A 230686-nucleotide genomic window follows, 5' to 3' on the forward strand; every position below is an offset into this window, starting at 1 on the left:
GCCGAGTCGTATCGAGCCGATTGATCAAGTTTGTTTTCGCCTTGATCGGAGTGGTCATTGTGTGCGGTTTTCTGTTCTGGCTATTTGAGCGAAATCACAATTCGACAATGTTCGGTGGCAGGCGGCGGCGAGGAATCGGGATGGGCGTTTGGTGGTCGACGACGCTTCTACTAGGCAACAAGGGAGTTGTTCCGGCGAGTGCGATGGGACGACTGCTCGCTGGATTGGCGATGTTATCGAGCATCATTATGGTGTCGATCTTAACCGGCGTGATTACGTCGGTTCTGACCGTGCAAACGCTCGACACGACAATCTCCCGCGTGACCGACTTGGATCACATTCGCGTCGCGACCGTGAACTCGAGTACAAACGCGGAATATTTGCGGCAACGGCGAATCCTCTTTCGAGGCTACCAGACACCTGAAGAGGCGATCCAGGCGGTCGCTGATGATAAGGCCGACGCGGTCGTTTATGACTCCGCGTTGCTCAAGTACTTAGCCAGCGGTGAGTTCATCAACCGGATCGACGTCGTACCCATTTTGTTCAATGTCCAAGAGTATGCGATTGCCTTGCGTCCTGAGAGCAACCTTCGCAAACCACTCAACGAGCAACTACTTCGCTACCGAGAAAGCGACGCCTGGGACGAGCTCGTCTTTCGGTATCTAGGCGAAACGGAGTGAGGCCGTTTCAGTGGTGTGGGCGTGCAGGAGCGGTCGATGCCTGCGCTATGCGGCCCGCCGTCGTCGAATGTCCTCCGCCTGTGGGAGCGGCAGGTGTTCGGAGAGTAGGATCGTAGCTGGGCCCCCTGATGAACGGTCGGAGTCAAGTTGTGCTTGACTGAATGTTTCAGCATTCCGTGCGACCCAGATCGCAGTGGTCAGCATCATTGCATAGGCAATGATTTCGATACCTTCTTCGGCGATGAGCCAACCAGATCGCTCAAAAGACTCCGACAACACCAAACAGGCCGCAAACGGCACCGCTGGCCAAATGAACGAGGGGGAGAACCAGATTTTCCTGTCGGCTGGGTAGGCAAACCACGCGTAGGCTCCACGGGCGAAGAACAACAAACCCGCGCACAAAATCACCAGATGTTTCCAGTAGCGAGGCACTGCGAAACTCGTCTCGGTGCCTGGTCCGAGCCCCGCTTCGTTGATTCGAGGAAGTGATTCGAGCGATGGGATCTCTCGGGATGCTCCCACGACCGCGACACACGCCAATGCGATCCCAACCGTTCGCCAACTCGACACCGTCGTGCGGGACAAGGCAAACAGTCCCACAGCGACCGTTGCCACCAGGACACCCAACTGAACCATTTCTAAAATGCCGTTCTCACCGGTGAGTCGCCTGTCGAACTCGCCGCCAGAGTAGCAACGATTAAGTACGCATAATCCGCCACTACAAACTACCGTCAAGACGACCGAATCGCGTAACACATTCGGATAGGGCCACCACAACCGCGCGGGTTGATGGATTTTCTCGGCGCCGCTGACGTGCTGGGAATCCGTTTGACTGGTCATGGTTCTGCGATGCTTTGACGGAAGGTTCGCCTCTTCGCTGCTCGCTGAATCCATTGATCAGTGATCGCGATGACGGCGTGTTCGATACAAATATCCGCGCCGCCGTCGGCAGGAACTTTCTTGGCAATCGCGTGGCGGTGTCACGCAGATCGGGTGTGGGTCAAGAAGCCCGGTAGTCATTTCCACGTCGGCAAAAAGCCGGCAAGGATCGCGAGTAGAGTAGATCGAGAGGCAAATGGGCATGCCAACACGGTTGAATCGATCAAACGAGACAGCCGTCCAAGGAATGGCGTCGTTCTCAGCCTATCACGTTCATCGCCCTCCCGCCCAGTGCGATTCGTCAGAGGGCCGTCCCACGAGTGCACCTGACGGTTTGCAATTGGCATGGCCTTTGATCTGTAGATCGGTCAGAATCCCGGTTTCACGGTTCACTTCGGATAAACCAGGAGGGCTAGGATGGCCATTTCACCCAAGAATCGCGCTCGAGCGCTCGAGCTCGCCAAGGAATTAAATGAAATCAATGGTGGTCGTTACCACGACGACGGGACGCCCAAGACCTTCGATGAGCTGGAAATCGAAACCAATGCCCTAACCGATCTGCTCAGTTCGATGGCACTGAACGATTCGGCCAAGGATCTGCCCGACGAAGAAAAGCCCATTCGCTGTCCAAAGTGCAAAGCCGTGCCCAAGCCGCACGACCCTGACGACGACGAGCCGATGATCATTCAATCCGCTCGCGGTGAAGTCGAGTGGATCAACGAAGGCTTCTATTGCCGGCGATGTCGCCGGTCTTTTTTTCCCTCGGCTCGCTGAATTGGCGCTTCGCGTTGAAGCCACCGTCAGCCCCAAGGTCGAACGCAAGATGGTTTACGCGGGAGCCAACAAGGCCAGCTATCAGATCGCCAGTGACGATTTGAAAGAACTGGCTGAACTGGACATCAAGACCGAACGGATCCGACTGGCTACGCTGCGAAACGGTAAGGCTCGGCGCGCACTTGAGAAGATCTTGCAGGACGCCTTCCTCGAGAAATCCATTCCCGATCAGAACTACTCGGGGCCCGCTGACAAAGAGGCTCCTGAACTGGCGGTGGTGATGAGCGATGGCGGTCGGTACCAGCGATTCGATCGCGCTGGCGAGAAACCTGAATCGGGTAGTTTTTGGAAAGAAAGTCGAATGGCGATCTTACTGTCGATGAAAACTAAGTCACACCAGGAAGATCCTGACGCGGAGTTGCCTGACTTCCTGCAAGACGTTTGCATCGCCAAAAAGCTTGCTGATATGGGGTGCGTTGCTGGGGAAAACCCCAAGGGCCAGCGCGTCGAGGTGACGCAGGAGTCTCCTTGGCAACGGCCTGAACTGCTCAGTAAAGACGTGGTTGCTAGCGGTCAAACCTGGAAGGAGTTTGGGCCGATGGCAGCCAGTTCCGCTTGGTACGCCGGCTTTTTCAAGGCGACTGAAAGGGTCTTTGTCTCCGATGGATCCTCGGCGATCGAAGAGATGCAGCAGCAGTGGTTTGGCAACTTCACGAGCGTGCTGGACATCATGCACGCATTGTCTTACAGCTTGGCAGCTGCCCGCGTGATCTACGATAAGCAGCCGCAATCATGGGAGTGCTATCGTCGTTTCGCAACATGGGTTTGGCAGGGAAAGGTCGACGAAGTGATCCTGGAATTGGATCAGCACCAGAAGGAACTTGGGGATCCTCCTGCCGATGCGAGCGACACGGACCCTCGAGAGATTGTTCGTCGATCGCGAGTTTACTATCGCAACCATCGGGGGCGAATGAACTATCCGGAGTACCGTCGGCGTGGCTATCCGCTAACGAGTTCGATCATGGAATCGACGGTCAAGCAGGTCAATCGCCGCATCAAAGGAAGCGAGAAATTCTGGTCGACCGCTGGCGGAGAGGCCGTTTTGGGCCTGCGAGCGGCGTACATTAGCGACAGCAAGCCAATAGAACGCTATTGGAAGCACGCCCAACAAACGGCCAACGGTTGCCGCGCCTACGTCGCAGCTTAAACCTGCAAACTGTCAGGTGCACTCCCGTCCCACCTGTAATCGGTGTGTCAGCCAGTTGCGGGGCAAACAGTGATCCTATCGGTAAGCCTTCGGCACACGGTCGCACGCGTCTTTAGCGATAACCGGAATCTTCGTGTTCGCCAGCAAGTCCCATCAGATTTTCGCATTGAAACGCAAGGGCCCGCGAGCGAGCAGGCGAAACACGGGTTTCTGGGCTCGCAGTTTAACGAGCAATGCCAAGTGATCGCCCCGGATGTGCTTCTCGGCGGGCATTGGCGAGATACCGCCCCTGGCAATTTCCCATTCTCACCAGGGCACGATACCGTCGTTGCCAGCCCCCTCCTTTCGAAAAACGGAGTGGCTCTGACGGAAGCGTGTTTTTCAACGGGGGGCTCTAAAATCGTACAACCGCATCGGTGCGCGACGACTGTTCTGCTGCGGCGATCAACGCGACGACGTCTCGAGACTGATCGGGCGTGATCCGGTCAGGGGCCTTGCCTTGGACGATGCAGTCAGCAAAGTACCGCAGTTCACTGCGCAGGATGCCAAAACGCTCGCCAAAGATCATCGGCCAGTACATCGTATCGGGCATGCTCAACCCGTCGGCGGCGTGGATTTCCAATCCGGCTTGCCCGCAGTTCACGTACAAGGCGCCCTCGGTACCGATGATTTCCATGCGTGCGTCGATGGCGTAGGGCGTGTTATTGGGTAGATGCCAGATCGATTCGACCACCCCCACGGCTTCATTGTCGAAGCGGATCATCGCCCACGCTGCGTCCGGATACTTGCACACGCCGGGATGAACTTCTTGCGCGTAGACACTGACGGGAGCGGCACCGGTGAACCACAGCATCAGGTCCGCGTCATGAATCGCGTCGCCCATCAAGGCTGAAACCTTGTCCAGGTTCGCTTCGCCAACCGCCTTGGAGAGGTTGCGTCGGGCGTGCATCGATATAATCCGTCCCAAGCGACCTTCATCAATCGCCTGTTTCGCTAAAGCAACCCGAGGGTCGAAGCGGCAAATGTGCCCTACCATGAACAGCGCACTACTTTCCTTGGCTGCCTCGATGATCTCGTTACAATCCGCCACCGTCGGCGCCATGGGCTTTTCCAAGAACACATGTTTGCCGGCGCGTAGAGCAGCGACGGCGATGTCGCGGTGGTCGTGCAGGTGCGTCGTGATGCTGACCGCATCGATCGACGAGTCGTTGAGCAGTTCGCGATAGTCAGCGTATCGGCCTGCGACATCAAACCGTTCGCCGAGTTCTTGCAATCGTTCCGATCGCCGCGTACACAAACCGGCCAAGTCGATCCCTGGCATCTGGGCAAGCGTCTCGGCATGGATTTCGCCGAACCACCCCAGCCCAATCACTCCCCAACGAACATTCCTGTCTTCCAGATGCCGCGTCATGGCTACGTCTCCCTCTACGAGTTCGGAATTTCCGGACGAGCGTTCCGCTCATGCCGGCCTAAGGTTCTCTTCATTCACTTTTTGATCGAAACTAAGCAAATACGTATAAGTTCTGGGATAGAACCCCGAGATTAGCCGACTGGATGCTAGCCTGGACCGCTAAACCTTTGGGGTGGCAATGCTTTTGCATTGCGTAAGTTTTCTTCTGCATCTCCGCCTCCTGAAGACCAGACCAAATTGCCCAGCCTCCCCTCTGCCCCACGCTTCGCGGGGGAGAGGGGAGACTGGGACGCTTTTGCTTCGCTTGGAATCAAAATGCAAGGCAGGTTAATCGCGTCAACCTCAACGATTTAGCGGTCCAGCGCTAGCCCCGGTTACCGCGTGAAACGCGGAGCGTGTCGAGAACCGGCGTTAGCGCCCATCGGCTAATTCCATACGAAAACTTCTGCACAGGTGCTTAGCAGCGATTTCTACGGCAGCACTTCGCTGCGGTTGCCACTCGCGAGTCACGGTGAGGTTGCGTGCAACTCTCGTGAGCCGTCCCCATGTTGACGCATGGGGCGAAATGTAGCCGTCACACCGCTGGCTGAACCAACTGCAGCGGTGAGCATCATCGAAGCAGTTGTGTCACCGGGTTTTCCTCGCGTCGTTCGCTTACAGTGTCACCTTATCGCCCGAAGCAGCCGATTGCTTCTCCGCCAGCACGAGGCGTAGCGACTCCACCGACTGGGCCGGTGAGATAATGTCTGGAACACTCTCGCCACGAACGGCTTTGACGAAGTGCTCGATCTCGTTGGAATAGCCGTCGCCGGTAGCAATCTCGGGAAAATAGGTATCGCCTTCGGCGGGGCAGACTTTGAATGCCGGATCACGTGTGCAGTCGTAGACGATGGTTGCCTTTTCCAGGACAATGTTGAAGCTCATCTCAAAACCAAAGGGAGCGGCCATCGCCCAGCCCCCTTCGGCGGTAATGGCACAGGATTCGTCATAGAGATATTGTGTGACGATGTGGTCGTCACCCCCCGAAGGCCCCCGTGCGGCGCGGCTGAAGACTGCTTGGGGCATGCCGAATAGGTACTGCACAAAGTCGGAATCATGGATGTGCATGTCCAGGGCAGCCGAACCGCCCTTGGATTCGTCCATCAACCAGCCTTGCCAGGACCAGGTCGGCGTCAGGCTCAATCGTTGGAAGGTCGCCGCGAGGACTTTGCCATATTGCCCCGAATCAACAATCTCTTTAGTTTTGGCATATTCAGGCCAGAACCGGATGCAATGGCCGACTTGCAGTAGTTTCCCATGCTGATCGGCAGCCACGATCATCTCCTGCCCATCCTGGGTGTTCAATGCCAACGGCTTCTCGCACAGTACGTTCACACCTGCCTGAAGCGCCTTGATCGTATAGTCCCGATGCATGTACGTTGGCAGCGTTACCGACACGGCATCCAGATTCGCCTCGGCCAACATTTTGTCGAAGTCGTCATACAGAGCGATGCCAGCGAGATCGAACGGCGCGTCGGCACCCTCGATATTCCCGGAGGCGGCACCGTCGCCTTCAAATTTCGTTTGATCAATGTCACAAATCGCCACAACCTCGACATCGTCCAAAGCTTGGTAGCAGCGAAAGTGCATCTTGCCCATGAAGCCCAGGCCGATGATTCCAACACGAGTCATTATGTAGTCCTTATTTGAATAGTTTCTTCATCGCCGCAGCCGTTTTCTCAGGTCGACCCGGCTGATACGGCAGCATCTCAGCGGTGACATATCCGTCGTATCCGATTTGAGCCAGCGCTGTTTTCAGCGTCTGGAAATCCAGATCCCCTTCGAGCATATCGACAAAGCCTTCGGCGGTCCCGACGGACTTCCTAAAATCCTTAACGTGGACTCGCACAATTCGCTCGCCCAGAATCTTCACCCAATGTTCGGGGTATCCGGTCAGCAACACGTTGCCTGCATCGAAATAGCTGCCCACGGCACGGGAGTCGAAGCTATCGATGAAGTCTCGCATTTCCAACGGACTGAGTAAGAACTTGTTCCAAACGTTCTCAATACCAAGCGTCACGCCCAGTCGTTCTGCTGTCGGCAGAATCTGCTCGACCGCCAGTTTGGCGCGATCGTAGCAGACGTCGTAAGGCACAACTGTACTGTTTTCGAGAAAAAACACATCCACAGCACCGGGCACAAAGAGATAGGCATCCGTACCGAGCCACTTTGCAATCTGCAACGCCGCTTTCGTGAATTCAACGATCTTCCTGCGAATCGCTGGATCGTCATCGGTCGGTGAACAGCCCCAGCTCTCACCGCTGGCCACACTCGAGATTTCGATTCCCAACTCCGTGGCTTTGGCCACAATCGCTTCGCATTCGGCCTGCGTGCTCTCATGGGTCAACACGCCGGAACGGGCAACACAGAGTTCGATCGCATCAAAGCCCAGGTCTTTCGCCTGAGCCATCGCATCGGCCACCGGCAATGTCGCCTCCAGCCCGCCTTCAAACATCCAATAACTGGCGCTGATTTTCATCGTCATATTCCTTTGGGTGGTCGTTGCTTCGTAGTTTGGAACGATTGTCACGAGCGAGTTGGACGTTACTCCTGCGGCTTCATTTCCATGAATTCGACGACGGCGCCGTCGTGACTTTGATAGAAGCCGACCGTGGCGATTCCGGCATCAAAAGGTGCCAATAACTCTTTCATTCCTGCGGCGGCTTCGCGGATACTGTCCACCTCATAGGCCACATGAGACATCTCGCGGACCGGTCCCTGAACCGGGCTGTCAGGTTCGAATCGCAGCCACTCCACATGGATAGGATGATTTTGAAAATCAGTGACCCAGACCCGAGTGGCGGGCACGAAAACCTCACCCGGTTTCTTCTCTGTCGTGACGATTCCGATATGGGAGAAGACTAGTTTGCTGCTCATAATAGGTTCTCTTACTGTCGTATGGGGAACATGGCGTGCGTCAGGTACTACCCGGGATACAGGCATGTGGAACGCGTTTTTCCGTCGGCTCGAAACTGCAGCGCGTCATCGACGATGCGGAAGATGTCATACTCGGGTTTGAATCCAAGCACGGATCGAGACTTGCTCATATCAATGCAGAAATCGTTGAACTCACCCACTTCGAATTTCACGACCGGAAGATTCAACTTCTCCGCGACGTAATCCGCCAAGACGTCGTATGCGAAGGGGGCGGGACCGGACACATTGAAGGTTTCTCCAATCGCCGTCGGATTTCCGATCGATAGGAGAATGGATTGCACCACGTCATGGATGCCGACGATATGTCGCTTGCCGGCGCTACCATCTGGATGAACCAAACAGGCGACGGCATCCGTTCCATTTTCGAAGCATGCTTTCTGTTGAGCAGTCACGGCCCAATCCTTCCAGACTGGCACGCCAAGATTGGGTTCTTGAAGTGTCACGTGAGCGAGAATGTCATCCTCGTCGTGCACCCAGGAGAACCGCAAGATGGTGATGGGCGTCTGGTACATGATTTGGTACTGCTCACACATCACCTCTTCGAGCACCTTGGACAAGGGATAGTAGCCGGGGTAGCCTGCATGACGCTGATTCTCGGCGATCGGAATCGGTTGGGGATAGTAGTAGATTCCCGCACGCGCATCGGAGCCCGCCTGGATGAACTGTTTGACGTGACCGGCCTCTTTGATCGCGTCAAGCAAGTAGAAAGTGCCTTTGACGTTGACGTCCAGAAACAGATCTTTGTGTTCCTTGACATTGGCCATGTGAATGACCACGTCCATGTCTTCGATCAATCGCTTGGCGAGCGATGGGTCTCGTAAATCACCCGTGATGACTTCGACGTTTTCCGCCGGTTCCACCTTCAGCCCGTCGCTGTACTCTAGCGCCCGAACGGAGTAGCCCGCTTTGACAAGCTCGGGCAGCGCAGCCTGGCCGATCTTCCCTCCCGCGCCGGTTAACAGAACGTTTCGCACTTTCATGACGGAATCTCCCCTGGAGATAGCTGAAGGAATGCTTCAGGCCGCAGCGTGGGCCTGGCTCGAATTTCAAATTTGCCCGCCAGAATTCACGAGCGGGGTTCCAGTTCGAGGTTGATTCTAGAGCACCGCAGACCACCAGCAATGATGAAGTCCGTCAAACCATTTATGATTTTGCGTCACAGTTCAACCTTCGCACAACGTCCTCCTGATGCAGCTGAACCGCACTATGAGTACAATATCGCGGTCCATGCGAGGCCGGATCCGGATCACCGCAGTGACACGTTACGAATACTCGGCATCTTAAACGCCTGCGCCCCATCCCCTTTGCTGATCGAGACACTGCATTGCACCGACGCCGGAAAATCGCGTTGTTGGTCGAGTGGTCCCGTGCATATGGGCGGGGCGTGCTGCGTGGGATCGCAGCCTATGCCAAGGCTCACGGGACTTGGAAGATTTACCAAACCGAGCGAAGCTTGTGTGATGTCGCGCCCGGTTGGCTGCGGGATTGGGACGGTGACGGGATGATTGCTCGCATCGAGAACGATGAGCTGCTCGAGCAGATTGTGCAAATGAACTTGCCCACCGTGGATCTGTTTGAACGCGGGCAGGCTGGCGGTTTTCCCAGTGTGATTACGGACAACCGTGAGATTGCTTACTTGGCTGCCGAGCATCTGATCGAGCGTGGACTGCAGCACTTCGCCTATTGTGGGCTCCCCGGCATCTACTCGTCTGAAACACGATCCGAGTATTTCGTTGAGTGCTTGAATCGCAAGGGCTTTGAGGTACATGTCTACGAAAGCCACGGTCAATCCAACACCGTATCAATCGCCACAGCTGAAGATTCCGAACTGCGATCCGAAGAGACGATCGCGGCCTGGGTCGATTCCTTGCCCAAGCCTGTCGGGGTGATGGCCTGTAACGACGTTCGCGCCCACCAAATTCTGATGGCCTGTGGCGATCGAGAGATCGCGGTTCCTGAGGAAGTCGCGGTCATCGGTGTGGACGACGAGGACTTGATCTGCGAGTTATGTCATCCGCCGCTCTCCAGCATCAAACAAGACCCGGAGCGAGTGGGATATGAGGCGGCCGCTCTGTTGGACCGACTGCTCGACGGCGAGACGCAGCCTGCCGAACCCATTTTGGTGAAACCGCTCGGTGTCGTCGCGCGACAATCGACGGACGTTGTCGCGGTCGGCGACGCAGACGTCGCTGCTGCTGTTCACTTCATCCGTCTGCATGCTTGCGATGGGATTCAAGTCAACGACATCATCGAACATGTGCAAATCTCTCGTAGCACGCTCGAACGCCGTTTCGCCAAGTTACTCGGCCGGTCTCCGAAATCCGAGATCTCCCGGGTCAAACTCGACCGCGTGAAGTATCTCCTGTCGATGACCGACTATCCACTGGCCAGGATCTCGCAACTGGCTGGATTCGCTTACGTGGAAGCCATGTGCTACTGTTTCAAACGGACGACTGGGCAGACGCCCGGTCAATACCGTAGCGATTGCGACAAAAGGATTCGCGAATGATCACGCCCAAAATCTACGAAGCCCGTCGAATTCCCAACGTCGAGAGCATGCCAGACGGTGGGTTAGCATGCTCCGCATGGGCACAAGCGAATCTTGAAACCGGGTTGAGTTTTCCCTGGGAACAATGCGATGCGCCGCGTACTGAGTTCCGTGCTGTTTACGATTCGCACTCGCTGTACTTTGCATTTCGTGTCGAAGATGACGACATCGTCTTAGCGGAAAATTTCCGCAGCAAGCAGGACGTCGTTTTTGAGGACCGTGTCGAGATGTTCTTTGCCGTGGACGAGGAGTTGGCGGACTACTTCTGTGTGGAGATCGATCCGCTGGGGCGAGTTCTGGACTATCGGGCTTCGCACTACCGCGAATTTGATTTCTCCTGGACGCTTCCCGGGCTGGAGGCTGCCGGTGGGCAAACCCCTGCGGGTTACGCGGTGCACGGGCTGATTCCCTGGACGTCGCTTCGGTCCCTCGGCTTCCCCGAACCCGATTGCGGCCGCATGATCCGGTTCGGCATCTACCGCGCCGAATTCCAGCACACCGCAGACGATCGGGTAAACGAACGCTGGATGAGCTGGGTCGATCCCCGGACGCCCGAGCCTGACTTCCACGTTCCCGAGTCATTCGGATACTTGAAGCTAGTGAGCTGAGCAGCGGCCGGGCGACTCGATACATTCCACCGAGTGCGGACACAAAAAAACGCTTGGCGGTTTTGCCAAGCGTTCTGTTTCACTTCCTAATGGATGTCCTGCGACAACGTCGCGGGACTAGGAGTCCTGATTTGTTTGGGCAGGTTCGCTCGCGGCAATCGCTTCGATTGCCGCTTTATACTTGGCGCGAGCAAGTGCTAAGCGAGCGGACAGTTCGCAAGGCGTTTCGACACCGTCAACGACGAAAACGGGACTAACGCCAGCCTTCTTTGCCATGGTTTTGGCAGCATTGGGGCAACTGCATGTTTCCTCGCCGACCTTGTAATTCATGACCACGAGCGAGACAGCTGAGTTGACTTTCTCAACGGTCTGCCCCGCTTCGACGGGGCACTGGCATGAACGCCCGGCGATCGTGGTGGTTCCCGAACGTTCGCATTTCGAAGCGGTCGTGAACTTCGACACCATCGCTTCGGTTTTGCTGACGAGCAATGTCATTGCGGCAGCTTGGGAATCGAATTTCTCATCACCAACGACATATTGAATGGGTTGTTCGGTGGTTTTAGCGAGCGTGTCGGCTGACTTGCTGCAGCAAGTTGCTTCGGTTCCGACGAGATACGTCATCTTAGGAAGTTTTGCCATCGCGGTTTCGACTGGGCATTCTTTCGATGAACAAGCCGATTTTGCCGCACAGCAGCCTTTCTTCGAGTCGCAGGTCTTCGTCGATTTGCAGCATTGCTTGGATTCACAGGTTTTCTTCGCTTCGCAAGTCTTCGCTTCGCAAGTCTTCGCTTCGCAAGTCTTCGCTTCGCAGGTCTTCGCTTCGCAGGTCTTCGTTTCGCAAGTCTTCTCAGCAGCGGTTGCGGAAACGGCAACCAGGGTCAGACAAAACAGGCTCAGATACATAATCGGGCGGATCAAACTCAACATCTTTAACACCTTGCAGGGACAGGACAGGGAACAATCACCAACTAATGATGTAACGAATTCGCATTGAGTAATGCTAGAGACATCACATCATTTCGAGACCAACGAGTGGCCCGAATGATGTAAAAGTCTAACCGATCGAAAAGTCCGCCGTTTCACTCGGTAGCGAATATTTTTCCGTCGCCATGGGCGGACCCGTCCCAGTGTGAATCGATCGAGGACATCCGCACATTCACGTACCGTTTTCAGACAAACGGTGGGCGAGCATCCCGCCCGCCCACCGTGGTTGTCCTCAGACACTTTCGCGTGAGTGCTTACCCTTCTCGCGATTTACTTCCGTTCGATGAGTGTCTTCATGTCCGCGGTGATGGGCATGACTTCAAAGTCCTTGAAGAACATTTCGCAGTCAGTACCACCGTGCATCTGCAGACCGAGTTTGCCTGTCTTTTCACACTCTTCGTCGACAATGTCAGACGTGCAGAACCCGTTGAGAATCTGGACCAAACGGTCGCCGAATGCGGCGGTGCAGGTTGTGTTCCATTGGTCGTCCTTGTTACGGACCATTTCGATGAACTCGTCGTTGGCGGTGAGCCAGCCACGACCTGGGATCGTCTTGCCGTCGATAATGCCAGCGGTGTGCCAGAGGGCAGAGTCCTTGCCGTTGTTGGCGATTTCGTTTTGGAAGCCACGGAGTACCCAAGGGGCACTCGTTTCTTCGGCTCGGAAGTACAGGGCGCTGTTGCCACCGTGCATGCGATACGTCACGCGAGCAATAAAGTTGTCATAGTTCTTGTTCGAGATGACCAGACCGTCCTTGCCTTGGCTCTTGGAGTGGACCCCGTTCAGGACGCCTGTTTCGGTGAACGACCATTCTTCGGGGAGCACGAACTTGGCATCAGCGAGTTCGTATTTGCCGTCGTCACCTTGGACGAAGAACGATTCCCACTTGCTCTCACCTAGATCCTTGACGCGGATGTTCTTCCAAGCAACGGAACCTGATTTTCCGGCGTGGATTTGCAGCCCGAAAAATCCCTTCATCGACTCGCTATCGAACATGTCGACGACCAGTTTGCCATTCAGCCAAGTCTTGATCGAGGGTCCGACGCATTGAATTTCGACATCGTTCCACTCGCCGACGTGGCAGCTTGCTTGGGCAGCCTCGAGGCGATCCTCTGGCGTGTAAGCGTCGAGCCAAACGATGCCGTGCTTGTGGCCGCGACGGCCTTCGTCATAGATACGGCCAGTCGCATCGCCACCGGGGCGAATCTCGTACTGATAGCCGTAGACTCGCTCCCCATCGCCCTGTGGACGTGCTGCTGAGCGGAACTGAATTCCTGAATTCCCGGCTTCGAGGAATTTGTACTGCAGCTTCAAAACGAAGTTTCCGTATTCCTGTTCCGGACATAGGAACGTGTTCCCGGGGGTGTTGGGAACGCATTTCCCGACGATCGAGCCATCCTCGACTTCGTACTCGGCCGAGCCACCGCGTTTGATCCAACCGGATAGGTCAACGCCATTGAACAGCGAGGTGAACCCCTCTTCGACGTCGGCCGCCGACGCGGTCGGCCCGAAGGGCGCCAAAAGCCCGATCGTCATCACGGCTACAAAAATCTTTCTCATCGTTGTCTCTCAGGGAAGTGGTAATGATGGCTGGGGATGTTGTTACCCAGCCCTCCCAAATTTTCGGGGCGCCGAGGAGGGGTGTCAAGCGTCGGTCGCCAACATTGCTGTCCGGCCAGTCCCCCGTTTGCTCGTTGCGACCGAGCCCACCGGGAACAATCGCGGGGCTCCGCGATCGATGATTGTGAACGCAGAGCGTTCGGCCGCATGCGTTCGGTGTGTTCCATATCACCCTTCGTTTTCGCCTTAAAATGCCGCTTGACTGGAGAGCCAAGACGAACGCGCTCCCTGCGAATCTGATAGATTGCCATTCAATGCCATTCCATCGGCCGCCTGAGAGTTTCCACCATGTTCAACACCATCTGTCTGCTCCTTTCGCTATCCGCAGTGGGGGCCCAATCCACTGAAAATTTAACTGTCCTGGGCGGTGGGAGTTCCACCGCTCCACAATGGATCGATTGGAGTGACCCCGGCTTGATGCTCGTGCATCATCTGAACGACTTGACGCGTGCCTGCCTCGCGTCACGCGAAGAGGCAGTCGGCGAATTGAACAGCGTTGACGCTTGGAAGGAGCGGCAGACAGAGGTCCGAGAGACTCTCGATCAGATTCTTGGCCCCTGGCCCGCTCGATCACCGCTCAATGCCCGCGTTACCGGAAGTCTTCGGAAGGACGGCTATCGGGTGGAGAAGATTGTCTTTGAATCGATGCCCCATTTTTATGTAACGGGGGCTCTCTTTATTCCCGAGGGGCACACCGGTCGTGGGCCCGCGATACTGGATGTCATCGGTCACTCCACACAAGCATTCCGGCGGGACATCTACCAAAACGTGATTCTCAATCTGGTTCACAAAGGGTTCGTGGTGTTCACCATCGACCCACTTGGGCAAGGCGAGCGGTTGCAATACTTCGATTCCGAGAAGGGGAAGTCGCTCGTGGGCTCTTCCACTCAGGAACACTCACATGCCGGGGTCCAATGCTTCCTGACCGGACGATCGCTTGCCCGCTATTTTACCTGGGACGGGATTCGAGCGATTGATTACTTGTTGACCCGCCCCGAGGTCGATCCCAATCGCATCGGCGTGACGGGGCTGTCGGGAGGGGGCACGCAAACGAGCTACATCGCTGCCATCGATCAGCGAGTCGTCGCAGCAGCACCCACCGGGTTCGTGACCAGCATCAGTCGACTGTTAGGTTCCATCGGTCCCCAGGATGCGGAGCAGGTCTTCTATCACGGTCCACTGCGCGGCATTGATCATGCGGATTTACTCGAAGTGCGAGCGCCCCAAGCGACACTTCAAGTGACCACCACGCGGGACTTCTTCAGTATCCAGGGCGCCCGTGAAACGGCGGCAGAAGTGCAGCAAGCTTTTGACATCCTCGGCCACCCTGAGCATTTCGATCAAGTGGAAGACGATTACGGGCACGGCTTCACGAAGAAAAACAACGAAGCCACCTATGCCTTCTTTCAACGGTTCCTGGAGCAACCTGGCAGCGCCCAGGAAGATGCCTACCCGTTTTTAACAGAACAAGAATTGACCGTTACCAAGACGGGGCAGATTTCGACCTCGCTGCAGAGTGAGACCGTTTTCAGCATCAACCGAGAAGAGGCGAAACCGCTGCTGAAGAAGCTAGCCGATGGACGCCAGGATTTACCGCAGCATCTTCCCCGTGCCGTGATCGCGGCGAAGCAGCTGTCTGGCTATCGCAAACCCGAACCGGGAAAGAGTCCCGTGTTTCAGGGGCAGTACCAGCGTGATGGCTACCGTGTCGAAAAGTGGGGTCTTCCCGGAGAGGGCCAAACCATCATTCCCACCTTGGTTTTTGTTCCGGATGAATCCACCGCTCAGACCAGCGCCCGCCCCGCCATCATCTATGCCCACGACAAGGGGAAAACCACCGACGCGGCGGTCGGCGGACCGATCGAGGCGTTAGTACGAAGCGGCTTCGTCGTTGCCGCGCCAGACCTACTGGGATATGGCGAAACCGCGTACAAGTTCAAGCAGGGACACGCCCCAGTGCAACCTTTTTTCAATGCCTTGATGTCCGGGCGGAGCGTGGCGGGTATCAATGCGGGAGACGCAGTCCGAGTGCTGAAGTTTCTACAGGAACGAGACGATGTCAAACCCGACGAGATCGGAGCGGTGGCATTCGGAGATGTCGCTCCCGCGATGTTGCACGCGGCAGCGTTTGAGCAACAGATTCGTTGGTTGGTGCTTGTTGAATCGATGCTGGACTATGAGAGCATTGTCATGCACGCCCATTACGATGTGAACGCCAACTCGCTGGTCGCCGGTGCGTTAACGGCTTACGACCTACCTGATTTGTTGGCGAGTATCGCACCGCGCCGTGTCGCTTATTTGCAACCGCGCACCCACTTAACCACCGCTGCCACAGCCGACCAACTCTCTTCATCTCTCGGATTTGCCCAGCGCCACGCACAGGATCAATTGCGTGTCGAAATGAACGAAGCCGACATCCAAGACGTCGTCCAATGGTGTGTCACGCATTGAATTTGCAAATCAAGCTCGATGGCTCGCGTCCCCGATCGTCAATTCGGCACACCCACCCATCGGGGTGCGACCTTCCATGGCTAGCGACTATGATAAAATGAGTTGATCGAACCGGTTTACGTCCAGTGAATCGACGTTCGGTAGCATTCGCTTGATTTCCCGCCTGCGGCCGTCCAACATGCTGGTCGCAATATTTGCCCGCCCAATCCGGAGAGTTTCCCCATGCCGATCCATCTCAATCCCGCCTCACGCCGTGATTTTTTAAAGGTCAGTGCCGCACTTGGTGGCGCGGCAACCATCTTGGCCGCCGGCCCAGCATTTTCGGCCACCGCGGACCAGCCCACACGTATCGCTCTACTTTCAGACCCACATATTCCCGCCTCGTCTAGCACCGAAGCGCGCGGTGTGAACATGACGGATAATTTGCGGAGCGTGATCGATGACATTTGCAAATTGCAAACGCCGCCGTCGCATTTGATGATCAATGGCGATTGTGCGTATCTGAAGGGATTGCCCGCCGACTATGCCAATTTTGCCGCATGCGTGGCACCGCTGGATGATACGCAGATCTCGCTGCACGTGACGATGGGCAACCACGATGATCGCCAACCGTTGTATGGCGCGCTGTCGAGCCAACGTCCGGCAGACAATCCGGCCGTGATGTCGAAGCATCTCAGTGTGATTGAGACGCCCCATGCGAACTTCTTTCTGCTCGATTCACTTTTGCGTGTCGGCTTGGTCACAGGCGAACTGGGCACGGATCAAATTCAGTGGCTCGCCCACGAGTTGGACGCGCGTCCAGACAAGCCTGCCATTGTGATGACTCATCACAATCCACAATTTGTCGCTCCGCCAGAAGGCAAACCTTGGACCGGCATCTCCGACACGAAAGAGCTTTTCGAAGTGCTCGACGCGAGCAAGCAGGTGCGTGCATTTCTATATGGTCATTCACACAACTGGGCGCACAGTCGTCGCGGCCACTTTCATCTGGTCAACCTGCCGCCGGTCGCTTATGTGTTCAGTCCCAGTCGTCCCAACGGTTGGGTTTGGGCGGAACTGAACGAGGATTCCATGTCGCTCGTACTCAACACGTTCGACCCCAAACACCCGCAATCCGGCGAACGACTCGATGTGCTCTTAAAAAGCTGAGCCGACCAGTAGCGTTTCAAACGCTGGCGTGTTCGATCGCTCAACGTGAATACCGTTTCTACGCCGCCCCCCAATTCCCATCATGAGTTTCTAGACACGATGCCCCATCTTTCTCGACGACGTTTCCTCAGCGATACCGCCATCGCCACGGCGGTACTGGCCGCGGGCTCCCAATGCGTTTCAACCGTATCGAACGCCAGCGCAGCGAACACTCCGACATCGGCAAATGACAAGCTTAACTTGATGCTGTGTGGCGTCGGCGGTCGAGGCCGGTTCCTGTCCCAGTTGCTTGCTCACAATCCTGAATGTCACGTTAAGTACGTCTGCGATGTGGACGAAGCGATCGGGCAAATGCGGCTGGATGAATTTGAAAAGACGTTCCACTATCGCCCCCAGTTCATCCGCGACATGCGTCAGGGGCTCGATGACAAGGGCATCGACGCCGCGGTGATCGCCACCCCTAATCACTGGCATGCATTGGCGGGGATTTGGACGATGCAAGCGGGGAAGGACGTTTATGTCGAGAAACCAGTGTCACATAATATTTCCGAAGGGCAGCGACTGATCGAGGCAGTCCAAAAGTACAAGAGGATTTGTCAAACGGGCACGCACAGTCGATCACTGCCAGGGACGATCGAGGCGGTTGAGTATGTGCAAAGCGGAGCGATCGGCGAAGTCAAGCTAGCTCGAGCACTTTGCTACAAAAGGCGGGGCCCGATCGGCAAGAAGGGAGTTTACGAACCTCCGAAATCGCTCGACTATGACACCTGGGTTGGTCCCGCCGAAATGCAACCCCTCACGCGCCCCAGAGTCCACTACGATTGGCACTTTCAATATCACTGGGGTAGCGGTGACATCAACAACCAGGGCGTCCATGAAATGGATATCGCACGCTGGGCGATGGGGATCGACTCGCTTTGCGACAGTGCGGTCAGTTACGGAGGCCGATTGGGCTATGACGATGCTGGCGACACCTCCAACACCCAAGTTTCCATCTGCAAGTTGGGGGACAAAACGATTGTCCACGAAGTGCGTGGGCTGCCAAGTGATCTCCTCGAGAAGGCGGGGATTGGGAATATCTTCTACGGGAGCGATGGCATGGTTGTGATGACCGGTTGGGCTACTGGCTTCGCATTGGACGTTGATGGAAAGGTGGTGAGAACGTTCAACAAAGGGGCCAAGGGAGCTCAACTGGGTAGCGAACACATCCAGAATTTTGTCGACGCCGTCAAAAGTCGTCATGCCGACGACCTCAATGCCAGTATTCGTGACGGGCATCTTTCAGCGGGTTTGTGCCATATCGCATCGATTTCATATCGGCTCGGCCAACAGGCGCCCGTTGATCAGGTGCAACAGGTTGTCGAGGAATTTGGTGGCGCTGACGATAATGTTGAAACGCTCCACCGCACCGTTGCCCATCTCAAGGGCAATGGCATCGATCTGGCGAGCACCCCGGTTCGGTTAGGCCCCGTGCTGAAGATGGACCCCCAGTCTGAAGTCTTCAGCAATAATCAGGCGGCGAACGCGATGCTGACTCGAAAGTACCGCAAGAACTTTGAGGTCCCTAAGCCGGGCGAAGTTTGATCTCGTTCAATGTGCCGGTACTCGATCCAAACGAATCGGTTTCGATCCCCATTTGCTGCAACATGGTGACGAACAGGTTACTCAGCGGCTGGTTCTGATCGCGTTGAAACGCGAGGTGTTGGCCGTGTTGGAAACCACCGCCAGCGAGCAGGATGGGGAGGTTGGTGTTGTCGTGAGTGTTAGCGTCTCCCATATTGCTGCCGAACAAGACCATCGTGCGATCGAGCAAACGGTCTTCACCTTCGCGGGTTTCGCCGAGCTGCTCAAACAACTTACGAAGTAACACCATCTGCTGACGGTCGGCGTCCTCGAGTTGCTTGATCTTCTCCTCAGACTGCCCGTGATGGCTCAGGTTGTGATAGCCGTCCGTCGTGTTTTGATCTGGATGGAGCTTGAATACGGGCGTCGCAAAGGCGTCGACCATCAGGGTGACAATGCGCGTGGAATCCGATTCGAGTGCTAGCCTCGCCATCGACAGGATCAGGTCGAACTTTTCGAAGAACTGTTTCTGATCATGGATGTCATCCGGAGCGGGGACCACGGTGGTCGGCTTGGGACGCAGTTCCCATTGACGGGTCGAATGCAGACGCTCTTCGATCTCGCGAACGGACGTCAGGTATTGATCGAGTCGTGCCTGATCATCGCCACCGAGACGACGGCGAAACTGCCGCGAGTCGTCGAGCAATGTGTCGAGGACGCTGCCACGCTGGTCGAGCTGATGCAGTCGTCGTTGGACCGCTGCGGGGTCGCCCTGAACAAACATTTTCCGGAACAATGCCGACGCGCTATCCTCCGCCGGAAGCAGCACGCCATCGCGAGTCCAAGCGAGGCTTCGATTCGCCTTGTCAATGTTCACTCCCAGATTTAATGTCGGAAACCGAGTCACTGGCCCAAGTTGCTTTGCCGCGAACTGGTCGAGTGAGATCGTATTGCGGAATCCGCTCTTGGTCGGACCACGCGCCGCTGTGAGAAAACAGTTCTCCGTACTGTGCCCACCATCGACATCGGGATGCGACAAACCGCTCACGACGGTGAAGTCGTCGCGGAAGTCACCGAGTTCGGCCAGATAAGGCGAGAGCTGGTAATCACTGCCCGTTCCGGCGGGAAAGAATGACTTTGGCAGCACGCCCAGATTGTTCGAGATCAGCAACATCCGTCGGGCGGGTGGCGATGCCCCCTCCCGTGCGGAAGCGGATCGGGAACAATCGAGAACCGGTAACGCAAGGGCAACCCCCGCACCGCGAAGGAATCGACGACGATTGACGAGATAGCGACGGCTCACGGGCAGACTTCCTTACCTAGAAAAATTCGACTCTGCACCAGTGCATGCAGAAGATCGCCAGCCCGGTAGCCAGCGCCGGCACAAGCATCGAGGATCGATTCGATCTCTGCTCGATCCGCGAAACGCACCGGAGTTCCCGTTGCATAGAGAGTGAATTGTTGCAGAAGATTGCGGGCGAGTTGTCGTTGATCCGAAATCAGAATGGCCTTCAGTTCACGGATATCGCGAAAGCTGCGACCATCTAGCAACTCGCCGCTGGCGTCGATGGGTTCACACAGGGTGTAAGCATAGTCGTGGCCGGCGCGATCGATACCGGTGATCCGTTGCCCTGCCTCGATTCCCCGATACCGGGTTCTCCAACGGCCCAGGATATCAAAGTTTTCCAAGGCCAGACCGACGGGATCAAACCTCGCATGACAACCCGCGCAGGATTCGGATTGAGTGTGCAGGTCCAGCAATTCGCGAATCGTTTTCGCGCCACGGATGTCTGGCTCGACCGCTGGTACGCTCGCCGGAGGCGGCGGTGGCTGCTGACCGAGTAGACGTTCCATGATCCATGCGCCTCGGATGACAGGCGATGTTGAGGTACCGTTAGCGGTAACCTTCAAAATCGCCGCCTGTGTCAACAATCCGCCGTATGGACTGCCCTCCGGCAAGTCGACTCGTCGTAGTCGCGAGCCCGACACGGGTGCCAGCCCGTAGTGCTCGGCGAGGCGATCATTCACATAGGCAACGTTCGCATCGACCAGCACACTCGACGGCAAGTTGTCGCGAATCATCGCTGTGAAGAACGTCCTCGTCTGACGCTCCATCGACTCGACGAGATAGTCATCGAAGCGATACTCGGGATGCAGCCGAATGTCCGGTTCATCGCGACGAATGTGACGTAGGTTGAGCCAGTAATTGGTGAAGTTTTGAACGAACCGGTCAAAGCCGTGGCTGGCAATGAGCCGGTCCGTTTGCGAGCGAAGTGTGGCCGCAACACGAAGCTGACCCGACTCGGCGAGTTCCATCAAGACATCGTCGGGACGCGTATTGGTCAGAAAGTGCGACAGTCGCGAGGCGATCGCGTACTGATCGACGTCCGCGGTCGTTGGATCAGACGGTTCGAGCAGATAGAGAAAATGGCTGGAGCATAGAAAAGCCTTATACCCGGTGAGCAATGACTCATCGAATGAGCTGCCCTGTTCGAGTCGCGTCAGGACGAGCTGTTCGAATCCTTGAAAGGTTCGCTCAGAAACGGGCTGGCGACTCGCGATCTTGATGAAACGCCGCAACAGTCGCTTGGCTTCAATCGCAAGATCCGTTTGACTGTGTTGGTCGCCTTGTTCGCCAGACGGGCCGCCAATCTCACGATGATCAAACAGGACGCGGTGCGATGCCGGAGGCCAAGTCGCCGGGGGCAGAGGCCCTTCGACGTCCAACCAACCAAACGCGACGCCGGGTTGTCCGCCTTCGGGAAAGGGCGGATAGCGATATGTGGGAGGTCCACCGTTAACGTTTCGGGCCAGCGGGACCGGCAGACCCAAAAGGCTGTATTCAAACGTCTCGGTTGGCAACAGTCGGATGATCGTCTCGTAAACTTGACGTTCCGGCTGAATGTCGATGATGCCACCGGTCGCGCGGACGTCTCCCGAGACGTCTGCCCCCGATGGCTTCCTGGCCCGGAATGTCATCGGAACTGGCCTGTTGGCGGGTCGCAGTTGGTAGCCCTGGGTCTGCAGCACAGCGCGGGCGGCGAACCGTACTCGGTACCGACCCGGCAGCTTGGCGACAAAGCCGCGGGGGTAACCAAAATAGGGCCAACTCGCCGACCGGAACAGTGCGAGCTCGAGCGCTGGGTTGTCCTTGAGATCGTTGAGTTCCTGCGTTCCGACGGCCCGGCTGTCCTTCGCAAAAAACATGGCTTCCCGTTCACCGAACGTGCTGGTCGAAGGAAACAACCGAGTGCCCGTTGCCCGGTACTTCGTGACCATCGGTGGCTTGGCATCGGTCGCCATCGCCTGTCGCAACGCCGCGTCGGCGGCTTCCAGATACGCCGTCAGTTGCACGCGAGACATATCCAGCGTGGCAGCTGTTTTGTTGAATCGATGTCCTTCACGATCCTCCGGCAGCATGTCACGGATATCCAGTTCGGGGAGTCGTAGCACATCGCGGAGATTCTGTTCGTACTCTTCACGGTTCAGGCGTCGCAGTGGCCCCCGTCCGTTCGCAGCGACATCCGCTCGATCTTCCGTTCCAAGAGTGTCGGAGAGTTGCTCGACCACTGTCTGACGCTCAGCGGCGATGAGGTCGTCGGCGTCGGGGGGCATTTCACCGGAATCCACTCGATCATGAACGTGGATCCAGCGGTCTCGAAGGACGCGGTCCTCCAGATTCCAATCCAGCGCCGTCAGATCAAGACCGCCTTCCGCCGAAGACTCATCATGACAGTGGAGACAGCTGTTCTCGATGATCTCGCTGAGTGGCGGCGGTATCTCGCCAGCACCAACAGCCGGCCCCAGCATGCCAAGAATCAACAACATACCGTACCACAGCATTCTCGCCTGATCCGCCACTCCGGCGCTTCGGGTTGGCAGCTTGCTCGAAAGAAGAAGGGGACAACTCATGCGATCCGTTTGGGTGATGTCTGTGCTCCCTCGCACGCAAGTAGTTCCACGATGACATGGCGGTATCCATCGGCCAAACACCGACGACGGGCGTTGATGTTGTCACTCAATTTACCAATTTCGCAAGCGAGCAGACTTGGCATACTCTAGCATAAATGATCCCACATCGTCGTGCACCAACTCAGTCCGCATCTGGTATGGTACAGACTGCCATTCAATCAAGCGTCGTGGGAGAGCAATCGCGGGGATCGCTATGCTTTTCCGATCCAGCCAATCATTCGAGAGTTCATTCGATGAAACGTCGTACATTTGTTCAAACCGCCGCGGCTGCCTCGGTTGCCGGATTCGCTTCCCCGAGCGCTGGTGCTCGACCGGCCGGCAAACGCAAAGCAACGCGCGAGAGAGCTTTCGCGATCGACAACAACAAAGTCACGTTTTTCACCGATGCTGTGACTCGTCCGGCCAATGTCATGATTGTTGCCGACACTCACCTGTTCAGGGACGACGAACGTGGCCAACCGTTCCAGGAATACAGTGGCCGAATGGCGAAGGCGTATAACTCGACGCGTCACGTCACCACAGGTAAGCCAACGAATCCAGAACAGTGTTTCGAAGCAGCTCTCGCCCGCACGAAAACGGGACACATTGACTTGATCGCACTTGTTGGAGACATCTTCAGTTTTCCTTCGGAGGCTGCGATCGATTGGGTTACGCAGCGACTTGCTGCGGTTCAAACGCCATGGTTGTATGTGGCGGGAAATCACGATTGGCACTACGAAGGCATGCAGGGAACACTCGAAGAACTGCGAGCCGAATGGATTGAACGCCGATTGAAACCGATGTATCAGGGCAAAAATCCGCTGATGACAGCCTACGATATCCAAGGCGTCCGCTTTCTGGCGATCGATAATTCAAATTACGAGATTCTACCTGAACAGCTGGATTTTTTCCGGGAACAGGTAAGTCTCGGCCTGCCTTTGGTTCTACTGATTCATATTCCATTGTCGGCACCGGGACGTTCCATGGGATTCGGCTGCGGTAATCCGGAATGGTCCGCCGCGACGGATCGCAATTTCAAAATTGAGCGTCGGCCCCGGTGGCCGGAATCCGGGCATACTCAGGCAACGCTCGACTTCCATCGCGAGGTCTTTGGCGCCGACAACCTGATGGGAGTTTTTACCGGTCATATTCATCGACAATCCGTGGATGTTCTCAATGGAATTCCTCAGTTTGTGACCAATGCAAATGCGGTTGGAGGGTTCATGGACATCCGCTTGGAACCGCTGGTCTGAGTCCATTTGCCAGCCCCTCACTCGAATCCTTTCAACTGAACTTTGAGATGCCTGTCGCACGTGCAGCCCATTCGTGACTCGGCCGGCCGCAATCAAAAGGAAATCAATGAGCATCATTTTCCGTACCTTGTTGCTGTTGGCTGTCTTCCAGCCAACGATCGGACGAGCGCAACAAGAACCAAAGAAGCAGCTCATTACACTGCAGGATGTCCCGGACGGTTTGCCGGAAATCTCGGCGGATGTGCCAATGGCGGACGAGTTCTCTGCCGAAAAGGCAGCTGAGTATCTGGATCGTTCGGCTCTGAATTGGGTGAAAACCAAGAACTGCGCCACGTGCCATACCAACTTGTTCTACATGGCGGCGAGACCGGCATTGCACAACATCCTGGCGGATTCGGGCGAAGTCCGCAGCTTCTACGAAGACTATCGCAAGGTTCGTTGGGAGAAGAAGGGACCGAGTGAGGCTTCCGGATTCTGGCCAATTGTCGTCGGCACGGGCCTGACGTTTCACGATGTACAGACAACCGGTCGACTCAGCGACGTCGCCAGGGATGTGTTGGACATGATGTGGACGGTCCAGCGAGCCGATGGTGGCTGGAACTGGCCGCACTGTGATTACGCTCCGATGGAAATCGATGATCACTATGGCGTGACACTCGCTGCACTGACCATTGGAGTCGCCCCGGACGACTATCAGAACACCGCACAGTCGCGGGTAGGGCTAGAGAAAATGCGGACCTATTTCAAAAACAATCCTCCTTTGTCGCTCCACCATCGGGCGATGCTGGCATGGTGCTCGGTCCGCATTGACGGGATTGCCACATTCGAAGAACGCCAGCAAACGCTAAACGAATTACTGGCCCTGCAACTGGATGATGGCGGTTGGTCGACGGCCGGCTTCCTCACGGATTGGCAAGGACTCTCTCGAGGCGACGGTGAACCACTCAAGACCAAAACGAGTGATGGTTATGGCACTGGCCTGAACATTGTGCTTGCTCGGGAACTCGGTGTTCCGGCCAACGATCCTCGGTTGCAGAAAGGCATTCAATGGATTTACGCAAATCAACGCGAAAATGGGATGTGGTTCACGGAATCTCCCGTCAACGATGCCGGCAATCTAATCTCCAATGCGGGCAGTGCCTATGTCGTCTTGGCGTTGCAAGCGTGTGGTGAACTGCCTGGCTGGCCATTCTCGTCTCCTCCACCTGAGGAGCCGTGATCGATCACAAGACTCTCCTCCGACATCGCCTCCTTCACATCCCACCATCCCAACGAAGCAAAATCATGCAGCCTCCAGTGCCTCACAATCGCCGACAATTTCTGACAACCGCCGCGGCGACCGCCACCTGCGGCGCGCTACTGAACCCCAGTCTCGCTCCACTCCACGCCGCACCTGCGAATACGATCGGTGAAACGGATCACTTCTGGTACCGACTGGCTCCGACCGGCCCGTACATCGATTCGCAGCGGGATAACAAGGCCTTTGGATTTGATCAAGAGAACGTTTTCCTTTCTGAAGACAACGGGCACACTTGGGCTCACCACGCGGCGCTTCCGGATGCTGGCAACATCACGTTCAGTAGCATCCTCAAGAATGGGAACATACTTTTTGCGACCCGGCAGAAACTGTACCTAAGTACCGACAACCTCGCGACCTATCGGCAGATTACGGTTACGGACCGCAGTGGCAAGGACTATCTGCCTCACACGCCCGTCGATCCCGATCAGCCCGGCTGGTATTTCCATCCGCTCGACGGCGAACACACCTGGGACGTGCAGGGCAAGGAAATGCTGGTGTGGGGCAATTACTGCAATGTCATCGGCGGCGCTGTTCCAGTGAATATCTTCTACTCGACCGACAACGGAGAGACGGTCAAGATCGCGTATTCGTTCGGACAAAACCCAAAGTTCCAACAACCAGGAACCGCGTCCGACGCGATGCTGGGCGATGCCACCAATCCGCTCATCGCACGCCATATTCATGGTGTGACCTACAATCCCGACGAAAACGCTTTCTATACCTGTACCGGTGACATTGACCGCGGCTTCGGCAACGAGTGCCACTGGCTGCGTGGCACCTATGATGCTGTGTCAGACAGTTGGGACTGGAAAGTACTCGTTTCGGTCAACTCGGATTCGCGATTCAAATCCGGAGGCATCAACTTTGTCGATGGCCAGCTCTACTGGGCGGCCGACGCGAATGGTCCCAAGGTTGGCTCAAAACATGATCGAGGCATTTTTCGATGTGCTCCCGAGGACATCGCGAACAAGGCAGCCCACACTCGTGTGCACGAAATGGAATTTGAATCCGCCACGATGATTATTCAGGATGGCGTGATTCTGGCGGCTTTGTACGCGCCGGCTTCGACGTTCAACTGCGGCTTTGTCTATTCTCCTGATATGGGGAAAACGTGGGCGGAATACGACTTGAAGGAGCTCGGTCCGCGATCGGGATGCCGTTTTTCAAAGCAGAACAGCGACGGCTGGTTCCGCGTCGATCTCAGGAAAGGCTGGATCGACTACGCTGATGTCCTGTTTATCAAACCGAAAGTTTAAGTGTCCTTTGCGGGACCCTGAAGATCGTCTGGTCATTCCAGTTCGATCGTCACGGCACTGAGCTTACCGGTGAACTTGAATGGCATGTCATAGCCGTCGGCAACGGGCGTGCCCGTGTCAAAACCGATATCGAATGTTTCGTCGAGCGTGACGCGATTGGGGATGCTCTTCTCAACACGGCCTTCGCCGACCTTCTTGTCGTTCGCAAAGAGCGTCACGGTGGCGCCCGCGAACGGCTTGTCCGCATCGGTTTTATAGACGGCCTTCAGGGTCACGTCACCGCTGGGCAGTCTGCTCGCCGACGTGATGGTGTATTGGGAAACGCCAACGAGGTTGTAGTCATAAACAAGCTTCCCATCGCGAACGTAGAAACCGTATCCGGCAAATCGACCGCCCTGCGTGAGCAGCATCCCTTCCGCACCAAGCTCCGGGATAACGACCTTCGCTGTAATCGTGTGACTCTTGTGCTTCAGATCAGGTGCCGCACCTTCAGGAAGCCGAAGTAGATTCGGATACGTGAAGGTCTTTCGTCCCGCAGTCAGGCTGGGACGGTTGTCAACGTTCAATCGCTCGGTCTTCCGACCATCGAGCGGTAACACGTTGTACTTAGATGCTTCGGCGAAAAACAACTTCACCAGCTCTTGAAGTTTTTCGGGATTCGCTTTTGCAACATCGTTCGCCTGGGTGAAGTCTTCGTCGACGTTGTAAAGCTCCCACGGCATGTCCAGCAAATCGATGGGCGGTGATTCGCTGTCCCAAGGAATCCCACGAATCGCGCTGGCCATCCAACCATCGTGATAGATTCCTTGGTTGCCGAGCATTTCGAAGTACTGTGTTGTGCGGCGGTCGTCAGCGTCAGCATCATCGAACGTGTATGCCATGCTGACGCCTTCGATTGGCTTCTGCGCCACACCATCGAATTGCGATGGCGGCCGGACGCCAATGACTTCGAGAATCGTCGGTGCAATATCGATCACGTGATGGAACTGGTCACGAATCTCTCCACGGGCTTTGATTCCCTTTGGCCATGAAATTGCCAAGCCGTTGCGTGTCCCACCGAAGTGACTCGCGATTTGTTTTGTCCACTGGAATGGCGTGTCCATGGCATGGGCCCATGCCGCGGGGAAGTGATTGTAGTGCTTGTCGCTACCAAGCGAATCGATCGCGGCGAGTTTTGATTCGAGCGGTTCGGGGATGGCGTTGAAGAAGGTCATTTCATTAAGCAGGCCGTTGAGTCCGCCTTCGGCACTCGCCCCATTGTCGCCCGCCATGTAAAAAACCAAGGTGTTATCAAGCTCGCCCATTTCCTCGATCGAGTCGATCAGCCGTCCAACTTCGTGGTCGGTATGCGCGCCGAAGGCGGCGAAAACTGCCATCATCCGAGCATAAATCTTGCGTTCGTCTTCGGGAAGCGAATCCCAGGCAGGAAGTGAATCAGGGCGTTTTGTCAGTTTGGCATCGGCGGGGATAATCCCCATTTCTTTTTGACGCTTGAAGGTTTCCTCGCGGTAGACGTCCCAGCCGCTGTCGAATTTACCCTCGAACTTTTTGATCCACTCTTCCGGTACTTGATGTGGGGCGTGAGTTGCCCCCGTTGCAAAGTAAACACAGAAGGGTCGCTGCGGAGCGACCGCTTTCGAGGCCCGTATCGTGCGAATGGCGTGGTCGGTGATGTCTGTTGTAAAGTGGTACGGTGAGCCGTCCTCGTTCGTCGTCGGCGGCTCTATTCGCTTTTTATTTTCGACGAGTGCTGGGTGAAATTGGTCGGTATCACCGCCAACAAATCCATAGAAGTAATCAAACCCCAGCCCGCTGGCCCAGCGATCAAACGGTCCGACAATGCTGGTTTCCCAATCGGGCACGTTATGGTTCTTCCCAAACCAGGCATTCGCGTATCCGTACTCGCGAATGATCTCTGCAAAGGTTGCCGCCGACGAAGGAATCACACCCGAGTAGCCGGGAAACCCCGTCCCAGCTTCACCGATGACGCCACTGCCGACGGAGTGATGATTGCGGCCGGTCAGCAACGCCGCGCGAGTCGGTGAGCATAATGCCGTGGTGTGGAATCGCGTGTATATCAGTCCGTTGTTCGCGATGCGGTCGAGCGTCGGTGTCGGAACCCCACCGCCAAACGTCCCCATTTGACCAAATCCACAATCGTCGATCAGAACGATCAAGATATTGGGCGGATTCTCAAGTCCAAATGTCGCCGGGATTTTCAGTTGCGGTTTCACGGCTTCGGAGTCTTGATAGGTCAGTCCGATTTTGCCAGCGAACGGTTCGTCAGGACGAGGCAATACCTCTTGAGCACCGAGCGGTCCGCCTAGCAGGACCAACGTGAGAAGTAACGACTGTTTGAGAAGAGTTTTCATGTTGGGCGAACCCTAAGTGGAAGTTCGGATGAGCGGAAAAGGAATGATAGCGACTCCGAAACGCGGACCAGATCACTCCGGAATCCTTGCTTTGCCCCGCTGAGCCCGGTCGCTGGATCAGCTTTCATCAGTTAGTGATCGATGAAAGCGGTACACCGATAATCAGGAGTCGAGCGTCTCAACGACCGAACGCGATGCCAGTTCACGAGGATGCGGCGTGACCGCTCGTCCGGGGAGCGTTGTCAGCACGACACAGATGGAATCCGAGGTGGGATCCGCCCAGCAGATCGTGCCTGTTGAACCGGAGTGGCCGAAGACATCGTCTCGTTCAGGCCCCGTCAAACCGCTTCCCAAATCGAATCCAAGACCGCGGGCTTTCATGTTGGGTGGGTTGTGATTCTGGACCATCAAGCGAGCCGTTTCGGGTTGCAGCATGTCTCCCTGAGGATGCAGAAATGCATTCAGGAACCGAGCCACGTCGCCCGAGGACGAGAACGCTCCGCCCCAGGGAGCTCCCAGTTGACGCCAGAAATCACTGTTCCAATCCCATGTCTTGGTACTCGGGTCTCCCGCGCCGGATTCGGGGGCGGCGTGTTCGACCTGGCACCGCATCAATGATTCCGGTGGCAAACGACCGGTTCCCATCGCCGTATGCTTGAGTTGCAGCGGCTGACAGACGACCTCGTCCACCAACGTGGCAATGGGCGTTTGGGCGATTCGCTGGGCCACTTCAGACGCCAGCAGAATGGCCATGCTGGAGTAACTGTATTTCGTACCCGGCGTGAATAGCAATGGAGTCTGGATGGCAGCAGAGACGAATTGCGACAACGGTGCGTGCGCTGCCCGCAGTTTCGCATTCTCGGGTAGCTGATCGGGCAGTCCAGAGTTATGAGTCAACAGTTGCCGCATCGTGATGGTTTCTCGGCCGTCGCCTTGGAATTCCGGCAAATACTTAACGACCCGATCATCCAGCTTGAATTCGCCGGCGTCCCGTAACGACATGAGCGCTGCGACCGCAATGGGCTTTGAGATCGACCCCAGTAAAAAACTGGCGTCCACCGTTTGGGCTCCACCGAATGCCTGTGAGAATTCTTCGTCTTTTCGGCGCACGTAGAAGGTTGCGGATTCGACTTGTCCCGACGCGGTCGCATTCCGCAATCCATTTGCGGCGGCATCGAAATCGCCTACTTTGACGGCCGCCAACAGCGGCGATCCCACGGCTAAACCTAGCCCGGCTTGGAGAATACTGCGTCGTTTCATGATTCTACCTTCGATATGCGATTGGTTTGGGCTACGGTGAACCCGGAGTGGACGGTCATATATTGGCTCAGCGAACAGCAGCGGACGCCACTGAACGGTTCTTAGGCGTCTATTTTAGCAACCAGTCGGTTGCCGCAGCTTGCTGCTTCTCGGCTTCGCCGGTGAACGTCACCAGTGCATCGGTTTGAGCGGCATTCTGATACGCAGCGGTGACCAGGGCGGGCTGTCGCCCCTCGCCAGCGAGCCATAGCGGGCGAGGAGCCAACAGTGCGATCATGCCGGGCAGATCGAGATACTTGGCTCCACCGGGCAGGAACATTGGATCACGGTAGTCCAACAGTTCACCAAAGCGAAATTGTTGGGTGTCCAACGCGGTGCGGTCAATGGCAGCACCGGCGAGGGCACCGGCCGCAGCAACGATGGGACCGGAACCGTTCCATCCGGCAATGGAAACAGAGTTCAACTCAGGATTGGGGCAGGGGCCGTCCTCCGCGTGACGGAGGAAGCTCACCATGCTCAGCACGTCGTGGACACGTTGGGCGAACAACGCGTGGTTGTAGCCGAACGTGTAGCCCGCGAATTCGCGAGGATTCGCAACGACACGAGCCTGCTTGTCCGGTTCGCCCCCAGGCAGGAATCGATCCGCACCGAGAACGGCCACACCCGACTGAACCAGCTTGGCGACCGCTCGATTCAGGCTCCCGTCGTCATCGCAAACCGCTGCCGTGCCTGAATCATCGAGCCAGATGACGACGCGGCCATTCCATTCCTTCGGACACAGCCACACAACGTCGACTTCCTCACCGTAGGTCGAGTTAACCAACGCGGGATCAATAACTGGCGTAGTGGATCTTGTCAAGACGCGCCCGACAAAAGTCTCATACTACCAGCTTCTTTCATGGGCGAGATGCGTTACCTTTTGCTGTCTGGATTTAGCTTTTTTCTTCGAGTGGTCGGTTAGTCAGTGAAAACCATCGAACTACCTACGCAGCAAAGACTTTTCGACCCGTTCGAGGGCGTCATCGGCCCCATGGGGCGAAAGATGATTGACAACGGATGGCAGGGCCTCCTTCGCGACGTGCTCTTGGAGCAGATGCCCATCGGCCTCGTCGGTGAGCATCTCAGTGACGATCAAGGACGACCAACCTTTGAGTTGCACGCGATCATCGCGCTCCTTTGGATCCGTGACTTTCAAGGTTGGACTGTCCCCCAGGCCCACGAAGCACTGCTGTTCCGAACCGACATCCAGTACGCACTGAACCTGGAGCCAAGCACCGAAGTCACTCAGCGAACCATTGAACGCTACATCGCTCGAATGCAAAGCAACGAGAAGATCAGTGAGGAGATCTTCGCAGGCGTTACCGACACCCTGCTGCAAAGCATGGAAGTCAAAGTCAAAAAACAGCGTCTCGATTCCACCCATGTGCTCAGCGACATGGCCACCCTGGGACGCGCCCAAATGATCGGCGTGGCCCTGCGGCGGTTCTTCAAGAAAGTCGAAAAGCACGACGCTCAGTCTGGTTCGGCTAGGCTGATCGACCGATTTGACGACGAGCTTTTGGCCCGCTACCGCAAGCAATCCGACAGCCGAATCTTTGGCGACGCACGCACTACCGAACAGCGGAAAATTGCGTTGCAGCAAGCCGCCGAAGACCTCTGCTTAATCCTCAATGAATTAACCGAAACCAAACCGATCTGCGACTGGGACTCCTTCAAACAACTGCAAACGATCTTTAACCAGCAGTGCGAACTTCGGGAAGAATTCGTCGAAGTTCGCAAGAAAACCGGCGGCCATGTGATCGTCAATCCGTCGGATCCCGACGCGACCTACAGCGGTCACAAAGGAGCCGGATACCAGGTTCAAATCGCCGAGACGTTCAACGAAGACGGCGAGCCGAACTTGATTACTTCGGCCAAAGTCGAAACCGCTGCGGACAACGACGCCGATGCGGTCTCGCCGGTGTTGGAGGACTTGAAAAAGCGGGACGCCATGCCAGACGAACTGCTGGCTGATACCGCTTACGGTGGCGACGCCAACGTCGAGTCGGCTAAGCAAGAAGGCGTCGAATTGGTCGCTCCGGTGCCAGGCTCGAAGAAGTACGATGCTGATGAAATCGGCTACGACCAATTCAAGCTCAACTGCGCCGGTGAACTGGAGTCTTGCCCGGCTGGTCACGCTCCCGAGTCGACCAACTACAACGCCAAAGGCGACTACACTTTCGCACAGATGGATCCCGAGAAGTGCCAGCACTGTCCGCTGCTTGCACACTGCCGCGTTCAACGCAATCGGGACACCGCGCAGCCGACCGGCCGCATTCAATTTACCGGCAGTGCGGTTCGAGCCGACGCGCGTCGTCGCCACGAGCAGAGCGACGAGTTCCGCGATCGCTACCGTTGGCGGTCGGGTATCGAAGGGACCAACGGTTGCCTCAAGCGAATGATGGGCTTGGGTCGGCTCCGCGTTCGCGGCCACAATGCGGTGAAGCTTTCGATCCTACTGAAGCTGGCCGGTTGGAATCTGCTTCGAGCGGTGGCAATGCGCCGCCAGAGAAAGAATTCGCTCCAATTGGCCATTAACTAGGGGGAACAGGGGCAATAGGCGACTAGGACGACGGTTCATGTAGAGCCTGCGACTCCTCGACAGTCAAACCAGGGCCTCCAGAGAGGCCCCGGCTAAAAAATTTTGCACCACCAAAAAAAGTCGCCCGCAGCAAAGCCACCTAATGTCGGTTCCGTCTGTCAAAGATCCTTCCAAAACAGAATCTTTAACAAGATCCACTGCGGTAAACCCGTCAATTATTGTTTCTGATGTTCTAAGTAGCGTGCCCGTTCGTTGCACATAGTCGCCGCGATCGAATTCATCTTGGAGAGCCCATTGAACTTCACCCGCGTTGGCGTAAGAGCGGCCAATGATCGCCTCGACGGCCGGACGGATAACATTCTGCAGGCCTTCGGGGGTCGCCGCGGCAGCGTGGAGTTGCCGGTCGGCATCCTCGGTAAACCACTCCAGCAGGTTCCGCTCGAACTCCGGATCGGCAGCCTGCGGCGCAGGATGCGCCTCGTCCCAAACGGTAAGTTGCTCGGGTGGCAGTGGATCGAAATCCCGCTCGATCACCGGTGATTGGGAACCCAGCGAAAAATGCTTATTTAAGAACGTGTAGAACGCCGAGCGGGTGACTGCGTTGTAGTTGTGGGGGAAGTGCTCGCCACGTTTTAGAAAGACATTGTTTTGCTTGCCATATGCGGCGTAGAGTTGCTGCAACTCCGGGAACCCCTTGGTGGCCAATTCCCGCGTCCAGTCGTCAGCCGTGTTCATGCCTTGCGGCTTCGGCGCGAACAAGGCCGCGAATTCAATATTGCCGGTATTAACCCGCAACAAGCTCGCGTTTTCGCACGTGCAGCCTCCTTGCATGGAGGTGCTGACCATGACGACGGGAAAGGAGAGTTGGACGCGATCGTCGATCGCCGCCAGAATCATCGTCTGTGTCCCCCCACCGCTCGCCCCCGTGACGGCAACACGTTGCGGATCCACCTCCGGCAGGCTGAGTAGAAAATCGAGTCCTCGCACCGCGTTGAGCGTTTGCAGGCCCATGACATTCTGGCAATGCGCTTCGGCTTGCGGACTGAAAAGTCCCCAGTGCTTCGTCGTGTTCATCTCCGGACGTTGCTTCGCGAAGCCATGAACGAGCTCACGCGAAAGCTGAATCGAGTCCGAGTCGCCGAGCATGTCCCACTGCCATACCACGCAGCCCATCAAGGCCAACTGCCGGCACTGCGACTGGTAGGTGCTCTGCCCAGCTCGCTCAAAACGCTCAGCCCCGTCAGCGATCTGATTGCGCAACGTGTTTTCAGGCGTCAAATCTAAACGGGCATCCTTGTGGTGGCCGTGGGCAAGCATCACGCCTGGCACCTTGCCTTGGATGTTGGTCGGGCGGTACAGGTTACCGGTCACGTAGAACCCTGGGGCACTCTCAAAATAGACTCTCTCGACAGTGTATCCGTCACGCTGGATTTTGCCGTGAACCACAGGGTTAAGCGGAGTTTTCGTCGGCATCGGCCAGAGTCCGGTCGCGACCCGTATCTGCCGCTGCACAAATTCCTTTCGCGGCTCCCACTGGTCGAGGGACTCCGGTGGATCAAAAGGAAAATAGCCGTTGAGATCCTTGAGCGGCTGATCCCGAGCATCTTCGGCAGAAGCCATCGTTGAAAAACACAGGAAAACGGCAACCGCCGCGACACGTTGGGTCGCCTGCAACGCGGACAAAAGAGGGTTCATGGGGGATCCAGTAGTTGAGAGGCAATCGCGTCACGCTAGTCGCCTATGAATTCGCCTGTAAGGAACGATCCAAAAATACGTGGCCGAACGCTCCGCGGTCGGAATGGTCGACCGCGGAGCGTTCGACCACAATTTCAGACAGTAAGTTTCCGCTCGTTCCTAAGTAAGTAAGTCAGCGACCGACATCCGTGGTACTCGAAAGTAGCTTGTTCTCGGCGGCAGCGAGAGCCACGCCTCCCCAAGTGTAATGTGTCCGTTGATGTTCGTGTGCGACGTACCGAGGGGTTGCGTGCGTACACGGGCACGAGCGTGTAGACTCTTGCAGGATCGCCGAAGTTCAGCGAAAAGCGCCGATCGGTTTCTACGGTTTTAACGACACAGCGATGAAGTAAGATTATGCAACGCACTGAACCGTCTCGGCGGAATTTCCTCCAAGCCACCGCGGGCGGCCTCATTGTGTCTGCCTCGCTGACTTCGGCAGACACCCAGGCGGTCGCAGCAAATCCAGCAGTCCGCATCGCCAACCCACTCAGCGGGGACGTGCTGCGCACGAATGCAGAACTTTCGCCGGACGCTCAGTTTTTGCGAGAACAACCCCGAGCGATTCCCGTGGCGGGGAACAGTGACGTCCTCGTCTGTGGCGGTGGTCCGGCCGGAATCGCCGCCGCCTTGGCTGCCGCTCGCTCCGGGGCGACGGTTCAATTGATCGAAGTCGCAGGCTGTCTCGGTGGCGTTTGGACAGCAGGGCTCCTGACCAAAATTCTCGATGCGGAGAATAAGTCCGGGATCATGGCTGAGTTACTGCACCAATTCGCTAAACAAGGCAGCACGGTCGCCAATCAGACCAACGGTACCGTTTACGATCCCGAGGTTGCCAAACTCGTCCTGGAGGACGTCTGTCTCCAAGCCGGTGTGAAGATTCGCTTGCACACGCGGCTTGTCGGTGCGGTTACGGATGCCAACCGCCGCGTCGTGGCGGTGTTGACGGAATCAAAATCAGGGCGTGAAGCCTGGTTGGCCGAACGGTTTGTCGACTGCAGCGGTGACGGCGACCTGGCGGCTCATGCAGGCTGTCGCTTCGATCTCGGCGTGGGTGCCGATTGTGACTGCCAGCCGATGTCCATGATGGCGCTAGTGACCGGACTCGACGCCGATGCCGTACGCCCCTACATCCGCGAAACCGCATCCGCGGCCAAACGTTTGCTGTTGAAACTGATGGAAGAACATGGCCTGTCGCCTTCGTACCGGGCACCAACGCTCCGGCATCTGCACAGCGATGTTTTTTCGATCATGACCAATCACGAGTATGGCGTATCCGCCTTCGACGCCGACGCGATTAGCGAGGCGACAATTCGAGCTCGCCGTGAAGTCCACGACCTCGTAAACGGGTTGCGAAGTATCGGCGGCCCCTGGAAGAACATTGCCGTGGTGGCAACCGCCGAGCAGATCGGGGTGCGCGAGGGGCGACGTATTCATGGTCGCTACCAGATCACAGCACACGATCTAGCTACAGGGCTCAAGCACAAAGAGTCCGTCTGTACCGTCAAATTCCCAATTGACGTGCACGCATTGAACACACACGGAAATAAAGAAGTCAATCGCGAGTTCACGCGGAGTGGGCATCAACCGTATGATATCCCTTATCCAGCCTTGGTTGCCGCTGACGTCGATGGCCTGCTGCTGGCGGGACGCTGCATCAGTGGTGACTTTATTGCCCACTCCAGTTACCGAGTCACTGGGAACTCCGTCCCGATGGGCGAAGCCGCGGGACGCGCCGCTGCGATCTCGCTCCAGCGGAACGTCATGCCGCACGAGCTGACATGGAGTGAGATCAAGCCTTCGACGCGCAGCTAGCCAGACGAGTTGCCCGCGTCATCGAATCCGATCGCTTTGTACGCGGCGGGTGTACACATACCCGAGTCAGGTGCGGTGGCGTGGCGGCCGATGGCGACTTCGGTGACAACGACAACACGTAAGCGGGTTGATCCGGTGAGACAAAGCGCGTCCATTCTCCGCCGGACTCGACTGCGACAACGTTGCCCTTCAGCGGCGTATCAGGCATAGCCGAGAACCGCAGGTTGAGTGTTTGTGTTGTGAGTGGGCGAAACTCCTGGCGAATTTCGCTAGGATGTGCATCGTTCGCTCGATCTCGATTTTACGACACGACTGCCCTCGCCATGATCCTCACCGCTATCGACTACCTGGTGATCGCCGCATACTTTGCGACGACGCTCGGTATTGGACTTTGGTTCCGCAACCGAGCGAGCAAGGACATCGCCGAGTACTTCATTTCAGGGCGATCGTTGCCGTGGTGGATTGCGGGCACGTCGATGGTCGCTACGACGTTTGCCGCTGACACGCCGCTCGCGGTGACCGGGTTGACGATCCAGCACGGTCTCGCCGGAAATTGGGTTTGGTGGTCGTTCGCACTCGGGGGCATGATCACCGTTTTCGTTTACGCGAAGCTGTGGCGGCGAAGCGGTGTGATGACCGATGTGGAATTGGTCGAGTTGCGATACTCCGGAAGATCTGCCGCACTACTGCGTGGTTCGCGAGCGATCTACCTGGCGTTGATTGTCAATCCGATCATCATCGGTTGGGTGACGTCGGCAATGTTCATGGTGTTGGACGAAACGATTTTGTTTGAGGTGCCCGCTTCGGCGATGGAGCAGTCGATGTTTGGCGGCAACGCACTCGTCATTCGTCCTTGGCTGATCATCTTCGGCACTCTCGTGATGGTTGGCGTGTACGGCACACTGTCAGGCATGTGGGGTGTCGCTGTCGCGGATGCGTTGCAGTTTTGCTTGGCCATGTTCGGCTGCATCGCATTAGCGTGGCTGGCGATCGCACACTTCGGTGGCACCTCACAGCTCGAAGCCAAAGTCATCGAGAATTTTGGCGAAGGTGGTGCGGCCGCGTTTGACTTGATCCCGGATTTCTCAGGCGACAACGCGTGGTTGCCGCTGCATGTGTTCTTGCTGTTAATGTTGGTTCAGTGGTGGGCGACGTGGTACCCCGGTGCGGAACCCGGGGGTGGTGGATTTATCGTGCAGCGGATGGCGGCGTGCAAGGATGAACGTCATTCCTTGCTGGCAACGCTTTGGTACCAGATCGCTCACTATTGCGTGCGACCTTGGCCGTGGATGATTGTGGCGCTCGCCGCACTGGCGATGTACCCAGATCTTCGCCAGGGTGAGTTGGCCGACCCCGCGTTTAACTCAGGCGTCGGGTTCCCACGGGTGATGCGTGACCTCAGTCCGCCAGGACTGCGTGGGCTATTGACGGTTACATTCTTCGCCGCGTTCATGTCAACGCTGAGCACTCAGATGAACTGGGGAGCGTCCTATTTGGTACGCGATCTCTACCAGCGATTCATCCGCCCCGACGCCACGGAGAGGCAATTGACCCATGCGTCCCGATATGCGTCCGTAATCATTTTGATCGCCGGTGGAATCGCTTCGATACTGATGTTTGGCCAGTCTGTCGATGCCGCCTGGCGATTGCTCCTGGCACTCGGTGCTGGGACCGGCGCGGTATTCATGTTGCGTTGGTTTTGGTGGCGAATCAATGCATGGACCGAGATCGTTTCCATGTTTGGCTCGCTCCTCTTTTTCTTCACTGTCGAGCCCATCGCGGTCGCGACTGGCATGGTCAACGCCGAGGACGCCGCATCCCCGCTCGGTCCCGAGGTCAAGATGTTTGTGGTCGCCGTACTGACGATTGTGCTATGGCTAGCGGTGACTTGGTTGACACCACCGGTCGATGCCGAAACGCTTGATCGGTTTTACCGAAAGGTGCGACCGGGCGGACCGTTTTGGAAACCGGTTGCCTTGCGCAATCCCGACGTGAAGGTCGATCGAGACCTGGTGCTCTCAATCGTTGCCGCGATCTGTGCCACCGGAATCGTCTACGCAGTGCTGCCCGGCATCGGCAACCTGATCTTCGGACATTACCAGCCCGCGCTCGTTTGTGGTATCGTTGCGGCTGTCCTGACCCTGATCGTTGCAGTGCTGGTGAAGCGACTGACACACGTGAACTCAGAGTCTTAGTAAAACTCGCCAACGAGGCAACGACACAGCATGTCGAACCGACAATCAACGTGGAATTCAACGCGGTCACGGAGCGTTTCGTCTCCGGCGCGATCAAACGTTCCTCGCCTGCTTATCGCGGCGGCGGCATGCCTCCTTGCGGGGCCCACGCAGGCTGACAAACCACAATCGGAGAATCTCGTCTGCTGCGGTGCCGAGAAAGTATTCGTCATCGACGCGGCGGACCCCGGCAACGAATTGTGGTCGTGGACTGCCAGCGATTCCCCGTCCATCCCCGTCGAGTTGCAACCGAAATTCCGGTCCACCGATGACTGCAAGCCCTACGTCGGAAGACTGATGCTGATTACCTCGTCGTCCCGAGGCGTGGCATTGATTCAACGTGACACCAAACGCTGCGTGTTCTTGGCGGAAGTTGCCAGCGCGCACAGCGCATGCCTATTACCCGACGAACAGATCGCCGTTGCCGCGAGCACATCGGGAGACGAAATTCAGTTCTTCTCTCGAGACAAGGCGGCCAAGCCCGCTATTGCGAAACAGCGAATACCGCTCCTTGGCGCCCATGCAGCGGTGTGGGACTCGGTCCGCGAACGCCTGTGGGCGTTGGGCACCCATGAACTTCTGGAGCTTACTTACAACGGCGCCGCCGACGATCCAGCAGCGTGGGAAGTCGCCGCACGACATCCTCTGCCGTCCGAGGGCGGACATGACTTGTCGCCTGCGGAAGACGATTCACACCTGTTCGTGACCACCAATACGCAGGTGCTACGTTTCAATCGGGACAAATCATCGTTCGACGTAGCCCCAGGGTTCGGCGACCAACTGAAAATCAAATCGGTCGACGTCCATCCGTTGACGAAGCGAGTTGTCTTCCAACAGGCACTACCGAACGAGTGGTGGAGTCATACGATCCGTTTCGCCGATGCTCGGCCCGTTACCCTGGATGGCGAGCGTCTTTATAAAATCCGTTGGGACGTTCCTGTTCCACAGCCTTGATTGGACCACCATGACGACCATTTTCCATAATCCACGCTGTTCGAAATCTCGCGAAGCGGTGGCACTGCTTCAGGCACGGGAGATTCCCTTTGAGGTGGTGAAGTACCTCGACAATCCGCCCAGCGAGAAGCAGCTCGGTGAGATCGTTCAGATGCTGGGGATCCAGCCGGAACAGCTGGTTCGGAAAAAGGAAAAGCGATTTTCCGAATTGCAGCTCGGTGACAAGCAGCTGTCCGATCAAGAGTGGCTCACCATCCTCGCGGACAATCCGAAACTGATCGAACGTCCGATCGTCGTCCACAACCATCAGGCTGCTATCGGTCGTCCGCTTGAGAATATCGCTCAGTTGCTCGACGCATCATGAGCGATTAAGAAGTTTGTAGCCGAACGCTCCGCGGTCGGAACTTGTCGACCGCGGAGCGTTCGATCCCATTGATTTTCCGCTCGGTCGAATGCGAGCGATGCATCGTTTTCCAGAAACGGCCGCGATTATCCTGTCACCTTCTTCGCTCGCCCTTTCATATTAGAGAGAGACATCCATGAAGACCCGCTGGATTGCAGTAATAGTTTGCCTACTCGCCTTGCGAACGCTGGCGGTTGCCGACGATTTTGTGATGGAGAAGGACGTCATGGTTCCGATGCGCGATGGTGTCCGTCTGGCGACGGATATTTACCGCCCCGCCGTGGACTCGACCGCAACGACAGAACCACTGCCAGTCATTCTCTCTCGCCTGCCGTACAACAAGGACGGCCAGGCGTCGGCGGCAAAGTATTTTGCGAGACATGGGTACGTGTTTGTCGCCCAAGATACGCGTGGCCGGTATAAGTCCGAAGGGGTTTGGCACATGCTCACTGACGACGGCCCCGATGGCGTCGACTGCGCAGCGTGGATCGGCCGCCAGCCTTGGTCGAACGGGAAAATTGGGATGATTGGGACCTCCTACTTCGGCGGTACCCAACATGCGATGGCGATGGCTGGCGCGCCGGAACTCAAAACGGTGATCCCGGTCGATGCGATGTCGAACATGGGACGACAGAGTATTCGCAATGCCGGAGCATTCGAGTTGCGCTTCTGGAACTGGATCTTCTTGAACGCCGGTCGAGGCAGTCGTGTGGCCAAAGATGCGCCTACGGCTGAGTCCCTCGCCGAGATGGCGGACCAGCGTTTCGCGTACTTGGCAAACCTGCCGACACGCCGTGGAATGACCCCCTTGCAGCTCTCACCCGAATACGAGGACTGGTTGATCTCCGCCATGGAACATGGTGAGGACGATGAATTTTGGGCGCAGAACAATATTGTCGCTGCACCGGAGAAGTACAAAGACATTCCCGTCTACCTCGTCTCTGGGTGGTACGATTCCTGGGGCGGAAACAACACGGCCAACTTCGTGGCGTTGTCGGACGCGATCAAAGGCCCCGTTTACATGATCATGGGTCCCTGGATCCATGGGCAACAGAGCGGCTACAGCCACGGGCAGGTTTCCTTTGGTAAAACCGCTTCCATCGGCGACCAGTGGGCATGGCGACAACAATGGTACGACCACTGGCTCAAAGGTATCGATAACGCAGTCGGCAAAGCGGATCCGTTCAAGACGGAGGTGCGTATCTTCGTAATGGGCACCGGTGACGGAGGGAAGGATTCCAAAGGACGCCTGCAGCATGGTGGATACTGGAGAAACGAACACGAATGGCCACTCGCCCGGACACAGTTCACGGACTTTTTTCTGCAGAGTGATGGCGGTCTGTCAACGGACGCACCCGATTCCACGCCCTCGGTCACTCGTTTTCAATTCGACCCGCAGGATCCCGTGCCGACCATTGGCGGCAACATCTCGTCGGGTGACGACATCATGCTGCAGGGCGGGTGGAATCAGAAGGGCGGCCCACACGTGTGGAACTTCCAGGATCCGATTCCGCTCTCCGCACGCAACGACGTGGTCGTGTTTCAAACCGAGCCGCTCGAGCAAGACATCGAAGTCACTGGCGAGATCGAGGTGCGATTATTCGCCTCCAGCTCCGCGATCGACACCGACTTCACCGCCAAACTGATCGATGTTTATCCGCCCTCGCCAGACTGGCCTGCGGGATTTGATCTGAATATTGGCGACGGGATTGTCCGGGGACGATTCCGCGAGTCCCTCGAGTCAGAAGTCCTGATGACGCCCGGCGAACCCTACGAGTTTACGATCAAGCTCTACCCAACATCGAATGTGTTCAAGCAGGGGCATCGGATTCGGGTCGACATTTCCAGTTCAAACTTCCCGCGTTTTGACATCAACCCCAACACCGGCGAACCACTCAATCGGAACCGCATGACGAAAGTCGCCGACCAAACCATTTACCATGACGCTGCTCATCCGAGCCGCATCGTGCTACCGGTCATCCCGCTGTCGCGTTAGCGGGTTTGGCGAAAACACTGCCGTTCGTCGCCGAACGCCGAGCGTTCGGCGACATTTCTTAAATGGCGCGGTCGAGTGGGTGGAACTGAACCTCCAGCCGCTCGTACCCGACGCTGCGTTGATAGTGTTGTTCACGCTCGATCAGAGGAACCGACTGCAGCACCTCCATTCGACCCACATGCTCACACAGTGACTCCAATAGCGATCGAATGACCAGTCTCGCGTGCGCGGCGCCCTGACAGAGGTGCGTGCGAAAGCCAAAGGAAACGTGGGGATTCGGTCGACGATCTAAACGAATTTCTCCCGGTTGGTCGAAGACGGTTTCATCATGGTTCGCCGAGGCCCAACACAACCCCACGCGTTGATCCGGCGAAACCGTCACGCCGTGAATCTCGGCGCCGGCCGGACAGACACGCCCGATCTGCGTGAGCGGCATGAACACGCGAAAAAACTCTTCACTCGCCAAGATGATTCGCGTCCTATCCTCACGCAAAAATTCCAACGCCGCAGGATTGCCACCGAAGTAGCCGATGATTGACGTGATGCTATGGATGATCGTATCACGCCCACCCGCGAATGTGAGGTTTCCAAACCCTAAACACTCGGCTCGCGTTAAGCGGCGACCCTGGAAATTTGCCTGTGTGAGCGCACTAAAAAAGTCTTCCCCCGGCTGTTCTTCACCACGATCAAACTGAGCGTTCAGATAGTCTTCAAGCACATTTCCCGCCTTGAATTCGCCCCCGGATACCTTGAAGACATGGATGCCCCAGGCGATCCAAATGTCGGCTTCTGAGAGTGGCATGTTTAGCAGAAACGTCAATGCACGCGACTGCACCGGCAGCGAGAATTCAGCAACGGCATCGAATGCTCCGGACGCGCAACATGACTTCACCGCCGAGTCAATCATCTCCTTCACGCCCGCGATAACATCGGATTTCTTGGCACGCTGAAAAAACGGATCGGTCAGCGCGCGATACTCGGAATGCTCAGGCGGATCGACTTCGATGGGGAGTTGGCGGACCGTGCGTACTTCTTCTTCGGATGGGATCGGAACACGAAAGGGTGCGTCGGAACTAAACGTTTGCCAGTCTGCCGCAGCATTTCGGACATCGCCGTGCCGAAGAATCATGGTGATGTCTTCGCCATGAAAAGGGCACTGCATCACACCATCACGCTGTCGCGCCGCTCGGAATGGGTCCGCGCTGTTGATGCCTGATTCGTTCGTTGACTCGTCCATCGTTTCCCTGTGCTGGTATGGTGCTATCCACGCGATCACGATTCGCTGACTCAAATCGTAGCGTAAGTGGACGAACTGCAGTGGTCAGCATCTCCACCCGGAGCGGCATCTCAGCGATTCGAACACCACGCTCGCCGCCGGTGTTGAGCGTCGATCGCATCGGTTGCGTGCCAGCACCCTGTGCAGCGAAGATCGTTGCACCGAGGACGCACTGAACGGTCAGCTCTCACCGTTTGATCGACGACCGTCGGCTGCGGACGGAGGATATTCAATTTGCAATAATCTTCGACTTGACGAACCCGATCGATAGCGCTATCGTATTCCGCATGACAAGTCCTTGGTCGGACCACTTTACCATCTCCGAACTCTCCACACGAATGCCCCTGTGCGCTCGCTGATCCGACCCTGTCTCGTTGTCCTCGTATGCAGCATCGTTGCGATGGGGCATATCCCCGCGTTGCTGCACGTGGCGACCTGCGATGGTGAACATGGCAGCGACATTTCGCCCGCGGCACCCACGTCTGTTGTCGCGTCGTCGGCATGTTCACACGGTTGTCACCACCACGGCGCGTCTGCTGCCGATGAGCAAGTGGCACATCATGATGACAACCCGCATCATGATCATTCGCATCACGAACATGACCATCACTCGTGTTCGATTTGTTTGTCACTGAGCAGCCCTTGCGGTGCCACCTGGGCATTCCATGTCGTAACGGTCGGTTCCGCTTCTCAGGAACGCGTTGCTCAGCTTCTAGAACCTCTGTGTATCGTGAACTTTACGTTCGTCGCTGCACCTCGCGGGCCGCCTGTCTGCGCCTGAGTCCTTTGCTTGCCAACGCGTTTTACCAGCCTCGCATCTTGAGGTTGCTGGCGTCGTGCCCTCTCCAATGACGGTGATCGTACCGCCGTTTGGTCATGGCACCGCTTCATCACGTTCAACGTGAGCAAGGACACCTCTGCAATCGTTTTCGCTTGCGCGCCCGTTATACCGGGTCTGCCCAACGGCTGACCTCGCCTTCGCCACATCGATGCGGCGCGTGCGGTGTCTGGCGGTGCGCAATCGCGACCCGTCGCGGCGTCTTTTAACGACTCGAACGCGCGTCTCCGAGACACGTGTCTGCTCAGCTGAACCCCTACATACAATCATCAACCTGGATCAAAGAATGACCGTCTACTTTCCTCGCCGCGGCAAGCCACGCCGGGCCTTCACACTCATCGAATTGCTGGTCGTGATTGCGATCATCGGCATTCTCGTGGGACTATTGCTGCCGGCAGTGCAGTCAGCCCGCGAAGCGGCACGCCGGATGTCGTGCAGCAGTAACCTGAAACAAGTCTCGTTGGCCGTACATAATTATGAAAGCGTGTTCCAAGTCATCCCTGCGATGACTGGTTCGAGCAGCTTTTCAGTTCAGTCGCGGGTGCTTCCCTTTATCGAACAGGCCGCCTTGAGTGACCTCATCGACTTCGACAAGCCGCTGCTTGTCGGCCCACCCTGGATGGCGAGGTTCAATACCGAACTTCGACAATCCATTGAAACCGTTGTCCCAACCTTTCTCTGCCCCAGCGACGTCGGCGATCCGAGTTTCCACACCGACTTTGCCGATGGATCGAGCGGAACGACCGCTGGACTGAGCTATATGTTTAGCTACGGCAGTGGTACCGGAACACACTACGACGATCGCTACCGAACCGATGGCATGGTGTGGACCGATTCATGGGCTGGGTTTCGAGATTGCCTCGATGGAACGTCATCGACGGTGCTGCTAGCCGAAACGGTGCTCGGCGATGGCACCAACGGCATGAGCGAACCGTCCCCCAACGGTCCGCACCGCAGAATCGCCAACTGGGGTGGAACGACGTCCAATACTGCCCCGGCGCCCGGATTTTTTGAAGGCGGTGCATTGATCGAGAACCCTGACTTGACCACGGTCTTTCCGATCAAGATCTCCTCCTACAGTGGCAACCGTGGCGAGTCGTGGATTCGCGGTGTTCCCTACGCCACGGTGATCAATGGATACATGACGCCCAACAGCCGTATCCCAGATGTGGGCATGCACGGTCGCGGCTTCTACTCGTCACGGTCGTATCACACCGGCGGCAGCATGCACGCGATGCTCGATGGGAGCGTCCATTTCATCACCGAGTCGGTCGACCGAGACCTCTATCACGGGCTCTTTTCCCGGGACGGTCACGAAGTGGTCGAGGTGCCACGATGAAGCGTCCTGCCCATGTCCATCAGTCCATCCTCTTGGCCCTCACTCTGGCAGGCTGTGCTGAAACATCCTCACCCGTCGCAAACGGCCCCAGTGTGATGGTTTCTTATGAATCCCAGCCGCTGGCGGACGTGCAGGTGAGTTTGCATGCCACTGAAACTGGTCCCGTTTTGGCCCAGGCGGTCTCTGCGGCAGACGGTCACGCGCGTTTTCAAAACCTGCCTGTTCCCGAACCCAGCGAGTACCGCGTTTCACTGCAATCACTCAGCGATGGAGGCTGGATCCTGAATTCAAAGTACAGCCGACCTGGCGATAGCGATCTGCGTCTAAAACCCCTCGCTGGTCCCGATCCCCAAACAATTGAAATCTCACGCGGCGCAGTTCGTCCGCTACTACCGACGAAACGAAGATAAGAAATGAATCACGATCGAACGTGCGATTGGCTCGGACACCACTGACGTTGACAGCACCGTTCTCGCGGGCACGTCTCGGTTCGTGATCACTCAGCAATGACTCCTTCTTACGCTAACAATCAAAATTACTAACCAAGAGAATCGAAAATGAAAAAGTTTGTTCCATTCGCGGCAGCCTGCTGTATTGTTCTGATCCAGGGATCGTTCGGCTTTGGGCAAGGCCGAACGATCACGCGAGTATTCTGGCAGGATGACTCAACCGCCACGGTTCGCTATGGCGACCTAAAACGGGTTGCCGAAGGTTGGTCAATTGAGCCAATGTCGATCGCTGGTTTTCCCTCGCTCGACGTGTCTGAACAATCTCTGGTGCAAATGCACTCCGATGCGGGTGTCGTCTTACTTGGCGTCCGTGATCAAGCCGACGGCGAGATTGGCAGTGGCTGGATCGCGATCGACTCGGGTGCTCAAGAGGAGTCCCATGGGGATCATTCCCACTGGCGTTTGAATGAGGCCCCTAGCGTGTTGAAGGCAATCATCAGTACTGACCAGGGAAACCCCGCGCATGTCTACAAGTACGATGAGACATTCGTATTAGCGAACGACAAGAAGAATGGATTCACGACCACGACCACCTCACAACTACGCTCGGCAAAGACCGCACGGGACGCGGCGACGTTCTATGCCGGCGGGAATGGTCACATCACGCTCGCCGTCGTCGACAATCAGGTCGCCTATGCAACTTGGATTGCTCGTGAGGGCGATGAGCGCGGTCGAGTCGACGTGGTAAAGCTCGGAGCCCAAGAGGATGCGTCATATGCAATCCATTGCCCCAGCGGCGTGCTGCATGGTGCGACGGCTAACTCCGGCAGAGTATTTTTCGCACCATCGGATGGTGTCTGCTGGGTCGACGCCGATCTCGAATGCGACGATATCCCTGAAACGGTGCAGGTTCACCACCTGTCCCTCGGAAAAGGCGAGGACGATCTGCCGCTTCGCACCGGGGCTTTCGAGAATCTTGACCAGCGAGTGTTGTTCACTGCGGGCAAAGGCGAGCACGCCAAGTTGTGCTGGATCGACGCCTCCAGCGACTCACCGAGCGTACAGTCCATGGCGATAGAACTATCCGCCGGAGAGTCGCTGACGACACCGAAGGCGATCAAGACACGTGGCGGCAAGTCGTGGGTCTTGATGTTTCGCGAGAATGCGGAGAATCCCGAGAGTGACGCGCTCGTGGTAGTCGACGTCGATGGCAACTCGGATGGCGTATGGAATGATTCCGCTATTCACAGTGAAATCGCACTTGGACGCAGTCAAATCGAGGGCCATTCCGGGCATCATGAACTTGCTCTGCTGCCAACGAAGCGTCATCTGCTCGTTAGCAACCCAGGCGACGGAACGATCGCCCTGATATCAACGGCCGACTTCGCGGTGGCCGCAACATTTTCGGTAGGTGGGACCCCCACGCGTCTCGCTGCCATTGGCGATTGAGCCACCATCGTCTCGTCCCGCCGCGTGTGGTGTTGTCAACCAACGGTCCGACCAACCTGACTGACAGCACCCCGCGGTGGGGCTTTTTTATGACACCAACCGACACGTGAGCATCTCGCTGTGGGACATCGTGAGTTTCGTTGACGGTTCCGACACCCGCTGCGTTTGATTGAACAAACCTGTCTCAGACTCTGTGCGCCCCGTCATGAACGTAGATGTTTCGGGTGCCTGGACTCACCATTTTAATCGTGAGCATTTTCTGCAATACCGCGTTTGGTGGCATGTCTAGAGACGAGCAGCTAGCACGTCATCCGCCGGCGCCATCGCGAGACGCCACCGCCGAGCAAGCAAATCAAGATGACGGCAAGGCTGCTGGGCTCCGGAACGGCGGCGGTGTCAAGCGTCAAGTTGTCGAGTGCGAAATAGGATGGCGTGTTCATTCCGAAGTCGCCGCTGTCGCTCGACGACAAATTGAAATGCAGGCTGTTGGCATTGGCCAGCGAGCTCAAGTCGAGATTCGCCCAATTGCCGAGTATGTAGTCATCAGCGTTATCGCTAAAGCTGAAATCGGCCAGTGAAAAGTCAACTTCGGCCGCCAGGACTTGGTTGTTGGCGTCGATCCCAAAGACGGACAACGAGAAGTAGTCGGGATCATTCCCGGTGGCTCCGCCAAAAACCTTCGCAAAACCGTCGCCATCCTGCATTGAGAGGGCTGCGTAGGTCGTGTTCGTGACCTGGACTGACATCGCATGCGTGTTGCTCGGCAAATAGATGCTCGGTAGCTGCCGCAGTTGATCAACATCATAGCGATCAAACGGGACGGGATCGAATAGATTGGCGTTGACGTCGTTGTAACCGAACGCAACGGCGTACTGGCTCGACCCCTCTGCCCCGGATCCTGGGATCGCACTGTACTGATTCCCAAACCCGGGCGTCGTCCTGTCGGTTTGATTGGAGACCGCGAAGCCACTCCAACTCCCATACGTTTGATTGTTTCGATTGATAAATCCGACACCGTCGAGATCGATCAATCCTGTTAGGTTGGTGCCGCCCGATGAACTCGGTTCGGGGACGGCACCGGGAACAGGTCCGTTGAAGAATCCAGCGGCCCCTAAGGAGAAGCTTTCAAAGTCAACGACGATCTCAGCGGCAAGTTCGCGCGACTGGCTCAGTGAAATAGTTGCGAGCACGATGCTCACGAATAGATGGCGACTCAATTTGGATTCCTGATAGTTTAAAGGTGAATGGGAGATGGCTGAAACACATCCGATCATGTCCTGCGGGATGACCGAGTGAGCATCGGCCCGCACGGGTTCGCGAAACGCGGTCGGGTGGGCACGTGGTGCAAACGAGATGTTTCGAATGGTTTCTGTTGTGCTCAAAATTGCGGGATCACTTCGCCACCACGGCGAGAGAGCAATGCCGCGAAGACTTTCAGATCAAGTTGTTCAGTCACGAAGCGTGTCGAGCCATCCGCCATCAAGAACATCGCGCCTCCAGCGTGGTAGCTGTGGAACTCTTGCCCGAAGTCGCAAAAGTTCCCCTCGTGACTTTTTAAGAAGGAAACGCATGACTGCCACTTCGTTCCGGGGACCACCTGGGCACTGATCGGCGCACTCTGGTCAAAGAGGTTCTTGTGGCCAATCCAAATGGAATGCAATCCTTCAGGCGCCTCGCCGACCATGATCGTGTGGGACGTACCATCGAGAAACGACTTAACCGCCAGTTGCCCGTCTTTCCCGAAGAGGAGCGATCCGCGCCCAACACCATCGGTGATGCCGATGTCGGAGTAGTTGTTTTGACAATTGTGCAGCGGCGGGCAGCGCAGACCACGTTCACCATAGTTCCCACCGTAATCCGTTCTCGCGAACATCACTGTCGATGTGGGCGTGTCGCCGTTGGGACGCAGCAGCGTTGACTTCGGAGCGGACGGGCACAGATAGGTCGGCACGACTTCCGCACCGCCAGCGTGATTGACGTCGTCGAGATAGGGAACGTCCATATCAATTTTCTCTGACAACGCTGATTGCTCGATATAGGGCAACAGCGAGGCTCCCCAACTCGGCCGCCACATCGTTCGGAGAAAGACGTTCGTCGCACTCACTGCCCCCGCGCCACCAACAGGGAACTTCTCAAAGGTGGAGTGGTAGCTGTGGAAACCAAGTCCCACCTGTTTGAGATGATTGGCGCACTGAATTCGCCGCGCCGCCTCGCGAGCCGATTGCACGGCGGGCAATAGCAGAGCAACCAGCACTCCGATCACCGCAATCACAACCAACAACTCGGTCAGTGTGAATGCGGTACGATCGTGACCAGCACATGGCCGCCGCGACTGCCGACGCGAGCGAGCGGCCACAATCACAACCGACTGCTGGTCAGAGTCCAGCGACGACCAATCTACGATCTCGTCGTTTGTCCGACCACAGCCGATACAGACCGCCTCACTGTCGAGCGTGCAGACCAGGTTGCAAGGTGACTCGACAGCATCAGCGGATGAGTCGACACGAGTTGATTGAAAGAAGCTGCTCATCGGACTGACACAAGCCACGATCGCAGTGAGTTCAACGTACGTCTTCGCCGACGCCACAACAGCCCGCACGTCGCCACCGCAAAAATCGCAAAGCTGGCTGGTTCGGGGACCGCCGCCACATTGAGCACACCCACCGCCCCTTTGGTGAGACCGACATAGTCAAACCCGCTTGAGTCGAACGTGGCGTAGTTGTCTAGAATGGCATTGCCCAATGAGTCTCGATCAATCCCCGCGACAGGAATACCGTTTCCATCCATGAGATCCCCGCTGCCCGCCACATCGACCAGACGTACGTATCGGATGCTATTGAGATCCAGCGCACCCGATTGAACCAACGCACTCGGCGACAATTCGCTCAGATCAAATGGCGTTCCCCAATTGTTGGCATGCTTACCAGCCAGGTTATAAATATTGGTAGCGTCGTACCCTTGAAATGCCCCCATTGCGACGGTCGGTGCCGTGTTCAATGAAATCGATGAGAACCGCAGAAAGTCACTACCGTTGGACGATACCTCGACATAAGCCAGCTCCGCGAATAGCGAGGTGGGACCGCCAAATCCAAAACCGTTTTCAAATACGGCGAAGTCGGCGCCAACGCCATCGGCAATCGGAGTCTCGAAGCCCAGTGTGATCGAACCCGCACCGTCGATGCCAAGGAAACCATAGGTATCACTGGGGTCGTTGACATCGCCGCCGAACGACGTGCTGCTGCCAAGTCCAGCGTGGAACGCGTTGGGCTTGGTACCCGTTGCGGGTCGGTAGCGTGAATCGAAACCCGTACCGATTCCGCCCGGCCGTGCGACCGGGCTGTACCGGTCTCCCAACGATGTCAGCCCCGCCGAAAAGTCTTGGAAATTCGGTCCGACTCCCGGCGAGGGACGGTAGTCGACTACCCACGACTCAAACGTCGCTATATCGCCTCGGGCAATGGGATTGTCAGTGGCTCCAGGAGTGAATCCAGAATGGCTGGAGTAGACGCCCGCGTGGGTGTGCATCACACAGACCAACGACAGGAACAAGAACGCAGAAATGCGAAGAGTGGACATCAGAAAACCTTGACGCAGGTACACACTGCTTCGTTGGCAAGGCTCAGCTCTCGGTCGACGCTACGTGGGAACGCAACTCCACAACCGAATCACCTCGCCGAGCGAGCACGAACGCAGAATGGAATGGATCATCCAGTGAGCCTGTGGGGAGTTTCGAACAAATGTTCGAAACCAGCGCACTGCAACGTTTGCCTCAATCCGAGAAGGCACGGAAACGTCTTGCTCAAGGTAGGTCTTCTGACTCACCACCATCCTGAACACTCTCTGCCTTCTCACCTGCACAAGACTTGAAAAGCACGAGGCTTGACGAGCACTGGGCGGGCAATGGCACTTCAAAAGAAAGAGCGTCGGGTGCGATTAATTTCTATCGCAGGTGGAACACAGCGGCTGGACCGTCCCGGGATTGCACCGGAGTTCCCTGTTAACCAGATCGGCAGAAACCGATCCAATCACCTTGGACGGCGGGATTGTTACCAGCATCACCCAACGCGTCAACCGCCATCGGGAGCTGTTGTCCGTGAACCGGGATCACTACTCACCCGCACCCGCGATGGGCAGGCGTGGTGCCCAAACTCTCAACTTGGGCTCTTCCAACGATTTCACGAAGGTCTCAAGAATCAGAAAGGTCCTGTTCGTTTTTCCCCAACGGCTTCAGCAGTGTGGGTTGGGTCGGAAACAGCGGATCGTTTGCCTGCTCCGTTTTACGTCCGAGAATGGGCATGACAGCATTGTAGGTCCGCAACACACCGGGTAGCTCGGACAATCCGTTGAAAAGGAGTGGGTGCATCTGGGTGACATTTCGACACCGAGCGGGTTTTGCTCACCTGAGTGGCTTCCTCCGGCAATTCGGCGCGGCTCGAAACCATTTTGTTTCTTCATTCGCTTGACACTCAAACATGGACCGCGTACTATTGCGAGCAATTCTCATTAGCAATTGCTGGCGACGCAGCAAGCTAGTGTGATCGCGATGTGCCCGCTTCGGGTCAGCCTCGAGATCATACAGCCAGCCACGCCCAGGTTGCCCCCGCTCATCACGATTGATGCGTGGGGCTTCTTGACGCGCAGTTCTGGCCCGATGTGGCAGGACTGCCTTTGCAGATCGGTGGTTTATCATGTCTGAGATGGAATTTCGAGCGCAGCAATTCGCCGGCGTCGAGCGTTTACGGCTGGCTCGGTCACGCTATCAGGCGGGACGGCTCGCTGAGGTCGTCGCGATGGCGAGCCAAGCGGTAGAGCAGCCCGCCGACGACGGGGGGCCCGAGAAAGAACAGGGCCCTTGGCTGGAGTTACTTGGGTTGGCGTGCCACGATCTCGGTCGGCCACGTGAGGCTGCCGATGCGATCGAGAAGGCGAGCCTAGTCTCGCCGGTCTCGGACGAAACTCGGATTGTATTGGCGTCCTGCTATGCGGAGTTGCGCCGGATCGATCTGGCGCGTGACCTGTACTTGCAAATGGCAATTCGCAGGGAGTTACCGGCTGCGTTAATGCTCCAGATCGCCGCGGGACTTGAGGCGATCGACTCACCCCAACTCGCGATGCAGGTCTGCGAATGGGTCACCGAAAAGGATGACTCGGTCGCCCAAGCGTACTACGACATGGGCTTTTACTCGGCGCGTTCGGGCCAACCCTTGTACTTAACGGAGGCATTGACGCAGCGTGCTGTGCAGCTCGATCCCGGCAACTTGCACTACCGGATCGGTCTGGTATCGCTGCTCATCCAGCTCAACCGTGATGATGAGGCCATCTTCGCCCTCGGAACGTTCCATGAAGACGATGTTGAGCGAGTGACCTGTGCAAGCTGCTTGTCGCGGATTAGCGGTCTGCTCGGCCGCCGCGGATTCTTGGACTTGGCCGACGATTGCGAAGACAAGGCAACACGCATCCGAGAGGGGCAATCCGCCACTGCGACATCTCCGTCTTGGGGAATCCAACAATGAGTTTCCTTTCGTTGATTCTCTTGCATGGGGCACTCATCTGTGCAGGCTTTGGCATGATCACTGTCCTTGCGACCGTCGCTGTCTATCTCAGAAATCTCATCAAGGCAGCTGCGTTCACTCTCTCGCACAAACGCAGAGAACCCGCAGTCGATTGTCCAGTGAAACGTGTAGGCTCCGGTCCGACAACGCGTCCGAAGACACCAAGCATTCCCGACCTGCCGGGGAGAACTCGGCTATCACTCTGTCACTGGAGATCGACCCGATGGCAAGTTCAATGAACCAGCCCACCGCTGAGCAACTTTACGACGACCTATCGTTGGTGCTGTCTGCGGGGGATATCGATGCCGCGCTCGAACAGCTCGACATCATTTGCCGAGTTCATCCTCACCACGGCGGTGCATGGGAACTACGAGGACTTCTGCAAGCACAAGCGGGACGACCGAATCTAGCGGTCTTTTATTTTGAGCGGGCCCGCGAACTGGTGCCGCTCGAAGTATGGTCCTCGCGGGTCATGGCGTTGCAGTACTTGGCAATCGGACGGGAACGAACTGCCATCGGCCTGCTCTATACGGTCGGCGTATCCGCCCCGTTGGCCACCGCGATGTCTCGATTGATTTCGCATGACCTGATGACGCTCGGACATCCCGAACTGTCAGCCGACGTGATCCGCAACGCTCTGGCTCGTGATCGCCAGGAGCCATTGTTATGGCACGAGCTTTCGGCCATTCAATCGCGACTCGGCGAGTTCCCATCGGAATGCTTGAAATCTGTCGAACGAGCCATCTTGCTGGCACCTCAAATTGCAGAGTTTCGAGTAACCGCCGCGACTTTGATGATCCGGATGGACATGCCCCGTGAAGCGTATCAAATGGTTTGCGAGGTCGTATCCGACGACTACGTCGATCTCGATTGCGAGTGCTGCCTGTGGCGGCTGATCTGCATTTTTGATTGCTTCGATGATCACCAGCGAATGGCGGTCTGCTACAAACGACTTCGTTCGCTGAGCCGCTAATTGACTCCGAGACCTTAGAACGCGTCTGACTCTAGTTAGCCACGTCTCGCCAGAGGGTATCATCCACGTTCTGGCGAGCACCTGCGACTCGGTCGATTCGTTCGCGGTCGCTCAAGATCACGGCTACAAAAAATCAGGGCATGGTGCTCATGCAAACTTCCACGATGATGAGGCATCGGATATTCTATTCCGCCCCGCCCGCTACATTGGAAAAGTTGACTTGCCGCCATGTCTGTCCCCAGCCATCACCGAACCCGGCTCGACCACGCCAGCGAGGTGGCCGAGGACTATGTCGAGGCGATTGCCGATGCGATCGAGCGGTCGGGCATTTGCCGTGCGATGGATTTGGTCAGCCATTTCGAAGTCACACACGCTACGGTCAACAATACGATCTCACGGCTACAGCGTGACGGGTTGGTGCATACCGAACCCTATCAACCAATCGACCTCACTGCGGCGGGACGGCGATTGGCAGTGAAATCGCGGCAGCGACACGAAATCGTAAAGTCCTTTTTGAGAAAGATGGGCGTCAGCGAGCAGACCGCTGCGATCGATAGCGAAGGCATCGAGCACCACGTCAGCAAGCAGACCTTGGCAGCAATGAAAAAAATCCTGAAAGACGGCTGGCCTGAAAATAGCTAGGATGCGTTCGCCCAGCGGAAATCTTCCTTGACCGCCAAAGTCCGCACCACTAGATTGACGCTAAGTGCGTGGTGGCCACCTTAACGGGCCCCCACTCCCCGCCTGCCGCCCACCTAATGGCTACCTATTCGATAGACTCTGAATAGGATCGGCGATGATCGTTCCAAATTTTTGAGGAATATCGTCGTGATTGATAAGACCAATGTGTCCGCTCAGCGAAATCGATCTTTTGTCGCTCGATCGATCCTTGCAGCCGTGGGGTTGGTATCCAGCCTCGCTTTAGCCCCACCAGGGGCGGCGGAGGATGCCCCGATCAACGCCACACCGGTTAGTTTCCAGACTGAAATTCTACCGCTACTGCGGACGAAGTGCTTTGGGTGTCACCAGGGCGCAAAACAACTCGGTGAATACCGGATGACCGAGTTTGATGCGATGATCCGAGGTGGTGAGTCAGGGGAACCGGCGATTGTGCCTGGTGATGCGGAAGCGAGCTACCTGGTCATGCAGATCATGCCGCATGACGGTGTCTCCGAAATGCCGAAATCCCCCCAACGGCCGCTCGGCCCCAGCGAGATCAAGCTGATTCGCAGGTGGATTGACGAAGGGGCAACCAGCGATCTCTCCGCTCCGTCGGGCCCACGCTACACCTCGTCGAATCCGCCGCAATATCTCGGCCCACCGACAATCCCCTCCATCGATCTATCGCCGGATGAGAAGACGCTCGCGATCGCGGGTCATTTCGAAGTCATCTTGATCGAACCCGCATCGGGCAAGCATCGATCGAGACTCGTCGGCATGAGCCCGCGAATCAACTCGGTCGCATTTTCACACGACGGCGCGAGGCTTGCCGCGGTGGGCGGAACGCCAGGCGAGATCGGCGAACTCCAAGTCTGGAACGTGGAAAGTGGACTCCTCGAACTCTCCAAAACGATCACCTACGACACGCTCACCGGGGTGTCATGGTCACCCGACGATCAACGGATCGCACTCGGTGCCAACGACAACACCGTGCGGGCGTTCGACGTGGGAACTGGCGACCAGGTTCTTTTTCAAGGTGCCCACGAAGACTGGATCCGCGATACCGTTTTTACCAATGACGGAAAGCACCTGGTTTCTGTTGCGCGGGACATGACGTGCAAGCTCACCGAGATATCGACCCAACGTTTCATCGATAACGTGACTTCGATCACACCCGGCGCATTGTCCGGTGGACTCTCGAGTGTCACGATCCATCCGTCTCGCGACGAGATTGTCGTCGGTGGTGCCGATGGCGTCGTGAAGATCTATCGCGTATTCCGTAACTCCGCACGGAAAATTGGCGATGACGCGAATTTGCTCCAGCGACTGCCGGCGATGGTTGGACGGATAAATGCCGTTGCCGTCAGCAGCAGCGGCAACCACGTTGCTGCGATCGCGTCGATCGACGGGGATAGCGAAGTGCGAGTGTGGCGATACAGCATCGATCCAGAAACCCCGGCGAACAAGCAGACGGCCGAGCAGACAATGCAATACCAACTGCCGGGACTCGCTGCTTACAGTCTCGATATTTCGGATGACGGCGGCGTCTGGATCGGGGCCAGCGACGGCGTGGTCCGTCACCTGGATCCCGCTGGCGCCCTGTTGGCCGAACATACGGTCGCTGATTTTACCGCCGGACATTCGTTGGCCACGGACTCTTTTGATGCTGAGCAGTGGACACGTCTCCAGAACGAGAAAACAGCGAAGCGGTTGACTGAACGCGCAACCTCCCCTGAGGCATCATCCACCGAGCCGACGAATATCCCAGAGGATGCGATCGCGTCACTAACGGTTTCACCCTCCAAGATTCGATTGAATTCGCCCTATGAGTATGTCCAGATCGTTGCCGTTGCGACGCTGAAGGACGGTCAATCTGTCGACGTCACCGAACAATTGGAGATCCAACCGCACCCTGCTTTCGCGGTGCAAACCGGTGCCCTGATTCGACCTCAATCCAACGCGGCGGGGGAACTCATCGTCAAAATCGGTCAACACCAAGCATCGATCCCGTTTGAGAACGCGGGCCATGAGAATGTCGACGTTGATTTCATTCGTGATGTCAATCCGGTGCTCAGTCGACTCGGGTGCAACCAAGGCACCTGTCATGGTGCGCAGAAAGGCAAGAACGGTTTCCGTTTGTCCTTACGTGGCTATGACCCCATCTTTGACATCCGGGCGCTCACTGACGACCTCGCCGCGCGGCGGATCAATCCCGCTGCGCCGGAGAGCTCGCTGATGCTTCGCAAACCGTTGGGCCTCTCTCCGCACGAAGGTGGGACGCTGGTCTCAACGGGAGATCCCTACCACGCGATCCTACGACAGTGGATTGCGGCGGGGTCTGGATTACAACTCGACACACCACGCGTGACATCACTCGAACTGTTTCCCCAAAATCCGGTTGTCCAGTCGATCACGGCGCGACAACAGGTGCGAGTTGTCGCACATTACGCCGACGATACGTCGCGGGATGTCACGCGGGAAGCAGTCATTGAGAGCGGCAATACGGAGGTGGCAACGGCACACCCCGGCGCCGTCTTGCACGCCATCCGTCGTGGCGAAGCACCCGTGCTCGCACGCTACGAAGGTGCCTATGCCGCAACCACGCTGACGGTGATGGGCAATCGCGATGGCTACATCACTCCTGAGGCACCGGTTTGGAATCGTATTGACGAGCTGGTGGCAGAGAAGTGGGAGCGGATGAAGATTGTCCCGAGCGAAATTACCGATGACGCGTCTTTCTTAAGACGGATTCATCTGGACCTTACCGGATTACCTGCCAGTAGTGTCGCGGTCCGTCAGTTCCTCGCCGACCCGACACCGACCCAGGAAAAACGGGCGAAGGTCATCGATCAACTCATCGGCAACGAAGACTTTATCGTCTTCTGGACTAATAAATGGGCTGATCTGCTGCAGGTCAATCGCAAGTTTCTCGGTGTCGAAGGTAGCCGGACATATCGAGAATGGATTGGCGAGGCGGTCAAGCAAAACCGTCCCTACGATGAAGTCGTTCGCCAAATTCTCACGGCCTCTGGATCCAACCAAGCCAATCCGCCAGCCTCGTATTACAAAGTGTTACGGACGCCCAAGGAGACCATGGAGAATACGACGCAGCTGTTCTTGGGAATCCGTTTCAATTGTAACCAGTGCCACGACCATCCGTTCGAACGCTGGACACAGGATCAATATTACGAGCTGGCCGCTTTTTTCGCGCACGTCAATCGCAAGCCTGATCCCGCATCGGGCGACCGCAAGGTCGGTGGGTCAGCCGTCGAAAAACCCACGCCGCTGTTTGAAATCATCGACGACACCACGACGACCGAGGTCCAGCACGAACGTACAGGTGACTCCGCCCAACCGTCCTTCCCGTACGAGCTGACAACGTCGGCGCAGCCCACCGAGGACGACAAAACCTTGACCTCGGTGCGTAGTGAAACCGGTGGCGGTGCCAAGGCCAAACCAACCCGCCGTGAAGAACTCGCCGCCTGGATCACGCACCCGGATAACCCCTACTTCGCACGCAGTTACGTCAATCGGATGTGGGCATACCTTACCGGGGTGGGCTTGATCGAACCGATCGATGACATTCGCGCGGGGAACCCAGCAACCAACCCGGAGTTGCTGGACTACCTTACCCAAGAGTTCATCAATTCGGGATTCGATTCGCGAGCGCTGATTCGGCTGATCTGCCAATCGCGAACGTACGGCTTGTCCGTCGAGACGAACCCGCTGAACGTAGACGACCGGCAAAACTATTCTCACGCGACACCGCGACGGTTGCCTGCCGAGGTGATTTATGATGCGGTGCACGCCCTGACCGGTTCGATCAGCAATCTGCCCGGGATGCCCGCGGGGTCTCGCGCTGCCGCGGCTACCGATGCTGGCGTGACGTCACCCGACGGCTTCCTCGCCAACCTCGGACGTCCTGTCCGCGAGACCGCATGCGAATGCGAACGCAGCGATGAACTGCAACTCGGCCCAGTCATGGCACTGATTAGCGGTCCAACCATTGGTGTGGCGATTGACGACCCGCAGAATGATTTGCGAGAAATCGTCGCCGAGCACCCCACCGACCAAGCAATCGCGGATGAGATTTTCCTGCGTGCGATTGGGCGTACGCCGACATCGGCCGAAGTCGCGGCGTTCACGGCCATGTCCCAGCAGATCCAGTCCGATCACGATCGACTCGTTGCACGACTCGCTACTGCCGAGGCGGATTGGAAGGTCGAATTCCTCAAACGCGAATCGGCACGCCAGACCGCTTTGGAGGAAGTGGAATCTCAGTTGGCGGCCCGCCAGGCAGAGATCGCGGAGGAACAAACTCGTCTGGCCGACCAACGGAACGTCGCGATCGCACAGGCGAAAGAGAAACTCGCTGCCGCCCTCGCGGCGGTCCCCGATGCTGTCGAGGCCTGGATCGCGAAAAACCGAGCCGAGGGAGATCCGGAATGGTTCCCGGTCGCCCCGCATGCCTATTCCGCCAGCGGAAACGTTGTGCTCAGTGTGCTGCCCGACCGCAGTCTGCTGGCGACGGGGACGGATGCAAAGGCGACGTACACACTCGATTTTGAAACAGATCTGCAGCAAATTACAGGATTCCGAATCGAAGCGATTGCCGATGAATCGCTTCCCGGCGGCGGTCCTGGACTGCCTGCCAACGGGAATTTTGTTGTCACCGAAATCACCGTCCGGGCCGGGACGGACCCCGCCATCGCCCTCGAAAAGCTTCCCGTTGTGAAAGTCGCCGGCGGCAAGGCCGATTACTTGCAAGCTGGATTTTCCATTGATCTTGCCTTCGATGGTAAAGCCGGAAATCAAAACGGCTGGGCCGTGTCCCCAATGCTACCTCGAGACCATTGGGCGACTTTTCAGTTTGCGGACAAACTGCCGACAAACGTGGACAACAAAACACGCCTACGCTTTGTCATCTCGCAAAACCACTCGGCCGCCAACCACCTGCTCGGTCGGTTTCGGATCAGCCTGACGACTCACGATGGCGACATTCCGCTGAGCACCACCGAGTCACTCGCGATCGCCTCGACTGCGCCGGCCGAGCACCGTACCGAGGCCCAGACGAAACGGCTCCATGACTACGTGCAATCTCAAGACGATCGTATCCAAGCTGCCCAGGCCCAGGTCGCTGTGGCCAGCAAGCCCGTCCCAGCGGACGAAACGGTCGTCGCGCTGCAGTCCCGCCTGGAACGTCTGGCGGTTACCACGGTCGAGGACGCTGATCTGATCACGCTTCGTCAAAATGTTGAGCGAAGTGAAGACCAGCGAATCCACGCTCGTTTAACCGCAACCCAGGACCTCGTGTGGGCACTGATCAACTCCTCCGCATTTTTATTCAATCACTAACAGAGCATCGAGCTATTTGTGCTTAGGACCGAGCGGAAAATTACTGTCTGAATTGTGGTCGAACGCTCCGCGGTCGAAAATCCCGATCGCGGACGGTTCAGTCACCGATTTGCCGCTCGTTACCATTCGCTTGTAGCAAATCGCTAGTAGCGAATAGCTAGATAAAGGAACTCCTATGTTGTCATTCAAAGGCCATCCTGGCAAAGACCTCTGTGATTCCCAGTTGGGATCGACACGGCGAAGCTTCCTGCGTGTCGGGGGTGCCGGGATGCTTGGTTTGTCACTCCCACAATTGCTGCAACTCCAGTCCGCTCAGGGGGCATCGAATGCGGGTGGGTCCACCGGGGGCCCAGGTTGGAATAAAGCGAAATCGATCATCATGGTCTATCTGCAGGGCGGTCCTAGTCAACTCGATCTCTGGGATCCCAAAGAAAATGTGCCGGATAATGTGCGCAGTCAGTTTGCACCGATCAGCACCAAAATCCCGGGCGTCAAGTTTACTGAGAACCTGCCTCGGCTCAGTCAGATCAACGACCGGTTCACAACGGTTCGCTCGATGTCGTACACCCCCAACGGTTTGTTCAATCACACCGCGGCGATCTATCAAATGATGACGGGGTACACGACTGATAAAGTCAGTCCCTCCGGACAACTCGAGCCCCCCTCGCCCAAAGACTTTCCCAATTTTGGCAGCAACATTGTCAAGATGCGTCCCATCGACGAACCGATGCTGCCCTTCGTGATGCTGCCGCGACCATTGCAGGAATCCAACGTGATCGGCAAAGGCGGCACAGCGGGATTCCTCGGCAAAGCGTTCGACCCCTACACGCTCTATCCCAGCGGCGACGACATGTCGATGGACAAAATGCAGCGGATTCGCACCGACGACCTCAGCCTACGCGACGAGGTCTTTGATATTCGCCTGGAACGGCGTGCGAACCTACGACAGCTGCTCAATGAGCAGATGCCAGCGATCAATCAGGCCGTCGAGAGCTTTCAGCTGGACCAGTACTACGACCGCGCCTTGTCGCTGATCATCTCCGGGCGGGCCCGCGACGCATTCAAACTGAGCGACGAAGACGACGTCTTGCGCGACGCCTATGGACGCAATACCTTCGGCCAGAGCTGCCTGCTTGCCCGACGACTCGTCGAAGCAGGTACAAGGGTCGTCGAAGTCATCTGGCCCAAGGTCGCCAACAGCGACAACCACTCCTGGGACCACCACAAAGACCTTAGCAAGCGGATGAAAACCCAATCGGCACCCATGCTCGATGCGGGACTGACGACTCTGATCGAAGACCTCGATCAACGCGGAATGCTCGACGAAACCCTTGTCGTGGCCGTGGGCGAATTTGGTCGCAGTCCCCAGCGAGGGGTGAGCACCAGCGGAAACAATAATTCCGACGACGGGCGTGACCACTGGCCCTATTGCTACACCGCGATTCTGGCGGGAGCCGGCATGCGGCGTGGATTGGTGTACGGAAAAAGCGATGAAACCTCATCCGCCCCCGTTGAAAATCCAGTCCACCCCGCCGAACTGCTCGCAACGATCTACCACAGCTTCGGAATCGCCCCCGAAACTCTCGTCTACAACCACCTCAACCAGCCCCGCGAGCTGGTAAAGGGCCAGGCGGTGACCGCGTTGATGGGTTAGTTGTGCGGGGAATCCCGCAAAAACGCATTCCAAGGAAAAATTTTCCGCCAACGGCTGAGAAACTGCCAGAGTCCTCTTTAGCAACTCGCGTGGGAATGCTAAACTCCGCCCACAACGAGGAACTGACCACAGCTCCTCGCCACCACTACCCCGTGGTGTAATTGGCAACACAGCTGGTTTTGGTCCAGCCATTCTAGGTTCGAGTCCTAGCGGGGTAGCTTAATGGCAAGTCAACAAGAGCCGATTGAAGACATACCCAGTCATTTACGGGGATTTCTTCAATCGGCTTTTTTCGTGTCTCGGGGTTTCCGCCCTTGTCCTGCACAGTCGGTGGTGGATTTGGTGGTGCTTTTGAATCCACCACCTCAGCCGACTTCACCTGCGGTGGAGTCGTAGTCACTCCGATGATCTTGGCACCCTCCACGACAGCCCGGTCGAAACTCGACTGCATCGTCATCGCGTAATGTCGGTTCGCCACGTCCGGAGAATTGCCCAGCCAGCTCGTGACATCCTTCGCGGGATAGTGTGCGAGCAATTCGGTCTCACGGGTCGCACGTAGATTCTGCATCGGCTTTTCCCATGGGACCAAACCGGCTCGGGTGATGATCTTGATCAGGGTGGTGAGAATGTTGTCGGCATGGCCGTATCGCGCCTGGACATACACTGCACCCTCAGGAGCCATTTCCCGGGCGCGTAGCTGCCGTCTGATCCTGTCTTCAGGTCCTTGAACGGGTTCCCGGGTAACAACCGATCTTGCCCCAGCCGCACGCCACGTTGTCATGGTCGCTACGCGCACTGCCATCAACGGCATGGAGTCAAAAGACGAGAACCGGGCGGATTCGGACGCCAAGATGGCGACGGACCACGCGAGCGGGAACCTACCCATGTTGCGGCCTCTGTTCGTGCACGGCTCAGGGCACGAGTTTCGCCATAGGCAGTGTCATCGTCACGCCTACCATCTCGGCTCCGTCGTTGACGGCTCAGTCGAAACTGGCCTTCATCATCAACGCGTAGCGTTTGCTCGCCATCTCCGGAGAATTTCCCAACCCGTCACGGCCTCTCTCCCTTTGGCTTCTCTGCGTCTCGCCGACTCTCGCGCCTCTGCGTCGATATTTCTCACCCACACCTATCAACGGTGCTGGTGGTGGGGCCCAGAACAGCTTCTCAAGTAAACCGCTACCAGCATCACGATCCGCTCGGCCCTTGCGATGGAGAATTCAAGCCGCTCGAAGAAGTGCCGTGTTTCTCGGTAGTGTTGCTCAGCGAAGCGTTGCTCGTCATCGACTGGGGTACCGCTCCGAACTCAAACAGACGTTCTCGCCCGAGTCCGCGGGACGCAAACATCGTCACCTCGCCCGCGTCGCTGTGGGGTAGGCGAGTATCCGGTCGTGCCGCTGGCGATCTGCTGGAGCAGGCCATCCTACGCCCTGAGCACGCCCGGGATCAGGGCACCTCCTCAATGCTGCGTGGGACCTTGTTGACGTCTTATGGCAGCTCCGCGATCACGGCGGCGTTCTCGAAATCCCAGATGCGAATCACTCCGCTCTGCCCACCGGCGATGATCTTCTTTCCATCATCGGAGACTCGCGCTGTGAACAGGAAGTCGCCGTTGGCACCAAAGTTTCGCACCGCTGCCCCGTTGGACGTATCGATCAAGCGAACCTCGCCGTGGGCCAGTGCCGCGATGATCTGATTGGTCGTGCCCACAAATTCAACCGACGTGATTTCTTTGGGAAAACCAGTGATCGTTCTATTCACTTGCCCCGACTCCACATCCCAGACCTTGATCGACAAATCGGCACTGGCCGATGCGAGTGTTCGAGCGTTGTCTTGCCAAGACACGCCCAAGACATGATGGGTGTGTCCTTCCAAGGTTCGGTCAGTCTGTCCGGTGGCAATGTTTAGCAAGCGGATCGTTTTGTCCGCAGCACCACTGGCAAGTATGCGGCCATCGGGTGAGAAATCCAGCGTGTGGACCGTGTCACTGTGAACGTCACCGAAGTCCCGCAATAACTCGCCACTGGGCACTGCGAAAATTTTGACTTCACCCGCTCGGCTCGGTGCGCCGCTGCCCACGGCCAACGACAATCCGTCGCGTCCGAAGTCCAACGCCGTCACACGATCGCTCAAGAGCGGTGAATCCACCGCTCCGATTGTTCGTTCGAGTTGCCAATTTTGGGCTACGGAGAACAGTTCCGAGCGGTGTCGTGGCGCGGATACAGACAACGAGTCTGCGACCCAAAGCAAATCAGAGGTGTCATTGATACTGGCGGCGGAAAACTCGCGAAGCGGCAGCCCATCTGCGGTCGCATAAACCCGCGTGGCACCGTCCACAGCCACGCCAGCGATCCGCTGGGCGTCGGGACTGATCGTGACGGCAACGATCGCGGGTGCGGCAGCAAATTGTTGTTGAACTTGCTTCTCGATTTCGCTGAGTCGTTCTGCACGTCGCGTTTGAATTGCGATCATCGATTGGTGAGCGGAGATGGCTGCGTTCGCAGCAAGCTGGGCCGCTGTTGCAGCTGCGAGCGCCTGCTCGCGATTCATCAACTCCCTTTCGCTCTTCGTCTTCGCTTCCGCGGTCACAGCAGCGGCTTTGTTGTGCGTTTCCAAATCAACGGTCGCCTTGTCCACGATGACTTTCGCATCGGCAGTCAGCGCATTGGCAGCTTTGACGTTCGCGGCGTCCAATACAGCTTGAGTTGTCGCGACGAGCGCCGTCGCCGCGACGTGTTTTGCGGTCGCTTCCGCAACTGCCAGGGTCGCTTTGTCTCGCGCTTCGGTGACTTTCACCAGTGCTTCGTCTTCTTGCTTGAGCAGAGCTTCGAGTTGCACGGTTTTCGCAGCTAACCGTGCAACTTCGGCCGTTTGACGGGCTGCGTCGCGCACAGCCAAATCGACGAGTATGTGCGATGTCTGAGAGCCTTGTGCCGTCGAAACCGGCTGACCATCGGCAACATTCCAAACGCGAACTTTACCGTCACGTCCGCCGGTGACCAGTTTGGTATGGTCGGTAGAAAGCGCGATCGCATTGACGACCGCTTCGTGGTTAATCGTTCGCACGTTTTGGTTGCTGCCCGGCTCGATACAAACCACCCCGGCAGACTCGCTGGCCACGATCGCCAAAGGCGACGGTAGCGACATCAATTCCACCGCCAACGCATCACTAATTTCACCGAGCGATTGGTGGACGCGTTGGATCTTCGCGGATTCGGTTTCGCTAGCGGGTACGACTTGCAGCAGTTCGACATTTCTCGCTGCGTTGAGGATGGCAATCAGTGTGCCATCGCTAACAGCAGCTAAATCATGAATCACTGATTGTGTATCGTATTCACATGTCTTGGTCCCCGTCGCTGCGTCCCAAACAGTCAACACGCCGAACTGTTGTCCGACGATGACGCAGTTTGCTTGAGTTGCGTATGCCAATCCGGTAACGGTTTCGGCATGTCCACTGAGTAGGTGTAATCGCTGTCGATCTGCCAGATCCCAAACTTCAACGTCGCCGATCGCGTTGACGATTGCGGCGGATGTTTGGTCGTCGTTGGTGGCGACCAGACCAGCGGCAGCTGCAAGCGGCGATAGAGGAGGGGACACTTCCGCTGGCGTTTTCCTCCACAGCCGGACAGTACGAAGGCCACCGGTGGCGATGCGATTTCCATCCGGCGCAAATGCGATGGACTGAATCAAGTCCACATCCGCAACTTGGCCCATCTTCAAACCGGGGTCGACTAATTGGCCAACTTCCGCGTGAGTACTCAAATCAACGATGGTAACGTGGTTGGCACGACCAATGGCGGCCAGTGTGTTGTCGGGCGCAATGTCCAGTGCATAAACACTGCGAATCGATTCCGGAATCGGTTGCCACTGGATCGGTTGCATTTTTGCAGCGTCATTGCCGACAGCCCCTTGTTCAATCCACAGTTTCAACAGCCCGAGTTCTTCGGCGGTCAATGGGACTGCGCCGACTGCGTTGTCTTCAGGCGGCATGAGCGGTTCTTCGGCACCGGTGGCGCGTGCAAACACTAAGCTCGAAGAGGCATCGTGAGCCACCACGCCTGGACCCGTGTCACCACCGGCCAGCACAGCAGCGAGCGATTCTAGAACCAGACCGCCTTCGGCTTCTTTTTCGTGATGACACGCCAGACAATTGCGTTTGATTAGCGGGAGGATGTCCGTAGCAAAGTCAACGGGTGCGCTGCGTTGGGTCTCGGCAACCGGCAACGGCAACTCAAGTTCAGCAGCGGAGACGAGAGTTGCAAACATCAACGTCACTGCGGTCGCTAATGGTCTGGACCACGCTGGAACACGCAACCAGGCGTGATCGCTATTGTCATTCATCATCAGGGTTCAACGACTCGGAAGGTAACAGTGGGCGTGGGAATGAACGCGGTCAGCGGCTGTTCGTTGGCGGTCGCTCGGGCGGCTTCAACGCGTTGGTCGGCGATCAAGATTGCTGCCTTGATCGCTTCGAGGTCGCCCGCATGAGCGGGATCGTCATGAAGTCCCTGCAGGTGGGCCCGGTAAGCTTGGGCGCGCTCGAACGACTGCGGATTGGGCTTCAGCTTGATGCTCGTTTCCGCTTGCGCGGAAAGCGTGTGAGTTCCCAAGGCAACTGCGGCAGGAATTTGGATTTGCAGGGTCCCCTCGGTCTGGTCAGCGGGGATCGTTATCTCTACGGCGGTCGCACCGATCGGCAAATGGCGGGGGCGGAGCACGACCGGTGCAGCGGCACCCTCACGGCGAGTCAACTTGGCGACCAACGACAGCGTTCCGCCGTGTTTGACGTCCACCCCAGCTGGCCCCTCCCAAGCGATCGAAATCGGCGACGTATCAACGTCATTGACGCCAATCACTAGTTGTGATGTCAATCGCGACTGTACCGAATCATGCTGATCGTCCCGCGGATGGTTGAGGACTTCGTATGTCGCGGAGGCAGTCAGCGTCGAGTCATCGCTGCGCCCCATAATTTGAATCTCACCAATATTCGCTGGTGCATCGTCGGCGGCGAAAAGGACGATTTCGTTTTGTGCCTGGTTCGGAGCGATGGTCACGGGCGCCGCCGTCACACCGGCAGGCAAGTTTTCGACGGTGACGATGATTGGTCCTGTAAAACCATCGCGGCGGATCGCGAACACGCGAACAGCTTCGGTGCCACCGCGAAACAACTTGGAACCGAACGGTTTGGCTTGGCTAACATCGAGGTTCGGGAAAGGTGTGTAGGCGACCAGTTCAAATCGTGGCTGCACCGCTTGCACACGCAAGCGAAGACGTTTCTGGTCGCTCAATTCCGAGCCAGTATCCAAATCACGTACCTCCACACGATAGCTGGCAGTGGCGGGTGCTATGAAGAATGCAGTCGGGTCTTTGCAATGTAAACGAAGCACACCGTCCGTCAGCTCACGGCTGTCATCGGCGACGAAAATGTCATGCAAAACCGTGCTGCCTGCAGCATCGATTTCGACGCGTTGAACACTCAGTCGCACGTCGGTGGGTTCACCAAACTGTTGAGACTGGACGTCAATACCAATCGCATCGCCTTCGTTGGCCGGGAACTCGAACTCGCTGGCGACGTGTTGCGGCGACAGGAGCCACGATTCGACATGCGGCAATGTGATCGGCTGCGGGTTGGCCGAAGTTCTCGGCTCACCCCACTCCGGCGTCAAAACCGGTAATGAACTCGCGGCGTCTTGGGCGAGCAACTGATAATGATATTCGTCGCCACTGCGATACAAATAGTCGTTAATCACGACCAAGTAGTCTCCTGGACTCAGCGATTCGAGCACGAGAGATGGATCAAACCCGTCGGCACCATGCTCGTCGGCAATGATGCGGCCGCGACCATCACATACCTGGATTTGTCCGATCATCCGCGAGTCCAGTCGCTGGGCGAGCAGTTCAATGCGAATGGATTGCTGGTCGGCTACCGTAAGCGAAAAGTATTGCGGTGACACACCGGCGCACGTTCCGTGCAAGAGTGTTGCCAGCGACAGTGGGGTCGGCTGCGTCGCGTCTTGGCTGATCGCCACGGGCGGCGCATTGGGCAGCGCACTGACGAAGAAGTACCGCGGGTTCGAGACACCATGTCGACCGCTGGCGCGAACTTCGTAACGGCCGGCCGGAACGTCCGCCGCGACCGTGACATCGAAGTGGCCGTAGTTGGGCAATCGCGTTTGAGAAAATGGCAGCGGATCGAGTGTTTGAACCTTGGCCGTGATACCAGAGTGGGTAAAGTGCAAACGGTCGACTTCGTCTGTACGATCGCCCCCCACGACGTCGACTGCTGTGGTCGTTCCGATCGCGGCACCCGACTGAGAGAGCGAACGCAGTTCGATCGGCAGAAACTGGGCAAACGCAGGTGCGACCAATGCGAACACAGAGACGGTGAACGAGACGACTGCGACGAACGAGCCACGTAGGCAGGTATGCATGAGTAAATCGATATAACGTGAAACCAGTGTCTCCCCTCGCCCCGCCAGGCTTGGGTAGAAGGGAGTCAGGCTTTTTAATGTTGGATGACTTCTGCGGCGGTGTTTCGTCGCGGGCGCGACGGCAGCAAGCCTGTTAGTGAATGAACAGAAACTCTTTTGAGTTGAGCAACGACCACACGATGTCCTCGTAAGCCTCACGCCGATTCGGCTTACTGCCCAGGTAGGTTAGTATGGCCTTCAGTTCAGGGGCCGTCGGCGACCGCGACAGTGCCACACGGTATAATTCGGTGGTCTTTACCTCGTCGCTGAGTGATTCATCCGCTGCCATCGTGGCGGCGCGGCCACCGTCCTCGCTGAGTTTCGTCTGCATTTCCTCGGAGTTCAGCAGATGCAAACTCTGAGAAAGGTTCGCATCGCTGGCACGTTCACAATCACACGCCGTTTTAGACATCGGCAGCCCGAATACATTGAGAAAATACGAATCAAACGACGTGTCCGGCAAGGCCACGGCGCGTGTACCAATGGGCATTCCGGTGAAGGACGTTTTGGACTGCGTCACCGCGTTCACCGAGTCCAATAACACTTCGGCACGCATCCGTTTGGGATAGAACCGCGAGTAACTTCGACGATCCCCGAGGTTCTCGTCGAGCGGCTCGCTGGCGACCGCATACGTTTGTGAAGTCACGATCAACCGGATCAGTGATTTGAGGTCGTAGCCGGATTGAATGAACGCGGCGCTGAGTCCATCGAGCAGCTCCGGATTGGAGGGTGGATTGGTGACTCGCATGTCGTCTTCGGGCTCGACTAATCCGCGACTTAGAAAGTGCTTCCAATATCGGTTGACCAGCGCTTTCGCGAAAAACGGATTCTCGGGATCAGTCATCCAGTCCGCTAAATGTACGCGGGGATCGTCGTCGATCGCGATGGTTTGCGCGGCTGCGCCCAGGCCTGCCGGTAGCAGTGCTTGCCCCGTTTTCGGATGCGGCGAGGAGGCACCACCCACGCGAGCGAAGAAATCGGGCGTCAACGAATCACCCGCAGCCTTCGGTGACACGGTGGTGAAGAATGCCGCCAGATGCGCGTAGTCAGCTTGGCTCCACTTTTCATACGGATGGTGGTGACAACGAGCGCATTGAACCCGTTGCCCCAAGAACAATTGGGCCGTGTCCTCGACTCGCTGATTCGTATCAGGAACTTGTTGATACCAGACTACAGCCGGATTGCTGGCGACACTGCCGGACGCGGTAACCAATTCGCTGACAAACTGATCGTAGGGTTTGTTGTCGGCGAAGCTATCGCGGATCCAATCATGGAATGAACGGTTGGCGAATTGCAAATTTCCTCGTTGTCGGCGATTGCGTAAAATCGCATTCCATTTGCCGGCAAAGTGCTCGGCGTAATCGCGACTGTTCAGTAAATTGTCGACCAATATGCTGCGTTTTTCGCTGGCCGCATCGTTTTCAAACGCCAGCGTTTCGTTCAACGTCGGCAAGCGTCCGGCGATGTCGAGAGTCACACGGCGAAGGAATGTGGCATCGTCACAGGGCGGTGAGGCAGGGATACCGAGTGATCGCAGTTTGTTAAAAACGGCGACGTCAACGAGATTGTTCGCGGGTGGTGTCAGCGGCTCTGCCGCAGGCGTCGAGAGTGGAATATCGGCACGGAATACGGCGACGTGAGCTTGATAGCGTGCCATGACGGCAACATCGCCCACCAAATCACTCAGTGTCACCTGTCCGGTCGCTGAAACATTCGCCATCGACGTGTCGTTGGATTCGAAGACGACGCCGCGTGTAATGTCTTGACGCGTGTTATCACTGTACGTGGCGATGACCGATAGCTGCTGCGTTGCGTTTTGCGCCAGTCTTCGTTGGGCGGGAAAGACTTCGATGCCGGTCACTTGCGGCTCGCTACCATCGCCATACCGTAGGCCTTGGGCAATCCAGCGATGCAGCATCCGATATTCGTGGCTGTCGATATCTAGCCGCTGTCCACCACCATGCGGCGCGGCATTGATCGCTTTGAGCAACAGCAAACTTTGTTCGGGCACGGCAGGTGAGACCCGGCGGCCACGTGCTTCACGAACTAAGTGCTCGTAGTCCTCACGCGGCTCAAAGCCCAACAAGGACAACTTGAACCCGTTCTGGCCCGCAGCTTTGCCATGACAACCGCCACCATTGCAGCTCAGTTTGGTAAAGATCGGCACGATTTCACTGGGAAAACTCAGTGGTAGTTCTTGGCCCATGCCCGACACAGTGAGAACGGTTGTCGCTGTGGACTGAATATCTTCCCCGTGCCCTGTATCACCATGCGCTGTGATCGTGACTTCGCCGTCGGCCAGTGGGATCACTAACGCTTCGTCGCTGACTTCAACAATTCCGGCCGGCTCGGCGGTGTACCGGACTGTGTGGGTGGCGTCGGTGATACGGTCATCGCCGCTGCGATGCGTGACGATCAGCTGCACGCGGGCGTCACGACCGCGCAGTTGTCGATGTTGAGTTTCGATTGATAGCGATTGACGTTCGCTCGCCATTAACCAGCCCACGTTGAAGAGCGTTGAGATCGCCAGTAACACGACGAGCCGCAGCCCAGGCCCGAAGCACGCCAAGACTCGCTTAGGATCCAGCGGAGAATAAGTGACCGAACGCTCTGCGGTCGGAATCGTCGACCGCGGAACGTTCAACGACAACGTCAGACAGTCATTTGCCGCTCGTTCCTTAGCGGTTTGCTGAATCGCGGGGCGATGACAGGGGATTGCCAGCGGCGCAAGCCCACGAAAGCGGTGAGCAGAAACGATATTTGAATCGCGGAGTGATGGCATCACTAAATCAACTCGCTCAGAGGAGTGTGGTCGACCAAATACTGCGGTCGGCCCGAGGGATCGACGATCGCCACGGACGATGTATCGATGCCCAGGTTGTGATAAAGCGTCGCCACGATTTCCTGCATGTGGACGGGGCGATCTTGGGGTACCTCGCCCAATCGGTTGGTCGAACCGATGACTTGGCCCGTTCGCATACCGCCGCCCGCCAGGAAGGCACAGCTCACCTGCGTCCAATGGTCGCGCCCGGCGGCAGCATTGATTTTCGGCGTGCGACCGAACTCACCCCAGACGACAACGGTGACATCGTCAAGCATCCCTCGCTCGTCGAGGTCTTCGATCAAAGCGCTCAGGCATTGATCGAGCTTGCTGCCGTGATCGCGAACAAGATCGAAGTTCTGGCCGTGACTATCCCAGCGCCCATAGCTGAGACTAACAACCCGCGCTCCGGCTTCGATCAATCGCCGCGCGACCAATAGTTGCTCGTTGCACGTCGGAGCACCGTCGTACTGAAACTGGTACGGTTTGCCATCGCCATAACGCTCGACCAGGCGAGGGTCTTCCTTGCTCAAATCCAACGCATCAACCAGCTTACTGCTGGTCAACACGTCCATCGCTCGTTGGCCAAACGCATCCATGCCCTCCATCGCACCCGAGACATCGATATCTCGCCTCAGCGTGTCGATTTCGGCGAGTAGCGTGCGGCGGTCGGCTAAGCGATCCAACGTGATACCGTTGAGCGTCATGTTCTTCATCGCCGGTCCATCCGGCTTGAACGGCGCGTGAGCCGACCCTAGAAAACCAGCCGATCCGGAATCCGACCAAGGTGCGTGAGAAGTAGGCGCGGCTAATCCAATATTAGGCGGCACGGACGCATCGACGGGACCGAGCAGTTTCGCGACGGCGGCACCGACCGCTGGTCGACCACCGATACTCTGCAAGGCACCCGGTGCCCAACCGCTCATGCACTGCACTGCATCGTGACCGCCCGAACAGCCCATCACACTGCGGATCAACACGGCCTTGTCCATTACCTGAGCGAGTTGTGGAAAAACCTCGCAAATATCAATGCCCGGGACATTCGTTTTGATGGGGCGGAACTCGCCGCGAATCTCGCTTGGCGCTTCCGTTTTAATGTCCCACATATCTTGATGTGGTGGACCACCAGCTAAGAAAATATTGATCACCGCTTTATGAGACGATGACTTTCCCGCAGCGGCTTCGGCACGCATCAAATCAGCCAGTGAAAAGCCGCCAGCACCGCAAGTCAGTGCGCCGACTTTCAAAAAGCCGCGACGTGTAACTCCGTCGCAAAATCGAGTCCGTGGACCAAGCAGCGACAACATGATGCAGATCGCCCAATAAAATAGGATGGCAGGACGATTTGCGTAACCGCAAACCGTGGGTCGGTGGGAGAGCGTTCCCGGAGAAAACGCTCTGTTAGGATTGCATCATAACCCTAAGCAGCCCCGACAGGCAAGCGTTTTAACAAAACAGCCAGGATGAATCAGAATCGAACACGAATTCGACTCACTTTGGAGGTGATGCACAGAAGGGTCACCGTGTCTACTTCCGGGAATAGATGTCGGGAACCATGAACTCCCCGCGGCACCGGCGAAGGCCAAGGTCGACCTAAAAAAATGCGACCCAATGGACCTTCGCTCTTTCTTGTGGGGTCCAATCGTTTCACCGGAGCGGGTCGGTGTTGAAACGGTAGCTGGTAGGCGGCCGATTTTTGCTTGCGGATTTGAAATCCGCAAGCGTTTGCGGCGTGCCGGCGTGGCTAGCAAGGAAAAGTTGAAAGAGCGGGAAAGGAGATTCAGGGAACCTTACTCGAGCGATTGCGTTTCTTTGCCACGAATCGATCCCATTGCGCCCCAAAGCCCATACGGACTCTTCTTACCTGGAGGTGAAAATGAGCCACCGTTGGCTACCGATGGCTTGGTCAGATCGCCGGACTCGATCGAGTCGGTGACGAAGCGGACGGCACCATCTGCCAGCAAAACGTGAGCGCCACCTTGGTGGTAGCTGGTCACTGACGCTAAGCCGTCGTTCGCATCTTCCACTCGCAGGCAAGAGGGTGAGTTCGGGGGTAACACTGTCATGACAGCTGTGGAATGCCAGTGTCCGTCCGCCCAGCGACGCCCGCGCTGCCAAATACCACCGCTGGCGTACATCGATGGTGTTTCTGGATCGATGTGAGCCCCTGACTTACACGTTGTGGGAGTTGGAATCCACCAGCCTGTCAGGTGATAGACGTAACTGCGGGTACCCCGCTCAAAGTCCATCACACAAAGCTCACCCATCGCGACAGTGTTAGCTGTACCATCCTGGATGTCACGAAACTGTGTCGTCTTTTCTCTTGCGAACAGCCCGCGATGGTGACCGGTGACGCCGGTATGGTGATTGCGATCACCTGGCTCCGGCGATCGACCAGCACCACGGATAGTGTCGCCGTAGCTATTTCCATAGTTTGTTTGCCCAGCACCGTTCAATCGGGCGGCATCGCTGGGGCAGCGATATCCCGCGACCTGGGTCATCCAAGGAATATAGGCTGGGGCGTCCGTTCCAGGATCTTGACCCATGGGCGCATAATTAGAAGTTCCTTGCTGCGATGGAGTGCTAAGTTGCTGCCACAGGGCCTGCTGCTCCACGAACGGCAAGATACCAACAAGGTTCAAGTTAACACGATAATTGTTCGGCGCGGATCCATCCCAAGTGCTCGGAAACATTTGAAAAGCAGCATGATAGTTGTGCATTCCCAAGCCGATCTGCTTGAAGTTGTTGCTGCAACTCATCCGCCGGGCCGCTTCTCGAGCCGCCTGCACCGCAGGTAGAAGCAAGCCAACTAAGACACCGATAATGGCAATCACAACCAAGAGTTCTACTAAAGTGAAACCCTTGGGTCGCTGAGTTGTTGAACTGGACATAGACATAATACGCTCCTGAGTAACGAAAATAAAACGGAATCAATCATTTAGGCGCAGCTGGACTTGCGTTCATTAGCTCTTTCATCTTCTCCGTGTCATTGACGTCACTTCCGACATCAGGATCAAGCTTCACTTCCCCGTCAAGAACTTTTGTACCTGAATCAGAACAGCCAATGATTGGAACAAAACAAAACACGACCATTAAAAGACGACACCACATAAAATAAGACCTTTCGAAATTTGAGGAGTGTGAGATTCCATTGCAGGGGAAATTGTGTCTCAGGCGATCACACTCGCTCCGAAATGGTAGCCAGCGATCTCCGTCCCTCCCCCGCAAGTGTAGCCGGATTCGAGATTTGGGCAACGTCATTTGTTGCAACTGCTGGAGAAGTTGAGCGAAAGCGGTAGCAATACGCGTGCGAATAACCTGCGAATCAGTGATCCGCCATAGGAAGCACGCATGTCGTATGCGCAGCTGCAAAAGAGTCCTCAGGACCCCGCATCGTCTCCCTGTGGCGGAATGCTTCCCCCAGCATAGCGATTTACACACCCTCGACAGAGGGCATTTTCGCAGTTTTGGAAAAAAGTTTACTCTCTTCAAGCGACACGTGCGATGAAACTTGCTTTCCGCACATCTCCGTTTGAATATCTCGGGATTTCGCGGCGGCGTCATTCCGGCGATTCACGCAGTAGTAGCGCCGGTTCCACCGGCCACATACGCTGGTTGTTCGACACATTCGGCGATAACCAGCGTGAGGCTTCAACCACGAAAGACGCGAACCACACGAAAAGCCAACGTGGGTCAGTAGGGCCGGTTCCACCGGCCACCTGCACTGGTTGTTCGACACATTCGGCGATAACCAGCGTGAGGTTTCAACCACGAATCACACGAATCACACGAAAAGCCAGCGTGGGTCAGTAGGGCCGGTTCCACCGGCCACCTGCACTGGTTGTTCGACACATTCGGCGATAACCAGCGTGAGGTTTCAACCACGAAAGACACGAATCACACGAAAAGCCAGCGTGGGTCAGTAGGGCCGGTTCCACCGGCCGCATGCGCTGGTTGTTCGACACATTCGGCGATAACCAGCGTGAGGCTTCAACCACGAATCACACAAAAAACACGAATCCTACGCGTGGGTAAAATTCGTGTCATTCGTGTTTTCCGTGGTCGAAATCACTCCTATAACAACAGAGCGACGAACATTTCCCCAACCGCCCGCGAGAAAGGCCGTACGAGGCGAAGAACACTGCGGCGAGGTTGCAAACCGTGGAGAGGAAGACCGCGAAGATGACCGCTCAGCGAGCAATATCCCCGTCGCTCGACATCTTTTCGCCAAGAACCGCCATCTTACGCACAGAAACCTCATACGGGCAGTGCGGCCCAGAGCAGGGTCTCAAGCAAACCGCTGGAGGAGTCAAACGGCTCGCCGAAGTGCTGTGATCCTCGATCGGTCTTGGCGACGCGTCCGAGCTTGATTTTGGAAACAGTGAACGAAGTCGAAGGCTGGACTGAAAAATCTGATCTCATTGGGCGTGTCGTACCGGGACGTTCGCGGATTTGCGATGAGCGACAACCGTGCCTGTCGTCTTTCCACGACATCGGGCGTCCAACGCGTTTCTGGGTTCGCCGACGTGCAGGCGTGACTGGACTACAAGCGGAATGAGCGGTCTATTTTTCGTCTGAATCAATGTCGATCTGGGGTTCGGGAGGTACAGTCGTCTTGGGCAACAAACGAAGCAAGGACTCAACCTGCCGAAGTGCTTCTTGTGTTTCGGGGGCCGACAGCATTTTCAGAGTCTCGTTCGTTGAACGTATGGTGGACGGTAATGAAATGATCCCATCGACCATGTCCCGCCGAACAAGTTTCGATCCACGAAACAAATCTTCAAACTCCTGAAACAGTCGGTCAATTCGTGGTCCATCCAGCTCGAGTGTCGCAGTGCCCTCACCTCGTGCCACACCGAAACCGCCGATACTGACCTCGAATGAGCCTTGTACCTTGATGCGGATGTCCCCATCATGGATGGCTGGGCGATGAATGGTCGATTCATCGCCGTCTCGACCCACTGAGTCATCCTCAACCTTCTCAGACAGAGTCGGGAGGGCAGATGCCTTTCCACGAATCAGCTGAACTGACTTACTCGTACTTTCTGAGGGTTTGTCGAACGACAATTCCGTCGTCTCGGGGGTAGTGGCTGCAACAGGTTCATCCGCTTGGATGGTGCACTGACCGAACACGCAAGCAAGGACAGCGAAGACGCTGTGCTGGAAAGAGACGCCCGAGTGCTTCACGGAAAATCGACATTTAGCTCTGGAGGTAAGCACATCTGGGTAAGTATTTCGGTATAACTGGCAAGCTTTTTGCACCCATGTTGAGTTGGGAATCCTTTCTGATTTGCTAGCAAATGCTCGATGGTCGAGATTATGCGAAGCATCATGTTTCTCCCTGTTTCACGAACCGGGAGATTCAAATGGCACGCCCCTCTACAAAATTCGCACAAATTGGCTCAGTCGAGCAAAAACAGCAACTGACGGAAATGTGGAAAAGTCATCATTGCCACTATACGCGAGTTCGTGCGCACGCAATCTTACTCAGCGACCAACAGTACGAAATAAGTTCCCTTGTCGATATCTTTGGCGTGGATCGAGATTCGGTATCCAGTTGGATTGACAGATTTTCAGAAGGCGGCCCCGACGCACTTGAAGACTCCGAGCATCCCGGTGCGCCGCCGATACTCAACGCCTCAGAGCAGCAAACTCTCCGGCGACTACTTCGAAAATACCCGAATCGACCAGCCAAGGTGCTGAAAGAGCTGAAAGAAAAAACCGGCAAGGAAATCAAGCGACCCACTCTGCGAGAATACGCGAGGCGGTTTCGGCTGAGTTGGAAACGTTATCGTCGAAGTTTGCGGCAAAAACGGGATGAAAAGAAATTTCAATTGGCCAAGGAAGAGCTAGCCGAGTTTCTCGAAGAACCGGATTTGAACGTTGTTTACTTTGACGAGGCGGGTTTCTCGCTCAAAGGAGTTGTTCCCTACGGATGGCAACCGATCGGTCGACGCTACGAAATACCCGTAACCGGGGCACACGGCAGCAACGTTCAAGCGATTGGGTTTCAGGGTCAAGACGGTGAAACCCACACCTATCTCCACAAAGGCTACGTGAACAGCGAAATGGTGATTGCAATTTTCGATGATTATTGCCAAACAATCGACGGTCCAACTGTTGTGGTCCTTGACAATGCCTCAGTCCACACGAGCGGAGCATTTCAAACTCGCATGGAAGACTGGGCAGAGAAAGGACTCTACATCTACCATCTGCCGCCATACAGTCCAGAGCTGAATGCAATTGAAATGCTTTGGAAAAAACTCAAGTACCAACTGCTCCCCGCTGGCGCCTGGGAGCGCTTCAGTACACTGCTAAACACACTTACGAAAACACTCAATGAGTTTGGAGAAGTGTCGTATATGCCTACGCTTTTTAATTATGCCGAATAAATTCACCCGACGTGCTTATTCATGTATGGCTGTCTGTTGGCGAACGAAAGGGATTTGCGGACCGGGAGAGGACACTTGCAAGCAGACAAAAACGGCTCATCCGACGAAAGCATACTTTCTCGTGTAAGGGGACTCGTTAGCATCACACAGCACAAGCTGCATGGTGGATCTCCGGAGGCATGCCGGTGGCATTCAACACTTTTAACATTCGATTAAGACAACAGTCTGCGAAGCGTGGGGGAAACGAGAGACGGGACAATTTGGTCTGGTCGTCAGGAGGCGGAGATACAGAAGAAAACTTGCGGCAATGCAAAAGCATTGCACCCCAAAGGTTGAGCGGTCCAGGCTAACGCCCAAACGGCTAATAGGTTGATGCGGAATAAATAACCCGAACCTGCTTATCGATCGTCTTGTGCGGGAGGTGGCAGTTCGAGCATGGCCGGCGAATTGTAGGCGGCAAGCTCCTCATTAACGTGCTACCGAAATCGCTGGTACCGATGGCCACCATCGCAGGCGATGTCGTACTGGTCCCAGATCCATTCGATGGTGTTTGCGTCTACGGTGCCGCCGAGTCGTATGTTTAACCGCGATTCAAACGCGAGAATCTCCGTCAAGCTGGTCTGGAAAGGCAATAAGCTATTGCCGTGGAGGTTCCGTGTCCAGTCAACCATCACTTGCCATTGTTTTGCGTTGAGGTTTGCAGGTGTAGTGAGTGACATGGACTCGAGTTTCGCTCCAATGCGTTGGGAAACGCGGGACCGACCAATAATGCTTCGCCTGGCGGCCAGAGCCAGCGCGAACAGCAACGCAATTACAAGCATGGCCGCAAGCAGCTTGCGAAGGCTAAATCTCATTCGAGTCTACCACCGGGGGAGGAACACTTCAGTCGGCTATTGTGCTCGAATGCGGCGTATGGATCATCGTGAGCTTCAAACTTCATCTGACGAACCACTCCACATAACTGATATGATTAAATGCTAGTACCGAGGAAACGCATGCAAGGATAAGGAATCGGGCAACGGGAGCGTTCTGCGGGCCGGGAGGGCTGATGTTCCATTTGAAATCGCTCGCGATCCCGGTTCCGTAAAAACTCATGGTAATCGATTCGGTTGTTTGCTCGTTCCGATTGCGAGCGATGGCAACTTGCTATTCAAGACGCAATTGTTGACGAAGGGCGGCACCTCGTCAAACGCCAAATTAACTCGCGTCCGAATCGTTTGTTAGTGAATTGTTACTTGGTGAAGTGGACGCGTTCCCGTCTACCCAACGGCGATATGCAAGTGATGGTAGTCCGGCGAGCAAGGCGACGGGTAGTGCGAAAACGAAGCCCATCATCAACATCGGAGGTCCCCAACCGACGTTAAGGATACCATGAACAAAAAGTAACGGATTTACCGTAGTGGATCTTGTTAAAGATCCTGTTCTGGATGGATCTTTAACAAGATCCACTACGCCAGTTATTGATCCCGCGTTCCTAACATCGAAACCGGCAAGCCATGATTCGTGTAGCAGATTCAAAATCGACGCTAGGAAGGCGGTGACGAAAGAAGAAATCAAGTAGTTGCGTAGCCAAAGGCTAAGGACAATAGACAATGCAGTAACAACAATCGCGTAGGAGGCAATGCCGGAAAACATGGGCGATCGTTGACCTCGTTTTGTTTGTGATAACGGTAGGGTAAACCCGGATCGCGGAAACGACTAACCATCAGGCAACAGCCACTCGCGATCTCGGGTTGAATCCCTTGGCTCGTCGCTTACCATCGAGTTGTAACGTACGTTTGACCAACCAAAATGCGAGGAATCTTTTCGTTTGTCTCCACATAGTACTGTAGTTCCGCATCCGAGTCGTTTGCGCGTACGGTTTTGACTTCGATCACCGGAAAGGGATAGTCGGCGTCTTTTCGATTTCGCTGGAACCGCATTCCAGGGAAAACATGGTCTTCAGCACCCACGTCAATGGTTACAGTCTGGCGAACGATCTGCTCGTCCTCATTGTTCTCAACGCGCGTTTGAGGCTCGGTTCGCGTTACTTTGGTTGCGATTGGTGGCAAATTGAGGTATGGCTTGAATCTCACAGGCAATCTCGGAATCGCGTTTGCCTCCTCCGCTCCATGAGTCGGCTTCTCGCGTCTGAACAGCCCCATCGGGAATTTCCCTTTGCCACGCGCCGCCAAACAGAAAGCGTGTACTTGCGTCTTGGGAACCAAAAAAATGTTCGACTGATAGGGCACGACCATCAACTCACGCTCCGTAGGCGATCGTCCCGTCCGACTTGGGTTATCCCATTCGACGCGGACAAGCGAGTCGTCGACAGAGATCGTTCCGAAATCCGATTCGGCCATCCAGCCTTCGCTAAGATACGCCGCTCCCTGCGTCGGTGTCAGCCAAATGCACGACGGCCCCGTGTCGATACCCTGCATATGATCGCAGTACTTGCCCGCCCAGAAATGGTCGCCGAGTCTTTCGGTTTCCGTTTGAATCTTTGCTCGACGCGAGGAAGCATCATCGTCCGCCACCAGTGATGCCGTTGCTGCAACTAGAAGCACGAAAGATAGGATTCGCAAAATACGGTCACTTGTGTCGACGAACGAGGTAATAATCGTTGGCTGGTGCTGCGGCGATAAGTGGAGCTTGGGGGTATTATCGCCGGTTGGACCTTCGGTTCCCTCGGTGACACGCGGAGTGTTATCGCCGGTGCGAGGGAATGCTATCGCCGGTTGGCGTCTGCTGAGTATGGGGGCTCTGGATTCTTGGGTCAAGCAAAATGCTGAACAGGTTTCCGGCGAAGCGATTGACTTGTCATTGCAAGCATGCGAAGAATTTGATCGTTAGTGATGCCGCGATGCGGTACGGCGGGGAGGACGACACCTGTCCTGGGAACGCCCATAGCTGGCATCAAAAATGGTCGTCGAAGCGGGTGGTGTTTTGCGATGGCGGCTGGGGGAAACGGGTACGTGATCAGCTGCATCGCATCAATTTCGCGAGTTTGACGTTGCCAGGTCCGGTGACCGCCAAAGACGATTGCCATTCGTTTCTCGATGACCTGTCACCGCTGCGAATGTCACGGCCCGTTCTCACGGGACTTCGCGAGACACTTGAGCGAGATTCGTCCGGACCACACCAACGGCCGAGAGTCACCAGCGATGCAAGTCCGCCACGCGAATCGCCTTCGGACGCGGCGAATTTCACTGCCGGTACCCCGACGACCGGGAGCCTTCGAGAGAATCCATGTGCCCCCGACAATCGTGGCTCCTTCAGACATGACGACTGCACAAACTGGAACCCGACCTGTCGTCATCAGTTTAAGGAACCGGGGCTGAAGCCGAACCGGTCCGTGCTCAACAAACCCATCGTGGCCCGACGACAAACGAGCGTTCGATAGCTAATCCAACAGTCCATCACTTTCGTCCATTTCTCGAAGAATCCCTATGGTCGTTCTCCTCATGGGAGTCTAGAATCGCTCACATGCTTCGATTCATTTCTCTCGTGTTGATACCTCTCTTTGTGCTGGGGCAACCTCTGCCTCATTCGCACGCAGGGTCTCGCTTGGGTGAGCCGAGCGATCATGCAGAACGTCCGCATGTGCACCTTCATTCGCATGGTCACAGTCACGACCATAATCGACATGCAGTCGCGGCTGAATCGACGTTGGCGAGCGATGCCGTTTCCGCTGCGCCAAAGCATGATTCGGATGCAATCTATTTGGCATCAACGGATCAATCTTCGATCCGTCCTGCGGACTCCAACTCGATTAATGTTTTCGCGACGGACTGGGTCCTCAGTTGGAACCGTACCGTCGTGGACTCCGGTTATCGGATCTGCGGACACGTTCCACAGGATCGGGCGGCGACGCTACCGCTCTTTCTTCTCACCGGCTGTCTTCGGCTGTAGGGGTCTTCTGCGCGCTTGCTACCACTGCGAGCCGCTTTCTTTTTCTTGGCAGAACTCGCTCTGAGTTTTGATCCGCTTGTTGGTTGGCTGTCAGTCCATGCGACTTCGTCCATCCATTTGTGTTGCCTGCTGAAAATTCGTGAAGACCCAAAACACATGAAACCTATCGCATCGATATCAACGGCCTTGATTGCGCCGGCGCTCATCATGGGCGTGTTCGCAGCCCTCTGGTTCTTTCGTGCGGAGGTGTTTGGCAGCAATCAAGCGAGCAAACAGCCGACGACGGGTAAATCCGCCGCGTCCTCCGAAAAGCAAACCGTGTTAGAGATCAGCGAGCAGGCTCGGAAAAACTTGTCGTTGACATCGAAAGCCGCGCGTCCGCAAACCTATTGGCGGCACGTGGTGATACCGGGCGAAGTCGCCGACCGTCCAGGGCTGTCGGATCGTGGTGTGACCTCGCCAGCAGTCGGCGTTGTGACTGGGATCCATGCGTTTCCGGGCGACACGATGCGTCCCGGCGAACCGTTGCTCACATTGAGATTGTTCAGCGAATACTTGCAAGCCACACAAACACAGTTGTTCAAGGCACGGCAGGAGACGGGGATCGTCCAGGCCGAGATCGATCGATTGTCCGAGGCCGTCACGATTGGTGCGATATCGCGATCCAAAATGATCGAACTGCAGAGCGAGATCAGTCGTCAAAATACGTTGATCCAAGCCGCCCGCCAAGAGCTACTCACGCGCGGGCTCACCCCCGATCAAGTCGCACAAATTGAAGCGGGAACATTCGTTTCGACCGTTGAGATCATTGCGCCACCCGTTCGCGATCTCACAGTGGTTTCCAATCACGCGCCACCTCAAGTGATTCAGCAGGTCGACTATATCAACCAACCGGTAGCCGATGCAGACATCGCGTATGAAGTTCAAGAACTCGCTGTCGAGCTAGGCCAACAAGTCCAAGCCGGACAGTTGCTCGCGAATCTGTCGAACCATCGGATGCTGTACGTCGTCGGTCACGCCTTCAAACGCGAAGCAACTTTTCTCGAACAAGCCGCACAGGAGAAGCGTCCCCTCGACGTTGAGTTCGCCGAGGATGCAGAAGGCCATTGGCCTGAACTCGCTCAGACCTTCAAAATCCGGCATCTGTCGAACTCGATCGACAAAAACAGCCGCACGTTTGACTTCTATATTCCGCTATCGAATCAATCACGATCCTATGACGATCTGGGACGCGTCTTTCTCGTTTGGCGATTTCGACCTGGACAGCGTACTCGAATCCACGTTCCGGTTGAAAAATTTGATGATGTGTTCGTCCTGCCTGCCGAGGCGGTTGTGCGTGAGGGACCAGAAGCTTATGTGTTCCGGCAGAACGGCGACCTGTTTAAGCAGATTCCTGTTCACGTTCTGCATGAAGACCGTCGGTCGGTTGTGATCGCCGACGACGGCGGCATCACCGCGGGAGCCTATTTGGCACAAAACGCCGCAGCCTCTCTCAATCGCGTACTGAAGTCCCAGTCGGCCAGTGGCAAAGAACCTGGGGTTCATGTCCACGCCGACGGGACCACTCATGCTGCACATTGAGATCTAACGCGAAGCCCCAGCCGATTTTCAGGGCGAAGCCCTAGCGGTTTCCCTAGCCCAGACCATCGGTCTGGGTTCGTGGACATCAATCTTCGCCGTCGGGCCAACAAGCCCGACCAACTGCAACATCCATCCCAAACATATCGTTCGTCGAGCTCGATTGAGTGACGCTCGCACATTCGCCGAGACTCCTCCTGAAAAGACGTTAGGACACCAGGAACAATAAATGACGGGTTTACCGTAGTGGATCTTGTTAAAGATCCTGTTCTGGATGGATCTTTAACAAGATCCACTACGCCAGTTATTGATCTCACGTTGCTTATCGCATCATGCTGCGGCTGCTCACGACTGGATGTACCTACTGCACCGCGTTTCAAATGGCTCACCGAAAAGACACTGTAGTCAGATTTCCAACCCAAGATCGAGGAACGTCCGACAGCGTCCTGGGCCCTATCGATGTTTCCGTTTTCATACTCTCGACCAGCTTCGCGGGTCGTCATGGTTCGGGCCAAGCCGACCAGCAAATGCACATGAGTCTGATACACGTCTAGCGAGGCACTGCCGCAATTCGATTCTTCGACACGATGCGTCGACATGCGAAACATTTCATCTCAACACGAACTCTTTTTCAACGGATGGCTGGCGATTCTTGATAGAGAAGATGACGTGCAGCCAGACCTGAGAAAGCGATGGGGACATCGATCGTCAATTCTATATTGGAGTTTAGGAAGTGTGCGAGAACGATTCACATTCAGCCCGATATGGTACCGCGATGACACAAATGGTCGGGGCGTTTACCCGAGAGATGATTTTACTGACACGCAACCCAGCCCGTTGGACTGGGGCAGGCAAACTGATGGACCTTCGGTCCGAAGAGTCAAGCCAATGACCGACATACTGTTGGTGCGCTCGCATCGCAACTTCAAGGAGCATCATCCATGCTAGATCTTATCATCAAATTTTCACTTCGTTACCGAATGCTTGTCCTCGTTGTTAGCCTGTTTGTGCTGATCTACGGATCGTACTCGGCGACTCAGATGTCGATCGACGTCTTTCCCGATCTCGATCGCCCGCGCGTCGTCATCATCACCGAAGCACCTGGTCTGGCGACCGAAGAGGTCGAAACGTTGGTGACGCAGCCGATCGAAATTGCGTTGATGGGTGCCAACGGTGTGCAAGCGGTCCGTAGTCAATCGACCGCAGGACTGAACGTCATCTACATCGAGTTCGATTGGTCCACCGAAATCCGGGCTGCCCGACAAACAGTGCAAGAGCGATTGTCCACGCTCGAAGGCATCCTGCCAGATGGGATTCGTCCACAAATGACACCACCGTCTTCGATCATGGGACAAATCATCGTCGCGGGAATTTACAGGCAGAATGGACCGGACGGTGGGCGACTTGCGCAGGTTGGGAACACCGAAATGATGGCCGAAATGGTCATTGATGAAATCGGCAATTTCAAAATCACGGTTTGGGTTCCGGGCAATCGACATGACTTCTCGACATGGAAGAACGTCGAGACGCAGGAGGTTCAGTGGAGCGGCGCCCCCAATGCCGATACCTCCCGAACTGAGCCGAGTTCGTTCGTCGCGGGTGCGACGCCCGACAAGGGGCCCGAGGCGGTCGTTTCCGACTCACAACGGACACCGATCGGCTCCGCCTCGATCAAAATCGAAGGCAAGTCGCATGCCACTCATTTCTACAGCGATGCGAAGCAACAAATGGAACTTCGCACCGTTGCCGACTGGATCATTCGACCACGATTGCTCAAGACAACCGGCGTCGCTGAAGTTTTCATGTTGGGAGGCGATCGCAAGCAGTACCAAATCCTGATCGACCCGACGGCGCTGCTGGAATACGGCGTCACGGTCCAAGACGTGGAACGGGCGCTGCGAGCGAGCAATATCAACACGAGTGGCGGCTTTGCGGTCACAGGAGAAACCGAGCGTCCGATCCGAGTTCTGGGACGGCTGGGGCCCGAATCGCGAGTCGTGATCGAGGACTTGAAAAAGGTTCCCATCGGGAATCATGTCCAACGCGCCGTGCTGCTCGATCAGATCGCGAGGGTGACCGAGGGTGCACAGTTCAAACGTGGTGATGGCAGCGTCAACGGTCGCCCTGGAATCGTATTCACGACCGTCAAGCAACCTCATGTGGATACTCGCGACCTGAGTGATGCCGTCGCGCAAGCGTTCGTCGAGGTCGAAGCGTCCTTACCCGCCGACATCGTCGTGAATTCGGAATTGTTCCGACTGCGGAACTTCATCGACCGGGGCATCTTTAATGTCGCCGAGGCGCTCGTGATCGGTGCTGTCCTGGTCATCATCGTTCTGTTTCTGTTTTTGTTGAACTTTCGCACGACGTTCATCACCCTCACCGCAATACCGCTTTCGCTCGTGCTAACGATACTCACGTTTCGCGTCATGGGTTGGCTCAGTGGCACGGAGTTGTCCATCAACGTGATGACGTTGGGCGGGATCGCCGTTGCGATGGGCGAGCTCGTCGACGACGCCATCGTGGATGTCGAAAACATTTTCAGGCGTCTCAAGCAGAACAATCGGCTGCCGATCGGACAGCAAAAGTCGTCCATCGTCATCGTCTATCAGGCGAGTAAAGAAATTCGCAGTTCGATCGTGTTTGGGACGGCGGTCGTGATCTTGTCGTTCATGCCACTGTTCGCACTCTCAGGCGTCGAAGGCCGGTTGTTCACTCCGTTGGGGATTGCCTACATCGTCTCGATCCTGTCGTCGTTTGTGGTTTCGATGACAGTGACACCGGTGCTTGCGTTTTACCTGCTGCCGAACTCGCGAGCAACGCACCACGAGGGCGATGGTTTTCTATTGCGTGCTCTGAAGCAGCGCGTGTCCCATCTGATCCGTCTGAGCATGGCGATCCCGCGAACGCTGCTGATCTTGACGTGGATTGCCGTCGCTGTGGCCGCTTGGCAGATGTCAAGGTTGGGCCGGAATTTTTTGCCACCATTCGACGAAGGCAGTGTGCAAGTCAATGTCACGCTGCCGCCAGGGTCGTCGCTCAACGCATCGAACCAGGTCTCCCATGCGATTGATTCCGTGTTCCTCTCGATGCAGAAGACGGAGCAGAACCCGGCCGGTGAAATCCTGCACTTCGTGCGCCGTACCGGTCGAGCCGAAATGGACGAACACGCCTCGCCGGTCAACTTCGGGGAATACATCCTAAGCATGAATCCGGAGTCACTGACGGAGCGAGACGAACTCATCGCCCAACTGCGTGAACGGATCAGCGAAGAAGCTCCCGGCGTTGATATCGAGGTCGAGCAACCGCTCGCGCACTTGATTAGCCACATGATCTCGGGCGTCTACGCTCAAATTGCGATCAAGATTCACGGAGACGACTTAGACACATTGCGGCGCGTCGCCGAGCACGTGAAGGCAACCATTGAAGACGTACCGGGAATCACGCCACCGGTGGTCGAGCCGATTCAAGAGACCGCGGAGTTGCATATTGCATTGAGAGCAGATGACTTGGCGCTGCATGGGTTGAGCCGGCAATATGTCGCCGACGTGCTGCAGACGGCATTGCAAGGCGAAGTGGTCTCACAAGTACTCGAAGGTCAGCGTCGCTTCGATCTGCTCGTACGACTCGAAGAGGAATACCGCACCGACTATGCCAATCTCGATCGACTTCGCATCGACTTGCCAGATCGTGAGGGACAACCCGATCGCGGACAGATCGAACTTCGCGAAGTCGCCGACGTGGGCATTGGCTCTGGGCCAAACTCGATCAACCGTGAGAACGCACGTCGTCGGATTGTGATTCGTTGCAATACCGAGGGTCGCGACCTGGCCGGAGCGGTGGGGGAGATCAAACAGCGCATCGGGGATCAAGTCGAGATGCCGGTGGGCTATTTCATCGAGTTCGGCGGACAGTTCGAGAGCCAACAGCGAGCCACTCAGCTCATCATCGTGCTGGCCGGGATCTCAGTGATCGGCATGTTTGTCGTGTTGTTGATTTTGTTCCCATCGATCCGCATCGTGCTGCAAATCCTCAACGCGTTACCGACGGCGTTCATCGGTGGCGTGTTGGGACTGGTGATCACCCAGCAAAGCCTTACGGTAGCGAGTCTGGTCGGTTTCATCTCACTCGGCGGAATCGCAGTTCGCAACGGCATTCTGCTGGTCACACACTACTTCCACCTGATGAAGGAAGAAGGTGAGGAGTTCACGCAAGAAATGGTGGTTCGCGGTAGTCTCGAGCGACTTGCACCGGTGTTGATGACCGCGCTGACCGCCGGCATCGGACTGATCCCGCTTGTTTTGGGAGGCCAGGAACCAGGGAGAGAAATCCTCTATCCCGTCGCGACAGTCATCCTTGGCGGACTGACCACTTCGACCTTCTGTGAATTCTTGATTCACCCAGGATTGTTCTGGCAATTCAGTGGTAAAGACGCCGCTCGACTTGCAATGCTTGAAACAGAGGAGGACGAATTTATGTGAACCCAATTCGGGGCGAGGCTCCGACCATTTACCTCACCCAACCCGATGGGATGGGTTTTGATATCGCGTGAAAATCGAAGGGCAAACGGCCCTTCGTACGACTCACAGCGCAACAACCCCAGGCCGTCGGTCTGGGCCTGACAGACGACCGGGCCTTGGCCCGAAGCCATTCACCTCTCGCACTCAAGGAACCTTTCAATGAAATTCTCGATCACAACATTTTCACTCATTTTCTGTGGACTCATCGGCTTTGCCGGTTGCAAACAGGAAACCACTACGCCTGCGCCCACTGCAACCACGGGCGACGGCGGCGGGCACGTCCATGCCGATGGCACTGAGCACGCTCCCCATGGCGCGCACGGCGCAGGGCCACATGACGGGACGGTTGCTGACTGGGGCGGCGGCAAATACCACGTCGAGTTCACGGTCGATCATGACAAACAACAAGGCACGGTGTACATCCTCAGTTCAGACGAAAAGTCGCCCGTACCTATCGACGCCGCGTCAGTCGATCTCAGCATTGGCGATCCCTTGATGCAAGTCACGCTGAAAGCTGCCCCCCAGGACAACGATCCAGCAGGGAAAGCATCACGCTTCGTCGGCAACCACGAGAAACTGGGCGTCGTTCAAGAATACGCCGGAACGATTTCGGGAGTCATTGATGGTACCCCGTATTCCGGTGATTTCGCGGAAGAGGCGCACGGACATGAGTAATCGTCGACGGAGGATTGCCGATCGCCGTTTGATGGTGCTCGTTTCAACGTCACTTGTTTTCTGAATCTTGAATCTTCATTCGCCAATCGAATCTTTCCCACACGAATCGTCAAAGCCCTGATCTCGGCAATCGTGACTGTTGCGGTTGCTGAAGTGGCGGGCCGGATGCCGCGAGTGGGTGCGATATTGTTGACACTCCCAGACTCCTCGAGCGTACGCATTCTATTTGCGAGTTCGAACGCTATCCCTCCATTCGGTTTTTCCGTCCTCAAAATGAATGCTTGCAGATCCGACCTCATCGATACGATGGGCATCGATCGGCGAGTTCCGCCGAGGGTCCGATGAGTGCCGTCGAGCGAACACGCCGGGCAAACCGATTCTCAGTGTGTGATTGATTGTTAGACGCTGCTATTGCACACACGGAATCAAAGGGTGGATGTCAGATGCGGAACGTCAGATTTTTATTCGTAGCGATCTGGGTGATGGTCGTTTGCCAAGCGGGAAGATCGAATGCTGAAACCCTGGATGACACAGGGCTCTGGTTCGCCGCATTCGGAAATGGAGAACTGAACGCGACGTCCGATGGTGCCAGCCCACTTCGATGGTGGTTCGACGCGCACTACCGCTTGCGCGACGACGCGGGGGGCTTCAATCAGAGCATTATCCGTCCGGGCTTGGGAGTGTCGCTCAACGAGGACCAGGCACTCTGGGCTGGCTACGCATGGGTGCTTACCTCTCCCGGACAGCGAGGTGACTTCCACGAACATCGAGCTTGGCAGCAATGGACCGCTGCGCCGTCCGCAGGCGACTTTCGATTCCTGCACCGGAGCCGATTCGAGCAGCGTTGGATTGAAACCGGCGATGACGTTGGCCTGCGATGGAGACAATTGCACCGCGCTCAGCGAATCCTTACGAACTGTCCCGAGTGGTCGCTTATTGCTTGGGATGAAGTGTTTTTCAACCTAAATGACACCGACTGGGGCGCCCAAGCGGGGCTGGATCAGAATCGAGTATTCATTGGTGTCGGCTTTCAACGCTGCCAGCGGGCACCGGTGCGGACAGAGATCGGGTATCTCAATCAATTCATCAATGCTCAGGGGCGTACCGACGCAATGAACCACATTCTTTCGATCAACTTCTTTTTCTAGGCATCAAAGAATGCAGCAGACAATCCGTAGACGAGCGGGAGCGGCGTATGCGATCGCTTGAATCGTCGTCCGATTCCCTGGTAGGCGGTAGCCCGTAAGAGCGGAGCAACGCTCCGACATGGGGCTGCGACCGTCAGCGCAGGTGCTCAGCGGCCCCGCCTGCCTGGATGTGGGGGGCACTGAGCAAGTGAGTCGAGCACGCAGGTCGAGCAAGCCAGGCAGCGACCAGCGATTTCTGGCGGTGCCGCGGGAGAGTTTTCGGGAGTTGCTGGACCGGGCGGCGAGGTAGGGCGCATCGATTCATTCGGCCCGCGGGCGCCCACTGCGACAAACTGCCGTTGGCTGCTAAACTATAGCGAAAAACCAACTTGGGAGACGGCTCAACCGACCAGTCGCTAGCGACCAACGGAGATACCGCTTCACAATCCCCCCAGTTGCCTAGTTCCTCTGCTCGTCACTCGCTCGCCCCTGAAGTCTGCTGTTATGCCTCGTCAACCCGCTCCTCGCGAGCAGCCAACTCGTCGTGCGAAGTCAGCTTCTCGCCCAAAAGCGGCGGGGGCGACAAAGCGGCTCAACCAATTACTCGCTTCGGCAGGGCTAGGCAGTCGACGGCATTGCGAAGACCTCATTCGTGAGGGTCGCGTCGATATCGATGGCCAGATCGTGACTCAGCTGGGCGTCAGTGTGGACCCAACACTGCAAAAAGTGCGTGTTGACGGGGTGGCGTTGAAGCCACAGAAGCTCGTCTATTACGCGGTGCACAAGCCGACGGGGGTCGTCTCGACGAATTCCGATCCACAGGGCCGCCCGCGGGTGGTCGATTTGGTACCGCCGACCCAGCGGGTGTATCCGGTCGGACGGCTCGACCGTACCAGTGACGGATTGATCCTGCTGACCAACGACGGCGACCTGGCTCAGTCGCTAGCGCATCCGCGATTTGGTGTTCAAAAAGTCTACCGGGTCACCGTGGCGGGAGAAGTCAAACCCGAGACGATGCGGAAAATGCGTGAGGGGATTTACATCGCCGAAGGTCTCGTTCGCGTTGATGGAGCGAAGATCCTGAAGGCCAAGAAAAAGGCAACGGACATGGAAATCCGCTTGCGTGAGGGCAAAAACCGTGAGATCCGGCGGATTCTGGCGAAGTTTGGTCACAAAGTGCAAACACTTCGCCGGATTGCAATCGGGCCGCTGCGATTGGGCGATATGCCTGCCGGGGCGTACCGCAATTTGACGCGGGGAGAGATCGACAAACTGCATGCGATTGCGGCCCAGGCCACAGCGGCGCCTCCAGAGAAACCAACGGCGGAGCAGGCCGCTGGACGCGGTGGCGCCGATCGTCGCGGTCCAGGTGTCGGCAAACCACGAGACCTCAAGCCAGCCGGCAAGAAAGGCGTCAAGGCGAGCACGAGATCGTCGAAGAGGAGCGAGGGCGGACCGGATGCGCGGAGCGAAAATCGACGGCCCGTGAAAGCGGCGCGACGGCCTACCAAGCTGCCCGAACGGGACAAGAACCGTGTCGGCACAATCATCGTCGGCGACGAGGTGATCGCCGAAACCCCACAAGAAAAACCCAAGAGCAAAACGAAGCAGCGATCGGCCAACGTGAAGGGCTCGAACCAACGCACCGGTCGAGGCTTCGGGAAGGCTGGGAAGTCAGCCGGTAAACGAAAGGGAACTCGGTAATCCACGATGGCTACTCTGGACGCGAAACACTACGCCGACGCAATCGAGCACGTTGACAGCCCACTGCTCGTCAACAAACAGGTTGCTGAGAACACTTTTTTGCTGCGTGTACGGGCCCCCAGTATCGCGAAAACCGCGAAGCCGGGCCAGTTTGTGATGATCCGATTGGCAGGGTTCGACGCGCCTTTGATAGGGCGTGCCTTCGCGATCTATGACGTGCATTTAGATCCCAACGACGACGATGCTGGTTCAATCGATCTGATCTACCTTCGCAAAGGCGCCTTGACCCTGCCATTGTCCGAAGCCCCCGTCGGTACCAAAGTGTCGCTATGGGGCCCGCTCGGCAATGCATTCCGTGACGATCCGTGTGATCGGTTGATCATGACGGTGGGTGGAATTGGCCAGACACCGATGCTGGTGACGGGCCGACACGCCCTGACGGCCGGATGGGCGCAGCAGGTCGAGATGATATACGGTGCCCGGCGATCCTCGCTCTTGGCCGGAGTCGACGATTTCCGTGATGCCGGTTTTGAGGTGACGACGTGTACCGACGACGGATCGGAAGGGCGGCAGGCGCTCGTGCCGGATGTCTTAGCCGAGCGACTCGATGAACTGCAGGAGCAGTCCCCTGACGCAAAAATCCGGGTGTTGACCTGCGGGCCTGAGATCATGATGCAAAAAGTTGCTGAGGTTGGCGCCGCTCGCGGCGTGGACGTTCAGGTGTCCATGGAGACGCCGATGGCATGTGGGATCGGTATCTGTTTTTCCTGTGTTGCCAAGGTGATTCAGGATGACGGCACATGGGACTACAAGCGAACATGCGTCGATGGGCCCATCTTTGATGCAGAGCAGCTGCATTGGAGTTAGAGTATTAGGCCCGTGGAGTCGCGTCCGAGACCTGTTCTGAGTACCGCAATGAATACACAAACCGATGATCACCCGTGGGTGGAACAGGATGGCGTTGTCCTGCGAAGCCCGCCGGCGGAACCCTTCGAACAAGGTTCGCCGGTGAAGACCGCTGCGGTGATGCCGGACTTGTCAATCGTCGTTCCGGCCATGAACGAAGAAGAGTCGCTGGGCACGTTGCACGAGCGGATACTCGATGTTTGCCACCGCGCCAAGCAACGCGTCGAGATCATTTTCGTCGATGATGGGTCGACCGATACGACGTGGACCAAGATGCAATCGCTCGCGGCGGAACATGTCGGGACAAAAGCGATTCGACTGCGACGTAACTTTGGCAAGGCGGCGGCGCTGAGCGTGGCGTTCTCGGTCGCACGTGGCAATATCGTGGTCACGATGGATGCTGATCTGCAGGATGACCCAGAGGAGATTCCCCGGTTTTTGCAGGCCCTCGACGAGAGATCCCTCGATGTTGTCAGCGGTTGGAAACGGGTTCGCCACGATCCCTGGCACAAGGTGTTGCCCAGCCGGGTGTTCAACGCCATGGTCAGCCGGCTGACAGGGGTCCGACTGCACGACCACAACTGCGGCTTTAAAGCGTATCGACGCGACGTGCTCGACGAGGTGGATTTGTACGGCGAGCGACATCGGTTCATTCCCGTCCTCGCTGCGGCGCGGGGGTGGAAAGTGGGTGAGATTGAGGTGCTGCACCATCCGCGTGTTCACGGCTACTCCAAATATGGTCTGTCGCGACTCGGGAAAGGCTTTCTCGATCTGATGAGCATCTATCTATTGACCGGCTACGCACGTCGTCCGCTGCACCTGATCGGCTCGGCGGGGTTGATGTGTTTCGCGGCGGGCTCGTTGGGCATCTTCTATCTAAGCGTGATGTGGGTGCTGACACGCCTCGGTGATGGCGAGCCGCTGCACCTGCACGCGACCGCAGTGTTCTACTACTGCATCCTGGCGATGTTGTTAGGTGCCCAATGCGTGCTGGCAGGGTTGATTGCGGAGCTGATCGTCTCGGTATCGGCGGCTCGTGATCGTTCGCTACAAACACTGCCCGTGAAGCGTTCGAACAACGCGACGGATGGGGCGAGGAGTTCTTTGTCGCGACCGAGTGTCCTGTACAGCGTGTCCGAGGCAGCGGGCTTTGACGCTGCAACCGGAATCGACGGCGACAACCACGACGCGCGGGGCGCGCGTTGATGCGTAAACACGACGAGCCGCGAAATATGCGGTTGCAAATGCATATGATCTTGATTGTGGTGGCACTCGCATTGGTGGCGGGCCGCATCGCGACGGTCATCAACCCCGAGGGCACTGCGGCGTTCTTGAGCGCCAATGATCGTAGCCGCTGGGTCAGCGTCGCCGCATTGGTGGAACAAAACACGTTTGAAATTGACGATCTGATCTCGATTCGAGGTGAACGCGGTCATCGGCTATGGGACACCATCGATAAGGTGCGACACGTCGGCGACGATGGGCGACTGCATTACTACAGTAGCAAACCGACATTACTAACGACCATGGTCGCGGGAGTGTACTGGGTCGTTCATGAGACGACGGGGCTGAAATTAACCGAGCACCCGATCTACGTTCCACGGTTGCTGTTGTTGTTGATCAACCTCCCGCTGCTGGCGTTATTCCTAATCACGATGACGCTGAGCATCGAAATGTCGAGTGCGGCGGATTTGGCAAAACGTTTCGCAGTGATTGCCAGCTGCTTTGCAACCATGCTGACGCCGTTCGCAATCTCGTTGAACAATCACTTATTTGCTGCCGCGGCGACATCGCTAACGCTCTATCTGTATTTACGGGCCACCGAAAAGATTTTCGATTCCTTCGGTGGGGCGACGTACCGACCGACATTCCTGCCCTGGGCCATTGCGGGGGCTGCTGCTGCTTTTGCGGTCGCGTGTGAACTTCCCGCATTGTCGATGTTTGCGCTATGGGCGGTGCTATTCGCCTTGCTAGCGAAACGCAGCATCGTTGGTTTTTCGATGGGAGCGGCTGTCGTGGCCATTGGCATTTTCGGCACGAACTACTGGGCCCACCAAACCTGGAAGACGCCCTACGCTCATCGCGGTGACGGCGACGTGGTCACCGAATTTTCGTCCGGGCGACTCAGTGCGGACGATAGCGGACACGAGCGGAACGCAGTGCTCGAAGATGAACTTCGGAAACTGCCCGCCCTCGATGGGGCCGGGGCGATCTCGCTCCGCGAACTCAGCGACATTGCCAACCAATACGAAGTCATCGCGGAATTCGATCGCGATGGAAAATCCGTGCAGCAGCAATGGAAAGTCCGCCAGACCGTCTCCGATCGATCGGTTTCGACCTGGGAACTCGTGGAGTGGGACGATTGGTACGACTACCCCGGCAGCTACTGGCGAACGGGCCGGCGAGCGGGCGTGGATCGTGGAGAGCCCAGCCGCGCAGTTTACGCATTCCAGGCAAGCCTGGGGGTTTATGGTCTATTTTCGCTGACGCCCATTTGGCTACTAATTCCGATGGGACTCATGCGGCGAATCTCAAATGGGCCGCGAGATCGGCGTTATTTAGCTGCCGCGATTTTGATATCGAGCGTGGTGTGCTTTGCGTTCTACATTGCGCGACCAGAGATCGACCGCAACTATGGCGGGGTAAGCGTTTGTTTCCGCTGGATGCTATGGTTTGCCCCCCTATGGTTGTACGCGATCGTCACGGAATTGGACCGGTACTGTGAAACACGGCGAGGGCGCGCTTTCGTAATCGTGCTCCTGGCAGCAAGTGTTTTCTCGATGTCAATGTGTCTGGATTCGCCTTGGCAAAGCCCCTGGTTGTATCGTTTCGCGTCATTTTTGCACTGGATAAGCTAGCCGGCCCATCGCTAGTATCAACGCCGTCCCGACAGGATATTCATCCGGTCGATTCTTCGAAAAAGTTGCTCTCACGGATGAGACGCCAGCGTTGCCCGCACTGGATTCCACTTCACGACTAAGCTCCGGCCGCAAGCGTTTCCAAACGTTGTTGGTGCTGGTATTGCTATGCCTAACGATCGTCGTTGTCGTCCGAACGCTCGGGCCACAGACATTAGGGGAACAGGCGCGGCGGATTTTTGAAAAACAGCTTGCCGAGCACTATCAGGACTGGGACATCTCGGTTGGCCGGGGTATCTATCGGCCTGGCGTGGGATTGCAGTTCGATGACATCAGGCTGTCTCCGCGTGTGCCGACAGATTACGCAGCGAAAGCCGGGCAAAGTCGAGCCGCTGCGATCAGTGAGTCGATCCTGAGGACTTGGCGTAGCAAGCCGGCGGTCCAGATGAAGCGGATTACCGTTTTTGCAGATATCGATGTTCAGAAGCTGCTCGATCAACGCAACCCGATGGACACGAAGAAGATCGTCGTGGAGGGCGTGACTGCGGATGTGAGCTTGCAGTCTGACGGCCAGTTGTCACTAGCAAAATTGTGGCCGCCGCCTCGACTCGGGCCGATCTGCCCGCGCATCGAACTTCGGGAAGTCCTGGTCAATGTATCGGTTCAAGCGAAAGCGGGTTCGTCGTCATCACGCACGCTAGGTTCCCATGTCAGTGGAGACGCCGGGGCGAGTGACCAGGACCAGCCCCTTCAGTTTCATTGGTCTGAAATCACGATGCAGAACACCGACGAGATTGCGGGAGTGTGTGACGGCAAGCGAACCATCACGATGCGTGGAGACAGCGATTTGTTTCGCCGTTGTGATCTGGAACTAACCCAAACCCTGGCGTTGGGCGTCGTGACTGGGACGCGGTTGCAGTCCAAGGTTTCGGATCTACGTCTGACCGATGGTTTGGCCACACGAATTGAAACGTGGTTGCCCCAACGTCTGCCAGCGGATGCCCAGTTCAGCATCGCGGGCGATTTGAACGTACAGTTTCAAATGGGCTCACCCGCCGAGGGCAAGCACCCCGCCAATCCGAATTCCTTGGCCTATGACATCGACTACCTGGTGCGCGACGGTAGCTACACAGACAGTCGATTGCCTGACCGGTTCGAGCAGCTTCACGGGCGTGTGCGTCTGACCCCGGAGCGAATGGAGCTGCTCCCCACGGAGGCAAAATTTGGCGACGCGACCTGCCATGTCGAGGGATCGACCGATCTCGAAATGGTGATGACACGGTCAGAGTCAGCAATGTCGAGCTACCTCAATCGGCTGCGTGATCGGACTGATTTATTCACCGTCCGGATGGGTGATGCGACCGTGATCACGAAGCTCTCGAACTGCAGAATCAAAGTTGCCGCCAATGACTTGCAGCTCAACGACGGTCTGCGCCGATCGCTTCCAGCCAGCAGCGCCGTGCTGTTTGACCGTTTTCGACCAGCGGGCCGAATCGATCTCGTTTCCGAGCGATTTCACCGGGATCCCTTCAATGGCGAGCCCTGGGAAATTCAAGCCAATGTGCATTGCAAGGGTGTTGATGTGCGGTTTGATAAGTTCCCCTACCCGGTCCAACAGCTGCGCGGCGAAATCCGGGTTGCGAACGGTCGTATCGACACACGGCGACTAACCGGCTTGGCGGGAGGCCGACCGATTCACTGCACCTTCAACGTCCCAATGAAAGTGGATTCTGACTCGGATGCATCCCCCGAGAAGACCATCGTCATTCAATCCGATGGAGCGATTGCGATCGACAATGCCCTGGTGTCCGCATTGACCCATCGTGAAGTCGTCGCTGCAGGGACCGCGTCCGCCGTTGCGGAGCCGTCCAACCTCGAGCAATTTGTACGGTCGTTACAGCCTCGTGGGGCCATTGAGCTCGCTTCCGCGTCGATCACCACAGACGCTGCAGGCGTGACGAGCCGGCAAATCGACTTGAGAGTGATTGGAGGCACGCTGCGATATGAGAAGTTTGCCTATCCGTTGTATAACGTCGCGGGTCGTATCCAAGTCGAAAACGATCTCGTGCGTTTGATCGGGTTCACCGCCAATAACGCGGGAGCTGCCAAGATCGCTTGCGACGGCTTGTATCAAATGCCCCTACAGCAATCTCCCTCGGAACTGAGCCTACGATTCCGCGTTGCTGACTTGGCGATGGAACACTCCCTGCGAGTTTCCCTGCCGGAGTCGTGTCGTTCGGTGTGGGACGCCCTCACGCCCGCGGGGACACTCGACAAGCTCGACGTGCAAGTCCGCCAAACGGGCGTTAATCCCATTCAGCTATCGTTTGATGCCTCACACCAAACGGAAGCTCGCGCGAACCCAAACCCACTGAGCATCCGCCCCAAAGCGATCCCCTACCGAATCGATATTGTGGGCGGCAGGATTGGGTTCCATGATGGGGTCGTGAAAATCGAAGATCTGCGTGGCCGTCACGATGCATCGCGATTGATCGCCGATGGTGTTTGCCAAGCCGAGCCATCAGGGCAATGGCTGCTGACGCTGGATCTGCAGAGTGGGTGCAGACTGATACCGGACGATGAATTGATCGCGGCCCTCCCTGAGCAGATGAGCTGGGCGATGCGTGGGCTCGACCTGCGGGGACCGCTGGGGCTGCGGGGCGTCACCAATATCCTATTGGCTGAAAGCGAGACCGAGGATCCAGTAATCAACTGGGACTTAGCACTGCAACTCGAGGGTAACCGCATCGCCGACGTGGGTCCGGTCCACTCGTTGCGCGGCGAGATCATGATTCGTGGCATCAAAGATGGTGAACTACTGCGGGCCGGAGGCGAAATTGCGATCGATTCGCTACACGCTTACGGCTTGCAACTTACATCGCTGAAAGGCCCTTTTTCAATCTTGGGCGAGGAACTGCGACTGGGAACACTCGCCAGCGATGTGGATCCCATCTCAGGACTGCCACTCACAGCCACCAGCCAGCTCCGACGTGGCGGTGAAGCGGGTGCGATCGGGCAGTCCATTCGCCCCCCCATTTCGGGAAGCATGTTCGATGGGAAGCTCGATGTCAGTGGCACAGTAGCATTGTCGAGCGCCGACTTCGATGTGGGCGTGTCTTTGGAAAATGCTCAAATTGCCACCATCCTCTCGGAGATGGGCCAGACTCGATCGGGGATCACCGGACGATTTGATTCCAACTCGCGACTCGATGGACGTCTCGGAGACTCGGACCTGCTCAAAGGCGCCGGTTCGGCTCGCGTCAGTGGAGCCAATATGTATGAGTTGCCTATGATGGTGCAGTTTTTCAACTTGCTTCGCATCACCCCAACCGAAGATGTCGCGTTTACCGATGCCCAATCTGAGTTTGCCATCTTTGGGGAAGACGTCAATTTCAATCGCTTGTCAGTATGGGGTGATTTGATCGCACTGGACGGCAGTGGGACTTTGTCGCGGCTGGAACATTTGGATCTGACTTTCAATACGAAGGTCAGCCCGACCAATCTATTCAGCAAAGTAATCAGCCCACTGCGTGACAATCGCTACACGTTCTTTACAGTCGAAGTAGACGGCCCCATCTCAGCGCCGACCATTCAACGCCGGACATTGAGCGGCGTGAGCCAAACCCTGGAGTCCTGGTTTCCGAGCATGATCCGATCCACGACGGCGGAGACTGCGACACTGCGATAGCATTTCAGCAGTGCGTCCCGACTAGAATCTCGCCTCTTCCACAGCGACAGTGGATCGAGATGACGGGGCAGCAAGTGTGTTTCCACGAACGCAGAGCAGCGATCATTCAGGGCATGGGCTCGTTGCTCGCGGACGGTTGAATTCGTCGAAGTGCGGCCGGCGATGGCGAGCCGAGAAATGCAGGCGGACGGACCACCGAGGCGTTGCCTAAACCATCCGCATGTTCTTCCAGGAACCCTGTGCATAGCGGCCCGTCATGGCTGCGGCTAATAGGACGACGAAGGCGGTGATCACTTTCCACCACCAATACAGCACCGCGGACACGGATTCCGACATCGATCCGACCTCAGCCGGATCCGTAGGCGTCGCGGCACCCCACAGGGCAGGTTGCCAATCGGGCTCCCACGCGAACCCAATACTCAGCGTGATGAGCGAAACCATCAGTCCCGCGAGCAACACAAACCAAGTATCCCCCGCACCGCGCAGAGCACCCGCGAGAATCAATTGCGTGGCATCGAGAAGAACATAGATCGCGACAAACCCCAAGAGCCCTTGCGCCGTTTGCAGCGCCAGTCTCGCGTCATCGGGAATCGTCGTGGCCGCCGGATTGATCGAATACAGCGAGATCATCGTTTCAGCGCTGAACCAATAAACCACCGCCCAAGCAGCGGAATAGAGCCAAGCGATCGTCAACGCCGCCCGCACACAGCGGACCGCTCGCTCCGGGCCGCTACCAACCAGGTGATTACCAACCAAGACGGAGACGGCGATCGATAAACCAACCAACGGGATGAACGCGATCATATTGAAATTGATTGCCATCGTCGTGGCCTGCAGCGGAACTTCGCCGAGGCGCCCAATCATCAGCACAATCACCGTAAACGCCCCCGCCTCGGTGGCATACATCAGCCCCGCGGGGAACCCAAAATAGACCAATCGTTTCATCATGCCGCGATCCAACCCCAGGCCCTGCATGATGCCATATTTCAAACGATAGTGCGGTTTCAGCAAAATCGCGCCGTAGCAAATCGCTTTGAACCAAAACGAAATCACGCTGGCGATGCCTGCACCGGCGATCCCGAGTTCCCACACCCGTGGCCCCGCGCCGCCCCACCATGCGGGGTCAACGCCAAAGATCAGCAGGTAGTCGAGCAGTAGGTTGACCAGTCCCGAGATGATACTGACGACCGCAATCGTTCGCGTTCGGTGAGTGCCGCTGAAGAAGCCCGACAGGGCTGTCTGCAGCACTTCGCCCGCGCCGCCCCACATCAAAATCTGAAAATAAATCGTCTCCGCGGGGATCAGCGAGGGGGCTTGATCGGTCCAGCGAAACAGCGGTTCGGCAAAGTACGCGGCCAGCAAAAACAAGGGCATGGTCGCTAGCGAAAACCAAACGGATTGCCAGAGCATCCCGCCAATCCGACTGGGCTGCCCCGCGCCCACGTATTGACTGGCGATGGCGCCGGTCATCGACGCGATTCCAACAAAAACACAGATCGAAACCCAGAACAGATTTCCTGCCGCCATGGCGGCACCCATCTCCGCGGGTTCGTGCTGAAACAGCAATGTCCGGTCAGCGAACAGCACGAGCGAAAACATACCCGTGCTGATCATCAGGGGCACCGCGACTCGCAGCACCTCGGCGTACGCAGAACGCATAACGGACTATTCCGAGGCGACAGCCGTCTTTTCAGCGATGGACTTTTTAAACAGCCGATCGAGCACGCCGTTAATGAATCGCGGACTGTTCTCACCGCCATACCGGCGGGCCAACGTCAGTGCTTCGGAAATCGCTACCTGGCCGGGCGTTTTTGAAAAGAGAATTTCATACGCACCCAATCGCAACACATTGCGATCCGTCACCGGCATGCGGGTGAGCGCCCAATTGGTCGATAATCGCCTCAATTCTCGGTCGATCTCATCGCGATGGGCCATGGTACCGTCGAGCAGCCCACTGGCAAAATTGGTCAGTAGTGTGCGGCCTTGCATTCGAGATCGAATGAAACGGCGTGAGGCATCCGCATCGCGCCAATCGTTCAGATCGGCTTCGTAGAGCAGTTGCAGGACTATTTCGCGGGCGCGTCGGCGTGTGGACATGCCTGATAACATGCCCGAAATGGTCGTAGGATGTCAACGGGCGGCAGTTCAAAAAACGACCATTTCTCCGACCGCGTTCAAATCCACTCCGAGAATGATTCCAAAATGAAAATAGAACGAAAGATCTTTCGATACCGCGGTGACGTTCAGGGCGTGGGATTTCGTGTCAACGCAATCCAACAAGCCCGGGGACTTCAGATCGCCGGTTTTGTCAGAAACGAGTGCGACGGCGACGTCACCATGGACGTCCAGGGCCCCGCAGCGTCCATCGAGGAACTCGCCCAACGAGTCGCCACATCCATGAGATATAAAATTAACGAGACCATCATCGACTGCCGAGATCCACTGCCAGAGCGGACAGGATTCAAAATCCGCTAATTGCCAAAGAAGCGTCGATGGGCGTCGCGGTTCACGACGCGCCGATGCGATCGGAAGAATCAGCCCAACTGGCGATCTCGGACCGGATCGCGCCGTCAGACACCCATCGACGTTCCGTGCACGTGCAATCGCAGCGGGCGACGCCGAGATCACTCCCAGTGATATCGCGAGTCACCCCCCACGGGATTGCCCTGCTCGGGATCCTAACGCTCCAGCTGAATGTTTCGGAACCGAACTTCGGTCTTCCCGCCACTGTGTAGCTGGAACGCAATGATTCCGGATTCGGCCCCTTGCTCATCCTCCAGATCGACGCAGAGTTTCCCGTTGAGATACGTGCGAATGTGATGGCCGCGGACAACGATTTTGTACCGGTTCCACTCCCCCGGCTTGATGTGCGCGTCGCCCGGTTGGTCCCACAGCAATCCTCGCCCGTGCTCCTCGTAGAGTTTCCCCCACCAATCCACACCGACGTCCGCTTGGTAACCAGCCACTTCACCATCATGAGCGTGGCTACGAAACTGAATGCCACTGTTCCCACGATTGCCAACTAACTTGACATCCAACGTCAGGGTGAAGTCATCAACGGCCAAGTCACTGACGATCCATTCGTTTTTAGCGAGCCCGTCGGTACGCCCCACCAACTCGCCGTTTTCAACAGACCACAAACCATCTCGCCCACTCCAGCCCTTCAAATCCTTGCCATTGAAAAAGGAGGCGAGATCTTCGTCCGACGCCAACATCGGCGTCTGTTCCTTGCCACGCAAATAAGCGATCAGTGATCGCACTTCATGGTCGCTGAACTGTTTCAGCTGATCCTCTGGCATCATCGACTTCTCACTCAGAATGCGCTCTTCAATTTCATCCTTGGGAACGATGACCACGGCGTCGGACGACTGAATCGTGATCGAGCGATTGTCTTCGGCTGTCACCAAACCGCTGACAACACGTCCGTCATCGGTTAGAAGAATGGTGGGCAGATACTCCTTTGCCATCACTCCACTCGGGTCAACAATGTTGCTCAGCAAGTAATCCAGGTTCGAACGATTTGATCCCGTTAAGTCAGGGCCGATCTTAAATCCAACCCCATACAACACGTGGCACTTCATGCATGTCTTGGCAAACACCGCCCGTCCCAGGGCGAGGTTCGCCGGCGGCAGCGTCTCTGACTCAACGAGCTTTTTGTAACGGTCGATCATTGCCAGTTTATCCGCATCGGACTCGCGAACGGTTCCCCAGACGCGTGAAACAAGATCGCTAATCTCTTCATTCTGTAAGAGCTGAAGTTGACGCACCAGGTCAGCCGTCAAATCCGTGCTGGCGATCTGCTTGGCCTCAATGGCACGCAGCAACGACGCGCCACTCGCTGCGCGGGAACAGAGGGTGCCAAGCACCATGCGTTTCTGTTCTGCGGTGAAGTCGTCATAGTGAGAAAGCAGAGACGCGGTCGCATCACGGGAGTCGTACTGAGCCATGCCGCGAATCGCTGCTTCACGCAAAGGTGGATCGGCTTCCAGCAGCGCGATCAACGTGGGAATCAGTTCGGGGTCCCTCGCACCGAGCAACGATTCGATTGCAACAAGCCGATTCACCGGACTCAACGCAGCATCGGTGATCTGCGCACGCATCCTGGCGGTCGCCGCGGGGTCACCAAAGGTCACGCCCAGGGCGATCGCTTGGGTACTCACTTCGTCATCGTCGCTCTGCAGCAAACGGTCAGAAACGTGGCTCCACTGCTGTGGCGGGGCCACCTGCCGCTGACCTCGCAACGCCAATCGGATCGCCTTCAAAAAGGCGAGTTGAATCGACGGTGACTTGGCGTCCCCCAAACCTTGCACCAAGACATCGAGCGACTGCCCCGCATCGTCGGCGCTGCCAATGCGACGCAACATGAACTCTTGCACGAGTGGGATCGCCACACCTGCTTGCATGGCCAATGCCAATGCTCGGGATGCGTCGACGTCCGCCAGCGGCTCTGCGGCATACCAATACATCAGCGGTAGGTTGTGGTCGTCAGCGTCGCTGGGGTGACTGCACAGGGCCGCCAATAGATCCCAGCGATTTTCCAAAGCGATGCTCTGTGCTGCCGACGCGAGATACAAACGCACGATAGGAGACGGATCCTGCCGAGCCAGCTCAACGAATTTCTGTAGCATGGTTTCCGACGGTGTGTTTTGCGAGACCTCCATGGCGAGTTGGACCGCCCACCCGCGAACGTATGGACTTGCGTCACTCAGCAGGGTCTGGATGATCTCTTCGTCCAATTCGGCGATGACATGCAGTGCCCAGGCTGCGCGTAGGCGTCGAGTGTCGTCCGCATGGGTTGTTGCAATCTCAAGTAATCTGTTCTGAGCTGCCGGATCGATCTCCCTGTGCGCCGCCCGCTCTTGGAGCAGCCGACGGCTATGACGCACAAACCAATCGTTCTTCTGAAGGACCAATTCGGCAAGCTCTCGATCGGACATCTCCGCGAGCGGCTCGGTAAGCCCACTCAATCGATCCGCATTGTCGGCATCGGAAGTTGTCTGTGATTTCGTTGCTTCGTTGCCGTAACTGATTTTATAAATGCGACCGTTACTGCGGTCGTGCAGGTTCACTTCGCGGCGATGGCACGCCTGCATGTCGTACCAGTCAATCATCCAGGCATTGCCGTCAGGACCGTATCGCAAATTTAGAATCTGCGATGCCTGATCGCCGGTCAGCAGAAAATCTGGTCCGTGCGTGCCGACGTACCCCGAACCACTTGGTTCGAGCCTGTCGACATTCAACCTTTGCCCGTGAATATTGTTCATGAACAGTTCGCCACGGTACGAAGAGGGCCAAGCATCGCCCAAGTAAATCATGGCACCCGCGTGAGCGTGGCCGCCCCCAGCGGAGTCCGAACGGCTGTTCCCACCGTGTGGGTTCGCACCGAGGTAGTGCAGGTGGTCCGCGATGGTCGTGATGTCACGATACGTGTACGGGTTGAAGTGCTGCCCGCCTTGACGTTGGTATCGCGCACCTTGAATGACATGATACAAGTGCGGAATGACACACGCGGTGATGAATGCTTGACCGTGGTCATTGAAATCGACGCCCCATGGATTACTCGTGCCATGGGCGAAGACATCAAACTCGTGTCGCGTGGGATGGTACCGCCAGACAGCGGCGTTGACAGGAACTCGATCCGCATCGGGCGTCCCCGGCTTGCCAACCCGCGAGTGAGTGAAAACACCATGGCAGCCATACAGCCAACCATCGGGCCCCCAAATGAATGCGTTGAGTGTCTCGTGAGTATCCTGATAGCCCCATCCATCGAGCAAAATCTGTGGCGCCTCATCCGGAACGTCGTCACCATCGCGGTCAGGAATGAACATCAGATATGGTGCCGCACCGACCCACACGCCGCCAAAGCCAACCTCCAGACCGCTGACGAGATTCAACCCTTCAGCGAATACCGTTCGCTTGTCGAGCGATCCGTTGCCGTCGGTATCCTCAAAAATCAGAATACGATCGCGGCCTTCGAATCCCTTGGCTCGCTCTGGATACTCAAACGCTTCGGCAATCCAAACTCGACCACGGTCGTCGATTGCCATCGCCACCGGCTGCTGAACGTCTGGCTCGGCGGCTCCTACGGTGACGTGAAATCCATCGGGCACCTTCATCGCCGCAGCGGCCTGTTCGGCGGGTAAACCGGCATGGGGATACTCATCGGCCTGCAAGACAATCTTGGGCGGAGTCAGCTCGGCTGGACGTGTCGCATGCAAGCGAAAGTGATCAAAATTCACATGTCCCCAACCGCCGCGATGCTCGTCGACCAAGCGAACGAAAATCTCTTTTCCGATCAATGGTTTGACGTCGACAACCACCTGCTGCAGCGTCTCGCTGTTGGGCCCGGAATACGCAAAAAACACGTCGCCCGTTTCCTGCTCAACCAACTCAACGCGTGTCTGTTCGTGTTTGCCTCCCGCGGCCAAGAACGTCGCAAACGGCTCTGACACCACAAATGGGGCCGATGCCAGCGTGCCAGTCGCTTCATCGCCGTGCAATTCAAAGCCGCCGATCCAGAACTCACCCTCGTGATCGCTCTGCATATCATTTCGCCGTGCCGAGACCGTGTCACCTCTCACAGGCTGGTCTCGGAATGCGTCACCGGTCGCGGTCCAATCCGCGAGCGTGCCACTCTCAAAATCAAGACTCAGGGCGCGTCCATCGGCCGTTTTGGGCAGTAGACCGTCCTCGGGGTTGATGCCGGCGACATAGGTGCCGTCAGCTTGCTTGACCCGCACGTAGTCGATCGCAAACATGAAGGACTGAACGGCCGAGGGATTCGCGCCAGTGATCTTCACACCGAGGATGTGCTGATTGCCTTCCACCGTCACGTTGGGGAACGCGAGCACACCGGTCGTCTTCACATCGCGTTGGAAAAGATCAATGGGATCCCCGAGCGGCTGATCATCGAGTGAAAGTTGGACGATTCCATAGTCTTTCGCACCCGTCAAAACGACTTCAATATCGACGGTGCCCGAAAACTCCGGTAGCTCCATCGTCAACGAGTCGCCCGGTTTGCCACCCGTCCACCACAACTGTGACTGCCCGCTCCACCGGTCCAAAGAGAAACCACGCATGTCCTGTGGTCTGGCCGCTCCCCCGCTGACATAGAACGTCAACGTTTCAGCTTCGATCGCCCCCGCCGCTCGCGCTGTCCTGGGACTCATCTTTACCTTGGTTCCATTTGCCGCCTGGGCCTGAACGGCGGACTGAGGCTCGAATTGAGCAAAGACTTTCGGCTGAGCCGCTTCCCAAACAGCTTCCGTGACCGGTTCTGTTTGATGAAGCAGGACATGCCCGCCTTTCATGCCTCCCACAACCACATCGGGCAATCCATCGGCATTGACGTCGTCCACGACAATTTGCCGACCGACGCCTGATTCGGAATCAATCAAATGGGGCACCCAACGGACGCCATCCTCGTCACGAACCAATTCGAACCAATACGCGACAGCACCTGCATCCCACATTGGACTCTGGCGATGGTGTGACCAGTACGTTTTCCCGGTAACAATGTCCTTCAACCCATCGCCGTTGATGTCCGCCAGATCAACCGAGTGCAGTTCAGTGAATAACACACCATATCGATTTTCAGATGGCTTGGATCCCATGATACGGTGGTAGCGGAACGAGACATCGTCGCCCGTGCGCACCTGTTCGTACCAGCCCAATCCAAAATCGTGCGCAGCATTGCTCGTGATGATGTCATTATCTCCATCATCGTCGACGTCATAGGCGTACATCTCGGCTCCGCCGTAGGCACTACTGAAGGCAGCATCGAACGAACGCCAACGAGTTTTCAATGCGTTCGCATCAGGCTGTTCGTACCAACCGTGAGCGTGAATCAGGTCCAAACGACCGTCGCCATTGACATCGCCGACTCCCAACCCGTGCGGTGTTCGCTTGGCAGCCTTCGGTTCGGATACGGCATGAAACTCCCAGCCCTCAAAGGCATTGGCGGGATCGAACGTGGCAAAACCAAAGAACCCATCATGAGCACAGACGAGATCTCGACGGCCATCACCATCAATGTCGATAAACTCAGGCGATTCGTTCCCCACATCGTCCATCACACGGTGTCGTTTCCAGTGTGCGCCGGAGGTTGGGTTCTTGGGGTTTTCAAAAATGAACGCGGGAGTTCCCGGCAATCCCACCATCAGGACATCCGAAAAGCCATCGTCGTTAAAATCCTCGATCCAGGTAAAGAAGTTATCCGCGTAGCGATTCATATTCTGCGGAACCGGCTTATAGATTTCGCGTTTCGTCTCAAAACTCGGTCCCTCGAACCAATAAGGACCGTACACGAGATCTTTGATGCCATCCCCGTTGAGATCGCCTACCGCTGCTCCTTCAGAGAAATAGGTATCTGATAATTGTTGACGCTCGAACGAGTGCAGCGTGAACTCGTCGGCAGCGGAAACCGTCGCCGCGGCGGCAACGAAAATAAACAGAAGGAATCGCATCGAACTCTCACTCAATTCGTAAATAAGAAAATTGAACTCTGGGCACCGGGCGGTACGACCGCTTCGTTTGCATCGATTGCAAACGCTTGCTCATGGCATTCCTCGAGATCCGATTGGACATCTTAGTCGGCCGACTCGGCGCTGCCCGAACAATCCAACGCCTAGGATAGCATGCTGGCCAGGGCCCGTCGTTTTCCGACAGAGCAGAAGCCCTCGCTTAGCCAAAAAATCGATTGGTTGCCCACGATCCTATCGCATTCAGTAGTCGCGAAAGGATACGACGAACTAACGGTTGCGGACTTTGGCGAGGATTGACGTCTCGTGGGAGCGATACTGCTGCACCTCCGAAGAAAGAAGTGGCCGAACACTCCGCGGTCAGCATGGTCGACCGCGGAGCGTTCGACCACAATTTCAGACAGTCATTTCCCCGCTCCTTCCTAAGCGACGCGGGATCAGTAACTGGCGTAGTGGATCTTGTTAAAGATCCATCCAGAACAGGATCTTTTACAGACGCGACCGACATTAGGTGGCTTTGCTGCGGGCGACTTTTTTGGGTGGTGCAAAAGTTTTTAGCCGAGGCCTCTCTCGAGGCCCTGGTTTGACTGTCGAGGAGTCGCAGGCTCTACATGAACCGTCGTCCTAGTCGCCTATTGCCCCTGTTTTTCCTAGTTGATGGCCAATTGGAGCGAATTCTTTCTCTGGCGGCGCATTGCCACCGCTCGAAGCAGATTCCAACCGGCCAGCTTCGGTAGGATCGAAAGCTTCACCGCATTGTGGCCGCGAACGCGGAGCCGACCCAAGCCCATCATTCGCTTGAGGCAACCGTTGGTCCCTTCGATACCCGACCGCCAACGGTACCTATCGCGGAACTCGTCGCTCTGCTCGTGGCGACGACGCGCGTCGGCTCGAACCGCACTGCCGGTAAATTGAATGCGGCCGGTCGGCTGCGCGTTATCCCGATTGCGTTGGACGCGGCAGCGTGCAAGCAGCGGACAGTGCTGGCACTTCTCGGGATCCATCTGTGCGAAAGTGTAGTCGCCTTTGGCGTTGTAGTTGGTCGACTCGGGAGCGTGACCAGCCGGGCAAGACTCCAGTTCACCGGCGCAGTTGGCCATCTCGCTAAGCAACGCGTGATCAATAACTGGCGTAGTGGATCTTGTTAAAGATCCATCCAGAACAGGATCTTTAACAAGATCCACTACGGTAAACCCGTCACTTATTGTTCCTGGTATTCTAAGCACATGGGTGGAATCGAGACGCTGTTTTTTGACTTTGACTTCCATGCTTTGCAGCAGGGTGTCGGTAACGCCTGCGAAGATCTCCTCACTGATCTTCTCGTTGCTTTGCATTCGAGCGATGTAGCGTTCAATGGCTCGCTGAGTGACTTCGGTGCTTGGCTCCAAGTTCAGTGCGTATTGGATGTCGGTTCGGAACAGCAGTGCTTCGTGGGCCTGGGGGACAGTCCAACCTTGAAAGTCACGGATCCAAAGGAGCGCGATGATCGCGTGCAACTCAAAGGTTGGTCGTTCTTGATCGTCACTGAGATGCTCACCGACGAGGCCGATGGGCATCTGCGTCCAAGAGCACGTCGCGAAGGAGGCCCTGCCATCCGTTGTCAATCATCTTTCGCCCCATGGGGCCGATGACGCCCTCGAACGGGTCGAAAAGTCTTTGCTGCGTAGGTAGTTCGATGGTTTCACTGACTAACCGACCGCTCGAAGAAAAAAGCTAAATCCATACAGCAAAAGGCAACGCATCTCGCCCACGAAAGATGCTGGTAGCATGAGACTTTGGTCGGGCGCGTCTGTTAAAGATCCCTCCAGAACAGGATCTTTAACAAGATCCACTACGGTACACCCGTCACTTATTGTGGCAGGCTCTCGACGGCCGCGAGAGCCAAGGATTCCTTGACTCTGAGAACTCGCCTCCGAACCTCGAAGAGGCTCGGAGGCTGACGAACGGTCGTTCGAGCTGAACGTCAGTTCTTAACTTTCGCCTGCTTTTTCAGCCGGTTGAGTTGCGGACGGCCACCCTCATTGACTTCCATGATGAATCGAACGAGATCCAAAAACTGGTCCCGGCTTTCTAAGGTGGCGGCAAGTCCAACGGGCATCGTTGAGACTTCCGACTTAATCACCTCTTCAACATCGTCCATCGGGATCACCCGCGGTTTACCTTGGTCAGCGGCAATACTGAGCGTGATGTTGTCCTCGGTTTCCTCGACGAGGAATCCTGACAGGACCGCGCCATCCACGGTGATGACGTTGACCGTCTGATAGCCAGCGAGGATTTTCGCCGATGGCTTCAAAATCGATTCGACGAGGTGCTCATCGGTAATGTCCTTCCGATTGCTCGTCAGTGCAGGCCCGAGCTGGTACCCCACGCTGACATCGTGACAGGTGGCACATCCAGTCTGCTCCCAGTAGAAGAGCTTTGCCCCTCGACCGGCATCGCCGCGCTCACGAGCATCGCGAACCAAACTCGCCACAGGTTCCGAAATCAATGCTTGCTCGAGTTCCGTATTGGCTATGTTCTCTTCCACCATTTCCGGACGACTTCCTTCTGGGAATGGATGCATTTCGAGCAGTTCCTCAGGTCGATAGAAACGCTGACGGTCCTCCGTCGCGGCACGAACTCGCTTGACATCCGCGGCCGTAACCTCGTCGGCGTCATTTCCCCAGCTGTTTCGAACGTAGGTCAATGCGCTGGCGATCTCCTCATCGTTGAACATATTCCCGATCGCGGTCATTGGAGGAACCCCGAGATCCGGCTCAAAGACCTTTCCGCGGACGCGAATTTTTCCCCAGATCCCATGCAGCGTCAGTTTGATTAATCGATCGGGATCGCCGTTGACCCATTCGCTACCGGCCAAGGGTGGGTAGACTCGAGCGACGCCCTCACCGCTGTCCCGGTGACAGGCGTAACAGGATCCCTCTTCAAAGAAAACCTGTTGGCCAAGGTTATACTTTTTGGCGAAGTTCTTGTCTTTGAACTTGTCGGACTTGGTCCGGTAGTCCTTCGGTTTCATCGCACCTTCGAGTTTGCCCGCGAGCAATTCGTTGTACTCAACCAGTAGGCTATCGGGGTCGACGAAACCGTCTTGGACCGCTTGCTCCACGTCTGGCTTGAGTAACATCATCGCGCTATTGAGAGCGTTGCGAATCCAGCGGTCGGTTTTGTAGGACGCCACCGTCAACAACACTTCGGCACCGGTTTTGCCACCGAGCCATGAGCCCGCCGAAAGTGCTTCGAGTCGCACACGAGGATGCTCGTCGGTCGCCGCGGTCAGCAGGTACGTATCAGGGTTGTCGAGCAAATGGAGACAGTGACGCACAACCCGTATGGCTGCAGCGCGGACGCGGTGGTCCTTCGCATGCAAGCACTCGTCGAGCAGTTCCGTCGAGGGTTCCTGTTGGCCCCACGTCGCCCAGAGGGCTTCCAAGACCAAACGCTCGTCGTCCGCATTCTCGCTGGCGAACTGTGCGGCGGCCGCGAGAACGGCCTGCTTGTCACGCCCACGCAGTTCCCGGTGAGATCGCTTGCGTGCGTTCACCTCGGGCAACTTCATGTTCTCGAAAAGCTGCTCGATGGAGGCACCCGCAATCGGCGGTGCTTCCACCAGGGGGCGATCGGAACGGGTGATTCGGTAGATCCGACCATACTCAGAGTTCCGCATCGGATCCCGGGCACTGTGTTGCATGTGACCGATCAGCGTGTTGTGCCAGTCAATGAAATACAGGCTACCGTCAGGTGCCACTTCCAGGTCGCAGGGTCGGAAATTACCGTCAGACGATTGGATCAGATCCTGACGGAATTTCCCCTTGATTTCGACGCCATCTTCGATGGTCTTATACTCTTTGATGCCGAGAAAACCAATCGTGTTGGCGTACAGATAGTCGCCTTGGACTTCGTCGGGGAAGTGACTGCTGTATAAGAATTCAGCACCAGAAGTCGGTCGGGTGTGGTGTTCGTAATTGAACTTGGAAACCTTGGCGATTTCTTTGGAGTGCGGGATTTTGATGGAATACCCCAGCATCCAGTACTGATCACCTCCGGATGCATCGTTCACGAACGTTTGACCGTATTCGTCATGGGCAACACCCCATGGGTTGTTGACGTCGAGTTGCATAACGCGTTCGACTTTCCACGACGTGGGATCAAACCGCCACACACCACCGTCGGTCATCCGCTGTGGTCCCCAAGGCGTTTCGACTTGTGAGTGCAGGAATCGGCCCTCACACATGTAGATGCCGCTACCATGGTCCATGTCGAACGCAGATATCGCATGGTGGGTATCGTGCGAATCGAATCCATCGAGCAAGTATTCCATTTGGTCTGCGTGGTCGTCGCCGTCGGTATCCTTGAGCAGTACCAAAAACGGTTCCTGGGACAAATAGACACCTTCGGGTGCCAACTCGAAACCGATCGGCATGTGCAGCCCATCAGCAAAGACCGTCTCCTTGTCCGCTCGACCGTCCCCATCGGTATCCTCGTAGATCAGGATCATGTCATTGGGCTTCGAATCGCCCGGTTTGTAATGCGGGTAACTCGGCAGCGTCGAAACCCACAACCGGCCTTGGTTGTCAAACTGCATCTGCGCGGGGTTGCCGAGGTTTGGGAATTGTTGCTCGGATGCAAACAGCGAAACGTCGTAGCCGTCCGGTAGCGTGAACTTTTCGATGGCTTCGGACTCGGATTTCAAGTAATCCGGCGTGCCATTCTTCGGGCTGAGCTGAAAGTTGGTTTCGACCGATGACAGGGGGCGGGTCATCGCATCGTCCACTTCAATCGTCGATGACTTGCCTTGGGCGATCGCCCAGATGTTCTCATCCCGCAACACAGTCATTTGACGGATCTTTTCGATCTCCTCGGGATAGTTGAAGTTTCCGTAGGGAGCCCAGCGGCGACCGTAGGCGTGAACGCCATTGAGCATGCGGTAATCGTTTCGCCAGAACCACGCTTTGTCTTGGACAGCCTGATGCAAGACGGAATTTTCCTCGGACGCATCGGGCGTCGCCTCAAAAAGTTGCTGCATCAGAACGGGGGCGAGTTTTTGATAGCCCGCCTCGGACAGATGCACACCGTTGATCGTCAGCGGTTCGTCGGAATTGGTGAACCACTCGAGCGTCGGCGTGAAGAGATCAACAAATCCGACGTTTTTCTCGTTCGCCACGGTCCGCACCGCGTCTGCGTATGCCTGCAAAATCACGTTTCGCTCGCCCGCATCGGGTAGGTTGAACTGCGGGAGTTCTTGCATCGCGATCGGTGTGGCCAGCACGAGACGCGGGGTCTCGCCGGGTTGACGGTCATAGGACCGTGAGAGCGTATGATCGACGAACGCACGCAGTTCGTTTTTGAAGTTTTCGACACCCTCCAAGCCGTCAAACGATTCATTGAATCCAAAAAATGCGACGATGGTGTTGGCTTTGACAATCGTCAACCATTCATCGGGCTTCGGATAATGCCCTTCGCCGAAGTGGCCTTGAATCTCCGGTCGGAATTTCTCCGCGCCGGGGAATGCCCACGGATCAGGTCTGCCGGCTTCCGGACGGAACGCGGGCGTGTGCCCGGGGAAACCCATATTGCGAAACGTCAGTTCCTGGTCCGGAAATTCTTGGTGGAGAGCCGTTTCGAATGCATTGAACAGCTCCATGCGAGCGGCCAGCGTGTTGCCGAGAAACACGATCGACTCGCCTTGACGCGGCTCCAATGGCAATGTCGTTGCTACCGCATCTCCTTCTACTGCAAGGGGTTGCAGATACTCGGGACGCACCCGTTTGGTCTGTTGCAGCTCTGCGTCGGTGACCGTTGTGATCACCTCCGGTGCCGAACGTTCTGAGGGGGCCCCATCATCGGCCATCACGCGCACAGCGGGACCGCCCAGGCAGGCGGCCATACAAGACAAGCCAACGAAACGTTTCAGTTGGCGGAGTGGAAAAACTGTTTTCATAGATAATGCAGGGCCTTGGCCGGCGAGGAAGAGATCGCCCCAGGGCAGGGTAGGTGTGGGGAGGAAAAGACTGACGATCGATCGGATCAGGTAGGATTATAGTCAATTGTAACGAACAAATCGACTCACAGTCCCCACGCTCGCTCGGTTGCCCTCCCAAGGCGTCTGTGAGACAGCCGCGTGAGCGACTCCCGAAACGGTGAGCGGCCTGCCGCCGGGGGGGATTGCGTGCTATCGAGACGAAAACCAGCCCATCCCTAAAAACGGGCGTGAGATCGGGCGTTGGCCGGCAAACGTTAGTCTCAAGAGCATTCGCTCTTACCGACGAACTCGAGACATCCGCAGGGGCAATTCGACGTCCGAAGCACATCCGACGAAGTCGTTCCGTATCGCCACGAGGCCTTCGTCCACCACCCGTCCACCAAACGCGGACCGTGGACCACGCGTTGACACGAATTTGTTCCAAAAGATTTTCCATGGTGTGCCAACCCACCGGCGCGATTGCACTCCCAGTCAAAAGCAACCAAAGTAGTGAACCAGATCTTCCTACTCTTGGAATCGCGGCTTAGGATGAAGTGTTTTTTGACGCTCACCTTTGCGGTCGGTCAGAGTCACCTCCGACGCAACGCTCATGGAATCAGCAGGCGACGAAGTGTCTTCCACACAATCCTTCCACGTAAGGAACGAGCGGAAGATAAGTGGCCGAACGCTCCGCGGTCGGAATGGTCGACCGCGGAGCGTTCGGCCACCATATCAGACAGTCATTTTCCTTTCGTTCCTAACCGAGACTCAATCTTGAACGGACCTCGACCTCTTGCCCCCATGCCGATGCGGCGGCAGCGATTTGCTCTGTCCGTGATCGTTTGCGTGCTCAGCATGACCTCATTGCCTGCCGCTGATTTACTGACGATTGATAACGGTTCAGTGAAGGTTGGCATCGATCGCGAGAAGGGTGGCGCAATCACGTGGTTGTCGTCAGAGGACTATCCGCAAAACATTGTCAACATCGCTGACCCCGGTCGCCTGATCCAGCAATCGTATTACGCTGGTCGCCGACTTGACCGAACTTCGGAAGGACAAAGTAAGTCCTGGAGTCCTTGGTCATGGAACCCTATTCAGGGTGGTGGTGTCGGTAGTGGCGGCCAAAATGGAACTTGGGCGCGAGTGACTGCGTTCGAAAAATCGGATGGCACCTTGTACTCGGAAACCATCCCCAAACTCTGGGACATGGCCGATGAAGAGGCGGAGGCGGTGATGCGTCAATGGACTTCGTTTGAACCCGACATGCCCGGTGTGGTTTGTGTGCAATGCCAAATCCAAACAACCCGGGATGAACATGATCCATGGGGCAAAGCAAGTATGAACCCGCAAGAAATCCCTGCCTGCTACTTCACTCGCAACTTTGAAACGGTACAAAGTTACCTTGGCGATGGAGAGTGGCGAGCAGAACACCAGAAACCGGGTCCGCCATGGGGACACGCCAATCCGCCGCTCAAAGCGATGGCGATGTTCGACTCCGCCGGCCAGGGTGTCGCAGTCTTCTCTCCAACCTCCCGCGAAAAATGGAACTTTGGTCCTCACGGGTCTGGACTCAGCAGCAATCCAACGGACGGCCCCTGCATGCACGTTGCACCAATCGACCGCGTGACATTGGGACGCAAGTCAACGTTTCGCTATCGCTATTGGCTCATCGTGGGTGACGAAACAGAAATCGCCTCGCGGTTGAATGCACTCTGGACAAAATACTCAGCCGAACAGTCTCACCTCAACGAACCTTCCCAATAATCCGCCCGGTAACTCTCACCTCAATCTTCCCCATGAAACCAATCCTTGCATTCCTATTCTGCGTCGCTCTTGCGTCCGCGTCAGCGGTCGATGCCGAACAGCCAAACGTGTTGCTGATATCGATCGACGATCTCAACGATTGGGTTGGGTGTCTCGGCGGACATCCCCAAGCAAAGACACCCAATATTGATCGTCTCGCGGAAATGGGGACGCTGTTCGAAAATGCACATTGCCAGTCGCCCGTCTGCAATCCGTCACGGGCGAGCATGATGACCGGTCGGTACCCACATTCGACCGGGATCTACTTTCTTTCACCAGACTTGAAACAGGCTCCGGTTCTCGAAGGCGTCAAGACGATGCCGGAAGTTTTCGCGGCTGCCGGTTACAAAACCATGGCAACGGGAAAGATTTTCCACACCGGTGACAAACGTTTTTTCCAGGAGTACCAACCCTCTGGCGGATTCGGCCCCGTGCCGAAAAAGAAGATCTCACAGCCACACGGTCATCCGCTCTGGGATTGGGGTGTCTACCCCGACGACGATAACATGATGCCCGATATGAAGGCCGCAAAATGGGCCGCCCGTCAATTGGAAATGAAGCACGACAAGCCGTTCTTCATGGGTGTCGGGTTCTATCGCCCCCACGTACCGATGTATGCGACTCAAAAGTGGTTCGACCTGCATCCAATCAAAGGCATCAAGCTGCCGGTCGTTCGCGAGGACGATCGCGATGACCTAAGCCAATACGCCATCGACCTGACCAACCTCATGCATGTTTCACCCACGCACGAGTGGGTAACCGAAGCGGGTCAGTGGGAACACGCGGTGCAATCCTATCTGGCATCGGTGAGCTTTGCCGATCACTGCTTGGGATTGGTTTTAGATGGACTGGAATCAAGTGACTATTCGGACAACACGATTGTCGTGCTGTTCTCCGATCATGGTTTTCACCTCGGTGAGAAGCAGCGATGGGCCAAACGCTCGCTCTGGGAAGACGGTACGCGAGTGCCGATTGTCATCTCCGCGCCAGGATTCAAAGGCAACCAGGAAACGAACCAGCCTGTCGAACTGTTGGACATTTTCCCAACACTTCTCGATCTCGCGGGCTTACCCGCTGATGCCGACCAGGAAGGGCAAAGCCTCGTTCCGCTGATGAAAAACCCCAATCAAGAGTGGATCCATCCTGCGATCACCAGTTTTGGTCTTGGAAACTTCTCGATCCGAACGGCCCAATACCGCTTCATCCAATATCTCGATGGCTCACGCGAACTCTACGATCTGACAAACGATCCTCACGAATGGAACAATCTCGCATCGGATCCTGAGTACCAATTGATCATCGCCCAACACGCCGCGTTCCTTCCCAAGTACCAACACCCTGTCTTACCCGGTAACTCGACAGGTCACCAAGCGTACAGTGCAGCGAACGCGAACATGGCGAAGTAGTTCGATAGCTGTCAAGCATTTTTGCAGTGTGATCTTTTGGATCTGTCGCTTGGGACCCTTGTCCCGAGCGAGAAACCCTGCATCGGTTCAGCGAGATGAAGACTCGGACGGGCCAACGGTCCCAACCTACGTTCGAAATGTGCTTTACAGGCTTGCCCTGATTGGGACGTCAGCCACGCGGCGTTTACGATCAAGGTTCTACACGAATTCTGGAACTGACATCCCAACCGATTTTCTGACATCATGAAACCTGAATCCATAACCTTACTTTCCCTGCTTCTTGTTGCACTGTTTTCCGCGTCGGCGGCAGGTGCGGAAGATCACACCAAGCCGAATGTGATCGTGATCCTCGCGGACGATTTAGGGATCGTTGATGTGAACGCCTACGCAAAAAAGTTCACTGGCGTTGAACCGGCGCAGATGTACTACGAGACGCCGAACCTGGATCGACTAGCCACGGAGGGACTGGCGTTCTCGCAGGCCTATGCCTGCCATCTCTGTTCCCCCGCCCGCGCCAGTTTGTTGACGGGCAAGTACGCGGCACGCACGGGATTCACGACCGCTGTCGGCGGAAATGTAAGAACGTTCTACAATCAAGCCATCGAACCGCCGCAAGGCTATGTCGCTCAGGACGCACTCGTTTGGCAGGACAAGATTGATATCCAACAAGCCTTGCTCAACGGCACCACCCGCGATGGGCTAGCGTCCGGCCAACCATCAGACAATGGCGAAAACGAAACGACGATCGCAGAAGCGTTGACCGACCATAACTCGGCCTTCATTGGAAAGTGGCACGTGGGCGGTCATGGATCACAGGGCTGGCAACCTTCGGATCAAGGTTTTGAAGAACTCTCCTACTTCGACGAAGGCGGGTCGCCGTACTTCCATTGGCGCGGGATTTGGGACAGCGGTAAACTACTGTTTCCCACAACACCTCAATCGAAATTGCAACGTGGAAAATCCGGGGGAAACCTTGGCCAGGAGTACCTGACAGACGAACTGACCGAGCATGCGGTGAATTTCCTTCGCCGACGAGCTGATTCACAGGCTTCCGGTGGCAAACCGTTCTTCCTGCATTTTTGTCACTTCGCCGTCCATACGCCTTTCCAAGGACGCGCAGACGATGTGGCGTACTTTCGACAGAAACCGACGCGAGGTTGGAACGGCCACGACAATCCGGTGTACGCCGCGATGGTGAAACGGTTGGACGCGTCCGTCGGTCGGATTCTCGATACGCTCGAGGCAACGGGTTTGGATGAGAATACATTGGTCGTTTTCATGAGCGACAATGGCGGTGTCACCTACACGGATCCCGTCGCGACGAACAACGCACCTTTCAAAGGCGGCAAGGCGTTGCACTTTGAAGGCGGAATTCGCGTTCCGCTGGTGGTTCGTTGGAAAGGCCATGTCGACGGAGATCGATGGAGTAACGTGCCCGTGGACTGCAACGATATTTTCCCGACGGTATTGGAGTTGGCCGGCTACGATGTGTCCCGCTATACCCAGCCTGGTGGCATCGACGGCCGCAGTTTAGCGCCACTGCTTGACGATCCAGCCAATACGAAGGGCGAATACCCTCGCGACACGTTCTATCAGCACTATCCACTCAATGTGATCGTGAAGAACCCAGAAGACGGGCTTCCATCGGCCCCTTCATCAGCCGTCCGGCAAGGGGATTGGAAACTGATCTTCGATTGGTCCGGCACGCTGCGTTTGTACAATGTCGCCGACGATCCTTTCGAGAAAAACGAATTGTCCGCTGAGATGCCAGAGAAAACACGATCGCTGTTCATCAATCTAAATGATTGGATCGATGAAAACATCGATGTCAAATACACGCCGGCGCTCAACCCTCATTATGATCCGTCCAAAGAATCTCGTTCGCGACCGTTCGTTGATCTGCGTCGTCAGTATCTGGGAACAGAACGAGCGATTCGGCCGTCCGACAGCGATCCCCGGTTCAAGCTAATTCCGGACGGCAGTTAGCGTCACACGAGCACTTCCAACTCGTTTCCCATGCGACGGACTGGCGTTGGAAACGATGATCGTTGCCACCTCGAGACTTGTCGACGCTCTTGGCTGGAGTGACACGACACTCTATGACACGAAACGGCTCGACCGAACACGGCAATAGCGAGCGTTCGTCGCGGCCGGGTATCACCGTCCATCAGGCCGATTCTGCCAGTCCACTCTGTTCGTCGATACCTGCGGGCATTCCCGCGCGGCATCGAAGCACCTCACTAAACGGCGATTTTCCGACCGCGACGCTGACGGCCGCCCGCCTGCGGACAGCCTGCATGCGGGCGATCGGAAGCTGATCCGAATCTTTCGCCGCCGCGATGCTGGACAGACCGCAGCGATGCCGGAAAGCACGACCACCCGTTGTTCAGCCTCCAGGACGACATCGCTGAGAAGAATCGTCTCGGTGGTACGTTCCCATGCCGCGCGTGCGTGATCGGGATGGATTGGTCCCACGATGTTGATTCGATGATCGAGCCAGCAGGATCACCGGTGGAGCACCGCGACCGCCCAGGCCGGCGCGACGCGGGACATGCCCGGTGGTAGCTCGGTCTGCAAGTCAATGATGGTGCGGGATCCAGGAGACACCGCAAGGTCTTGACCGTGGCCGCTGAGCACACAGATCGCGGCGGGCTGGGATGGGCTGGGTCGGCGTTCGTCGACCAATTGCTGCCACCAGTGATCTGCTGCGGCGACGATCGGGCGCGACGCTGCCGAGACGATCTGTAAGGCGATCTCGGTAACCTGGTTGTGACTGATTTGATCGCGGTCCAGAGCGACCATCCGCGCCAGTCGCGATCGGGCGTGAATGCAATCTCGGGGCTGGCCATCAGCGGTACCGAGATCCTCCGGAGCCTCTGCTTGCAGACCGAGCCATAGCCGAGCATCGTCGATCGTCGCGAACCCTTCCTTCATCACGGGGACCGACTTGCCACCGAAATCCAGTTGCGATACCAACGCGCACACGGGAGTGCGGCGACAGCCGATGTAGACCAGCGACTGATCCGCGAGACGCTCAAAATCGGTACGAGATTCCGTTAGTACCTGGCCACCGGAAATAGCAATCACGTCAGTGGTCGTGGAGCCAACGTCGATCAACAACGCGTCCGCAGCGATTCGCTTGCCGATACAGCTGGCCAGGGCGTGCCAGTTTGACGCCGCGATACGTTCCCAATTTTGCGTGGCATCTGCCGCACCATAAAACCGCCCGTCGGTGCCATAGAACGAAGCCGACTCCAGTGCACAGCGTGGCAAACATTGCATCACGTGATCGACAATGTGGGAGACGCCCACGGCGCGTTTTGGAAAGCAGTCGGCGAGTTCGCCCGTCATGGTAACCGCGAGGTGGCGAACGCCTACGAAGTGAGCAATATCCGAGACGAGCTGCTCGGTGAGTTCACGCCAATGCGTCCACATGGCAAAGGAACGATCAAAGCAACGACCGTCCTCGGTCGCATATTTCAAGTTCGCCCCCCCAATATCGATGCCGAGAATATCTGTGCGGTCAGCTATCTCGGCCATCGTTGACTTGCTCCATTTCCCTGCGAAAGACGTATTCGTTACAGCCCCATCCGGAACCGACGGTGCGGAGATTCTCCAGCACGAAACCATGGCGGCGAAGCGGCATGATGATTGCCTCTGGCGTGGCGACTTCAAAGGGGAGACCGCCAACCCAGTCCACCCAATCGTGCCAGACACTCATGCCGCGGTCCGCACGTTTCGCACGCCAATCCGCAAACGGGAGTGGATTGCGTCGGCGTGCCAATCTCGCCAAGGCGAACTTGGATTCATAGACGCTCGCGACGGCAGCGACGTATGCACCACGCATGAGAGCAGGCAATGCATGATAGCCGCGTTTGATGGCGTGCCAACGACGACTCGGTCCGCCTTGATCGTTGTAGATCGCGAGCGCGAACCAACCGCCCGGCGCAACACGCTCGGATGCTCTGTCAATCGCCGCAACCATGTCACCGGTATGATGCAGCACACCCCAGCTGTAGACAATATCGAAACTCCCCAACGCTGCCATGTCGCCAACGTCGAGCACGGAGAGTTGACGGACATCCCAAGTCGGACGATTCTCAGCTGCGGCGACACCCGCGCTCAGCGACGCGGAGTACTGATCCTTCAATCGGCGGGTGCACTCAACGCTATCACGATCAATATCGATGGAGACAACCGAGGCACCTAGCGACACAGCAGCGAGTGAGAACAGACCGCTGCCTGAGCCGATGTCGAGGAAGGTTTTGCCTGCCAGAGGGAGTGAAAGCTCGGTGTCGAGTTGGAACAACTGCCGCAGCGAGATGACAGCTTGCTCCGCTCTTGCCGCGTCGACCTGTTTGAGAAACGACGACCAGTTTTTCCCAAAGGCAAAGCGTGTCTCGTCCGATGTCAAGCGAACCACTCGACTGCGTTGCGAAACATTGCGAGCCCATCACCTTCGGCGGGCTGTGTCTTGCGCCGTGTCCAGAACGGATGCTGGGTCGCATCGATGTGTCGTTCGGGGTGTGGCATCAATCCAAAAACGCGACCCGATGCGTCGCAGACGCCTGCGACATTGGCGTCGCCGCCGTTCGGGTTACTGGGAAACTCCAAGGTTTCGGATTGAATTTCACCGGACTCGTCGCAGTACCGCAGCGGCAGACGACCGGTGCTGCGAAGTTGTTCGAGGGAGTCTGCATCGCGAGCGACGAACTTGCCCTCGGCGTGCGCCATTGGCAAATACATCTGTGTGATGTTTTTCAGGAACACACACGGTGTCTTGTCGACCGCTAGACGGACCCAGCGGGTTTCGAAGCGACCGTGATTGTTCCACGTTAGCGTTGCAGGTGGCACCTCATGCGGCGAGCTCGAATCGCGCGCCCAGTTCGAACTCGACGCTTCATCGCCACCGCCGGCCACGCCGGCTGCCTGAGGCGCTTCGACACCGGCGGTTAAGACCCCCAAACGCATCAAAACTTGCATGCCGTTGCAGATACCCAGCACCAGATTATCACCGCTGTCGACGAAATGATGAATCATGTCATCGAGGTGGTGCCGCATCCGCGTCGCGAGAATGCGTCCCGCCGCAATATCATCGCCGTAGCTGAACCCACCTGGAATACACAGGATTTGGTACCGTTTGTGTAGCGCCGGATTATCCATCAGGCGGCCAACATGGACCCGCTCAGCCGTCGCGCCAGCGGCTTCGAAGGCATGAGCGGTTTCCACATCACAGTTGGTGCCAGGGGCACGAAGTACAAGAACGCGTGGAGCAGACATTGCCAGAGCGGGAGTGAAAAGTAGGGGGATGTGAGACGTCAGAAAAGGCGATTGAAAGAGTTTTCTCTTTGCTAGAAAACTTACTCGTTTATTTACGAGGGGGCAACGTGGTCGGCGGTGGGGCGGGTGATCAATTCACCTCGCTGTGGGTAGCCTCCATCGACATCAATCTGCTGTGTTTGATGGCAGCGCCATTTTTCATTGTCTGTTTCGGGGAAATCGCTGCGGAAATGCACGCCTCGTGATTCGCAACGAGCCAGTGCTGCTGCCGTCATCACGGACGCGGTCAGCAACAGATTCTGCAGCTCCCAGCCCTCGACGCTATCGAATTGGTGTGGCATGACGTACGCTGAGAGGGATTGAATCTGTTCATGGGCCTGCGCCAGATCGGCGCCAGATCGCTTCACGCCAACGAGTCGGCCCATCAAGCTCTTGAGCGATACGCGGACGTCGGCGATGTCAAACGCCAGTGTTTGCTCGCGTGGGGTCTGTTGAATCCGGTACGCCAGCATCTTATGGGGCCCCTCGGCCGCAGAGCGACTCGCGGCCTCCCCCGCATGCGCTCCATAGACGAGTCCTTCGAGCAAACTGTTGCTCGCCAATCGATTGGCTCCGTGCAGTCCCGAGCTCGTGACTTCCCCGGCCGCCCATAATCCGGGCAATGACGTGCGTCCCTGACTGTCCACGCAAACGCCGCCGATCATGTAATGCGCTCCCGGGCGAACGGGAATCCGATCCGTGGTGATATCGAGACCAAATTGCTGGCAGGTCTCCGCGATACCGGGAAAGCGGCTGCGGACATGATCGGGATCCAGGTGAGCGAGGCTCAGGAAAACGCAGGGTTGCGAGGCCTCGCTCATCTGGCTGACGATCGATTGGCTGACAATGTCACGCGGCGCCAGCTCGGCCCGATCGTCGTATTTGGGCATGAACCGCTCGCCGCGCGAATCGATGAGATGGGCTCCTTCGCCCCGGACCGCTTCGGTGATCAGAGAGCGTGATGAGCCGGCGATATAGAGCACGGTTGGATGAAACTGGATGAACTCCATGTCGCGAAGTTGAACGCCCGCGCGATAGGCGAGCGAAGTTCCATCGCCGGTGGCGACGGCGGGATTGGTTGATTCACGAAAAACTTGACCAACCCCCCCCGTGCATAGAATCGTTTCCTTGGCCCAGACCATCGTGGGCTGCTTGCCGTCACGGACAATGACGGCACCTCGGCAACGACCTTCGAGGGTCAGGAGATCGACGGTAAAGGCATTCTCCCACACGTCGATATTACTGGCCGCACGGGTGTGTTCGATCACCGCGCGCATGATTTCACGGCCTGTCGCATCGCCCATGGCATGGACAATTCGCTCGTGCGAGTGGCCTCCTTCTCGGCCCAAGGCGAGTTCGCCGGCGTGTTTGTCGAACTGAGTGCCCCACCGAATCAGCTCCTCAATTCGCAGCGGCCCTTCGCGAATGACCCGCTCGACGACATCACGGTCACACAGGTTCGCACCCGCGATCAAGGTGTCGCGGATATGATCGTCGAAGCAATCGTCGGGATCGAGGACGCCCGCAATCCCGCCTTGCGCGTAATTACTGTTGGATTCTCGCAATTCATCTTTCGTCACGACGAGTACCGACAGGTTCGGCTCGACGGCATGAGCAGCACGTAGCCCTGCCAAACCACCACCAATGATGAGCACGTCAGTGAACCGGTGATTGGCGCGACGCGAATCAAAGGGGACTAGATAGCGAGGCGTGATCATAGCGGGCGCGGCAACGGCGAGGGAGGCAAATGCAAGGCGGACGTGTTCTCGACAAACGCGTATTGTACTCGCTACTCTTGTTCTCCATGAGCACCCCGACCAATTCTGCCGCACCCACACTTCTATCACGACCGGTAGGACGCGAAACAGTGCCACAACCCGGCGGGGCGGCCGCGATGGGGCCGAACCTGAAACCGATCGCGAGGCATGGCGCCGTGACCGTGCCACGTGAGTGGGTGAGGCCCTCTTTGGTGGGGCGGATTATCCGGATCCCGCAGATTACCGGGGCAGGTCGACCGCTGGATTACTCGCCGAGCACGTGCCGAGTCCGCTTTTCCATGTGCGCAGGCGGATGGGATGATTAGACTGAAACCGCTCGCCGAGTCGTTTCTTTCCTGTCACGCAGCTGTTACGGTCACACCCGCGATCGGCGAGACGAGATTCACCCGGCCGACTGCTTTGCCCCGCTATCAGATAGATCCCCCACCCGAATTGGACACGCTCGGATCATGAGTGAACTCAAACCGCGGCAGCCCGATTCAGAGGGTCCGGAGCCCGCTGACGACTCGGACCTCAATCCCCCCCGCATGTCCAGTAGGCTTGCTGCGGACGAGATTGACGGAGACGACGACTCGCCCAAGGCGAGCCGCTATCGTCGCCGGCGCAGGCGACACTCTCGGAAACGGCGACGTTTAACTCTCGCGGTGTTGCCCACCGTTCTGACCTTAGGCAATGGCGTTTGCGGATTAGCCGCGATCGCGATCGCCGTCAGCACCAGCACCCTCGCCTGGGATTTGGAAACGAAACTCTATGCTGCGGGGCTACTGATTTTCGGTGGCATGTTGTTCGATGCGCTCGACGGTTCCGCCGCCCGCCTGACGGGCCAGGCCAGCCGGTTTGGCGCCGAACTCGACTCGCTCTGTGATGCGGTCACTTTTGGGGTGGCGCCTGCCGTCATCGTGTGGCGAATCAGCGATGCGTTGCCACAGCGATTGACCTGGGCGATCGGTGTGTTGTTCGCCATCTGTGTACTCCTGCGTTTGGCTCGATTCAATGTCGAGACGCCCGAGGATGACGATCACGAGGGGTTTGAAGGATTGCCGAGCCCCGCCGCCGCAGGCACCCTGGCTGCCTTCGCCATCGCGATTCCTGACGTGAAGTTTTACGCGACCTCAGACGAATACCCGGTGTGGATTGGGAAAATGAGTGCGTGGACGTTGGAAGCGTCCCACTTTTTTATCCCTGTCCTGGCCGCGATCCTCGCGTTCCTGATGGTCTCCCGATTTCGCTACCCACACGTTTTTGCCCAGTTATTGCGGGGCCGGCGAACACCCAATCAAATCGGCCAGGCGCTATTCGCGGTCGTCGGCGTGGTGCTGTTGCACTGGGTCGCCTTGCCGCTGATGCTCTGTTACTTCAGCTTTGGCTCACCTCTGCGATCGTTCTTCGGAAGATATCGCGGAGGAGCAGGTACGCCGTCGAACGAGAATGACGAAGAATCAGCAGTTCGCGGCTAACAGGTGGGCTGGAGATCACTGATGGACTAGGGCATCGAGGTGCCCACATGCCCAACGCTCAATCGCGTTGGGCGAATCACAGCCTTCGCGATGCAACTCAGTCCGCAGCCGATGCGCTGACCGCTGATTCTTGGCTTGCCAGGAACCGCTCGGAATCAAGCGCCGCCATGCAACCGGTTCCGGCCGACGTGATCGCTTGCCGATAGTAATCATCCGCCACGTCTCCAGCGGCGAACACACCGGGCACATTGGTGTGGGTGCGGAATGGTTGGGACCACTGGATGTAGCCTGCCGAATTCATTTCGACGGCTCCCTCGAGAAACGCTGTATTGGGCGTGTGACCGATGGCGACAAACATACCGCCCACTTTGAGTTCGCTCACCGAATCGTCCACGGTGCTCTTAACCCGTAAACCCGTCACGATTTTCCCGTCGCCCAGCACTTCGTCGACGACGGTATTCCATTTCATTTCAATATTGGGGTGGTTCAGGGCGCGATCTTGCATCACCTTGCTCGCACGCATCTCGTCACGGCGGACGATCAGGTAGATCTTGTCAGCGCCCTTCAGATTAGCGAGATAGGTGGCTTCCTCGACCGCCGAATCACCACCGCCGACCACGGCCAGCGGTTTACTGCGGTAGATTGGCAGAGCACCATCGCATACCGCGCACGCGCTGACGCCTTTGTTCTTATAGTCCTCTTCGCTAGGCAGCCCCAAGTAGTTCGCTCGCGCCCCCGTTGCAATGATCACGGTATGCGCTTGGATCGGTTCGCCCGCGGCAGGGTAGAGCGTGTGCGGCGACCCCGAAAAATCGACGCGTTCGATGTCGTCACTGACCACTCGCGTGCCAAAATTCAGGGCTTGCTGCTTCATCAGCTCCATCAACTCGGTGCCTTGAACGGCATAGTGAGGCTGGTCATCACGAGTGTGCCCGGCGGGAACCGGCGGCAGGTTGTAGTGGCGGTCTTTGCTAACAGCCGACTCCACAAAGGCTCGTACGTTCCCGGCCGGGAAGCCTGCGAAGTTCTCAACTTCCGTCGTGTAGGCCAGTTGCCCCAAGGGGATCATGTCGGGGCGAAATGTGCCTTCGTACAAAACCGGATCGAGGTTCGCCCGGGCTGCATAAATCGCCGCTGACCAGCCTGCTGGGCCGCTTCCAATGATGATCGTTTTCTCGGGACCGTCGCTGCCGACGGGGCGGGGAGTGTCAGAAGTCGAAGACATGTCGATTCTCGAAAAAAGTGGTTCAGACAACAGCTCTGTGCTGGCGCGGACGCACCCCGAACTCGCGGGAGACGCCGAAGGAGCGGCCAGTATACGGAAAACAATAGGTTCATTACAGGCTAGACGCCGCCTGAATCAATCCTCACGCTACCAACGTCCGGTCCATTGATCGGCGTGCACGATCCGGCGTGCCTCTTCGCTAATTCCATAGCGCAGATTGGGTTGATTGAGTTCGAGGAACACCGTGTATTTCTGGTGCACTGCATCACTGAAAACCACCGGAGCATGCGAAATTCGCAACAGGTGAACGGGGATGCCGTTCCAACGCCGCGTGTAAACGCCAGCGTCGAGGGAGTGCTCCGCTTGCAATCCGTAATGGCTGGTCAACGTGGCGACAATCCGCTCGGAGTCTCCCGTGAACCCGTGCAGATTGATCCGCTGGATGGCACCGGAGTGATCGAAATAGTAGGTCAGAGTACCCGCCAAATCGTCAGCGCGGATCCCGGTGACGACGGGGACGCGCAGCCCTTCAAGCTGCAGATCTGCGAGCACGGTCGAAACCCGTGAAAATCGATCGAGAATCATCGGAGGTGTCAGGTCGAAACGCAGCGCCTCTCGAATGTCCGTGACATTGTTTCCCACCAGACTCGGCGCGGTGGATTGGTCGACAGGTACCGCTCCGAGTTTTCGTGCGAGCTCGTCATCATAGCGATACTTCTCCGATGAGATCGGTCGTAGCGTTTCCACCTGATAGTGCGAATGCACCGGATAGTCGCCCGAGACGGCGGGCGACGGCGCGTCGCCACCCCCTGATACCGTGCCGATGATTTGTTGCTGCACCGTTTCGACCGTCTCGCGTCCCCATTGTGTCTGGTTTGCAACGTACGGAGTACCGACAGCGGCCGCGAGTACCGTAGCTTGTCCCAATTTCCCGCCGATCATCCTTGCCTCTCCGGCCTGCCCATGCGATGCGTAATTGCCGGTGGACCCGCTGCCCACCGTCTAACATCGGATTCATCGTCGCATCGACTGTTTCGCCATCGCAAAAAGTTGCCACACCGCGACAGAGCATACGATCAGGTTAACCCAAGCAGATGACACGACCCCAGGGATCGCTGCGGGTCGCTCCACCGATCCGAAAGATGAATCGCAGGACAGTCCACGACACTATTGATTCTCGCGATCCCCAGTCTTGACGATCTCATCGAGGTCAATTCGGTACAACACTTGGTTGTAATCGTAGCGAGGTGTTGGCGTTGGGTTGCCCGAGAATTGTTGGGTGTAGGTTCCCTCAAACAATACAATGGGCGAACCTGGAGGGGAGAGGTCCGCGTGAATCCGCGGGTTGTAAAACGTGTATTGCTGGTGACTGAGCACCTTGACCGCGTTTTCCCAAGGGCCCGTCGGTGAGTCTGCCTCCGCGTACCAAACTTCGCCGAGCAACGAAGGCTTTCCGAATCGCTGCACAAAAATCGTAACCCAACGCTGGCGGTAGTCGTTCCAAGCGATCGAGCCACTGTGCGGCTCGATCTCAGCGTCATCTTCGGCCGCGCGAATGGTCTCCTGCGGAGAAAGCGGTTCCCACTGCGCGGGATCCTGCCACGCCTCGAACGTAGCCGGGCATCGCATCGTCGGCAGGGGATCGCCAAGCAGCATCCACCGCTTGTCCTCAGCATCGGTGAAGAACGCGGGATGGCCTTGCGGCAGGACTGCGGGTGGTCCCTCGCCATCGGATTTCTTCCACAGTACTTTCAGCTGCTGAAACTTCTCTGCTTCATCATCCCACACGCAGAGACCTTGCTCGTACGCTTCCAATGGCGGCTTGATTTTTGCGTAGAACGCAACGAGTTTCGGATCGCTATTCTGATCCGGTAGGCTCACGTACCCACTCAGCCAGGTTGGCCCACTACCGGGCATTTTCGCAACGCCTCGCAGGCTCGAATTTTTATCGCGAAAATAGTCGTACCGCATGCGTAAGGGCGGCTCAAGCGTCTCGAGAGGTTGCACGCTGGTCGTCGCGCTGCTGCTATCAAAGATACCCAGCGGATAGCTTGCGAGCGTCGTATCGCCCCACAGCCAAAACCGCCGGCCGCGATGCTCGGTCGTCTGCACACTGTCCGAACCGAACACACCGCTCTCACGCCAATCGAGGTCGCCGCCGAGTCGCTGGCTGTGGGCAAATTGCCCCGCACCGGTCAACCTTCCAAGCCGTTTGGCCAGCATCGTTCGCGACACTTCCACCCGCGTCGCCCCACCCGCGGTGGGACGTAAACGCACGCCGCGAAAACCGAATCCGTCCGCAGCCACCTCGTACCCATCACTCCGAACGTGGAAATACACTTCGCGATCGATCAGCTCGGGCGAGTCAATCGCGATCAAGCCAGCGTTGTCAGTAACAAAGGTGAGGTGGTCGGTGGTTTCCAACACAACGAGCGGCACGGGCCACCCGCTCTCTTTGTCAACGACTTCGATCCGAAACGGACTGGTTGCCGGCTCGGCAGAACTTTGGCTAACCGCAATGCAAAACCAAAGGGCCCATACTACGGATTGAGTGAGTTTTCGTGTGGGGATCATCCTCGCAAGTGTATCAGACGTGCTGGGTTTGCACGGCACCATGCTTGGGTTGGTCAATCCCGGAGAGCAAATCCCCGAACCACGCAACGTCGATGTCGAAGGGCTTGCCGCCTTGGATGCGATCGAATTCAATCGCTCGCAGCTCGCCACCGCGATCCTCGTCGTGGCCGATCACGCCGCCGTCGCCCGTCAACGCACACTGCACCGCCTTGCGGGCACACTCACCGATCAAGGCGATGTCTTCTTCATTGGCTGCTGCCGCCCGAGCATAGTAGCCGCTCTTCTGAATCAGTGTCTTTTCAGCACCAAGCATGTCGGCGAACTGTTTGCCAAACCATTTGCCAGGGTTGACCGCGTCGAGTTTGTAGTGGCCAAACGCGTCCCGAGGCACATCTTCACCACGCGATTCCATCTCCTCCACGATCGTATCAACGCCGGCTCCTTCGGAGATGAAAATGTTGACGCAGTCGTTTTGGTCCATGATCGCCCGCAGCCGCTGGGCTTCGGCTTCCAGATCGAAACGCATCTCGGGGATATACACGCCGTGCACTTCGACGCTCTGGCGAGTCAGTCCGATCGCAGGCAGGAAGTTCGTATTGTCAAGCCGCTCGCGGTACTTCATCGCGGTCGCCGCAGTGAGCCACCCACAATTGCGACCCATGACTTCGTGCACGATCAGCATTCGTGGGTTAGCGCTGTGCTCGGAAACGACATTCTCGAAAAACTTCGCGCCCATTTCGGCGGCTGTCCACGCCCCCAAACTCTGTTGGATCGGGATGACATCGTTGTCGATCGTCTTGGGCAGTCCCACAACGGTGAGTGCGTAGTCGTTTTTCGCTAAAAACGCCGCTAAATCCGCCGCGGTGGTGTTGGTATCGTCGCCGCCAATGGTGTGCAACACATCGACACAATCGCGGCGAAGTTGCTCAGCGGCGACCTGCAGCGGGTCTTGCCCTGGCTCGACCAAGCCCCGTTGAACACAGTCATCGACGTTGGTCAATTTCACGCGACTGTTGCCAATGGGACTGCCACCGTGCTCATGCAAAATCACCGCGTGTTCTCGAATTTCAGGCGTCACGAGAAAACTGTCGCCCAACAGCAAACCCTTGTATCCCGACCGGTAGCAGATGATTTCAATCTCCGGCGATGTCTCTGTGTATGCCTGAAGAAGTGCACCAATGGCCGACGAAAGACAGGGGGCGAGTCCCCCCGCCGTGAGAATTCCAACGCGTTTGACCGACATAAGTAGAGTTTTCCTGAACGTGGTGCGGATGCAGGTGAATAAACGGGCGACAGATTAGCGAATTGTCGTCGAATCGTCGCGGGTGCAAAGGGGGAGTGCCCTGGACCGCTAAACCTTTCGGGTTGCAAGGCGTTTGCATTGCGCAGGTTTTCTTCTGCATCTCGGCCTCCTGAAGACCAGACCCAATTGTCCACTCTCCCCTCTGCCCCACGCTGTGCGGGGTAGAGGGGAGACGGGGACGTTTTTGCTTCGCTTGGAATGAAAATGCAAGGCAGGATGATAGCGTCAACCCCAAAGATTTAGCGGTCCAGGGGTGCCCCACTCATCGAAACACCGTCGCCGTGCGAATCCCTAACCACTCCCTCGCGGCAGACAAAATGGCTAGCTCTGATGAGCAACCAGCCACTCGGCCAGCGGAAATTCGTCCGCAGCGATCATTTTCGCCCGTCGCAACGATCTCGCCGCATGCAAACGAGCATGCCCAGCAAAAGTGTCCAGCGTGTTCCTCGCAAAATCGATCCCCGCGGCCACTGGCTTCCCCGCTCCGGCAATCTCGCTGCCAAACTCTCCGCTCAGTCTCACCCCCACGATGCCTGGGAATCCAATGAGCGACCCAAACAATTCAGGATCGCCGAACCCGTCGTTTAGGCGACTGAGCAAAAATCCGTTTGCCAAGTTGGCGAAACTCTCTATCTTGATGCATGATCAGTGGCCGCTCGCTCGTGCGACGCTGAAATCACCATCATACATTCGTGAGGCAAAGGAGGGCCCCGGATCATGAGCGCAGCTTCGATCAGTGACGTCGTCACGTCACCCGCCCGCGAGACTCAGCGACTCGTACCAGCATCGCCTGGTGTGCTTCCGATGTCCGCGACCATGTCACCCGCGACGCTCGGTGATTATGAATTGCATCGTGAAATTGGTCGTGGGGGGATGGGCATCGTCTATGAAGCCACCCAGATTTCCCTGCGGCGAAGCGTCGCGATCAAGACGCTGCCGTTCGCCGCCGTGCTCGATCAACAGCAGATCGCGAGATTCCGTAACGAGGCCCAAGCCGCCGCCTCGTTGCATCATCCCCACATCGTTCCGGTCTATGCAGTTGGCTGTGAACGCGGCGTGCACTACTACAGCATGCAACTGATCCAGGGCGACACCCTGGAACAGACACTTTCAACCCTGCAAGCCAATGAGGCTGCGAAGCAGCGGGGAAAGAAACTCTCCGAGCTGCGACGAGTTGAAGCAAGACAAGCCGCTGCGGAACTGACCGAAGAATTGCATCTTGGCGAGCCGGGTGAAGCGAGCCCCCAAGCGGCACGCAGTTTTGCAGGTGAGGCGACCTCTCGAGCCGTGAAGGATCATGGCAGCACGGTCCAATCCGTACGTGATCGCCACAGTATCCGCTCGGTCGTGCGGCTGTTCGTGGACGTCGCCGAGGCACTTGACTATGCCCACGAGCAAGGCGTTGTCCACCGTGACATCAAGCCTTCCAACCTACTCATTGATGGCTCAGGCAAAATTTGGGTCGCCGACTTCGGACTCGCACGCTGCCGGGGAATTGGCAATCTCACGACCGAAGGGAGTGCGCTCGGCACCGCCCGCTACATGAGCCCCGAGCAGATCGCGGGGCGATCGCAAGCAGTGGACCATCGGACGGATGTTTATTCGCTCGGTATCACCCTCTATGAGATGCTGACTCTGCAGCCAGCATTCTCGGCGCCGTGCCGAGAACAACTCATGCGGGCAGTGGAATTTCAGCAACCCACTCCGCCACGACAACTCAATCCGAAATTGGATACCGATCTCGAAACGATCATACTCAAATCCATATCGAAGAATAAGGACGAGCGTTATGCCACCGCAGGTGATATGGCTGACGACCTCCGCCGCTATTTGGACGGCCTCCCCACCCACGCACGCCGGCCAGGAAAAGTCGACTTGGCTCTTCGTTGGGCAGTCCGCCATCGGCAGATGGTGCTGCTTTCGCTCTTTTTACTGGCGATGACCCTCGTAGGCTTGACCGTCGCCATCGCGATGATCACGCAACAGCGCCGCAACGCGGTGCAGCAGAATAAGCTCGCGCACGTGCACCTCAACTCAGCATTCAATTTTATTGACCGCTTCAATGGGATGGCCGTTGAGCAACTACAGGAGCTGCCCGGTGGCGACAAACTGCTGCGCGACATCCTATTGGAATCCCAGCAGTATGCTACGAAGTTTCTAAACTTCGCTGAGGGGGATTCATCGTTCACCGTCGAAACTGCCAAAATTCATTTTCTGCTAGGGTCGATTGAGACGAAGTTGGGCCATCCGAAGATCGCGGAAAAAAATTACCAGCAGGCAATCAATCAGTTTGCCGATCTCAGACGATCCCACCCCAACGACATCAAGATCGCTGTCGAACATGCGATCTGCCTTCACTGCCTAGCGACTCTGCGCAAACGCCATGGTCGCTACCAAGACGCCATGCAGCTTTACGAGAATGCTACGGAGCTGCAGCAGAGGGTGCTCGCCATGCCTGGCGACCCTCGCCCGATGATGGCCCTCTGGTCAGCGACACAAACCAATTTTGCAAAATTGCAGTATGAATGCGGTGACGTCGACGTCGCGATCGATCGGATGACGACCACCGAATCCAAACTTGTACAACTCATTCGAGATGATCCCCAAAACGCCAACTTGCGTCTGCCCTTGCTCGAATGCCGAAATACCTTGGCGGGACTGACTTCGGATACTAAGCCTGCACTCGCAGAAGAACTGTTTCGCAAAAACATCGCTGCCTTGGATGCCTTTCCACAATCAACACCTGCGACTCCGAACTGGAGTATCTCGGGAGCAAACGAGACAGCTGGATTGTTTGCGTCACTTTCCCCTGACTGTCGACGCGGCGTCGCTCAAAATAATCTCGCGCACCTGCTTGCCAAAACGCGAAATTATTCGGAGGCCGTCGAGCTGACGACGTCTGCCATCGAAGCGTTTGAACACGTACTGTCGACTAACCCAGATGATCGAGTGGTGCAGCAGCAACTTGCCGTCGCACAAAATAATCGGGGACAGATTCTATTCAGCCGAAGTGACGACGGCGACATCGACGAGGCCGAAGCAGCCTTTGAGCAAGCTCAACAATCGCTCCGAGTGCTGATCTCCGTTGACAGTGACCCCCAGTGTTTGAGCAGTTTGGCGGGCGTGCTGCATAATTTGGGCTATGTCAAGCAACAGCGTGGCCAGCTGGAATTAGCCGTGAAGGACCTGACCACTGCCATCGAGATGCAATCCCTAGCGGTGCGAAAGGCGCCGATGAACGCGATCTTCAGGAAGTATCTCCAACTTCACAGCGAGTTGCTCGATCAGCTATTGCACAAAATCAATCCACCGGCAAACTCGTCTAAGCGTGCTCGGCAGGTGACCACAAGGAAGGTAGGTCTTCATGTTTACTCATAGAACGACGAGTCGGACCGACAAGCGATACGGGGCAAGAAGGATTCGTGGCATACTCGAGCAGCTCGAGTCTCGCAAATTGATGGCTGGCGACCTCAACATGGGGGCGTATGCAATCAACAGCAACGTGCCCGTCAGCGACCCACCCCCAGCTTACGAGCAACCCATCCAGCCCGCTGCGACTGCAGCGACTGTCGTGCTTCCACAGGCGGATCGCGGCAGTCTCAGCGATGTTGATGCTGCTTTGACGGGAAGCGATTCGTGGTTGCCTTCGGGTTTCATTCCATCCTGCCCATCGAACAAACTTAGTAACGTCGCGTCCGAAAAAACGTTCGTCGAAAATGGCGGTGCCGAGGCCAGTCTCACTGAGGATGTGAAGCCTCTGGCGACGCCCCAGGCACTCGGCAACACGGGTGCCCAGGGACCACGGGACAGAATAGCTTCTCGAACGCGGGCGGCGAGCGAGACCTGCGGAACTCTGCCACTCTCGTCGGTGGGTACGGGACCACAATGTTTCTTGAAGATTTCCGATGCGACCGGACCGGCATTCCAAGCCAAAGTGGCCGCGGACGACTTTCACTACTTCGCCACCGACGGGGATCAACACCCGATCGATGGCCCGTCGTTGGTCGATCAATCACTTTTGGAACATGTTCAGACCGATACCTTCATGGCGATGGCACTGCTGCCCGCTACCCAGTCTTCAAGAGAGGAAGACGCTTCAAAGCTGGCGAGCCAGTCTGAATCCGGAACCCGCCGCGAGGACGTTCCGGGATTCGCTGCTGACATCGATGCTCTGGACCTGAGTTCGCTTCGAGAATCAGCCCTGGTTGCCGAATCAAGCGGAATTTCCTTCTCCGTAACCTTCCTCGCAGCCGCGAGGGAGTCGATCTCGGCCGCCGTCGCATGCGTCATGAGCATGGACTGCTTTTCCGGCTCGCAGGACAACGGGGACGCCTCGTTGGTAGCCAAGCTCAATGAAAACCGATATCAGTTCGCTGCATTTGCCTTCGTTTTCACCGTCGTCACCCTGCGGATGAACTGCACCGAATCCGAGCCGGAAAACTCCCATCGGGATGCCGAGCAAGAAGCTTCTCGGAAATCGACTTAGGGCCCCCAGTCGAATCTTAACTTTGCGTTCTCGATTGTCGCTACGCAACATTGGACTACACTAATAAGTCCTTTGTTGCCCATGCCGACCCGAGCTCATTCATGCTGCCCATTGATTCGTTTCGCTATGTAACAACCGCGTGCGTCCTTGTCGTTTGGGGAGCTGTCGCCCACGGACAAAACGTGGCCTCCTTGGACGTGGCCTCCTTAGACGTGGCCCCCGGGCCAGGATTCATACTCCCCGCTGAACCAGCGTACCAACCTAAAACGCAGATTGAACAGCGTTTGGAGGCAACGCCCACGGCTGCGTTCGATAATCGCGACCAAGATCAGGTTTGGCTGGTCAGCAGCCGCCGTTTGGGATCGCGGAATTGCAGCGTGGATTCCCTGGACATTCGCCAACGAGTCGACGGGGATGTTTGGAAGACGTCCTCCGCAGCGGCGTTCTTTGCACCTGATCTGGATGGAGTGCGGCGTCCCATTGTGATCTTCATCCACGGCAATCGCTGGTCGCTTGACAAAGCAATCCGTCGTGGCCTGCAGACTTACGAACAAACCATCCGTCCGTGGCAAGAAGCACCAGCGATGCGATTTGTTACCTGGGCCTGGCCAGCGGACCAAGTCGCCGGTCCGATTCGGGACGTGCGTATCAAGGCGGACCGCGCTGACGAACACGCGTTTCATCTCGCGAGATTCCTGCAGAACATTGACCCGGAGACCCCGGTGTCCATCATCGGATTCAGCTTGGGAGGTCGCGTTTCGCTCGGAGCACTGCACCTCGTTGGCGGTGGTGCGATTGATCGTTGCGCGTTGCCCCAGGCTGCTCGCCCAACGGCACCAGTGAATCTGACCTTGGCTGCTCCCGCAATCCGCAACGACTGCCTACTCACCACACGATGCCGCGCGTACAGTCAAATCAATCATCTCGACTTAGTGTATAACAGTCGCGATGCCTATCTCAGCTTGTATCGATTCACAAAATTCGATAACAAACGGCCCGCGCTTGGTTACACCGGCATCAGCGGACTCAGTCGGTTACCTGACCACGCCACCCGTGTCCATCAGTTCAACGCTGCACAGTTCGTTGGGCGGGAACATGACTATTTAGAATACATTTCCGATCAGCAAATCGAAGCGAGCCTTCGCCGGAACCTGTTGATTGGATTCCCTCAATGAGCACACGGATGTTTTGCGATGAAATTACGAAGGAGTCGACCTTGGGTTGCGGCATTGGCAACTGTGCTGTTGCTCTATCTGACCGGCCCAGGGCTTAATTTCTGGCCGCTGGCGTTTGTCGCTCTTGCGCCCCTGATCGGCTTGGCTCGCTCAGCATCGCAATCACATCGATTGGCAGTGTACGGTTCGTTCTTCGTGTACTACCTGGTGTCGTTACAAGGCCTGCGCTACGCGCACCCTTTGATGATTTTCCCGCTGTTGATGTTGGCCGCTTACCTGGCGATCTATCCGCTGCTGTTCTACACAATGCTGCGGCGATGGTGCTCGGCGCCCGTCCGAGTGGCGGGCGAAATCACGACGCCGACGTGCTGCGCGGGTGTCTCGGTTTGGCGGGCGTACGTTCCTGTGGCACTGGTCGCTGCCGTGCTGTGGACTGGAGGTGAGTGGGTTCGCAACTATTTTGCCACCGGCATCTCAGTCTTGATGCTCGGTCATTCACTCGCTGACATGCCGTCGCCGACCCTCATCCAGATCGTGGATCTCTCTGGCACCTACGGCGTGAGCTTTCTTCTCGTGTTGTCCAGCGTCGCGGTTGCCGATCTATGGCGATGGTTCGCCGATCGCCGCACCGGAGCGCAGCCAATGCAACCTACCAATGGCTGCGCTCAATTTTGCGAGAAATGGCACACCTCAGTGCCCATCGCTCTCGTGGCGATCGTTGCAGCGTACTTCTATGGGGTGTCAACACTCGCTCACCCGGTTCATGACTCCGATACGACCCTGATGCTAGTTGGCCGCGACGAACAGACCGAGTACCAACAGGATCGACCACGCGAGCTGGAGATTTTCTCCGCCTTCGCCCGCCAAACAATCACAGCCGTTCAACAAAGTGCAACTCCCATCGACGCGGTTGTCTGGCCAGAATCCATGCTATCGGGTGGCCAGCCCTGGTATGTGGCGGAGCAGGAACTCGCGGTGCCCGCTGCGTTTGCACGGGATCCACAAGGTCCGAGAATCACCGTCGAACAAATGCGCAGGATCATCACGGATTCCCAGGACGATTTCACACGCCGCAATCAAGATCTCCAGGCCGCCATGTCCGGCGGCTCGTCGTCCCCGCCACCCGCGATCATCGGCGGCTGTGGGATCGTGAAGTACGGCGCGACCGCGGAGCAGTTCAGCGGCGTGGTCCTGGTAGATTCGAACGGGCAGGTTCGCGAAACCTACGCAAAAAACCACTTGGTGATGTTCGGTGAGTATATCCCACTGATCAAGTCGACGCCGTGGCTCAAAGAGTTCGTGCCGCCGGGGTTAGGTCTCGATGCCGGTACCGGCCCCACTGTTTTCAAAGTTGGGGATCTACGAATTCTTCCCAATTTGTGCATCGAAACCGCAGTGGAGCGAATTTCCGTCAATCACATGCGCGACGTCTCCGAGCGTGACCCAAATTCGCTTCCGGACGTCATCGTGACGTTGACCAACGACGCGTGGTTCGACAATTCGGCCGTCGTCCAACACCACCTGCGCTGCGCGCGAATGGTGGCAATTGGATGTCGGCGTCCGATCCTGTCGGCTGCCAATGGCGGACCAACCGCGTGGATTGATAGCAGCGGACGGATCGTCGAGCAATTACCCGCCCAAGCCGCGGGCGAAATTATCGCCACGCCGAAAATAGACGACCGCGTCAGTGTCTACGTTCGCCAGGGTGCATGGCCCGCAGGCGTGATGGGAGTGCTGTGGGTCGGCGGGCTGCTCTTATGCTTGACGCAAGGCATCCACAATCGGAACCGTCGCCGCCTGGATCGCAGGGGCGACGCCCGCAGCAATTCCGACGAGCAATGATACGAGCGTGCCCGTCATCGCCAACCCGAGCGATGGACGGAAGGCAATCGTGGCCCCCTCCGCACCGATCGCAAAGCCGCCCACGCTCAACGCCACCAATGCAGCCACCGTGCCCGCAAGACCACCCACCACGCACAGAATCGTGCTTTCTGCCAAGACCAACCGCATGGTGCGGAAGGGGCGTACGCCAATGGTCTGTAGTACCGCGTACTCCTTGATCCGGTCCTGGACGCTCATCACCGTCGTCGTCGCGACGAGGGATAGCACCAATGCCACGCAGGCATACCCCAGCCAATGTGCGAAACCGATCAGATCGACGAGATCCGATAGCGTGTTCGCCTGAAAGGCGCCTTTGCGACGAGTTTTGGTCGCCACGGTCCCCGCTCGCAGCACCGCGTCGATCTCCCCGGCAACTCGATCCGGATCCGCCTCCGCGCTCAACATCACTTCGTGCTGCGTCACCAACCCCGCAGCATTGAGCCCCCGCGTGTACTGCAGGAACAAGAGGCTCGTGTATATCAAATTCTCCTCCGACGGCACCGTCGATTGAAAGATACCGGCGACGTTGACGGAAATATCACCGATCGAAAACTGGTCGCCCACGGATAACTGCCGACGTTGGGCCACGTTGCGACCCACGATTGCCGCATCTCGCTGTGACGAGAATTGCTGCCACGATCCACTGGTCAGATGAATGGGCCGTGTCTTCTGGATCTGAGCTGGATCGGCACCATTGAACACCACAATATCGAGACTGGCGCGGCAATTATTCGTCCACACTTGTATGGGCATCACGTCCCGCACACCTGGAACCTCTTTGATCTTACGCGCATAGTCCTCCGGCAATCGACTACTCGTCGGACAGAAACGGTTCTCTTGGAATACGATTAGACTTCGATTCGCGTCTGCCCCCGTCGTTAACCGGTGCAAGCCTTCCTGGACCGAGCCGACAAAACAAAACACGAACATTGCTACCGCTGCACCGGAGACCGTCAGCAGCGTGCGTGTGCGATGGCGCCAAAGTGTCTTGAATACGTAGGTGAACATGGGGGAGGCAACCTGTCTTATTGGAGGGCGGCTGTGAGTTTTTCGCGCGCACCGGGGGTGGCTTGCTGGGGTAGAAATTTGCCGCGGTCGAGAACCAATTGACGCGACGCGATTCGAGCCACGTCTTGATCGTGGGTGACCATCAACAGGGTAATGTTGAGCTCTTGGTTCAATCGCTGCAGCAGAATCTGAACTTGTTCACTCGTCTCGGTGTCGAGGCTACCGGTGGGTTCGTCAGCAACAACCACTTTGGGGTGGGCAACGATCGCCCGCGCGATCCCGACCCTCTGTTCCTGACCACCGGAGAGCTGACGAGGATAGTGGTCCGCTCGATCACTCAATCCCACCGCCTCCAACGCGAGCTCGACGCGTTTGCGACGTTCGGCCGATGATAGCTTCAGTAGCAGAGTCGGCAGCTCGACGTTTTCATATGCGGTCAGCACCGGGATCAAGTTGTGCGTTTGAAAGATATAGCCGAGATTCACCGCCCGCCAATCGGCCAATTTGCCGCGTGATAACTTGGTCACCTCCGTTCCGTCGACCGTGATCGATCCCGCATCGGGGCGATCGATCCCGCTGACGAGATTCAGCAACGTGCTCTTGCCCGTGCCACTCGGCCCCATCAACGAAACGAACTCACCCGTGTCGATGTTCAAGTCGATATTGTCGAGTGGTGTGATCGTTTCATCGCCCTTGCGAAAGCTCTTGCAAACGCCGCGAAGCTCTACCAATGCCATTCAATTCACTCCTAGTCGTGGATCGTCGCCGGTTACATTCACGGGGCTGCCTGGTTCGAGATCACCAGCCCCAGTGGTGATCAATTTGTCAGTCACCCGCAGGCCAGATTTGATCTCCACGAGTCCATCGGAGGTTTCACTGCCCGGCTCAACGGCCCGTTGCCGTGCGGTCTCGTTGGAGTCAACGATCCAAACGAACGCGCCCGCGTCATTCTCATTCAGCAGTGAAACGGGCACGAACACCCGTTCACTTGCCATTGTCTGATCAGCGGAATTCTCTGAGATCGGCGCCAAAAATGTGGCCGTTACCAGCATTTCAGGGCTGACGTTCGCGGGAGGATCGATCAACTCCACCTTCACCTCGAGGGTATTCTTCTGGATGTTTGCTGAACTCGTCGACTGTAGGACCCGCCCCAGAATGAGATCGCTGCTTGAGGCGGTTTCGATCTCCACACTCTGCCCCCGGATGACCCGCGGCACGTCTTCCAATCGCACGTCGACGCGTACCTGCAGTCGATCAGGCTCGTACATTTCCACTACCGTACTGGAGCTTTGTCCGGCCACGGAGTCGAGTCCCATCACGCGTGTCCCCGGTGCAGCCACTAGTTTCAACACGCGGCCACGGACCGGAGCCAACACCGTGTTGCGTCGCAGAACCAACTCCGCCTGGCGAAGTTTCAAAGCAGCTTCATCAACAAGTGCTTCGGCAGTCTGAACCTTTGCCTTAGCCGCAGCAACTTGTCGGTTCTCTTCAATTAACAGTTCGAGCTGCCGCTCGAGCGCATTCACCTTGGCCGTCAACGCATCGACCTCACGCTGCAGGTTAGGTTGGCGGTCACGCAGCTCCATCTGATTCGCTTTCGCGGCGGCGTAATCACTCTCGGAGAGGGCAATGACACGTTCGGAGATCGCTCCCTTTGCAGACCGCTTGCCGTTCATGCTATTCAAGGCGTACTCGAGTTTCGCCTCGGCGGCACTGATCATGAAGGGCAGTTTTGCGAGTTCCGTCTTGGTCTTCGCCAACATGCTCTGCGCGTCCGCCAGCGGCGCTTGTAGATGAACTGGATTGGCAACACGAATGAGTGCTGCGTCGAGTTCGGCTTTCATGCCACTGAGTTCGCCCTGCCGAATCGCAAGCGACGTTTTCGCTTGCTCGACACTCAACTCCGCATCAATCGAAATCAATCGAGCCACCGGCTCGCCTTTTTCGACAACCTGCCCCTCGACCACCAGCAATTCTTCGATCACGCCCGGTGCGAGCGCGGCGACACTGATCGCGGTGGGACGCGGCTCGATCCAGCCCGGAGCTTGGAACAACGATGTCCCCGCTTGCTGAACGGCCGCCCGCTTGACGATCAGTGGGATCACTGTCACATCCTGACGAGGCATCAAACCGCGTCCGGCCGCCGCACCGAGCAGGCCCAAAAAGCCCAGCAGAATAGTGGTAGGCATGACATATCGTGTCATCCACCGACGGCGGTGCGGACGCGGCGCCGGTCGCTCACCCTGAGGTGTGCGATCGAGCGCCAGTTGACTCAGATCGAGAGGGCCATTTGTCATCGTTTAGGCACCTGGACGGATGAAGACTTCGCTCGTGGCGACCGAAAGATTGCCCTGATCATCACGCTTGGCTTTGCCTTTGATCACGACGGTCGACAACTCCTTGACCCCTAACAGCTCCCTTGCGTCTTGGGCCACTGGTCTCCCCGATTCGTCGACAATCTTGATGGTCGCGATATTGTCCTTCACCTCATCCATATGACAGCAGTAGTCCCACGGTGTGGGGCATCCCTCGTCAGCGGCACAGTAGGGTACCTTCGCATCGACAATCGTGAATGCGGCCAAACCATCAATAAAAGGTTCCGTCGAACCACCGATCAAGCCCACCAATGTGATGTCTTGCCCATCCTCTGATTTCTCGCGTGCCTCACCAACCGGCATCGCACCAGCGGGCTCCGAATCAACGACATACATTGATTTGGGACCGGCCTGATCTTGACCGTCTCCCGACGCGATCTCCGCCTTTTTCTGGCACCCCGCCACAACGACTAAGGCAGCGGCAAAACACAAGCCAACACTTCGATTCAACAACATCTTCATCTCAATTCTCCAAAGGGAAACTAAACAGCTTTTAAACTCGTCGCGACTTCAGATCGCAACGCTTTGAGCGCCGGGGGCAACGCGCCCAAGACGCCTAACAACAAACCAACGCCGCATCCAATCAGGATCGCAACGCTATCGATGCGCAATGTGAACGCACCCATCGTGAATCTTACCGCCACTCCGTTGAGCATCGTCAACGCGATCACACCCGACAGGAGTGAGCCCGCCGCAGCTAGCAAAACACCTTCCTGGATCAAGCTAATCAGGATTGCTCGGCGGCGAAATCCAATCGCTTGCAGAGTGGCGATTTCGCGTATTCTCCCGGCCACGGCGCCGTACATCATGTTCAGTCCTGCAAAGACTCCCGCACCGGACACCATCACCACCACGAACCAAGCCAAAATGCGAACCGGTTTGTAGTGTTGTTGCAGTGTGGCGTAGTACTCGGTCTCTCCAATCGCCCGTAGTTCGAGATCGATACGTTCCTTGCAGAACAATTTCACTTCCGCGAGCGATCCGCCCGGTGACATCAGCATCGCCACCAAACTGAGGTCCTGGCGTTTCGTGGCGGTCTGAAAGTCATTGAGTTGACACCAGAGTTCCGACTCATAGGCCGCCCCTCCCGCGGCAAACCGGCCGACGATCGTCCACGAGCGACCCTCAAATTCAACGCTCTTTCCTATCCTCATCGCGTCCTCACTACTGCCGAGTTTAGCTGCAGCCAAACGTCCCACCATGACTTCGCCCGCTCCGGGCCATTCCCCTTCGATTAGTTGGACCGAACGCCGGACCAGGGGTGCTGAAATCGTCACACCGCGGACCAAACCCAACCCCTCTTCGCCGCTTGAGGTCTTGACACGCGTGCCCAAATACAACTCCGGCGATACGTGCGTGACACCGAAACGATCGACAACCGAATCGAAACTCGCTGCAACCAACGCAGGAGTCCGGGCGGCAATGGATGAGTTCTCAATATTCTCTTCCGAGTTCACGGAGTACACCAACACCACATTCTCGTCGCCGCTGACCGACAACGATCGTTCCAACCCTCGGATGAAGCCCACCACCACGAACACCAACATCACGACCGTCGCCAAAGCAACGAGCGTCAAGGTCGTCCGCACCGGGCGCCGTGCCAGATTGCGGACTCCGTATTCCCAAGGAAGAAGCATGTTATCGATTCAGTCAGGACGTGATTGATGTAGTGGATCGTGCGACCGATCCAGTAGCGACTACGAGGACAGCAGCGACCTTCTGCAAACAGCGCATGCCGTCTGATGAAAGGCTGCAAAATCGGCCACGCAAAACCACGGGCCGTTTCGTATGGAGATGCAAGCATCAGGAATTGCAGCACGAACCTTTTATGCAGTCGATTGACTGCGAGGTGCCCAAATCAAGATGTCGTCGACTGGCTCAGAGCAGCCAGGACTGATGCGATACGCGTAGATCGCGACCGCTAAGAAAGGGTCTCACCGTCGGAACAGGATCTCGCTCGATGCGTTGGCATTGGCCAAAAAGCAAGCCTACTGAATAAACGAACAGTGGCTCCCCGACGGAATACGAGGATGGAGAGGACAGCTCAATATCCGTCTCGAGAACAGCCCCTTCGCAAATGCAATCTTCGCACTCGCAGCCGTTCCGACACGGCTCCGGACTCTCTGAAACAGGAGCACTGTCGCAATGAGAGCAGCAACTACGAACGGTCTGTGCAGAACCCTGGCCTGCCGTTGTCTTCGCTTCACACGAAATACAACGCAGCGGACAGGTCAACAAGTTGACGATCAACAGCAGTGCAAAAAGAGCAGATCTCATACGGGTAGCATAGCTCGCAATCGAGATCAGGGCAAGTTAGATCGAGAACCCAAAACAGCATTGAGAACAGCATTGAGGGACAGAGCATCTCCACCACCGCTTGGGGGACAGAGCATCTTTACAACGAATCCAATTCGATCTGGTTTGGTGCGATCTACCCGGGCTAGCCTCATGTCAGCTAGGCACACGAAACAAAGACCGGAGGGACAGCGCATCTTCTCAAGCAACTTGCATCAAGCATGAAACTCATCTTCCCGCTCGATGAGCAAGTCAAAATTCTCGATGAAATGCTGTGTCCCTCTGGGGCTTCCTTCCCTCTGGGGCTTCCCTCCGGGGCTCTCTAAGCTTTCGTTTCAGATAGCAGGGGAGGCCCCGTGTCATGATGACAAATTCAACGCAGAGTCGGGGAGACGCAAGGACGCAGAGAAAGCCAACCACTGCCTCTCCCCCTCCCCTCTGCGTCTCCCCGACTCTCGCGTCTCTGCGTCAATTTCCTTCACGATTTCCAATGATCAGAGCGAAGCCAGGGGGACATAGCGAAGCCAGGGGGGACATAGCACTTCTATGACAAACATCAGCAATAGTAAGTAACAGGAGGGACAGAGCCAATACTGTTCGGCACGGCGTTTAGGTACTTGGCAGAAGTGGTGGGCAACGGCGATTGGCACGAAATTTGCGCTGTGCAATAGACTTCCATTCCACTGCCAATTTGACTTGTGTCGCTGTACCTGCACACGTAATGCCCCGAAGATCCCAGCCGAAGCCCGCTGCCAAAGATGTCCAAGGACTGAAGTACCTCAAAGTGCTGCAGCCCCTGCTGCAGTCGTTGCATGAGGTCGGCACACAGCGGGATACCGCTGGTAACCGTCAACTGCACATGGATCACTACTGCATGTTGATCCTGATGTGGATGTTCTCGCCCACCCTGACCAGTCTTCGCGGGATCCAGCAGGCATCGACCCTACAAAAAGTTCAACGCAAGTTCAAAATCCCCCGGGCCGCTCTGGGAACCCTCAGCGAAGCTCCCACCGTCTTTGATCCCGAAAAGCTCAAGCACATCGCCCAGGAACTCGGCCAGCAAATCCCAAAGATCGCCCGGGCTGAGGCGGACAATCCACTGGCAAAGATCGATAAAACACTCACTGCCGTCGACGGATCGGTAGTCAAACTGCTGACGCAGATCGCCGAATTGGCCTGGATCAAGATCGATGACAAGCCGGCCACCTGCGGCTACCGACTGCACACCCAGTTTGAAGTTCTGCGAGGTCTTCCTCATCGCATCGACGCCACCTCGGCCAATCCCAAAGGCGACAACGACGAGCGGGCCGTCTTGGAGCGAACCCTGGAGCCTGACCGGTTCTACGTGATGGACCGCGGCTACATCAAACGAAGGCTGTTTAACAGCATCGTCGAGGTCGGCAGCAGCTATGCCTGCCGAATGCGGGACAAGGTGAAGTACACCGCGAGGCAAACTCGCACCCTCACCAAGGCGGCTGAAGAGGCGGGCGTTCTTGCCGACGAGCTCATTGAGCTGCCGGTGAGCAAGGGATCCATCGCCGTGACTCATCCGGTTCGCTTGGTCTCGGTGCGTTGCTCACCCCACACCTCGCGGGGTCACTACCGAGCTGGCAAGTATTCCAGCACGGCCCCAAGTAGCGACGGGGTGCTTCGAATCTTGACTAATGAGTTGGAATTGCCCGCGGAGTTGATCGCACAGATGTATCAGTATCGCTGGACGATCGAGATCTTCTTTCGCATGATCAAGCAGATGCTCGGTTGCCGGCATTTACTGAGCACCAAGCCGAACGGCGTGGCAATTCAAATCTACAGTGCGATCATCGCCTGTATGTTGATCATGCTCTACACGGGCCATCAGCCAAAGAAGCGGACCTTTGAGATGGTGTGCTTCTACATCGTTGGCTGGGCAACGCTAGAGGAGTTGGAGGCTCATATCAAAAAATTGAGATAACGGCTTTGCATGGGATTCTGCGCTTGTGGCGTACCGAGTCGGCTTGACGCTGCGCTGAGATTATTTTTTCAAATACGAAGCAGCCTAGCGGACCGGTGACGCAGGCGATGACATAGACCCTCCGGCGATGCCGATCCATCGGGATGCTTTTTCGGATTCGAGCGATCGACAAAAAATATTTTACCCGCATCAAAACAGCCTACCCAAACGCCGTGCCGAACAGTATTGGGACAGAGCATTTCATCTGCGTGGTCGATGAAATTCGGATAGGTTTTGCCGCTCCCAGATTGGCACTGCGAACGTGTTTTGGCGTTCGCACACCGCCAATGATGCGGAATGGGGCTACTTGTAGCCCACCGGGCGCGCACCTTCATCGCTGGGCCAGCGCAACCACCACTTCGGAGACATCGAAAGTCGCAACTAATCCGCGGCCGTCAGCAACTCGCGGGCTCGGCGGCGCAGATGATACCGCCGCTGCGTCCGATGACAGCGCATCGAATCGACGCACTCAGGCCGTCCGGCCACGCTACAGAACAACTTCCCGAAATCTCGGACCACTTCACACCAGGTCTCCGCATCGAGCCCCAGGCGGACCAGCACCGGTGAGAGCGTCTTCGGCGTGCAACCACTCTTGCCAGGGGCCACCTGTCTCGCCGTCCAGTCCAGCAGCTCCAGGTATCTCTCCAGTAGTAAGAGGGACAGAGCATTTCATCTGCGTGGTCGATGAAATTCGGATAGGTTTTGCCGCTCCCAGATTGGCACTGCAAACATGTTTTGGCGTTCTCACGCCGCCAATGATGCGGAATGGGGCTACTTGTAGCCCACCGGGCGCGCACCTTCATCGCTGGGCCATCGCAACCACCACTTCGGAGGTATCGAAAGTCGCAACTAATCCGCGGCCGTCAGCAACTCGCGGGCTCGGCGGCGAAGATGATACCGCCGCTGCGTCCGATGACAGCGCATCGAATCGACGCACTCAGGCCGTCCGGCCACGCTACAGAACAACTTCCCGAAATCTCGGACCACTTCACACCAGGTCTCCGCATCGAGCCCCAGGCGGACCAGCACCGGTGAGAGCGTCTTCGGCGTGCAACCACTCTTGCCAGGGGCCACCTGTCTCGCCGTCCAGTCCAGCAGCTCCAGGTATCTCTCCAGCGGCATCGCCAAGAATCCCTTGTCGCTACACCGTCTGCCCGACTCGCTCGCACACGGACCCACTGGATCCGATGCCTCGTCGATCGTTAGCGGCGACAGAAACTCATCGCCCAGCATTGTCGGCCGACGACTCCGCCCGTCCCGAGTCTCCCCACCGCCACCGTCCTCTACCCGCCCCGGATTCTCCTCGGGTACCGCTTCCGCCAACGCACCGATTCGTCTTTGTACCGATGTGTGATCGCTCTGCTCGATCGTCTCGCAGATCGCTGCCCGGATCGGGTTCAAGTCCACGTAGGCGGCGCAGGCCAGCAGCGAGGCCTCATCGGCCAACCGGGTCGCCCGGTACCGATCTTGGAAAAATCTCCCGTTTTCCTCTTCCTCCCTATTTGCCCGCATTGCCACACGCTGGCACAGCAACCGCATCCACCAACTGAAACTACTCAAACGTTTGCGAATTTCGGCACGTCGAATGGGACACCCTGCAATCGATTTGATCTCGGGCTGCGATGGCGTCATCGGGGAGCCATCCGCTTTCCGGCGATGGGGACAGAGCATCAACCACCGCCGCGCCACCTCTTCATCGTTCCAAGTCGCCACCACATCGGGCCGGGATCTTAAAATCAGATGAAAATGGTTCGAAAGAATCGAGAACGCCAGCAGGTCGATCCCAAAACAGGCGGCAAATTGCTGCAAGTACTCTTCGATCCAGACCTTGCGGTGATCGAAGTTTTTCCCGGAAAACTCATCGTTTCCGAGGAGGTAGCAGCGACGGCATGTCCTTGAAATGACATGCCCGATGACCACCTCATCAGGATCAAACACTTCACTCCGCGCCAAGCGAACCATCTCACACCTCTCGAGGGAAGATAACCGGCAAACTCATCTAATGAAGGCTATACCTCGTGTTGGGATAAGTCAAATACCTCGGTGTCAAGCTCTGTCCCTCATCCTCTCTGTCCCCTCGGTGTCATGCTCTGTCCCTCATCCTCTGTCCCTCGGTGTCAAGCTCTGTCCCTCATCCTCTGTTGGCTATCTCACCGGATGGGCGCGTCATCAATGAATCGGGACAGTCTGTCACCGAGCCAAACCCGAAAGTCTTCGGTGGTCGGCGGGCAGTGCTTACAGTTTTCGATCAGCTCGGTTTCAACATTCGGAATAAGCCGACTCACGCGATCCACCACCGCTGCCCCAGGAAACGAGATGTCGTCGGTTCCTGCAAATACAAGTGTCGGCATCCGGAGTCGTTGGAGGTCTTTGTCCGTCGCCAGTGGCGGCAATCTAGGATCCATCTTCATGTCCTTGAGCGAGCAAGCAATCGTATCCGCCCAGTCAGAGTCCCAAGTTGTCATGATCGGACGCAAAAGCGATCGAAGGCTATTGGAAGTCGGCCAAAGCGTGTGGCGGATCATTGGGAACGCCATTTTTGCGAGGCCTGTCAAATGGGAACCGTTGGTAATACCAGCTGGCACCATCAGCGACAGTGTGGATACACGCTCCGGCGCTTTCGACGCAGTGAGCCGCGCGATAAACCCTCCCCAGCTGACGCCGAAAAGGTTGACGTTCGGCAGATCGAGTCCGTCCATTACTTCGATCAGCCAATTGGCGTACGAGTCGTCGTTCAACGGTAGCTTCACCTCCGGACCGCGAATGGACTGTCCCGGAATATCGGGTGCGTAGAGACGAAACCGTTTCGCCAGAGTAGGGAGTTCCGAAAGCAAGAATGACGCTCCCGTTCGCATGCTATGCAGGCAGACGATGGGGCGGCCATCTTCGGGGCCTGAGGCCAAGACGTGAGAGGGCCCCATCGACGTTGGCACGGTCAGTTCCGTCACCTCGGTTTCAACCTTCGATGCGAACCTGTCGTACCAAGTGTTCAACCGATCTCGCCCCGCAGGAGTCTTCCAGATTTGCGCAGACAAAAGTTGCTCCATTGGGATAACGAAATAACAAAACGAATTGCGAGCGATCCGCATGTCACGCGTAAGAAGAGCTTCACCGACTCGGCTGGGCTGCTCGCCTGAAATGCGAATCGATCGTGCACTGAACTTGGTCAATACATTGGGCGGTGCTGGATGTGCAATCCGGACGACTGATTCGTCAGCGTGATTCTAGCAGAGACGAGTCGGCAGTGTCTTGAACGAGCTTTCAGGCCGCGAGCGCGCGTCTGAATCAGTTGTCGCCATTGCATCTAGATTTCCTTTCTACCTTCCAGTGTGCGTTTCGAGTTTCCAACTCGCATAATTCAGTCACGTAGGCTGCCGTCCAGAGGCGGCGATGGATTTCAGGTCGACGATTCACGTACCACCTCATCCAGACGTATCAGCTTCCTCGTCCGCCGACGAGCACACACCTGGACGCGTCGACGTGTCCTAGTGCCAAGTCGGCTTCACGCTCCCAATTGAGCGATCCGAGTTGGCGTTGGTGAAACGTCGCGAACGGTCCAAGAACTGATGGACTACGCCGATGTCTCGGCAACGATGACGTATCTGCATCTGATGAATCGGACTCGTGGGACTGTCGCTTTGGATCGGCACTTCAAATCGGATGAAACGGTCGCGCGGATTCTCGGGCGTCTGGCGACAGTGGCTACGGAGCGATTGCATTCCCCACAGTCTGGCGACGATGTCTACGAAGGGATACGAATTCCTTCCCGGGGTCGGATCGGCGGGGCGATTCGGTGACAATGACGGGAGAGGCAAGCAGCGAAGCAATCGTGTCGATGCGGTTTCGCGACGGCGGGGATCGTGTTAGTTTGTTGCTACGACGAATTCACCTGTTTTCATTTACGGATCTCGCCGGCGGTCGAAATCCACTTTTACCTATCACAAAGGCACGTGGTTTTTGCGGCCCAGACGCTGGGCGGTGAATTTTTCACAACGTTTTGATGCGACCGCTAATACTCGGTCTAACGTTTTTTCTTTTGCTTCAGGCGGTGCCTGTCGACGCGAAAGATCCGTCGGTTGAGCCACCCGACGTGCCTGCAATCGCATTCGCGCAGACTGAGTTTCCTGATGCGCGGGAGGGCTACGTTTCACTGGCGTGGAACGATGTCCTCGACAAGATTGGTACGGAGGCAGGCTACGTCCTTCGTGACGGGCAAGGGACGGTCTACTATCGAGGCACTCTCCCCATGGCATTCGTGTCTGGGTTACCCAATGGCGACTATCAATTTGACGTTTCCGTAGTGGCGACCGGAGGGGATGTTTTGCTGCATGCAAACGAGCCCGCCGTCGTGTTGGTTCGTCACTGGTCGATGACACAGGCGATGTCGCTCTTCACGATCGGATTGATCGTCTTTCTAGTTCTGGTTGGTGTGATTTCGCACGGCGCGTTCCGGTGCCGACGAATGCGCCGCAGCGAGGGAGCACCGACTTGATGACTGCGTATTGCGACCTGACCGCGCATCACGCCAATGGGATGCTCGGCAGTACCCCGATCCTCTCGCCGACAGCGGGATACGTGATGCTCGCACTTTTCAGTGTGCTGTGGATCGCCTTGGGAATTTGGTGGGGCCGCCGAGCGAGCACCTATGAGGGGTTCGCGGTTGCGGGGCGTAACGTGGGTCTCGCGTTGGGCACGGCGACGGCTGTGGCGACATGGATCACTTCAAACACCACCATGCTCGCGCCCCAGTTCGCGTTGCAGCTCGGTATCTGGGGGGCACTCGCCTACTGCACCGCGAGTTTCGGCTTGTTTGCGTTCGCACCGATGAGCGGACGGATTCGACAATTAATGCCCGAAGGTTACACGGCCGTCGAATTTGTGCGGCGACGTTACGGCGCTATCGCCACGGTTCCCTTCCTGTTGATCTCGCTGTTCTATGCGATCACTTGGTTGATCTCGATGTCGATGGCGGGTGGGAAGCTGTTGGAAGTGCTCGCTGGAATTCCCTACGAAGTCGGCATGACCGTCGTGATCACGGTGTGTGTTGCCTACACGCTTTTCGGTGGCATGTATGCTGTCATCGGCACCGATTTCATCCAGAGCTTGATCATTCTGATTGGGCTCGTTGTGGTCACCGTTGCCGTTCTGACCCAGGTCCAAATTGCGGACGTGCACGAAAAGTTGGCGGCCGATCGTCCGATGCTGTTGTCGATCTTTTTCCCTGCGGCGTTGATGGCGATTTTTAACAATATGCTGTTTGGCTTCGGCGAAATTTTTCACTCGAACGTATGGTGGAGCCGGGCGTTCGCGATGCGTGAGGGCGTGGGTCCGAGAGCCTATGTACTGGGCGGATTGCTGTGGCTGCCGATTCCCATTGTCGCTGGCTTTCTGGGGCTGGCGGCACCCGCACTCGGGATCGGAATCAGTCAACCGGACACGGTCGGCCCCTTGGTAGCCGCGACGTTGCTCGGTGATGTCGGGGCGGTGCTCGTATTCATCGTCGTGTTCTGTTCGCTGGCGTCGAGCATCGACTCGCTACTGGCGGCGACCTCGGATTTGATTGTCAATGATATCGCCGAGCCGCTGTTGCCTAGCGGGGCGAGCCAGCAACAAAAGCGTCGCTGGTCAGGCGTGAGCATTGTCATACTCGGAGCACTGGCATGGGCGGTGGCGTTTCCCAATGTGTCCGACCTGGCGACCGTTTTATTCTTCGCCGGACCGCTCGTTGGCAGCTGCATCTGGCCGATCGTGGGTGGGCTCTACTACCAACGTCCCGGCCCCATTGCCGCGGCCGCTGCGATGGTCTCGGGCAGCCTGATTGGGCTGGTGGCCTACTTCGCCATCGGATGGATGGTTGCCTCACTCGTTGGCGCGGCGGTTTCTGGGATCGTGTTCGCCATTCTGGTTTGGCTGCAGCCACACGACTTCAATTTTGAGTTGTTGTCCGAACCTGTTGCGCGTCCTGAGGACGATATTGATCATGACGGCGTGACTCTTTCTTCGGCGGGGGCCTAGACCCATGTTTCCGCTATGGTTGCTTCAGTTTCTCGTGATCGGTGGTTTGGTGCTGACTTGTGTGGGCATCATCACGCTGATCGTATTCCTGGTGATTGATACCCGAGATAAGCAGATATGGTGAGTAAGACTGAAATGGCGGCCAATTCGAAGGGCCCGCGATTGTGGCCTGAGCCACTCTTGGCGGTTACCAACGGTGTTGTCGATCGTGAGGCTCTCGCGGATTTGGCTGGAAAGTCGATTCTGAATCCACGGCAATTGGACCGACGGTCCGTCACTGCAATCGCCCAGCTCGCGGCGGTATTGGAATCGCGAAACGTTGAGATGGACAAACCGCTCGACGGCAAGATTGCGATCACAGCGTTCTTTGAGGCCAGCACGCGGACGCGACTGTCGTTTGAAAGCGCGGTCCTGCGTCTCGATGGAAAAGTCCTGTCGGTGCCGGACGGACAAGTCACCGGTATCGCCAAAGGAGAATCGATTGCGGACATCGGTGAGATGTTCAACACCTATGGCGATGTCATCATCATGCGGCATCCCGATACCAACTCGATCGAGGAGATCAGCAAGAACTTGCATCGCCCGTTGATCAACGCTGGCAACGGGTCGGGACATCACCCCACTCAGGCACTGATTGATTGGTACGCGTTGCTGAAATGGCGTCCGGATTTGTCACGCGTCATCTGCCCCTCCAATCAACAAATTCATATCGGGATCATTGGCACGCCAGGTTCGATGCGCGCCGTCAAGAGCTTCTTGCGACTCGCGCTGATGTTCGAGGGGTCGGTCAAGAAGATCACGATCATCTCTGAACTCGCCGATCCGGTGGGATTGGATTTGACCGAACCGATTGAGGAATCACCGATTCCGATCGACATCACCAATGACGTGCAGGATGTGTTACCGCATCTCGACGTCGTCTACGTCAATTCGATCGCGTTCTTGGGCGACAGCTACCGAAACCTCGACGCGCGTTACCAACTGGATTGCAGCAGTAATCTCAAGCCAGGAGCAGTGATCCTGCATCCACTCGCTCGCAACAAGGAACTCTCGATCGAGTTGGATGGTACGGATCACAACCTGTACTTCGCCCAAGCCGCCGGTGCCGTGTTCGTTCGCCAGGCGCTGCTGACCTCCGTGCTCGACCGCCTCGATCGCATCACTGGCATTAACAAGTCGTAAAGAGCGAGCGGAAAATCACTGTTTGAATGGGTGGTCGAGCGTTCTGCGATCGAAGCATCCGACCGCGGAGCGTTCGGCCACTTTCTTCCCCTCTCCCCCCATCTTAGTCTTCCTATGTGTGGCATCACCGGGTTCTGGAACCCACGACGAAAAAGTGAACGGGAACTCCGCTCCACGCTCGACCGCATGCTCGATGTACTCGATCACCGCGGTCCTGACGAACGTGGCAGCCGATTGTTCGTCGACCAGGGGCTGGCCCTTGGGCATACGCGGCTATCGATTATCGGCTTGGATTGTGGCCATCAGCCGATATCGACCAACGACGGAGACTACGCCGTCACGGTCAATGGCGAACTCTACAACTACAAACGCATTCGCACCCAACTGGCGTGCGAGAGCCTGGAGTGCAACGGAAAGAGCGATAGTGCAATCACGCTGCCCCTCTATCTCAAGTATGGGTTGGGCATGGTGGAGCACCTGCGTGGCGAGTTTGCGATTGTGCTCTACGATCACCGCGAGCAGCGGCTGATCTTGATTCGCGATCGGTTTGGGATCAAACCTTTGTACTATGCCGCCGGCGACAATGGGATTGTCTGGGGGTCGGAGGTCAAATCAATCCTGCAACATCCCGATGTCCCTGCGCGACTCTGTCCCAAAGCCGCGATCCATCAGATGATGCAGGTGATGGTGCCCGGCTCGACGGCATTCGAGGGCGTCGACGCGCTGCAACCGGGGCACATGCTCGTTGCCCAGTTACGCGACGGGCGACTGGAGATTGACACCCAGCGTTGGTGGGACTTTACATTTCCCGATTCGCATGACCCTAACCCCGATCCAGCCGAGTATGTCCAAGGCGTGCAGGATCGGCTGATCGACGCGGTTGCCACGCGTCTCGAAGCCGATGTGCCCGTCGGATGCTATCTCTCCGGAGGAATCGACAGTTGTTCCATTCTGGGGCTGGCGACGACGTTGATGCAGTCACCGGTCAAAGCGTTCACGATCGCTTTCGACAACGACGAGTACGACGAATCGAGCATTGCCAAATTGATGGCCGACCGTACGGGCGCCGAACAGGAACTGCTGCGCCTGACCGAAAAGGAGCTTTACGGGCCCGCCTTTGAACGGGCGACGTGGCATGCCGAGCGTACTTTTTACAACACGCTTGCCGTTGCGAAATGGCACATGAGTCGCCGCGTCCGGGCGTGTAACTACAAAGCGGTGATCACGGGCGAGGGCAGTGATGAGTTGTTCGGCGGCTATCCCTTCTTCAAACGCGATTGGCTCGGCCGCGACGGCGAGGAAGCAGGCGTATTCGCCGGCGCGATTTTAGCCGAAGAAGATCAACAGCATGCGGCATGGCAAGACCTATGCGGGTTCACGCCATCGTGGCTGCAACCCTGGATGCTGGTGCTGCAACGATTCTCACCGCTCCTGTCGAACAGCATGCAGGATTTACTCAACCAGTACGATCCTGTTGCTGAGATTGCCGGTGCGATCGATCCGGCCGCCGTTCGAGGTCGACACCGTCTCGATATCTCGCAATACACGTGGAGCAAGACGATGCTCGAGGGCCAAATATTGACGTGGGGCGGCGACCGCATGGATATGGCCAATTCGATGGAGGCGCGACCAGCGTTCTTGGATCACCATCTCGCCGAGTATGCGACCACGATCCCCCCGGAGATTCGCATTCGAGGTGGTGTGGAAAAATGGGTGCTGCGGGAAGCGATGATCAACGTGCTGCCACGTGAGTTATACGAACGCAAGAAGTTCGCGTTCATGGCACCACCGGCACACACCGACCCGGTCAAACGGGCGGCGGTGCAAGAGATGATCGATCACTGGTTGACTCCGCAGCGGGTCGCGGAACTTGGATTCTTTGATCATGATTGTCTTGTCCGGTTTATCAATGATGCGTGGCGGGAGACCGACGGCACCATCGCCCGCCGCAATGACATCATTATCAATCATGTACTGCAGCTACACATGCTGCACGGTCAGTACGTGGAAGGCCAACCCCTACCCGCGGTGGATTGAGATGCGAGTCAACCTGGAGCGAATTAAAACGGACATTCTGACGTTGGCCGAGATTGGGCGAAACGCCGACGATCGCGGTATCTATCGGATGGCGTTCACCGACGCGGACATCGAGGGGAAACGCTGGCTAACTGAGCAAATCGAAACTGCCGGGTTGGCTGCCGCGATGGATGGTGCCGCTAATGTCACGGCAACCTATGCGGGCACGACGGACGCCCCACGGATCTTAGTTGGCTCACACATCGATACCGTGCCCTGCGCCGGAGCACTCGACGGGACTCTCGGTGTCGTCGTTGGTCTGGAGTGCCTGCGGCGACTTAACGAGGAAAACGCTTCGCTGCGAAGAGCGATCGAGCTGATCGCATTCAGCGACGAGGAAGGGCGGTTTGGAGGCATGTTCGGCTCCCAATCGGTGTGCGGATTGATCAATCCCGAACTGCTCGCAACGATGAGTGATCTCGATGGTGTGAAGCTAGCCGACGAGATGAGTCGACACGGCTACGATCCGCTCGCAGCACTCGATGCCGCACGTGACCCCGAGTCGATTCAGGGGTACCTGGAATTGCATATCGAGCAAGGTCCGGTGCTCGATCATCTCAAGAAGCCGATTGGGATCGTCGACGAGATCACAGGCCTGTTTACTTGGTCGGTTTGGTTTCGAGGCGAAGCCAATCACGCGGGAACGACGCCAATGGAAATGCGTAAAGACGCCTTCATGGGGCTAGCTGATTTTGCTCATGAAGTACCTCGGATCTTGGACGAGAACGGTTCGCTCCGCAGTCGAGCGACAATTGGCAAGGCTCAGATTTTGCCAGGGGCCGCGAACACGGTGCCGGGCCTCGTCGAATTTTCATTGGACGTCCGCGACACGTCCGAAGATATCCTCGCCGAGCTCGCTGCCTCGTTTCGCAAAGCCCTCTCTGCGATCGCGCGCCGGCGCGGATTGATGTTCGAATTTCAGCAGAAAAGCTATTTGAAACCGGTCCAGTGTGGCAGCGATCTCGTCGAGGAACTGATGCGTCAGAGTGAGCGACTCGGACTCGATGCGAATCGCATGCATAGCGGTGCCGCGCACGATGCCCAAATCATGGGTCGGATGGTTCCTGTCGGCATGATATTTGTCCCCAGCAAGGGAGGCCAAAGTCATTCACCCGCCGAGTGGACGGCGTGGTCAGATATCGAAGCGGGTGCGAACCTGATGCTGCACACTTTATTGAGTATCGCTGACCGCCACTGAACAACCGATGGGCACACCGCTGCCGATATCATGGCACCATCGGCCAGAACGTTGCCCCGATTAACGTGACAATAAACCCAGCCAATCCCATCACCGTCAGCGTGGCCGAGAAAGTCTTCAAAGTCTCTTTGGGCGTCATACCGCTCAACCGTCCGATTACCCAAAAACCGCTATCGTTCATCCACGGCAGTGGTTTCGACCCGCACCCAATCGCCAAGAACAGGTAGACCGGGTGAAACGGTAACGTCATCGTCGTTGCCATCGGGCCGACGATCGCGACAGACGTGATCATTGCCACCGTCGCGGACCCTTGCACAAATCGGATCAGGACCGTGACAAAAAACGCGACGCACAAAATCATCAACCCGGATCCTTGCGGCGGCATCTCGTCGACCAATACGTCTGCGATCCCGGTTTCCCGGATGACCTGACCGAGCGCGCCGCCCGCGGCGGTGATGAGAATGATCGACCCCGCATCCGACAATGCTTTCTGGACATGGTTGGCCAGCGACACCCCGTCGCGCCGCGGGGACCACGCCAGCAGCATCAACGCAACGGCCGCGGACAATGTCAACGCGATATTTTTGTCAGACGCGAAGTCAATGGCGGCCGCAGTCCACGAGACACCGACGGCCGAACCCTCTGCGGGAGATGAAACGCCCAGGGCCTGCCAATTCGCGCCGCTGGCCAGCAATACCAATGGCAATAACACAGGCAAGAGCGACAACCACAACGGCGGCAACGGCGCTGCCGCGGACACATGATCTGGTGAATCGTCCGCAGAGAGCGGTTGAATCGAGTTGGAATCCAATTCCGGTACCACCGTCCAGCGCCGATTGATCGCCATAGCGTACGCGTAGCCGACGACGGCGCAGATCACGCCCACGAGCAGTCCAGCCTTCAACGCGACCCCGAGATCAAGGTTCAACTCGCTGGCAACGAGTAGCGGCCCCGGTGTCGGCGGCACTAACGAATGTGCCATGGTGGCGCCGACGACGACGGACATGACGTACAACAAATAGTTCTTTCCCGTCCGCCGGTAGAGTGCCTTGGCCAATGGGATCATCAGATAGAAAACGGTGTCAAAGTACACCGGGATCGCCAGCACGAAGCCGCTGATGACAAACCCGATCGATGTCCGCGAATCGCCTAGCAGCGAGCAAGCCGCGTCGATGATCCGTTGGGCACCGCCACTGACCAACAGACAGTGGCCAATGATCGCAGCCATCGCAATGAGAATACCGATTTTGCGGCAGGTATCACCGAACCCATCGGCAACACGTGAGCCCACGCTGCGACGTCCAAACTCCGAAATTTGATTCCATTGGCGACTGGAGACAAGTCGATCGCCTGGTTCCAACGCCGTCGAATTGGAAACCGCGACCGACACATCCTCGCCAGTCGCGTTTGTCCCCACCCGGAGGACCCCGACGGGATCGGCTTGCTGGCTTTCTGTATCTCCCGCGATCGATGGTGCGCGGAGGATCTGGTAGGATCCTGGCGAGAGCTCCTTTTCGCGGATTGCTTCGGGGGTCATCGTACCCGCCGCCAGATCGTTGGCGTCGATAACGATCGCTGCTTGCCTTATTTCGTGACGCATGAGCGTCGCAGGCGACGTCAGCAGCGCGATTGCAAGAGCCGCCGCAATCAGCGATAAAAACGCGTGCCAACGGAAAAACACGATTCCCGTCAAAACGACGATCATGCCAACGAAGAGAATCAGGAGCGGAGGCATCAGTTGTATCGCGCAGTCATCGTTCTAAGTAAAAATTCATATCCATGCCAACACCACCTCCCCACTCACCCGATCCTGCTGAACGTGATCCCACGAACTTACGCAGCCACCGCTGGTTTGGGCCTGACGACCTGCGCTCATTCGGGCATCGTTCACGACTCAAAGGAATGGGGCTGGCCGATGACGATTACATGGGAAAACCCGTCATCGGGATTCTCAACACGTGGAGTGATCTTAACACATGCCACTCGCACTTGCGGCAACGCGCCGAAGAAATAAAACGAGGTGTCTGGCAGGCGGGGGGCTTCCCCGTCGAAGTGCCGATGATGTCACTCGGCGAGATGTTGATGAAGCCGACGACGATGCTCTATCGCAACCTGCTCGCGATGGAGACGGAAGAGGTGCTGCGTTGCCATCCGATCGACGCGGCGATCCTCATGGGCGGATGCGACAAGACGACGCCCGCGTTGTTGATGGGCGCGATCAGCGCCGATTTGCCGACAATGTTCTTTCCCGCCGGACCGATGCTCAATGCGAAATGGAAAAAGGAAACACTCGGCAGCGGTAGCGATGCATGGAAGTATTGGGCCGAGCGGCGGGCCGGAAACCTGTGCGATCAATCCTGGTGTCAAATTGAAAATTCCATTGCCCGGTCACCGGGGCACTGCATGACGATGGGCACGGCGTCGACGATGACCGCGATCGCCGAAGCGATGGGAATGTCACTACCGGGGGCGTCCTCGGTACCGGCGGTATTGTCCGAACATTCGCGTCTGGCGACCCAATACGGACGTCGCATCGTCGAGATGGCGTGGGAGAACCTGAAGCCTTCTGATATTCTCACTGCGGCTTCGTTCGACAATGCCATCATTACCGACATGGCGATCGGCGGATCGACCAACGCGATCATCCATGTCATCGCCATGGCCCGGCGGGCCGGTATCCCACTAACTCTCGATCGCTTCGACGAGCTTTCACGATCCACGCCCGTCGTCGCGAATGTACGGCCGTCCGGCGACAAGTACCTAATGGAAGACTTTTATAACGCGGGTGGCTTGACCGCACTGATGAAACAAATCGAGAGCTTGCTCGATACTGACTGCAGCACGGTCAGCGGGCGAACGCTCGGTGAGAATCTCGCTGATGCGGAGGTACACGACGACGAAGTCATTCGCACGCTCGAACGGCCCGTATCGAGCGCGGGCGGCACGTTCATATTACGAGGTAACTTGGCGCCTCACGGCTGCGTCGTGAAACCGTCCGCGGCCGATCCCCGCCTGTTCGATCATACCGGCTCGGCAGTCGTCTTCGAGAACTACGCGGACATGAAAGCCCGTTTGAATGACGAGAGCCTCGACATCACCGCCGACTCGGTTCTCGTCCTTCGCAGTGCGGGCCCACTCGGTGCCCCCGGATTTCCTGAATGGGGCATGCTGCCTATTCCCGACCGCTTGCTCAAAGCTGGGGTGCGGGATCTCGTGCGAATTTCCGATTCCCGGATGAGCGGCACGAGCTACGGCATGTGTATTCTGCACATCTCACCCGAATCACACCTCGGTGGCCCGTTGGCGCTTGTCCAAACTGGCGACCCGATCCACCTGAATGTCAATGAGCGACGTCTCGATCTGTTGGTCGATGACGACGAACTGGCTCGCCGCCGTGCCGCCTGGACGCCTCCAGAGGTCTACTACGAACGCGGCTACGGGCAACTGTTTTGCAAACACGTCACCCAGGCACACGACGGTTGTGATTTCGACTTCCTTCAACACGGTAAACCAACACCTGAACCGGATATTTTCTAACATGAACACACAATCGATCACCAAAGAACTCTTGGCGAGCTCCGTCATCGCGGTTCCCCCATTGGCACGTGACGCCGACCACGCGATCGACCGTGCCGAGAATCAACGCATGGTCAAGTTTCTCGAGCAGGGCGGTGTCACGACGCTGCTCTACGGTGGCAACGCGGTGCTCTACCACGTCGCGCTGAGTGAGTACGCCGGGCTACTCGAAATGTTGGCTGAAGTTTCCAGCGAGAACACGACAGTGATCCCGTCCGTCGGCCCGGCCTACGGGACGATGATGGATCAAGCACAGATCCTCCGTGATTTTGACTACCCCACTGTCATGGTTCTGCCTCAAGTGGCAATCGCGACGGCGGCCGGGATCACCACTGGAATCCGGAAGTTTGCCGAAGCGTTTGGCAAGCCGATCGTGCTATACATCAAACACGACCGCTATATGGAGCCCGCTCAAGTCCGAAGTCTCATGGACGATGGACTGGTTTCGGCGATCAAGTACGCTGTGGTTCGCGAAGACAGCACCGATGATCCTTACCTGCGTGAGATCCTCGATGCGGTCGGCCCAGATCTGATTGTCAGCGGGATCGGCGAACAGCCGGCTATTATCCACATGCGTGATTTCGGTTTGACCGGATTCACCTCTGGATGCATTTGCGTCGCTCCCTCCTTGAGCATGAAGATGCTGCACGCGATCCAAGCAGAACAGTACGAGGAAGCAGAAGTGATCCGCAAGCAATTCTGTGGCCTGGAGGATTTACGCAACAACATCAACCCCATTCGCGTCCTCCATGAAGCCGTCAGTCTCGCGGGTATCGCCAATGTCGGCCCAATTTCGCCTCTGCTGAGTTCGATCAGCCCATCCGAATCGAAGCTTGTCGAGCAAGCCGCTAAAGCGTTACTCGCTGCTGATAAGTAGACAGGACCAACGTCCCGAGCATATCCGTTCATGGCCGTCGGCCCTGAACGTGGTGGGGTTCCGGAATTTCAGTTGAAATTCCGCCCCTTCGATTGGTCGACTCCGGTTCAATGGCAAGTCTTGATCGGAGCTCGCTAAAGAAGGCTTTTGCGGAATGCTGCGATGTCTCGGTGGTGCCCCATGACAAGAATGATGTCGGCATCGTCGAGGCAGTAGGACGCATTCGGGTTGAACATCAACTGACCATCGCTCGACTTGATCGCGACCGGTAGCAAATTGAAGTTCCGGTGAATATCAAGATCGGCGATCGTAGTACCGATAAACGGCGTTCCGGGCGCGAGAGAAATCTCGTCTAACTCAACGTCTTCGAGGTCCGCTTCGGTGACCAAGTCAATCAGCTCTGCCGTGGCGGGGCGCGTGACCATGCGTGAGATCCGCTGCGCGCTCAGGACGGTCGGCATGACCACGCGATTCGCTCCCGCTTGACGTAGTTTTGACTCCGTCGACGGCTGCTCGGCACGAGCAACGATCTGCAGTTTTGAATTGAGATTGCGTGCCGTCAATGTAATGAAGACATTTTCCGCGTCGCTGGGCAATACGGTAATCAGCGTTGATGCGCGCTCGATGCCCGCTCGCCGCAGGACATCGTCATCCGTCGCATCGCCATGCACGCTGACAAATCCCATGGTCTGCAACCCCTCGTTGAGTATGACATCCGTGTCAATGATCACGACGGGGCGCCCTTGATGCCGAAGATCCTCGGCCAAAGTGCTGCCCATCCGACCAAAGCCGCAAATGATCACGTGCCGGCTCATGTGTTCCAGTTCTTGGCTCATTCTTCGATCCCCTAAAAGTCGGTTCAATTCGCCCGCCAACATCAGCTGAATGAAACCACCAATGGTGTATACCGCGGCCGAAATCCCCATCAAAATGACCAAGACGGTCCACATCTGAACCCGTGGCGGCAGCGAGCTGTGCTCGCCGTATCCAACCGTGGAGATGGTGATCACCACGATCCACAGCGACTCGGTCCACGAATAGTCGCCAAGCAATCGGTAACCGATCACTGAGACGACAAAGATCACGCTCAGTACCGCAGCCCCCCGCAGGATGCGTCGCAAGGGTGATTCGGACGAGGGGCGAGGCAGCATCAGGCTGGAGACTTGTTCAGCGGCGCGGAGTCGTTTGGGCTCAATCGTAGCGTAGGAACTGACATATCGCGACCAGATCCTCCATTCGCCGATTATCTGACATGCTCGTTAACAAACAGCACTCGGTGAGAATACCGACCGGGCGTCAGGGTTCGCAATCCCGCAGAAACGATCCCTGCGAGGTATCTCAAGAGCATTTTGATTTCGCGAGCCCTGATACGACACCAGTGAGCATCGCGGTTAGAAGAGCCGACGTAGGTACGCTCGCCAAAGCGTGGGCCCCCACCGTCTCGCGGCACTAGCGACGCGAGAATTTGTCACCTGTTTGTTCGCGCAACTCGACGTTGGCCCTTGATGCGATTGTGGCTAAACACCGCAGGGCGATCTGAATTGACAGCTTCCAGCAGGCTGGTAACTTGTCATCCCACGCCAACTTGGTGCCGCCGTATCCGTCGCGTTTTTGGATTTCCATGGGTATTTTGATTCCGCTGATATTGATTTCCTTCACGTGCCTGTTGATTTGGCGAGCCTGCGATGGGTTTGAGGTTGCGTCGAAGTATATCGGTCGCAACATGTCTGAAGGGGTACGGGGTGGTACGATCAACGCGATCTCCAGCTCCGTACCTGAATTGTGCACCACGCTGATCGCTCTGTTCGTGTTGTCCGATCGAGATGGGTTTGCAATCGGCATTGGGACGACTGCCGGCAGCGCCATGTTCAACGGGATGATCATTCCAGCCGCATGTATCTTGACCGTCATCGGGTCAGTGATCATGGGTGTCAAGGTGGCGACGGTCCAAGTCTCGACGAAGGTGCTGCTGCGTGACGGATTGTCGCTAATCTTCTGCGAGTTCGTCTTGATCTTGCTCATCAACGGCGAGCAACTCCATTGGTGGCAGGGATTGGTGTTGATCGGTTTGTACGTTGCCTATTTTGGTTTCATGTTGCTATCGATGAAGAAGGAAACTGGACCGAAGAAAGACGACGAGCCAATCGACGACGAAGCCGATGAGGGGCCGCGTGGGCTGATGGGCAGTTTGTTCTACTGGCTGTCGCTCGGGCCGCTGCTCGATTTAGAGCGCCTGTTTGTCCGCAGTAAACAACGTCAACAGATTGCCAACGAAACGTGGAACGGGTGGCCGTTGCTTTTGTCATCCACGGCGATCATTGGCGCGGCCTGTTGGCTACTCGTCGAGGCCTGCGAGTGGCTGGGCACTGGCAGCGTGGAATCCCCTCACTACACGCTCTTTGGTACCGAACTAACGGGGCTGGGCATGCCGCCCATGTTTGTCGCGGTCATTTTCGCGTCAATGGCCACGAGCGTCCCGGACTTGGTGATGTCGATTCGCGATGCGCGCGATGGCGACTACGACGATGCAGTCGCCAACGCACTGGGCAGCAATATCTTCGATATCTGTTTCGCTCTCGGCTTCCCGCTGTTTCTGTTCACACTGATCCATGGACCGATCGAGATGTCAGCGGAGATTGCGGCCGAAAGTGGAGAGCTGCGACTGTTGCTCTTGGCACTGACTATCATCAGCTTTTTCATTTACTACGTCGGCCGGCGCGGCACCACAGCAGAAGGTGTGCCCTACGTGGAGATGGGACGCGGCAAAGCACTCCTCCTACTCGCAATCTACATCGCCTTCGTGCTGTATATCGTCTGCCGTAGCGAAAGCTTCGCCACTGCGGAGTCGCTCTCAGCGTTCCTGCAAAGCCTGCTGACAAGGTTGCCATCGTACGGATAGCACGTGGTTGTCATGCTCAAGCAGCGATGATCGCCCAGTCGATCGAGTGAGCCGAGTCGCGTGAGCGGCCGGGTGTCACGCGTGGTACCCGATGCCTTACGGCATTCGGCTCAGTAGCGCCGGCGGGAACTTGATTCAGTCAACGGGGGCTGTTGGCTTTTTTGAGCCGAGTCGCGTGAGCGGCCGGGTATCACGCGCGGTACCCGATGCCTCACGGCATTCGGCTCAGTAGCGCCGGCCGGAGCTCGATTCAATCAACGGGGGCTGTTGGTTTTTTGAGCCGAGTCGCGTGAGCGGCCGGGTATCACGCGCGGTATCCGATGCCTCACGGCATTCGGCTCAGTAGCACCGGCCGGAGTTTGATTCAATCGACGGGGCTGTTGGTTTTTTGAGCCGAGTCGCGTGAGCGGCCGGGTATCACGCGCGGTACCCGATGCCTCACGGCATTCGGCTCAGTAGCGCCGGCCGGAGCTTGATGCAATCAACGGGGGCTGTTGGTTTTTTGAGCCGAGTCGCGTGAGCGGCCGGGTGTCGTGCGCGGTACCCGATGCCTCACGGCATTCGGCTCAGTAGCGCCGGCCGGAGCTCGATTCAATCAACGGGGGCCGTTGGCTTTTTTGAGCCGAGTCGCGTGAGCGGCCGGGTGTCGTGCGCGGTACCCGATGCCTCACGGCATTCGGCTCAGTAGCGCCGGCCGGAGCTTGATGCAATCAACGGGGGCTGTTGGTTTTTTGAGCCGAGTCGCGTAAGCGGCCGGGTGTCGTGCGCAGTACCCGATGCCTCACGGCATTCGGCTCAGTAGCGCCGGCCGGAGCTCGATGCAATCGACGGGGCTGTTGGTTTTTTGAGCCGAGTCGCGTGAGCGGCCGGGTGTCGTGCGCGGTACCCGATACCTCACGGCATTCGGCTCAGTAGCGCCGGCCGGAGTTTGATTCAATCAACGGGGGCTGTTGGTTTTTTGAGCCGAGTCGCGTGAGCGGCCGGGTATCACGCGCGGTACCCGATGCCTCACGGCATTCGGCTCAGTAGCGCCGGCCGGAGTTTGATTCAATCAACGGGGCTGTTGGTTTTTTGAGCCGAGTCGCGTGAGCGGCCGGGTGTCGTGCGCGGTACCCGATGCCTCACGGCATTCGGCTCAGTAGCGCCGGCCGGAGCTTGATGCAATCAACGGGGGCTGTTGGTTTTTTGAGCCGAGTCGCGTGAGCGGCCGGGTATCACGCGCGGTACCCGATGCCTTACGGCATTCGGCTCAGTAGCGCCGGCCGGAGCTTGATGCAATCGACGGGGCTGTTGGTTTTTTGAGCCGAGTCGCGTGAGCGGCCGGGTGTCGTGCGCGGTACCCGATGCCTCACGGCATTCGGCTCAGTAGCGCCGGCGGGAGCTTGATTCAGTCAACGGGGGCTGTTGGTTTTTTGAGCCGAGTCGCGTGAGCGGCCGGGTAACGTGCGCGGGTACCCGATGCCTTACGGACGCTCGGCTCAATCGCTCTACCGAAGAACAGTCCGCTAGTTGTCCACGCACGTTTCCAAAAACCGAGCCAAGCGGTGGAAGTCGGAGTTATGCTCGATGAACCGGACTTTAGTCACGAGCGTTTGAGGGTCGACGAGGTCGTCAAAAGGCACGAAGTGCAAGTCGAACTGGCCTGCGACTGAAACCATCACACCGTTGAGTTTCTCCTCGACAAGAGCACGATAGGCTCCCACACCGAGCTGTGAGCCGAGCAACACGTCGTAGGCCTGCGGCGGTGCACAGCGGGCTTCATACCCCATCTGCAGACCATTGACCTTGCGGTACTTGCCCGTCCGTTCGGTGTACCGCTCGCCGATCAAACGCGAAATCAGCGAAGAGAGATTGATCGAGGAAATGTTGATGTGACCATGATCATCGCGGCTGACGCCTTCGAGATACTTCGCCGGCAGGAACTCAGCCATGCCTTCCGCGATCACGATCGTGCCGTAGGGACGACCGTCACGTTCTCTCGCCAGCATCATGTCGACCATCCGGTCGATCACCCGTTCGAGCGCCATGACTTTTCGAGTCGCCCCGGTTTCTGCACTGATGAGTTCTTCATCAGCGAGAGCCCCGGTGATGTCTTCGACGCTGAGCACCATGCTGGCCTCGCCAGCGATCGCGGCCCCATAGGCCAACCATCCCGCACTACGCCCCATGGCTTCGCACAAGAAATAGGCGCGACCGGCGGCCGCATCAAAGTTAAGGTTGCGAATTTCTTCGGCGAGCGTTTCGACCGCGGTGAAAAATCCAAACGTAAAGTCGATTCCCGAGTAATCGTTGTCAATGGTCTTGGGCAGGTGCACGACGGGGAACCGCCGCGCGTCGCGAGGCAAATTATCCTGGAACATTTTTAACTTGTTCGCAGTCTTCAGCGTGTCATCACCGCCGATGGAAATCAACGCATCGATCTCGAGCGAACACAGACCTTCGTACACTCGGCGTAGCGGGGCGACGAGTTCGGGGTCTTTGAGGTGTTCGGGGCTGCTGACGTGCTTGCCTGGGTTCGTTCGCGCGGTCCCGATCATGATGCCACGGCTACTGCGTGCATTGACCAGAGTATCATGCGAAAAACAAATATAGTCTTCACCTTCGCGCAATGGACCCGCGGCGGTGTATTCCGCCAAGCGGCTATAGCCGTGTTTGATCCCAAACACCTGGGCGCCCTCTTCGAGGAACGAAAACGCGGCGGTACTGATGACGGCGTTGGCTGCTGGCGCGGGACCTCCGGCGAACAGAATGGCAACGCGTTTAATGTCGAGATTGTGATGGGCCAGCTCAGGCACGGCGTCACGCTTGTGGTTAGTGGAATTCGGTATTGAACTGCGATGCACGAGATTCTAAGGATTTGCGCTCGCCCGCCAAGATATCTGATTTTTCGAGCTACATGTTGCGAAAGTACTCAACACTCGCAGCGATTTCTTGCTTCGCCGTTGCTGCGGGCATGTCAGAGCGTCCCACGACGAAGGGACCGCGGTAGGGGATGTCTTCCAATTGGCCGAGCAGCGACGGGAAATCCGCGGTTCCTTGACCCACCGGAACGGCAATGCCGCGCCCCGCAGAAAGATCGAGCACACCGTCAACCGCATTGACGATGCGAATCCGATCGCCGAGAGCAGCGACCGCGTCAGCAACGCTGTGCCGGTTCATAATCAATTGACCCGGATTGAGCGCCACGGCGATGTACGACTCCGCACTCGTGTCGATCAGACTGGCCAGATGCGATCCCGGTTCGGTCCCCGTCTCCGCGGCGAAAAACGCGCCCACGCGAGCGCCAAAACGGCCCAAGTCATCGAGCACTTCCCGCATCGTATTCCAGCGTGGGTCGACCTGCTCCGTTTCTCCGGAGGATGACGAATCGCTGTCTGAGGCGGATGAACCGCCATGGGACGAGGCGCCTGCGATCCAGGCCTGGGCTTCGGCAACGCTTAACCCCTCCGGCGGCATCGCGGACCGGATCGCCGTTGATCCGAACGATCCCGTTGATAGCGGTGTCGGCGTCGCGCGGCGATGGGACACCGGTGGCGTCGGAACGGGGCCGATTTGATTGACCACCAAGGGTGCCCCCAAACGGTACGCAGCCCGCATCGCGTCCTTGGTCGCGTCAACACGACGGTCCAGGTTCGGCAGATGATCAAAGCCGAAACGCGTCGGCAAGCGTATCGATGCCACCTGTAGATTCAGATCATCGAGAATCTTTCGTATCGTTCGCACGGCGGTGTCAGAGAGTTCCGACACGTTGAGCAACTGATGACCGCACAGTTCCACGCTGGTCGCTCCCGTGGCGGCAACCCAGCTTAACGTACGTCGCAGTGATGCGGCCGTGGGTGTTTGCTCGCCGAGAGAGTCGACACGTACACCAATCTTGATTTCTGCCATGCTGATCGCCCCTGCTTCGTTAAATGTTTGTCTCGCGAGTTTAGGCGAGTGCTGCACCGAACACTATCGCCCTGAATAAATCCCCACACGTGAATCGGCTCACCACACAGTGCTGGCATCCCCCCGGCAACCGCGAACGCAACGCGTCTGGTGGGGCATGCCGTTGACGGCGGTATTCCCGACGACTGGTGCATGGGTGTTCCATCGAATCCTTTCTATTTGGCCGTGCTAGTGAATCGAGCTTCCCGCACGACCGTGACCTTGATTTCACCAGGATACGTCAGTTCCTTTTCGAAACACAACGCGATGTCCCGGCAGATCGTCGCGGCGCTTTCGTCTGTAATCTGGCCACTGCTCACAATCACCCGGATCTCACGACCTGCGGAAATGGCGTAGGCCTGCTGCACCCCTTCGAATCGATGCGCAATCGACTCGAGTTCTTCCATGCGTTTAACGTAGCGTTCGAGCGATTCACGACGGGCTCCTGGACGGCTGGCACTGCAGGCGTCCGCGGTCGCGACCAGCATCGTGTAGGGGTGTTCGGTGACAACTTCATCATGGTGGCCCCGCGCGGCGTGCACGACTTCGCTGCTTTCCTTGTGCCGTTGCAACAGATCACCACCGATTTTGGGATGGCCGCCTTCGAGTTCATGGTCGGCCGCCTTGCCGATGTCATGCAGCAGCCCCGCGCGGCGAGCAATGTCACCATCCATCCCAATCATCTCGGCAAACATGCCGGACAGGAATGCCACCTCGACACTGTGCCGCAGCACGTTCTGGCTGTACGACGTGCGGAAGTGCAACCTGCCGAGCATCTCGGTTACCCGATCATGCAGCCCCGACACATTGACTTCGGCCGCAGCCTCTTGGCCCTTCTTGATGATGAAGTTCTTGATCTCCTGTGTTGTTTGTTCGACGAGTTCCTCGATCTTCGACGGATGGATACGACCGTCAGCGATCAGCTTCTCCAATGACGAACGAGCGATCTCGCGGCGGACCGGATCGAATCCGCTGACGACGACCACTCCAGGGGTATCGTCGATAATCAAATCCACGCCCGTCGCGGCCTCAAAGGCACGGATGTTTCGGCCATCGCGGCCGATGATGCGACCTTTCATGTCGTCGCTCGGGACGCCGACCGTACTCGTCGTCGTATCGGCGGTGTGCGGCGACGCATATCGCTGCATCGCCGTCAACAACATCTCTCTGGCTTGGTCGTCGACTCGTCGCGACATCTCTCGCTGCTGCTTCAGCACCGCCGAACCGATTTCATGGTCGAGCTCGGTACGCACCGACGCCATCAATTTCGCCGCAGCTTGCTCCTCGCTCATGCCACTGATCTGTTCGAGCGTGCGTTGACTATCCAAGACCAGCCGATCCAGTTCGGCGCGTTCCTCGGTGAGATCACGCATTTGCGCAGCAAGTCGCGTTTGGCTGTTCTCGAGCCCGCGTTGAGCTTTCTGCAACGTTTCCTGGCTAGCTGCGAGCTGATCCTCACGCATATCCAGTTTACGATCTCGCGCCTGCTCCTTTTCCTTCAGCAACGCTACTTCACGCTCGGCCTCCAGTTTGATCGAGATCGCTTTCTCACGCGCTTCGAGCACGATACTTGCGGCCCTCGTCTCCGCATCACGCTGGGACGCTGACAGGAGTGAGGCCGCTTCGCTGCGCAGACGCTCTTCGCGTTGGGTCGCTTGCCGCTTCCCCCAAGCCAGCACAGCAGCGATGCCAAGGATAAAACTGAGTAGACAGTAGAGAATCGTGGTGGCGATTTCTGGATTCATATTGATTTGCGATCCGCCAGCTTTCATCGACGCTTCGCTTGATTCGTTGCATGCCGACCCCGTGAATCGCTTCACGGGCGTGCCCCACACCAGCCCCTTGGCTGCTGCGGAACAGGGTTGTCAGGAAATAGGACCAAATTGTAGGCCACATGGTCGGGAACTTATGCGAGCGAAAAGCGAAGGTGATTCGTCGAACGCACCGAAATCGATGCGCCGCACGAGCGGGAGTTATTTATTGGGAAGAGTGATGGATAAGGGACGCGAAAGGTCTCGCGTCACCTGCGACAGCATACCAGTGCTGCGGGTGTGCTGCGCGGGGGGGCGAGAGCTTGGGCATCCACGGATTGAAAGGAATTGCCCCGGCAAATTGCCCAGTGCTATCGACATTTATCGCGATGCGGCGCCACGGACCACCCGCTCAGATTTTTTTCATTTCACCGCGTGGGCCGTGCCCCACGCTTCCACCGTTGATGTCTCGGTGCGTTGGGCACCGCTCGCAATTCAACGATCATTTAAACGCTTTTACTCAATGACAAAATACGCGGGTGTCAGGGAACGATGCCAGTACTCTGAGACGCCCCAGCGGGCGTGTGCGCTGCGCGACTCGGTGGCGGAGACCACTCGGCTGACAACCCCGATCGGCAAGCCGTTCACACCCCTCCGGCGTCCTTTTTCTCACTTTGGGCTTGGCGTATCCTGTTTGGCGATGTAGAGTTTACCGTCAGTGAACCGTCAAACGGATTGGTGGTTCACTTCCAAAGGTCGATCGGCAACAAGAAATGCAGCCGCTTTAGGCAGCATTTGATCGACCGACGAGAACACGGTGTTGAGCCAAGGTCTCTGCCGCTCGTCTCCCGGTGAACGATTTGTTTACCAACCCGCTGCCAACCGACTCGGTCCTGTCGACCGACCCAGGAAAGCTGCTCCGCGTTTGTGCAAACGGACGCAAACGATTTCGTGACTCTTCTTGTTAGTCCGGAATTTTCGGGAATTCGCGTTGGCGATTTTCCCACAGCTCCCCCTTGAACGCACGAACGATCCAGAATCGCTCCGTTCGTTCTCGCTCGCAGTTCGTGTTGGTACGTTTTTCTCCGCAGCCGGTTTCGTGCTGCCCGTCTAGACATGCAGGCCGCGAGTGACTCACTCATACTTGAAAAAGCAACTCTCTTGAAGAATTTCGAATCTATCGACCTTTACGCTCCCCTCAAAAAAGCACTCGCCGAACAAGACTACGTCACACCGACGCCAATCCAAGCTCAAGCCATCCCGGCCGCTGTGGCCGGACAAGACATTCTCGGATGCGCTCAAACCGGCACCGGGAAAACCGCTGCCTTCGCGCTACCGATCCTTGACTTTTTGGGTCACGAGAAACCACGTGCCGCTGCGAACCGCCCGACAACGCTCGTCCTGGCACCGACCCGCGAACTGGCGATTCAAATCGGTGACAGTTTTCGCCGCTACGGCAAGCACATGAAGTTCCATTCCGTCTTGGTCTATGGCGGTGTCGGGCAGGCTGGCCAGGTCAACTCGATGCGTAAAGGCGTCGACGTACTGATCGCGACGCCAGGACGCTTGATCGACCTGATGGACCAAGGGCACATCAATCTTCGCGACGTGCAAGTGTTCGTGCTCGACGAAGCCGACCGGATGCTCGACATGGGTTTCATGCCAGCACTGAAAAAAATCATTGCGGCGTTACCCGAACAACGACAATCAATGTTCTTCTCCGCAACACTCGCGCCTAAAATTCGGGAACTGGCCAACAGCCTGTTGTTCAATCCGATGTCGATCAACGTGACGCCGAAGAAGACGAGCGTCGAGTTAATCGAACAACGCTTGCGAATCGTGCGACGTGATAACAAAGTCTCGTCACTGACCGATCTCCTGCTCAGCAAAGACGTGACACGCTCGATCGTCTTCACACGCACCAAACACGGTGCCAATTCACTGGTGAAAAAACTCGACAAGAGCGGCATCCAAGCTGTGGCGATCCACGGAAACAAAACACAGAATGCTCGCCAGAAAGCACTCGACGCTTTTCGTAACGATCGCATCAACGTGCTCGTCGCCACCGACGTCGCCGCACGCGGTATCGATATCGATGGCATCAGTCACGTGATCAATTACGACATGCCCGTTGAACCAGAGAGCTACGTACACCGCATCGGTCGTACCGGCCGCGCCGGCGCCGATGGAATCGCCATTTCGTTCTGTACCGGCGATGAACGCGGTGAACTCAGCGCGATCGAAAGTTTGATCGGTCAAAAGCTCAAAGTCGAAAACCCCGAAGAACGCTTTGAACCCGCCTCGAATGCACCCAAGGGTCGCGGTCAAGGTGGCGGTCGTGGCCAAGGTGGCGGACGATCCGGAGGCGGTCGTTCAGGCGGCGAGAGTCGCTCCAACGGCGGACAATCACGGCGTGGGTCCACCAGCGGAGGCGCCAAGAACTCCTTCCCTCGTAACAAGAAGCCAGGCCGACACGCCTCGGTGTGAGGATCATGACCCGCGTTACCGATTACCTTTCGCAGCTCATCTCGCTCGACACTGTCAGCAGCCGCAGCAACGAGACGATTTCCGATCTCGTTGCGAACTGGCTGGAAGAGCTTCGGTTCGACGTCGAGCGGACGAGCTATCGGGATGCGCGAGGAGTGCTCAAGTGCAACCTCGTCGCCCGGCGAGGCCCGGTTGCCGGTACACCATCTTCGGTTGCCAGTACACCGTCGACGCACAGCGGCAAGTCCCAACGCGGCTTGGCATATTTCTGCCACACCGATACCGTTCCAGCAGATCGTTGGAGCGGGCCAGGCGGTGACCCATTTGTCGCGACCGCCGATGGCACGCGCATTTACGGCCGCGGAGCCTGCGACATGAAAGGATCGCTCGCCGCGATGCTTACTGCCGCTGCAAGCATGGATCTTGCCGTCCAGACCAGCCCACTGTGGATCGTCTGCACTGCGGATGAAGAGGTCGGTTTCGAAGGCGCTCGATACCTCGCGGACCAGTCCACTGCATACGCAGAGATTTCGGCCGTCGATCCGCCGTGCATCATCGGCGAGCCCACTGGACTGCGCGTGATTCACGCACACAAGGGAATCGTCGGGCTACGGGTTGTCTCATCGGGCCAAGCGGCGCACAGCAGCACCAACTGTGGCGTCAATGCCAACGTCGCCATGGTGCCGATGCTGCAAACCCTGTATGAGATCAACGAACGCTGCCAAGCGGATCCGAAACTACGTAACCCCATGTTCGATCCACCCACGCTGACGTGGAATTTTGGCGTCAGCGATGGCATGGACGCAGTCAATATCGTCCCCGATCAATGCACCGCCTGGGCCAGCTTCCGAACCATGCCAGGCGTGGACGGAAGTGAACTGCTCACTGAAATTCAGCAACGAGCAGACGAACTCGGACTCGCGTTCAAGCTGTTTCCCGGTGGCGAACCAATGCAAACCCCCGCCGACGCCCAGTGCGTGGGGGACCTCTGTGAATTAGCAAGACCGTTCATCGGTGAGAACCAACCCGAAGCAGTCTGCTACGCCACAGATGCCTGCGCACTCGACGGTCTCAGCCAACGCATGGTATGCGGGCCTGGGGAAATTGCCCAAGCACACACCGTCAACGAGTTCATCGAAATCGATCAACTCGACAAAGGTGTGCGACTTTACGAATCGGCCATTCGCCACTGGTGCGTTTAGCCACCGCATCCGCGATGGGTGAACCGCAGTCCGTAGCAGGTGCTTGATCGTCTTGCACAATTGAAAGAGGCCGGTATCTGTATGGATACGCAACGCAGGTCGGCATCGGATCGATTCGACCGAAGTAAAATGGACTGACACACCGGTGCTCAATGGCAACACTCATGAGCAGCCCTGCCCGTCACCGATTTTCTCGCCAGTCGACGCTCACTCTGGCCGAAATCGCGGCAACTCCGTTTGGGGCCTCGGTTGTGGCGTGAGGGACTTCGATTTCGGTTGAAAATTCAATTCGGGGATTTGCGTCGGTGACGGAATAATGGATCGCGGCGCAGGCGCCTCGCCGCCCACCCGTTGCAGTTGATCAAGGAACGCCTGCAACTTCCAGTGCGTCTGGGTCCTGGTCGCGACACATAGTAGTTTTTTGTGCTTCATCGGGATCAACTGGATAGTTGAGGTCCCTCCCAATCTTTCCCAGTCGTCTGGTTCGATAACGGTTTCAATCGTATCGATCAAAAACTTCATCGCGACCAGCTTTTGATGAGGATCACCACCACCGGCGAGCGTCGACGCGTCATAGATCCGGACCGCGAGGTTGTCCTCCGCGTCGTACTGCGTAGTGATGCTGACGACACCGTGCCGAACCTCAATCACGCAATCGATCTGCTTCAGTGCCGCAAGTGCCTGGACGAGCAACGGTTTCGGCAAAGTCCCCAGCTGAAATTGAATCTCCACATCGCGCCCGACGCCGAATTCTTCGAGCGCGTGCCAGTCCATTTCGATCGGGCAGATGGGCGAGAGAGAGTCCACCCAGTCATCCAACGCAATACGAGTGGCAATCGGCGTGTACGGCTGGCATAGCTTTGCCCAAATCGCTTGTTCTTGTACCCGCGTCATCGCCGCGTCGACCGGCCACGATTCAATCACCGTATCGAGAATCGGAATTTTGGATGTCGGCGACGGCACCTCCGCATCCTGCCCGTGGCACTCGTTGACCAGGAACAGAACTAAAATCAGCCCCAAGCCAAATGAAGGCTGAGCAGCGTTTAAGGGCAAATAGTTCATTGATTGTTCGCTCAGGCAAGTTGATTGGACGAGGGACGATAGGAACACGACCTAACAGCCGGTTGATTTGTTGAGCCGAGTCGCGTAAGCGGCCGGGTATCACGCGCGGTACCCGATGCCTCACGGCATTCGGCTCAACAGCGCCAGCCCAAGCTCCATTCTACCAACGGGGCTGTTGGTTTTCTGAGCCGAGTCGCATAAGCGGCCGGGTAACACGCGCGGCACCCGATGCCTCACGGCATTCGGCTCAACAGCGCAGGCCCAAGCCCCATTCTACCAACGAGGCTGTTGGTTTTCTGAGCCGAGTCGCGTAAGCGGCCGGGTATCACGCGCGGCACCCGATGCCTCTCAACAGCGCCAGCCCAAGCTCCATTCTACCAACGGCGCTGTTGGTTTTCTGAGCCGAGTCGCGTAAGCGGCCGGGTATCACGCGCGGCACCCGTTGCCTCACGGCATTCGGCTCAACAGCGCCAGCCCAAGCTCCATTCTACCAACGGGGCTGTTGGCTTTTTGAGCCGAGTCGCGTAAGCGGCCGGGTATCACGCGCGGCACCCGATGCCTCACGGCATTCGGCTCAACAGCGACGGCCCATGCTCCATTCGACCAACGGCGCTGTTGGTTTTTCTGAGCCGAGTCGCGTAAGCGGCCGAGTATCACGCGCGGCACCCGATGCCTCACGGCATTCGGCTCAACAGCGCAGGCCCATGCTCCATTCTACCAACGGCGCTGTTGGCTTTTTGAGCCGAGTCGCGTAAGCGGCCGGGTATCACGCGCGGTACCCGATGCCTCTCAACAGCGCAGGCCCAAGCCCCATTCTACCAACGGGGCTGTTGGTTTTTTGAGCCGAGTCGCGTAAGCGGCCGGGTACCACGCGCGGCACCCGTTGCCTCACGGCATTCGGCTCAACAGCGCCAGCCCAAGCTCCATTCTACCAACGGGGCTGTTGGCTTTTTGAGCCGAGTCGCGTAAGCGGCCGGGTATCATGCGCGGTACCCGATGCCTCACGGCATTCGGCTCAACAGCGCCAGCCCATGCTCCATTCTACCAACGAGGCTGTTGGCTTTCTGAGCCGAGTCGCGTAAGCGGCCGGGTATCACGCGCGGTACCCGATGCCTCTCAACAGCGCCAGCCCAAGCCCCATTCTACCAACGGGGCTGTTGGCTTTTTGAGCCGAGTCGCGTAAGCGGCCGGGTATCACGTGCGGTACCCGATGCCTCACGGCATTCGGCTCAACAGCGCCAGCCCAAGCTCCATTCTACCAACGAGCCTGTTGGTTTTTTGAGCCGAGTCGCGTAAGCGGCCGGGTACCATGCGCGGTACCCGATGCCTCACGGCATTCGGCTCAAAGAATCAACGTGCCGCTAGGGCCCGTTTAACCCACCCGGCACCCCCGCGTAATGAAGCATGCCATTGAGGGGGCCGGTCGCTCATGCCCCGCTGAAAACTCGACTACAATGAATGACGCTCAACCGTTCGCTCGCAATGCTGAGACCATTCAGATGAACCGTCTTTTCTGCTGCTTTCTTTCTCTGCTGTTCATGCCCGCGCTGTGGGCCGAGGAACCTACCGCCACCGGCTCGCCCCCGACCGCCACCGCCGTTGCCCCGAGCCTTGTCGAGCTGAAACTCTCATCCGTTACGTTGCATGCAGCGGGCAAGGGATGGTTCGAGTACTCGGGCACCGTCGATGGGTCAGGCAAATTTGCCGTCGACGTGGGGACCTTCGAGGTCGACGAAGCGATCCGCGTCTCACGGCTGACTGACCCCGCCGGCGCGGGCGAAATTCGCTTGGCCGCGGCGACCGACCCCATCCAGCCTGCTCCGCTCGTGCCTGATACGCGGACACTCGGGAACCTACTGTTGACGATGAAGGGCCAGCCGATTGTTGCTACGATGCGTGACGGCCAGAGCATCAATGGCCGCCTCGTCGCAATCGAACAGAGGAGCGATCGCGTGGGCGACGTGAGTGAAGACCGCGAATACATGACCATACTCACCGGCGAAGGATTTCAGACGGCACTCGTCAACGACGCCGCATCCATTCGCTCTACGGACGAGGCGTTCAACGAACGACTGGCCGAGACTCTCTCCGACCTGGCCCACACCAATGATTTACCCTCCAGTCAAATTGAGTTTGTATTTGCGAAGGGCGACAAACGCAAAGTCTCCGTCGGTGTCATGCGCCGCGTGCCGATGTGGAAAATCAGCTACCGGATCGAAGCGGGAAAGCTGATCCATCGCAGTATCGTCGACAACACTTCGGGCACCGATTGGTCCAACGTGGACCTGCGACTCATTGACGGCAACCCGGTCCTGTTCGCGATGGACATGCACTCGGTCGCACGAGCTGAACTTCGTCGCGTCGATCGACCAGAAAGTCACGTCGCCCTGGCACCCTCGTTTGGCGAATCGCTCAGCCGTGACGTTGGGTCGCTCAACGGTGCACTACAGCCCTCCGTTGACAATGGCTACGACGGCGCCGCCGATGCAGCATTCATGGAGGACGGAATGATGATGGGCATGGGCGGTATGGGAGGCGGCATGGGCGGTATGGGAGGCGGCTCGTTTGGCGGTGGCGGCATCCCAAGGCGAACGAATTCTCAATCCAGCCCGCTCGATACCGATCCCACCTCTGCCATGAACCATGTCTTGGCCGAAACGCAGAACGCACCGGCCGGCAGCACGCTGGCACTGAATTTTAACAACGTCGATTTGCGCAGCGGCGAGACAGCACTGCTCGATACCGTCGTCTCGCCAATCACGATGGACGATGTCTCCGTCTACCGCCAATCCTATCATCCAACGGCCACGCTACTCTGTCTAGAAATCCAGAACAATACGCCCTCGTTGTTACCGTCAGGCCCCCTCAGCGTTCTTGCCGGTGACCAGCAACGGGCAATTTTGGGTGAGCTGGTTCTGCCCGCCCTCGGCCCCCAATCCAAGCGACTGGTGGGCTATGCCATCGACGGCGGAGTGCGTGTCACGACTTCGCCCACCATCACGAAATCCGAAACCCAGGGCCTCGCGATCAATCGAGAACTGCACCATATCAAAATCGAGACCCTGCACCAAAAAACAACGGCTTATGAGTTCCTCAACCGCTCCGGAGAAAACCGAACGGTCATCCTCGAGTTCCCCACCCCCAACCCACCATTCCAATGGGTGCACGACGATGAAAGTGAGGTCATTTACGAACGTGCTGACCCGTTTGATCGCGTGCGATTCTCACTGGACAATGGACGAACCGAAACGTACACGATTGCCCATGAACATACCGCGACGGATACCAAAGAGTGGGGGACCGTCGCGGCAGTACAACTCGAAGCATGGATCGCCAACCCTCAGTGGGACGATCCACTGAAGTCCACGCTGACGGACATTCTCGAATCACGACGGAAACTCGACGAAACAAATGAGCTGCTCGCTGCGTTGCTCGCGACGCGAAACCAACTGCTCAGCGAAATCGCTCGCATTACCGGTCAGTTGGAACGACGCTACCAAGGCGCGTCACTGCCCAAGGAACTCACGTCTCGCTACCAAACGCGTCTCATCGAGCTCGAAAATCAACGCGAGAAATCGGAGCAGCGCATGCAAAGCCTGGCCGTCACGCGACGAACATGGATGGAGAAGCTCGGCATGGATCCCAAGTTGCCGCCCGAACTGCTACCGCTGCGAGGATTCGTCATCGATACGAAACTGATCCCCGCCGACATGCCGGACGTGATCCAGCCCACCAACGACGCCGAGGCCGGCCGACAATCGGGCGTTGTCGATCCATTCGCACCCTTCAACGGTGACGCTCCCAACGATCCGTTCGGAGACCAATAGTGTGGCTCACCGGACCGCAGGGTACGCTGAAATGGTTTCGGGATACTGGCTGCTTCGGCGTTGGCTGCTGCTCTTTATGGAACAAGCGGCGAACGCGAAACCGGCCAATGAGGTTGCGGGGATTGCATGCCCCAGAGCTATTTCAACCGCTTTTCTCTTTTGCAGATCGCCTAGTTCGACAACGACGGCCCCGGAAAGTCTCACGCCTCGAAAGAGTTGGACACCAACGGTGACTGCATCCTCAAACGACTTGTTTTGATCAATGAGCGATTCCTCACAAAAGACGCTCGTGCTGCTACGCCATGGGCAAAGCGAATGGAACCTGCAAAATCGGTTTACCGGTTGGACCGACGTTGGGCTGTCCGAGCAGGGACGTTCCGAAGCGATTGATGCGGGACGACGTCTGGCCGAAGAAGGAATGCATTTCGACATCGCCTTCACATCGGTGTTGAAGCGGGCAATCAAGACGCTGTGGCTGGTACTCGAAGATATGGATCAGATGTGGATCCCCGTCGAGCGTAGCTGGAGGCTCAACGAACGGCACTACGGAGCCCTGCAGGGTGAGTACAAGGACGAAATGGCAGAGCGGGTTGGCAAAGAGCAAGTTCATCGCTGGCGGCGCAGTTTCGATGTTCGTCCGCCCGCGTTAAGCGAGGATGACGCGAGGTTTCCGGCGCGAGACCCACGCTATGCTGCCTTGCGACATGATCAGCTGCCATCTTGCGAAAGCCTGAAAGACACCATTGAACGCGTGCTGCCGTACTGGCACCACACGATCGTTCCAGCGTTTGATACCTCCGATTGCATTTTGGTCGTCGCCCACGGCAACACGCTGCGTGCGATGATTAAATATCTCGACGACCTCTCCGATGATGAGATCGTTCAACTCGATATTCCAACGGGCGTTCCCATCATCATTCCCGTCAACGATGCGATCAAGCCGATATCGCATCAACACAAAGAGTTGTTCTCGGTGATGCCGCCGTCGTGACCATCTCATCGTGTTTTGCTCGAGCAATCAATGGGGAGGCATGACACGCCCCGTTCCACATCGCTGTACGATTTTTTCGGTTCTCGATAAACTGGTAGACTGATTGGAGTCCGAGTCCGGCGAATGACCACCCACGCAGAAGGTCGGCATCACCCATCTCACCGGAGCAGCAAGGTGCACCTGATGCCCAACACACAGCCACCGATGCCAAAGAGAGACGCAGCGGCGAACCCGACGCCGCACGCGAGTGGATGGAAGGTGACCGCCGACCATGTCGTCAACAAGGATGCGTCGGCGACGCTACGCCCTGCCGGTCCAGCGATCGAGGGTACACACCGATGAACAGCAAACGTAGCAAAATGAATCTTTTTCGTCTCCTCGGTTTAGGCTGTCTCGTTGCGGGCGCGGGCATCGGCATCTGGTATTGGCAAAATCAGAAAGCTGGCCGCCAAGCCAGCGAACTCGTGGTCTACGGGAACGTGGATGTTCGGCAAGTCGAACTCGCGATCAACGGCAGCGAACGCATCGGTGAATTGTTCGCCCAAGAAGGCGACCGGATCACCAAGGGGGACTTGCTGGCAAGGCTCGAGACTGAGCGACTGCAGTACGCCGTTGACCGGGCGAAGGCGATCGTGGAATCGCAGCGGCAGGTCGTCGCACGGCTCGAAGCAGGCTCGCGTCCCGAGGAGATCGCCAAAGCCAGGGCGGATGTCGCTGCGGCAGAAGCTCTCTCTACCGATGCGAAACGAACGTACCAACGGAGCGTCGAACTGCGTAAATCAAATGCGGCGTCGCTACAGGATATCGACGACGCGCTGGCCGCCTATGACTCGGCGGAGGCACAGATGAAGGCTCGCCAAGCCGAGCTGGACCTCGCCGTCGCAGGACCGAGGCAAGAAGACAAGGATGAGGCGAAGGCGTTGGTCAAACGCTACGAAGCCGAATTGGCACAGGTGGAACACGACCTGAAAGATGCGTCTCTCTATGCGCCTTCCAATGGCATCATCCAAGAACGCATCCTGGAAGTCGGTGACATGGCTTCCCCCCTGAAAACCGTCTACACCCTGTCTCTCTGCGACCCCGTTTGGGTACGGGCGTATGTCTCTGAACCCGACCTGGGCAAAGTCTCGCAAGGCCTCGAGGCCAATGTCGTCACCGATAGTTTTCCCGACAAAGAGTACCAAGGCTGGATCGGATTCATCTCGCCAACAGCGGAGTTCACCCCCAAACCGGTCGAGACTCGCGAGCTACGAACCAACCTGGTCTACCAGATTCGGGTGTTCGTGAAGAATCCGAATAACGAGCTGCGTCTGGGCATGCCTGCGACGGTCAAGATTCCGTTAAATCAGGCATCGCAGGATTCGGGACAGGCGCTGGCTAAATGACACGCCATGGGCCACCTCAAGAGCAACCGCAGACCGCGAAGAGTGATGACTGGGCCTTGCGATTTGAGGTCGTCACCAAGACGTTTCTCGCCCGCCGCCAACCCGTCAACGCATTGCGTGACCTGAGCTGTGGGATTACGAGCGGCCAAATCACAGGTTTGATCGGCCCCGACGGCGCCGGCAAAACGACGCTCATGCGGTTGGCCGCCGGCCTACTGCGCGCGGACCATGGATCGGTCACCGTGCTGGGGCTCGATGCAGCTCGCGACCCGCTCAAGGTGCAAGCCCGCGTCGGCTACATGCCACAGCGATTCGGGTTGTACGAAGACCTTACCGTTCAAGAGAACCTCGACTTGTACGCCGACCTCCAGGGTGTGCCGGTGAGTTCGCGGCAAACGCGTTACGACGAATTGATGCAGATGACGGGTCTGACGCCATTTACCAACCGACTGGCCGGCAAATTATCCGGCGGCATGAAGCAAAAGCTCGGTCTCGCGTGCACGCTCGTTCATCCGCCACGACTGCTGCTGCTGGACGAACCAACTGTTGGTGTCGATCCCGTGTCGCGGCGCGAACTATGGTCGATAGTGGGCCGTTTCGTTCGAGAAGAACATACAACGGTGCTACTCAGCACGGCGTACTTAGACGAAGCCGAACGGTGCGATGAAGTGATCATTTTGGATGACGGCCTACTCGTCGGCCAAGGCCCGCCAAAGCAATTCAGTGAGCCACTGGCTGGACGGACCTTCAAGCTCCACGTCAAGGGTCGCAAAACTCGCGATGTGCAAGAGAGGTTGATCGGTTGGCCGGGCGTTGTCGATGCGGTGATCCAAGCAGACGCAGTGCGCTTGGTCATCGCTCGAGATGCAGAAGTATCGGCCGAAAAGTTGCTGCCCGGTGAACCGGACGTGACACTTGTCCCCGTCCCGCCACGCTTTGAAGATGGCTTCATCGCCACCCTCCGTGAACGCCGTGGTAACGCGGGAAACCCCGCGGCGCCGGCCAGCGCGGGTGCCATCGGAATCCCCAAAACGGCCGCCCCAGGCGGGACCATCATTGCCGTACGCGATGTGAAACGTCGATTTGGAGAATTCTACGCGGTCAATGGTGTCTCATTTGAGGTGCAACGCGGCGAGATTTTCGGTCTGCTGGGGGCCAACGGAGCGGGCAAAACGACCCTGTTTCGCATGCTATGCGGCTTACTCCCTGCCAGTGACGGCAGCCTACAGGTCGCTGGCGTGGACGTCCGCAAGACAGCCGCTGCCGCTCGAGCCCGCATCGGGTACATGTCGCAGAGATTCTCGCTGTACGGGACACTGAGCGTCGGCGACAATTTGCAGTTTTTCAGCAGCGCCTACGGGCTGACCGGACGTCGCCGCCGAGAACACATGGATTGGGCTATCGAGCAATTCGACTTGAAACCCGTCCTCAACGATACGAGCGGCGTCTTGCCTCTTGGCTACAAACAACGACTCGCCCTCGCCTGTGCCTTGATGCATCGCCCCGAAATTCTCTTCCTGGATGAACCGACCTCAGGCGTCGATCCGCTGGCCCGTCGCGAATTCTGGCACCGGATCAACGCGTTGGCATCGGCTGGCGTCACCGTCCTCGTCACCACTCACTTCATGGAAGAAGCCGAATACTGTGACCGCATGGCGATCATGATGGCCGGCGAAGTACTCGCTTTGGGGACACCCCAAGAAATCAAACAACGCGTCCACTCAGCAGGCATCCCCCAACCGACGATGGAAGATGCCTTCATTCACTTGATCAAGGTGAAGGAAGAAGTGGCATAAATGTCTGCACATCGTGGTGGCACACTGATGCGAATGCGCGGGCTCGTCCGCAAGGAGTTCCTGCAGGTGCTGCGAGATCCGAGCTCGCTGGCAATCGCATTTGCACTACCCCTCGTGCTACTGTTGCTCTTTGGGTACGGCGTGTCACTAGACACCGAGCATGTGCCCATCGCGATTGTGGTCGAGAAACCCACGCCTGACACGGCGAGCTTCTGCGCTGAGCTGGAACAATCGATCTATTTCACACCGTCCTACGTCCACGGTCTGGCCGCAGCCCGCCAAGCGATGATGGAGCGCCGAGTCGATGCGATCCTCCACTTTCGTGAAGATTTTTCTGAGAGACTGCGTCGACCGGGAGGGGCATCGATCCAGTTAATCGTCAATGGCGTCGATGCCAACACGGCGCGGATCGTCAACGGATACGTCGAAGGCGCGTACGCGAAGTGGCTTGAACATCGGACGATCGAACTCGGACAGTCACTCGCCTCGCCAGTCGATGTCAATCAACGTATTTGGTTCAATGCCAACGTTCGCAGCCGGAACTATCTTGTACCAGGCGTCATCGCAGTGGTGATGACGTTGATCGGGGCCTTGCTGACCGCTCTCTTGATGGCCCGCGAATGGGAGCGTGGGACGATGGAGGCCCTGATGGTCACGCCCGTCACGATGCTGGAAGTCCTGCTGGGAAAAATCCTGCCCTATTTCATCCTGGGCATGGGCGGGCTGGCGCTGTCGGTCGTGATGGCCGTGTCGCTCTTCGAAGTGCCGCTGCGAGGTTCGGTCTGGGTCTTGGTACTCGGCTCGTCGCTCTTTTTGCTGACAGCCCTCGGGATGGGCTTGTTCATCTCAACGGTCACCCGAGTCCAATTTGTCGCCGCTCAAGTCGCGATCATTGCGACGTTTCTACCAGCATTTATCTTGTCGGGGTTCATCTTCGACATCGGCAGCATGCCGTGGCCGATCCAGTGGATCACTCACTTCATCCCGGCCCGATATTACGTGTCGTTCCTAAAAACCATCTTCCTGGCCGGTGATGTCTGGTCAGTGATCTTACCCAACTGCGCGGCCTTGGCCGTCATGGCGACGGTCTTTCTGGGGCTCACGTATCTACTCTCACGCAATCAGTTGGATTAGGAAAACCGGATGCTAAGACTGCTTGCTCTCGTCCACAAAGAATTCCTGGCCCTATTGAAGGACCCGCGGAGCCGGTTCGTCATCATTGGCCCGCCGATTATCCAGTTGCTCGTCTTCGGCTACGCCGCGACGTTTGATGTCACGGACGTTCCCTTGGCGGTCTACAATGAGAGCCCCAGCGAAGCGTCGCGCGATCTCGTCTCGCGATTCGAGGGCTCACGTAATTTCCGTCGCGTCGCAACGATCACACACCACGACGAACTCGCGCCCGTCGTCGACAGCCGCGCAGCCCTCATTGTCCTGCACATTGGCCCGACATTCAGCCAAGATCTCCATCGCAACGGGCGGTCTGATGTACAAATCATCCTGGACGGACGCGATTCGAACACGGCGCTGATTACGCTGGGGTACGCCCGCCGCGTCGTCAGTGACTTCAACATCAATTGGGCTGCCGACCGCGGCTTCGCCGGCGCGCCCGCTCGGCTCGATGTCCGCTCGTGGTTTAACCCGAATCAACAAAGTCGGTGGTTCATCGTCCCGGGAATTGTTGGCCTGCTGACGCTCGTGGTGACCATGCTGGTCACGTCGCTCTCGGTCGCTCGCGAACGCGAGCAGGGCACCTTCGATCAACTGCTCGTCACCCCATACCATCCCTGGGAGATACTTATCGGCAAAGCGATCCCCGGTTTCGTCATCGGGGTTACCGAGGCGGCGATCATCATCACGGCCGCTGTGTTCTGGTTTAACGTGCCATGGGTCGGCAGCCTGCCGGCACTCTCACTCGGTGTCGTACTTTTCGTACTCGCCGCGATCGGCGTTGGGTTGATGATCTCGTCGCTCGCCGTGACCCAACAGCAAGCGTTGCTGGGAGCGTTCTTATTCTTGGTTCCCGCGATCATCTTGTCCGGCTTCTCGACTCCCATCGCCAACATGCCACCGTTCGTCCAAGCCATCACCTACCTGAACCCCCTGCGATATTTTCTGATCGTATTGCGCGCCTCGTTTCTCGAGGGGCCTCCGTTTCATTTGCTCCTTGGCCAACTCTGGCCGATGGCAGTCATCGCCACGACTACGCTCTTCTCTGCGGGCTGGCTGTTCCGCCGGCGGATGTATTAGAGATGCCGCGTTGCCGACTCGCTGGCCAATCGCAATGAATCCGCTGCGGTTGGGCTGATCCGCATCGATTCACCGATCTAACGTCACGGCAGGCCGATTCTCAAGAGAGATCCTGAAACCGGCAAGTTCGGACTCGCCGCCAAGTCAAGGGGCGAATTCGTTAGCAGTGCCTGACGACACCTGCATAAATCGACGACTTGGCAAGTACTTACGCACTCTGCCAACATCGATTGAAACTGCAGCACACGGGGTATCCGATTCACCACAGTGGACAACAGACGCCGCCATTTCAGCAGCGATCCATTTGACCGGCCACGGCAATTCCACGCTCAAGCATCGATGCGACAGCGGAAGGAGTTCCACTTTCGACTTTCCCGGATGTCGTGACCTGCGGCGCCAACTCGCCACGAACGATCGACACTTCGCGAGGTGCCTCAATTCCGATAGCGACCCGGTTTCCGGCAATTCGATTGACAGTGATCACGATGTTATCGCCGATGACCAACTTTTCGCCTTCTTTACGACTGAGAACCAACATGGCTTGAATCCTTTCGAGTAATTCTGTTCTGGGGGGATGGGGGGATATTTGTGATTTGGATACAAGTGAACTGATGCACGTTCCGGGCCAATTGGCATGTTCAACACGACTTTTCCAGATTTTTCAGGAGGGCGATGAAAAAACACCGTTAATTCCACATAAAAACTTAATTCTGGGTCGTCGATAGCCGACATGCCTGACGTCGGCTCGTGGTCGGTTTCCAAACAAATCACGCGTTTTCCTTGTCAAAACGAGAGTCGGTCTCAACATGAGACACGTCGTCGTCGATTGGTCCTCCCGTCTGACACAAGTAGTATCAGTTAGGGAGGTGACACGTTTGGTCACCCCTACCAGCAATCCGAGTGAAAATATTGCAAAATGGCTGTAGCAATGGGCCTGCGGCGGCCGAAAAGTAGGTTGAACACGGCAGAAGGGCGTGCTTCCGATGTTCGCAGGCGGTACTTTTGAAAAACTCGCCAAAAAATGTCCGCCGAGATGGCTCAACCCATCTTGAAGCGACCCGCCGAGCCCGCTAATATTCCCTCCTCAGGCAAGTGACACCGCTTTCTTCGGAACAGCGTCACCAAGTCCTAATCCCCTGTAGCTCAGTTGGTAGAGCAGGCGGCTGTTAACCGCCTTGTCGCAAGTTCGAGTCTTGCCGGGGGAGCTTATCGGAAAATCTTGGAATTTTCCGACAGCCCACTTAACGCCCGCAGCCGGTAATCGGTTTGCGGGCGTTTTTCGTTTTACCCCGCGTTTCGCGGACCACTGGTCGGCAACGCGGCTGGCACACGCGTTCTCGGTTCTCTTGCCGAGACCGTCAGCCTGAACCCGATCCCAGCCGTCAGGTCCGGTCTCACGGTGGTCTCCCCAGAGAACTCTCTGAGTCTCTGTTTCTCGCCCGACGGTGGTTAACGCGGACGCCATACGCGTCATACGATTCTATTGGAACACCGATGGAACCTGTCGAGATCGCAAGGAAGGACAGTTCCAAATCACGTTCAGTGCGGTCAGTTCCCGTTGGTTCTGTTTACTCCCAATTGCCATGGCAAACAACGATGATTGAAAAAGCCCTACGCCTCTCTGAGTCGGACGAGCAGATATTCCGCAGCTTCGAAACGGAAACGTTAGATCAGCAACACACAACGCATCGGCTGTGGAAGCGTGCGCGACCCGAAGCCGTTTTCGCGGTTCTAGCTCAGTTTGACTGCATGCATCTTGTCGCATCCGCAGTTGGCCCCGCGAATCCGTCTGTCGGACAATCGCAGGTGATAAAGGGGTTGGAAGAGGCATTGTCCCAAGCGGTTCGGTGGTTGCATGACGGGTCAAAGCCATTTGATCTGAACCCAGCCTTTGACACGCGATTGTTGGAGGCAGCAGGTTCATTCGCACGGCTCGCAGGGAAATACATTGACATTGCCGACTTCCACAAAATGTATGGGCGACGTCAGGTCGAGGTAATTGTTGACAGCAAGCTGCGATGTGTGAAATTTCAAACGCCAGCCAACCGTGATCCGGCGACCGCCATGTACGGAATGATCGAAAATTCGTCGCAGCATCGGCTGCTACCAGAAGCGGCACAGCCAAATCAGCTAGCGGCTGATGAGTTGCGAAAAGTGCTGGGTCGAAACGCTTTTGCATCTGATGCGTCAGGTTTGAATCTGATTGTCATCGACGTCGCGGGCAACGCAAAAATCAAAGAGCACCTTCAGAGTCAATTCCCAAAAGAGCCCCTCGCCCTTGATCCGAGCGTTGATCTCGATGGTTTTACGGTTGGGGATCTGAACGCTTTCTATGACGCTATGCGCGCCTATAGCTTTTGTCTGACCGTTGGGTTTCTGCGGGGCATCACCGAATGGCAACAGGAGCAGATCGACGTCGTACCTACGCAATGCCTACCACGTGATCGTTTCATCGAGATCATTCGACTGCTTTCTGGCCTCAATGACTCGGCTATCCAATCAATCACGAATCGTCTTTCCTACGACGATCGCACGAAACAACCAGACTTGTTTCAGCAGCCGTTAATCTTCGGGCCGGACACTGTTAGCTGGAGTGTCTGTCAGATTCTCGGGTCTCGACACCTGCGAAATATGCTGCGTCTGATGAATCGCACGCCGTCTCAACAAAAGCTTGCCTCAACTTTGGTAGGCACCCGCGACAAGATTATGATCCGTGAATTTGGACGAGACTTTTTTGCAAAGCTCGGCGGCTGCTCATTCAAACCTGACACAGATGTCAGTGGTGGCGGTGAAAACGGCGACATTGACATGTTGGTCTACAACCCGAAGTTCGGTGATGAATTGTTGTTGATCGAAGCGAAGGCGATCCTCGCCGTAGATGAGATCAACGAGGTTCATCAGGCAACGCTTGAGATGCAACATGGGCAGGAACAACTGGCGAAGATCGAGCGAATCTTGGAAGCAATGACTCAAGAAGAAAAATCGCAGCTGTTCAAATTTGTTGATTGGAAAAAAGTTCAAACTATTTATGGGATTGTGGTCGCAGCTGAAGCAGAGCCCAACGACAACCTTGATAGCGACAAATATCCGGCTATCTCCCTTCAAACCATTAAGGCAAGACTGAGGAAAAACCATTTCGCGTCCCCTAAGAAATTTTGGACGGCCTGCCGCGATCGACATTGGATGAAAGGCTATGAAAAGGCGATCGAGACCCACCGCCCGGTCAGGGTCGGCGATGTGACTTATGAGCTTCCGCACTTAAGTTTGCCGAAAGTGCTTGAACGCGTTGAATCGGAATCGCCAAATGTAGGACGTCACAAACGACGAAAGGTACTTCGAAATAGCCCGCGCCGGTAGCCGTTTCCAACTTCACCGATACCTTTGGCAAGCGAGCGTGCTGACGTTACGGCCTGATGTCGTCGGTTTGGAAAACCGGTAGAATGACGTAGTCGAAACGAGCAAAGTCAGCCTGGTATTGGCTTGCTTACCAACAAGGAACTATCAGCCGAGAGAGCAAGACGCTTGAACCGCGAACAACTGAAACAACTCGAAAAGCAACTCTGGAGCGCGGCGGATAATCTGCGGGCGAACTCGGGGCTGAAGGCTAATCAGTATTCGACGCCGATTCTGGGGCTGATCTTCCTTCGCTTCGCCGACAATATCTATCGCGGGCACGAGGCCGAGATCAACGCTGAGTTTGAAAAGCTGTCGGGGACGCGGCGTGAGAAACCGATTTCCGAGATTGCGATCGCGAAGTGCGGGTTCTATCTGCCCGATGAGGCTCGGTACGAGTACCTGCTGGAACTGCCGGAAAAGGAGAACATAGCCAACAAGATCAAGCAGGCGATGGTGGCGATCGAGCAGCACAAGCCGGAACTCGAGGACACGCTGCCCAAGGACGACTACTTCGAGCTGATGCCGGACAATTCATCGTCGCTATTGAAGTCATTGCTGAAAACGTTTGCTGACATTCCTGCTGATGCCGAAGGTGACGTCTTCGGTCAGATCTACGAATACTTCCTGGGCAACTTTGCGTTGGCCGAGGGCCAGGGCGGCGGAGAGTTCTTCACGCCCAAGAGCGTCGTACGGGTGATGGTCGAAATTATCCAGCCCCACGGCGGAAAAGTGTTCGATCCGGCGTGCGGCAGCGGGGGCATGTTCGTTCACTCGGTCCAGTTCGTGAAGAAGCACCGCGAATCGCTGGCGAGCACAAACGGGAAAGGCAAGAAAGCATCCGCCGACGACATCTATGTCTACGGTCAGGAGAAGACCGGCGAAACGGTGAACCTGGCCAAGATGAACTTGGCCGTCAACGGATTGCGGGGCGAGATCAAGCAAGGCAACAGCTATTACGACGATCTGGTTGACAGCTACGGCAAGTTTGACTTTGTCCTCGCCAATCCGCCGTTCAATGTCGACGACGTGAACCTGAGCCGTGTTCGCGACGATCGCCGTTTCAGCGATCATGGAATCCCGCAAAACAAAACGAAGGTCAAGAAAGGCGAAGAAGGCAAACAGACCGTTCCCAATGCCAACTATCTGTGGATCAATCTGTTTGCCACGTCGCTGAATGAATCGGGGCGGGCGGCGCTGGTCATGGCCAACAGTGCATCGGACGCTCGGCACAGCGAAGCCGATATTCGCAAAACGCTGATCGAGAAGAACCTGATTTACAGCATGCTGACGTTGCCGTCGAACATGTTCTACACCGTCACGCTGCCGGCGACGTTGTGGTTCTTTGACAAAGCAAAGGATGACGACCGCATCCTGTTCATTGACGCTCGCAACATCTTCACGCAGATCGACCGCGCCCATCGCGAGTTCTCCGAAGAACAAATCGCCAACATCGCGATCATCTCGCACTTGCGAAAAGGTCAGCGAGAGAGTTTTACGAAACTGGTTGACGGATACTTTGCCAGCGGATTCGAGCAACTCGCCACAACCGCGACCCGCGTGGAACCGATCGCAAAGCAAGTCGTCGAGGTGCTCGACAGCACGCCCGAGATCGTGGCCGAAGCGGAGTCGGCGGTGGCGGAGTTGCTGGCGGCGTGGAAGGGATTGGGCAAGTATCAAAAGCAATACGACAAGTATTTGGAAAAGCATGGCGACGAGGGCGGCGTCGACAAGCAAAACAAAGCCCAGCACAAACTTCGCGAGTCTCTCGACCCATTCTTTGAAGCGTTGCACGCCGGTTTGAAGCGGCTCGACCGTGTCGTTCGTCAGCACCAAAAGCACAAGGCGGACGAAGCCAAGGCCGGGGGCAAGCGATCGGGAGTGGATCGCGACACAAAGGAGATCAAGCGTCGTTTGGAAGTCCTACACACCGAGATCAAGAACGCGGAAAGCTATTTCACGCACATCCACTGGCTGCAAGAACGGTTCCCCTCTGCCAAGTACGAAGACGTCACCGGCCTGTGCAAACTGGCCGGCCAAGCCGACTTGGAAGAGCAAGATTACTCGCTCAACCCCGGTCGCTATGTCGGCGTCGTGATCGAGGAAGATGGCAAGACTGAAGAGGAATTCATCGAAGACCTTTCGACGATGCAGGGTGAGCTGGAGTCGCTTGACGCAGACGCAATTCAGTTGGCATCAGTGATTGGTCAAAATGTGCGCCAGCTGACCGGGGACACAGAATGACGAAAGCCGGAGTAACGCTGGACGAGCTAGGAAAGGTAGCGAGAGGAAAGTCGCGTCATCGCCCACGCAACGATCCGTCGCTTTATGGTGGTCCGTACCCGTTTATTCAGACGGCAGACATCACCAACAGCGAACTCTATGTCACCGGTTACAGTCAAACCTACAGCGAGATAGGGCTTTCGCAAAGCAAGCTTTGGAACCCTGGGGTGCTTTGCATCGTGAATGCTGGAGTGAACACGGGTGACTCAGCAATCCTTGGTATCAAGGCGTGCTTCCCTGACAGCGTGATTAGCTTTACGCCTGATCCAGCGAAAGCGGACGTTCGCTTCGTGAAGTACTTTCTGGATTCTGTCAAAACCGGAATTCGGTCCATCACGATGGGAGCGACTCAAGACAATCTGAGTGTCACCAAGTTGCTGACGATCAAGCTGCCGACGTTTGACCTTCCGACCCAGCGGAAGATTGCGGGGGTGTTGTCGGCTTACGACGACTTGATTGAAAACAACCGGCGTCGCATCGCGATCCTCGAGAACATGGCCGAGGAAATCTACCGCGAATGGTTCGTCCGAATGCGATTCCCAGGACACCAAAACGCTAAGTTTGAAAAAGGCGTGCCGGTCGGGTGGGACATAAACAATGGAATCAGTTTTTTCAAAGTGATCAAAGGCAAATCCTACAAGAGCGAAGAAATCGTTGAAGATGGTAGTGGCAGGCCGTTCATCAATCTGAAGAATTTCCTTCGCAACGGTGGGTTTCGCAAGGATGGAACAAAGTTCTATGTTGGCCAGTATCGGGACGAGCAGATGGTTGATACCGATGACGTTGTTATGGCAGTAACGGACATGACCCAAGACCGCGCAGTAGTCGGGCGGGCAGCACGCGTTCCAGCAGGTCTCGGAGGACCTGCGGTGATTTCGTTGGATGTTGTAAAGCTGGTCCCGCACGAGATGTCAAAGCTGTTTTTGTACTCCCACTTGCGATTCAGTGGATTCGGAGACTTTATTAAGCAATTTGCCAACGGTGCAAACGTTTTGCACTTGAAGCCTCAGCTAATCGAACAGCAGAAGTTCGTAATTCCTTCACTGGAGCTGCGAACTGCTTACCTGAACTTGGCCGAGCCATTTCTTCGACAAGCAGATACTCTACATGAGATGAACAACAGTAGCGTAGCTGCTCGCGATTCACTCTTGGCCCGCCTAATCTCCGGCAAGCTCCCCGTCGATAAGCTCGACATTCGATTGCCGCCGAGCATGACCGAGGATGCGGCGGAGGAAGTTAGCGAGGAAGTTGCTCATGCCTAGCTTTCTCTCCGAAGATGACATCGAACGTGAGATCATTCGCGAGATGAAGGCTCGCTGGGGTGAATCGTATGTCTTCGACACGCTGAATTGTTATACGACCGATCCGGAAAACCTCAATGACAACTCGGGACGCGCCGACAAACGCGATGTGATCTTGGTGGATCGGGTTCGTGAAGCGATTTTGCGGCTCAACGAAGTGCCGGAATCGGCGGTGGAGGATGCGATCGAGCAATTGACCGCTCGCCGATCCAGCATGTCGATGGTCGCGGCTAATCGGGAAGTGACGGCGCTGATCCGTGATGGTGCTCCCGTCGAATACGACGACGCCCAGGGACGCAAGCAACACGCACGGGTTCGGTTCATCGACTTTGACGCCGCCGAGCAAAATACGTTCTTGGCAGTGACTCAGCTATGGATCAAAGGTATCGGGCCGGCGGGACGGTTTCGGCGGCCCGATGTTTTGCTATTCGTCAACGGCATTCCATTGGTCTTCATCGAACTGAAGAACAGCAACGTCAATGTTCGAGACGCGTTCGACAAGAACTTGACGGACTACAAAGCCGACATCCCGCAACTGTTCCATGCCAATGCGGTCTGCGTGTTGTCCAATGCTATCGAAACTCGCGTCGGCAGCATGACGGCGACTTGGGAGTACTTTTTCAATTGGCTGCGCGTCGATGACGAGAAAGAGAAACTTGATCGCAAAAAGATCAAAGCCGACACGGACAGCCTGCCGCGGGTGATCGAAGGCTTGCTCGCGCCGCCGCGACTGCTCGATTACGTCGAGAATTTCACGCTGTTTTACAACGAGAACCAAAAGATCCTCGCTCAGAACCACCAGTTCATCGGTGTGAACAACGCCTACGAGCGTTTTGAGCGTCGCGACGAGACACCGGGCAAACTGGGCGTGTTCTGGCACACCCAAGGGTCGGGCAAGAGCTTTTCAATGATCTTCTACGTGCGCAAGATCTTTCGCAAAGCAACGGGCAATTTCACCTTCGTCGTCGTGACGGACCGCAAGGATTTGGATGACCAGATCTATCGCAACTTCTTGAACACCGAAACGGTTCGCGACAACGAGGCTTGCCAGCCACGTAATAGCGACCAGATGCGCGAGTTTCTGGGCAGCAACAAACGGATGGTGTTCACGCTGATCCAGAAGTTCCGGTACGACAAGGGCAAAGAGTACCCGCTGTTGTCGCCTCGCAAGGACATCATTGTGATGGTCGACGAGGCGCACCGGACCCAGTACGAGGATCTGGCGCAGAACATGCGAGCGGGCTTGAAGAACGCTCAGTTCTTGGCCTTCACCGGGACACCGCTGTTGGGTCGCGATCGCAAGACGAATCAGTGGTTTGGCGATTACGTTTCCGAATACAACTTCAAACAGGCGATCGACGACGAATCGACGGTGCCACTGTTTCACCAGAAGCGTGTGCCCGAGGTGCTGATTCAGAACGAGGATCTGACCGAAGACCTGATCGCGATCTTTGACGAAGAGGACATCGACGAACTGCAGCGGGAGAAGCTGGAGAATCGCTTCGCCAAGGAAGACAAGGTGATCTGGCGGGACGATCGTTTGGACACGATCGCCGAGGACATTGTCGATCACTTTCCCCAGCGTGGTTATCTGGGCAAGGCGATGGTGATTACGCTGGACAAGTTCACCGCGGTGACGATGTACGACAAAGTCCAGCATCACTGGAAGGAGAAGCTAAAGTCGCTGCGAAGCGAGATCAACGCGGCAACCGGGCCGACGAAGGATCGGTTGAAACGACGGCTCGACTGGATGAAGCGGGTCGAGATGGCGGTGGTGATCAGCGAGGACGCGGACGAAGAGAAAAAGTTCGCCGATCGTGGCTTGGATAACAAACCTCACCGCAAGCGAATGGAGTCGGTCGACAAAGAGGGCCACGATGTCGAGTACAACTTCAAAGACCCCGATCACCCATTGCAGTTGGTGTTTGTGTGCGCGATGTGGTTGACTGGTTTTGACGCTCCGACGGTGTCAACGTTGTACTTGGACAAACCAATGCGGGGTCACACGTTGATGCAAACGATCGCACGGGCCAACCGTGTGACGTCGCACGAGATCGAAGGCGTGCATAAGACGCACGGCGAGATCATCGACTACTACAACGTGTTTCGGAATTTGCAGAAAGCGCTGCGGGATTACGGCGAGGGAAGCGACGCGGGCGACATGCCGGTTCAGGACAAACGCGTTCTGTTCGATTTGCTGAACCAAGCGATCGACGAGGCGACGAAGTTCTGCGAAGGCAACGGCATGCCGCTAGATGATCTGTCAAAGAACGCCGGCCAGATTTTTAAATCAGTGGGGATCTTTGGCGACTACGCAGACATCCTGTTGGGCGACGAGCAGATGCGTAAGTCGTTTTATGTTTACGAAAACACCGTGTCAGCACTCTACGACGCTTGCAAACCCGAGATCTTCGGCTATCCGGTCGTCCGTCGTGTTGCAGTGTTCCAGTATCTTCGCGGCGTTGTCGACGCATTGATCGAAGGCCAGGACGTGAGCGACGTTCAACGGCGAATCACCGAGTTGTTGGATGAAAGTCTTGTCGTCGACGATTCAGCGCGTGAGGTCGTCAAGGAACCAAAAGAAGAATGGAAGATCATTCAGTCCGGCCGCGTCTGGGACTTGAGCAAAACGAACTTCGAGAAATTGAAGCACGAGTTCAAAGCTGTCGAGCACAAGAACATTGAGATTGCCGACTTGCTGGTGTTCATCAAGAAGAAGCTCGACGAGATGATGAAACAAAACCTAACTCGGCGAGATTTCGCGGTTCGATTGCAGGCGATCATTGACAAGTACAACAGCGGTGGATCGTCGAACGAGAACTACTTTGACGAGTTGGTTAGTTTTGCCGGCGAGATGAAATCTGAAGACGAACGCCACGTCCGAGAGGGGTTGTCGGAAGACGAGCTAGAGATTTTCGATCTGTTAAGCAAAGACAAGATGACCGAAGCAGAATCGCAGAAGGTCAAGCTGGCGGCGAAGGCATTGTTGAAGCGAGTATTGGAAGAACATCCTCGCGTCTTGGTTGAAGACTGGTTCAAAGACGCGCAAACGCGAAAGGTCGTCCGCGACGCCTTGGAAGAAGTGCTGGACGTCAACTTGCCTGAATCCTACGACAAACAACTGTTCCAACGCAAACGCGACGACGTCTTCGACGCGATCCTGGACTACGCCCTCAGCGGCGTGAAGTTCGCGGCGTAAGCGGGTCAATCGTCTCTTGAAACCAAGTAGTCACACCTAGCGCATCTTCCTTCGCCGTCAATCTCTTCGGCCGGAATCGACATGCCGCAAATATCACATTCTGTACGCGATGTCTCTTCGCAATTTACGCAGTACCCTTCTTCGATGACAAAGGAAAACTCACCGCATTCAGGACAATCAACTACGGAGGCATCACCACCGTCTTTCACGTGGTCGTAGTAGTCGCCTCCTCCCCTTTCCGCCACAATCGCCTTAGCGATGTCTTTTTGCGACCAGGTTTTTCCGCACGACTTGCAAATCGCTCCGCCTTTCTCTTGGAAATAGATCAGATCCGAGTAACAACTATCACATGTGACTTCGTCAGCATGTTCTAACGCAAATTCCGATTCGCAATCGAAGTTCGAAGAGGATTGTTCACACCTGGTTTTCTCTGCCTGATAGAAATCTCGAATCTCAATGAGCCGTCCCCAAGTTTCCGCTGACAGGTGCTTCTGTAAATCGCGACCTAGCTCGGATGTCATGAACTCCGAAGCGACAACAAACGCTTTCGCGAGCGCTTCCCTAATCGCGTCCTCCTTAGCAGTGGTGAAGTAGTGTTCAATTTCATTGCGAATTCGACCGATGCTATCTACTGCTTTCCAATCAACTTTCACTCCGAGCGATTCGAAACGCTCTTCCATCGCTTGCCGGTCGACAGTCTTCTGGCCTTTGCCTCGGAATGAGACTTTCCCGGCAACGCTGACCGGGACGATTTTCTGCTTAAGAAGCACTTCGTCAGTACCGTCTGGCGATAACTCGTGTAGTTTTTGCTTGAATAGCAGCAAGACGCCAGCATAAATATTTCGGATCGCGGACTTCAGCCGCGCTTCGCCGCCGTCGTCAAAATCTTGGACACCAACCTCGATTGCCTGAATTGCGTTATCTAAAATGCTCATAACAAACTGTAAATCGCGGGGAATGGTCGGCTAGAGCATTTTCATCTTTGATGTAGCCACCGTCGCCAGACGGTGGCCCACGTTCTGGCGAACGTAGCTACTTTGCTTCGGCCTACGTCATTTTCAAAGATGCTCTAGTAGAACAGACGCGGTGCCGATATGAGGGTTCGCGAATTCCACGGAATGGTTCGTTGACCGCTGAAGCACGATTGAGAATATCCATTTCCTTGGCTGCGATGACCGCGACGGGAAATCATTCAAGATTCGACCTCCAATTCCAATTCCGCCTCGCTCTCCACTTCCACGATCGACTTCAAGTCGAGGACCGCGGTGCGGAGCCGCTCGTAGATGAGGATCTCTTGGCCGACGATCTCGAAGGTAACGGCGATTGCGTACGTTGCAGTCTCGTCGGGATCATGGCTCCAGCCCTGGTGACCACGAACGGCGATACTGAGATCTTCGGGCAGGGCATTCGATTTGACGATTGCCCAGTCCTTTTGAACTGTCCCGCGGTTGCGTCGCACGCCGGATAGGCCATGTTGTGTCATCGGGTGTAGTGTCCACGGTAGTTCGCCATTGCGGTCGCCGTCGGGATCGTCTTCAGTCGCCAGTGCCCGATTCAAAAATGCTCCGGCGGACTCACCTCGCTGGCTGGCAATCCAATCGAGCCAAACCGCCAGATAGCCCCGCGCCGATCGACGTGTTCGACGCGGAGTGGCAGAGTACGAAAGCGTTACGTCAATTCGGATGTCGTACTCGCCACCGGGTGTTCGCAGTTCTGGTGGGATAGGTATTTGGAAAACGTGGCATTGCTTCGTGCCGAGAACCTGGTCGTTCGATGTGGTAAACGTTGCACGATACTGGGTGTTTTCGGTTGCTCGTGACATGTCCGGAATTCCGTATCCCAGGCGACGTAGCACGTTGATCTGCTCATTCATTGGGAGCGGTTCGGCCCACGCCGGCCACTGTGCCGATTGGACGATAAGGGCGCGATAGAGCAAGCACGAATTGGTTGGCATCATAGTCGCCAAACGCGCGGCGATACGTGCAATCTTTGGCGCGGAATAGGAAGTGCCCACATCGTCTTGGGTAACAGCAGGTTCGCCGTGTAGCGTTGACCCGATTAGAATTGGATACGCTGACGCACATGCGACGGGATAGGTCACGCTTGGCGGTGTGGGTGCATGACCGGGTTTGCAGCTTGGATTGGGGTCGGCTTGAAACCTTGGATGATTTACACTTTGAGCATGCAACCGGGAGGTCTGGGAGCTTTGGGTGACACATTAAAGGGAAATTGCCATGGAATCGGCACCGAATCGACCGACCGCTGAAGAAATCGCCGACATGGTCGTACAGCGTCTTGTTGAGGGTGGCGGGATCCCCGATCTCGCCAATGCCAACATGATGACGATCGAAGAACAGACGATCAAGGAAGTTGACCGGGTCACCCAAATCGTCATGAGCGAACTGCTGGCCCAGCAATCTCAAGAGGCTGAGCCGGTGACCGCCTGCCCCAAATGCGGCAAGGCAATGACGCCCAAAAAGGCCCAGCATCGCTCGCTGCAAAGCAGACGAGGCCAAGTGAAATTCAAAACCGATGTATCTCACTGCGAGGCTTGCCGCCTCGATTTTTTTCCCTCAGATGAAAACGTTGCAGTGTGACATCGACATCGAGCAAACGCCTGCGGTTCTGCAAAAGGTCACCATCGCCGCAGCGAGAGACCGATCCTATGCCGTGGCCAGTCGCAACCTACAGGACCTCGCCGCACTGACGATCTCTGCCAAGCAATGTCAGCGGATCGCCATTCGCATCGGCAACGAACGACTCGACGAACAACAACAAGCCATCGACCGCTACACCGCCGCGAGCATCCCCGAGCAACAACACGGCCAAAGCGACGATGCACCGGCGAACGGTTGGAGCGGACGTGCCGCGGTGATTCAGGGCGACGGCGGTCGCGCTCAGATTCGCGATTCGTTTTGGGGAGAGGAAAAGCCGAGTGACAAAAAGCACCGTTGGTGGCGAGAGACTCAGGCCGGTGTGTTGCAAACCTATCAGTCCAAACCATCAGAAGTTGATCCTCACCCCGAAGTGCCCGAGTGTTTGAAAGACCCGCTGTGGATCATCCCAAAAGTCAATGAAATCCACCGAAGTAGCGGTTCATCGAGTGACACCGATAGTGAAGCGTCACCGAGCAACCAGACATCGCAGAGGCAATCAACTTCGACGGATTCACACCTCCCCAACAGCAAGTCGTCCCGCAAAGATCACCGGCGTTGGAGCGGCGGTGATCCGCTGGTGCAAACGATCGTTGCGACCCGGCAGGGCTACGACCGTCTTGGCTTGGCGCTTGCCGCCGAAGCCCATCGGCGTGGCTTCAACAAAGCGAAAGTCAAAGCGTTCATGGGCGACGGTTTGAAAGTGAACTGGTCGTTGTGGGCGACTCACTTCTCGCACTACACGCCGATCGTCGACATCATGCACGCGTTGGCTTACGTCTACGGCGGGGCGATTGCATCGTGCGGCCGGATCGAAGACGGCTGGCAGTTGTATGTCCAGTGGCTGCAGTGGACATGGAGCGGTGACGTCGCTCGGGTGATCACCGCGATGAAGGAGCATGCAGCGGATCACGAAGAGGTTCCCGAAGACTTGCGTCGGGCGATCACGTACCTGAGCAACAATGCCTCGCGGATGAAGTATGCGGAGTATCGGCGTGCCGGACTTCCAGTGACCACGTCGCCGGTGGAATCGGCTCAGAAACAAATCAACGAGCGGATCAAAGAACCATGAGCTTACGCTGTCTGCTACCGAGCGGAATTTGGGATACTGTCTATAGGGCTTGGCTCAACTCAAAACCAACCGTCAGCGAACTTATGAATTCGGGAACCCTGTGAATTACCGACTCGATGAGCGCAGCACCCAGATCGCACCCCCTGCCACCGATCGCATCGTGCGACAAATCTGGCACAATGTAATGATGAAAAATGAAAAACAACTGCCGCAGCATGATGAGTCGACCCTACGAATCGTCTCCCTCTTGCCCAGTGCGACCGAGATCGTTTGCTCATTGGGTTTGCGTGACCGGTTGGTCGGGGTGACTCACGAATGTGATTACCCCGATGGCGTGCAGTCGCTGCCGACGGTAACTCGGACGCTCATTCCGCATGATGCCACCAGCGGTGAGATCGATGCGTTGGTACGAGAACGTTTGAAGACGGAGAAGGCGTTGTACTCGCTGGACATGGAGACGCTGCAGCGACTGGGGCCGAACCTAATCGTCACGCAGGCGTTGTGCGACGTCTGCGCGGTCGCTGAACATGAGGTCAACAAAGCGGCGTGTTCGCTACCGGGGCCCCCGCGAGTGATCAACCTTGAGCCCACGAGCCTGGAGGAAGTATTTGACTGCATTGGCATGGTCGGTTCGGCGGTCGGGATGGACGATAGGGCTCGCGATGTAATCGCCGGATTGAAGGCTCGCGTGGATGCGGTGGTGCAGCGTGCTCGAGCGTGGTCGTATCGTCCGCGGGTGATGTTACTCGAATGGATCGATCCGCCGTTCAGTGCCGGGCACTGGAGTCCGGAACTGGTCGACATGGCGGGCGGACGAGAAGTCATTGGGATCGCCGGCGAGCGTTCGGCGCCGGTGGCTTGGGAAAAAATTGTAGAAGCAGACCCCGAGTTATTGGTGATCGCGTGTTGTGGCTTCACGCCCGAGCGGGCACGACAAGACTTGCCGATCCTTGAGTCCTATCCCGGTTGGTCGTCGTTGAGTTGCGTGCTCCACAACCAAGTTCACTTCGTCGACGGGTCAGCCTATTTCAGCCGTCCTGGCCCTCGGTTGGTCGATAGCTTGGAAATCCTGGCGGACTTGATCGCCAACAGCCAAGTTCCGGCAGTGCGATCATGAACTCACGAGGCATATCCACCGCCGCGATCTCGACCACAGCCGCGATCGCGGCGGTGGGTTGGGGCTGGTGGTCGAGCCGAGAACGACGACGCCCCACTTGGCAGGATCGTCACCTACCAGTCCTGTGAGGCAACTTCGTGACCGGCGCGCGTGGCGACATCTCGCCAGACCTGGAGCTCCACCGATTCGGTGACACTGCGAACGGAACCATCCACCATGGCAACCTGCACCAAGCCAGTATGATGGCTGCGGGATGTGATCATGGCGTATGTCGGATGTCCAGCTGAACCATCCTTGCCCTCCTGCCAAGAATTGTAATCCACTTCTTCGTAAGTGCGTCCGCCGGTTGTGTATTGGATTTTACTATTCGGCGCCATCGCGGCGGTAAAGCCGGTGTGATGGACGCGGCCATCAGGCCATTCTGTATGTCCCGTATCTTTGAACTGCGCACCGCTCGCGACAATGGCTTCGGCTTCCGCTCTCGTCGACGGCATGGTTGTCGAAAGCGGTCCTCCGTTGCGTGTATACGGCGTCCAAGCTTTCACTTCTGCTAACAGAAGAGTATGAGAAGTCCCATCCAAACAGTCGCGGAAGCCGAGGAACGAATTGGGGTAAAACATCCCATCGCCGCCTTTGCGAGTCGATGGGTCGTAGACAAACCAACGTCCAAAATTGAATCCGTAGGTGGTGGGATAGAGTGATGGTCGACTGTCACTGAACACACGCACTTGATCCGTTCCTGGGTCACTTGGGCATGCGAACGCTGCCACTTTGACTTCGTGAATCACCCGCTGACCATCCCATGCCAAGGAGAGGTCCACGCCTCCATACAAGTTTGCTTGTTCGAGCTGCGGCAGTACGCGACCGTGGACGCCCCATGATCCATTGTTCGCGGTACTCGTCAAACTCAGATCCAAGATCGCCGAAGGCGGAAACGTCCTGAACGCACTTTCATAATTATGAGATGCCAACGCGATCTGCTTCAAATTGTTGGAGCACTGCATTCGTCGAGCAGCTTCCCTTGCGGCTTGAACGGCAGGCAGCAACAAGCCGACCAGCACGCCAATGATCGCGATCACCACTAACAATTCGACGAGTGTGAATCCTCTCTTCGCAGGTTGCATCAACGGTTCTTTCACTCGGTGGAACGTAACAAGACATTGCGCGATGTGTGCGCGGCACGACGTATGCATCCCCCGCCCAGTTGCAAGCGTTGTGCCAATGCATCCAAGATCGCGTTTTCCTGCCTTTATCGTCTTGGGCGAGTGCAGACGACGAAACCGCGGTGCATTTCCCAGCAGCAGCGACGGAATATCCACCGCCCGCCTCATTGACTTCGATTCTCCCTCATTTCGATTGCCACGGCCATCGCACAACCGAATCGTTGAGCAAACGCACCTCCATGCCGGTGCGCCGTTTACCGGATCAGGCGAGTTTTCGCACGATGGGCAAGCCTGCCCAGGTAGGCTAGCGCTGGACCGCTAAACCTTTGGGTTTGCAATGCTTTTTGCATTGCGCAAGTTTCTTCTGCATCTCCGCCTCCTGAAGACCAGCCCCAATTATCCCAGTCTCCGCTCTTCCCCGAAGCGGGGCAGAGCGGAGACTGGGACGTTTTTGCTTCGCTTGGAATCAAAATGCAAGGCAGGATAATAGCCTCAACCCCAAAGATTTAGCGGTCCAGGCACGCCCCCGTCGTAGCGACAGAGAGGGGCGGCGCGTTGTCACATCCGGGGGTTGCGACCTAATTGATGACGCCAGCCTGTTCACTGTCCAGCCGCTTGGCCATTTTGTGCTCCTCGTCGGATTGACCAAGCTTCCAATAGCTCGATAAGTAAAGGTGTGTTTGCGGAATGCTACCGCACTCTTGCAGAAGCTTTCTCAAGACCCGCATGCTATTGAATTCACAGGCGGCCCAGACCGCACATTGCCCTTCCAGCCAAGGCAACTCACGAATTTTTGACGAGAGGAACAGACCCTCAGGATCGGGATCACGGTTAATCTCCCAGTGCAACTCGATGTTCGGAGGATGTTCGAGGTCCTGGATATCCGCTTGGCAGGGAACCTCGATCACAGCGTACCCGACAGCGTTCTCCGGCAGTTTCCTCAGGTTGACGCTGATCGCGGGGAGTGCCGCCATATCTCCCGCCAGCAGGAACCAATCGGCATGATCGTTGATCAGTTTTTTGGGGCCAGGTCCAGCGACAGAAATCCGATCTCCTGGCTGGGCTTCGCTCGCCCAGGATGACGCCGGCCCCCGCGGCTGATGGAGGACGAAGTCAACATCGATCTCCGTCGGTCGCTGGTGTCTGATCGTGTAGGTTCTCATGAGAGGGCGTTGGTTTTGGCCTTGGGGAAACAGGAGTTTCACATAGGCGCTCTCATGATCGGCGGGGAACGCCGCAAGAGCATCTCCCCCCAATGTGATGCGCCGCATATGCTCGGTGATTTGTGTGGAGCGAATCACTTCCAGCTCCATTGTCGGGCGATTAGCCATCGTACGTTTTTCCATTTCCTGAGTTATCTGAATTGAATCACTTTTTTTCAACGGGCGCCGGTACTGAACACCACAGCGTGAGAGGATACCTTGCTGCTGAGATCATTTCGCCGAAGCGTGTTTCGTTCGGTTCTTCGGCATCCATCAGCCGATCCAACTGCCGGTTGACGCTCGTCGGATCACGAATCATTCGTGATGCCAACTTGTTCATGCTTCGCCATGCACCGGCATCCAACTCAGTGATCAGAGACAGGGGTTTCTCTGGCGAAAACGACCAACCGACGCTGTTCAGCTCTGCTGCCATTCCAGAGCGAATCTGATGCGTGACACGCCCAACTGCGAATCCAGGCGAGGACTCTGATTCAAAGTGCATCGTCATCGCCCTGTCACTCGAGTATCGAAACCGCTGTTTGCCCAGCAAAGATCGAACGGTACCCAGGCAAGACGTGGAAGCCGAACACGGCGTTTTTCCAATGGAGACATCACCCCTGATTCATGCGAGTTGAAATTGCATGCTCGATCCACCCGGACCGCAGGCTAAGACAACGAGGTCCCAGAAGCAAACCGACTACCTGTATTCTACAGCCATTAACTATTTTGTCAATGGTTGCGGGGTGGGGGATCAGCGGCGGGGCTGGGAGGTCGTTCGCACGAGCGGGCTTCATCGCGTCAACCAGCATGGGCTTGCTCGCCCCGGCGAACTTTTGAGATGAGGCGTCGCTGCAATATGTGCTTTCGCATCGCTCCGCCAGCGGTGTTTCACTGCCGGTTTGCCTGTGAGTCGCTATTTTCGAGAACCCCAGTTTCGTCAATCCGCGAGATATCCAGCCTATCGTCGGCGCCATCGACCAGTGTCTCGGCTTCGTCCGATTCGCCGCGACTCGGCGGCGACAGAGCGCGTTCGGTCGCTAGTGTCAAATTCGGCAAAACTGAACGGCGTCCTACTCACCGATTTGTTGGTTGGCGCCCATCCGCTCGATGAGACTGGTCGTGGCAGGCTTAGATCGACCGTACGAGACGATCTGCACGTCGAGGCCGTGATGACTGAGTTTGTGGAATGCACGCTCGATCGCGGCGACAATCAACGGTTCTGGATTGCCGAAGACGCCGCCGCCGAGGAAAGTGAGATAGACGGTCTTGATCCCAGTGTGGGATGCGTTGATGACCGCAGCGCATAGAGTCGCCTCATAGGCCGCATCAAGGACGAGCTTGGCGAAGTCGCTCCACTGCTCTACCGATCGCTTGGGGGATTGTCGATCGTACGCGATCGGTAGCGCCGAACAGTACGCTTGGCTGACTTGGTGGTTGGCACCGGGTAGTGTGACGTCGGCTTGCCATTGCAGTCCGATCCGCAACTCGCCACGTAGATCGTCCAGATCATCGTCGCTGGATTTTTGCAGTTTGGCGGAGATTTCCTGCAGTCCTTCGGCGGTTGGGAAGAGGTAGCCGTTTCGCATCGACCACAGTCGACCGTCGGAGTTGCCGAGCCGCTTGCCGAGGTCACTGGAACAATCGATCTGAGCATCGGCGTTCTGGCCGATCGTATCTTCCACGGACGCGAAGTAGTTGCGATAGATTGTGCCGGCACCGCAAGCGATCGCGCACGCGGGACCTTGGGTGGGGTCCGATTCGTAGATCCCAACCCCCCGTTCGGGCGCCACCGATGGGCTGGCCATCTCCAGCAGATTGAACTGCGAAGCGACTTGGAACAATGCGCCCGCATTGGCGGGATCGGCATGCAGCGAGCGAACATTACCGACGACCTCGCCGATGGTGGAACGTCGGGGTTCGACCTTCAGATCCGCAACGGATTGCCGGAGCTCAGAAAGCTTCGGTGTCTCGAAACGTCCAAACCCGATCCGATTCCCATTCGGGCAGACGATGCTGTCACCGTCCACGGACAGATGATCGCGAACCTGCTCGGGTGATTGTTCCTCTATTCCGGTGAGTCGATGAAACCAAGTCATGTGCGGCCTCTGTTGGATTTGTATCATGAAGAAACAATTTAAACTCACCCCGAAAGACTCCGGCATTGAATCAATCTAGCGAGTTCACCTATCCCACCACCGAGACGCCCGCCAGGCGAACGTATTGGGTGGTTCAAAACGAGTTGCTCGCAGGAGCATATCCGGGACAGCCAGATCACGCAAAGCATCACGCGAGATTGCAATCGCTGTACGATGCAGGGATACGAACCTTCATCAACTTGCAAGAAGAAGGTGAGACGAACAACGCCGGGCAACCCTTCGTCCGCTACGACAAAGATCTTCGCGAAATCGCTACAAAATTGAGCGATACGGTCGCGTACCTGCGGTTTCCCATTCCCGACGGCGGCACGACATCGGCCGATCGAATGCGATCCATCCTAGACGCAATCGACCTCTCGCAAGCGGCCAATCGAGCCGTCTATGTGCATTGCTTCGGCGGTATGGGACGAACGGGAACAACCATTTGTTGTTGGCTGATGCGGCACGGACATGTCGATCGCAGCAACGTTCTTGCCACGCTCACGCGGCTGCGGAAAGCCGACAAAGAGCGTGCGGATTGGAAAGCTCCCGAGAATGCCGATCAAGAATCATTCGTGCTGAACTGGGCGGAGTGATGTCGCGACGATCCAGCAGAGCTGATTCGGACGGCTGGCCCGATCAGCCTCAGCATTGTCGAACGTGGCGGAGTAGGATGCGAAAATCGATCGTGTGAATCACGCGATCGATCAGAAGGCGTGACCGAAGCGTTCTGTTACGAGGACGACGTCCCCGAACCATGGCATGCGATCATCGATCTGAATGCAATGAAGCCGCATGAATACTTAGTTCCAGTTTTGCACTTTCCGCATGCTATCCGGCGAGCGTCGCCAGGAACGTGAGCAGACGTCTGGAATTATCGTCGGGTGTCGCAGCGAGCGACACCCCCGATAATTTCTCTTCCCAGGATTTGCGGCGTAGCGTCGTGAGCATGTCCGCGAAGCTCGGTTCAGACTTCCAGTGGTACCAAGGTCGATTCGGAAACTGGAGTTCCTCGTGGCCTTCGGTCGCGAACCACAGGATCGACAGGCTGTACAGGAACATCGCCATCGGAGCGGTTCGTTCGACCGCTTTGGGAGTGCGGTTCGCCGGATCTTCTAGTCCGAGATGTTGCTTGCAATCGAAGTGCGTCACTTCAATCGACCAACGTTGCGAGAAGATCGAAAGAATTTCCTGGGGCTTCATCGACACGTCGGTGCAGTAAAAGATTCGTGTCGGCCGCTGACCCACGGTGTCTTGCGAGAGCACCAGGCGAAGCAGTCGGTCGTTGCCGGCTTTGTAGTACAGTCCCGTGCGAGTTTTCACCCGCAGCGATCCGTGCAGCCCGTATTGATCGTAGTGGAGCGTTTGCCAACGTGAACTGTCCTGCTCCCAAGCAGCGGCATCTTTCAACCGCTCACCTTTCTTACGGCGAGGCCCACGACGGACGGTTGTTTCTTGAGGGGCCGGTGAGTAGAGCGCCGCCTTGGCATGAACTGGGCCAATCAACTCAAAGTTCTCAGGCAACTTCGACAGCACGCTCTTGCCGCTGTAAAGACTGTCGACGACGAGAATGAACTGGCGATCTGGGAACCATGCAGCAACCATGGCCACCATCTCAGCCATCAGTTCAGGCCGTGTTTTATGGGCTTTTGGATCGGGTTTGTTTTTCTTCTTGGCGTTCTCAGCTGCCTTCTTCTTAGCTGCTGCGGCTTGCTTGGCCTGCTTGGATGCGGCACGCACCTGCGCGGCGGTGGGATTCTTCTTGCGTTTGCCTTTCCCTTTGGCGAGCCCCTGGCGATTGCGATAGAGCCTCATGCAAATCGGCAGAGAAAAGACTTTCGTCGGTGCCCACCATGGATGAGCAATCACGATGCACAGGTCCACCCAATCGTGCCCCCAGTGACAAATTTTCTTGGACTTCGACGAACTCAACGCATCGTGGTGCATTCCAGCACCAAAGATCCCCAGGCCGCGTTTACGACAGAGGGTGTCATCCCCCGAAAGCACGATCGTGGCATCGGCACCGATCAAGTTGTTCAGGATCAACTGGGCCAACAGTTTCCAGAGATGATCGATGTCCCAAGCCGCTTGCGAGAAGAAGCGGTGGTAATCAGAGAAATGCCCGTTGCCAACGGAGTCGCTGGAAATAATCAGATCGGTGACATAGCGATGTCGGGCTGACAGAATCCAGCCGGTCATCAACAGGCGAAACGTTTGGAAGCTGGGAGCGGTGAAAGCTGGGGAGAACGTGCGTAGCAGAGTCTCGAACGAACTGGTAAGTTCCATGGTGGGCGGCTTCCGTGCCAAAGGATTTGAAAGTTTGAAGGTTCAAATCTCATTGGAACGGGCCGCCTTTTTCGTGCCAATATCAGTTAGCAAAAAGTGCAAAACTGGAACTTAGGAGCGAGGGGAAAATAAGTGGCCGAACGCTCCGCGGTCGGAATCGTCGACCGCGGAGCGCTCGGCCACAATATCCGTCAGTAATTTTCCGCTCGTTCCTTAGAACTTAGCGGACGATTGAAGATGGGGATGCACTGCAGTGCCGGCGGGAGTCTGCGATGAGGAGGGGTGGCGAGTCAGGTTCCACAGAAGGTTGCCTGCACAACTTCCTCTGGCCGCGGCGCCGCCTCGTACTCGGCGAACTCCGGCTGCGCGGAGAACGGCTGCTGCAGCAATTCAGTGAGGCGATGAAAGGGCGTGAAGTCGCCCGCGTTACCCGCGACGATGACTTCCTCGATGCGATGGTTGCGTGGGATGAAGACGGGATTGGTCCGCCGCATCAGCCCAATCGCTTGGCCGTGGTCGCAATCGCCCAGCCGCCTCCGCCACTGGCCAAGCCAGTGAATGATCGCCGCGGGTTGGTCGAAAAGTGCAATGACCTTGTGATCGTTGCCGCTCTCCAGAGCGTCCGAGAGATGGCGGAAAACCAGCGTGAAGTCGGCACCGCCCTCTGACATCGCCGCGAGCAACGCCTCGGCCATCTGCATGTCGCATGTGTCACCCGCTGCGATCCCAATTTTGGCTGTCAAACGCCGTTGCCACTCGGTTTGGTGGATAGCGGCGAACGCGTCGAGAGCACGTTCGGCTTTGTCCACCGCTTGCTTCATATCCACGTGCAAAAGCGGCAGCAAGGTTTCGGCGAAGCGGCAAAGGTTCCACTGGCCGATCGGGGCCTGGTTCATGAAAGCGTAACGCCCCTGATGATCAATCGAGCTAAATGTTTTCATCGGATCGTAGACGTCCATGAACGCGCAGGGGCCAAAGTCGATCGTTTCGCCGGAGACGTTCATGTTATCCGTGTTCATCACGCCATGAATGAATCCAAGCTGCATCCAGTGGGCGATCAGTTTGGCTTGCCGCTGAATGACTTCGTCGAGCAGAGCGAGGTACGGGTTCTCCTCCTGTCGCACGTCCGGAACCTGGCGTTGGATAACGTAATCGGCGAGCACCTTCACGTTCACGTCGTCCTGGCGAGCGGCGAACCACTCAAAGGTACCGATCCGGATATGTGACTTTGCCACTCGCGTGAGAATGGCCCCGGGCATCTTCCCTTCTCGCCACACTTGCTCACCGGTCGCGACGGCGGCGAGCGCACGGGTTGTCGGCACGCCCAGGGCCGCGAAGGCTTCCGAGACAATGTACTCACGCAGGACAGGACCGAGTGCCGAGCGTCCGTCGCCGCGGCGTGAGAACGGAGTGGGTCCCGAACCCTTGAGCTGGATGTCGTAGCGTCCCCCGTCCGGGCTGACGACCTCACCGAGCAGAATGGCACGACCGTCGCCGAGCTGCGGCGAAAAACCACCGAATTGGTGTCCTGAATAAGCCATCGCCAACGGTTGGCCGCCTGCCGCGAGATGGTTCCCCGCCAGGACAGCGAGACCTTCGGGAGAATGAAGCTCGGCGAGATCGATCCCCAACTCAATCGCCAAGGAATCGTTGAGTCGAATCATCACCGGTTCCCTGACCGGAATCGGCTCGGTCCGCACAAAGAAAGCATCCGGCAAACCGGCGTAGCTGTTGTTAAAAGAAAAAGGCATCAGCGGAAAAGTCAGAGAGGGGAGTTAGTCAGTTGGACAATTTTGTGGCGGTGACGGCGGCAAACTGGCCGGCACCTGCAGAAGCATAGCAGAGCAAAAGCCGCACCCGGCGTGTGACCCGCGATGCTTGCGTGAGGAATCCCTTAGCGGCCGACGCCGGAACCTAGAATCCACCGCACCATCGCAGCGGACGCCTTCGCGGCGACACCGCGGGGCCTTCGCGGCGACTCCGCTTCGCAAAGGCAGACCGAGCGCATCGCCAGCGGCAATTGCCAAGAGGGAGCCAACGATGGTCTCACGACTCATGTATGTATTCCCGATTTCACCGCGTCCAAACCCCTGATGACCGAATGCACACGGCTAACGACTGGGGCAAGTTTTTCCGGCACGATGCCTGTCGGCAGTCGCATGAGTTGGCTCTTCCTCCCTCTTTCGGTGGTGAGCATCACGTGAGCGCCAGTTGAATGCTCTCGTAGATTGCGTCCCCCGACGCCGGGATCGCACGCTCTGGCGAGCGTACCGACGGCAGATTTACTTCACGCGGGGTGGTAGGCCGGGTTGAAATGCGTTCCCCCAGCGAAGAAAGGGAGCCGCTTTGAGCGGTGATGCCACCTGGCCGGACTTGAGTTATCTTAGAATGGTCGGCAACATTGCCTGCCCCGGTGAGTGATCCCGCTGCGTTGGCAACCGATCATTCAGCCCTTACGCCAACTATTGCGTTCAACCTTTCATGACCACTCCCTTTCCACGCAGCGTTGCCTTGTGCCTTCTGGCGATGTCGGCATCTATCAGCGTCCTCTGTTTACCTGCCTCATCCGGCGCAGCCGATTCGTGGCCCGTGTTTCGCGGCCCTTTGGGCAACGGGATCGCAAACGCGGACTCAAGCGTGCCGACAGAATGGTCGCAAGAAAAGAATGTGGCGTTTCGCACTCCACTGACAGGTCAGGGCTGGTCATCTCCTATCATCGCTGATGGTCGGATCTACCTATCCGCAGCCATTCCCCTCAACGAGGAAGACGACTCCAACGAGACGCAGTACGCACTGACGTTGATCATCTTGGACGCCAAGAGTGGTGAGCTTTTGAAGTCCGTGCCACTGATGGAGCAGACCGCAGAGAAGAGTCACAGAATTCACAAGAAAAATTCGCATGCGAGCCCGACACCCATTGTCGACGGCGATCGCGTTTTCGTTCACTTTGGCTATCAGGGAACCGCATGCGTTGATCGCGACGGAAATCTGATTTGGAAAAATCGCGATCTATTTTTCAAGCCCATCCACGGCAACGGCGGCACACCCATTTTGGTGGACGGCAAACTGATTTTCACATGTGATGGCGAAAGCGATCCCAAAGTGGTCGCTTTGGATGCCGAAACGGGCGAAGTTGCGTGGGAAGTAGAACGCCCGAACGATGCGAAGCGAAAATTCTCCTTCTGTACGCCGACGCTAATTATCGTCGATGGTCAGAAACAAGTCATTGCACCGGGGAGCGATTGTGTGTTGGCGATTGACCCTGCCAGCGGAAACGTCATTTGGCAGTTGCTTTACTCGGGATACTCGGTCATCCCCAAGCCCATCTACCACGACGGGCTGGTCTATCTTTCGACAAGCTACGACACCCCGAGCATGCTGGCGATCGACCCCACGGGCAGAGGCGATGTGACTGAGACTCACTTGAAATGGTCGATCGACAAGAATGTCCCTCACACCGCGTCAATGCTCGCTCACGAGGGACTCATCTACTCCGTCAGCGACGGTGGGATCGCGATTTGCGTGGACGCTCAGACCGGCGAGATCCTTTACCGAAAGCGAATTGGCGGCGGCTTCTCCGCCTCTCCTGTGTTGGTCGACAACAAGATTTATTACACCAACGAGTCGGGGGTTACGACAGTGATTGCCACCGGCCGCGAATACAAAGTGCTAGCGGAGAACGATCTGGGCGAACGAACACTCGCCTCGGCGGCCGTTGATGGCGACGCGTTGATCATCCGAACCGCTGACGCCCTCTATCGCATCGAAGAATAGTCCTTCGACGTCGCGTTCATCGCCCGGCGTCGCGTTCATCGCCCGGCGTCGCGTTCATCGCCGCTGCCCATTGGTGCGGCCGCCGCGACGGCTCACTAAGAGCGAACAGTACCTTCACATCCATCAACATGAATCAAAAAAATCGAACGACCATGCCGAACCAATCTCACTCTGTTCGCCAGACGGCCGCATCCTTGATGGCGTGCATGCTCGTCACCAGCCTACTGCCGAGCTTTACTACGGTTCTACCTGCCCAAACGGTGGCCCCCCCATCCATATTGGGCGACACGACCATGCCGTCCCCCGACGACGTGTCGCAAACGTTCCCGTATGGCATTACAGGCAAGACGCCACCGTCTCTGACCAAAATCAACTACGAAGGACAACCACCCTACCACAGTCACCGCATCAATCTGCGAGTCTTTCAGGGCTGTCCGCAGGTAGAGATCTCCTCGGGAGGCCGACTCTGGGCAACCTGGTTCGGCTCCAACGTCCAAGCCGAACGAGCACCGTTTCACAAAGACCAATTCTCAGTCATATCGACCTCCGCAGACGATGGCAAAACTTGGAAAGAAGTGTTCGTCTTCGACCCGAGCGAGCTCCTCGGCGGGGGAGCATCCGACCCGATGCTATGGAAAGATCCTCAGGGCAACATCCGCTTCATCGGCCTCAGGAACATCGACTTCAAAGGCCAGGACGACTTCGCCACCTCTGCGTGGGAATTCACCATGCTCGACGCCGAAAAGGAACATACCGCTTGGAGTGAACCACGCTTGCTCGGAAACAAAAACATCTCCGTCATGAAGCCGCTCATTTTCCCAGACGGAACCGTGATGCGTTCGATGGACGACTTCAAATTTGTCGGCACTCCCGACAAGGTGAGGATTCGCTTTTTGAAAGAGGGCGTCGACGGCAAGCCAATCTTTGTTTCCGAATTCCCCATCGACAACGATGCGGTGTTTGCGGAGCAGATGCCCATCATCCGAAAAGACGGCAGCCTCTTCACTTTCTATCGCGCTAAGAAGGGACAGAAATTCGCCGAATCTTTCGACGGTGGCAAGACCTGGGAACTGGGTGGCTACTACCCGATGCAGTTTTCTATCAACACGAAGTGTATCCTTAAAACGCTGCCTTCAGGGCGAGTTTTGTTAGTCGCGAACGATGTCCAGATGAAAGAAACAAACGGTAGAAGACAGTATTACTACACCGACAAAAACGGTAAAGAAATCGAACTTCAAAAACATAAGACTACACGCACTCGCATGACGGCCTATTTAAGCGACGATGATGGCAAAACCTTTCCACATCGAATGCTGCTGTGCGACGAAGGACAAATCAGCTATCCATCGGCGACGCTGGGCCAGGACGGATCGATCTATCTCGTCTACGACCAAGGGCGGGGTGAAATAGGCCAACACACCATCTTTTTGTCAAAGATCTCCGAAGCTGATATCCTGGCGGGTCAACTCGTCCAAGGCGAGAGTTTCTTAAACAACATCGTCAGTCGCCCCAGCGATCAAGGTGGCGGACGTCGCGAAGGCGACAATCTCTAAGCTCACCCCGGCGATCTCGTCGCAATCAACCCAAGCGAACGGTTGCAGAGTCACGTTGTCGGAGTGCAGGAGTTGTCGTCGATCACCACCTCTCCTGCAGGCGGCAATCTGTCTACGGGTGGATAACACGGCGTATGCGTCATCTGATGTCTTCAGAACCAACGGCGTCATGGCAACAGTGGTCGCAATCATGATGATCGCTGCAAACAGCCCATTGATGCTCAACGGTGCATAGCCAGACGGGCTGCCGTCTCGTCGTAGAAACTTCGCCCGACACCGCCGCAGTTGTGAACGCGTGCGTCAGGGAGCTTTTTGCGGTAATTCGGCGAAAATGGTCCAAACAAAGCAGCGTCTGAAGGGGGCAAAGATTAAGCTCCCGGTATGAATGAGCGTCTTTCTCGCAAACCACTGGAAAGAAAAGTGCTGACATCCGGAGGATGACGAGTCATCCGCCGATCAGTGGTATTTGCGAATTTCCGTCGCACAAATTTACCCATTGCGCTCACATCTTCACGTCCGCCCGGTCGCTCGATTGTTCCGTGTTGCAGCGTTTTAGCTGACTTTTACACATGCGACCAATTGGGACGGCTCGGACCGATGAATTTCAAATGGACACGGATCTGTTGGGATAAGTTGCGCAACACGCTGTCACAGCGCCATCACCAATCTCAGGCTGTTGGCCGTCTGCTTCGGCTTTTGACGCGCGCCCGCACGCGAGGGTTTGAGCATCTCGAGCTACGAATGATGCTGGCGGCACACCTGTCGTATGGCGATCAAGATCGCGGCCAGCCGATCACCCTGAGTTTTGATCAAGCGAGTGCCGAGTACAGGTTGATCGACGCAGGGGGGCGGGTGGTATCGTCGGCATCGGGGGTGCCCGCCGATGGTCGAGTCGAGATCACCGGCACGGACGCAGACGACGTCTTGACCTTGGGGTTAGATCATTCACCCTCGATCAGCATCGACTTTCTGGGAGGTGGGAACGACACGGTGGTGGCAAGCGCTGACTCCGACTTTGGGCTGACCGGTTCGACTCTGACGGTCGGCGTTCAAAGCTTCACCCTCAGCGGTCTGGAGCGGGTGGAGTTAACCGGCGGCGTGTCAGCCAATGCGTTCACCTTCAGCGACGTTACCGTGGACGCGGTCACGGTTGATGGAGCCAGCGGCTCTGATTTGATTCTTAGTGGCGATTCCAACACGCAGTGGAGCATTGGTGGTGGCGAGACGCTGGCCGATTCCGGTTCGCTGGACGAAACGATCGAATTTCGTTCGATCGAAAACCTGACAGGTGGCTCGGGCATCGACGCGTTCAGCTTCGTCGATGGCGGGTCGGTCAGTGGTGCGATCGATGGCGGCGGCGGCGAGAACGCGCTCGACTATGACGCCTACATAACGGCCGTCGCAGTCGATTTGCACCTGCACACAGCCACTGGGACGGGCGGAGCGGTCAACATCGCGAATGTGACCGGAGGATCGGGTGTTGACTCGCTGTATGGTCCGGCAGCCGATGCACTCTGGCGGGTGACGGCGAAGAACGAGGGGACGATCGAGTTCGAGGCCGACGACATCGAGGCCAACGACGAGATCGTCCGGTTCTCGGGGATCGAAAATCTGATCGGAGCCGATGCCACCAGTGACAGTTTTATCATCAACTCCGACGGCAGCCTGGATGGTAGGCTCGACGGAGGAGCGGGAAATCTCGGCAGCCTCGTCGTGCAGGAGAACACGGATACCGCCGCCTTTGCTCTGATCAACGTCGCCAACCCGAACGCAGGGACCTTCACCGCGTTCGGAAGAACGATCCGATTCTCGGGGATCGAGCCGATTGTCGGCGGCACCATCGATGCCCGAGTCATTGCTGGCAGCAGTCTGCCCGACAGTTTCCGCATCGAGTCCATCGACGCCGCGACACTCAGGTTGATCAGTGTCGACGTCAACATCTATGACGTCACCAGCGCCAGCCTGATCACGTCGATCCCGTTTACCAATCCCACCAGCATCGAGGTTTCGCTTGGCCGTGGGAATGACCAGCTGGCCGTTGATCTGCTTGCACCGGGACTCTCCCTCGACATCAGTGTTGACGGAGGAGCGGACACCGACTTCCTGATCGGTTCGGATGTCGACAACGAGTGGCTCATTTCCGGGGTGAACCGCGGATCCCTTAATGAGACGGTGTCATTTTCACGCGTCGAGAACCTCGTCGGCGGAGTGGTCAACGATCACTTTGCGTTCGCCGATCAGGCGGCGATGACGGGAGTGGTTGATGGCGGAAGTGGCGGCATCGACACGCTGGATTATTCACTTGACACGCTCGGGCTGGAGATCGAAGTCGGCGTGGGGAACGTCCATATTGACAAAGTAATCGGTGGCGCCGCGACCGATACCCTCGTGGGGCTCAATGCGAACAACGTCTGGACGATTGATGGAGTCGGTGCAGGCACGGTCTCGTCCACCTCAAGTGTGCGGCTCCGCTTGGACGGTGGCGACACGGTCATCGACACAGCAGCCAATCGGATGCGTCTGCCCTACCTGCACGAGTTCTCGACAGGCGATCTCGTCCGGTATACCAGCAGCGACGGCGATGCGGAGTCGCAAAGCGGGCTGATTTCCGGTACCGACTACTACATTCTCGTCGTAGATGAACAGTCATTCCAACTGACGACATCCTCTCCAGACGTTGCTGGATTGGCGACAGGCACGTGGTCCACGGGCACGCGAAGCCTTATGGATGCTACTGGTCAATTGCTACGGTCGCTCGATGGTGGTGAGCTGGTAGATAGCTTTGCCAACACGATCACGTTCACGACCGCGCACGGCCTGAGTGAGGGCGATCTCGTCACCTACGGGTTTGAGGGAGCGCGCGATACGAGCGGACTGGCCGACCAGACCGACTACACCGTGCTTGTGGTCGATGCGACGACCATCAAACTGCTCGTTGCACCGCCCGCGGTTGTGCCACTGGGCGGTTGGAACTGGCCGATGGACCGTCCCACTCACCTGAGTTTGCAGGAAGCATTCCCGACCATTGCGTGGAGCGGGATCGAGGGCCTGCAGGGCAGTTCCGGTGAAGACACATTTGATATGCAAGCGACCGGCCTGATCACGGGCACCCTCAATGGCGGCAGCGGCGTCAACACGCTCGACTATTCCAGTCAGTTCGGCGAGATCACGGTCAATGTGGCGAGCAGCGGAATCGTCTCGATGACCGGGGCGGGCGACATCCGCAACATGGATGAAGTGATCGGTGGAGCAGGTGTGGACGACCTCTTGGTCGGGCCTGACGGGCAGGCGCACTGGGAGATCACAGGCTCCAATGCGGGCCGCGTCAACGGCACCACGTTTTCACAATTTGAAAACCTCCGCGGTGCCGCCAACACCCAAGACGGCTTCCTCGTGCGAGCCGGCGGCAGCGTATCAGGCGTCGTTGACGGTGGCGCGGCGGGTCAAGACGGGCTCGCCATCGAGAATTCGGCGGCTGCCGGTGATCTAGCCTTGATCCTCCCCAATGCCACGGGTGGTGGCACGATCGCGGCCGGCGGCGTCTATGCCGGCGTCGCTGCGGTGACGTTTGTCGGGATGGAACAGCCATTCTCGCTGGACACCTCGGTTGCCGATCAGGTCACGCTGCGTGGATCGGCATTCGCCGATACGGTCTCATTTTCCCAGGTTGGTACGACACTGACCGTCACCGAAACGGCGGCCAATCGATTTTTCTGGGATTTTTCGACGCAGGATTTTGTGGCCAAGACAAAATCCTTCACGATCGCGGCAGCGACCTCGGCGAGAACCTTTCGGGCCAGTTTCGACAAGGGCGACGTTGTCACGGTCACGGGTTTCGACCCGGGCAGCAACACGCCCTACGAATTCCCCGATGCTGGTGACCATCGCATTCGCGGCGATGTCTTCACCTATGGCGGCGACGTCACCGTCGTCGGCGACAGCATCGTCGTGGACGCCGGTGTCACCGTCTCGACGAGGGACAACAACGTCATCGGCACGTCCGTCGGCGACTCCGGCGACATCTCGCTGATGGCAAAGACGATCACGATCAACGACGGAGCGAAGCTGCTCAGTTTCGACAATCGCAACGCCCCGACCGACGGGACGCCAGCGGCGATCAAGTCCATCGCCTATCCGGATGTTCTGATCGCGAGCAATGACCAGGTGCTCCCGCTCTGGAAGCCAGGTTACCGGTTCCTGGATCTGGCCACGAAAACCAGCGGCGCCGGCAGTGGCATGACCGTCGACGTCGTCATCGACAAGGCCGGTGAGGTCACGCTGTTCGTCCGCAACGCAGGAACGGGCTATGCCGACAACGATGAGGTGTGGGTCGAGTTTCGCGAGGTGAGTTCCGACGCCAGCATCACCGATGCCTACACACTCCTCGGATTGCAACTGCTCGGTGCCATTGACTGGAATGTTGTTGTCGTTGGCGGAAATACGGCCAAGGTCGCCACCTTCAACGTCGACGGACTGCTGCGGTCCGGCGGGGATATTTCAATCCTGGCCCTCAACCATGAGTACGTGCAGGGCGCGTTCGGCACCGTCACCACCAACGCGCAGATCGATATCCACAACGCGACGCTGCATGGCCGGGATGTTTCGGTTCGTGCCGATGCGAACAACAACGACGTAACGGTCCTCATCGACACGATTGAGGACGGATCATTGGGCGAGTCCTTCGAGTGGCTTGTGGACCTAGGGAACAGCCTCGGGGACACGCTTGAGTCGCTAGTGACCTTGATCTCAAAATACCGGCCATTCTTTGGTGTTGGTATGCTCGACGCCGAGGCGAGCGTCACCCTCTGGGAAGGCACTCAAATTATTTCCGACGGGTCAACGAAAGTGTCCGCTGAGTCGGACTCTCAGGTCTTGTTTGATGTGATCAGCGATCTGATCGGCGGGGGATATGCTGCCTCCACGTCCAACGCCAAGGTCGACGTCCAGAATCGAGTCTCGATCGAAGCAGCCCACGGCGTACAACTTACCGCCTGGTCCGATAACACCATCGCAGTCGGCGTGCAGGTCGGCGGGGATCTTGTGTATGGCACGGTGCGAGGGCTATCCGGCACGCCGTTCGGCATCTCAGTACTTGTCACGGAAGCCAATTCCGACGCCACCGTGGCCGTCAGTGCCGGGGCGAGCCTGCATGCTGTACTGGGCGATGTGATCATCGTCGCGGTCAACACCAAGACCATTTCTGCCACCGCCCAAGCCAAGGGCGAATACAAACTGGTTGCCGCGAGCGCATCCTGGGCGACTGGGCTGGCAACGTCCCATGTCTCGGTCGACGGCAGCATCGTCTCCGAGCAGGGAAATGTGGTCGTGCAATCCCTCACGTCCAGCCTCGGAACCCTGTCCGACACGTATTCGCAGATTGGTGCGACGGCGGCGACGAAACTCAAACGTAAAGGTGGAGACTGGGTAAAAAGTAAAATTGGAGATGCCGGAGACGAAGCGGCGTCGCCCGGGAAGTTTACGGCGTTCAAAAATGGACTCAGTCAAATTGTCTCCGGTGCGAAAGCTGGCAAGTATGGATCATGGTTGTCCGCCGATGACGGCAAGTCGGCCGAGAAGTTCAAGAAGTTTGGCGGCTCCTTCGTCTTTGGTTTTGTCAGTCACGACAGTTCAGCGACCAGCACGATCGGTGGAACTGCAGTCATCACCGCGGGTCTCGGTGTGGCCGTTCTGGCGGACATGGTCGATCGCCCGGAAGCAATCGCCGCCGCAGATGTCGCCGATGGTCAGGCCACCCAGGAACGCGAATACCAGCAGACCAAGAAGGACTACGCGGGCGCATTTTCCATTTTAGTCGCATCCTATACCAGCAAGTCCGTCGCCGAAGTTCTCTCCGGTGCAACGATCGACACCAACACGCTCGCCGGCGCGGCGCTGGACTCCCTCACCGTGCAGGCCAGAACATTCATTCCCTATGACTTTCCGCTCGAGCGGTCCCTGAGCCTTGGCGACTTTTTTGCGAAACTAGGTGAGGTGCTCACGTCGCGGAATCTTGGCGTGACGACCACCTGGGCGAAGGCGAATGCCGCTTCCTCGAAGGGGGCCGTTACCGGCTCATTCAACCGATTCAGTCTCGATCCGACCGCCACCGCCAGCATCGGCTCCGACGTAGCGATCAACCAAGGCGCGTTAGCGCGCCCGGGTGATGTCGTCGTGCGGGCGACATCGGAAAGCCAGATCGTGAATTTCGTCGACGAGCCACTCAAGTTCATCGGCGTGGTCAAAGGCGCGTTCGCATCCCCCGCTGGCTCTTCGGGAGGCGGTTCCTTTGGAGCGGTCTACTACATCGGCATCACCTCGGCGACGGTCGCTTCGGGGACGAACATTCGGGCGAGAGAGGTGGTGGTCGATGCCCAGTCGATATTGATGAACGTTTCGATGGGTATTGCGGGGAGCAACACCAGCGGTATAGCGATCAACGGAGTCATCACCTACACGGACATCAACAACTCCACGCTGGCACAGGTGAGCAGCGGCGCGGTCATGGATGCCACCGGTGATGTCACGGTGACTGCCAATGACGATATCTACAATGCCAATGCCGCAGGCGGCGTCTCGCTGGGCAGGAGCGTGGGGATTGGCGTGACAGGTTCCGGCAACCGGATCGTTCGCAATACCCGCGCTATTCTGGGCGACGAAGTGCAGACGCTCGGGGACAGCCAGGCCACCCTGAACGAGGGCGTCGATGCCGTTGCCAACACAATCGACCTGGGCTATGCCCACGGCTTCGTCACCGGCGATGTCGTCCAGTACAGCAGTCCCGGCGAAGATGGCGTGATTAGCGGACTCGTTGACGGACAGCGGTATTACGTTCGCGTGATCAGCCCGACCGTCGTGATGCTGGCCCGTTCAGCCGAAGAAGCCCTGCAGTCGGCTCCAACATTCGCAGCGGGCGCGATCAACAGCGGAGCTGATCAGATCACCCTGGGATATCACCATGACTTTCAGACCAGTGACGCAGTCGTCTACGACCACGGCACTGGCACCGATACGGGCGGGCTCGTCAACGGCCGCACCTACTATGTCATCCAGGTCGATGCCACCACGCTCAAGCTGGCCGCATCCAAGGCTGATGCGGACGAGGGTATCGGAATTGATCTGGATGTGGCCGCCGATCCAGGCAGCGGCACCAGCCACACGTTGCGACTGGATCTAAACAGCGATGGCGTGCGAGGCGACCAGCACATGCTCGGCCGCACCTTTAACCCCGAACGGCTCGAGGGAGCCGTTGTCGCCTTGGGTGAATCGATTGACTTCGGTCAACCGCACGGATTCACACTCGGTCAAAGGGTGGGCTATGTGGCCGGTGACTCGGACTTGATTGGCGGACTTACTGAAGGTGGCTTTTACTACGTCATCCCCGATGCAAGCAGTCCGAACCTGTTCCAGTTAGCCAGCAGTCGTTCCAACGCCGAGCTGGGGATTGTGCTCGATCTCTCCTTGCCCAACAGCCCTGGTTGGCAGCACGGTTTCGCCGTCACGTTTGATCCGGAGATCGCAGTGAGTGTGTCGGACGTCTCCGACAGCGATTCTTACACGGCCATCGATCTTGGCTACGAACACTTGCTGCGCGGTGGGGACGCCGTGATCTACGACAACGGAGGCGGAAGTGGCGACGATTGGCTGTCTGATGATTCAGGACTCATCAGCGGTCAGACTTACTACGTCGGTTTGGTGGACAACAGCACCAGTTTGGTCAAGCTGAGTGATGCACCGAGCGTCGTCGACCTGAGTGATGAACAATGGACCGCTGGAGCAAGAACGCTCACGGCCGCCGACAGTGAAATGGATTCCATCGCGATGGATGCAACATCGTTGGTCGGTGGTACTGAGAACACGATTACGTTTGCAACCGCACATGAACTGAACGACAACGATCTCGTTTTCTATCACTTCACACGCAACGACGACGTCGACGCATCGGATAACAGTCAGCTGGCGGTCGGAGTCGCTTACTACGTGCTCGTCGTCGATTCTGTCACCATCCAACTACTCAGCGCGGCTCGCCAATTCACAACAATTGGCTTGCCGATTGATCTCGATATCCCGGGATTATTTGGCGTGCGTGCGCCCAAGTTTGGTGTCAATCACACCTTGCTTCTGCCACTCGACGCCGAGTTGGCAGTGACGGAAGCGTCTGCGACACGGTCGGACACGATTGACCTGGGCTACGCTCACGGGTTTGTTACCGGCCAGCGGGTCTTCTACAGCCACGGCGACGGTGACAGCATCGGCGGCCTGGCTCATAAGAATGACTATTATGTCATCCGTGTGAGCGACACGGTGATTCGGCTGGCGAAAACCGAGAAGGACGCCCTAGACGACGTCTGGATCGATGTCGACCCGGCGGTAGCAACGGGCGAATCGCACGCCTTCGGTGCGCCGTTTCAGGCAAGGCAGACCGTCGACAGTGTTGCGGAGACGATTTACTTTCACGCCGTTCATGCGTATCAAGATGGCGATGCGATCGTCTATGACAACGGTGGCGGCACGAGCATCGGCGATCTCGCACAGGGGCAGACCTACTACGTTACCCGAGTCGATGCCTACACGATCAGCCTGTCCACCGACGCGGCCGACCTTTCAGGGACGCTCGTGGACCTTGCCGGAGATCTTGCCGGAGACCTCGCGTCCGGGACGAATCACACACTCACCGGTGTCGGCGGCGTAGGGTCGGTGAGAGCGGTTGGCCTACTCACCGTCACGGCGACCAACACCGGCACGATTGGTACCGGCACACTCGCAGCGGCGGGTTCGAAGACCGCCAAGTCGAGCGATACGGCGAATGCGAAGGAAACGCCTGCGGGCACCAAATGGGGCCTGGCCATCTCGGGCAGCGTCTCGGTCAACTCGATCGACGACACCGCCACGGCGTTGTTGGACCGAGCGGTCGTGCTGCAAAGCGATGATGTGACGGTGCGGGCGACGAATGACACGGACAATACAGCCATCTCCGGCGCGTTTGGGTTGTCATTCAACAAGAGTGGCAGCAAATCCGTCGGGCTGGCCGGGGCCGTGACCGTCAATATTCTGACGAACCAGACGCACGCTTCGATCGACAACTCCACGCTCCTGGATGCCGGCGATGTGATCGTGGATGCCAACGCTTCCGGCACGACGCTGGCGGTCGCCGCCGGTATCGGCGCATCGGCCAATGGCTACGGCGTGGCCGGATCGGTCGCCTACAACACGATCGACACGGACACGGTGGCACGACTCACCAATGGCGCGGTCATGGGCTCGAGCCTGACGGTCAGCGCCACCGACATGACCTCGATTGTCGCGGTGGCCGGTGCGATCGCCTATGGCGGCAAGGCTGGGATTGGTGCCGGATTTGCTTACAACAACATCACGGGGGGCGCGGGCTCGTATCTTTCAACCTCAGATGTCCGGCTCAGCGGTGCCTTATCCGTCACCGCAACGAACAGTCCCACGATCACCGCCGTGGCCGCCGCCATCAGCGTGGCGATTGCCAGTACATCGGAGGCGAACAATGTTCCTCCGAATTCAGCGGACTCTCAATCCTCCGGCCTAGCGTTGGCTGCGGGTATTTCCATCAACGTCATCACTGGCGTGACGAAATCGCATGTCTCCGAGGTTGGGACGCCAACAAATCCGCTTACGGCCGCCAGCGTCCTGGTGAAGTCCACCGATTTGGATTCGAAAATCACAGCTGTGGGCGGTGGAATCGCGGTGGGGTACTCGAGCGTCAACAGCACCAAGGCCCAGGGTAATTCCACGGCCGCGGCAGCGGGCATATCCGTGGTCGACAATTACGTTGACAGAACCCTTGAATCACATATTGACAATGCGGTCGCTCTGATCAGTGGTGACATCGATGTCACTGCAGATGCCGCTGTGGAAATCTACGCACTTGCCATTGCCGGCGCGGTCGCGATTGGCAAGGGGACCAACGGCGCTCGCAGCTTCGGCGGCGCGGGTTCCATGACGGTCAATACGATTCGAAGCGGCGTCACCGCTCGCGTGAAGGGCAGCCAACTCAATACGAATAACGCGGGGACGGTCAACGTTTCTGCGACGGATGATTCCCTAATCACGGCCGATGCCGGCGGCCTCGCTGTAGCGGTCTCCCTTGCCGACGGTGCCTCGGACAGCAGTTTGTCTATCGCGGTGGGTGCCGCCGTTGCGATCAATCAGATCATCGAAGGCTCGACGACAGCCACCATCGAAGACTCCATGATTGATGCGGCCGGCAGTATCGTCGTGACCGCCACGAACAGTGCTGAGATCGACGCATGGGCGGTTGTGGGCAGTGCGGCGTTGAGCAAATCCAATCGCGGAGGCGTTGGCTTTGCGGGTGCCGGCGCATACACCGAGAACGCGATCACAAGCACTACCGATGCTTACATCACCGGTGCCGTGACGCCCCTCGCTGCCGATCCACCCGCTACACTTCGCTCGAGCGCCAGCCTCGTTGTGACAGCGGTGAACGTATCGACGATTACCGCGGATGCCGTTGGCATCTCGCTGGCCGGCCAGAAAGGGGATGCAGGCACCAGTGTAGGTGCTGCGTTCGGCGTCGCACTGGCCTTCAACGACGTGACGCAGACGACATCGGCATACCTGGATGAAGCGGCCGAAGTCTCGGTCGAGGGCGGCATTCATATCACCGCAGAAGCCCGAAGTTCGGATGCCGACGATTCCGCGCCATCGTGGAGTTTCAGCAAAAACGACCTTGCCGGAAATATACTGACGCTGCCTGATCACGGTCTCGAAACGGGTGATCGTGTGTTCTTTGAACAGGGTGATGGAAGGTCTGAGATCGGCGGTCTTCAAGATGGCGGTGTCTACTATGTCGTTAAGGTGGGCGACAACCAAATCAAGTTAGCCGCTACCAAAGCCGCTGCGACAAATACGCCCCCCGAGCCCGTTGAACTCGAGTCTATTGAACAGACGGTCCCTGCCGCATCGGGCAGCTACACACTGAAAACGCGAAAAGCCACCATCGATGCATTGGCAGTCGCGGGGTCAGCCGGTGGTGCGTACGGTTCGGGAACCTCCGTGGGTCTCGCGGGCGCGGGTGCCGGCGCCGAAAACACCGTCGTCAACACCGTCAGTGCATACATCAGCGATAGCGATCGTGTATCGAGCACGACGGGCAATGTCATCATTGACACCCGAGACTCGTCGTTTGCGAACGCGGATGTGGTTGGTGGTTCGATTTCAGTTGGAATCAGCACGGGTGGTAACGCTGGCAGTCTGGCCGTCGGTGTCTCGGTGGCCCGCAATCACATCACCAACACGCTCGAGGCATCGATTACGGATTCGACCGTTGAGGCCAATGCAGGTGGCCTGGACGTTCAGGTCATGGCGGACGCGACCATCATCGCAATGTCTGTTGCTGCCTCCGTGTCCGGCAGCGTCAGTTCCAGTGGCGGCAACGCCCTAGCGCTCAGCGGTGGCGGTGCCGAAGCCCTCAACGACATTAGCAGCGATGCCAATGCGTTTGTCGAAGACAGCACGATCTCCGCAAGGAATGACATTCAGATCGTCGCAACCAATCACTCGACCATCGAAGCGGATGTGTACGCGATCGCGGCATCCGGTTCGATTGGCAACAACGCCATCTCGGCCGCGATTGGCGGAGCCCGTGTCATCAACACAGTTCGAGAATCGGGCGACGACGACAAGAATCAAGTCAGAGCGTTCATCAAGAATTCGAGCGTTATCGTTGCGAGCGGCTCACTCGTGCAAACCGCGATCTCGCACCAGGAAATTGACGCCGTAGTCGGCGCGGGTTCCATCGCTTTGTCGGGCGCATCCAATGGTCTCGCGTTGGGCCTCAGCGGCGCGGGCGCTCAGGCGATCAACGATGTCGGCACGGACGTTCAGGCGTTCATCGATAACACGGACCTGCCGGACCTCACGGGGACAACGGACTCCGCGAATATCCAAATCGATGTTGGTGGCAACCTTACCCTCAACGCGTTAGACGCTTCCACGATCACAGGGGTCGTTGGCGCAGGCTCGATCGCCGCTTCCTTTGCAGGGACGGGCCCGAGTGTCACGATCGCAATTGGTGTGGCCCTTGCCGAGAACACCATCGAGAACGATGTGAAGGCCTACCTCAATCATGTCGTCGGCGTGGACGTGAGCGGTACGATTGCGATTGACGCGATGGAATCCGCAATGATTGCCAGCACAACGGTTGCTGTTGCTGCCGCGGTGAGTGTCGCATCAACGTTTGGCGTGGCGTTCAGTGGTGCCGGAGCGAACGCCACGAACAGAATGAACAACCAGGTTCACGCGAGCATTGATGACAGCACATCCGTGACCGCAGGCCAGAACCTCCAGGTTCAAGCGACCAGCAATGCCGCAGTCACTTCATTGGTTGGGGCCGCAGCGGCATCCGTTGGCGGCGGTGCCACTGCGGCAGCCTCGCTGGCCCTCGGCGTTTCCCTGGCCAGAAATCTGATCGGTTTTCAGTCACACCAGCAGGACTCTCCCACTGAGAACGCAAGTCAAGTACGAGCGAGCATCTCGAATTCGGATGTCACGGCGGCCAATGGATTCGTCCATGTTCTCGCCACTTCCAATGACACGATTGCCGCAGACGCGTTCGCAGGTTCCGTCGCGATCAGTGCTGGCGTCAGTGGTCTGGCCTTATCCGGCGCCGGTGTCGAGGTTACCAATCGGCTGGGGACCGACGTGCGGGCCTCCATCAAAGACTCCGACGTCGAGACGAAGAACCGTGTCAGCGGCAATTTGCAAGTGAAGGCAACGACCTCAAGCGAAATCCTCAAAGCGAATGCGACCGGGGTGGCCGTTGCCGCTGTGATTGCCCCAGAGGGATTTGCGATGTCAATCGCCGCCTCGATCGTCGACACCCTCATGGCCAACACCGTCGATGCGTTCATCGCGGGCACCGCACAGAATTGGATCAACGTGGCTAATCGCGTGGAGGTATTGGCTGACTCATCAAAAGCAAGCATCAGCAATACCAATGCGGTCACGGCATCGGTATCCGCCGGAGTTATTGGAGCGAGTGGTGGTGGTATCAACATCGACAATGTGGTTGCCAATCAAATTCACTCGTCCATCAGCGGACCATTGACCGTGACGGCGGCAGACGCCCTGCGTGTCGAAGCGAACGAGAACGCAGACGTATCGGCAAACGCCACGGGGATCACGGCATCCCTCGCGGCGGTCTCACTCGTCGTTGGCGTATCGATTGTCGACAACCAAATCAACAGTTCGACGACTGCCGCAATCGGTGACTCTGACCATCAAAATGACGTCGCAGGGCGGCCGATGGTGTCCGCAAACACCATCCGCGTGAGCGCCGGATCGATCGCTGACATCTCCCAGACAGATTCACTGGCGATCGGCGCCGGCGTCGTCGGAATCGGCGTTAATACGGCCGATGCGATCGTCGACACGACAGTGAATGCAAGAGTTTTCAACGCCCAATTGAGCTCGTCGAATGGCGACATCGAAGTGACTGCCGATAGCGGTTCGACCGCGTTGGCCGACGTCGATGGAGATGTCGTCGGCATCGGTGTGGGTGTTGGAGTCGTCGAGAGCAATGCCGAAATCAAGGGCGCGACCACAGCATCCGTTCAAGGCACTCTCACCGCCATGCGGGGTGGAACGACGGTTCTCGCCACCAGTCGACCACGGGCGGAGGCGACCGCGACCGCTGCCGCTGGGGGACTCATTGCGGTGGGAGTCAACTCGACCACCGCCAAAATTGACCGCACGGTCACTGCTGAGATCGAAGCTGACTCCATCGTGAATGCGGACGGCGCGGTTGAGGTCAGGTCAATCATGAACCGCCCGGCAGACATCAACTTAAAATCGGCGAAGGCAGACATGCTCGGCATTGATATCGGTGCACTGGCTGTCGGGTCGTCTGTGGCCAATGTGTTCTTGCAGCCAACCCTCATCAGCGACATTGGCTCGGGCGTTCAGATCATGGCACAGACGGTGGTCGTCGACGCGACGTCCAAGCTGGGGCAAGGTTGGGCGAGTTCGACAGCCGGATCAGGAAAGTTCATTGGTGCAACGGTGACGCGATCCGAGCAGACGGTCGATGTGGATGTGCGTGCCGCGGTGGGTGACGGAGCGAACGTTACCGGGCTCGATTCCATTAATCTGAACTCCAATGCGGGAACTACAGATCTTTATAACTACGCCGACGCCTATGTCGTGTCCGCCGCCTCCGGGCAAGACGCGACGGCTAAGGAAACGATTCACACAACCGCCAGTACTGAAGTTGGTCAGGATGCAAATCTGTTTTCCCTCGGGCATGTGAGTGTCAGATCGGAAAATGAGATCGATGTCGAGAGCCTCGCGGACACCGTTTATGTTGGTGGGATTGGAGTCAGCGCCGCACTGACCCAAACCGACATCAGTGGTTTTGATAGTGAGACGAACCTAGTGAAGACTGCCCTGGGCAGCGGTAGCACGATCACTGCACGCGATGTTGATATCGATGCGGTAGTGACAGGCCTGGCGGTGACTTCCCAAACGAGCGGATGGCAGGTAGCCATCGGCGGTGGAGTCCTGACGACGTCGGATGTGACCGTTAGCGATGCCGATTCGAAAGTAGAAGCATTCGGAAGCATCAACGCTGATATCATTGATATTCAATCACGTCATGAAGAATTAGGCATTTTGAGTCATGGCGAGGCATATGGTGTCAGTCTCGAACTGGCGCATGATGCAGACTTCTACGATACGGTCACACTCGATTCTACGATCACTGTGGGACCGGAAGCCTACTTGCGCGGCAACCAGATCAACCTGCATGCGGAAGCCGCCCAAGGGACGAACAACACTGTCAAGCAGGAATCAAGAAACTTCAGTACATCCGTGCTGGGCGATTGGGCTCCCGATAATTTCGAACTGAGTTTTGACGCGGAAGCTAGCGTCAATGTCGCCGGAACGCTGGTGCCTGGATCGAAGAGCGCTCGCCTGATCGTTCATGAAGCGGGAGAAGTCACGCAAGCGGACTACATTGCAATAGAGAGTCGAGGAAACTCTGATCCGATCGTTATCTTGGAGCTCAACGGAGGCGACGCGATCGGACGGTCTGAGGCGGACGCTGATACGATTCCGGTGGGGATCACCATCACGGCAGAGAGTTTCGGTGCAGTCATTTCTGCCGATGACGAAACTCAAACGTTGGAACCTGGCGTCGGTACTGACGGTGACTTTGATGTCTACAGCGTGGCACAAACCGATCGCGTTCACTTCGGCGAAAGTGCCGCTGAAAAGGTCCCGGACAGATTCTTATCGGTGTTCATTGCCAATCGTTCCTCGAATGACCTCGAGATCCGTAGCATTGACGTGGGAGTTGTTCCTCAATGGGTGACGCCTGTCGTTGTCGCGTCGTCCCAGAATGACTTCCCGGCCCCGCCAGCGAACCCTGATGATTTTGTGATCGGCATCGGCGATGTGGTGCTCGATGGACGGAACTTCGGCCTTGTCGAGATCAAGAACGTCAATGTGTCGGGCGGTGACATTATCATCTCCGGTGACGTGAAAAACCAGGGAACCATCATTGACGCCGCGGGAGCCACCGAGATCTCTTCGGCGGGTGGTTCGATTGTCGCAGTTAATGACACCGACCCACCATTAATCACCGCATCGCGACTGGCGATGCAGGCGGCGGGCGGCATCGGATCGACTGCGACTGCGATCCACGCTCACTTGACCAGGCCCCTCGCAATGGTCCAGCGCGAGCTCGACGCGACAGCAGGCAACGAAATCTTCATCACGCTGAATCCCGACACCGACACGCAACCGATCCTTACGCGTGTGACGTCCCACGATGGCGATGTGGCACTCGCCTTCGGTGGCAATGCCATGCATTTGGGGCTCATCAGTGCGGGCGACACCCAAGATGCGTTCGCCAGAACACAAGATGTTCACATCACTGAGGTTGGTAGCATCACAGGCGATCGTGGATTGGAATTGGACATCGTCGCCGATTACCTATTCGTGGAAAGTGCCGGTGATGTTGGAAACTTCGGCGGGCAGCTTGCACTGGATGTCAACCAAATCACCGTCTTGGCGCCCGACGGTCAGTTTGCCAGCACCAACGCGCGTTCCATCATCGCAATTCTTCCAACGCATGCCCAGGGAATTCCCTTCGCATTCGAAATCGGTGGGTCGGTGTATCTCGAATCCGACGGCGTGCTCACGGTCGACGGAAGTATTTATTCGGGTGACACAATCGATGTGATCGCGTACGGCGAGATCGCAGTGAATCCGGGGCTCGTCATCCGTGGTAAAAATGATGTCTCGCTTGTCGCTCGCGATACCGAGGCGGTCAGTGCAAGCGGATTCAATACCGCAGACAGTATCAATCTGGGTGATGATGTTGTCATTGAAAGTGTGTTGGGGAACCTGACGCTACTCTCTGGCGACGATTTTGTCGTCAATGGCACTCACCAGTTGATTGCGGCACAGGGCCGATTAGCGATCGGTATCGACCAGGGCAATGCGGACATTGGCAGAGGTGCCAGCTTTGGCGTGGACGCCGGAGACGAAACCCTGCATGTTCCCGATGGTGCCAGCGGCATCCTCACTGCACAGTCACTCTATATCGTCAGTCAAAATGATGACGACAAAATCATCATCCCGGACCTGTTTTTGCCGACGACCTATGAGGCTGGAGATGGGCTCGACTCATTGGATGTCACTCTGTCTCGCAAATCGACAGACCAGACCAAGCTCACCAATATCGATGTCGACGAAATCGCGTTGATCCACGCTCCGAATCAGCAACAGGCGTCCTACGATTGGCTCATTGATACCGAACCGACCGCGAGCCCGATTAATCTATTCCCGTTTGATTCGATTGCCGACGTCCATACCGTCTTTGTGACGCTTGATGGCGAACGGATTGTTGAGAACAAACACACGCGGTTCGATGGATTTGAATCGATAGATGCGAGCTACACGCTCAGCGGCGCCGACGATCAGGTCAGGATTCTGGAGCTACCACACTCGCTTGATTTGATGGTTGAGGGCGGCAGTGACAGCGTCACCGTGGGCGGAACACGTGCGGACGGAACGCCCATTCACCCTGGACGCGTCAGTCAACCTTTGATGGTGGTTGCCGATCCTGACCGAAGCAGTGCGGGCGACATCGACACGTTTACAATTCAGGATGATCGAGATACCGACGTTGTGCCGTTGGGACGTATTGGAATCAGCACACCGGGGACCGGGTTGGTCAGCGGTTACGACCAACCCCAGTTCGCCAAGGGTCTCGATTCTGTCGCGATCGAGTTCAAGCAGTTCGAGCAGGTCATCGTGAACCTTGGGACGAGCGATTCCATTTTCACGGTGTTCGATACCGTGGCACCGACAGTGGTCAATGCCGGCGGCGGCAACGATGTGGTCAACGTACGTCACCTTTCGCATGAAACGAAAGTCTTTTTGGACGTCGATCCCAACAACCCAGTCGAAGCATCGGAACTTGGCGACGATACGGTCAACATCCAAGGTGGTGGTGAACTGCTTTCGATTGACGGCGGCGACCAATCCGGAAAGTCGCTTGATCTACCCGATGGTGGCGACCGGCTGATTCTGGGCACAACGCGCAACTTCAACACCAATGTCGTGAATGTGTCGGACGCCCTGAACGCAATCAAGATGTATAGCACCGGCTGGGAAACGGGCCAACAGGTAATGTTCACGACCGATGGAGTGGCGCCGCGTGTGAGCCTCCCATCGGGTAGCGGGATTCGACTGGAAGACCGCAAAATCTACTACGTCGTGGCTTTTGGTCGTGAGATCATTCGGCTGGCGGAAACCCGCGAAGAAGCGTTGCAGGCAGATCAGAGCAATGAGTACGACGCGAACCTGATCATGTTCCTCGACGGCGGTTTGGGTGAGCATCAATTGACAATGACTGTCAATGGGCAACCGCTGTGGCCGACGATTGACGGAGACCTCACTGAAGATTCAGCGGCGAGCGCCGTCTACCCGTCACTGCTGAGCTTCACGACAACCGATGGACTAAGCAATGCGAGTGCCCGCTTCACCAACATCGAGAAAGTCAACATCCTGCTTGGTCTCGGCGACGACACGTTCACCGTAAACCACCCATCAGAAACATTCGACTTCGAACTACGCGGTGGCCCCGGCGACGATGCCATCACGCTTGTCAACATTGGCAAACAAGCTGTTATTCGAGGGGACAGCGGCAACGATTCGCTCACCGTGCAAGTCGATCAGAGCCCGCTTCCTGACCAGTTTGCCGACTTGCAGATTAGCGCCGGGATCGAGCAACTCGTGATCGACAACGAGAACAACCCGAATGCTGTCGACTGGGTCGTTTCTCAAGGAACGCTCTACTTCGTCGATGGCAACGAAGTGGATGCCACCGTCCAAACAGGAAGCGATGAATTGCATTTCAACGGGGAACTGGGTGGATCCACGACATTGGCCGAGGGTGACCGGATTGTCTTCTCGGAAGCGGACAACCTTCCCTCAATACTCGACGCCAGCCAATTCTACTTCGTTAAGACGATTGAGGTGACAAACGGCACCACGACAACCTTCACGCTGTTTGATCCGCTGAATGATGCGGCGGCTTTGGATCTCGACGCGATTGCCCCAGGATCGACACTCGAGTTCCGGCGTCTCGCTTTACTGGCCAACGTCGAGGGCGTCGCCCAAGCTGAAATCAAGGCGGGCACTGCCACCGAGAGCTCGAACACTTTACAGGTGATCTCCCCCGTCAGCACGACCATCAATGTCGATGGGAATGAACTACGCGTGGTGGATGGATCGATCGTGTTGGCTCACGAGAACAGTTTGGAGCGTGCTAGCTTTCCAGCCTCGCGAGTCGATGGTTTGCTCGGTGTTCAGAGCGTCGTGTCCACGACAAAGCATTTCGTCTACGCCGCTGGTACCGACGAAAACAAGATCGCGATTTTCGAGCGTGTGGCAGATCCAAACGCGAATCAAAGCGACACCAACCCATCTGAATCGGTGCTGCGATATGTCGGCGTGCTCGGTGTCGACGATGGGGTGCCCAATGTGCCACAGAAATTGGTACTGAGTCCCGATGAGCGTTACTTGTTCGTCATTGGATACGAAAGCATCGTGACGTTTGAGATTGATCCCGACACCGGATTGCCGGGACAAGTGGCATTCTTGAATCAGGACAACATCAACCACATCCCCAAGCTTCGTGGTTTCTCTGATATCACGCTCAGTCGGCCGACCGATCTGGTTTTCAATCAAGCCACCGGAGAAGCCTTTGTCACCGATGCGGGTGAGTCGAACATCGATGTCCTGAGTCCTGGGAAGGGATACCAGACCGGCCGTAACATTGCGGTAACCGGTGGCAGTGGCAATGGCATGACTGTTGACATCGTGCAGGTCGACCCGTCGGGAGCGATTGAGATCATTCGTGTCGCGAGTCCCGGCAGTGGGTATCAACTGACCTACGATCTCGAAATCGAACACCCTGAATCGAATCCCGCGAGCGGTGAGGTGGCGATGATCTCCTTGAGCAATCTTGAAACACTTGGATCAGACGATGGAATCATTGTGCTCCAGTGGGATTCCGCATCGGGACAACTCACCCAGGTCAACCAAAAACTGACCCGCGTGAATTCGTTCGCAACATCCGTGACCATCGGTAGCGATGTATTGCCAAGCACGATCAGTGATGACCTCAACCCTGGAACGCTGCCGGAACGACAGCTCGCTCAATACTGGGAGGATGAACAAGTCTGGCTGGACTCGCCGGCTACCGACACGCTCTCGGGCCGCGGCACCTATTCCTTTTACGCCTCGGACGACACCAGCGAAAGTACGATCACGCCAATTCTCTTGCGAGCGACATCAGAAACAGACCACGTTGACCCATCGACCATCGAGTTTGTGACCGTCGCAACGGGCAAGACACGCACCAATATCGTCAATGGTTTCAATCAATTTGAGTTTGAGTTCTCTGATTTCAACTCAAACGATCTCGGACCAGGCTTGTACTTTGGTTGGATAGGACACCAATTGACGATCCCCTTCGATTTGTCTACCGCAAACAACGCGTACACGAAATCGTCGGGGATCGACCTCGGGTATACGTATTCGATTCAAGCCAATTTTGAGCTCGCCGATGATCAGCCACTCAAAGGAATCAGTGATCCGAAATCGCTCGCGATCTCTGAGAGCGGTGACCAGCTTTTCTCCGGCGATTCAAGTGGCGGAATCGCAACCTGGCGCCGCATCGAAGGCTACGATGACTTTACTTTGGCAACGGCAACTGCCTTTGAGCAAACTCAAGTCTCACTGGGAACCCAGGCTGGTAATAGCCTCGACGTCAGACTGAACGAGACCGTCGTGATCGAATACACGCTGCCTTTGATCGGAGCAAACTACGATTGGACGCTCGATGCAGTTTA

General features: G+C 57.0%; 144 protein-coding genes, 2 tRNA genes and 1 riboswitch (2 of these 147 only partly in view). Of the genes, 78 read left to right on the forward strand and 68 right to left on the reverse strand.

The window, feature by feature from the left end; genetic code table 11:
* On the forward strand, positions 1-680 hold the 3' portion of the coding sequence (locus SH410x_RS13930; protein ID WP_473677072.1) for a transporter substrate-binding domain-containing protein. Its footprint begins 445 nt before the window's first position; the window shows 680 of its 1125 coding nt (coding positions 446-1125); the start codon falls outside the window, past its left edge; its stop codon occupies positions 678-680.
* A gap of 45 nt (positions 681-725) precedes the next feature.
* Here SH410x_RS13930 and SH410x_RS13935 read toward each other — a convergent pair whose 3' ends face one another.
* Complete coding sequence (locus tag SH410x_RS13935) at positions 726-1520, reverse strand: hypothetical protein (protein WP_473677073.1); 795 nt, start codon at positions 1518-1520, stop codon at positions 726-728.
* Between the two features lie 456 nt (positions 1521-1976).
* Here SH410x_RS13935 and SH410x_RS13940 point away from each other — a divergent pair, with 456 nt between their 5' ends.
* Positions 1977-2333, forward strand: a complete 357-nt coding sequence (locus SH410x_RS13940; RefSeq protein WP_473669212.1) for a hypothetical protein — start codon at positions 1977-1979, stop codon at positions 2331-2333.
* A gap of 1 nt (position 2334) precedes the next feature.
* Complete coding sequence (locus SH410x_RS13945) at positions 2335-3540, forward strand: hypothetical protein (protein WP_473677074.1); 1206 nt, start codon at positions 2335-2337, stop codon at positions 3538-3540.
* 394 nt (positions 3541-3934) lie between these two features.
* Here the strand turns inward: SH410x_RS13945 and SH410x_RS13950 are convergent, their stop codons facing one another.
* The 5 genes from SH410x_RS13950 to SH410x_RS13970 all read right to left on the reverse strand — a co-directional run bounded on the left by SH410x_RS13950 (position 3935) and on the right by SH410x_RS13970 (position 8907).
* Positions 3935-4951, reverse strand: a complete 1017-nt coding sequence (locus tag SH410x_RS13950) for a Gfo/Idh/MocA family protein (protein ID WP_473677075.1) — start codon at positions 4949-4951, stop codon at positions 3935-3937.
* 654 nt (positions 4952-5605) lie between these two features.
* On the reverse strand, positions 5606-6622 hold the full coding sequence (locus SH410x_RS13955; RefSeq protein ID WP_473677076.1) for a Gfo/Idh/MocA family protein: 1017 nt from the start codon (positions 6620-6622) through the stop codon (positions 5606-5608).
* Between the two features lie 10 nt (positions 6623-6632).
* Positions 6633-7469: a sugar phosphate isomerase/epimerase family protein gene (locus SH410x_RS13960; protein WP_473677077.1), complete on the reverse strand. Its 837-nt coding sequence runs from the start codon at positions 7467-7469 to the stop codon at positions 6633-6635.
* A gap of 65 nt (positions 7470-7534) precedes the next feature.
* Positions 7535-7867, reverse strand: a complete 333-nt coding sequence (locus SH410x_RS13965; protein ID WP_473677078.1) for a VOC family protein — start codon at positions 7865-7867, stop codon at positions 7535-7537.
* A 47-nt stretch (positions 7868-7914) separates the two neighbouring features.
* Entirely contained in the window at positions 7915-8907 is a 993-nt protein-coding gene (locus tag SH410x_RS13970) for an NAD-dependent epimerase/dehydratase family protein (protein WP_473677079.1), read from the reverse strand.
* 344 nt (positions 8908-9251) lie between these two features.
* Here SH410x_RS13970 and SH410x_RS13975 point away from each other — a divergent pair, with 344 nt between their 5' ends.
* Positions 9252-10436, forward strand: a complete 1185-nt coding sequence (locus SH410x_RS13975; RefSeq protein WP_473677080.1) for a XylR family transcriptional regulator — start codon at positions 9252-9254, stop codon at positions 10434-10436.
* Positions 10433-11083: a carbohydrate-binding family 9-like protein gene (locus tag SH410x_RS13980; protein WP_473677081.1), complete on the forward strand. Its 651-nt coding sequence runs from the start codon at positions 10433-10435 to the stop codon at positions 11081-11083. Before SH410x_RS13975 ends, SH410x_RS13980 begins: the two co-directional genes overlap by 4 nt.
* Positions 11084-11200: 117 nt before the next feature.
* On the opposite strand, the gene SH410x_RS13985 is transcribed toward SH410x_RS13980, so the two are convergent.
* Together SH410x_RS13985 and SH410x_RS13990 are read right to left on the reverse strand one after the other, a co-directional pair.
* On the reverse strand, positions 11201-12010 hold the full coding sequence (locus tag SH410x_RS13985; protein WP_473677082.1) for a hypothetical protein: 810 nt from the start codon (positions 12008-12010) through the stop codon (positions 11201-11203).
* Positions 12011-12337: 327 nt separating this feature from the next.
* Positions 12338-13627 carry a 3-keto-disaccharide hydrolase gene (locus SH410x_RS13990; protein ID WP_473677083.1) on the reverse strand — a complete coding sequence of 430 codons (1290 nt, stop codon included), beginning with the start codon at positions 13625-13627 and terminating at the stop codon, positions 12338-12340.
* A gap of 348 nt (positions 13628-13975) precedes the next feature.
* Here SH410x_RS13990 and SH410x_RS13995 point away from each other — a divergent pair, with 348 nt between their 5' ends.
* From SH410x_RS13995 to SH410x_RS14005, 3 genes are all read left to right on the forward strand, one after another.
* Complete coding sequence (locus tag SH410x_RS13995; protein WP_473677084.1) at positions 13976-16138, forward strand: alpha/beta hydrolase family protein; 2163 nt, start codon at positions 13976-13978, stop codon at positions 16136-16138.
* A gap of 222 nt (positions 16139-16360) precedes the next feature.
* Positions 16361-17287 (forward strand): metallophosphoesterase, encoded by a 927-nt coding sequence (locus SH410x_RS14000; RefSeq protein ID WP_473677085.1) that lies wholly within the window; start codon positions 16361-16363, stop codon positions 17285-17287.
* A 45-nt stretch (positions 17288-17332) separates the two neighbouring features.
* Positions 17333-18871 carry a Gfo/Idh/MocA family protein gene (locus tag SH410x_RS14005; RefSeq protein ID WP_473677086.1) on the forward strand — a complete coding sequence of 513 codons (1539 nt, stop codon included), beginning with the start codon at positions 17333-17335 and terminating at the stop codon, positions 18869-18871.
* Here SH410x_RS14005 and SH410x_RS14010 read toward each other — a convergent pair.
* Both SH410x_RS14010 and SH410x_RS14015 read right to left on the reverse strand, forming a co-directional pair.
* Positions 18852-20153, reverse strand: a complete 1302-nt coding sequence (locus SH410x_RS14010; protein ID WP_473677087.1) for a DUF1552 domain-containing protein — start codon at positions 20151-20153, stop codon at positions 18852-18854. The two genes, SH410x_RS14005 and SH410x_RS14010, sit on opposite strands and share 20 nt — an antisense overlap.
* The gene (locus SH410x_RS14015) at positions 20150-22762 is read right to left on the reverse strand and encodes a DUF1592 domain-containing protein (RefSeq protein WP_473677088.1); all 2613 of its coding nucleotides are present in this window, start codon (positions 22760-22762) and stop codon (positions 20150-20152) included. Before SH410x_RS14015 ends, SH410x_RS14010 begins: the two co-directional genes overlap by 4 nt.
* A 293-nt stretch (positions 22763-23055) precedes the next feature.
* Between SH410x_RS14015 and SH410x_RS14020 the strand changes: the two genes are divergently transcribed.
* The 3 genes from SH410x_RS14020 to SH410x_RS14030 all read left to right on the forward strand — a co-directional run bounded on the left by SH410x_RS14020 (position 23056) and on the right by SH410x_RS14030 (position 26610).
* Positions 23056-24054, forward strand: a complete 999-nt coding sequence (locus SH410x_RS14020; RefSeq protein WP_473677089.1) for a metallophosphoesterase family protein — start codon at positions 23056-23058, stop codon at positions 24052-24054.
* A 106-nt stretch (positions 24055-24160) separates the two neighbouring features.
* Positions 24161-25273, forward strand: a complete 1113-nt coding sequence (locus tag SH410x_RS14025) for a prenyltransferase/squalene oxidase repeat-containing protein (protein WP_473677090.1) — start codon at positions 24161-24163, stop codon at positions 25271-25273.
* Positions 25274-25338: 65 nt separating this feature from the next.
* Positions 25339-26610, forward strand: coding sequence for a twin-arginine translocation signal domain-containing protein (locus SH410x_RS14030; RefSeq protein ID WP_473677091.1), 1272 nt, complete (start codon positions 25339-25341; stop codon positions 26608-26610).
* Between the two features lie 32 nt (positions 26611-26642).
* Here SH410x_RS14030 and SH410x_RS14035 read toward each other — a convergent pair whose 3' ends face one another.
* The 3 genes from SH410x_RS14035 to SH410x_RS14045 form a co-directional block, all read right to left on the reverse strand.
* On the reverse strand, positions 26643-28982 hold the full coding sequence (locus SH410x_RS14035) for an arylsulfatase (RefSeq protein ID WP_473677092.1): 2340 nt from the start codon (positions 28980-28982) through the stop codon (positions 26643-26645).
* A 162-nt stretch (positions 28983-29144) separates the two neighbouring features.
* Positions 29145-30242: a serine hydrolase domain-containing protein gene (locus SH410x_RS14040; RefSeq protein ID WP_473677093.1), complete on the reverse strand. Its 1098-nt coding sequence runs from the start codon at positions 30240-30242 to the stop codon at positions 29145-29147.
* Between the two features lie 109 nt (positions 30243-30351).
* Positions 30352-31101 carry a hypothetical protein gene (locus SH410x_RS14045; RefSeq protein ID WP_473677094.1) on the reverse strand — a complete coding sequence of 250 codons (750 nt, stop codon included), beginning with the start codon at positions 31099-31101 and terminating at the stop codon, positions 30352-30354.
* Between the two features lie 105 nt (positions 31102-31206).
* Between SH410x_RS14045 and SH410x_RS14050 the strand changes: the two genes are divergently transcribed.
* Positions 31207-32823 carry a transposase gene (locus SH410x_RS14050; RefSeq protein ID WP_473669183.1) on the forward strand — a complete coding sequence of 539 codons (1617 nt, stop codon included), beginning with the start codon at positions 31207-31209 and terminating at the stop codon, positions 32821-32823.
* Between the two features lie 63 nt (positions 32824-32886).
* Here SH410x_RS14050 and SH410x_RS14055 read toward each other — a convergent pair whose 3' ends face one another.
* A complete protein-coding gene (locus tag SH410x_RS14055; protein WP_473677095.1) occupies positions 32887-34518 on the reverse strand; it encodes an acetylxylan esterase in 1632 nt (543 codons plus the stop codon).
* A 396-nt stretch (positions 34519-34914) separates the two neighbouring features.
* Here SH410x_RS14055 and SH410x_RS14060 point away from each other — a divergent pair, with 396 nt between their 5' ends.
* Positions 34915-36372 (forward strand): FAD-dependent oxidoreductase, encoded by a 1458-nt coding sequence (locus tag SH410x_RS14060; protein WP_473677096.1) that lies wholly within the window; start codon positions 34915-34917, stop codon positions 36370-36372.
* On the opposite strand, the gene SH410x_RS14065 is transcribed toward SH410x_RS14060, so the two are convergent.
* Positions 36369-36527, reverse strand: coding sequence for a hypothetical protein (locus tag SH410x_RS14065; protein ID WP_473677097.1), 159 nt, complete (start codon positions 36525-36527; stop codon positions 36369-36371). The genes SH410x_RS14060 and SH410x_RS14065 overlap by 4 nt on opposite strands.
* A gap of 168 nt (positions 36528-36695) precedes the next feature.
* Between SH410x_RS14065 and SH410x_RS14070 the strand changes: the two genes are divergently transcribed.
* The 4 genes from SH410x_RS14070 to SH410x_RS14085 all read left to right on the forward strand — a co-directional run bounded on the left by SH410x_RS14070 (position 36696) and on the right by SH410x_RS14085 (position 41959).
* Positions 36696-38567, forward strand: a complete 1872-nt coding sequence (locus SH410x_RS14070; RefSeq protein WP_473677098.1) for a sodium:solute symporter family protein — start codon at positions 36696-36698, stop codon at positions 38565-38567.
* Between the two features lie 30 nt (positions 38568-38597).
* Positions 38598-39560: a DUF6528 family protein gene (locus SH410x_RS14075; protein WP_473677099.1), complete on the forward strand. Its 963-nt coding sequence runs from the start codon at positions 38598-38600 to the stop codon at positions 39558-39560.
* A 10-nt stretch (positions 39561-39570) separates the two neighbouring features.
* A complete protein-coding gene (arsC, locus tag SH410x_RS14080; RefSeq protein ID WP_473677100.1) occupies positions 39571-39924 on the forward strand; it encodes an arsenate reductase (glutaredoxin) in 354 nt (117 codons plus the stop codon).
* A 175-nt stretch (positions 39925-40099) separates the two neighbouring features.
* On the forward strand, positions 40100-41959 hold the full coding sequence (locus tag SH410x_RS14085; RefSeq protein WP_473677101.1) for a CocE/NonD family hydrolase: 1860 nt from the start codon (positions 40100-40102) through the stop codon (positions 41957-41959).
* Positions 41960-42017: 58 nt separating this feature from the next.
* On the opposite strand, the gene SH410x_RS14090 is transcribed toward SH410x_RS14085, so the two are convergent.
* Complete coding sequence (locus SH410x_RS14090; protein ID WP_473677102.1) at positions 42018-43196, reverse strand: cytochrome P450 family protein; 1179 nt, start codon at positions 43194-43196, stop codon at positions 42018-42020.
* Between the two features lie 488 nt (positions 43197-43684).
* Here SH410x_RS14090 and SH410x_RS14095 point away from each other — a divergent pair, with 488 nt between their 5' ends.
* The 4 genes from SH410x_RS14095 (at position 43685) to SH410x_RS14110 (ending at position 47310) form a co-directional block, all read left to right on the forward strand.
* The gene (locus SH410x_RS14095; RefSeq protein ID WP_473677103.1) at positions 43685-43870 is read left to right on the forward strand and encodes a hypothetical protein; all 186 of its coding nucleotides are present in this window, start codon (positions 43685-43687) and stop codon (positions 43868-43870) included.
* A gap of 489 nt (positions 43871-44359) precedes the next feature.
* Positions 44360-45412, forward strand: a complete 1053-nt coding sequence (locus tag SH410x_RS14100; protein WP_473677104.1) for a DUF1559 family PulG-like putative transporter — start codon at positions 44360-44362, stop codon at positions 45410-45412.
* Entirely contained in the window at positions 45409-45822 is a 414-nt protein-coding gene (locus SH410x_RS14105; protein WP_473677105.1) for a hypothetical protein, read from the forward strand. Before SH410x_RS14100 ends, SH410x_RS14105 begins: the two co-directional genes overlap by 4 nt.
* Positions 45823-45969: 147 nt before the next feature.
* Positions 45970-47310, forward strand: coding sequence for a YncE family protein (locus SH410x_RS14110; protein ID WP_473677106.1), 1341 nt, complete (start codon positions 45970-45972; stop codon positions 47308-47310).
* Between the two features lie 299 nt (positions 47311-47609).
* Here SH410x_RS14110 and SH410x_RS14115 read toward each other — a convergent pair whose 3' ends face one another.
* From SH410x_RS14115 to SH410x_RS14130, 4 genes are all read right to left on the reverse strand, one after another.
* Positions 47610-48527, reverse strand: coding sequence for a DUF4465 domain-containing protein (locus tag SH410x_RS14115; RefSeq protein WP_473677107.1), 918 nt, complete (start codon positions 48525-48527; stop codon positions 47610-47612).
* A gap of 161 nt (positions 48528-48688) precedes the next feature.
* Positions 48689-49840 (reverse strand): DUF1559 family PulG-like putative transporter, encoded by a 1152-nt coding sequence (locus SH410x_RS14120; RefSeq protein ID WP_473677108.1) that lies wholly within the window; start codon positions 49838-49840, stop codon positions 48689-48691.
* Positions 49837-50886, reverse strand: coding sequence for a PEP-CTERM sorting domain-containing protein (locus SH410x_RS14125; protein ID WP_473677109.1), 1050 nt, complete (start codon positions 50884-50886; stop codon positions 49837-49839). The genes SH410x_RS14120 and SH410x_RS14125 overlap by 4 nt, the downstream gene beginning before the upstream one ends.
* Before the next feature lie 210 nt (positions 50887-51096).
* Positions 51097-51358, reverse strand: a riboswitch (cobalamin riboswitch).
* Between the two features lie 138 nt (positions 51359-51496).
* On the reverse strand, positions 51497-51673 hold the full coding sequence (locus SH410x_RS14130) for a hypothetical protein (RefSeq protein WP_473677110.1): 177 nt from the start codon (positions 51671-51673) through the stop codon (positions 51497-51499).
* Between the two features lie 325 nt (positions 51674-51998).
* On the opposite strand from SH410x_RS14130, the gene SH410x_RS14135 reads away from it, so the two are divergent.
* From SH410x_RS14135 to SH410x_RS14160, 6 genes are all read left to right on the forward strand, one after another.
* Complete coding sequence (locus SH410x_RS14135; RefSeq protein WP_473677111.1) at positions 51999-52823, forward strand: tetratricopeptide repeat protein; 825 nt, start codon at positions 51999-52001, stop codon at positions 52821-52823.
* A 262-nt stretch (positions 52824-53085) separates the two neighbouring features.
* Complete coding sequence (locus SH410x_RS14140; RefSeq protein ID WP_473677112.1) at positions 53086-53835, forward strand: tetratricopeptide repeat protein; 750 nt, start codon at positions 53086-53088, stop codon at positions 53833-53835.
* Between the two features lie 228 nt (positions 53836-54063).
* On the forward strand, positions 54064-54477 hold the full coding sequence (gene mntR / locus SH410x_RS14145) for a manganese-binding transcriptional regulator MntR (RefSeq protein ID WP_473677113.1): 414 nt from the start codon (positions 54064-54066) through the stop codon (positions 54475-54477).
* A gap of 186 nt (positions 54478-54663) precedes the next feature.
* Entirely contained in the window at positions 54664-59850 is a 5187-nt protein-coding gene (locus SH410x_RS14150; protein ID WP_473677114.1) for a DUF1549 domain-containing protein, read from the forward strand.
* A 175-nt stretch (positions 59851-60025) separates the two neighbouring features.
* Entirely contained in the window at positions 60026-61504 is a 1479-nt protein-coding gene (locus tag SH410x_RS14155; RefSeq protein ID WP_473677115.1) for a DUF1501 domain-containing protein, read from the forward strand.
* A 146-nt stretch (positions 61505-61650) separates the two neighbouring features.
* A tRNA-Gln gene (locus SH410x_RS14160) sits at positions 61651-61722 on the forward strand.
* On the opposite strand, the gene SH410x_RS14165 is transcribed toward SH410x_RS14160, so the two are convergent.
* The 8 genes from SH410x_RS14165 to SH410x_RS14200 all read right to left on the reverse strand — a co-directional run bounded on the left by SH410x_RS14165 (position 61698) and on the right by SH410x_RS14200 (position 75754).
* On the reverse strand, positions 61698-62186 hold the full coding sequence (locus SH410x_RS14165) for a hypothetical protein (RefSeq protein WP_473677116.1): 489 nt from the start codon (positions 62184-62186) through the stop codon (positions 61698-61700). The two genes, SH410x_RS14160 and SH410x_RS14165, sit on opposite strands and share 25 nt — an antisense overlap.
* Before the next feature lie 803 nt (positions 62187-62989).
* Positions 62990-65842: a WD40 repeat domain-containing protein gene (locus SH410x_RS14170; RefSeq protein ID WP_473677117.1), complete on the reverse strand. Its 2853-nt coding sequence runs from the start codon at positions 65840-65842 to the stop codon at positions 62990-62992.
* A 2-nt stretch (positions 65843-65844) separates the two neighbouring features.
* The gene (locus SH410x_RS14175) at positions 65845-67932 is read right to left on the reverse strand and encodes a hypothetical protein (RefSeq protein WP_473677118.1); all 2088 of its coding nucleotides are present in this window, start codon (positions 67930-67932) and stop codon (positions 65845-65847) included.
* A 133-nt stretch (positions 67933-68065) separates the two neighbouring features.
* Positions 68066-70753, reverse strand: coding sequence for a DUF1549 domain-containing protein (locus SH410x_RS14180; protein WP_473677119.1), 2688 nt, complete (start codon positions 70751-70753; stop codon positions 68066-68068).
* A 2-nt stretch (positions 70754-70755) separates the two neighbouring features.
* The gene (locus SH410x_RS14185) at positions 70756-71985 is read right to left on the reverse strand and encodes a DUF1501 domain-containing protein (RefSeq protein ID WP_473677120.1); all 1230 of its coding nucleotides are present in this window, start codon (positions 71983-71985) and stop codon (positions 70756-70758) included.
* 597 nt (positions 71986-72582) lie between these two features.
* Complete coding sequence (locus SH410x_RS14190; protein WP_473677121.1) at positions 72583-73683, reverse strand: DUF1559 family PulG-like putative transporter; 1101 nt, start codon at positions 73681-73683, stop codon at positions 72583-72585.
* A gap of 1366 nt (positions 73684-75049) precedes the next feature.
* Positions 75050-75214 (reverse strand): hypothetical protein, encoded by a 165-nt coding sequence (locus SH410x_RS14195; protein ID WP_473677122.1) that lies wholly within the window; start codon positions 75212-75214, stop codon positions 75050-75052.
* A gap of 141 nt (positions 75215-75355) precedes the next feature.
* Positions 75356-75754, reverse strand: coding sequence for a hypothetical protein (locus tag SH410x_RS14200; protein WP_473677123.1), 399 nt, complete (start codon positions 75752-75754; stop codon positions 75356-75358).
* Positions 75755-76092: 338 nt separating this feature from the next.
* On the opposite strand from SH410x_RS14200, the gene SH410x_RS14205 reads away from it, so the two are divergent.
* Complete coding sequence (locus SH410x_RS14205; RefSeq protein WP_473668492.1) at positions 76093-77184, forward strand: IS630 family transposase; 1092 nt, start codon at positions 76093-76095, stop codon at positions 77182-77184.
* A gap of 476 nt (positions 77185-77660) precedes the next feature.
* Here SH410x_RS14205 and SH410x_RS14210 read toward each other — a convergent pair whose 3' ends face one another.
* Both SH410x_RS14210 and SH410x_RS14215 read right to left on the reverse strand, forming a co-directional pair.
* Positions 77661-77903, reverse strand: coding sequence for a hypothetical protein (locus tag SH410x_RS14210; protein ID WP_473677124.1), 243 nt, complete (start codon positions 77901-77903; stop codon positions 77661-77663).
* Between the two features lie 1035 nt (positions 77904-78938).
* A complete protein-coding gene (locus SH410x_RS14215) occupies positions 78939-79730 on the reverse strand; it encodes a hypothetical protein (protein ID WP_473677125.1) in 792 nt (263 codons plus the stop codon).
* A gap of 919 nt (positions 79731-80649) precedes the next feature.
* Between SH410x_RS14215 and SH410x_RS14220 the strand changes: the two genes are divergently transcribed.
* The 10 genes from SH410x_RS14220 (at position 80650) to SH410x_RS14265 (ending at position 98131) form a co-directional block, all read left to right on the forward strand.
* A complete protein-coding gene (locus SH410x_RS14220; protein WP_473677126.1) occupies positions 80650-81075 on the forward strand; it encodes a hypothetical protein in 426 nt (141 codons plus the stop codon).
* Positions 81076-81231: 156 nt separating this feature from the next.
* Positions 81232-82656, forward strand: a complete 1425-nt coding sequence (locus SH410x_RS14225; RefSeq protein ID WP_473677127.1) for an efflux RND transporter periplasmic adaptor subunit — start codon at positions 81232-81234, stop codon at positions 82654-82656.
* 938 nt (positions 82657-83594) lie between these two features.
* The gene (locus tag SH410x_RS14230) at positions 83595-87134 is read left to right on the forward strand and encodes an efflux RND transporter permease subunit (RefSeq protein ID WP_473677128.1); all 3540 of its coding nucleotides are present in this window, start codon (positions 83595-83597) and stop codon (positions 87132-87134) included.
* Between the two features lie 198 nt (positions 87135-87332).
* Positions 87333-87848 carry a hypothetical protein gene (locus SH410x_RS14235; protein WP_473677129.1) on the forward strand — a complete coding sequence of 172 codons (516 nt, stop codon included), beginning with the start codon at positions 87333-87335 and terminating at the stop codon, positions 87846-87848.
* Between the two features lie 443 nt (positions 87849-88291).
* On the forward strand, positions 88292-88996 hold the full coding sequence (locus tag SH410x_RS14240) for a DUF2490 domain-containing protein (RefSeq protein ID WP_473677130.1): 705 nt from the start codon (positions 88292-88294) through the stop codon (positions 88994-88996).
* A gap of 483 nt (positions 88997-89479) precedes the next feature.
* On the forward strand, positions 89480-90679 hold the full coding sequence (locus SH410x_RS14245; RefSeq protein WP_473677131.1) for a pseudouridine synthase: 1200 nt from the start codon (positions 89480-89482) through the stop codon (positions 90677-90679).
* A 6-nt stretch (positions 90680-90685) separates the two neighbouring features.
* On the forward strand, positions 90686-91546 hold the full coding sequence (locus SH410x_RS14250) for a dihydroorotate dehydrogenase electron transfer subunit (RefSeq protein WP_473677132.1): 861 nt from the start codon (positions 90686-90688) through the stop codon (positions 91544-91546).
* 48 nt (positions 91547-91594) lie between these two features.
* Positions 91595-92791: a glycosyltransferase family 2 protein gene (locus SH410x_RS14255; RefSeq protein ID WP_473677133.1), complete on the forward strand. Its 1197-nt coding sequence runs from the start codon at positions 91595-91597 to the stop codon at positions 92789-92791.
* Positions 92791-94443, forward strand: a complete 1653-nt coding sequence (locus tag SH410x_RS14260) for a hypothetical protein (protein WP_473677134.1) — start codon at positions 92791-92793, stop codon at positions 94441-94443. Before SH410x_RS14255 ends, SH410x_RS14260 begins: the two co-directional genes overlap by 1 nt.
* Positions 94444-94534: 91 nt before the next feature.
* Positions 94535-98131, forward strand: a complete 3597-nt coding sequence (locus tag SH410x_RS14265; protein WP_473677135.1) for a hypothetical protein — start codon at positions 94535-94537, stop codon at positions 98129-98131.
* 207 nt (positions 98132-98338) lie between these two features.
* Here SH410x_RS14265 and SH410x_RS14270 read toward each other — a convergent pair whose 3' ends face one another.
* A complete protein-coding gene (locus SH410x_RS14270) occupies positions 98339-99790 on the reverse strand; it encodes an MATE family efflux transporter (RefSeq protein ID WP_473677136.1) in 1452 nt (483 codons plus the stop codon).
* 6 nt (positions 99791-99796) lie between these two features.
* Positions 99797-100240 carry a transcription antitermination factor NusB gene (gene nusB / locus SH410x_RS14275; protein ID WP_473677137.1) on the reverse strand — a complete coding sequence of 148 codons (444 nt, stop codon included), beginning with the start codon at positions 100238-100240 and terminating at the stop codon, positions 99797-99799.
* 93 nt (positions 100241-100333) lie between these two features.
* Between nusB and SH410x_RS14280 the strand changes: the two genes are divergently transcribed.
* Positions 100334-100606, forward strand: coding sequence for an acylphosphatase (locus SH410x_RS14280; protein WP_473677138.1), 273 nt, complete (start codon positions 100334-100336; stop codon positions 100604-100606).
* 203 nt (positions 100607-100809) lie between these two features.
* Here the strand turns inward: SH410x_RS14280 and SH410x_RS14285 are convergent, their stop codons facing one another.
* The 3 genes from SH410x_RS14285 to SH410x_RS14295 form a co-directional block, all read right to left on the reverse strand.
* Positions 100810-106596 carry a PVC-type heme-binding CxxCH protein gene (locus SH410x_RS14285; protein ID WP_473677139.1) on the reverse strand — a complete coding sequence of 1929 codons (5787 nt, stop codon included), beginning with the start codon at positions 106594-106596 and terminating at the stop codon, positions 100810-100812.
* Between the two features lie 665 nt (positions 106597-107261).
* The gene (locus tag SH410x_RS14290) at positions 107262-108167 is read right to left on the reverse strand and encodes a transposase (protein WP_473677140.1); all 906 of its coding nucleotides are present in this window, start codon (positions 108165-108167) and stop codon (positions 107262-107264) included.
* A 407-nt stretch (positions 108168-108574) separates the two neighbouring features.
* Positions 108575-112546, reverse strand: coding sequence for a PVC-type heme-binding CxxCH protein (locus SH410x_RS14295; RefSeq protein ID WP_473677141.1), 3972 nt, complete (start codon positions 112544-112546; stop codon positions 108575-108577).
* A 795-nt stretch (positions 112547-113341) separates the two neighbouring features.
* Here SH410x_RS14295 and SH410x_RS14300 point away from each other — a divergent pair.
* The 3 genes from SH410x_RS14300 to SH410x_RS14310 all read left to right on the forward strand — a co-directional run bounded on the left by SH410x_RS14300 (position 113342) and on the right by SH410x_RS14310 (position 117762).
* Entirely contained in the window at positions 113342-114331 is a 990-nt protein-coding gene (locus SH410x_RS14300) for a hypothetical protein (RefSeq protein ID WP_473677142.1), read from the forward strand.
* A gap of 32 nt (positions 114332-114363) precedes the next feature.
* Positions 114364-115776, forward strand: a complete 1413-nt coding sequence (locus SH410x_RS14305; RefSeq protein ID WP_473677143.1) for a sulfatase — start codon at positions 114364-114366, stop codon at positions 115774-115776.
* Between the two features lie 243 nt (positions 115777-116019).
* Positions 116020-117762 (forward strand): sulfatase, encoded by a 1743-nt coding sequence (locus tag SH410x_RS14310; protein WP_473677144.1) that lies wholly within the window; start codon positions 116020-116022, stop codon positions 117760-117762.
* A gap of 519 nt (positions 117763-118281) precedes the next feature.
* Here SH410x_RS14310 and SH410x_RS14315 read toward each other — a convergent pair.
* The 4 genes from SH410x_RS14315 to nadB all read right to left on the reverse strand — a co-directional run bounded on the left by SH410x_RS14315 (position 118282) and on the right by nadB (position 122813).
* Complete coding sequence (locus SH410x_RS14315) at positions 118282-119316, reverse strand: hydantoinase/oxoprolinase family protein (protein ID WP_473677145.1); 1035 nt, start codon at positions 119314-119316, stop codon at positions 118282-118284.
* Positions 119300-120199, reverse strand: a complete 900-nt coding sequence (locus tag SH410x_RS14320; protein WP_473677146.1) for a class I SAM-dependent methyltransferase — start codon at positions 120197-120199, stop codon at positions 119300-119302. Before SH410x_RS14320 ends, SH410x_RS14315 begins: the two co-directional genes overlap by 17 nt.
* A complete protein-coding gene (gene purQ, locus SH410x_RS14325) occupies positions 120187-121056 on the reverse strand; it encodes a phosphoribosylformylglycinamidine synthase I (protein ID WP_473677147.1) in 870 nt (289 codons plus the stop codon). Before purQ ends, SH410x_RS14320 begins: the two co-directional genes overlap by 13 nt.
* Before the next feature lie 92 nt (positions 121057-121148).
* The gene (gene nadB / locus SH410x_RS14330) at positions 121149-122813 is read right to left on the reverse strand and encodes an L-aspartate oxidase (RefSeq protein WP_473677148.1); all 1665 of its coding nucleotides are present in this window, start codon (positions 122811-122813) and stop codon (positions 121149-121151) included.
* A gap of 509 nt (positions 122814-123322) precedes the next feature.
* On the opposite strand from nadB, the gene pssA reads away from it, so the two are divergent.
* Complete coding sequence (gene pssA / locus SH410x_RS14335; protein WP_473677149.1) at positions 123323-124330, forward strand: CDP-diacylglycerol--serine O-phosphatidyltransferase; 1008 nt, start codon at positions 123323-123325, stop codon at positions 124328-124330.
* Between the two features lie 97 nt (positions 124331-124427).
* On the opposite strand, the gene SH410x_RS14340 is transcribed toward pssA, so the two are convergent.
* From SH410x_RS14340 to SH410x_RS14360, 5 genes are all read right to left on the reverse strand, one after another.
* Positions 124428-125555, reverse strand: a complete 1128-nt coding sequence (locus tag SH410x_RS14340) for a thioredoxin-disulfide reductase (RefSeq protein ID WP_473677150.1) — start codon at positions 125553-125555, stop codon at positions 124428-124430.
* Positions 125556-125702: 147 nt separating this feature from the next.
* Complete coding sequence (locus tag SH410x_RS14345) at positions 125703-126554, reverse strand: DUF6690 family protein (protein ID WP_473677151.1); 852 nt, start codon at positions 126552-126554, stop codon at positions 125703-125705.
* Positions 126555-126722: 168 nt separating this feature from the next.
* Entirely contained in the window at positions 126723-128129 is a 1407-nt protein-coding gene (locus SH410x_RS14350; protein WP_473677152.1) for a hypothetical protein, read from the reverse strand.
* Positions 128130-128142: 13 nt separating this feature from the next.
* The gene (locus SH410x_RS14355; protein WP_473677153.1) at positions 128143-129372 is read right to left on the reverse strand and encodes a pyrophosphate--fructose-6-phosphate 1-phosphotransferase; all 1230 of its coding nucleotides are present in this window, start codon (positions 129370-129372) and stop codon (positions 128143-128145) included.
* Positions 129373-129753: 381 nt separating this feature from the next.
* Positions 129754-130032 carry a hypothetical protein gene (locus SH410x_RS14360; protein ID WP_473677154.1) on the reverse strand — a complete coding sequence of 93 codons (279 nt, stop codon included), beginning with the start codon at positions 130030-130032 and terminating at the stop codon, positions 129754-129756.
* 117 nt (positions 130033-130149) lie between these two features.
* Between SH410x_RS14360 and SH410x_RS14365 the strand changes: the two genes are divergently transcribed.
* The 4 genes from SH410x_RS14365 to lnt all read left to right on the forward strand — a co-directional run bounded on the left by SH410x_RS14365 (position 130150) and on the right by lnt (position 136935).
* Entirely contained in the window at positions 130150-132810 is a 2661-nt protein-coding gene (locus SH410x_RS14365) for a protein kinase domain-containing protein (RefSeq protein ID WP_473677155.1), read from the forward strand.
* The gene (locus tag SH410x_RS14370) at positions 132797-133918 is read left to right on the forward strand and encodes a hypothetical protein (protein ID WP_473677156.1); all 1122 of its coding nucleotides are present in this window, start codon (positions 132797-132799) and stop codon (positions 133916-133918) included. The genes SH410x_RS14365 and SH410x_RS14370 overlap by 14 nt, the downstream gene beginning before the upstream one ends.
* A gap of 101 nt (positions 133919-134019) precedes the next feature.
* Positions 134020-135093 carry an alpha/beta hydrolase family protein gene (locus SH410x_RS14375; protein ID WP_473677157.1) on the forward strand — a complete coding sequence of 358 codons (1074 nt, stop codon included), beginning with the start codon at positions 134020-134022 and terminating at the stop codon, positions 135091-135093.
* A gap of 18 nt (positions 135094-135111) precedes the next feature.
* Positions 135112-136935, forward strand: coding sequence for an apolipoprotein N-acyltransferase (gene lnt / locus SH410x_RS14380; RefSeq protein WP_473677158.1), 1824 nt, complete (start codon positions 135112-135114; stop codon positions 136933-136935).
* On the opposite strand, the gene SH410x_RS14385 is transcribed toward lnt, so the two are convergent.
* From SH410x_RS14385 to SH410x_RS14405, 5 genes are read right to left on the reverse strand one after another with little or no spacing between them, the layout of a single operon-like run.
* Entirely contained in the window at positions 136849-137982 is a 1134-nt protein-coding gene (locus tag SH410x_RS14385; RefSeq protein ID WP_473677159.1) for an ABC transporter permease, read from the reverse strand. The two genes, lnt and SH410x_RS14385, sit on opposite strands and share 87 nt — an antisense overlap.
* Before the next feature lie 17 nt (positions 137983-137999).
* Positions 138000-138719, reverse strand: coding sequence for an ABC transporter ATP-binding protein (locus SH410x_RS14390; protein WP_473677160.1), 720 nt, complete (start codon positions 138717-138719; stop codon positions 138000-138002).
* Complete coding sequence (locus SH410x_RS14395) at positions 138720-140279, reverse strand: efflux RND transporter periplasmic adaptor subunit (RefSeq protein ID WP_473677161.1); 1560 nt, start codon at positions 140277-140279, stop codon at positions 138720-138722.
* 3 nt (positions 140280-140282) lie between these two features.
* Entirely contained in the window at positions 140283-140819 is a 537-nt protein-coding gene (locus SH410x_RS14400) for a hypothetical protein (RefSeq protein ID WP_473677162.1), read from the reverse strand.
* A 20-nt stretch (positions 140820-140839) separates the two neighbouring features.
* Positions 140840-141994: an ABC transporter permease gene (locus SH410x_RS14405; RefSeq protein WP_473677163.1), complete on the reverse strand. Its 1155-nt coding sequence runs from the start codon at positions 141992-141994 to the stop codon at positions 140840-140842.
* A gap of 1379 nt (positions 141995-143373) precedes the next feature.
* Between SH410x_RS14405 and SH410x_RS14410 the strand changes: the two genes are divergently transcribed.
* Positions 143374-144603, forward strand: coding sequence for an IS4 family transposase (locus SH410x_RS14410; protein ID WP_473677164.1), 1230 nt, complete (start codon positions 143374-143376; stop codon positions 144601-144603).
* Positions 144604-145023: 420 nt separating this feature from the next.
* Here SH410x_RS14410 and SH410x_RS14415 read toward each other — a convergent pair whose 3' ends face one another.
* The 3 genes from SH410x_RS14415 to SH410x_RS14425 form a co-directional block, all read right to left on the reverse strand.
* Positions 145024-145248, reverse strand: coding sequence for a hypothetical protein (locus SH410x_RS14415; RefSeq protein ID WP_473677165.1), 225 nt, complete (start codon positions 145246-145248; stop codon positions 145024-145026).
* 243 nt (positions 145249-145491) lie between these two features.
* The gene (locus SH410x_RS14420) at positions 145492-146604 is read right to left on the reverse strand and encodes a transposase (protein WP_473677166.1); all 1113 of its coding nucleotides are present in this window, start codon (positions 146602-146604) and stop codon (positions 145492-145494) included.
* A 188-nt stretch (positions 146605-146792) separates the two neighbouring features.
* Entirely contained in the window at positions 146793-147677 is an 885-nt protein-coding gene (locus tag SH410x_RS14425) for an alpha/beta fold hydrolase (RefSeq protein ID WP_473677167.1), read from the reverse strand.
* A gap of 531 nt (positions 147678-148208) precedes the next feature.
* On the opposite strand from SH410x_RS14425, the gene SH410x_RS14430 reads away from it, so the two are divergent.
* The 6 genes from SH410x_RS14430 to SH410x_RS14455 all read left to right on the forward strand — a co-directional run bounded on the left by SH410x_RS14430 (position 148209) and on the right by SH410x_RS14455 (position 155113).
* On the forward strand, positions 148209-148439 hold the full coding sequence (locus SH410x_RS14430; RefSeq protein WP_473677168.1) for a hypothetical protein: 231 nt from the start codon (positions 148209-148211) through the stop codon (positions 148437-148439).
* Between the two features lie 203 nt (positions 148440-148642).
* The gene (locus SH410x_RS14435) at positions 148643-149134 is read left to right on the forward strand and encodes a hypothetical protein (RefSeq protein ID WP_473677169.1); all 492 of its coding nucleotides are present in this window, start codon (positions 148643-148645) and stop codon (positions 149132-149134) included.
* On the forward strand, positions 149134-150657 hold the full coding sequence (locus SH410x_RS14440) for a sodium:solute symporter family protein (RefSeq protein ID WP_473677170.1): 1524 nt from the start codon (positions 149134-149136) through the stop codon (positions 150655-150657). The genes SH410x_RS14435 and SH410x_RS14440 overlap by 1 nt, the downstream gene beginning before the upstream one ends.
* Before the next feature lie 135 nt (positions 150658-150792).
* Entirely contained in the window at positions 150793-151839 is a 1047-nt protein-coding gene (locus SH410x_RS14445) for an aspartate/ornithine carbamoyltransferase family protein (RefSeq protein WP_473677313.1), read from the forward strand.
* 114 nt (positions 151840-151953) lie between these two features.
* Positions 151954-153876, forward strand: a complete 1923-nt coding sequence (gene asnB / locus SH410x_RS14450; protein WP_473677171.1) for an asparagine synthase (glutamine-hydrolyzing) — start codon at positions 151954-151956, stop codon at positions 153874-153876.
* Position 153877: 1 nt separating this feature from the next.
* Positions 153878-155113, forward strand: coding sequence for a Zn-dependent hydrolase (locus tag SH410x_RS14455; protein WP_473677172.1), 1236 nt, complete (start codon positions 153878-153880; stop codon positions 155111-155113).
* A 28-nt stretch (positions 155114-155141) separates the two neighbouring features.
* On the opposite strand, the gene SH410x_RS14460 is transcribed toward SH410x_RS14455, so the two are convergent.
* Positions 155142-156848, reverse strand: a complete 1707-nt coding sequence (locus SH410x_RS14460) for a GntP family permease (protein WP_473677173.1) — start codon at positions 156846-156848, stop codon at positions 155142-155144.
* A 44-nt stretch (positions 156849-156892) separates the two neighbouring features.
* Between SH410x_RS14460 and araD the strand changes: the two genes are divergently transcribed.
* Together araD and SH410x_RS14470 are read left to right on the forward strand one after the other, a co-directional pair.
* Complete coding sequence (araD, locus tag SH410x_RS14465) at positions 156893-158650, forward strand: L-arabinonate dehydratase (RefSeq protein ID WP_473677174.1); 1758 nt, start codon at positions 156893-156895, stop codon at positions 158648-158650.
* 1 nt (position 158651) lies between these two features.
* Positions 158652-159566, forward strand: a complete 915-nt coding sequence (locus SH410x_RS14470; RefSeq protein WP_473677175.1) for a dihydrodipicolinate synthase family protein — start codon at positions 158652-158654, stop codon at positions 159564-159566.
* A gap of 134 nt (positions 159567-159700) precedes the next feature.
* Here SH410x_RS14470 and SH410x_RS14475 read toward each other — a convergent pair whose 3' ends face one another.
* A complete protein-coding gene (locus SH410x_RS14475; RefSeq protein ID WP_473677176.1) occupies positions 159701-160717 on the reverse strand; it encodes a potassium channel family protein in 1017 nt (338 codons plus the stop codon).
* 470 nt (positions 160718-161187) lie between these two features.
* Here SH410x_RS14475 and SH410x_RS14480 point away from each other — a divergent pair, with 470 nt between their 5' ends.
* A complete protein-coding gene (locus SH410x_RS14480) occupies positions 161188-162465 on the forward strand; it encodes a sodium:calcium antiporter (protein WP_473677177.1) in 1278 nt (425 codons plus the stop codon).
* A gap of 1505 nt (positions 162466-163970) precedes the next feature.
* On the opposite strand, the gene SH410x_RS14485 is transcribed toward SH410x_RS14480, so the two are convergent.
* The 3 genes from SH410x_RS14485 to rny all read right to left on the reverse strand — a co-directional run bounded on the left by SH410x_RS14485 (position 163971) and on the right by rny (position 168137).
* Positions 163971-165260 (reverse strand): 6-phosphofructokinase, encoded by a 1290-nt coding sequence (locus SH410x_RS14485; RefSeq protein ID WP_473677178.1) that lies wholly within the window; start codon positions 165258-165260, stop codon positions 163971-163973.
* A gap of 97 nt (positions 165261-165357) precedes the next feature.
* The gene (locus tag SH410x_RS14490; RefSeq protein WP_473677179.1) at positions 165358-166353 is read right to left on the reverse strand and encodes a sugar phosphate isomerase/epimerase family protein; all 996 of its coding nucleotides are present in this window, start codon (positions 166351-166353) and stop codon (positions 165358-165360) included.
* A gap of 215 nt (positions 166354-166568) precedes the next feature.
* The gene (rny, locus tag SH410x_RS14495; RefSeq protein ID WP_473677314.1) at positions 166569-168137 is read right to left on the reverse strand and encodes a ribonuclease Y; all 1569 of its coding nucleotides are present in this window, start codon (positions 168135-168137) and stop codon (positions 166569-166571) included.
* A gap of 1167 nt (positions 168138-169304) precedes the next feature.
* Here rny and SH410x_RS14500 point away from each other — a divergent pair.
* Both SH410x_RS14500 and SH410x_RS14505 read left to right on the forward strand, forming a co-directional pair.
* Entirely contained in the window at positions 169305-170630 is a 1326-nt protein-coding gene (locus SH410x_RS14500) for a DEAD/DEAH box helicase (RefSeq protein ID WP_473677180.1), read from the forward strand.
* Between the two features lie 5 nt (positions 170631-170635).
* On the forward strand, positions 170636-171832 hold the full coding sequence (locus SH410x_RS14505; protein ID WP_473677181.1) for a M20 family metallopeptidase: 1197 nt from the start codon (positions 170636-170638) through the stop codon (positions 171830-171832).
* Between the two features lie 207 nt (positions 171833-172039).
* On the opposite strand, the gene SH410x_RS14510 is transcribed toward SH410x_RS14505, so the two are convergent.
* Entirely contained in the window at positions 172040-172894 is an 855-nt protein-coding gene (locus SH410x_RS14510; RefSeq protein WP_473677182.1) for a hypothetical protein, read from the reverse strand.
* A gap of 1454 nt (positions 172895-174348) precedes the next feature.
* On the opposite strand from SH410x_RS14510, the gene SH410x_RS14515 reads away from it, so the two are divergent.
* From SH410x_RS14515 to SH410x_RS14545, 7 genes are all read left to right on the forward strand, one after another.
* The gene (locus tag SH410x_RS14515) at positions 174349-176721 is read left to right on the forward strand and encodes a hypothetical protein (RefSeq protein ID WP_473677183.1); all 2373 of its coding nucleotides are present in this window, start codon (positions 174349-174351) and stop codon (positions 176719-176721) included.
* A gap of 262 nt (positions 176722-176983) precedes the next feature.
* Positions 176984-177712 (forward strand): 2,3-diphosphoglycerate-dependent phosphoglycerate mutase, encoded by a 729-nt coding sequence (gpmA, locus tag SH410x_RS14520; protein WP_473677184.1) that lies wholly within the window; start codon positions 176984-176986, stop codon positions 177710-177712.
* 183 nt (positions 177713-177895) lie between these two features.
* On the forward strand, positions 177896-178054 hold the full coding sequence (locus tag SH410x_RS14525) for a hypothetical protein (protein ID WP_473677185.1): 159 nt from the start codon (positions 177896-177898) through the stop codon (positions 178052-178054).
* Positions 178055-178071: 17 nt separating this feature from the next.
* Positions 178072-179097: an HlyD family secretion protein gene (locus tag SH410x_RS14530; protein WP_473677186.1), complete on the forward strand. Its 1026-nt coding sequence runs from the start codon at positions 178072-178074 to the stop codon at positions 179095-179097.
* Positions 179094-180893 carry an ATP-binding cassette domain-containing protein gene (locus tag SH410x_RS14535; RefSeq protein WP_473677187.1) on the forward strand — a complete coding sequence of 600 codons (1800 nt, stop codon included), beginning with the start codon at positions 179094-179096 and terminating at the stop codon, positions 180891-180893. The genes SH410x_RS14530 and SH410x_RS14535 overlap by 4 nt, the downstream gene beginning before the upstream one ends.
* Positions 180894-182027: an ABC transporter permease gene (locus SH410x_RS14540; protein WP_473677188.1), complete on the forward strand. Its 1134-nt coding sequence runs from the start codon at positions 180894-180896 to the stop codon at positions 182025-182027.
* Between the two features lie 9 nt (positions 182028-182036).
* Positions 182037-183143 carry an ABC transporter permease gene (locus SH410x_RS14545; RefSeq protein ID WP_473677189.1) on the forward strand — a complete coding sequence of 369 codons (1107 nt, stop codon included), beginning with the start codon at positions 182037-182039 and terminating at the stop codon, positions 183141-183143.
* 289 nt (positions 183144-183432) lie between these two features.
* Here SH410x_RS14545 and SH410x_RS14550 read toward each other — a convergent pair whose 3' ends face one another.
* A complete protein-coding gene (locus tag SH410x_RS14550) occupies positions 183433-183681 on the reverse strand; it encodes a carbon storage regulator (RefSeq protein WP_473677190.1) in 249 nt (82 codons plus the stop codon).
* A gap of 594 nt (positions 183682-184275) precedes the next feature.
* Here SH410x_RS14550 and SH410x_RS14555 point away from each other — a divergent pair.
* The 5 genes from SH410x_RS14555 to SH410x_RS14575 all read left to right on the forward strand — a co-directional run bounded on the left by SH410x_RS14555 (position 184276) and on the right by SH410x_RS14575 (position 193319).
* Positions 184276-184348: transfer RNA gene (locus SH410x_RS14555), tRNA-Asn, on the forward strand.
* 289 nt (positions 184349-184637) lie between these two features.
* Positions 184638-186500 carry a hypothetical protein gene (locus tag SH410x_RS14560; RefSeq protein ID WP_473677191.1) on the forward strand — a complete coding sequence of 621 codons (1863 nt, stop codon included), beginning with the start codon at positions 184638-184640 and terminating at the stop codon, positions 186498-186500.
* Between the two features lie 165 nt (positions 186501-186665).
* Complete coding sequence (locus tag SH410x_RS14565; RefSeq protein WP_473677192.1) at positions 186666-188780, forward strand: N-6 DNA methylase; 2115 nt, start codon at positions 186666-186668, stop codon at positions 188778-188780.
* Complete coding sequence (locus tag SH410x_RS14570) at positions 188777-190081, forward strand: restriction endonuclease subunit S (protein ID WP_473677193.1); 1305 nt, start codon at positions 188777-188779, stop codon at positions 190079-190081. Before SH410x_RS14565 ends, SH410x_RS14570 begins: the two co-directional genes overlap by 4 nt.
* Positions 190074-193319, forward strand: a complete 3246-nt coding sequence (locus tag SH410x_RS14575; protein ID WP_473677194.1) for a type I restriction endonuclease subunit R — start codon at positions 190074-190076, stop codon at positions 193317-193319. The genes SH410x_RS14570 and SH410x_RS14575 overlap by 8 nt, the downstream gene beginning before the upstream one ends.
* Positions 193320-193324: 5 nt before the next feature.
* On the opposite strand, the gene SH410x_RS14580 is transcribed toward SH410x_RS14575, so the two are convergent.
* Together SH410x_RS14580 and SH410x_RS14585 are read right to left on the reverse strand one after the other, a co-directional pair.
* The gene (locus SH410x_RS14580; protein WP_473677195.1) at positions 193325-194254 is read right to left on the reverse strand and encodes a hypothetical protein; all 930 of its coding nucleotides are present in this window, start codon (positions 194252-194254) and stop codon (positions 193325-193327) included.
* Positions 194255-194511: 257 nt separating this feature from the next.
* The gene (locus SH410x_RS14585) at positions 194512-195273 is read right to left on the reverse strand and encodes a hypothetical protein (RefSeq protein WP_473677196.1); all 762 of its coding nucleotides are present in this window, start codon (positions 195271-195273) and stop codon (positions 194512-194514) included.
* A 280-nt stretch (positions 195274-195553) separates the two neighbouring features.
* On the opposite strand from SH410x_RS14585, the gene SH410x_RS14590 reads away from it, so the two are divergent.
* Genes SH410x_RS14590 through SH410x_RS14600 form a run of 3 tightly spaced genes read left to right on the forward strand, consistent with a single transcriptional unit; the run spans position 195554 to position 198162 of the window.
* The gene (locus SH410x_RS14590) at positions 195554-195916 is read left to right on the forward strand and encodes a hypothetical protein (RefSeq protein WP_473670050.1); all 363 of its coding nucleotides are present in this window, start codon (positions 195554-195556) and stop codon (positions 195914-195916) included.
* On the forward strand, positions 195897-197045 hold the full coding sequence (locus SH410x_RS14595) for a hypothetical protein (RefSeq protein ID WP_473677197.1): 1149 nt from the start codon (positions 195897-195899) through the stop codon (positions 197043-197045). The genes SH410x_RS14590 and SH410x_RS14595 overlap by 20 nt, the downstream gene beginning before the upstream one ends.
* Positions 197046-197094: 49 nt before the next feature.
* Complete coding sequence (locus tag SH410x_RS14600) at positions 197095-198162, forward strand: cobalamin-binding protein (RefSeq protein ID WP_473677198.1); 1068 nt, start codon at positions 197095-197097, stop codon at positions 198160-198162.
* Between the two features lie 113 nt (positions 198163-198275).
* Here the strand turns inward: SH410x_RS14600 and SH410x_RS14605 are convergent, their stop codons facing one another.
* From SH410x_RS14605 to SH410x_RS14625, 5 genes are all read right to left on the reverse strand, one after another.
* Positions 198276-199286 carry a DUF1559 family PulG-like putative transporter gene (locus SH410x_RS14605; RefSeq protein WP_473677199.1) on the reverse strand — a complete coding sequence of 337 codons (1011 nt, stop codon included), beginning with the start codon at positions 199284-199286 and terminating at the stop codon, positions 198276-198278.
* A 617-nt stretch (positions 199287-199903) separates the two neighbouring features.
* A complete protein-coding gene (locus SH410x_RS14610) occupies positions 199904-200656 on the reverse strand; it encodes a siderophore-interacting protein (RefSeq protein ID WP_473677200.1) in 753 nt (250 codons plus the stop codon).
* Between the two features lie 37 nt (positions 200657-200693).
* A complete protein-coding gene (locus SH410x_RS14615; protein ID WP_473677201.1) occupies positions 200694-201029 on the reverse strand; it encodes a hypothetical protein in 336 nt (111 codons plus the stop codon).
* 386 nt (positions 201030-201415) lie between these two features.
* Entirely contained in the window at positions 201416-201583 is a 168-nt protein-coding gene (locus tag SH410x_RS14620) for a hypothetical protein (protein WP_473677202.1), read from the reverse strand.
* Positions 201584-201597: 14 nt separating this feature from the next.
* Positions 201598-202623, reverse strand: a complete 1026-nt coding sequence (locus SH410x_RS14625; protein ID WP_473677203.1) for a hypothetical protein — start codon at positions 202621-202623, stop codon at positions 201598-201600.
* Between the two features lie 65 nt (positions 202624-202688).
* On the opposite strand from SH410x_RS14625, the gene SH410x_RS14630 reads away from it, so the two are divergent.
* On the forward strand, positions 202689-203258 hold the full coding sequence (locus tag SH410x_RS14630; protein ID WP_473677204.1) for a protein-tyrosine phosphatase family protein: 570 nt from the start codon (positions 202689-202691) through the stop codon (positions 203256-203258).
* 235 nt (positions 203259-203493) lie between these two features.
* Here the strand turns inward: SH410x_RS14630 and SH410x_RS14635 are convergent, their stop codons facing one another.
* Positions 203494-204948, reverse strand: coding sequence for an IS701 family transposase (locus tag SH410x_RS14635; RefSeq protein ID WP_473669018.1), 1455 nt, complete (start codon positions 204946-204948; stop codon positions 203494-203496).
* A gap of 290 nt (positions 204949-205238) precedes the next feature.
* Positions 205239-206699, reverse strand: coding sequence for a protein adenylyltransferase SelO (locus SH410x_RS14640; RefSeq protein WP_473677205.1), 1461 nt, complete (start codon positions 206697-206699; stop codon positions 205239-205241).
* A 775-nt stretch (positions 206700-207474) separates the two neighbouring features.
* Between SH410x_RS14640 and SH410x_RS14645 the strand changes: the two genes are divergently transcribed.
* The 3 genes from SH410x_RS14645 to SH410x_RS14655 form a co-directional block, all read left to right on the forward strand.
* Positions 207475-208722, forward strand: coding sequence for a PQQ-like beta-propeller repeat protein (locus SH410x_RS14645; protein ID WP_473677315.1), 1248 nt, complete (start codon positions 207475-207477; stop codon positions 208720-208722).
* A gap of 128 nt (positions 208723-208850) precedes the next feature.
* Positions 208851-210275 (forward strand): sialidase family protein, encoded by a 1425-nt coding sequence (locus SH410x_RS14650; protein WP_473677206.1) that lies wholly within the window; start codon positions 208851-208853, stop codon positions 210273-210275.
* Positions 210276-210872: 597 nt separating this feature from the next.
* Positions 210873-230686, forward strand: the 5' portion of a protein-coding gene (locus tag SH410x_RS14655; protein ID WP_473677207.1) for a PKD domain-containing protein. Its footprint extends 11038 nt past the window's final position; 19814 of the gene's 30852 nt are visible here — the first part of the coding sequence; it begins with the start codon at positions 210873-210875; its stop codon lies beyond the right edge, outside the window.

It is taken from the genome of Rhodopirellula sp. SH410, from assembly GCF_055811895.1.

Excerpts from the sequence above, each read along its gene's own strand:
- SH410x_RS13935 (WP_473677073.1), bottom strand. The coding sequence starts at position 1,520 with ATGACCAGTCAAACGGATTCCCAGCACGTCAGCGGCGCCGAGAAAATC.
- SH410x_RS13940 (WP_473669212.1), top strand. The coding sequence starts at position 1,977 with ATGGCCATTTCACCCAAGAATCGCGCTCGAGCGCTCGAGCTCGCCAAG.
- SH410x_RS13950 (WP_473677075.1), bottom strand. The coding sequence starts at position 4,951 with ATGACGCGGCATCTGGAAGACAGGAATGTTCGTTGGGGAGTGATTGGG.
- SH410x_RS13955 (WP_473677076.1), bottom strand. The coding sequence starts at position 6,622 with ATGACTCGTGTTGGAATCATCGGCCTGGGCTTCATGGGCAAGATGCAC.
- SH410x_RS13960 (WP_473677077.1), bottom strand. The coding sequence starts at position 7,469 with ATGAAAATCAGCGCCAGTTATTGGATGTTTGAAGGCGGGCTGGAGGCG.
- SH410x_RS13965 (WP_473677078.1), bottom strand. The coding sequence starts at position 7,867 with ATGAGCAGCAAACTAGTCTTCTCCCATATCGGAATCGTCACGACAGAG.
- SH410x_RS13970 (WP_473677079.1), bottom strand. The coding sequence starts at position 8,907 with ATGAAAGTGCGAAACGTTCTGTTAACCGGCGCGGGAGGGAAGATCGGC.
- SH410x_RS13980 (WP_473677081.1), top strand. The coding sequence starts at position 10,433 with ATGATCACGCCCAAAATCTACGAAGCCCGTCGAATTCCCAACGTCGAG.
- SH410x_RS13985 (WP_473677082.1), bottom strand. The coding sequence starts at position 12,010 with ATGTTGAGTTTGATCCGCCCGATTATGTATCTGAGCCTGTTTTGTCTG.
- SH410x_RS13990 (WP_473677083.1), bottom strand. The coding sequence starts at position 13,627 with ATGAGAAAGATTTTTGTAGCCGTGATGACGATCGGGCTTTTGGCGCCC.
- SH410x_RS13995 (WP_473677084.1), top strand. The coding sequence starts at position 13,976 with ATGTTCAACACCATCTGTCTGCTCCTTTCGCTATCCGCAGTGGGGGCC.
- SH410x_RS14000 (WP_473677085.1), top strand. The coding sequence starts at position 16,361 with ATGCCGATCCATCTCAATCCCGCCTCACGCCGTGATTTTTTAAAGGTC.
- SH410x_RS14015 (WP_473677088.1), bottom strand. The coding sequence starts at position 22,762 with ATGAGTTGTCCCCTTCTTCTTTCGAGCAAGCTGCCAACCCGAAGCGCC.
- SH410x_RS14020 (WP_473677089.1), top strand. The coding sequence starts at position 23,056 with ATGAAACGTCGTACATTTGTTCAAACCGCCGCGGCTGCCTCGGTTGCC.
- SH410x_RS14025 (WP_473677090.1), top strand. The coding sequence starts at position 24,161 with ATGAGCATCATTTTCCGTACCTTGTTGCTGTTGGCTGTCTTCCAGCCA.
- SH410x_RS14030 (WP_473677091.1), top strand. The coding sequence starts at position 25,339 with ATGCAGCCTCCAGTGCCTCACAATCGCCGACAATTTCTGACAACCGCC.
- SH410x_RS14035 (WP_473677092.1), bottom strand. The coding sequence starts at position 28,982 with ATGAAAACTCTTCTCAAACAGTCGTTACTTCTCACGTTGGTCCTGCTA.
- SH410x_RS14040 (WP_473677093.1), bottom strand. The coding sequence starts at position 30,242 with ATGAAACGACGCAGTATTCTCCAAGCCGGGCTAGGTTTAGCCGTGGGA.
- SH410x_RS14055 (WP_473677095.1), bottom strand. The coding sequence starts at position 34,518 with ATGAACCCTCTTTTGTCCGCGTTGCAGGCGACCCAACGTGTCGCGGCG.
- SH410x_RS14060 (WP_473677096.1), top strand. The coding sequence starts at position 34,915 with ATGCAACGCACTGAACCGTCTCGGCGGAATTTCCTCCAAGCCACCGCG.
- SH410x_RS14065 (WP_473677097.1), bottom strand. The coding sequence starts at position 36,527 with ATGGACGCGCTTTGTCTCACCGGATCAACCCGCTTACGTGTTGTCGTT.
- SH410x_RS14070 (WP_473677098.1), top strand. The coding sequence starts at position 36,696 with ATGATCCTCACCGCTATCGACTACCTGGTGATCGCCGCATACTTTGCG.
- SH410x_RS14075 (WP_473677099.1), top strand. The coding sequence starts at position 38,598 with ATGTCGAACCGACAATCAACGTGGAATTCAACGCGGTCACGGAGCGTT.
- arsC (WP_473677100.1), top strand. The coding sequence starts at position 39,571 with ATGACGACCATTTTCCATAATCCACGCTGTTCGAAATCTCGCGAAGCG.
- SH410x_RS14085 (WP_473677101.1), top strand. The coding sequence starts at position 40,100 with ATGAAGACCCGCTGGATTGCAGTAATAGTTTGCCTACTCGCCTTGCGA.
- SH410x_RS14090 (WP_473677102.1), bottom strand. The coding sequence starts at position 43,196 with ATGGACGAGTCAACGAACGAATCAGGCATCAACAGCGCGGACCCATTC.
- SH410x_RS14095 (WP_473677103.1), top strand. The coding sequence starts at position 43,685 with ATGGCAGCGACATTTCGCCCGCGGCACCCACGTCTGTTGTCGCGTCGT.
- SH410x_RS14100 (WP_473677104.1), top strand. The coding sequence starts at position 44,360 with ATGACCGTCTACTTTCCTCGCCGCGGCAAGCCACGCCGGGCCTTCACA.
- SH410x_RS14105 (WP_473677105.1), top strand. The coding sequence starts at position 45,409 with ATGAAGCGTCCTGCCCATGTCCATCAGTCCATCCTCTTGGCCCTCACT.
- SH410x_RS14110 (WP_473677106.1), top strand. The coding sequence starts at position 45,970 with ATGAAAAAGTTTGTTCCATTCGCGGCAGCCTGCTGTATTGTTCTGATC.
- SH410x_RS14120 (WP_473677108.1), bottom strand. The coding sequence starts at position 49,840 with ATGAGCAGCTTCTTTCAATCAACTCGTGTCGACTCATCCGCTGATGCT.
- SH410x_RS14125 (WP_473677109.1), bottom strand. The coding sequence starts at position 50,886 with ATGTCCACTCTTCGCATTTCTGCGTTCTTGTTCCTGTCGTTGGTCTGT.
- SH410x_RS14130 (WP_473677110.1), bottom strand. The coding sequence starts at position 51,673 with ATGCACCCACTCCTTTTCAACGGATTGTCCGAGCTACCCGGTGTGTTG.
- SH410x_RS14135 (WP_473677111.1), top strand. The coding sequence starts at position 51,999 with ATGTCTGAGATGGAATTTCGAGCGCAGCAATTCGCCGGCGTCGAGCGT.
- SH410x_RS14140 (WP_473677112.1), top strand. The coding sequence starts at position 53,086 with ATGGCAAGTTCAATGAACCAGCCCACCGCTGAGCAACTTTACGACGAC.
- mntR (WP_473677113.1), top strand. The coding sequence starts at position 54,064 with ATGTCTGTCCCCAGCCATCACCGAACCCGGCTCGACCACGCCAGCGAG.
- SH410x_RS14155 (WP_473677115.1), top strand. The coding sequence starts at position 60,026 with ATGTTGTCATTCAAAGGCCATCCTGGCAAAGACCTCTGTGATTCCCAG.
- SH410x_RS14165 (WP_473677116.1), bottom strand. The coding sequence starts at position 62,186 with ATGGCTCCTGAGGGTGCAGTGTATGTCCAGGCGCGATACGGCCATGCC.
- SH410x_RS14170 (WP_473677117.1), bottom strand. The coding sequence starts at position 65,842 with ATGAATGACAATAGCGATCACGCCTGGTTGCGTGTTCCAGCGTGGTCC.
- SH410x_RS14175 (WP_473677118.1), bottom strand. The coding sequence starts at position 67,932 with ATGCATACCTGCCTACGTGGCTCGTTCGTCGCAGTCGTCTCGTTCACC.
- SH410x_RS14180 (WP_473677119.1), bottom strand. The coding sequence starts at position 70,753 with ATGCCATCACTCCGCGATTCAAATATCGTTTCTGCTCACCGCTTTCGT.
- SH410x_RS14185 (WP_473677120.1), bottom strand. The coding sequence starts at position 71,985 with ATGCGTGCCGAAGCCGCTGCGGGAAAGTCATCGTCTCATAAAGCGGTG.
- SH410x_RS14190 (WP_473677121.1), bottom strand. The coding sequence starts at position 73,683 with ATGTCCAGTTCAACAACTCAGCGACCCAAGGGTTTCACTTTAGTAGAA.
- SH410x_RS14195 (WP_473677122.1), bottom strand. The coding sequence starts at position 75,214 with ATGAGATCAGATTTTTCAGTCCAGCCTTCGACTTCGTTCACTGTTTCC.
- SH410x_RS14205 (WP_473668492.1), top strand. The coding sequence starts at position 76,093 with ATGCTCGATGGTCGAGATTATGCGAAGCATCATGTTTCTCCCTGTTTC.
- SH410x_RS14210 (WP_473677124.1), bottom strand. The coding sequence starts at position 77,903 with ATGTCACTCACTACACCTGCAAACCTCAACGCAAAACAATGGCAAGTG.
- SH410x_RS14220 (WP_473677126.1), top strand. The coding sequence starts at position 80,650 with ATGCTTCGATTCATTTCTCTCGTGTTGATACCTCTCTTTGTGCTGGGG.
- SH410x_RS14225 (WP_473677127.1), top strand. The coding sequence starts at position 81,232 with ATGAAACCTATCGCATCGATATCAACGGCCTTGATTGCGCCGGCGCTC.
- SH410x_RS14230 (WP_473677128.1), top strand. The coding sequence starts at position 83,595 with ATGCTAGATCTTATCATCAAATTTTCACTTCGTTACCGAATGCTTGTC.
- SH410x_RS14235 (WP_473677129.1), top strand. The coding sequence starts at position 87,333 with ATGAAATTCTCGATCACAACATTTTCACTCATTTTCTGTGGACTCATC.
- SH410x_RS14240 (WP_473677130.1), top strand. The coding sequence starts at position 88,292 with ATGCGGAACGTCAGATTTTTATTCGTAGCGATCTGGGTGATGGTCGTT.
- SH410x_RS14245 (WP_473677131.1), top strand. The coding sequence starts at position 89,480 with ATGCCTCGTCAACCCGCTCCTCGCGAGCAGCCAACTCGTCGTGCGAAG.
- SH410x_RS14250 (WP_473677132.1), top strand. The coding sequence starts at position 90,686 with ATGGCTACTCTGGACGCGAAACACTACGCCGACGCAATCGAGCACGTT.
- SH410x_RS14255 (WP_473677133.1), top strand. The coding sequence starts at position 91,595 with ATGAATACACAAACCGATGATCACCCGTGGGTGGAACAGGATGGCGTT.
- SH410x_RS14260 (WP_473677134.1), top strand. The coding sequence starts at position 92,791 with ATGCGTAAACACGACGAGCCGCGAAATATGCGGTTGCAAATGCATATG.
- SH410x_RS14270 (WP_473677136.1), bottom strand. The coding sequence starts at position 99,790 with ATGCGTTCTGCGTACGCCGAGGTGCTGCGAGTCGCGGTGCCCCTGATG.
- nusB (WP_473677137.1), bottom strand. The coding sequence starts at position 100,240 with ATGTTATCAGGCATGTCCACACGCCGACGCGCCCGCGAAATAGTCCTG.
- SH410x_RS14280 (WP_473677138.1), top strand. The coding sequence starts at position 100,334 with ATGAAAATAGAACGAAAGATCTTTCGATACCGCGGTGACGTTCAGGGC.
- SH410x_RS14285 (WP_473677139.1), bottom strand. The coding sequence starts at position 106,596 with ATGCGATTCCTTCTGTTTATTTTCGTTGCCGCCGCGGCGACGGTTTCC.
- SH410x_RS14290 (WP_473677140.1), bottom strand. The coding sequence starts at position 108,167 with ATGCCCATCGGCCTCGTCGGTGAGCATCTCAGTGACGATCAAGAACGA.
- SH410x_RS14295 (WP_473677141.1), bottom strand. The coding sequence starts at position 112,546 with ATGAAAACAGTTTTTCCACTCCGCCAACTGAAACGTTTCGTTGGCTTG.
- SH410x_RS14305 (WP_473677143.1), top strand. The coding sequence starts at position 114,364 with ATGAAACCAATCCTTGCATTCCTATTCTGCGTCGCTCTTGCGTCCGCG.
- SH410x_RS14310 (WP_473677144.1), top strand. The coding sequence starts at position 116,020 with ATGAAACCTGAATCCATAACCTTACTTTCCCTGCTTCTTGTTGCACTG.
- SH410x_RS14315 (WP_473677145.1), bottom strand. The coding sequence starts at position 119,316 with ATGGCCGAGATAGCTGACCGCACAGATATTCTCGGCATCGATATTGGG.
- purQ (WP_473677147.1), bottom strand. The coding sequence starts at position 121,056 with ATGTCTGCTCCACGCGTTCTTGTACTTCGTGCCCCTGGCACCAACTGT.
- nadB (WP_473677148.1), bottom strand. The coding sequence starts at position 122,813 with ATGATCACGCCTCGCTATCTAGTCCCCTTTGATTCGCGTCGCGCCAAT.
- pssA (WP_473677149.1), top strand. The coding sequence starts at position 123,323 with ATGAGTGAACTCAAACCGCGGCAGCCCGATTCAGAGGGTCCGGAGCCC.
- SH410x_RS14340 (WP_473677150.1), bottom strand. The coding sequence starts at position 125,555 with ATGTCTTCGACTTCTGACACTCCCCGCCCCGTCGGCAGCGACGGTCCC.
- SH410x_RS14350 (WP_473677152.1), bottom strand. The coding sequence starts at position 128,129 with ATGATCCCCACACGAAAACTCACTCAATCCGTAGTATGGGCCCTTTGG.
- SH410x_RS14355 (WP_473677153.1), bottom strand. The coding sequence starts at position 129,372 with ATGTCGGTCAAACGCGTTGGAATTCTCACGGCGGGGGGACTCGCCCCC.
- SH410x_RS14365 (WP_473677155.1), top strand. The coding sequence starts at position 130,150 with ATGAGCGCAGCTTCGATCAGTGACGTCGTCACGTCACCCGCCCGCGAG.
- SH410x_RS14370 (WP_473677156.1), top strand. The coding sequence starts at position 132,797 with ATGTTTACTCATAGAACGACGAGTCGGACCGACAAGCGATACGGGGCA.
- SH410x_RS14375 (WP_473677157.1), top strand. The coding sequence starts at position 134,020 with ATGCTGCCCATTGATTCGTTTCGCTATGTAACAACCGCGTGCGTCCTT.
- lnt (WP_473677158.1), top strand. The coding sequence starts at position 135,112 with ATGAAATTACGAAGGAGTCGACCTTGGGTTGCGGCATTGGCAACTGTG.
- SH410x_RS14385 (WP_473677159.1), bottom strand. The coding sequence starts at position 137,982 with ATGTTCACCTACGTATTCAAGACACTTTGGCGCCATCGCACACGCACG.
- SH410x_RS14390 (WP_473677160.1), bottom strand. The coding sequence starts at position 138,719 with ATGGCATTGGTAGAGCTTCGCGGCGTTTGCAAGAGCTTTCGCAAGGGC.
- SH410x_RS14395 (WP_473677161.1), bottom strand. The coding sequence starts at position 140,279 with ATGACAAATGGCCCTCTCGATCTGAGTCAACTGGCGCTCGATCGCACA.
- SH410x_RS14400 (WP_473677162.1), bottom strand. The coding sequence starts at position 140,819 with ATGAAGATGTTGTTGAATCGAAGTGTTGGCTTGTGTTTTGCCGCTGCC.
- SH410x_RS14405 (WP_473677163.1), bottom strand. The coding sequence starts at position 141,994 with ATGCTTCTTCCTTGGGAATACGGAGTCCGCAATCTGGCACGGCGCCCG.
- SH410x_RS14410 (WP_473677164.1), top strand. The coding sequence starts at position 143,374 with ATGCCCCGAAGATCCCAGCCGAAGCCCGCTGCCAAAGATGTCCAAGGA.
- SH410x_RS14420 (WP_473677166.1), bottom strand. The coding sequence starts at position 146,604 with ATGGTTCGCTTGGCGCGGAGTGAAGTGTTTGATCCTGATGAGGTGGTC.
- SH410x_RS14430 (WP_473677168.1), top strand. The coding sequence starts at position 148,209 with ATGGACTACGCCGATGTCTCGGCAACGATGACGTATCTGCATCTGATG.
- SH410x_RS14435 (WP_473677169.1), top strand. The coding sequence starts at position 148,643 with ATGCGACCGCTAATACTCGGTCTAACGTTTTTTCTTTTGCTTCAGGCG.
- SH410x_RS14440 (WP_473677170.1), top strand. The coding sequence starts at position 149,134 with ATGACTGCGTATTGCGACCTGACCGCGCATCACGCCAATGGGATGCTC.
- SH410x_RS14445 (WP_473677313.1), top strand. The coding sequence starts at position 150,793 with ATGGCGGCCAATTCGAAGGGCCCGCGATTGTGGCCTGAGCCACTCTTG.
- asnB (WP_473677171.1), top strand. The coding sequence starts at position 151,954 with ATGTGTGGCATCACCGGGTTCTGGAACCCACGACGAAAAAGTGAACGG.
- SH410x_RS14455 (WP_473677172.1), top strand. The coding sequence starts at position 153,878 with ATGCGAGTCAACCTGGAGCGAATTAAAACGGACATTCTGACGTTGGCC.
- SH410x_RS14460 (WP_473677173.1), bottom strand. The coding sequence starts at position 156,848 with ATGCCTCCGCTCCTGATTCTCTTCGTTGGCATGATCGTCGTTTTGACG.
- araD (WP_473677174.1), top strand. The coding sequence starts at position 156,893 with ATGCCAACACCACCTCCCCACTCACCCGATCCTGCTGAACGTGATCCC.
- SH410x_RS14470 (WP_473677175.1), top strand. The coding sequence starts at position 158,652 with ATGAACACACAATCGATCACCAAAGAACTCTTGGCGAGCTCCGTCATC.
- SH410x_RS14475 (WP_473677176.1), bottom strand. The coding sequence starts at position 160,717 with ATGCTGCCTCGCCCCTCGTCCGAATCACCCTTGCGACGCATCCTGCGG.
- SH410x_RS14480 (WP_473677177.1), top strand. The coding sequence starts at position 161,188 with ATGGGTATTTTGATTCCGCTGATATTGATTTCCTTCACGTGCCTGTTG.
- SH410x_RS14490 (WP_473677179.1), bottom strand. The coding sequence starts at position 166,353 with ATGGCAGAAATCAAGATTGGTGTACGTGTCGACTCTCTCGGCGAGCAA.
- rny (WP_473677314.1), bottom strand. The coding sequence starts at position 168,137 with ATGAATCCAGAAATCGCCACCACGATTCTCTACTGTCTACTCAGTTTT.
- SH410x_RS14505 (WP_473677181.1), top strand. The coding sequence starts at position 170,636 with ATGACCCGCGTTACCGATTACCTTTCGCAGCTCATCTCGCTCGACACT.
- SH410x_RS14510 (WP_473677182.1), bottom strand. The coding sequence starts at position 172,894 with ATGAACTATTTGCCCTTAAACGCTGCTCAGCCTTCATTTGGCTTGGGG.
- SH410x_RS14515 (WP_473677183.1), top strand. The coding sequence starts at position 174,349 with ATGAATGACGCTCAACCGTTCGCTCGCAATGCTGAGACCATTCAGATG.
- gpmA (WP_473677184.1), top strand. The coding sequence starts at position 176,984 with ATGAGCGATTCCTCACAAAAGACGCTCGTGCTGCTACGCCATGGGCAA.
- SH410x_RS14525 (WP_473677185.1), top strand. The coding sequence starts at position 177,896 with ATGCCCAACACACAGCCACCGATGCCAAAGAGAGACGCAGCGGCGAAC.
- SH410x_RS14530 (WP_473677186.1), top strand. The coding sequence starts at position 178,072 with ATGAATCTTTTTCGTCTCCTCGGTTTAGGCTGTCTCGTTGCGGGCGCG.
- SH410x_RS14535 (WP_473677187.1), top strand. The coding sequence starts at position 179,094 with ATGACACGCCATGGGCCACCTCAAGAGCAACCGCAGACCGCGAAGAGT.
- SH410x_RS14540 (WP_473677188.1), top strand. The coding sequence starts at position 180,894 with ATGTCTGCACATCGTGGTGGCACACTGATGCGAATGCGCGGGCTCGTC.
- SH410x_RS14545 (WP_473677189.1), top strand. The coding sequence starts at position 182,037 with ATGCTAAGACTGCTTGCTCTCGTCCACAAAGAATTCCTGGCCCTATTG.
- SH410x_RS14550 (WP_473677190.1), bottom strand. The coding sequence starts at position 183,681 with ATGTTGGTTCTCAGTCGTAAAGAAGGCGAAAAGTTGGTCATCGGCGAT.
- SH410x_RS14560 (WP_473677191.1), top strand. The coding sequence starts at position 184,638 with ATGGAACCTGTCGAGATCGCAAGGAAGGACAGTTCCAAATCACGTTCA.
- SH410x_RS14570 (WP_473677193.1), top strand. The coding sequence starts at position 188,777 with ATGACGAAAGCCGGAGTAACGCTGGACGAGCTAGGAAAGGTAGCGAGA.
- SH410x_RS14575 (WP_473677194.1), top strand. The coding sequence starts at position 190,074 with ATGCCTAGCTTTCTCTCCGAAGATGACATCGAACGTGAGATCATTCGC.
- SH410x_RS14580 (WP_473677195.1), bottom strand. The coding sequence starts at position 194,254 with ATGAGCATTTTAGATAACGCAATTCAGGCAATCGAGGTTGGTGTCCAA.
- SH410x_RS14585 (WP_473677196.1), bottom strand. The coding sequence starts at position 195,273 with ATGCCAACCAATTCGTGCTTGCTCTATCGCGCCCTTATCGTCCAATCG.
- SH410x_RS14590 (WP_473670050.1), top strand. The coding sequence starts at position 195,554 with ATGGAATCGGCACCGAATCGACCGACCGCTGAAGAAATCGCCGACATG.
- SH410x_RS14595 (WP_473677197.1), top strand. The coding sequence starts at position 195,897 with ATGAAAACGTTGCAGTGTGACATCGACATCGAGCAAACGCCTGCGGTT.
- SH410x_RS14605 (WP_473677199.1), bottom strand. The coding sequence starts at position 199,286 with ATGCAACCTGCGAAGAGAGGATTCACACTCGTCGAATTGTTAGTGGTG.
- SH410x_RS14610 (WP_473677200.1), bottom strand. The coding sequence starts at position 200,656 with ATGGCTAATCGCCCGACAATGGAGCTGGAAGTGATTCGCTCCACACAA.
- SH410x_RS14615 (WP_473677201.1), bottom strand. The coding sequence starts at position 201,029 with ATGCACTTTGAATCAGAGTCCTCGCCTGGATTCGCAGTTGGGCGTGTC.
- SH410x_RS14625 (WP_473677203.1), bottom strand. The coding sequence starts at position 202,623 with ATGACTTGGTTTCATCGACTCACCGGAATAGAGGAACAATCACCCGAG.
- SH410x_RS14635 (WP_473669018.1), bottom strand. The coding sequence starts at position 204,948 with ATGGAACTTACCAGTTCGTTCGAGACTCTGCTACGCACGTTCTCCCCA.
- SH410x_RS14640 (WP_473677205.1), bottom strand. The coding sequence starts at position 206,699 with ATGCCTTTTTCTTTTAACAACAGCTACGCCGGTTTGCCGGATGCTTTC.
- SH410x_RS14645 (WP_473677315.1), top strand. The coding sequence starts at position 207,475 with ATGTCGGCATCTATCAGCGTCCTCTGTTTACCTGCCTCATCCGGCGCA.
- SH410x_RS14650 (WP_473677206.1), top strand. The coding sequence starts at position 208,851 with ATGAATCAAAAAAATCGAACGACCATGCCGAACCAATCTCACTCTGTT.